The 230,686-nt window shown below is 35.4% G+C and carries 231 protein-coding genes, 7 tRNA genes, 1 other RNA gene and 4 pseudogenes (2 of these 243 running past the window's edge); 100 read left to right on the top strand and 143 right to left on the bottom strand.

Annotated elements, in window-relative coordinates; all coding sequences use genetic code 11:
- From AAGD72_RS02965 to carA, 31 genes are all read right to left on the bottom strand, one after another.
- Positions 1–89: the 5' portion of a YraN family protein gene (locus tag AAGD72_RS02965; protein ID WP_012673177.1), read on the bottom strand. 262 nt of this gene lie to the left of the window's left edge; the window shows 89 of its 351 coding nt (coding positions 1–89); it begins with the start codon at positions 87–89; its stop codon lies beyond the left edge, outside the window.
- Between the two features lie 23 nt (positions 90–112).
- A complete protein-coding gene (rplQ, locus tag AAGD72_RS02960) occupies positions 113–541 on the bottom strand; it encodes a 50S ribosomal protein L17 (RefSeq protein WP_007550873.1) in 429 nt (142 codons plus the stop codon).
- Positions 542–548: 7 nt separating this feature from the next.
- The gene (locus tag AAGD72_RS02955) at positions 549–1,616 is read right to left on the bottom strand and encodes a DNA-directed RNA polymerase subunit alpha (protein ID WP_012673178.1); all 1,068 of its coding nucleotides are present in this window, start codon (positions 1,614–1,616) and stop codon (positions 549–551) included.
- A 21-nt stretch (positions 1,617–1,637) separates the two neighbouring features.
- Positions 1,638–2,024, bottom strand: coding sequence for a 30S ribosomal protein S11 (rpsK, locus tag AAGD72_RS02950; RefSeq protein WP_015589137.1), 387 nt, complete (start codon positions 2,022–2,024; stop codon positions 1,638–1,640).
- A 24-nt stretch (positions 2,025–2,048) separates the two neighbouring features.
- Positions 2,049–2,417 (bottom strand): 30S ribosomal protein S13, encoded by a 369-nt coding sequence (gene rpsM, locus AAGD72_RS02945; protein ID WP_010962745.1) that lies wholly within the window; start codon positions 2,415–2,417, stop codon positions 2,049–2,051.
- A 59-nt stretch (positions 2,418–2,476) separates the two neighbouring features.
- Positions 2,477–3,118 carry an adenylate kinase family protein gene (locus tag AAGD72_RS02940; protein WP_007550178.1) on the bottom strand — a complete coding sequence of 214 codons (642 nt, stop codon included), beginning with the start codon at positions 3,116–3,118 and terminating at the stop codon, positions 2,477–2,479.
- Complete coding sequence (secY, locus tag AAGD72_RS02935; RefSeq protein ID WP_010962747.1) at positions 3,115–4,443, bottom strand: preprotein translocase subunit SecY; 1,329 nt, start codon at positions 4,441–4,443, stop codon at positions 3,115–3,117. The genes AAGD72_RS02940 and secY overlap by 4 nt, the downstream gene beginning before the upstream one ends.
- Before the next feature lie 3 nt (positions 4,444–4,446).
- Positions 4,447–4,917 (bottom strand): 50S ribosomal protein L15, encoded by a 471-nt coding sequence (gene rplO, locus AAGD72_RS02930; protein ID WP_006279863.1) that lies wholly within the window; start codon positions 4,915–4,917, stop codon positions 4,447–4,449.
- Positions 4,918–4,920: 3 nt separating this feature from the next.
- Positions 4,921–5,433 (bottom strand): 30S ribosomal protein S5, encoded by a 513-nt coding sequence (gene rpsE / locus AAGD72_RS02925; protein ID WP_010962748.1) that lies wholly within the window; start codon positions 5,431–5,433, stop codon positions 4,921–4,923.
- Positions 5,434–5,445: 12 nt separating this feature from the next.
- Complete coding sequence (gene rplR / locus AAGD72_RS02920; RefSeq protein WP_006279867.1) at positions 5,446–5,817, bottom strand: 50S ribosomal protein L18; 372 nt, start codon at positions 5,815–5,817, stop codon at positions 5,446–5,448.
- A gap of 5 nt (positions 5,818–5,822) precedes the next feature.
- The gene (rplF, locus tag AAGD72_RS02915; RefSeq protein ID WP_007551152.1) at positions 5,823–6,368 is read right to left on the bottom strand and encodes a 50S ribosomal protein L6; all 546 of its coding nucleotides are present in this window, start codon (positions 6,366–6,368) and stop codon (positions 5,823–5,825) included.
- A 16-nt stretch (positions 6,369–6,384) separates the two neighbouring features.
- Positions 6,385–6,780, bottom strand: coding sequence for a 30S ribosomal protein S8 (rpsH, locus tag AAGD72_RS02910; protein ID WP_007551150.1), 396 nt, complete (start codon positions 6,778–6,780; stop codon positions 6,385–6,387).
- A gap of 21 nt (positions 6,781–6,801) precedes the next feature.
- Complete coding sequence (rpsN, locus tag AAGD72_RS02905) at positions 6,802–7,110, bottom strand: 30S ribosomal protein S14 (RefSeq protein ID WP_006279345.1); 309 nt, start codon at positions 7,108–7,110, stop codon at positions 6,802–6,804.
- A 16-nt stretch (positions 7,111–7,126) separates the two neighbouring features.
- Positions 7,127–7,660, bottom strand: a complete 534-nt coding sequence (gene rplE, locus AAGD72_RS02900; RefSeq protein WP_010962750.1) for a 50S ribosomal protein L5 — start codon at positions 7,658–7,660, stop codon at positions 7,127–7,129.
- Positions 7,661–7,666: 6 nt separating this feature from the next.
- Positions 7,667–7,984, bottom strand: a complete 318-nt coding sequence (rplX, locus tag AAGD72_RS02895) for a 50S ribosomal protein L24 (RefSeq protein ID WP_410529948.1) — start codon at positions 7,982–7,984, stop codon at positions 7,667–7,669.
- Entirely contained in the window at positions 7,984–8,343 is a 360-nt protein-coding gene (gene rplN, locus AAGD72_RS02890) for a 50S ribosomal protein L14 (RefSeq protein ID WP_006279348.1), read from the bottom strand. The genes rplX and rplN overlap by 1 nt, the downstream gene beginning before the upstream one ends.
- Positions 8,344–8,356: 13 nt before the next feature.
- Positions 8,357–8,593, bottom strand: a complete 237-nt coding sequence (gene rpsQ, locus AAGD72_RS02885) for a 30S ribosomal protein S17 (protein WP_007549925.1) — start codon at positions 8,591–8,593, stop codon at positions 8,357–8,359.
- Positions 8,586–8,789: a 50S ribosomal protein L29 gene (gene rpmC, locus AAGD72_RS02880; RefSeq protein WP_006279350.1), complete on the bottom strand. Its 204-nt coding sequence runs from the start codon at positions 8,787–8,789 to the stop codon at positions 8,586–8,588. The genes rpsQ and rpmC overlap by 8 nt, the downstream gene beginning before the upstream one ends.
- Before the next feature lie 11 nt (positions 8,790–8,800).
- Positions 8,801–9,214 carry a 50S ribosomal protein L16 gene (rplP, locus tag AAGD72_RS02875; RefSeq protein WP_010962752.1) on the bottom strand — a complete coding sequence of 138 codons (414 nt, stop codon included), beginning with the start codon at positions 9,212–9,214 and terminating at the stop codon, positions 8,801–8,803.
- Between the two features lie 14 nt (positions 9,215–9,228).
- Positions 9,229–9,843, bottom strand: a complete 615-nt coding sequence (rpsC, locus tag AAGD72_RS02870) for a 30S ribosomal protein S3 (RefSeq protein ID WP_010962753.1) — start codon at positions 9,841–9,843, stop codon at positions 9,229–9,231.
- A gap of 39 nt (positions 9,844–9,882) precedes the next feature.
- On the bottom strand, positions 9,883–10,230 hold the full coding sequence (rplV, locus tag AAGD72_RS02865) for a 50S ribosomal protein L22 (protein ID WP_007549821.1): 348 nt from the start codon (positions 10,228–10,230) through the stop codon (positions 9,883–9,885).
- Between the two features lie 5 nt (positions 10,231–10,235).
- Positions 10,236–10,520, bottom strand: a complete 285-nt coding sequence (gene rpsS, locus AAGD72_RS02860; RefSeq protein ID WP_006279181.1) for a 30S ribosomal protein S19 — start codon at positions 10,518–10,520, stop codon at positions 10,236–10,238.
- Positions 10,521–10,523: 3 nt separating this feature from the next.
- Positions 10,524–11,348, bottom strand: coding sequence for a 50S ribosomal protein L2 (rplB, locus tag AAGD72_RS02855; protein WP_341815079.1), 825 nt, complete (start codon positions 11,346–11,348; stop codon positions 10,524–10,526).
- Position 11,349: 1 nt separating this feature from the next.
- Positions 11,350–11,637, bottom strand: coding sequence for a 50S ribosomal protein L23 (locus AAGD72_RS02850; RefSeq protein ID WP_015589144.1), 288 nt, complete (start codon positions 11,635–11,637; stop codon positions 11,350–11,352).
- Entirely contained in the window at positions 11,634–12,248 is a 615-nt protein-coding gene (gene rplD, locus AAGD72_RS02845; protein WP_012673183.1) for a 50S ribosomal protein L4, read from the bottom strand. Before rplD ends, AAGD72_RS02850 begins: the two co-directional genes overlap by 4 nt.
- A gap of 2 nt (positions 12,249–12,250) precedes the next feature.
- Positions 12,251–12,973 carry a 50S ribosomal protein L3 gene (gene rplC / locus AAGD72_RS02840; RefSeq protein WP_341815078.1) on the bottom strand — a complete coding sequence of 241 codons (723 nt, stop codon included), beginning with the start codon at positions 12,971–12,973 and terminating at the stop codon, positions 12,251–12,253.
- Positions 12,974–12,982: 9 nt separating this feature from the next.
- Positions 12,983–13,303, bottom strand: a complete 321-nt coding sequence (gene rpsJ, locus AAGD72_RS02835) for a 30S ribosomal protein S10 (RefSeq protein ID WP_012673184.1) — start codon at positions 13,301–13,303, stop codon at positions 12,983–12,985.
- Positions 13,304–13,317: 14 nt separating this feature from the next.
- A complete protein-coding gene (gene tuf, locus AAGD72_RS02830; protein WP_010962309.1) occupies positions 13,318–14,490 on the bottom strand; it encodes an elongation factor Tu in 1,173 nt (390 codons plus the stop codon).
- A gap of 78 nt (positions 14,491–14,568) precedes the next feature.
- A tRNA-Gly gene (locus AAGD72_RS02825) sits at positions 14,569–14,639 on the bottom strand.
- 4 nt (positions 14,640–14,643) lie between these two features.
- Positions 14,644–14,726: transfer RNA gene (locus tag AAGD72_RS02820), tRNA-Tyr, on the bottom strand.
- A 114-nt stretch (positions 14,727–14,840) separates the two neighbouring features.
- Positions 14,841–15,932, bottom strand: a complete 1,092-nt coding sequence (gene carA, locus AAGD72_RS02815; RefSeq protein WP_341815077.1) for a glutamine-hydrolyzing carbamoyl-phosphate synthase small subunit — start codon at positions 15,930–15,932, stop codon at positions 14,841–14,843.
- 205 nt (positions 15,933–16,137) lie between these two features.
- Between carA and AAGD72_RS02810 the strand changes: the two genes are divergently transcribed.
- The gene (locus AAGD72_RS02810; RefSeq protein ID WP_010962761.1) at positions 16,138–16,632 is read left to right on the top strand and encodes a hypothetical protein; all 495 of its coding nucleotides are present in this window, start codon (positions 16,138–16,140) and stop codon (positions 16,630–16,632) included.
- 243 nt (positions 16,633–16,875) lie between these two features.
- Here the strand turns inward: AAGD72_RS02810 and AAGD72_RS02805 are convergent, their stop codons facing one another.
- From AAGD72_RS02805 to glpX, 4 genes are all read right to left on the bottom strand, one after another.
- A complete protein-coding gene (locus AAGD72_RS02805; protein ID WP_341814569.1) occupies positions 16,876–17,832 on the bottom strand; it encodes an IS5 family transposase in 957 nt (318 codons plus the stop codon).
- A 318-nt stretch (positions 17,833–18,150) separates the two neighbouring features.
- Positions 18,151–18,945, bottom strand: coding sequence for a hypothetical protein (locus tag AAGD72_RS02800; RefSeq protein ID WP_341815076.1), 795 nt, complete (start codon positions 18,943–18,945; stop codon positions 18,151–18,153).
- Positions 18,942–19,517 carry a hypothetical protein gene (locus AAGD72_RS02795; RefSeq protein WP_341815075.1) on the bottom strand — a complete coding sequence of 192 codons (576 nt, stop codon included), beginning with the start codon at positions 19,515–19,517 and terminating at the stop codon, positions 18,942–18,944. The genes AAGD72_RS02800 and AAGD72_RS02795 overlap by 4 nt, the downstream gene beginning before the upstream one ends.
- Before the next feature lie 81 nt (positions 19,518–19,598).
- Complete coding sequence (gene glpX / locus AAGD72_RS02790; RefSeq protein ID WP_077188185.1) at positions 19,599–20,525, bottom strand: class II fructose-bisphosphatase; 927 nt, start codon at positions 20,523–20,525, stop codon at positions 19,599–19,601.
- Between the two features lie 115 nt (positions 20,526–20,640).
- Between glpX and AAGD72_RS02785 the strand changes: the two genes are divergently transcribed.
- Together AAGD72_RS02785 and AAGD72_RS02780 are read left to right on the top strand one after the other, a co-directional pair.
- Positions 20,641–21,642 carry an ankyrin repeat domain-containing protein gene (locus tag AAGD72_RS02785; RefSeq protein ID WP_341815074.1) on the top strand — a complete coding sequence of 334 codons (1,002 nt, stop codon included), beginning with the start codon at positions 20,641–20,643 and terminating at the stop codon, positions 21,640–21,642.
- Positions 21,632–21,928: a hypothetical protein gene (locus AAGD72_RS02780; RefSeq protein ID WP_341815073.1), complete on the top strand. Its 297-nt coding sequence runs from the start codon at positions 21,632–21,634 to the stop codon at positions 21,926–21,928. Before AAGD72_RS02785 ends, AAGD72_RS02780 begins: the two co-directional genes overlap by 11 nt.
- Before the next feature lie 85 nt (positions 21,929–22,013).
- Here the strand turns inward: AAGD72_RS02780 and ppdK are convergent, their stop codons facing one another.
- Positions 22,014–24,740: a pyruvate, phosphate dikinase gene (gene ppdK / locus AAGD72_RS02775; protein ID WP_341815114.1), complete on the bottom strand. Its 2,727-nt coding sequence runs from the start codon at positions 24,738–24,740 to the stop codon at positions 22,014–22,016.
- Positions 24,741–24,950: 210 nt separating this feature from the next.
- On the opposite strand from ppdK, the gene AAGD72_RS02770 reads away from it, so the two are divergent.
- Positions 24,951–25,802, top strand: a complete 852-nt coding sequence (locus AAGD72_RS02770; RefSeq protein ID WP_341815072.1) for an Rpn family recombination-promoting nuclease/putative transposase — start codon at positions 24,951–24,953, stop codon at positions 25,800–25,802.
- Between the two features lie 106 nt (positions 25,803–25,908).
- Here the strand turns inward: AAGD72_RS02770 and AAGD72_RS02765 are convergent, their stop codons facing one another.
- Entirely contained in the window at positions 25,909–27,264 is a 1,356-nt protein-coding gene (locus AAGD72_RS02765) for a phosphomannomutase/phosphoglucomutase (protein WP_341815071.1), read from the bottom strand.
- A gap of 127 nt (positions 27,265–27,391) precedes the next feature.
- Here AAGD72_RS02765 and AAGD72_RS02760 point away from each other — a divergent pair, with 127 nt between their 5' ends.
- The 3 genes from AAGD72_RS02760 (at position 27,392) to AAGD72_RS02750 (ending at position 30,754) form a co-directional block, all read left to right on the top strand.
- Entirely contained in the window at positions 27,392–29,476 is a 2,085-nt protein-coding gene (locus tag AAGD72_RS02760) for a hypothetical protein (RefSeq protein ID WP_341815070.1), read from the top strand.
- Between the two features lie 509 nt (positions 29,477–29,985).
- Positions 29,986–30,249: a hypothetical protein gene (locus AAGD72_RS02755; protein ID WP_007552904.1), complete on the top strand. Its 264-nt coding sequence runs from the start codon at positions 29,986–29,988 to the stop codon at positions 30,247–30,249.
- Entirely contained in the window at positions 30,239–30,754 is a 516-nt protein-coding gene (locus tag AAGD72_RS02750; RefSeq protein ID WP_341815069.1) for a transposase, read from the top strand. Before AAGD72_RS02755 ends, AAGD72_RS02750 begins: the two co-directional genes overlap by 11 nt.
- 352 nt (positions 30,755–31,106) lie before the next feature.
- Here the strand turns inward: AAGD72_RS02750 and tsaD are convergent, their stop codons facing one another.
- From tsaD to AAGD72_RS02735, 3 genes are all read right to left on the bottom strand, one after another.
- Positions 31,107–32,114: a tRNA (adenosine(37)-N6)-threonylcarbamoyltransferase complex transferase subunit TsaD gene (tsaD, locus tag AAGD72_RS02745; protein WP_253302981.1), complete on the bottom strand. Its 1,008-nt coding sequence runs from the start codon at positions 32,112–32,114 to the stop codon at positions 31,107–31,109.
- 475 nt (positions 32,115–32,589) lie between these two features.
- On the bottom strand, positions 32,590–33,327 hold the full coding sequence (locus AAGD72_RS02740; RefSeq protein ID WP_341815066.1) for a hypothetical protein: 738 nt from the start codon (positions 33,325–33,327) through the stop codon (positions 32,590–32,592).
- An 869-nt stretch (positions 33,328–34,196) separates the two neighbouring features.
- The gene (locus tag AAGD72_RS02735) at positions 34,197–35,333 is read right to left on the bottom strand and encodes a cysteine desulfurase family protein (protein ID WP_341815065.1); all 1,137 of its coding nucleotides are present in this window, start codon (positions 35,331–35,333) and stop codon (positions 34,197–34,199) included.
- Positions 35,334–35,488: 155 nt separating this feature from the next.
- Here AAGD72_RS02735 and AAGD72_RS02730 point away from each other — a divergent pair, with 155 nt between their 5' ends.
- On the top strand, positions 35,489–36,187 hold the full coding sequence (locus tag AAGD72_RS02730) for an alpha/beta hydrolase (protein ID WP_341815064.1): 699 nt from the start codon (positions 35,489–35,491) through the stop codon (positions 36,185–36,187).
- Positions 36,188–36,425: 238 nt separating this feature from the next.
- Here the strand turns inward: AAGD72_RS02730 and AAGD72_RS02725 are convergent, their stop codons facing one another.
- Both AAGD72_RS02725 and AAGD72_RS02720 read right to left on the bottom strand, forming a co-directional pair.
- Positions 36,426–37,100 carry an ABC transporter ATP-binding protein gene (locus tag AAGD72_RS02725; RefSeq protein WP_010962776.1) on the bottom strand — a complete coding sequence of 225 codons (675 nt, stop codon included), beginning with the start codon at positions 37,098–37,100 and terminating at the stop codon, positions 36,426–36,428.
- 39 nt (positions 37,101–37,139) lie between these two features.
- Positions 37,140–37,601 (bottom strand): HesB/IscA family protein, encoded by a 462-nt coding sequence (locus AAGD72_RS02720; protein ID WP_010081891.1) that lies wholly within the window; start codon positions 37,599–37,601, stop codon positions 37,140–37,142.
- A gap of 47 nt (positions 37,602–37,648) precedes the next feature.
- Between AAGD72_RS02720 and AAGD72_RS02715 the strand changes: the two genes are divergently transcribed.
- The 3 genes and pseudogenes from AAGD72_RS02715 to tnpC all read left to right on the top strand — a co-directional run bounded on the left by AAGD72_RS02715 (position 37,649) and on the right by tnpC (position 41,389).
- Positions 37,649–38,848, top strand: a complete 1,200-nt coding sequence (locus AAGD72_RS02715; RefSeq protein ID WP_070356885.1) for a deoxyguanosinetriphosphate triphosphohydrolase — start codon at positions 37,649–37,651, stop codon at positions 38,846–38,848.
- A complete protein-coding gene (gene ribD, locus AAGD72_RS02710) occupies positions 38,848–39,930 on the top strand; it encodes a bifunctional diaminohydroxyphosphoribosylaminopyrimidine deaminase/5-amino-6-(5-phosphoribosylamino)uracil reductase RibD (RefSeq protein ID WP_341815063.1) in 1,083 nt (360 codons plus the stop codon). The genes AAGD72_RS02715 and ribD overlap by 1 nt, the downstream gene beginning before the upstream one ends.
- A gap of 112 nt (positions 39,931–40,042) precedes the next feature.
- A pseudogene (gene tnpC / locus AAGD72_RS02705) lies at positions 40,043–41,389 on the top strand (IS66 family transposase).
- Positions 41,390–41,532: 143 nt separating this feature from the next.
- On the opposite strand, the gene rpe reads toward tnpC, so the two are convergent.
- Positions 41,533–42,213 (bottom strand): ribulose-phosphate 3-epimerase, encoded by a 681-nt coding sequence (gene rpe / locus AAGD72_RS02700; protein ID WP_341815062.1) that lies wholly within the window; start codon positions 42,211–42,213, stop codon positions 41,533–41,535.
- Between the two features lie 111 nt (positions 42,214–42,324).
- The gene (locus AAGD72_RS02695) at positions 42,325–42,753 is read right to left on the bottom strand and encodes a zinc-ribbon domain-containing protein (RefSeq protein ID WP_341815061.1); all 429 of its coding nucleotides are present in this window, start codon (positions 42,751–42,753) and stop codon (positions 42,325–42,327) included.
- Positions 42,754–42,828: 75 nt separating this feature from the next.
- Here AAGD72_RS02695 and dapD point away from each other — a divergent pair, with 75 nt between their 5' ends.
- Complete coding sequence (gene dapD, locus AAGD72_RS02690; protein ID WP_341815060.1) at positions 42,829–43,659, top strand: 2,3,4,5-tetrahydropyridine-2,6-dicarboxylate N-succinyltransferase; 831 nt, start codon at positions 42,829–42,831, stop codon at positions 43,657–43,659.
- A 6-nt stretch (positions 43,660–43,665) separates the two neighbouring features.
- On the opposite strand, the gene AAGD72_RS02685 is transcribed toward dapD, so the two are convergent.
- Entirely contained in the window at positions 43,666–43,950 is a 285-nt protein-coding gene (locus tag AAGD72_RS02685; RefSeq protein WP_010962783.1) for a DUF2610 domain-containing protein, read from the bottom strand.
- Positions 43,951–44,322: a hypothetical protein gene (locus tag AAGD72_RS02680; protein ID WP_077188297.1), complete on the bottom strand. Its 372-nt coding sequence runs from the start codon at positions 44,320–44,322 to the stop codon at positions 43,951–43,953.
- Between the two features lie 101 nt (positions 44,323–44,423).
- On the opposite strand from AAGD72_RS02680, the gene AAGD72_RS02675 reads away from it, so the two are divergent.
- On the top strand, positions 44,424–45,473 hold the full coding sequence (locus AAGD72_RS02675; RefSeq protein WP_010962785.1) for a class I SAM-dependent methyltransferase: 1,050 nt from the start codon (positions 44,424–44,426) through the stop codon (positions 45,471–45,473).
- Positions 45,474–46,564: 1,091 nt separating this feature from the next.
- On the opposite strand, the gene AAGD72_RS02670 is transcribed toward AAGD72_RS02675, so the two are convergent.
- Positions 46,565–48,139, bottom strand: coding sequence for a penicillin-binding transpeptidase domain-containing protein (locus AAGD72_RS02670; protein ID WP_341815058.1), 1,575 nt, complete (start codon positions 48,137–48,139; stop codon positions 46,565–46,567).
- Positions 48,094–48,933: a polysaccharide deacetylase family protein gene (locus AAGD72_RS02665; RefSeq protein ID WP_182366999.1), complete on the bottom strand. Its 840-nt coding sequence runs from the start codon at positions 48,931–48,933 to the stop codon at positions 48,094–48,096. Before AAGD72_RS02665 ends, AAGD72_RS02670 begins: the two co-directional genes overlap by 46 nt.
- 122 nt (positions 48,934–49,055) lie before the next feature.
- Between AAGD72_RS02665 and AAGD72_RS02660 the strand changes: the two genes are divergently transcribed.
- From AAGD72_RS02660 to AAGD72_RS02635, 6 genes are all read left to right on the top strand, one after another.
- On the top strand, positions 49,056–50,564 hold the full coding sequence (locus tag AAGD72_RS02660) for a YifB family Mg chelatase-like AAA ATPase (protein ID WP_341815057.1): 1,509 nt from the start codon (positions 49,056–49,058) through the stop codon (positions 50,562–50,564).
- 83 nt (positions 50,565–50,647) lie between these two features.
- On the top strand, positions 50,648–51,103 hold the full coding sequence (locus AAGD72_RS02655; RefSeq protein ID WP_341815056.1) for a hypothetical protein: 456 nt from the start codon (positions 50,648–50,650) through the stop codon (positions 51,101–51,103).
- A gap of 248 nt (positions 51,104–51,351) precedes the next feature.
- The gene (ftsZ, locus tag AAGD72_RS02650) at positions 51,352–52,548 is read left to right on the top strand and encodes a cell division protein FtsZ (RefSeq protein ID WP_010962790.1); all 1,197 of its coding nucleotides are present in this window, start codon (positions 51,352–51,354) and stop codon (positions 52,546–52,548) included.
- Entirely contained in the window at positions 52,548–52,946 is a 399-nt protein-coding gene (locus tag AAGD72_RS02645) for an EVE domain-containing protein (RefSeq protein WP_341815055.1), read from the top strand. Before ftsZ ends, AAGD72_RS02645 begins: the two co-directional genes overlap by 1 nt.
- A gap of 384 nt (positions 52,947–53,330) precedes the next feature.
- On the top strand, positions 53,331–53,783 hold the full coding sequence (gene ybeY, locus AAGD72_RS02640) for an rRNA maturation RNase YbeY (RefSeq protein WP_010082473.1): 453 nt from the start codon (positions 53,331–53,333) through the stop codon (positions 53,781–53,783).
- Between the two features lie 86 nt (positions 53,784–53,869).
- Positions 53,870–54,658: a succinate dehydrogenase iron-sulfur subunit gene (locus AAGD72_RS02635; protein ID WP_010082472.1), complete on the top strand. Its 789-nt coding sequence runs from the start codon at positions 53,870–53,872 to the stop codon at positions 54,656–54,658.
- Positions 54,659–54,661: 3 nt separating this feature from the next.
- Here AAGD72_RS02635 and AAGD72_RS02630 read toward each other — a convergent pair whose 3' ends face one another.
- Genes AAGD72_RS02630 through AAGD72_RS02615 form a run of 4 tightly spaced genes read right to left on the bottom strand, consistent with a single transcriptional unit; the run spans position 54,662 to position 58,095 of the window.
- Positions 54,662–55,798 (bottom strand): hypothetical protein, encoded by a 1,137-nt coding sequence (locus tag AAGD72_RS02630; RefSeq protein WP_010962793.1) that lies wholly within the window; start codon positions 55,796–55,798, stop codon positions 54,662–54,664.
- A 42-nt stretch (positions 55,799–55,840) separates the two neighbouring features.
- The gene (locus tag AAGD72_RS02625; protein ID WP_006280097.1) at positions 55,841–56,620 is read right to left on the bottom strand and encodes a GNAT family N-acetyltransferase; all 780 of its coding nucleotides are present in this window, start codon (positions 56,618–56,620) and stop codon (positions 55,841–55,843) included.
- Positions 56,610–57,092 (bottom strand): phosphatidylglycerophosphatase A, encoded by a 483-nt coding sequence (locus tag AAGD72_RS02620; protein WP_006279290.1) that lies wholly within the window; start codon positions 57,090–57,092, stop codon positions 56,610–56,612. Before AAGD72_RS02620 ends, AAGD72_RS02625 begins: the two co-directional genes overlap by 11 nt.
- A 19-nt stretch (positions 57,093–57,111) precedes the next feature.
- Entirely contained in the window at positions 57,112–58,095 is a 984-nt protein-coding gene (locus AAGD72_RS02615; RefSeq protein WP_341815054.1) for an NAD(P)H-dependent glycerol-3-phosphate dehydrogenase, read from the bottom strand.
- Positions 58,096–58,420: 325 nt separating this feature from the next.
- On the opposite strand from AAGD72_RS02615, the gene AAGD72_RS02610 reads away from it, so the two are divergent.
- Positions 58,421–59,191, top strand: a complete 771-nt coding sequence (locus tag AAGD72_RS02610; protein ID WP_010962797.1) for a response regulator transcription factor — start codon at positions 58,421–58,423, stop codon at positions 59,189–59,191.
- Positions 59,192–59,242: 51 nt separating this feature from the next.
- Here AAGD72_RS02610 and rnpB read toward each other — a convergent pair.
- Positions 59,243–59,592: RNase P RNA component class A (gene rnpB / locus AAGD72_RS02605), an RNA gene on the bottom strand.
- Positions 59,593–59,749: 157 nt separating this feature from the next.
- On the bottom strand, positions 59,750–61,852 hold the full coding sequence (locus tag AAGD72_RS02600) for a hypothetical protein (RefSeq protein ID WP_341815053.1): 2,103 nt from the start codon (positions 61,850–61,852) through the stop codon (positions 59,750–59,752).
- Between the two features lie 224 nt (positions 61,853–62,076).
- Between AAGD72_RS02600 and nuoE the strand changes: the two genes are divergently transcribed.
- The 5 genes from nuoE (at position 62,077) to AAGD72_RS02575 (ending at position 66,483) form a co-directional block, all read left to right on the top strand.
- Entirely contained in the window at positions 62,077–62,577 is a 501-nt protein-coding gene (gene nuoE, locus AAGD72_RS02595; protein WP_341815052.1) for an NADH-quinone oxidoreductase subunit NuoE, read from the top strand.
- The gene (tgt, locus tag AAGD72_RS02590) at positions 62,578–63,795 is read left to right on the top strand and encodes a tRNA guanosine(34) transglycosylase Tgt (RefSeq protein WP_341815050.1); all 1,218 of its coding nucleotides are present in this window, start codon (positions 62,578–62,580) and stop codon (positions 63,793–63,795) included.
- 143 nt (positions 63,796–63,938) lie between these two features.
- Positions 63,939–64,415 (top strand): hypothetical protein, encoded by a 477-nt coding sequence (locus AAGD72_RS02585; protein WP_341815049.1) that lies wholly within the window; start codon positions 63,939–63,941, stop codon positions 64,413–64,415.
- 36 nt (positions 64,416–64,451) lie between these two features.
- A protein-coding gene (locus AAGD72_RS02580; RefSeq protein WP_341815048.1) for an IS5 family transposase occupies positions 64,452–65,241 on the top strand; the annotation gives its coding sequence in 2 pieces (ribosomal slippage) (positions 64,452–64,712 and positions 64,714–65,241; 789 coding nt in all).
- A gap of 30 nt (positions 65,242–65,271) precedes the next feature.
- Complete coding sequence (locus AAGD72_RS02575; RefSeq protein WP_341815047.1) at positions 65,272–66,483, top strand: hypothetical protein; 1,212 nt, start codon at positions 65,272–65,274, stop codon at positions 66,481–66,483.
- A gap of 299 nt (positions 66,484–66,782) precedes the next feature.
- Here AAGD72_RS02575 and AAGD72_RS02570 read toward each other — a convergent pair whose 3' ends face one another.
- Together AAGD72_RS02570 and AAGD72_RS02565 are read right to left on the bottom strand one after the other, a co-directional pair.
- The gene (locus AAGD72_RS02570; protein ID WP_341815046.1) at positions 66,783–68,057 is read right to left on the bottom strand and encodes a pitrilysin family protein; all 1,275 of its coding nucleotides are present in this window, start codon (positions 68,055–68,057) and stop codon (positions 66,783–66,785) included.
- Position 68,058: 1 nt separating this feature from the next.
- Positions 68,059–68,676 (bottom strand): superoxide dismutase, encoded by a 618-nt coding sequence (locus AAGD72_RS02565; protein WP_151807956.1) that lies wholly within the window; start codon positions 68,674–68,676, stop codon positions 68,059–68,061.
- Between the two features lie 943 nt (positions 68,677–69,619).
- On the opposite strand from AAGD72_RS02565, the gene AAGD72_RS02560 reads away from it, so the two are divergent.
- From AAGD72_RS02560 to AAGD72_RS02530, 7 genes are all read left to right on the top strand, one after another.
- Positions 69,620–71,026 carry a cytochrome ubiquinol oxidase subunit I gene (locus AAGD72_RS02560; RefSeq protein WP_006280502.1) on the top strand — a complete coding sequence of 469 codons (1,407 nt, stop codon included), beginning with the start codon at positions 69,620–69,622 and terminating at the stop codon, positions 71,024–71,026.
- Positions 71,019–72,041, top strand: a complete 1,023-nt coding sequence (gene cydB, locus AAGD72_RS02555) for a cytochrome d ubiquinol oxidase subunit II (protein ID WP_341815043.1) — start codon at positions 71,019–71,021, stop codon at positions 72,039–72,041. Before AAGD72_RS02560 ends, cydB begins: the two co-directional genes overlap by 8 nt.
- A gap of 250 nt (positions 72,042–72,291) precedes the next feature.
- Positions 72,292–73,176: a GTPase Era gene (gene era, locus AAGD72_RS02550; protein WP_341815042.1), complete on the top strand. Its 885-nt coding sequence runs from the start codon at positions 72,292–72,294 to the stop codon at positions 73,174–73,176.
- Positions 73,169–73,990: a 3'-5' exonuclease gene (locus tag AAGD72_RS02545; protein ID WP_065094884.1), complete on the top strand. Its 822-nt coding sequence runs from the start codon at positions 73,169–73,171 to the stop codon at positions 73,988–73,990. Before era ends, AAGD72_RS02545 begins: the two co-directional genes overlap by 8 nt.
- A 207-nt stretch (positions 73,991–74,197) precedes the next feature.
- Positions 74,198–76,177, top strand: a complete 1,980-nt coding sequence (locus tag AAGD72_RS02540; protein ID WP_341815040.1) for a porin — start codon at positions 74,198–74,200, stop codon at positions 76,175–76,177.
- Between the two features lie 434 nt (positions 76,178–76,611).
- On the top strand, positions 76,612–77,418 hold the full coding sequence (locus AAGD72_RS02535) for a DUF2163 domain-containing protein (RefSeq protein ID WP_341815038.1): 807 nt from the start codon (positions 76,612–76,614) through the stop codon (positions 77,416–77,418).
- 31 nt (positions 77,419–77,449) lie between these two features.
- Positions 77,450–77,536 (top strand) — tRNA-Ser (locus AAGD72_RS02530).
- A 106-nt stretch (positions 77,537–77,642) separates the two neighbouring features.
- Here the strand turns inward: AAGD72_RS02530 and AAGD72_RS02525 are convergent.
- The 3 genes from AAGD72_RS02525 to AAGD72_RS02515 form a co-directional block, all read right to left on the bottom strand.
- Positions 77,643–77,915, bottom strand: a complete 273-nt coding sequence (locus AAGD72_RS02525) for a hypothetical protein (protein WP_227738602.1) — start codon at positions 77,913–77,915, stop codon at positions 77,643–77,645.
- Entirely contained in the window at positions 77,864–78,013 is a 150-nt protein-coding gene (locus AAGD72_RS02520; protein ID WP_285520262.1) for a hypothetical protein, read from the bottom strand. The genes AAGD72_RS02525 and AAGD72_RS02520 overlap by 52 nt, the downstream gene beginning before the upstream one ends.
- A 262-nt stretch (positions 78,014–78,275) precedes the next feature.
- Complete coding sequence (locus AAGD72_RS02515; protein ID WP_080717625.1) at positions 78,276–78,569, bottom strand: transposase; 294 nt, start codon at positions 78,567–78,569, stop codon at positions 78,276–78,278.
- Positions 78,570–78,927: 358 nt separating this feature from the next.
- On the opposite strand from AAGD72_RS02515, the gene AAGD72_RS02510 reads away from it, so the two are divergent.
- The 3 genes from AAGD72_RS02510 to AAGD72_RS02500 are packed head-to-tail and all read left to right on the top strand — an operon-like array spanning position 78,928 to position 82,335.
- Entirely contained in the window at positions 78,928–80,037 is a 1,110-nt protein-coding gene (locus tag AAGD72_RS02510; RefSeq protein WP_341815036.1) for a PQQ-binding-like beta-propeller repeat protein, read from the top strand.
- Positions 80,030–81,400: a dihydrolipoyl dehydrogenase gene (gene lpdA, locus AAGD72_RS02505; RefSeq protein WP_341815034.1), complete on the top strand. Its 1,371-nt coding sequence runs from the start codon at positions 80,030–80,032 to the stop codon at positions 81,398–81,400. The genes AAGD72_RS02510 and lpdA overlap by 8 nt, the downstream gene beginning before the upstream one ends.
- A 2-nt stretch (positions 81,401–81,402) precedes the next feature.
- Entirely contained in the window at positions 81,403–82,335 is a 933-nt protein-coding gene (locus tag AAGD72_RS02500; RefSeq protein ID WP_341815033.1) for a tyrosine recombinase XerC, read from the top strand.
- Here AAGD72_RS02500 and AAGD72_RS02495 read toward each other — a convergent pair.
- The 5 genes from AAGD72_RS02495 to grxC form a co-directional block, all read right to left on the bottom strand.
- On the bottom strand, positions 82,280–83,791 hold the full coding sequence (locus tag AAGD72_RS02495; RefSeq protein ID WP_341815032.1) for an ankyrin repeat domain-containing protein: 1,512 nt from the start codon (positions 83,789–83,791) through the stop codon (positions 82,280–82,282). The two genes, AAGD72_RS02500 and AAGD72_RS02495, sit on opposite strands and share 56 nt — an antisense overlap.
- A gap of 89 nt (positions 83,792–83,880) precedes the next feature.
- On the bottom strand, positions 83,881–84,819 hold the full coding sequence (gene trxB / locus AAGD72_RS02490; protein ID WP_341815030.1) for a thioredoxin-disulfide reductase: 939 nt from the start codon (positions 84,817–84,819) through the stop codon (positions 83,881–83,883).
- Entirely contained in the window at positions 84,806–85,405 is a 600-nt protein-coding gene (locus tag AAGD72_RS02485) for a peroxiredoxin (protein ID WP_012673206.1), read from the bottom strand. The genes trxB and AAGD72_RS02485 overlap by 14 nt, the downstream gene beginning before the upstream one ends.
- Before the next feature lie 876 nt (positions 85,406–86,281).
- On the bottom strand, positions 86,282–87,154 hold the full coding sequence (locus AAGD72_RS02480) for a hypothetical protein (protein ID WP_341815029.1): 873 nt from the start codon (positions 87,152–87,154) through the stop codon (positions 86,282–86,284).
- A 115-nt stretch (positions 87,155–87,269) separates the two neighbouring features.
- Positions 87,270–87,620 carry a glutaredoxin 3 gene (gene grxC, locus AAGD72_RS02475; protein ID WP_341815027.1) on the bottom strand — a complete coding sequence of 117 codons (351 nt, stop codon included), beginning with the start codon at positions 87,618–87,620 and terminating at the stop codon, positions 87,270–87,272.
- A gap of 68 nt (positions 87,621–87,688) precedes the next feature.
- Between grxC and ribF the strand changes: the two genes are divergently transcribed.
- From ribF to AAGD72_RS02455, 4 genes are read left to right on the top strand one after another with little or no spacing between them, the layout of a single operon-like run.
- Positions 87,689–88,621 (top strand): riboflavin biosynthesis protein RibF, encoded by a 933-nt coding sequence (gene ribF / locus AAGD72_RS02470; protein WP_010082493.1) that lies wholly within the window; start codon positions 87,689–87,691, stop codon positions 88,619–88,621.
- A complete protein-coding gene (lspA, locus tag AAGD72_RS02465; RefSeq protein ID WP_006279329.1) occupies positions 88,618–89,094 on the top strand; it encodes a signal peptidase II in 477 nt (158 codons plus the stop codon). Before ribF ends, lspA begins: the two co-directional genes overlap by 4 nt.
- Before the next feature lie 29 nt (positions 89,095–89,123).
- Positions 89,124–90,464 carry a pitrilysin family protein gene (locus AAGD72_RS02460; protein WP_341815025.1) on the top strand — a complete coding sequence of 447 codons (1,341 nt, stop codon included), beginning with the start codon at positions 89,124–89,126 and terminating at the stop codon, positions 90,462–90,464.
- Entirely contained in the window at positions 90,451–91,770 is a 1,320-nt protein-coding gene (locus tag AAGD72_RS02455) for a pitrilysin family protein (protein WP_341815023.1), read from the top strand. Before AAGD72_RS02460 ends, AAGD72_RS02455 begins: the two co-directional genes overlap by 14 nt.
- Positions 91,771–91,779: 9 nt before the next feature.
- Here the strand turns inward: AAGD72_RS02455 and purN are convergent, their stop codons facing one another.
- On the bottom strand, positions 91,780–92,340 hold the full coding sequence (gene purN, locus AAGD72_RS02450; protein WP_341815022.1) for a phosphoribosylglycinamide formyltransferase: 561 nt from the start codon (positions 92,338–92,340) through the stop codon (positions 91,780–91,782).
- Between the two features lie 304 nt (positions 92,341–92,644).
- Between purN and AAGD72_RS02445 the strand changes: the two genes are divergently transcribed.
- Positions 92,645–93,061 carry a hypothetical protein gene (locus AAGD72_RS02445; protein WP_010082489.1) on the top strand — a complete coding sequence of 139 codons (417 nt, stop codon included), beginning with the start codon at positions 92,645–92,647 and terminating at the stop codon, positions 93,059–93,061.
- On the opposite strand, the gene AAGD72_RS02440 is transcribed toward AAGD72_RS02445, so the two are convergent.
- Positions 93,054–93,584, bottom strand: coding sequence for a Na+/H+ antiporter subunit E (locus AAGD72_RS02440; RefSeq protein WP_341815021.1), 531 nt, complete (start codon positions 93,582–93,584; stop codon positions 93,054–93,056). The two genes, AAGD72_RS02445 and AAGD72_RS02440, sit on opposite strands and share 8 nt — an antisense overlap.
- 68 nt (positions 93,585–93,652) lie before the next feature.
- Between AAGD72_RS02440 and AAGD72_RS02435 the strand changes: the two genes are divergently transcribed.
- Together AAGD72_RS02435 and AAGD72_RS02430 are read left to right on the top strand one after the other, a co-directional pair.
- Positions 93,653–93,934 carry a hypothetical protein gene (locus AAGD72_RS02435; protein WP_341815020.1) on the top strand — a complete coding sequence of 94 codons (282 nt, stop codon included), beginning with the start codon at positions 93,653–93,655 and terminating at the stop codon, positions 93,932–93,934.
- Positions 93,935–93,970: 36 nt separating this feature from the next.
- Positions 93,971–94,463 (top strand): annotated as a pseudogene (locus AAGD72_RS02430) (IS5 family transposase); the annotation flags it as partial.
- A 6-nt stretch (positions 94,464–94,469) separates the two neighbouring features.
- Here the strand turns inward: AAGD72_RS02430 and AAGD72_RS02425 are convergent.
- Positions 94,470–95,259, bottom strand: a protein-coding gene (locus AAGD72_RS02425; protein ID WP_341814578.1) for an IS5 family transposase whose coding sequence is annotated in 2 segments (ribosomal slippage) — positions 94,470–94,997 and positions 94,999–95,259 — 789 coding nt in all. Because the reading frame shifts where the segments join, the coding sequence is not laid out codon by codon here.
- Between the two features lie 408 nt (positions 95,260–95,667).
- On the opposite strand from AAGD72_RS02425, the gene AAGD72_RS02420 reads away from it, so the two are divergent.
- From AAGD72_RS02420 to lepB, 5 genes are all read left to right on the top strand, one after another.
- The gene (locus tag AAGD72_RS02420) at positions 95,668–95,922 is read left to right on the top strand and encodes a hypothetical protein (RefSeq protein ID WP_155969423.1); all 255 of its coding nucleotides are present in this window, start codon (positions 95,668–95,670) and stop codon (positions 95,920–95,922) included.
- A 729-nt stretch (positions 95,923–96,651) separates the two neighbouring features.
- Positions 96,652–97,677 carry an extracellular solute-binding protein gene (locus AAGD72_RS02415; protein WP_095866589.1) on the top strand — a complete coding sequence of 342 codons (1,026 nt, stop codon included), beginning with the start codon at positions 96,652–96,654 and terminating at the stop codon, positions 97,675–97,677.
- A 220-nt stretch (positions 97,678–97,897) separates the two neighbouring features.
- Entirely contained in the window at positions 97,898–98,782 is an 885-nt protein-coding gene (locus AAGD72_RS02410) for an aspartate carbamoyltransferase catalytic subunit (protein ID WP_341815019.1), read from the top strand.
- Positions 98,783–99,483: 701 nt separating this feature from the next.
- A complete protein-coding gene (locus AAGD72_RS02405) occupies positions 99,484–99,609 on the top strand; it encodes a hypothetical protein (protein WP_341815018.1) in 126 nt (41 codons plus the stop codon).
- Between the two features lie 94 nt (positions 99,610–99,703).
- Positions 99,704–100,450 (top strand): signal peptidase I, encoded by a 747-nt coding sequence (lepB, locus tag AAGD72_RS02400; protein WP_010962911.1) that lies wholly within the window; start codon positions 99,704–99,706, stop codon positions 100,448–100,450.
- A 7-nt stretch (positions 100,451–100,457) separates the two neighbouring features.
- Here lepB and hscA read toward each other — a convergent pair whose 3' ends face one another.
- Genes hscA through iscU form a run of 4 tightly spaced genes read right to left on the bottom strand, consistent with a single transcriptional unit; the run spans position 100,458 to position 103,444 of the window.
- Positions 100,458–102,206 carry a Fe-S protein assembly chaperone HscA gene (gene hscA, locus AAGD72_RS02395; RefSeq protein ID WP_341815017.1) on the bottom strand — a complete coding sequence of 583 codons (1,749 nt, stop codon included), beginning with the start codon at positions 102,204–102,206 and terminating at the stop codon, positions 100,458–100,460.
- The gene (locus AAGD72_RS02390; RefSeq protein ID WP_341815113.1) at positions 102,184–102,642 is read right to left on the bottom strand and encodes an iron-sulfur cluster co-chaperone HscB C-terminal domain-containing protein; all 459 of its coding nucleotides are present in this window, start codon (positions 102,640–102,642) and stop codon (positions 102,184–102,186) included. The genes hscA and AAGD72_RS02390 overlap by 23 nt, the downstream gene beginning before the upstream one ends.
- Positions 102,635–103,048, bottom strand: coding sequence for a HesB/IscA family protein (locus tag AAGD72_RS02385; RefSeq protein WP_341815016.1), 414 nt, complete (start codon positions 103,046–103,048; stop codon positions 102,635–102,637). Before AAGD72_RS02385 ends, AAGD72_RS02390 begins: the two co-directional genes overlap by 8 nt.
- A 12-nt stretch (positions 103,049–103,060) precedes the next feature.
- Positions 103,061–103,444 (bottom strand): Fe-S cluster assembly scaffold IscU, encoded by a 384-nt coding sequence (gene iscU, locus AAGD72_RS02380; RefSeq protein ID WP_151808025.1) that lies wholly within the window; start codon positions 103,442–103,444, stop codon positions 103,061–103,063.
- A 178-nt stretch (positions 103,445–103,622) separates the two neighbouring features.
- Here iscU and ftsY point away from each other — a divergent pair, with 178 nt between their 5' ends.
- On the top strand, positions 103,623–104,534 hold the full coding sequence (gene ftsY / locus AAGD72_RS02375; RefSeq protein ID WP_341815015.1) for a signal recognition particle-docking protein FtsY: 912 nt from the start codon (positions 103,623–103,625) through the stop codon (positions 104,532–104,534).
- Here ftsY and radA read toward each other — a convergent pair.
- Positions 104,521–105,864 (bottom strand): DNA repair protein RadA, encoded by a 1,344-nt coding sequence (gene radA / locus AAGD72_RS02370; RefSeq protein ID WP_151808023.1) that lies wholly within the window; start codon positions 105,862–105,864, stop codon positions 104,521–104,523. The two genes, ftsY and radA, sit on opposite strands and share 14 nt — an antisense overlap.
- Before the next feature lie 720 nt (positions 105,865–106,584).
- Positions 106,585–107,304: a helix-turn-helix domain-containing protein gene (locus AAGD72_RS02365; protein ID WP_341815014.1), complete on the bottom strand. Its 720-nt coding sequence runs from the start codon at positions 107,302–107,304 to the stop codon at positions 106,585–106,587.
- A gap of 67 nt (positions 107,305–107,371) precedes the next feature.
- Between AAGD72_RS02365 and AAGD72_RS02360 the strand changes: the two genes are divergently transcribed.
- On the top strand, positions 107,372–108,391 hold the full coding sequence (locus tag AAGD72_RS02360) for a site-specific DNA-methyltransferase (RefSeq protein WP_341815012.1): 1,020 nt from the start codon (positions 107,372–107,374) through the stop codon (positions 108,389–108,391).
- 597 nt (positions 108,392–108,988) lie between these two features.
- On the opposite strand, the pseudogene AAGD72_RS02355 reads toward AAGD72_RS02360, so the two are convergent.
- The 9 genes and pseudogenes from AAGD72_RS02355 to AAGD72_RS02315 all read right to left on the bottom strand — a co-directional run bounded on the left by AAGD72_RS02355 (position 108,989) and on the right by AAGD72_RS02315 (position 114,932).
- A pseudogene (locus AAGD72_RS02355) lies at positions 108,989–109,977 on the bottom strand (IS630 family transposase).
- Between the two features lie 116 nt (positions 109,978–110,093).
- Entirely contained in the window at positions 110,094–110,831 is a 738-nt protein-coding gene (locus AAGD72_RS02350) for a putative folate metabolism gamma-glutamate ligase (RefSeq protein WP_015589264.1), read from the bottom strand.
- A 1-nt stretch (position 110,832) separates the two neighbouring features.
- Positions 110,833–111,321 carry a dihydrofolate reductase gene (locus AAGD72_RS02345; RefSeq protein ID WP_341815011.1) on the bottom strand — a complete coding sequence of 163 codons (489 nt, stop codon included), beginning with the start codon at positions 111,319–111,321 and terminating at the stop codon, positions 110,833–110,835.
- On the bottom strand, positions 111,318–112,598 hold the full coding sequence (gene folP, locus AAGD72_RS02340) for a dihydropteroate synthase (protein WP_155969139.1): 1,281 nt from the start codon (positions 112,596–112,598) through the stop codon (positions 111,318–111,320). The genes AAGD72_RS02345 and folP overlap by 4 nt, the downstream gene beginning before the upstream one ends.
- On the bottom strand, positions 112,595–112,888 hold the full coding sequence (locus tag AAGD72_RS02335; RefSeq protein ID WP_338063301.1) for a dihydroneopterin aldolase: 294 nt from the start codon (positions 112,886–112,888) through the stop codon (positions 112,595–112,597). Before AAGD72_RS02335 ends, folP begins: the two co-directional genes overlap by 4 nt.
- A gap of 129 nt (positions 112,889–113,017) precedes the next feature.
- Positions 113,018–113,674 carry a CADD family putative folate metabolism protein gene (locus AAGD72_RS02330; RefSeq protein ID WP_264707420.1) on the bottom strand — a complete coding sequence of 219 codons (657 nt, stop codon included), beginning with the start codon at positions 113,672–113,674 and terminating at the stop codon, positions 113,018–113,020.
- A 78-nt stretch (positions 113,675–113,752) separates the two neighbouring features.
- A tRNA-Ile gene (locus tag AAGD72_RS02325) sits at positions 113,753–113,829 on the bottom strand.
- Positions 113,830–113,871: 42 nt separating this feature from the next.
- Complete coding sequence (gene trxA, locus AAGD72_RS02320) at positions 113,872–114,195, bottom strand: thioredoxin (protein WP_006279168.1); 324 nt, start codon at positions 114,193–114,195, stop codon at positions 113,872–113,874.
- 116 nt (positions 114,196–114,311) lie between these two features.
- Positions 114,312–114,932 (bottom strand): ribonuclease H-like domain-containing protein, encoded by a 621-nt coding sequence (locus AAGD72_RS02315; RefSeq protein ID WP_341815009.1) that lies wholly within the window; start codon positions 114,930–114,932, stop codon positions 114,312–114,314.
- Positions 114,933–115,105: 173 nt separating this feature from the next.
- Between AAGD72_RS02315 and AAGD72_RS02310 the strand changes: the two genes are divergently transcribed.
- Positions 115,106–115,178 (top strand) — tRNA-Gly (locus AAGD72_RS02310).
- Between the two features lie 288 nt (positions 115,179–115,466).
- Here the strand turns inward: AAGD72_RS02310 and AAGD72_RS02305 are convergent.
- Both AAGD72_RS02305 and AAGD72_RS02300 read right to left on the bottom strand, forming a co-directional pair.
- Positions 115,467–115,643: a hypothetical protein gene (locus AAGD72_RS02305; RefSeq protein WP_341815007.1), complete on the bottom strand. Its 177-nt coding sequence runs from the start codon at positions 115,641–115,643 to the stop codon at positions 115,467–115,469.
- A gap of 459 nt (positions 115,644–116,102) precedes the next feature.
- Positions 116,103–116,720: a transposase gene (locus tag AAGD72_RS02300; protein WP_341814750.1), complete on the bottom strand. Its 618-nt coding sequence runs from the start codon at positions 116,718–116,720 to the stop codon at positions 116,103–116,105.
- Positions 116,721–116,786: 66 nt separating this feature from the next.
- Here AAGD72_RS02300 and AAGD72_RS02295 point away from each other — a divergent pair.
- The 5 genes and pseudogenes from AAGD72_RS02295 to AAGD72_RS02285 form a co-directional block, all read left to right on the top strand.
- Positions 116,787–117,439: pseudogene (locus AAGD72_RS02295) on the top strand (IS630 family transposase); the annotation flags it as partial.
- 72 nt (positions 117,440–117,511) lie between these two features.
- Entirely contained in the window at positions 117,512–117,796 is a 285-nt protein-coding gene (locus tag AAGD72_RS02290) for a transposase (protein ID WP_038198869.1), read from the top strand.
- A 192-nt stretch (positions 117,797–117,988) separates the two neighbouring features.
- Complete coding sequence (locus tag AAGD72_RS06350) at positions 117,989–118,144, top strand: transposase (RefSeq protein WP_209472784.1); 156 nt, start codon at positions 117,989–117,991, stop codon at positions 118,142–118,144.
- Positions 118,145–118,228: 84 nt separating this feature from the next.
- Entirely contained in the window at positions 118,229–118,393 is a 165-nt protein-coding gene (locus tag AAGD72_RS06345) for a DDE-type integrase/transposase/recombinase (RefSeq protein ID WP_156768661.1), read from the top strand.
- Positions 118,383–118,547 carry an IS3 family transposase gene (locus AAGD72_RS02285; protein ID WP_081600772.1) on the top strand — a complete coding sequence of 55 codons (165 nt, stop codon included), beginning with the start codon at positions 118,383–118,385 and terminating at the stop codon, positions 118,545–118,547. The genes AAGD72_RS06345 and AAGD72_RS02285 overlap by 11 nt, the downstream gene beginning before the upstream one ends.
- 240 nt (positions 118,548–118,787) lie before the next feature.
- Here AAGD72_RS02285 and AAGD72_RS02280 read toward each other — a convergent pair whose 3' ends face one another.
- The 3 genes from AAGD72_RS02280 to rpmE all read right to left on the bottom strand — a co-directional run bounded on the left by AAGD72_RS02280 (position 118,788) and on the right by rpmE (position 121,275).
- Positions 118,788–120,155: a hypothetical protein gene (locus AAGD72_RS02280; protein WP_341815006.1), complete on the bottom strand. Its 1,368-nt coding sequence runs from the start codon at positions 120,153–120,155 to the stop codon at positions 118,788–118,790.
- Between the two features lie 83 nt (positions 120,156–120,238).
- Positions 120,239–121,033 (bottom strand): NAD kinase, encoded by a 795-nt coding sequence (locus tag AAGD72_RS02275; RefSeq protein ID WP_341815005.1) that lies wholly within the window; start codon positions 121,031–121,033, stop codon positions 120,239–120,241.
- 38 nt (positions 121,034–121,071) lie between these two features.
- Positions 121,072–121,275, bottom strand: coding sequence for a 50S ribosomal protein L31 (gene rpmE, locus AAGD72_RS02270; RefSeq protein WP_007548602.1), 204 nt, complete (start codon positions 121,273–121,275; stop codon positions 121,072–121,074).
- Positions 121,276–121,403: 128 nt separating this feature from the next.
- On the opposite strand from rpmE, the gene fabD reads away from it, so the two are divergent.
- The gene (fabD, locus tag AAGD72_RS02265; protein ID WP_341815004.1) at positions 121,404–122,384 is read left to right on the top strand and encodes an ACP S-malonyltransferase; all 981 of its coding nucleotides are present in this window, start codon (positions 121,404–121,406) and stop codon (positions 122,382–122,384) included.
- Positions 122,385–122,423: 39 nt separating this feature from the next.
- Here fabD and gpmI read toward each other — a convergent pair whose 3' ends face one another.
- From gpmI to AAGD72_RS02230, 7 genes are all read right to left on the bottom strand, one after another.
- Entirely contained in the window at positions 122,424–123,944 is a 1,521-nt protein-coding gene (gene gpmI / locus AAGD72_RS02260) for a 2,3-bisphosphoglycerate-independent phosphoglycerate mutase (RefSeq protein ID WP_341815003.1), read from the bottom strand.
- 33 nt (positions 123,945–123,977) lie between these two features.
- Positions 123,978–124,049, bottom strand: a tRNA-Asn gene (locus AAGD72_RS02255).
- A 1,279-nt stretch (positions 124,050–125,328) separates the two neighbouring features.
- Positions 125,329–126,840 (bottom strand): bifunctional phosphoribosylaminoimidazolecarboxamide formyltransferase/IMP cyclohydrolase, encoded by a 1,512-nt coding sequence (gene purH / locus AAGD72_RS02250; protein WP_341815002.1) that lies wholly within the window; start codon positions 126,838–126,840, stop codon positions 125,329–125,331.
- 80 nt (positions 126,841–126,920) lie between these two features.
- Positions 126,921–127,820, bottom strand: a complete 900-nt coding sequence (fmt, locus tag AAGD72_RS02245) for a methionyl-tRNA formyltransferase (protein ID WP_341815001.1) — start codon at positions 127,818–127,820, stop codon at positions 126,921–126,923.
- 12 nt (positions 127,821–127,832) lie between these two features.
- A complete protein-coding gene (gene rplT / locus AAGD72_RS02240) occupies positions 127,833–128,198 on the bottom strand; it encodes a 50S ribosomal protein L20 (RefSeq protein ID WP_341815000.1) in 366 nt (121 codons plus the stop codon).
- Positions 128,199–128,218: 20 nt separating this feature from the next.
- Positions 128,219–128,425 (bottom strand): 50S ribosomal protein L35, encoded by a 207-nt coding sequence (gene rpmI / locus AAGD72_RS02235; RefSeq protein ID WP_007548610.1) that lies wholly within the window; start codon positions 128,423–128,425, stop codon positions 128,219–128,221.
- Positions 128,426–128,523: 98 nt separating this feature from the next.
- Complete coding sequence (locus AAGD72_RS02230) at positions 128,524–128,967, bottom strand: PAS domain-containing protein (RefSeq protein ID WP_015589252.1); 444 nt, start codon at positions 128,965–128,967, stop codon at positions 128,524–128,526.
- Between the two features lie 165 nt (positions 128,968–129,132).
- Between AAGD72_RS02230 and alaS the strand changes: the two genes are divergently transcribed.
- A complete protein-coding gene (alaS, locus tag AAGD72_RS02225) occupies positions 129,133–131,766 on the top strand; it encodes an alanine--tRNA ligase (RefSeq protein ID WP_341814998.1) in 2,634 nt (877 codons plus the stop codon).
- Between the two features lie 280 nt (positions 131,767–132,046).
- On the opposite strand, the gene AAGD72_RS02220 is transcribed toward alaS, so the two are convergent.
- Entirely contained in the window at positions 132,047–132,202 is a 156-nt protein-coding gene (locus AAGD72_RS02220) for a hypothetical protein (RefSeq protein ID WP_264707330.1), read from the bottom strand.
- 482 nt (positions 132,203–132,684) lie between these two features.
- Between AAGD72_RS02220 and AAGD72_RS02215 the strand changes: the two genes are divergently transcribed.
- Positions 132,685–132,861: a hypothetical protein gene (locus AAGD72_RS02215; RefSeq protein WP_179945715.1), complete on the top strand. Its 177-nt coding sequence runs from the start codon at positions 132,685–132,687 to the stop codon at positions 132,859–132,861.
- Positions 132,862–133,162: 301 nt separating this feature from the next.
- Here AAGD72_RS02215 and AAGD72_RS02210 read toward each other — a convergent pair whose 3' ends face one another.
- Positions 133,163–134,698 carry a lysine--tRNA ligase gene (locus tag AAGD72_RS02210; protein ID WP_341814996.1) on the bottom strand — a complete coding sequence of 512 codons (1,536 nt, stop codon included), beginning with the start codon at positions 134,696–134,698 and terminating at the stop codon, positions 133,163–133,165.
- A gap of 108 nt (positions 134,699–134,806) precedes the next feature.
- On the opposite strand from AAGD72_RS02210, the gene AAGD72_RS02205 reads away from it, so the two are divergent.
- The 8 genes from AAGD72_RS02205 (at position 134,807) to rsmD (ending at position 150,573) form a co-directional block, all read left to right on the top strand.
- Complete coding sequence (locus AAGD72_RS02205) at positions 134,807–135,103, top strand: type IV secretion system protein VirB3 (protein WP_341814995.1); 297 nt, start codon at positions 134,807–134,809, stop codon at positions 135,101–135,103.
- Positions 135,104–135,112: 9 nt separating this feature from the next.
- Positions 135,113–137,518: a VirB4 family type IV secretion/conjugal transfer ATPase gene (locus AAGD72_RS02200; RefSeq protein ID WP_341815112.1), complete on the top strand. Its 2,406-nt coding sequence runs from the start codon at positions 135,113–135,115 to the stop codon at positions 137,516–137,518.
- A complete protein-coding gene (locus AAGD72_RS02195; RefSeq protein ID WP_341814994.1) occupies positions 137,511–140,048 on the top strand; it encodes a type IV secretion system protein in 2,538 nt (845 codons plus the stop codon). The genes AAGD72_RS02200 and AAGD72_RS02195 overlap by 8 nt, the downstream gene beginning before the upstream one ends.
- A gap of 9 nt (positions 140,049–140,057) precedes the next feature.
- Positions 140,058–142,451: a type IV secretion system protein gene (locus AAGD72_RS02190; RefSeq protein WP_341814993.1), complete on the top strand. Its 2,394-nt coding sequence runs from the start codon at positions 140,058–140,060 to the stop codon at positions 142,449–142,451.
- Positions 142,448–145,459 carry a type IV secretion system protein gene (locus AAGD72_RS02185; protein ID WP_341814992.1) on the top strand — a complete coding sequence of 1,004 codons (3,012 nt, stop codon included), beginning with the start codon at positions 142,448–142,450 and terminating at the stop codon, positions 145,457–145,459. Before AAGD72_RS02190 ends, AAGD72_RS02185 begins: the two co-directional genes overlap by 4 nt.
- Positions 145,460–145,548: 89 nt before the next feature.
- Complete coding sequence (locus AAGD72_RS02180; protein ID WP_265023546.1) at positions 145,549–149,280, top strand: type IV secretion system protein; 3,732 nt, start codon at positions 145,549–145,551, stop codon at positions 149,278–149,280.
- Positions 149,270–149,902, top strand: a complete 633-nt coding sequence (locus AAGD72_RS02175; RefSeq protein WP_007549230.1) for a hypothetical protein — start codon at positions 149,270–149,272, stop codon at positions 149,900–149,902. Before AAGD72_RS02180 ends, AAGD72_RS02175 begins: the two co-directional genes overlap by 11 nt.
- A 122-nt stretch (positions 149,903–150,024) precedes the next feature.
- A complete protein-coding gene (gene rsmD / locus AAGD72_RS02170) occupies positions 150,025–150,573 on the top strand; it encodes a 16S rRNA (guanine(966)-N(2))-methyltransferase RsmD (protein ID WP_006280837.1) in 549 nt (182 codons plus the stop codon).
- Here rsmD and AAGD72_RS02165 read toward each other — a convergent pair.
- From AAGD72_RS02165 to AAGD72_RS02155, 3 genes are read right to left on the bottom strand one after another with little or no spacing between them, the layout of a single operon-like run.
- Positions 150,531–150,863 (bottom strand): hypothetical protein, encoded by a 333-nt coding sequence (locus tag AAGD72_RS02165; RefSeq protein WP_006279274.1) that lies wholly within the window; start codon positions 150,861–150,863, stop codon positions 150,531–150,533. The genes rsmD and AAGD72_RS02165 overlap by 43 nt on opposite strands.
- A 4-nt stretch (positions 150,864–150,867) precedes the next feature.
- Entirely contained in the window at positions 150,868–151,458 is a 591-nt protein-coding gene (locus tag AAGD72_RS02160; RefSeq protein ID WP_065106633.1) for a COQ9 family protein, read from the bottom strand.
- 6 nt (positions 151,459–151,464) lie between these two features.
- The gene (locus tag AAGD72_RS02155) at positions 151,465–153,018 is read right to left on the bottom strand and encodes a UDP-N-acetylmuramoyl-L-alanine--D-glutamate ligase (protein ID WP_341814991.1); all 1,554 of its coding nucleotides are present in this window, start codon (positions 153,016–153,018) and stop codon (positions 151,465–151,467) included.
- 191 nt (positions 153,019–153,209) lie between these two features.
- On the opposite strand from AAGD72_RS02155, the gene AAGD72_RS02150 reads away from it, so the two are divergent.
- The 4 genes from AAGD72_RS02150 to AAGD72_RS02135 all read left to right on the top strand — a co-directional run bounded on the left by AAGD72_RS02150 (position 153,210) and on the right by AAGD72_RS02135 (position 159,039).
- Positions 153,210–154,166, top strand: coding sequence for an IS5 family transposase (locus AAGD72_RS02150; protein ID WP_341814569.1), 957 nt, complete (start codon positions 153,210–153,212; stop codon positions 154,164–154,166).
- A 210-nt stretch (positions 154,167–154,376) separates the two neighbouring features.
- On the top strand, positions 154,377–155,282 hold the full coding sequence (locus AAGD72_RS02145) for a DnaJ domain-containing protein (protein ID WP_246165596.1): 906 nt from the start codon (positions 154,377–154,379) through the stop codon (positions 155,280–155,282).
- A 77-nt stretch (positions 155,283–155,359) separates the two neighbouring features.
- A complete protein-coding gene (locus tag AAGD72_RS02140; protein WP_341814989.1) occupies positions 155,360–158,005 on the top strand; it encodes a 2-oxoglutarate dehydrogenase E1 component in 2,646 nt (881 codons plus the stop codon).
- A 245-nt stretch (positions 158,006–158,250) separates the two neighbouring features.
- Positions 158,251–159,039: a hypothetical protein gene (locus AAGD72_RS02135; protein WP_341814988.1), complete on the top strand. Its 789-nt coding sequence runs from the start codon at positions 158,251–158,253 to the stop codon at positions 159,037–159,039.
- Between the two features lie 123 nt (positions 159,040–159,162).
- Here the strand turns inward: AAGD72_RS02135 and AAGD72_RS02130 are convergent, their stop codons facing one another.
- Together AAGD72_RS02130 and AAGD72_RS02125 are read right to left on the bottom strand one after the other, a co-directional pair.
- Positions 159,163–159,759, bottom strand: coding sequence for a TIGR02217 family protein (locus tag AAGD72_RS02130; RefSeq protein WP_341814986.1), 597 nt, complete (start codon positions 159,757–159,759; stop codon positions 159,163–159,165).
- Between the two features lie 191 nt (positions 159,760–159,950).
- Entirely contained in the window at positions 159,951–160,709 is a 759-nt protein-coding gene (locus tag AAGD72_RS02125; protein ID WP_010963174.1) for a DsbA family protein, read from the bottom strand.
- Between the two features lie 424 nt (positions 160,710–161,133).
- On the opposite strand from AAGD72_RS02125, the gene AAGD72_RS02120 reads away from it, so the two are divergent.
- From AAGD72_RS02120 to AAGD72_RS02110, 3 genes are all read left to right on the top strand, one after another.
- Positions 161,134–163,014 (top strand): DUF3857 domain-containing protein, encoded by a 1,881-nt coding sequence (locus AAGD72_RS02120; protein ID WP_341814985.1) that lies wholly within the window; start codon positions 161,134–161,136, stop codon positions 163,012–163,014.
- Positions 163,015–163,061: 47 nt separating this feature from the next.
- Complete coding sequence (locus AAGD72_RS02115) at positions 163,062–164,540, top strand: UbiD family decarboxylase (RefSeq protein ID WP_341814983.1); 1,479 nt, start codon at positions 163,062–163,064, stop codon at positions 164,538–164,540.
- A gap of 274 nt (positions 164,541–164,814) precedes the next feature.
- Positions 164,815–164,991, top strand: coding sequence for a hypothetical protein (locus AAGD72_RS02110; RefSeq protein WP_179945710.1), 177 nt, complete (start codon positions 164,815–164,817; stop codon positions 164,989–164,991).
- 318 nt (positions 164,992–165,309) lie between these two features.
- On the opposite strand, the gene ubiA is transcribed toward AAGD72_RS02110, so the two are convergent.
- From ubiA to AAGD72_RS02080, 6 genes are all read right to left on the bottom strand, one after another.
- Complete coding sequence (ubiA, locus tag AAGD72_RS02105) at positions 165,310–166,167, bottom strand: 4-hydroxybenzoate octaprenyltransferase (protein WP_341814981.1); 858 nt, start codon at positions 166,165–166,167, stop codon at positions 165,310–165,312.
- A 3-nt stretch (positions 166,168–166,170) separates the two neighbouring features.
- Entirely contained in the window at positions 166,171–166,569 is a 399-nt protein-coding gene (locus AAGD72_RS02100) for a ribosome-binding factor A (protein WP_038249615.1), read from the bottom strand.
- A 9-nt stretch (positions 166,570–166,578) separates the two neighbouring features.
- A complete protein-coding gene (gene infB / locus AAGD72_RS02095) occupies positions 166,579–168,903 on the bottom strand; it encodes a translation initiation factor IF-2 (RefSeq protein WP_341814980.1) in 2,325 nt (774 codons plus the stop codon).
- 9 nt (positions 168,904–168,912) lie between these two features.
- A complete protein-coding gene (nusA, locus tag AAGD72_RS02090) occupies positions 168,913–170,475 on the bottom strand; it encodes a transcription termination factor NusA (RefSeq protein WP_341814979.1) in 1,563 nt (520 codons plus the stop codon).
- Between the two features lie 88 nt (positions 170,476–170,563).
- Positions 170,564–173,464: an efflux RND transporter permease subunit gene (locus AAGD72_RS02085; RefSeq protein ID WP_341814978.1), complete on the bottom strand. Its 2,901-nt coding sequence runs from the start codon at positions 173,462–173,464 to the stop codon at positions 170,564–170,566.
- A protein-coding gene (locus AAGD72_RS02080; protein ID WP_341814578.1) for an IS5 family transposase occupies positions 173,424–174,213 on the bottom strand; the annotation gives its coding sequence in 2 pieces (ribosomal slippage) (positions 173,424–173,951 and positions 173,953–174,213; 789 coding nt in all). The genes AAGD72_RS02085 and AAGD72_RS02080 overlap by 41 nt, the downstream gene beginning before the upstream one ends.
- Before the next feature lie 106 nt (positions 174,214–174,319).
- Here AAGD72_RS02080 and AAGD72_RS02075 point away from each other — a divergent pair.
- The 3 genes from AAGD72_RS02075 to ruvC are packed head-to-tail and all read left to right on the top strand — an operon-like array spanning position 174,320 to position 176,160.
- The gene (locus tag AAGD72_RS02075; protein WP_341814977.1) at positions 174,320–174,796 is read left to right on the top strand and encodes a TenA family transcriptional regulator; all 477 of its coding nucleotides are present in this window, start codon (positions 174,320–174,322) and stop codon (positions 174,794–174,796) included.
- A gap of 47 nt (positions 174,797–174,843) precedes the next feature.
- The gene (locus AAGD72_RS02070) at positions 174,844–175,671 is read left to right on the top strand and encodes a cytochrome c oxidase subunit 3 (protein WP_341814976.1); all 828 of its coding nucleotides are present in this window, start codon (positions 174,844–174,846) and stop codon (positions 175,669–175,671) included.
- On the top strand, positions 175,672–176,160 hold the full coding sequence (gene ruvC, locus AAGD72_RS02065) for a crossover junction endodeoxyribonuclease RuvC (protein WP_209473140.1): 489 nt from the start codon (positions 175,672–175,674) through the stop codon (positions 176,158–176,160).
- A 44-nt stretch (positions 176,161–176,204) separates the two neighbouring features.
- On the opposite strand, the gene ruvX is transcribed toward ruvC, so the two are convergent.
- Positions 176,205–176,672, bottom strand: coding sequence for a Holliday junction resolvase RuvX (ruvX, locus tag AAGD72_RS02060; protein WP_010082183.1), 468 nt, complete (start codon positions 176,670–176,672; stop codon positions 176,205–176,207).
- A 1,100-nt stretch (positions 176,673–177,772) separates the two neighbouring features.
- Here ruvX and gatB point away from each other — a divergent pair.
- The gene (gatB, locus tag AAGD72_RS02055) at positions 177,773–179,197 is read left to right on the top strand and encodes an Asp-tRNA(Asn)/Glu-tRNA(Gln) amidotransferase subunit GatB (protein WP_341814975.1); all 1,425 of its coding nucleotides are present in this window, start codon (positions 177,773–177,775) and stop codon (positions 179,195–179,197) included.
- Between the two features lie 192 nt (positions 179,198–179,389).
- Complete coding sequence (locus tag AAGD72_RS02050) at positions 179,390–179,875, top strand: hypothetical protein (RefSeq protein ID WP_341814974.1); 486 nt, start codon at positions 179,390–179,392, stop codon at positions 179,873–179,875.
- Here the strand turns inward: AAGD72_RS02050 and AAGD72_RS02045 are convergent.
- Positions 179,861–180,650 (bottom strand): IS5 family transposase gene (locus AAGD72_RS02045; protein WP_341814566.1). Its coding sequence is split into 2 segments (ribosomal slippage): positions 179,861–180,388 and positions 180,390–180,650, totalling 789 coding nucleotides; the frame shifts between segments, so codons are not numbered across the junction. The two genes, AAGD72_RS02050 and AAGD72_RS02045, sit on opposite strands and share 15 nt — an antisense overlap.
- A 99-nt stretch (positions 180,651–180,749) precedes the next feature.
- Between AAGD72_RS02045 and AAGD72_RS02040 the strand changes: the two genes are divergently transcribed.
- The 3 genes from AAGD72_RS02040 (at position 180,750) to AAGD72_RS02030 (ending at position 184,476) form a co-directional block, all read left to right on the top strand.
- Complete coding sequence (locus tag AAGD72_RS02040; RefSeq protein WP_341814973.1) at positions 180,750–183,398, top strand: ankyrin repeat domain-containing protein; 2,649 nt, start codon at positions 180,750–180,752, stop codon at positions 183,396–183,398.
- A gap of 36 nt (positions 183,399–183,434) precedes the next feature.
- Positions 183,435–184,224, top strand: a protein-coding gene (locus AAGD72_RS02035) for an IS5 family transposase (protein ID WP_341814578.1) whose coding sequence is annotated in 2 segments (ribosomal slippage) — positions 183,435–183,695 and positions 183,697–184,224 — 789 coding nt in all. Because the reading frame shifts where the segments join, the coding sequence is not laid out codon by codon here.
- 27 nt (positions 184,225–184,251) lie between these two features.
- A complete protein-coding gene (locus AAGD72_RS02030) occupies positions 184,252–184,476 on the top strand; it encodes an ankyrin repeat domain-containing protein (protein WP_341815111.1) in 225 nt (74 codons plus the stop codon).
- A 75-nt stretch (positions 184,477–184,551) separates the two neighbouring features.
- Here AAGD72_RS02030 and AAGD72_RS02025 read toward each other — a convergent pair whose 3' ends face one another.
- The 6 genes from AAGD72_RS02025 to AAGD72_RS02000 form a co-directional block, all read right to left on the bottom strand.
- The gene (locus AAGD72_RS02025) at positions 184,552–184,971 is read right to left on the bottom strand and encodes a DedA family protein (protein WP_341814972.1); all 420 of its coding nucleotides are present in this window, start codon (positions 184,969–184,971) and stop codon (positions 184,552–184,554) included.
- A 6-nt stretch (positions 184,972–184,977) separates the two neighbouring features.
- Positions 184,978–186,351, bottom strand: coding sequence for a cysteine--tRNA ligase (cysS, locus tag AAGD72_RS02020; RefSeq protein WP_151807774.1), 1,374 nt, complete (start codon positions 186,349–186,351; stop codon positions 184,978–184,980).
- Positions 186,344–187,000, bottom strand: coding sequence for an exopolysaccharide biosynthesis protein (locus AAGD72_RS02015; protein WP_015588796.1), 657 nt, complete (start codon positions 186,998–187,000; stop codon positions 186,344–186,346). Before AAGD72_RS02015 ends, cysS begins: the two co-directional genes overlap by 8 nt.
- A 90-nt stretch (positions 187,001–187,090) precedes the next feature.
- Positions 187,091–187,747: an exopolysaccharide biosynthesis protein gene (locus AAGD72_RS02010; RefSeq protein ID WP_010962397.1), complete on the bottom strand. Its 657-nt coding sequence runs from the start codon at positions 187,745–187,747 to the stop codon at positions 187,091–187,093.
- 166 nt (positions 187,748–187,913) lie between these two features.
- Positions 187,914–188,081: a twin-arginine translocase TatA/TatE family subunit gene (locus AAGD72_RS02005; RefSeq protein ID WP_006013840.1), complete on the bottom strand. Its 168-nt coding sequence runs from the start codon at positions 188,079–188,081 to the stop codon at positions 187,914–187,916.
- A gap of 128 nt (positions 188,082–188,209) precedes the next feature.
- The gene (locus tag AAGD72_RS02000; protein ID WP_006280146.1) at positions 188,210–188,983 is read right to left on the bottom strand and encodes an ABC transporter ATP-binding protein; all 774 of its coding nucleotides are present in this window, start codon (positions 188,981–188,983) and stop codon (positions 188,210–188,212) included.
- 147 nt (positions 188,984–189,130) lie between these two features.
- On the opposite strand from AAGD72_RS02000, the gene AAGD72_RS01995 reads away from it, so the two are divergent.
- Positions 189,131–189,207, top strand: a tRNA-Arg gene (locus AAGD72_RS01995).
- Between the two features lie 101 nt (positions 189,208–189,308).
- Here the strand turns inward: AAGD72_RS01995 and uvrC are convergent.
- The 10 genes from uvrC to def all read right to left on the bottom strand — a co-directional run bounded on the left by uvrC (position 189,309) and on the right by def (position 201,566).
- Complete coding sequence (gene uvrC, locus AAGD72_RS01990) at positions 189,309–191,126, bottom strand: excinuclease ABC subunit UvrC (RefSeq protein ID WP_264329779.1); 1,818 nt, start codon at positions 191,124–191,126, stop codon at positions 189,309–189,311.
- Positions 191,110–193,227, bottom strand: coding sequence for a glycine--tRNA ligase subunit beta (gene glyS, locus AAGD72_RS01985; protein ID WP_341814971.1), 2,118 nt, complete (start codon positions 193,225–193,227; stop codon positions 191,110–191,112). The genes uvrC and glyS overlap by 17 nt, the downstream gene beginning before the upstream one ends.
- A 3-nt stretch (positions 193,228–193,230) precedes the next feature.
- Positions 193,231–194,070, bottom strand: coding sequence for a glycine--tRNA ligase subunit alpha (locus tag AAGD72_RS01980; protein ID WP_341814970.1), 840 nt, complete (start codon positions 194,068–194,070; stop codon positions 193,231–193,233).
- 44 nt (positions 194,071–194,114) lie between these two features.
- Positions 194,115–194,873, bottom strand: coding sequence for a phosphatidylglycerophosphatase (locus AAGD72_RS01975; RefSeq protein ID WP_182364786.1), 759 nt, complete (start codon positions 194,871–194,873; stop codon positions 194,115–194,117).
- A gap of 146 nt (positions 194,874–195,019) precedes the next feature.
- Positions 195,020–196,015, bottom strand: a complete 996-nt coding sequence (gene hemB / locus AAGD72_RS01970; RefSeq protein ID WP_341814969.1) for a porphobilinogen synthase — start codon at positions 196,013–196,015, stop codon at positions 195,020–195,022.
- The gene (nuoH, locus tag AAGD72_RS01965; RefSeq protein WP_341814968.1) at positions 196,008–197,033 is read right to left on the bottom strand and encodes an NADH-quinone oxidoreductase subunit NuoH; all 1,026 of its coding nucleotides are present in this window, start codon (positions 197,031–197,033) and stop codon (positions 196,008–196,010) included. The genes hemB and nuoH overlap by 8 nt, the downstream gene beginning before the upstream one ends.
- Positions 197,017–199,065, bottom strand: coding sequence for an NADH-quinone oxidoreductase subunit NuoG (gene nuoG / locus AAGD72_RS01960; protein ID WP_341814967.1), 2,049 nt, complete (start codon positions 199,063–199,065; stop codon positions 197,017–197,019). The genes nuoH and nuoG overlap by 17 nt, the downstream gene beginning before the upstream one ends.
- A 5-nt stretch (positions 199,066–199,070) precedes the next feature.
- On the bottom strand, positions 199,071–199,283 hold the full coding sequence (locus tag AAGD72_RS01955; RefSeq protein WP_006279675.1) for a hypothetical protein: 213 nt from the start codon (positions 199,281–199,283) through the stop codon (positions 199,071–199,073).
- Positions 199,284–200,224: 941 nt separating this feature from the next.
- Positions 200,225–201,037 (bottom strand): uracil-DNA glycosylase, encoded by an 813-nt coding sequence (locus AAGD72_RS01950; protein ID WP_341814966.1) that lies wholly within the window; start codon positions 201,035–201,037, stop codon positions 200,225–200,227.
- The gene (gene def, locus AAGD72_RS01945) at positions 201,027–201,566 is read right to left on the bottom strand and encodes a peptide deformylase (RefSeq protein WP_341814965.1); all 540 of its coding nucleotides are present in this window, start codon (positions 201,564–201,566) and stop codon (positions 201,027–201,029) included. Before def ends, AAGD72_RS01950 begins: the two co-directional genes overlap by 11 nt.
- A 138-nt stretch (positions 201,567–201,704) precedes the next feature.
- Here def and ftsA point away from each other — a divergent pair, with 138 nt between their 5' ends.
- Positions 201,705–202,943, top strand: coding sequence for a cell division protein FtsA (ftsA, locus tag AAGD72_RS01940; protein WP_341814964.1), 1,239 nt, complete (start codon positions 201,705–201,707; stop codon positions 202,941–202,943).
- A gap of 132 nt (positions 202,944–203,075) precedes the next feature.
- A complete protein-coding gene (gene map / locus AAGD72_RS01935; protein ID WP_341814963.1) occupies positions 203,076–203,858 on the top strand; it encodes a type I methionyl aminopeptidase in 783 nt (260 codons plus the stop codon).
- A gap of 27 nt (positions 203,859–203,885) precedes the next feature.
- Here the strand turns inward: map and AAGD72_RS01930 are convergent, their stop codons facing one another.
- Complete coding sequence (locus AAGD72_RS01930; RefSeq protein ID WP_007548284.1) at positions 203,886–205,133, bottom strand: MFS transporter; 1,248 nt, start codon at positions 205,131–205,133, stop codon at positions 203,886–203,888.
- Positions 205,134–205,351: 218 nt separating this feature from the next.
- Between AAGD72_RS01930 and rsmH the strand changes: the two genes are divergently transcribed.
- Entirely contained in the window at positions 205,352–206,233 is an 882-nt protein-coding gene (gene rsmH, locus AAGD72_RS01925; RefSeq protein ID WP_341814962.1) for a 16S rRNA (cytosine(1402)-N(4))-methyltransferase RsmH, read from the top strand.
- 26 nt (positions 206,234–206,259) lie between these two features.
- On the top strand, positions 206,260–206,535 hold the full coding sequence (locus AAGD72_RS01920) for a hypothetical protein (protein WP_341814961.1): 276 nt from the start codon (positions 206,260–206,262) through the stop codon (positions 206,533–206,535).
- A gap of 51 nt (positions 206,536–206,586) precedes the next feature.
- Here AAGD72_RS01920 and AAGD72_RS01915 read toward each other — a convergent pair whose 3' ends face one another.
- Complete coding sequence (locus AAGD72_RS01915) at positions 206,587–206,886, bottom strand: NADH dehydrogenase ubiquinone Fe-S protein 4 (RefSeq protein ID WP_006279686.1); 300 nt, start codon at positions 206,884–206,886, stop codon at positions 206,587–206,589.
- 145 nt (positions 206,887–207,031) lie between these two features.
- Here AAGD72_RS01915 and AAGD72_RS01910 point away from each other — a divergent pair, with 145 nt between their 5' ends.
- Together AAGD72_RS01910 and pth are read left to right on the top strand one after the other, a co-directional pair.
- On the top strand, positions 207,032–207,643 hold the full coding sequence (locus AAGD72_RS01910; protein ID WP_155968825.1) for a 50S ribosomal protein L25/general stress protein Ctc: 612 nt from the start codon (positions 207,032–207,034) through the stop codon (positions 207,641–207,643).
- Complete coding sequence (gene pth / locus AAGD72_RS01905; RefSeq protein WP_341814960.1) at positions 207,643–208,191, top strand: aminoacyl-tRNA hydrolase; 549 nt, start codon at positions 207,643–207,645, stop codon at positions 208,189–208,191. Before AAGD72_RS01910 ends, pth begins: the two co-directional genes overlap by 1 nt.
- A 2-nt stretch (positions 208,192–208,193) precedes the next feature.
- Here pth and AAGD72_RS01900 read toward each other — a convergent pair whose 3' ends face one another.
- Both AAGD72_RS01900 and ubiH read right to left on the bottom strand, forming a co-directional pair.
- Positions 208,194–209,156 (bottom strand): IS481-like element ISWpi4 family transposase, encoded by a 963-nt coding sequence (locus AAGD72_RS01900; RefSeq protein ID WP_341814959.1) that lies wholly within the window; start codon positions 209,154–209,156, stop codon positions 208,194–208,196.
- A 442-nt stretch (positions 209,157–209,598) separates the two neighbouring features.
- A complete protein-coding gene (gene ubiH, locus AAGD72_RS01895; protein WP_213863120.1) occupies positions 209,599–210,747 on the bottom strand; it encodes a 2-octaprenyl-6-methoxyphenyl hydroxylase in 1,149 nt (382 codons plus the stop codon).
- Between the two features lie 904 nt (positions 210,748–211,651).
- Between ubiH and AAGD72_RS01890 the strand changes: the two genes are divergently transcribed.
- Positions 211,652–212,281, top strand: a complete 630-nt coding sequence (locus tag AAGD72_RS01890) for a hypothetical protein (RefSeq protein WP_010082230.1) — start codon at positions 211,652–211,654, stop codon at positions 212,279–212,281.
- A gap of 74 nt (positions 212,282–212,355) precedes the next feature.
- Here AAGD72_RS01890 and AAGD72_RS01885 read toward each other — a convergent pair whose 3' ends face one another.
- Together AAGD72_RS01885 and AAGD72_RS01880 are read right to left on the bottom strand one after the other, a co-directional pair.
- Positions 212,356–213,369, bottom strand: coding sequence for an Mrp/NBP35 family ATP-binding protein (locus AAGD72_RS01885; protein WP_341814958.1), 1,014 nt, complete (start codon positions 213,367–213,369; stop codon positions 212,356–212,358).
- A 7-nt stretch (positions 213,370–213,376) separates the two neighbouring features.
- Positions 213,377–213,787: a hypothetical protein gene (locus AAGD72_RS01880; RefSeq protein WP_264723206.1), complete on the bottom strand. Its 411-nt coding sequence runs from the start codon at positions 213,785–213,787 to the stop codon at positions 213,377–213,379.
- A gap of 474 nt (positions 213,788–214,261) precedes the next feature.
- On the opposite strand from AAGD72_RS01880, the gene AAGD72_RS01875 reads away from it, so the two are divergent.
- Genes AAGD72_RS01875 through AAGD72_RS01860 form a run of 4 tightly spaced genes read left to right on the top strand, consistent with a single transcriptional unit; the run spans position 214,262 to position 215,313 of the window.
- A complete protein-coding gene (locus AAGD72_RS01875; protein ID WP_317050394.1) occupies positions 214,262–214,525 on the top strand; it encodes a transposase in 264 nt (87 codons plus the stop codon).
- A 31-nt stretch (positions 214,526–214,556) separates the two neighbouring features.
- Positions 214,557–214,991, top strand: coding sequence for an IS3 family transposase (locus AAGD72_RS06340; RefSeq protein ID WP_144078574.1), 435 nt, complete (start codon positions 214,557–214,559; stop codon positions 214,989–214,991).
- A gap of 3 nt (positions 214,992–214,994) precedes the next feature.
- Positions 214,995–215,156, top strand: coding sequence for a hypothetical protein (locus tag AAGD72_RS01865; RefSeq protein WP_264373729.1), 162 nt, complete (start codon positions 214,995–214,997; stop codon positions 215,154–215,156).
- Positions 215,149–215,313, top strand: a complete 165-nt coding sequence (locus tag AAGD72_RS01860) for an IS3 family transposase (RefSeq protein ID WP_010082072.1) — start codon at positions 215,149–215,151, stop codon at positions 215,311–215,313. The genes AAGD72_RS01865 and AAGD72_RS01860 overlap by 8 nt, the downstream gene beginning before the upstream one ends.
- A gap of 402 nt (positions 215,314–215,715) precedes the next feature.
- Here the strand turns inward: AAGD72_RS01860 and AAGD72_RS01855 are convergent, their stop codons facing one another.
- From AAGD72_RS01855 to AAGD72_RS01815, 9 genes are all read right to left on the bottom strand, one after another.
- Entirely contained in the window at positions 215,716–216,501 is a 786-nt protein-coding gene (locus tag AAGD72_RS01855; RefSeq protein ID WP_341814957.1) for a hypothetical protein, read from the bottom strand.
- A gap of 65 nt (positions 216,502–216,566) precedes the next feature.
- Positions 216,567–216,956, bottom strand: a complete 390-nt coding sequence (locus AAGD72_RS01850; protein WP_341814956.1) for a phage tail tube protein — start codon at positions 216,954–216,956, stop codon at positions 216,567–216,569.
- The gene (locus AAGD72_RS01845; protein ID WP_015588822.1) at positions 216,931–217,341 is read right to left on the bottom strand and encodes a DUF3168 domain-containing protein; all 411 of its coding nucleotides are present in this window, start codon (positions 217,339–217,341) and stop codon (positions 216,931–216,933) included. The genes AAGD72_RS01850 and AAGD72_RS01845 overlap by 26 nt, the downstream gene beginning before the upstream one ends.
- Before the next feature lie 395 nt (positions 217,342–217,736).
- The gene (locus AAGD72_RS01840; RefSeq protein WP_341814955.1) at positions 217,737–218,285 is read right to left on the bottom strand and encodes a head-tail connector protein; all 549 of its coding nucleotides are present in this window, start codon (positions 218,283–218,285) and stop codon (positions 217,737–217,739) included.
- 136 nt (positions 218,286–218,421) lie between these two features.
- Positions 218,422–218,733, bottom strand: coding sequence for a hypothetical protein (locus AAGD72_RS01835; RefSeq protein ID WP_341814954.1), 312 nt, complete (start codon positions 218,731–218,733; stop codon positions 218,422–218,424).
- A gap of 322 nt (positions 218,734–219,055) precedes the next feature.
- Positions 219,056–221,452 carry an ankyrin repeat domain-containing protein gene (locus AAGD72_RS01830; RefSeq protein WP_341814953.1) on the bottom strand — a complete coding sequence of 799 codons (2,397 nt, stop codon included), beginning with the start codon at positions 221,450–221,452 and terminating at the stop codon, positions 219,056–219,058.
- Between the two features lie 979 nt (positions 221,453–222,431).
- A complete protein-coding gene (locus AAGD72_RS01825; protein WP_015588787.1) occupies positions 222,432–223,010 on the bottom strand; it encodes an RlmE family RNA methyltransferase in 579 nt (192 codons plus the stop codon).
- 76 nt (positions 223,011–223,086) lie between these two features.
- Positions 223,087–223,662 (bottom strand): PopZ family protein, encoded by a 576-nt coding sequence (locus tag AAGD72_RS01820; RefSeq protein ID WP_006280458.1) that lies wholly within the window; start codon positions 223,660–223,662, stop codon positions 223,087–223,089.
- 19 nt (positions 223,663–223,681) lie between these two features.
- Entirely contained in the window at positions 223,682–224,905 is a 1,224-nt protein-coding gene (locus AAGD72_RS01815; protein WP_006279873.1) for a TolC family protein, read from the bottom strand.
- 129 nt (positions 224,906–225,034) lie between these two features.
- On the opposite strand from AAGD72_RS01815, the gene rplM reads away from it, so the two are divergent.
- From rplM to AAGD72_RS01800, 3 genes are all read left to right on the top strand, one after another.
- On the top strand, positions 225,035–225,493 hold the full coding sequence (gene rplM / locus AAGD72_RS01810) for a 50S ribosomal protein L13 (protein WP_010082596.1): 459 nt from the start codon (positions 225,035–225,037) through the stop codon (positions 225,491–225,493).
- 10 nt (positions 225,494–225,503) lie between these two features.
- Positions 225,504–225,959 carry a 30S ribosomal protein S9 gene (gene rpsI, locus AAGD72_RS01805; protein ID WP_007548415.1) on the top strand — a complete coding sequence of 152 codons (456 nt, stop codon included), beginning with the start codon at positions 225,504–225,506 and terminating at the stop codon, positions 225,957–225,959.
- Positions 225,960–226,105: 146 nt separating this feature from the next.
- Entirely contained in the window at positions 226,106–226,417 is a 312-nt protein-coding gene (locus tag AAGD72_RS01800) for an HU family DNA-binding protein (RefSeq protein ID WP_006279876.1), read from the top strand.
- Here the strand turns inward: AAGD72_RS01800 and AAGD72_RS01795 are convergent.
- A complete protein-coding gene (locus tag AAGD72_RS01795; protein WP_007548414.1) occupies positions 226,410–227,117 on the bottom strand; it encodes a pyridoxine 5'-phosphate synthase in 708 nt (235 codons plus the stop codon). The genes AAGD72_RS01800 and AAGD72_RS01795 overlap by 8 nt on opposite strands.
- 136 nt (positions 227,118–227,253) lie before the next feature.
- On the opposite strand from AAGD72_RS01795, the gene AAGD72_RS01790 reads away from it, so the two are divergent.
- Genes AAGD72_RS01790 through AAGD72_RS01775 form a run of 4 tightly spaced genes read left to right on the top strand, consistent with a single transcriptional unit; the run spans position 227,254 to position 228,297 of the window.
- Positions 227,254–227,556 carry a transposase gene (locus AAGD72_RS01790; RefSeq protein WP_081818090.1) on the top strand — a complete coding sequence of 101 codons (303 nt, stop codon included), beginning with the start codon at positions 227,254–227,256 and terminating at the stop codon, positions 227,554–227,556.
- Positions 227,541–227,975, top strand: a complete 435-nt coding sequence (locus tag AAGD72_RS01785) for an IS3 family transposase (RefSeq protein ID WP_341815110.1) — start codon at positions 227,541–227,543, stop codon at positions 227,973–227,975. Before AAGD72_RS01790 ends, AAGD72_RS01785 begins: the two co-directional genes overlap by 16 nt.
- A 3-nt stretch (positions 227,976–227,978) precedes the next feature.
- Positions 227,979–228,140 carry a hypothetical protein gene (locus tag AAGD72_RS01780; protein ID WP_264373729.1) on the top strand — a complete coding sequence of 54 codons (162 nt, stop codon included), beginning with the start codon at positions 227,979–227,981 and terminating at the stop codon, positions 228,138–228,140.
- Positions 228,133–228,297, top strand: a complete 165-nt coding sequence (locus AAGD72_RS01775) for an IS3 family transposase (RefSeq protein ID WP_010082072.1) — start codon at positions 228,133–228,135, stop codon at positions 228,295–228,297. Before AAGD72_RS01780 ends, AAGD72_RS01775 begins: the two co-directional genes overlap by 8 nt.
- 511 nt (positions 228,298–228,808) lie before the next feature.
- Here the strand turns inward: AAGD72_RS01775 and AAGD72_RS01770 are convergent.
- Together AAGD72_RS01770 and leuS are read right to left on the bottom strand one after the other, a co-directional pair.
- Complete coding sequence (locus AAGD72_RS01770; RefSeq protein ID WP_077188484.1) at positions 228,809–229,444, bottom strand: hypothetical protein; 636 nt, start codon at positions 229,442–229,444, stop codon at positions 228,809–228,811.
- A 128-nt stretch (positions 229,445–229,572) separates the two neighbouring features.
- Positions 229,573–230,686, bottom strand: partial view of a leucine--tRNA ligase gene (gene leuS / locus AAGD72_RS01765; RefSeq protein WP_341814952.1) — the end only. 1,403 nt of this gene lie beyond the right edge of the window; only the last 1,114 of its 2,517 coding nucleotides appear in the window; the start codon falls outside the window, past its right edge; its stop codon occupies positions 229,573–229,575.

The following is a 230,686-nucleotide window of genomic DNA, read 5'->3' as shown; positions in this document are numbered from 1 at the left end:
TTTATAACATTATACCATTTCAGTTTTAAATATACTAAAACTAATAACTCGCCAAAGTAACCTACAAAGTAGCGTAACCTACTTACCACAAGAAGAACAATTATGATAACAATTAACTTTGTGTAACTACTTTGCCTCCTTCTTTATTTTTACTATAAACCTTACCTCTTGCTGCAATATCCCTATCAACCAGTTCTATCACTGCCATTGAAGCGCAATCACCCTTTCGAGTGCTAAATTTTATTATTCTAGAATACCCACCTTTACGATCTTGATAACGGCTGGCTAAGACGTTTAATAACTTATCAACTGCTAACTTACTATTATGAAGGCGTGAAAGCAAAAGTCTTCTACCATGTAAAGTATTCTTATTCTTAGCAATTGTAATAAACTTTTCGACATATGGACGAAGTTCCTTAGCTTTTGGTAAAGTAGTTACAATCTGCTCATGGTTAATTAATGAGATAGATAGATTCTTTAACGTCGATAATCTATGTTCAGTACAACGAGATAGTTTACGTTTTTTTATTCCATGTTTCATATATCACCTAATCTTCATCAGTATGTTGTTTAGCCAACTCATCTATATCCTTAGGTGGCCAGTTTAGCACATTCATACCCAAAGACAAGCCAAAATTAGTCAAAACTGCCTTAATCTCATTCAAAGACTTTCTGCCAAAATTAGCAGTTCTTAACATTTCACCTTCTGTCTTTTGCACAAGATCACCTATATAAGTGATGTTTTCGTTTTTCAGACAGTTATGAGACCTGACAGATAATTCCATTTCATCTACCTTACGCAATAAGACAGGGTCATAACCCAAATCTTTAGCACCACTAGACGAAGAAACCTGCGATTTTTTATAACTTACATCAGAACTAATAAAGGGCTGAAGTTGCTCCTGTAATATTCTTGCAGCAGAGTCAACAGCTTGACTCGGAGAAATTGTACCATCAGTTTCAATTGACAATATCAGCTTATCCTTATCAGTCACTTGGCCAACACGACTGTTCTCTACCCTGTACGAAACCCTGTTGACAGGGCTATACAAAGCATTAACTGGAATAAAACCAATTAAATCCTGTTCACTCATAAGCTTCAAAAGTTCATTTTCTTTATATTTAGTTACAGGAAGATAACCTTTTCCGCTAGCCACATATATGGTCATGTTAAGCTCCACATTTTGCCCCAGCGTACATATTAACAAATCTTTATTAACAATAGAGCATTGATCATCAGTTTCTATCATCCCAGCTAATACCTGGCAAGGCCCTTTAGCGTTTAAATTTAAGCATTTATTAGAAGCACCATTTAATTTACACCTCAACATACCCATATTTAATACTATATCAGTTACGTCTTCTCTCACCCCTTGAATTGAAGTGAACTCATGAGTTACACCTTCAATTTTTATTCCATAAACAGCACTACCTTTAAGAGAAGATAACATTACACGTCTTAATGCATTACCTAATGTTAAAGCAAAACCACTTTCCAACGGTTCTAGCACTATATCACTTTTTTCACTTGAATCATCTGATATTACCTTAACTGAACTAGGTTTAATCAATTTATCTAAATTGCTACAGAGAGAAACATCATTATTATAATACATAAAACAACCTTTTCAAATATCCTATACTCTTCTTTTTTTTCTTAACCTGCACCCATTATGAGGAATTGCGGTTTTATCTGCAATTGAAGTCACAGTCAACCCACAGCTCTGAAGTGCTTTAACCGCAGCTTCGGTACCAAAGCCAGGACCGCGAATTATTACAGAGACAACCTTCATACCAAATCTCTCCATTGCGTTCTTCGCAGCAGACTCCGCAGCCTTACCTGCAGCATAAGGTGTGGATTTTCTCGAACCTGAAAAACCACATGCACCCACAGAAGTTTGACATAGCGTATTACCATGAACATCAGTTACATTTACAAAAGTATTATTAAAAGTTGCACGAATATGGACAACACCAGTAATAAACTCCTTCTTACTCTTACTAACCGTTTTGACTTTTTTCATTAAAACTCACAATAATAATAAATTTTATTTTTTCCCAGCAATAGGCAACCGAGATCTACCTTTACGAGTCTTAGCATTAGTATGAGTCCTTTGCCCTCTCACAGGTAAACCTTTTCTATGTCTCACCCCTCTATAGCATCCCATTTCCACTAAAGATTTTATGTTCATAGCCACTTCTTTTCTGAGCTCACCTTCTATAACATAATTTTGTCTAATGAAACCGCTGATCTTTTCTATATCTTCATCTCGTAATTCTGAAACACGTTTGCGCTTATCAACTTCGCAAGCGTGACAAATTACATTCGCAGTAGCAATACCTATACCATATATATAAGTTAATGCAAAAGGAACACATTTCCTCACTGGAATATTTATGCCTGCAATACGTGCCACTGGTACCTCGATACTTTATTAATAACAACTCTTAATTTATACCATAAAACAACTCAGAGTCAAACCAAATTACAAGAAATTTTACTTTCAATCTCTTGCGTTACCTCATCAACACTCAAATTAGCGTCAATTGTTAATAATTTGCCTTTATAATACTCGCGTAAACCTTTCATTTGAAGGTGATATTCACTTATTCTCTTATTAATTGCAGACATATCAGCATCATCAATTCTTTTCTCTAACCTCGTACTTTTACATTTAGCACAAGTAGTACTCTTAAAAGAAGATACACTATATATGCTTTTACAGTCCAAACACGCGAGACGATTTTTTAACCTATCGATTGCAATATTATCGTCAAGCTGCAGCTCAACTACAATGTCAACATCCCTATTATATTTTTCTTGCAAAACTTGAGTCAAAAAATGAGCCTGGTTTAAATTTCTCGGAAAACCATCTAATAAGCAATTATCATCCACTAATGCAAGCTGGTCACGTAATAATCCACATATAATTTCATCTTGAATTAAATTACCAGATTCCACGGTACCCTTTATTTTTTTACCTAACTCACTACTGCTAGATATAATATTCCTTAATAAATCCCCTACTGAAATTAATTTTAAATTATATTTTGCTATTAACAAGCTTGACTGAGTACCTTTACCAGAACCTGGAGGACCAAAAATCGTAATGATCATCTTACTTTCCTCGTTTTAGACTCATATTTCTTTATCCAGTTGTCGTACCTATTTGAAAAAATATAAGATTGTATTTGCATAATAGTATCAGTAATAACGTTCACTATAATCAGTAAGCTCGTCCCACCAAAAATAAATGGTATATCATAATAATATCTCATAACTTCAGGTACAGTACATATGACTACCAAATACGCAGAGCCAATGAATGTCAACTTAAAAACTATATCTTGAAGGTAATCAGAAGTATGTTTCCCAGGCCTTCTACCAGGTATAAAACCACCATTTTTTTTAAGAAAATCTGCGTTTTCCTCTGGATTAAATATAAAATTGGTATAGAAAAAATTAAAAAATACTATCAGCACCAAATAGGCTACAATATATACTACTTTATTTGCCATAAAGTAATTCAAAATAAAATCAGAAAAAGCGTGCCCCTTATAGAAATTTGCAATTGAAATAGGTGTCAATAAAATTGCATTAGCAAAAATGGTTGGTACTACACCAGATAAATTAATCTTCAATGGAATATAAGTAAAATCGTCATTATGTAATCTTTTAAATTGCTTTTTAGGATGTTGAACAATAACCTTTCTATAAGAAGACTCTACAAAAATGACTAAGAGTAGCAGCAAAAAAAACAATACCAAAACAAAAAGGATAATAAATAACGATACGCTACCGTTTTTATTTAACGTTAACAAAGATGACAAAGCGCTGTGTAACTCTGATATTATACCCGTGAAAATGATTAATGAGATACCATTGCCTATACCGCTAGCGCTGATTCGTTCACCAAGCCATATTAAAAGCATAGTTCCACCTAAAAGGCTGAAAACACCTATTGTACGAAACATAACACCAGGTTCGATTACAACCAATACCCCTTCCCTATTCATCCCTTCCAATCCAACCAAAATTGGAATTGATTGAAATACACAAATTACTATGGTCAGATAGCGTATATAAGAATTCATCTTTCTACGGCCTGACTCTCCATCATTCTTAACTTCCTTCATTCCTTTAATCGCAGAAGAAAGTAACTGAATAATGATAGAAGCCATTATATATGGCATAACGTTCAATGCTAGAATTGTCATTCTAGCCAATGCACCACCAGAAAATAAATTAAATACTCCAAAAACGCCTGAGCCATCTTTGGGAAATATATCATTAATTACATCAAGATTAATTCCAGGAATAGGCACATAAGTACCCAAGCGATAGCAAATTAAAGCTATTAGCGTAAAAAATATACGCTTTAATAAATCGCCTTTATATAACAACGTAGGATCCAAGCTATTAAATGCTGATTTATTGCCCATGACTTACGATAGTATTTCCACACTACCACCAACTGAAGCTACAGATTTTTTTGCAGCTTCTGACGCAAAATCAACATGAAACACAAATTTTTCGCTCAACTTACCTTTATTAAGAAGTTTAATTTTATCCTTAATAGACTTTATAAAACCTAATTTATACAGCCTCTCCTTATCTATAACAGAGTCTTTCACTATTTTTTTAGCTTCCATTAAGCGCTGTATATCGCCAACATTAATTATAGAGTATATGCTCCTACGTATAGGCTTAAAACCTCTTTTAGGCAAACGAGTATATATAGACTGTTGTCCACCCTCAAAACCATTTATAGAAACTCCACTTCTAGCCTTCTGCCCTTTATGCCCTCTACCGGATGTTTTACCTTTACCACAACCGATACCTCTACCCAGCAACTTAGGCTTCTTTTTCTTAGATAATTTAGTAAATATAGAGTTTAATTTTACAGCATTATTCATACTTTACCTGTTTCCAACTATCTCGCTAATCTTTTTGCCTCTTTTGCTTGCTACCTGACGAGGAGATAACATACTATCAAAAGCCTTAAACACCGCACATATAACGTTATGAGGATTATTTGATCTAGTGGATTTAGCTACCACATCCTTTATACCTAACACCTCAAAAACTGATCTAATCGCTCCACCAGCAATAATACCTGTTCCGGCTCTTGCGGTTCTTAAAACTATCTCACCAGAACAAAATTTAGCTTTAATATCATGATGCAAAGTTCTACCTTCACGCAAGTACACTCTAATCATTGATTTCTTTGCAGCATTTACAGCTTTGACTCTTGCTTCAGCAACTTCTGCGTGCTTACCTATTCCACACCCTACCCTACCCTTCTCATCGCCAACAACAACCAAAATTGAAAATGAAAATCTTCTACCACCTTTGGTAACCGTTGTCACTCTTCGTACCGAAACTAAAAGCTCTGATAAATCATTATTATTTTGTAAATTCTTTATAGCCATATTCAAAACCTTCTAAAATTCAAATCCAGAACTTCTTAAAGCCTCAGCAAATTGAGAAACTAATCCTGTGTATTTATACGCTCCACGATCAAACGTAAGCTGCTGCTCTAATTTCATGCCAGACAGACGCTCAACCATTAAAGAAGAAACCTGTTTTATAGTTTCAGCGTTGACTTTCCCTTTACATACATCCTTAATTTTAGCATCCAAAGTAGAAGCTGAAGTGAGAGTTATTCCTTTTACATCATTAATTAACTGGACATAAAAATGCCTATTAGATTTAAATATGGATATACGTAAACGTTCAGCGCTCTTGTCAAGCTTCGCTCTATTACGTAACTTCCTTTTTTCAGAATTACTTAAAAAATTATACGATCTTTTCATTTTTATTACTTCTTTTTACTTACAACCTTACGCAGCATAAATTTGCCTTTTATTACAACACCCTTACCTTTATAAGGATCATATTTTCTAATTTTGCATATATCAGACGCCACCATATAGACCTTCTGCTTATCCATACCACTAACTACTAAGTGAGTTGGCTTTATGCACTTAATCTCAACATCTTTAGGCACTTTATATTTAACATTATGGCTATAACCAAGATATAAAGTCAAATACTTACCATCACACTCTGCCTTATATCCCACACCGTTAATCTCAAGATTAACAGAAAAACCATCAACCATGCCGTTAATAATATTATTAATATTACTCCTATAAGTGCCCCACATAGGCTTTATTTTATCATAATTATCTTTATCTTGATCAACAGAAAGCAATAGCTGATTATCAATAATCTGACACACAACATCCCTGATCAAGCTAACTTCCTTTTCAGCCTTAGCACTCTTTATTAACATACTACCATTATTATATTCAACTGAAACACCAGCAGGAATATTGATAGGAGCAGCACCTATACGAGACATGAATTTCTCCTATTATTTAAAACACACGACACAAAACTTCTCCACCAACCTTTAACTTATGTGCATTATAATCAGTCATCACTCCTTTGGGTGTCGATATAATAAAAATACCAAGACCATTATATGCTTTAGAAATGTCCTTATACTTAGAATAACGACGACAACCAGGCTTTGACACCCTCACTATGTCACTAATTACAGGTGACTTCTCATAATACTTCAATTTTACAATGAAAGAAGGTAAATTATCTACAACTTGCTTTTCATAATCAAGGATATACCCTTCCTCTTTTAAAATCTCCAATATAGAAGAATTCATCTTAGAAAATAGTACCCTTGTTGCCCTATGCATTGCCAATTGAGCATTACGTATCCTTGTTAAAAAATCACCAATACTATCAGATAACGCCACAATATACTCCTTATATTATATTTACCAACTAGACTTTGTAACTCCTGGAATTTGCCCAAAAGAACATAAATCACGCAAAACAATTCTACATAAACCAAATTTTCTATATACTCCTCTTGGTCTCCCAGTTAAAGCACACCTATTTCTAATTTTGGTTTTAGAAGAATTTCTAGGCAATTTTTTAATTAATTTATTTTGAGCTGTAAACCTTTCTACAATAGACAAATTCTTATTATTTATTATAGATTTCAATTTTTCTCTTTTTTCTTTATATTGATCGCACAACTTTATTCTGCGAAGATTTCTTTCTATCATAGATTTTTTTGCCATATATTTCTCCTCTCAATTAATCAAAAAAAGGAAATTTAAGAGCCAGTAATAATTCCTTTGCTTCCTTATCACTAACTGCACTTGTTATAATATTAATATCCATACCTCTAATTTTACTTATTTTATCATAGTCTATTTCTAAAAACGAGATATGTTCCTTTATACCAAAGGAAAAATTACCATTACCGTCAAATTGCTTCACACTAAATCCTCTAAAATCTTTTTCCCTTGGCAAAGCAATATATATCAATCTTTCTAAAAACTCATACATTTTATCTCTACGCAAAGTTACTTTGCAACCTACTGTAGCACCTTTTCTGATCTTGAAGCCAGAAATAGATTTTTTTGCAAAAGTTGATAAAGGCTTCTGCCCAGCAATCAAATATAGGCTATCAAGTGGTTCATTTATTGCTTTACTATCTGTAGCAGCATCTCCAACGCCCATATTGATACACACCTTGACAAGTTTAGGCACTTGCATTATATTGCCGTAATTAAACTTATCCTTCAAGGACTTTACTATGCTATCTTTATACAATTCTTTAAACATATCAACCTAATCTATCACTTCTCCAGAAACTTTTGCAAAACGCACTTTTCTACCGTCTATAACCTTAAACCCCACTCTAGTTGGAGTTTTATATTTAGGGTCCAATGTTGCAACGTTGGATATATCAATAGCTAACTCTTTATTTAATATACCACCACTACTACCAGCTTTTGGTTTAGTATGTCTCTTATGCACATTCACTCCAGAAACAATTACTTTCTTTTTAGCATCACGTGCTATAACTTTGATTACCTTACCAATTTTTCTCTTATCTTTACCAGTTAAAACTATAACGTCGTCACCACTTTTTATTTTAGCACTCATTATAAAACCTCAACAGCTAATGACATTATCTTCATAAAAGAACCAGATGATAACTTTTTTACCGGACCAAACACCCGAGTGCCAAGTGGTTCACCTTGATCGTTAATCAAAACTACAGCATTGCTAGAAAAACGAATTACAGAACCATCAGATTTTCTAATAGGGCTTTTCACCCTCACCACAACTGCTCTATATACTTTTCCCTTCTCAACTTTCCCTCTTGGAGTAATAGATTTAGTAGATACAATAACTGTGTCACCTATAGATGCAGACTTTCTACCACCCAATAAACCAATACAAAGCACTGCACGCGCGCCAGAATTATCAGCTACTTCCAACAATGTATTTTTTTGAATCATATAAATATCCTATTCAATGTGAGCTATTAACAATAACCCATTTTTTAGTAGTAGAAATAGGCTTGTGTTCTTGTATTAAAACCTTGTCCCCTTCTTTACAACTATTATTCTCATCATGTGCTGTATACTTCTTGTATTTTTTTATAACCTTTTTATACAGCTCATCCTTATACACTTGTAATACCGAAACCTTTACAGTCTTATCACACTTAGCCTTAGTTACAGTACCACAAAAAACCTTTTTAGGCATTCTTTTCCTCTCTTCTTCTTTTATTTAATGTAGTTAAAATACGAGCTATGCTCTTTCTTATTAAGCTAAAACGCGAAATATTGTTGCACTGGCCCAGCTTCTTTTGAAAAACCAAATTAACAAACTCTTTTCTCAAATTCACAAGAATTTCATGCAATTCTTGCGAGGACCTCGATTCAATGTCAGCTATATCCATTGCAACTCCATTTAATTATGATTAGATACAAATTTACACTTCATAGGAAGCTTAGCAGTTGCCTTTTCAAGCGCCAATCTTGCTAAATGCATGGGAACATCACTGCTAATTTCAAACAACATTCTACCGGGCTTAGCTTTAAATACCCAAAACTCAACACTACCTTTCCCTTTACCCATACGCACATCCGCCGGCTTTTTACTAACAGGGGTATCAGGAAAAATTCTTATCCACACTTTACCAGAGCGTTTTAATGTTCTAGATATTACACGCCTTGCAGTTTCAATATGCTTAGATTGAATCCTACCTGCTTCCATAGCCTTTAGACCATAATCTCCAAAAGATAATGTGCTACCACCTTTCGTGTTACCCTTAATTCGTCCTTTAAATACTTTTTTATATTTACTTTTTTTAGGAATAAACATTTCAATATACCTAATTAGTTACCAATATAAACCCAGACCTTAACTCCTATGATGCCATATATAGTTTTTGCTTCAGCAAAAGCATAATCTATATTAGCACGTAAAGTATGCAAAGGCAAACGGCCTTCTTTATACCACTCAGTACGAGCTATCTCAGCTCCGCCAAGGCGCCCAGAACAACTTACTTTAATACCTCTAGCACCCATCCTCAAACAACTTTGAATAGCTTTTTTCATCGCTCTTCTAAATGAAACCCTTTTTTCTAACTGCTGTGCAATGCTGTTTGATATTAAAACTGCATCTATTTCAGACCTTTTAACCCCTACTACATTCACTTCCACATTATTTTTTACTTTTTCAGCTATCTTTTGCTTTATCTTCTCAATATCCGAGCCTTTCTTACCTATTATCACTCCAGGTCTAGAAGAATGTATTATTACAGATACCAAATCGATCGTACGCTCTATAATTACTTTAGAAACACCAGCATGCTTAAAAGATTCATTTATATAACTGCGAATAGATAAATCTTGATGCAACCCTTGTTTATAACCCTTCTCAGCATACCAAATAGATGACCAAGTATTAATTATTTTTAACCTAAATCCTTTAGGATTAACGTTTCCCATATTTTTGCACTTTCCTTATTAATTTTCTATTTTTATGAATCATATAATTTCCCCCAATTTTACAGTTATATTACTATAACGTTTACTAACTCTATTAGCTCTACCCATAGCTTTTGGACATACCCTACGCAAAGTAAGAGACTTACCTATTAAAATTTCTTTTATATATAAATTATCGATATCCAATCCATAATTTTGAGCATTAGCAATCGCAGAATTTAATACCTTCCTTATAAGACCTGCAGCTTTCTTTTCACAAAATCTTAATTGCACAGTGGCAAAAGAAACTTTTTTATTACGTACTAAACCAGCAACCAAATTCAATTTACGAGGAGTTGATTTTAAAACCCTAGAACCAGCTTTAACTATTACATCTCTGTTTTTCATATCAATTACCTTCTTGTCGCCTTTTTATCACCACTATGCCCAGTAAATTTACGAGTGGGTGAAAACTCACCAAACTTATGACCTATCATATTCTGATCATTAACATTCACAGGAATGTAATCCTTACCATTATAAACAGCAAACTTTAAACCTAAACAATTAGGAAGAATTACAGAAGCCCTGGAATGAACTTTTATAGCCATGTTAACAAACCCCTTGTTTAAAGCATTATTCACCGACTTTAATATAGAAGGATGACAAAAAGGAGGCTTCCATGCAGATCTACTCATAAACTAACCTTTCAATTGTTTTATATACTTATCACTAGATTTATTTCTCCTTCGAGTTTTCTTTCCTTTTGTTGCAACACCCCAAGGAGTAACAGGATGACGACCACCAGAGGTTTTTCCTTCCCCGCCTCCATGAGGATGGTCAACCGGATTCATTGCAACTCCACGTACAGTAGGTCTAATCCCAAGCCACCTACTTCTCCCAGCTTTACCCAACTTTCTATTCTTATGGTCAGGGTTAGATACTACACCAATAGTAGCCTTGCAAGAAGATAAAATCAACCTAATTTGACCAGACCTGAGTCGTAATAAAACATATTGGCCATCACGACCAACGATTTGTGCATAACAACCAGCAGCTCTAGCAATCGCAGCACCATTACCTGGCTTCAGCTCAACATTATGAACAAAAGAACCAACAGGTATATGCTTGAGTAGTAAACAATTCCCTGGCAAAATATCAGCATCATTCCCAGCTGTAACAACATCACCTGGCTTCATACCTTGAGGAGCTAATATATAAGACTTAATATCATCTTCCTTATATGATATTAACGCCAAAAACCCACTTCTATTTGGGTCATACTCTATTTTTTCAACTATACCTTGACCACTTCTATTACGCTTAAAATCTATCACTCTATACTTCTTTTTGTGACCACCACCCCTATGACGAGTTGTAATTCTACCATGATTATTTCTTCCATCACTGGACTTTTTACCGGATGTAAGAGACTTTTCTGGCTCATCTTTTGATAAACCAACTTTACTTACTAACACAGTCCCACGAGAAGACGGAGTAACAGGATTAAAAAATTTCATACCCATACTAAACGCTCATTATATCTAATTTTTGACCATCCATCAAAGAAAAATAAACTTTCTTTTTCTGTTTTTCACAACCAATCACACCCCTAAAACGCCTATATTTAGGCTTAATTCTAACAACATTTATAGAAGAAATTTTAACATCAAATAGAGACTCTATTGCCAACTTTATTTGACGCTTATTTACATTTACAAAAACATACAAAGAATATTTATTAAACTTCTCCCTCAAAAAAGAGGCCTTTTCTGTAATTATAGGAGATTTTATTATATTATTATATTTGATCATAACAATCTACCTTCAAGATGCTTTAAAGTATCCTTTGTCAACATCACGCATTCGTGATTCAATATATCAAAAACATTTAACCCAATAGGTTTGATTAAGTCTACATAGTGCAAGTTTTTAGCCGCACGCAACAAATCATCTCCATAATCACCAACTATCAAAAAGGAAGAAAATTTAAAATTTTTAATACATTTACACATTTCAGACGTTTTCTTCACATCAATATTTAAATTATCCAGAATAATTACTTGATTATTTAAATACTTTAGAGATAAAGCAATTTTTAAACCAAATTTGCGTACCTTCTTATTAAGAGAATAAGTATGACTCCTCACAACAGGGCCGAAAATAATCCCACCACCTCTAAATTGAGGAGATCGCAAGCTCCCTTGTCTTGCCCTACCGGTACGTTTTTGACCATAAGGTTTAGCTGTTGTACCAGAGACATCACTAATACCTTTTGTTTTATGAGTACCAGCTCTTCTCTTCGCTAATTGCCATCTCACTATATCATGCAAAATACTCAATTTTTGCTTAGCAGAAAATATCAAAGGATTGAGCTGAGCAGTACCTACATTATCATTAGATAGATTAACTAAATTACATTCCATAACTAACTTACCAAATTACTAGCATCATCATTTACATCTAACAGTAAACCTACCGGAAAAGGAACATCTTTATGTAAAGATTTTTTAACTGCATCTCTTACAAAAACATAGGAATTTTTAAACCCAGGAACATTATTACCCTTCACAGCAATTATACTACTTTCATGATCAATGGATAATATCTTCATATTTTGTGCAGTTATCCTGCTGTTACCTAAATGACCAGCCATTTTCTTTCCTTTGAATACTCTACCAGGATCCTGACATTGGCCAGTGGAACCTTGTGATCTGTGAGCAATAGAAACACCATGAGATGCCCTAAGCCCACTGAAATTATGCCGCTTCATCACACCAGCAAATCCTTTACCTATAGAATAACCCGTAATATCAAGATATTGACCAACCACAAAATGATTGATTCCCACTTTTTTACCACATTCTATTCCCGACAGGTCATTTAATCTACTTTCGTATAACTTACATTTATTATTTATACCCTTTTTCTTTAAATATTCCAACTGAGGTTTTGCTATATTTTTAAAATCTCCTGTGCCTAAAATGACTGAATTATAGCCACATTTATCTTGTCCTTTTATATCAATAATATAAGTTTCGCTGAGATGCAATAAAGTTACAGCCATGCGACTATTGTCAGAATACATAGCAGTATGACCAATATTCATCATTAGTAAACCAATTCTCCTCAGCGAATTTATTCTCTTCATTTCCTTCTCCTAAACCTTAACTTCCTTGACTTTTAAATCCACTTCTACGCCAGCAGAAAAAGATAAACCTGTAAGCATCTGCATCATAGTAGGAGTAAGATCATGTAAAACAATCAAACGCCTAGAAGTTCTCATTTCAAACTGTTCACGAGATTTTTTATCAACGTGAGGAGATCTATTAACAATAAATTTAGAATCTTTCCTTGGCAACGCAATCGGACCAGATAATTTTGCACTGGACCGCTTTAATTCATCAACAAATTTTCGAACACACTCCTCCAATAAAGAACAATCGAAAGCCTTAATGTTAATATATATATCTTGCTTCATCTTAGTTACTACACTCACTCCAAAATTTCAGAAACAACACCAGAACCAACAGTTCTACCGCCTTCTCTTATCGCAAAACGCAATCCCTTATCCATTGCTATCGGTACTTGCAATTCTACTTCTACACTCACATTATCTCCTGGCATTACCATCTCCTTCCCATCTAGCAATTTTATGCTCCCAGTTACATCCGTTGTCCTTAAATAAAACTGTGGCTGGTAATTCGCAAAAAATGGTGTATGCCTTCCTCCTTCCTCTTTCTTTAATATATAAACCTCCGCCTTAAACTTTCTATGCGGTGTTATCGTCCCCGGTTTCGCTAATACTTGCCCTCTCTCCACTTCTTCTCTTTTTGTTCCTCTTAACAATATTCCTACATTGAGTCCTGCACTTCCCTTATCCAGCAACTTCTTAAACATCTCAACACCTGTGCATATCGTCTTTTGCGTCGCTTTCAGACCTATTATCTCTATCTCTTCTCCCGTCTTTATCTCTCCCTTCTCTATTCTTCCTGTTACCACTGTTCCTCGCCCCGATATCGAAAATACATCTTCGATTGGCAATAAAAATGGTAAATCCACAGGCCTTGGTGGAACCGCTACATATTCATCTAACTTTTCCATCAATTTGTCTATTGATTTCTTTCCATATTCGCTGCTGTCATCCTCCAGCGCCTTGAGCGCTGAACCAACCACCACAGGCACTTCATCCCCTGGAAATCCGTATTTACTCAGTAATTCCCTCACTTCCATTTCTACTAAATCTATCATATCAGCATCAGCAACATCAGCTTTATTTATATACACCACGATATATCCAACACCTACCTGCTTCGCCAGCAATATATGCTCTCTCGTTTGTGGCATTGGCCCATCAACCCCTGACACTACCAATATCGCCGCATCCATCTGTGCTGCACCTACTATCATGTTCTTTACATAGTCAGCGTGTCCAGGACAATCAACGTGTGCATAATGCCTTTTTTCCGTCTGATACTCAACATGCGCTGTTGCTATCGTTATCCCCCTCTTCCTTTCTTCTGGCGCCTTATCTATCTGATCATACGCTACAAAATTTCCATAATGCTTTGTTATCGCTGCTGTTAACGTTGTCTTCCCATGATCCACATGTCCTATTGTTCCCACATTTACATGTGGCTTTCCAAATGCTTCCACTACTGCTGTCATAATTTAAACTTTTCTACCTAAAATACAAATACATCAATAAATAATATGTTGATTTTATAAAAATACAACAAAAAAAAGAGCGGATAGTGGGAATCGAACCCACGTCACTAGCTTGGAAGGCTAGAGCTCTACCATTGAGCTATACCCGCACAATGGAGGAGGTAGGATTCGAACCTACGTACGCTCACGCGGACAGATTTACAGTCTGTTACCTTTAACCACTCGGTCACTCCTCCGCAAAAATTTGTTAAGAGAATACTATTTTAGCATCTTAACTTAAGCTCTTATTGTATTTAATACTAAACGCCTAAAATTAAAAAATCAAGCAATAAAACCTACCCTGATTAAAATCACGCAGATTTCATTTTATACAACACAATATTGTCAATAAAACGTTTAAACAAATAATGCGAATCATGCGTACCTGGCGCTTCTTCTGGATGGTATTGCACAGAAAAGACTGGGTAATCCTTCATCATTATTCCCTCTACACTATTATCAAATAGAGAAATGTGAGTAATTTCAACATTACTTAGAAGAGAAGCTGAATCAACAACGAAACCATGATTTTGGCTAGTGATCTCAACTTTTCCACTAATTACATCATAAACTGGATGGTTACTCCCTCGGTGACCTATATCCATCTTGATGGTCTTTGCCCCCAAAGTAATCGCAAGTAATTGATGGCCCATGCATATGCCAAAAATTGGTATTTTAGATTTTATAATAATGTCTATTTCTGAAACTACACTTTCTCCTATTTCTTGCGGATCACCAGGACCATTTGAAAGCACTATCCCATCTGGATTCATACTCAACACTTTTTGAGCAAAACTTGTGCTTGGTCTGATTAATTCAACTGTACAACCAAGTTCTATTAAGCGTGAAACTATACTGATTTTTACGCCAAAATCAACGATTACAACCCTATATTTTGCATTAAGGTCACTTTTAAAATTACTATGCAAGCTGACTTTATTGGTTATTTCTATCCCATTTACAGATTTGTATTCCTTCAATTTGTCCAACGCATGCGCCTTACTCGATGAGCATATCATTCCATTTTGAGATCCATGTTCTCTCAAATGTCTCGTTAAAGCTCTAGTATCAACTCCTGATATCCCAATCACGTTATTTTTCTCTAACCAATCATTTAAACTGATATATGAAGAAGGGTGGGACATAGAAGAAAGTTCACGCATAACCACACCACTTGCAAAAATTTTCTTTCCTTCATTATCCTTATGGTTTATTCCAACGTTACCAATATGAGGAAAAGTGAACGTTATAATTTGATCGGCAAAAGAAGGATCAGTTATAGTATGCTGATAACCGGTCATACCAGTGGTAAAACAGACCTCACCTATGCATTTGCCTTTTTTACCTACTGATTTTCCCCAAAAGCACTTGCCATCTTGTAAAATTAAAACTGCGTCCTGCACTTCATTATCTATTTAACTGATTCAAAACAGTATACAAGAATTTCAAATAATACGTAACTCTTTCTAAAATTCCAAATTTAACCACGAAGCAGCAAAAAATAACATGAAAAACTTTTAATACAATCTTTCATATAAAATATATAGTTGACTACCTTCATATTTCGTATTAGATATAGGTAAATCATAAGTAAAGTGGAGGGTAATAATGAACACTGGTACAAATCAATCAAAAAAAATAAATGAGAAGTGGTTAGCTGGAGGAATTGGCGCGCTATTATTTGTAATGATGCTACCGTCGATTCTTCTTTTAGCAAAAATAGCTATAGGGCTAATTATGGTTTCAGTTGCAGCAATAGCGATAAAAGTTGCCTTAAAAACAATATCGAATGCTTTAGAGGATAAACAGGCAGATCAAAGCCAAGCGACGCAACAAACAACACAAAGTAAAATTATAAACCTGGCTATTGGATTAACATCTATATTCGTAGGAGGATTATCACTATTCATTATAGCACAAACTGGCTTAATTGCAGCATGTGCAGCTATAACTGCTTTAGCTCTACACGAATATGTTAAAAATCAAGAAATAGGAAAAGAGATAAATGATAAATTCGATAAGGTAGCTGACGATACAATCAATTTTATTGTTAGCAGTGTTGAAAAACTTATTCCAACAAAGCCGCCAGGCATAACAGCCTAAACTGTCTCCGTTCAGGGCATAAGTGTTACAAGTAGCATTATATAAAGCGATTAATGGCATCCTCCTGATAATAGAATAATTGTATCTGTTCAGGGGCATCGCAAATATTGAAGCAAAAGTGGTCAGTGCTTACTATACGAATATTGTGATTTGAATCCACTAGGGAGGATGTCATCCCAGTGCCCAGACACTGGGATGGCTTTGTTGCATCGCTCTTCGGATAGTAGGTAACGCACAATAAATTTATGAAGCTATCTCAAATTTAGCCATACCAATATCAGTGAACTTATTGAGCAAATAGCATTTAACAAGTAGTTCCTTCTCACGATTAATCTCAGATTTGCTCCTAAAACTAAACCCAAATATTCGCTTCAACCTTGAGAAAAATCCTTCAATATACGATCTTTTTCCGTAATTTACTTCTTCTTTCCATCTTTTTATACCATTCTCACCATGTAATTTCATTAACTGAATAGCGGCATTTCTATCAAGCATATAATCCAATTTTGGATGCTCTGCTGCGTTGTTTTTCGGAGGAATTTTCGTTTTTATACCATATTGATTACACAGCTTATAGAGCTTTTCTCTATCATATGCCCTATCTGCATATAGTACTTTTATGACATACTGAAAATCGACTTCTTTTAGCAAATCACAAGCTCCATAGTGATCAGAGTAGACACCATTACTGTATTTTACAGCTATGGCTTTTTTGCTGTTTGTATTCAACATTACATGCAATTTTCTTGTCTGTTCATAGCTGCGATACTTTCTATCTTCGCTATTTTCCTTGCTATGACCAGGAGTGTTGTTGTATATACTAATTCCTGTACTGTCTATAGCAATTTCGATATCTTCCATATTATTTTTATCAATTCTGCAATCATTGATCTTAATATTAAGTTTCTTAAACCTTCTTGATGATTGTGAATAGCTGATAACTTGCAAATTTTTCCCAATTTGCTCAAGGTATCCTGCTATAAACCCAACTGTTTGCCTCAGGCCTATTCTAAATAAACAAGTTATTATGTGCACCAAAATTACAACTTTATCGCTATAAATATTGTTGCCACCTGGTATTTTTGGACCATTCTCGTACCACTTTTCTATGGCTTCGTTGATATAATGAAAAATATTTCCTCTTTTTTCTAGAAATTTGTTATATTCGCTATGGTTACTGACCCTCATTTTTTGTGGCATATTTTTTCTTTCAAGGTTAAATGGCTATTTTATAATGAATTTTGTCAGTAGCCACCAGATTTTTTCAGTTGCTATGCAACAAAGCCCACTGGGATCCAGGAATTTTGATTAGAGATTAAATTGGTGAGTATAAAAGTAGCTAATCCTACGTTAAAATACAACGTTTTTAATGGGACTGCGTAAAAGGGCCGGATTCCAGTGTCAAGCACTGGAATGACACCTTTGTGTTTGAGGCAAAACCTGCTATAACATTTCTTCGCAAACAAACGTTCGTACAGTTATGTATCAGCTACTTTCATGGCACCATTTGTTGTAAACTCACATTTCTCTATGATTATCTTTATTTGCCGCTTTCCCGAACGGATGCTCTACAGTTATTTCCTCATTAATAGAGCGAGGTGCACCGGAACCAGGTACAACGATATTCTCGTGCGATTGCATATCCTTCTTTTCCTCACATGGTGTTTGCTTAATGAAATGTGCTGCTAAAACTTCATGTAAAGCTTTACCTTTTATAAGCACAGCCTCGTTTTGCTTAGCTAACTCTAAAATTTTCTTTGGTTCAACATCTTTACCGTCAATAGTTGATTTTTTAATACTAACTTGACCTAAATTTATATTTAGAACAACAGTACAGTTAAGGTCTTTTCCAGATTCATCTTTTGCACCCCAACTAATTTCGATGTCACATATTGCAAATTTTGTAAAGGAGTAGTTCCTCTGTTGTTTCTCATTCTTCTCAATTGTTACTATTCTTTCACCATTGCTGTATATTTTTGCTCTTTTTACCTCGCTTTTCTCTTCTTCCATTCTTTTAGTTTTTTCAGTGAAAAGACGACTGGTTTCTAAACTTTGTTCAGGTTTAGTAATGTTGATATTAAGATGGTCATAATGATTAAGAAGACGGTTTGCATATGGACATGGCACATAACACCCATCAAAGAAAGCAATTGCACTACCAGTTTTTAGAAATTCTTGTCCATCGCTCATTCCTTCACCAATTCGAATAAGATATCTACCCAACCTCTTTTTAAAATTTTCTTTTAACTCCTCCTGATCTTTAGAAGTAAGCTTCTTATCCAATATACCCATTATTTCTTTTCGCTTACTCAATACCACATAATTGAAAAGGAAAATATCATCTCTCGATAATAATTTGCTATCTTGTCAAATGGATCTGCCGGCCAACCGTTATTATAATTTACGAAATCAGAAGAATCTTCACACTTATTATCCTTAAAATCAAAATTCAATCTTTCAAAATCTGATAATACTTTTTCTGCCCTATCTTCAAAAGACCGAAGTCCATCTTGAAGTTCTTTTCCATAACTCATTCCTTTGTCAATTTGAAGAACATATTGACCATATTTCTTTCTAAACTCCTCCTGTTCTTCGAGGAGAGGAAGATTCCTATCTAATATATCGATTATTTCTTTCCGCTTATTCAATATTACATAGTTAAAAAGGGCACTCTCCCCCTTCTTTTCATAATCGTCTGCTATTTTGTCAAAACACTTATTATCCTTAAACTCCAATTCCTCAAAATCTGAGAGCACACTTTGTACCTGAGTCTCATCGAATTGAAGATTTGCTTGAGGAGATAGAAGAGTCAACTTTTCTTCACTTTCCTTGGTACTCGAATTTTTGTACAAACCATTAAATAGATTTATAATACTAGAAAACATTTCACACCTCTATTGTTATAAGTAAACTTGATTATATCTTAATGCTAAATGTTGTAAAGCTAAAATTAGAAACTAAAAAAGCTAACATAAGTTCTGCATTGTTTGCAGCTTTATCAGCCTATTAGGCAGAATTATTAAAGAATTAGTTGAATAGGTATTATGATTCAATTTAACTCCATCCACAAGTTCTCCGCTTGTTACTCCAGTTGCAATGAACACTGATTCACCTCTTGCCATATCTTTTACGGCGTAGACTTTTTCTGGGTCATCAATATTTAAATTTTTTGCTCTTTCTCTTAACTGATCCGTATCAAGTACTAATCTTCCCTCCATCTGTCCGTCGATAGAGCTTAGCGCTGCAGCCGCAAGCACTCCCTCTGGTGCTCCTCCTATACCGATATACATATCATGATTGCCATTTATTAGTGAAACTATGGCCGCAACATCACCATCATCTATTAGTTTAATTTTTGCTCCTAATTTCCTGATTTTCTCTATTAATTCACTATGCCTTTCACGTTTAAGTACAGTTACCACGAGATCATTCACTTTGCACTTTTTTGCCTTGGCTAAATTGTCTAGATTCTTTTCAATGCTATTTTTTAGTGAGACTACACCCTCTGGAAGATTTTTTCCTACCGCTATTTTTTCCATATAAACATCAGGTGCATGTAAAAAATTACCTTTTTTCGTTGCAGCAAGAACAGACATTGCCCCTGGTTTGTAATGAGCACAAATCGTAGTGCCCTCAAGTGGGTCAACGGCAATGTCGATTTCAGGACCATTTCCAGTGCCAACCTTCTCGCCAATATATAGCATCGGCGCTTCATCTCTCTCACCTTCACCAATTACGATAGTACCATTTATTTCCATTGAATTTAATACTGTACGCATTGCATCAACTGCAACCTGATCAGCCCTTTTTTCATCACCAAAGCCTGCCAATTTATACGCAGCAAGTGCTGCAGCTTCGGTCACTTTAACTAATTTATAGGCTAAATCTTCCATCATTTGCTTTAAGAACTATATTCAATATATATCATGCTGCTTGAAACTGCAATATGTCTTGACTGGTTGTGGGAAAGTTGCTATAATAAACTAACATATAGTAGTAGGGTTAGTTATGATATATAGTAATGATGATATTAGAGAGTTGTATCTAAATATAAATGAGACTGTAAAACAGAAGCCTCAAGCAAGTCTTGAAGAATTAAGTAAAGAGCTAAATGCAAGAATTGATCTAAAGCAAAAATTTCATAATGGCTGTGTGTTGGGAGATTTACTATTAGCACTTGCAATTGAAAAAAGTAATCTAGATTTTATAAAATTTCTCTTTAAAAATGAGCTAAAAATTATTAGTATCATTTCCCAACAAGAAGAAACATGCCATATTCCCAAAACTATAAATGGTCAATCTATATTAAATTATGCTGTCCATTTTGGTAATACCGAAATTTTAGATCTACTCTTACAAAATGTTAACGCAGAACAATCAAAGCTAATACCTAAAAGCAAGCTGTACAAGTTGTGTCAACAATTAAAGAGTAATGCGTTAGATAAGGCTATAGACAAAAACAATGAAAAACTTGTTACGTTACTCGTGTCAGCGATAGAGGAGAAACAAGAAAAGCAAAAAATATCTAATGAGGAAATTAAAGTAGGATCTGGCAGTAATAGTAATGCCACTAGTAAATCTATAGCAACATCAACAAAAAAAACAAATCCAACTACTGTACCAAATAGTGGTAACGGTAGGAGTGTTATTAATAAACCAGTATCTCCTGTAGTATCAACAAACGCCGGCACATCCGCTATGTCAAGCGGTAATGATAAGTCTAGTAATATAAGAACTCACGGCGATGGTCTATCAAATCATACTACTACACCAAATAGTGGTAACGGTCAGCATCATAATAACAAAAATGAAACGCCTGTAGTAACAGTGCCTTCTATATTAACAAAGAAGACAAATACCAATCAAACTGTTACACCAAATAGTGGTAACGGTCAGCATCATAATAACAAAAATAAAACGCCTGTAATACCAGAGACTAAGCAAACTGACACACCAAATAATGATAATAAAGCTAACGGCTTTGTAGGCTCCATTTTCTATGCCAAATGAACAAGAAACTAAATATAAAGAGAGCAAAAAGGGTTTTTACACCTCATTAACGAAAGATGCTGTTGGAGTTGTTATTACAGGATTATTCATTACTGCTGCTGTGATGGTTCCATTTGTAGCTGGTGCAGTAGTTTGCAGTGTCATAGCTGCTTTGATTGCAATATATACCGGGTTGCATGTAAAAAATTCTACATTACCAAGTTATAGGGAGATGAGAGAGAATGAAGTTGAACGTGTAACAGGATGTCATCCCAGTGCCCAGACACTGGGATCCAGAAGGTCATAATAAAAACTAGATTCCAGCGTCACGCGCTGGAATGACACCCTCTGGTGGGCTCAAACCATATGAGTAGCCAACACTGCCACTATACTTACCTAGCAAATTTAGATCTAACACTAAACTGTGCTGCCACTAACTTTGCAATCGGTACTCTATAGGGTGAGCATGAAACATAATCTACCCCTGATTCGATGAGAAACTCTATAGATTTTGGATCTGCTCCATGCTCTCCACATATACCCAGTTTTATTTCTTTTCGGGTTTTTTTGCCTCTTTCAATGGCTATCTTGATTAACTCCCCTACCCCTTCGATGTCCAGCACTTCAAATGGATCATTGTCAAATATGTTGTTTTTCTTATAGGAATCGAGGAAATTAACTGAATCATCTCTTGAAAGTCCCATGGTTGTTTGCGTTAAATCATTAGTGCCAAAACTAAAGAACTCTGCATGTTTTGCTAACTTATCAGCAATCAGTGCCGCTCGTGGTAGCTCTATCATTGTTCCAATTGAGTACGCCTTGTCTGATGTCATTCCAGCGCGTGATGCTGGAATCTGCGTCTGTGAGATGACAGAGGATTCTTTCTTTGCTAGCTCGCATATCAGAACAAACTCTTTCTCATTCATTATAAAAGGAATCATGATTTCAGGCTCCACTTCTATCTTCTTTTCTTTCTTTAATTCACTTGCAGCACTAAGTATTGCCCTAATCTGCATGCTATATATTTCAGGATGAGAAATAGCAAGTCTACAACCTCGATGACCAAGCATTGGGTTCTTTTCTGATAACTGTGCTATTTTATTTTTTACTGACTCAACTGACTTACTAAGTGATTTGGCGATTTTTTCTATAGTAGACTGATTATTGGGTAAAAATTCATGCAAAGGTGGATCAAGCAACCGTATAGTGACTTCCCTGCCCTCCATAATAGAAAATATTTCTTTGAAATCAGACTTTTGCATTTCTTCTAGTTTAATGAGCGCATTCGCTCTTTCGTTTTCATCGTCAGCTATTATCAACTTTTGAATGAATTCGATTCTATCACTAGCGAAAAACATATGTTCTGTGCGACATAAGCCTATACCTTCTGCACCGAATTCTTTTGCAATTTTTGCGTCTTTTGGAGTATCAGCGTTCGCTCTCACTTTGACCGTTTTGATTTCATCTATCCAGTTGATTATCGTTTTGAATTCTTGCGATAATTCAGGTGAAATTGTAGGAAGAATGCCAAGCATAACCTCCCCTGTTCCTCCGTTGATGGTAATTGGTTCACCTTTATTTACTTTTGTATCCCCTACAGAAAAGAAAATTCCATCTTTATCGATATAAAGTCCACTTACACTGCAAATGCATGGCTTACCCATTCCACGGGTTACAACAGCAGCATGCGAGGTCATCCCTCCCCGTGCTGTTACTATGCCACTTGCAGCATTCATTCCATTAATATCTTCAGGACTCGTTTCTGACCTTACTAAAATCACTTTTTTGCCCTGCTCTGCAGCTTTTTCAGCATCACTTGCACTAAACACTACATATCCAGAAGCAACACCTGGAGAAGCAGGTAGCCCCTTCCCTATTACTTTTTGGTCACTCTCAACGTCAAGAACTGGATGCAATAAATTGTCAAAGGTTTTTGGATCAATTCTCAATATTCCTTCTTCCTTTGTAATCGTTCCTTCGTTTACCATATCAACTATTATGCGAATAGCAGCTTCAGCCGTGCGCTTACCAGACCTAGTCTGCAAAATCCATAACTTACCGTCCTGCACAGTAAATTCGATATCCTGCATGTCTTTATAATGCCTTTCAAGTTTTTCACATACCACGCATAATTCTCGGTAGACACTTGGCAGCAACTTCTCCATGGTGTTTTTTTGCTCTCCGTCAATTGGCATAGGAGTATAAACACCAGAAACCACATCCTCACCCTGAGCATTAACCAAAAACTCACCAAAAAGCTTTTTTTCCCCAGTTGAAGGATTTCGTGTAAATATCACACCAGTTGCAGAATTATCATTTAAATTACCAAAAACCATTGCTTGCACGTTGACCGCTGTTCCAAGGTTTTCAGGAATATTATGTATTTTTCTATAGGAAACAGCCCTATCATTTTTCCAAGAAGCAAATACTGCATTCACTGAGCTGAGCAATTGCTCTTCAACGTTCTGCGGAAAATGTTTTCCTATTTTTTCATGTACTATCCTTTTGAAATTGTTAACAATTTCTTTTAAAACATCAACATCAAGATCAGCTAAGCTTTTTGCTCCACTCTTTTGCTGCTTATTATCAACAACATCTTGAAATAGGTGATGGTCAAGCTGTAGTACAACATTGGAGTACATCATAATGAAACGGCAGTAGCTATCGTAAGCAAAACGTTCGCCACTTTTTTTTGCAAGCCCAACAACGGTTTCATCATTTAGGCCAACATTTAAAATAGTATCAAGCATGCCCGGCATTGAACTAACACTACCAGAGCGTATTGAAACTAATAAGGGGTTATTTAAATCCCCAAACTTACAACCGATGTCATTTTCGAGCATCGCCATGTAGTTTTTGATTTCACTACATATGTCATTCCAGTGCGTGACCACATTTTTTTCTGGATCCGAGTAGTCAGCTACTTGGATAACAGAAGATCTATTATCTTGATAATAGACTTTGCAAGCAGAGGTGGAAATTGTGAAACCAGGTGGAACAGGAATGCCAACATTGCACATTTCTGCTAAATTTGCCCCCTTTCCTCCCAGCAGATTTTTCATTTCTGCATTGCCTTCGCATTTACCCTGGCTAAAGTAATGTATTAACTTTTCCCCCATCATTTTCTCCTGATTTTCACTGATAAACACATTGTACATATAGCTCCAATAAACCTGTGAGAACTTGAAACCTTAGGATAATAAATTTTACAAAATTTGGCAACAACGTTCCTTCTGGCAACATCAGTAAAGTTAACAAAAAAGATGACAAATTATTGAATTATTATCAATAAGAATATATAATATAAAGATACATTTAAAAATTTTTTTATGGCTCTTTCTAAATTTCTCGACCCCAAGAATGATGTTGCGTTCCGGCGTATTTTTGGTACTGAAAAAAATAAAGACATCCTCATTCACTTTCTCAATGATATTTTGGGGTTCACTGGCAAAGATGAAATAAAAGAAATAGAATTCCTCAGCACTATTCAAGATGCTGAAATTGCCTCTAAAAAACAAAGTATCGTTGATGTTCTTTGCAGGGATGAAAATGGGGTGCAAGTAATAGTCGAAATGCAAGTTGCCAAAACTAAAGGCTTTGAAAAACGCGCTCAATATTACGCTGCTAAAGCTTATTCAAGGCAAGCTGATAAAGGTGATCAATATCAGGATCTTAAAGAAATCATTTTTATAGCTATTGCTGATTGTATTCTCTTTCCTAATAAATCTGAGTATAAGTCAGATCATGTAATGTTAGACAAAGATAGCTATGAACATGATTTAAAAGATTTTTATTTTACATTTATTGAGTTACCAAAATTTCCTAAAACTAAAGAAGACCAATTGGAGAGTATAGTTGAAAAATGGATCTATTATTTTAAATATGCAGATGAAACTAGCGAAGAAGAATTGGAAAAGATAATAGGTAGTGATGTAATAATTAAAAAGGCATATGAAGAACTAAATAGATTCAACTGGTCAGAGAAAGAATTTATTGCCTACGAACAGGAAATAAAACGTATTCGTGATGAACGGGCTGTTCTTGAACAAAAACTTGATGATGCTAAAAAGGAAGGAAAAATTGAAGTTGCAAAAACAATGCTAGCTAATAATGTTGATGTCACCACTATTGTTAAGTTTACTGGCCTCTCCATGAGTGAGATCAAAAAATTGCAGAATTAAGTGGACCCGCAAACGGTTACACGAAATAATGCTGCAGCCTGACCAGATGATAAGTACATTTAGCCTATTTATCTTTATACTTTCATGCCAATTTTATAAATCAAATTTATTTCTGTGAGTAGCTACAATTTAAAGACCTTGCTTCATCAATGTAATGGAACAAAACCTTTTTAGTAAGTTCAAAACCTTCTAAAGTCTCTCCTTCGCATCTTGCTGTAATGCAGTTTTGCGTATTTGATACCCTAAGAAGCCACCAACCTTTATTATCGGTTACCTTAACACCATCAAGATCTGAAAATACAATATTTTGCTGCTCCAGTGTTTTCTTTATTGACTCAATTATTTGAAACTTTTTCTCATCTTTCACTACAATCTTCACTTCATGAGTGATATATAACTTCGGTAAATCCTCAATCACCTGAGATAGGCTTTGGTTTTTCTTAAGCAAAATGTCAACTGCTTTAACAGCAGAATATAGCCCATCATCAAAACTTAGCTCAGAAAAGAAGAAGTGCCCGCTTAATTCACCAGCAAACTTTGCCTCTTCCTCTACCATCTTCTTCTTAACTAGTGAATGTCCAGTAGCACAGGTGATAACTTGCCCTCCTAACTTGCTAACAAAATCATGCACTTTCATACTCATTTTTACGTTAGCAATAACTTTGCTTTCTGGATATTCCTCCAACACTTCACGTGCAAAAATTATAAATAAATGGTCATTGGAAACAACACTGCCTTTATCATCAATTAAGCGCACCCTATCGCTATCGCCATCTAGCGCAATGCCAAGATCACATCCATATTCCTTCACAATGTCAATTAATTGAGCAAGATTTTTTTCCTCTATGGGATCTGGATCATGCAGTGGAAATGCCCCATCTATAGAGTTATTGGTTACGATGTGCGTATGACCAGGCAAGATCTTTTCAATATACCTTATAATTCCACTTGCTGGACTATTTCCACAATCCCAGGCTATTTTTAATTTCTGTGTAGTATCGTTCTTCACTGCACTTTTTAATATGCTAATGTACTCACTATATATATTGATGTTAATTAAGCTTCCAATTCTTGTGCTGTTTTTAATTGGAATGCTTATAATTTCCTTTATCTCTTGATCTGAGAAGACTTTTTTATTACTAAAAAATTTAAAGCCATTATATTCGCTGGGGTTATGAGAGGCAGTTATTATGATACCAAGATCCGCCTGTGTGATTTGTGTTGCAGCGTAAAGCATAGGTGAAGAGCATAGTCCAACGCGTATAACATTTGCACCGGATAAAGTTAAGCCCCTAATTAATTCTCTTTCTATACCTGGTGAATCTATTCTGCTGTCGTAGCCGACACAAACACTAGCTACGGTTTGGCCAAACTTTCTACCTATCTCGTACCCATCATTAATCTGCAAGTCTTTGCCTATTATACCTCTAATATCGTATTTTCTTATAATGGTATTGTCCATACTGTACTTCTTGAAGTGACTACTATATAACATTTTGGCCAAATGCTCAAGTTTATTTATCCAACAATTAGTTGACTTTTTAAAGAAATCTGTTAATATTATAGTATATTTTTTAAAATGTAAAATTATGCCACAGGAAAACGAAAATGTATTTATAGCTGAAAGTCAAAGTTTAGATGTAGATGAACAGCAGAAAAAGGATATTTTAGATGTGATTGAATCTTGTAGCAGCTTTCAAGAGACTATAAAACAATTGGAGGAAAAAAATTTAATCTGGTATTTTATTGGCCCTTTACGCAAAGATGAGAACATTACAGGACAGATAAATTTAAAGTGGGAAAAGGAGTTCCAAAAATTTGAGCAATCAATAAATGAAACACATAGAGAATTTGAAGCATCTTTACCAAATCAAAATTTCTTAGCGTATTCAACAAAAGATGATGACTTCAAAATTAGATTTGAAAATGAAGAAAAACCAATAGAAATTAGCAATATTTTAAGAGCTAGCAGTGAAGGTAAGGTTTATAACATATCTTTAGGGAAAGATAGTCAAATAACTGCAACCAAAAAAGGCAGCGAAAGGCACTATGATTTTACTGGTTCAAGCTCATGTGAAATGACCATTAATTGGCAGGCTAAGGATTCTGAAGGTAACAGCATAGACTGTAGCATGACCGTAAAATTGGATTCTGGCGGTATACAGAGTGTTATTGGTGAGCCAAAATTTGGAGGAATAACGAGTTCAGAAGAAGTATTAAAGTTAGTTGGACAAAATAAAGAAGTTTTTATCAACGGAAAAACTCTGTATCAAGCTTTTACTGGCATATCCAAGAGTGTAGACGATCAGCAAGTACCAGCAGAGGAAATATTTACAAAAGATCTACATACATCACCACAGTCACCTACACCAAGCAGCAGTGGGTATTCCTCTCCTAGCACACCTTCTTCACGTAGAAGTTCTATATCCACCAGCAGTGAATTTAGTGATGAAGATGAAATATTTGAGGATGATATGTCTGGTGATGAAGAAGAGTATGAGCAAGAAGGATTAAAAGATGAAGTTGAGGAATTAGAGGAAGAAAAAGAAACATTTGCTAAATATTTTGCAGTGCAGGCAAAGCAGCTTGAGGATCTAAGATTAGAACGTGACTCCTTGAGAGATAAAGTCAATGAACAACAGCGAGCGATATTTGAAAGAGGTCAAAGAATAAAGGAACAAGAGGAAGAACTACAGGATAAAAATGATGTAATAAAGAACTTAAATGATCAGTTGAAAGATAAGGAAGGTGAAACAAATGAGGCAAATAAAGAATTACAGAGAAAATTGAAGCAAAGTGAAGCTAATTTAACTGTACTAAAGGAAAAGAATGCAAATTTGGAGAATGACCTGAAGAAAATAGTGGAAGGTTTAAACGATGATCATAAAAAGCAGTTGGCAGAACAGTTAATGGAAACAAAAAAGGAAAACAATACATTGGCTGAAACGGCGAGCCAATTGTCTAAAGAATTAAATGAATTACAGAGAGAAAAGGAAGATTTAGAGAGGGAAATTCGACAACTTGAACCTGGAAGATCACTTGCAGATGAGCTAAGCGAAGAAAATACGAAGAGGGAAATAGAAAAACTTCAATATCAACTTAAGGAAAAGGAAGGGATGTTAACGTGTACACAGGAAGAGCTGGCATCTGTCAAAGAGAGTCTAGAGCAACTGCAGAACATATTACAGCAGGAAAAAGGTCAGGCAACTCAAACTGAAGTTGAATATGAAAGTAGAGGAACAAGCATGCAGCAGCAAGACCAAGGTATACAAGCTGTAAACAACAACTCAAGCAGAACAGCTAGTGGGTTAAGACAAGAAAACAAAAAATTGACTAGAGACAAACTCACTATATCTGAACAATTAAAACAAAAAATAAGAGAGATTGACGAGTTAAAGAAAAATTTAAAGCAATTACAAGAAGAAAATAAACAACTCAAACAAGAAGTTACTAAAAATGCAGGAGTTGATGCATCATCTTCAACAGGTCAAAAAGAAGCTAAAGAAGCAGAAGTTATACCGCAAAACATTATGGATTGGCCTGTTCCAATTCCAGATGATAAACCGGAAGAGCAGAAAACTCCATTAGAGCCAATCAAGGTAAATACAGAATTATCAGATCCAAAATCAATCCCTGCTGAGGGTCCGGAAAAATCTCCTCCTCTTTCAAAATGATGAGTTTTGCTTCTATAGCTGACCCAAGCAACACGTCATCCCGCGATTTATTCGCGTTATCTCAGCCGCTAACACGTAGCGGGATACTTAACCGTCATACCGTGATTTATTCACAGTATCTCTTAGCCGCTAACAAGCAGCAGGATGACAGCAATCCTACGTCATGCCGCCGCGGTATCTCTAGATCCCGCTAACTAGTAGCGGAATGACGAATTTTTGTTTTTCAAATTATAGCTAAACATACTGTAATTGCTATTGAATGATGGAGAGACATACTCCATTATTTTAGCACGAAGTAACAAATTCAATGAATTGGTTCTTCAAAAATAATTTAAACTTTTACAGTAGGTCATGAAATATTATAGCGATCTCATTAAAAGAAACTTTTATAAGTATCGTTGATGAGAAAGGAAAAGTTGTTAAGGAAGAAGTTGTTGCAAGCGAAAGTAAGGCAATAGCAGATTAGCCAAGGCAAAAAATACGAACCCATAGGAATAGAAAGTGGATAGTTGTCAATATCAATGTGCAAAGAGTTAAGGAGTTTTGGATTACCAGTAATTTGTGTAGATGCAAGGCATATGGCAGCAGCGTTGTCTGCAAGAATCAATAAGAATGATAAAAACGATGCGAGGGGTATAGCGCAGATGATGAGAAGTGTTAGTAAAATCAGTTGTCAAATTAAAATAGCGCTTGGAAGCAGAAGACAGCTAATGTGTAGCAAACAGCAGGTTATTGGAACAATAAGAGGGTTGTTGAAGATACATGGTCGGTAAAGGATCAAAATTTGAAACTTTCGCTTTAAGAATACAAGAGGCAATAAATAATTTGGATGAAATCAGTAGGAGTTCAATTGAAGCGTTAGTTTGTAGTTTGGAAGCAATAGAAAATTCATTAAGAAAGCTTGACAAAATGCTTTCAGAACAAGGTGAAAAAGACGATGATTGTAAATTGTTAACTACTGTTCCAGGAGTGGGGATTATAGTAGCAATGACGTATAAAGCTGCAATTGATAACCCACATAGGTTTGAGAAATCTGATACAGTTGGAGCATATATAGGGTTGACACCAAGGCAATATTCTTCTGGAGAAGTTGATCGGCATGGCAGCATATCAAAGATGGGACCAGCGGAATGTAGAAGTATGTTATATGAAGCTGCACAAACAATGCTTACAGTTACCAAGAGGACATTTAAATTAAAAAACTGGGGTTGCAAAGAAAAAAGGAATGAAAAAAGCAATTGTAGCAGTAGCAAGAAAATTAGCTGTAATTATGCATAGGATGTTGGTTGATAAAACAGAATTTTATTATCAATAAACATCAAAAGAGCATAGGACAATAATTTTATTGAAAATAAAGATAGCAATGCCGATGGAAGGGACAAGCAAGAACTTAGTTAGACTTCGTGGTAAATATGTTGCCGTCCACTTCCGCCTAACAAGTATAATGCGGCTTGACAAATTTATTGTCATCTCAGACCGCGGAGAGAACCATATGCTACTTTTAACTTATGTAAAATTACCAAGGATTATGGAGAAGATATGCTGTTTTGATTTGTGTGAAAATTATTGTTGACTTATGTGCAATTAGAGAACCTAAGTCACTTTAGCTATAATTCAGAATTGAGAGCTTTTAATAACTCTCTAACTCCCACTTAGGTCTTGGTGCAAAATTAAGTGGATCTATATAATTTTTCTGTAACCTTTCAATTCCTGTCCATCCAACCATAATTGCATTGTCTGTACATAGGTCGTTAGGGGGAAAAAATATGTTTAAGTTTATGTGTTGTTTTAATTTTTCTCTCAAGAAATTATTTGCTGCAACTCCGCCGGTAATCACAAAGTCATTGATTTTGATATTTAAAGATTCGGCCATAATAATCGCATTACTAACCCTGTCCAGCAGTATGTCACTAATACACTCTTGAAACGAAGCACATACATCACACACATCTTGCTCGCTCATTTTAAGTTCTTGCACTAAGTTTTTTACTGCTGTTTTAATTCCAGAAAACGAAAAGTTACATCCATAACGTTTTATCATTGCCCTTGGCAATTTAAATCTTGCACCATTGCCTTTTTTAGCTAACTTTTCAATTAATGGCCCTCCGGGATAGCTTAAACCCAGCATCTTAGCAACTTTATCAAATGCTTCTCCTAGTGAATCATCGAGCGTTTCTCCAAGTTTAATGTATTTACCTACATCCTGTGCAATTAAAAATTGACAGTGACCACCTGATATTAGTAGGACTAAAAATGGAAATTTTACCTCATGCAGTAACCTAATAACCAATGCATGCGCTTCTAAGTGATTCACTGCAATGAATGGTTTTTGTGCTACATGCGCAATCGCTTTAGCCATCATTGTACCAACTATTAATCCACCTATGAGTCCTGGTCCTGATGTTGCTGCAATTGCATTGAGGTCACAAAAGTTAAGGTTAGATTTTTCCACGGCGCTTTTTATTAGACCACTTAAATGCTTCATATGAGCACGTGAAGCTATTTCAGGGATCACCCCACCACGTTTTTTGTGTTCTGCTTGGGAGAGAATTTCGTGAGCAAGGACTTGCTTGTCACTATTTACAATCGCTACTGCAGTTTCGTCGCAGCTTGTTTCAACAGCTAAAATGGTTTTCATGTATATTCGAGCACTTTATTATCAAAACTATATCTTGAAACGCTGTAGAAGTTAACTGCAAAGTTAACTTCTACAGCTAAAAGATTTACCGACAACCGTCATCCCGCTACGTGTTAGCGGGATCTATACCGCGAATGAATCTACAATCGTATGAACATTGCGCTATTGAGATGGAGCACTTTCTTGTTATTCCAGGTCTCCTCTCTCGTCATCCCAGTGCCCTGACTACTTGGATCCAGAAAAAAGAATGGTGTCATGAAAGTAGCTGACACTGATTCCTTTATGATGGTGTCATCCCAGTGTCACGCACTGGGATGACAGGAAGAGGAGACTGAGATGACAAATGTGAGTGCTGATGTAACAAATGTAAATGCTCGAATGACATCAATAGTTATATACATTTTATCACTAAACTAGACGTTCGTACAGTCGTGGAATGAATCGCGGGATGACGTAGGAAAACCTGCACTATAAGCTAATCATCATCTCCAAATATAGAGCTAATTTTTTTGCCCCCAGGAGAAAATTTACTAGTCCAACTGCTTTGCACTTTGGTTACGTCTTTAGTGGCAGTTTTATTGCTGTATTCCTTGATTTCCTTATCTATTCTCTCCATCATTTGTGAATCAAGGTAGCTCTTTTTCCATTGGCCAGTAGCAAGGAACACTTTGTTTAAGTCTTGAGTGCGGATTAAGTATTCTTTATCTTTAGGGTAAACCTCCTGCGCCCAAGCAAATAGCTCAAAATAGCGTGCAAATAATTCAGATGCACGTGATTTTGCAGTTTGATAAGCCTGTATCTCCTTAAATATAACTTGGCCGATAATTTTCTGCACAAGAATATTTGCTTGCTTTAGGTTCTGCTCAATATCCTGGTAAACTTTATGGAGGAATTCCTGCTCCAAATTTAAGTTCAGTTCATTTTCAACCATGTGTGAAAGTTCATGCACTATAATGTATGGGTTTGACTTCCTCAGTACAATAACATATCTATTTACACTGGAAGACCTGATTGTCTTACACACTCCCTCTTCCATATCCACTAATCCCTCTTGGTATATTTCAAATGAGAGCCTATTTTGCTTTATTAGTGATAAAGTGAGGTTTAATGTGTTTCTAAACTTCTCAAATTGATAGAGATATTCGACATACCGTATTGCATTTTCACTGCTTCCTACTTGAGTTGCTTGTTTTATTAAATTCCTGATTAGCATACCTTATTATTAAAGGAATTCTTTTTATACTCAAGAATTGATTGGCTACAAAGTGTTTTTAGGAAGCCTGATTGCATAGCTAAAGTAATTCATGTTTACTGATAACCGTCATACCGCGATTCATTCCATAGCTGTACGAACATTGTGATTTGAGAGCAATTTCCATAAGGGAGGATGTCATTCCAGTGCTTGGCACTGGAATCCAGCCTTTCCATAATCATCAAAACATTGTATTTTAACGTAAAACAGCTATTTTTATGCTCACCAACTTAATAAAATTCCTGGATCCAAGTAGTCAGGGCACTGGGATGACATTACAGGGGCACTGAAATGACACCATTTTCGGTCTCTTAAATTGCTTTAGCCATAAATATTTAAGAAATTTACTAAATAAAAAAAAGGCAAAAGAAGCCCCGTGGTGGTTGGCTATTTACTATGTACTAAAATATCGGCGTTTTTTTTATTCTAAAACGCTTGATTAAGAGCGATTTAGCTGCTTTTAACTTGCAACTAACCTACACCGCAAGTGTTTAAGAAATTTACTAAGCAGGAAAAAAGGCAAAGAAACCCCGTAGTAGCTAGCATTCAAATTCTCCCTTGTCAATTTGACGTTTTTTGCTGTCTTAAACGCTTTGTAAGCGCGTTTCGGCTTATATAGGTAAAAACCTAAAAATTTTTAAAGACATGCGATGCACGTAGTGCGAAAAATTAAACATGAGACGCCAAATACCCTAAGTTTTTTGTCATTAACCTGCACAGATTGCGAAGATAAATAAATAGCTTCACTGTTATGATAAGGGGGCTGGCGAAACTTGTAAAGGAATTTTTTACATCTAATTTATAGCTCCCTGCATGATATCACGTATTATCTATACCAAGGTGTTCTGCTTGTAGATATTATACCAACAATCCACTATTTTTTTTATGTCTTGTGGTTTAGTTTCTGGACCTATACTGATTCTAATTGAACACTCTGCTTGCTCTTTTGTTGCCCCCATTGCAAGCAAAACATGGGAAGGCTCAACTTTTCCAGAAGAACATGCGGAGCCATTACTAACTGCAATATGATTCAAGTCAAAATGCATAAGCTGCACATCACTCTTTACTCCTGGCATATAAATAAAACTTGTGTTTGGCAGCCTCTTAGAGTTTTTACCGAAGATTCTTATGTCACTGGCAAGATTTAATAATTCACACTCTAATTGATCACGTAGCTCCTTTACTTCATCCATTTTTGATAGAAGGTCTGGAATATTTTGCAGTGCAGCAGAAAGGCCTGCAATCGCAACAATATTTTCCGTACCACCACGAAATCCCTTCTCTTGTCCACCACCTATTATAATAGGTTCTATCGCAAGTTCTTTATTGAATATTAAAACTCCACTGCCTGCTACACCGCCAAATTTATGGGCGGATAAAGTGAGTAAATCCACTCCTAAATCTTCCATATTAACTTTAATTTTCCCAACACTTTGAGCAGTGTCAGTGTGGCAAATTGCTCCAAACTTGTGTACTATTTTAGCTATTTCCTCAATAGGTTGAATAACTCCGGTTTCGTTATTTGCCATCATAACTGAAACTATTGCTTTGTTTCCTTTAAGTTCGCTTAGAATTTTTTCTAGCTCTAAAAAGTCAACAATGCCCTCCTGATTAACAGGTATTATATATGGATTACATGCAGAATTAAGAATTGAAGGATGCTCTATAGCTGAAATTATATGCAGGTAGCCTGCTATTCCTCTCATAACAAGGTTATTCGCTTCAGTTGCACCAGACGTAAAAACTATTTCTTTATCACTTGAGACGCCAATAGCACCACGTACGTTATCTCTTGCATCCTGAAGAATCTTCCTCGCTTCTTGTCCTCTTTTATGTAGTGATGATGGATTGAGCGTTTGTTTTGACAAGACCTCAAATATACTTTTTTTTACATTTTCACTAATTGGAGCAGTTGCATTGTAATCAGCATATACGCAACCACTATTTTCTAAAGAGAATGGACTCATCTGTCACTTAAATAAGTTTACCATCAACTATAGCCATAACTATGTACGTTAGCTTTAACACGATAAAAAATTTATTGCAAAAACAGCGAAATTAATACATAATTAATAACTCACGTCATTAATACCTGTCAAGCGGGTTCTTATTAGGGGTTACTATGGTTGAAGTTTTTTTGAATAATGCAACAAGAAAGATAGAAGGTGAATACCACCAAAGCAAAGATGCCAACGCGCCGGTTGTGCTGGTTTTACATCATCATCCTCAATATGGTGGTAATATGGATAGTAAAATTGTACATAGTACATATACGTCTTTTATCGATAACAATTTTTCTGCATTGAAGATTAACTTTCGTGGTGTGGGAAAATCTACCGGAACTTTTGATAAGGGTATAGGAGAATTAACTGACGCTGCGGTAGCCATTGATTGGCTTCAGGAACATAATCCTAGCAATGTTCCAATTTGGATCGCTGGTTTTTCTTTTGGAGCATGGGTGGCTATGCAGCTAACAATGCGCCGCCCTGAGATAGTGGGTTTTATTGCTCTTTCTCTTCCGGTAACTAAGTACGATTTTTCTTTTCTTTCTCCCTGTCCAGTTTCTGGGCTTATAATACAAAGCAGTAATGATACAATCTCAGAAGAAAGCGATGTAACAGAATTAGCAAAAAGGTTGATAAATTCAGTAAGAAGTGATCACATGAAATACCATCTAATAGATGATACTAATCACTTTCTAAAGGATAAAGAAGAGGAAGTGACTCAAATCGTGGACAATTATATAAAACTGCGCTTGAATAGTGCAACTATTTCTTTTCAAAAGGTCAAAAAAGAGGTAAGGGTAAAAGAATATGCCTAATCTTTACAAACAAGAGAAATGAGTGTAGTAATATAAATGAAAAGGTTTTGTTATGTTTAAAAAGCTATTATTTTTTGTTTTAGCTGTGTTTATGTTATCGGGGTGTTCCCTAAGTAAACAGCGTAAGTTAAAAAGTCCGTGTATAAAAAGCAATGAAAGCATTTCATGCGAGTTGTACTCTGTTAATGATCATTGGTTAGATAAGTATAAGGCATAGAAATTGTGCTATTTTTCCTATTCACAACTTCACTAATGATCGATCTCTCAATTGGAAAATGCAGTCTGCCTTTTCTGCAAGGAGATGATTGTGTGTTACTATAAGCATAGAGCTGTTATTTTCCTTTACGTATGAATGTAGCAGTAAAAACACGTTAAAAGAATTTGTTGGATCTAAGTTTCCTGTTGGCTCATCTGCAAGTAAAAGCTTTGGAGAATTTACAATGCTTCTTGCAATTGCAACTCTCTGCCTTTCCCCACCCGAAACTTCAGATACCATGCTACTTGCTTTGTTTTCCAGACCAAATTTTTCCAACATTGCTTGCGAATTTTTTTTTGCTTCAGCTTTGCTTTTTCCTGCAATGAGTTGAGGAAGCATAATATTTTCCAACACCGATAACTCTTGTAACAAATAGTGAAATTGATAAACAAAACTAAGAAAATTTCTTCTTACATGAGTTTTATGCTTATTACTGGCTTGTGTGCAATTTATTCCATCTATCGTAACTATACCTGAAGTTGGCTTGTCCAACAAGCCTGCGATTTGCAATATAGTTGTTTTCCCTGCACCTGAATCGCCAATCAGCGCTACTACTTGCCCTCTTGTGACACTTAAGTTGATATCCTTTACAACAGCAGAATTGTTCTTGAAGCTTTTATCTACGGAAGTTAGTTCTAGTGCTACATTACCACCCATGTTTAAAAGATCCAGAAGGCATCTAAGTTTTAGTAATAATTAAACCGAAAAACTGTTACCACAACCACATTGAGACTTAGCAAAGGCATTCTTTATTTGAAAACCAGAACCACTGAGATCCTCAGTATAATCTATAACTGAGTTATTTAAAAATTTTGCTGAACAATTATCAACCATTAATACAGGATTGCCATTTTCATCATTAATTACTATATCTTTACCTTTTTCGCTAAAACTGGAGTGGCTTCTGTAGTCCTCGCTTTCTTCATAGTCATCATCTTCGTCTTCGTCATCAAACTCATCATCGTAATCATCGTCTTCATCATCCAAAGATAGATTTTTATTCATTTGATCCATAAGAAAATTGTATTTGAAGCCAGAACATCCACCACCTGAAACTGCAACCCGTAAAATGGAACTCTTATCCCCTTCCTGCTCTGCAAGAGAGTGGATTTTTTTTAGTGCATTATCAGTTAAGTTGATGTTGTAATTTGTTGACATAGTAACCACCGTTTATTATTGATAACTTATTATAGTAGAAATTTTACATGTCAAACAATAATTTTCTATTAAATTATGCATGTTTTCCAAGCAAAACAAAAGGGAGATACTTCAAAGAGCCAGAAGATGAGAATCGCAGCTGCTTTCAGCGTGATAGGGACCGTATCATTCACTCTAATGCGTTTAGAAAGTTGGAGTACAAAACACAAGTTTTTATCAATTATGAGCACGACTACTATCGCACTCGGCTTACTCATAGCCTTGAAGTTGCACAAATTGCAAGGTCCATTGCGCGTAGACTTGGCTTAAATGAGGATATCACTGAATGCATAGCGCTCGCACATGATCTTGGTCATCCTCCATTTGGTCATGCAGGTGAAGATGCTCTAAAGAAATCAGTTCAAGATTTGAATCTTGATAACGAGAAGTATGAGTTTGATCATAATGTTCAAGCTATAAGGATTTTAACTTACCTCGAACAAAAACATGCTGATTTTGATGGTATGAATCTAAGTTGGGAGGTGATTGAAGGAGTTGCAAAACATAACGGTCCCTTGCTTGGTCAAAACGCGGAGTCTTCTACAAATAATCAGCTGTTATTAGAATACAACAAAAAATATGATCTAAAACTTGAAGAATTTTCAAGCATTGAAGCGCAAGTTGCTTCAATTGCCGATGATATTGCTTACAGTGTTCACGATCTTGATGATGCACTCAGGGCGAATTTAGTAACCATCGAAGATTTGCTGAATGTTCCTTTAATTGAAAAAATGTTTAAAGACATAAGGAGCAGATATTCAGAATTGCCTCAGAGCAAACTCATACATGAATCACTGAGTGGAACTATAGGAACTATGATAAGTGATGTTGTTTCTCAGACTGAAAGAAATATTGAAGATCACAAAATAAAAAGCGTAGAAGACGTAAGAAGTCTAAATAAAATGCTAGTCACATTTTCACCAGAAGTTGCGAATGCTACAAAAGAAATGAAAAGATTCAACATGGAGAAAATATACAGAAGCTATAAACTGAGTAGAACGATGAACAAAGCAAAACGCATAATACAGGAACTCTTTCAATGTTTTTATGAAAACCCAGGATTACTTCCCACAGAGTGGAGCAAACTCGCTTGTGAATCTCAGCGTTCAGTAATAATATGTGACTATATCTCAGGTATGACAGATAGATTTGCTATACACGAGCACAGAAGAATTTTTGATACCTCATACGAAATGACTTCTTTCTAATGACTGATGATCATTTCATGTCAATTGCATTAAGGCTTGCAGAAAAAAATCTTGGAAATGTTGCACCAAATCCTGCTGTCGGGTGTGTTATTGTAAAGGATGGTACAATTGTTAGTGAGGGATACACAGGGATTGGTGGGCGTCCGCATGCGGAGGTAGTCGCTTTGCAAAACGCTAAAGATTCAACTCATGGCGCAACTATATATATCACTCTTGAGCCATGTTGTCATCACGGAGTCACGGGGCCTTGCACTGCAAAAATCATAAAAGCTAGCATAAAAAGAGTAGTAATTGCAACTATTGACCCAGATAGTAGAGTTTCAGGTGGAGGCATTAAAGCTCTGAAAGAAGCAGGAATTGAAGTTGAGCAAGGTATTATGCAAAAAGAAGCAGAAGAACTGAATGTCGGTTTTTTCACCACTAAAGAATTACATAGACCATTTATAGCTTGCAAAGTCGCAACAACTCTTGACGGAAAAATCGCAACATTTACAGGCGATAGCAAATGGATAACAAGTGAAAATACGAGAAACTGGGTGCATGAGCTCAGAACGAAATATGATGCAATTATGATCGGCAGCAATACTCTTATTAATGATGATCCACTCTTAACTTGCAGATTACCAGGACTTGGAAGTAGATCGCCAATAAGGCTAATTATAGATAGCCAAGGGAGATTAAAGGAAGAGCATAACATTGCAAAGACTGCAGACAAAGTAATAACTTGGGTCATCACAAATAAAGAAGTAGAGAAAAAAATAAAAAACATTAACTACTTAGTAGTTAATTCAAGCAACGCAGGTAAGGTTTGCCTAAAGGACATGGCATTAAAACTTGTTTCAGAAATTGGTATAACAAGATTATTAGTTGAAGGTGGAGGAGTGTTAATCACAGAACTATTAAAGTGTAATTTAATCGACAGGTTGATAATATGCCGCAGTGGTAAAATTTTAGGCAATGATGCCACTCCTTTTGTAGGAGATTTAGGGATTCAATTCATTAACAACTGTTATCAGTTTAAAAAAACAAAGATAATAGAGTTTAGTGAGGATATAGTTGAGGTTTGGGATAGGTCGTCATAATCCTTACATACTCAAACAGTAAAAAAAAGGTATCCGTTCAGCGGAGCGGTAAAATAAAAAGTAGACAAGGAGTGCTAAAAACATAATATCACAAGTAGTATGTGTGGTAAATATGTCTGATCTACTAGCTAGTCTTCTCAAGCTCTGTGAAAGCTTTAAAATAGAGATAGAGCAACTAAAAGCAGAGATAAAGAGGTTAGAGATAGAAAACGAAAATTTTAGATCTGAGAATAAGGCGCTAAGAATCGAAAATGCTGAATTGAAAGAAAGACTAGGTCTGAATTCACAAAATTCATCGATACCGAGCTCAAAAGAGTTATACAAGCTAAAGAAGAAAAAGAAAAAAAGTGACAGGAAAATAGGGGCACAGATTGGGCATGAAGGAAAGTATCGCCCTAAAATGGAAGCAGATGAAGTGGTGAAAATAGAGTTCTTGCGAGTGCGGAGGAGAAATTGCGATATCGAAAGAGCCATACATTCATCAAAAAGTTGATTTGCCAGCTTATGTTGTGGAATACTAATGGCCGCTGTTGCAAGTGTGGAAAAAGAAAAAGTAGCAGGCTACCAGAAGGTGTTACTGCGGATACATTTGGTCCAAAAGTTAAGTCAACAATCGCGGCGCTGAGCGGATTTTATAAGAACTCGAAAAGAGAAGTAGCAAATATTATAAAAAATATTTTCAACCTGGACATCAGTGTTGGTAGCGTGTCAAATAGCGAGGCTAGAGTTGCAGAAAAATGCCAAGAAGCGTATGAGCAAATCGAGCAAGAAGTAAGTAAAAGTGAAGTTCTGCATATCGATGAAACGAGCCATTATAACAAAGGTAAACTTGGTTGGTGCTGGATGTTTGCCAGTAATACAGCAAGTTTTATAAAATTGACAGAGTCAAGAGGAATGAAGGTTTTACAAAATAGTAAGTTCTGCAATCGCAATAGCTTACGACAGGTACGCAGCATACAACTACTTTGCCGATAAGAACAGGCAAATCTGTTGGGCACATTTATCAAGAGATTTTGAAAGGTTAGCGCATAGTTGGAACATTGAAGTTAAAGTTCTGGGCTGTTACTTAAGAAACGTAGCCACTGAATTATTTGCACTAAAAAAGGCCTTGCTAAAAAATGAGATAGATGTTTTTAGATTTACCAGACGTGCCAGAAAGTTGCGAAAACGTACAAGGTATTACTTGAAGCCGTTTACCTGAAGCAATTGGAGCTTCTCGAGTTGCAAAAAATATTTTGAAATCTGAAAGAATAATGTGGAATTTTTTAGATGACCCAGAAAATATTCCGCTGACAAATAACCATGCTGAACAGCAGATACGGCATTATGTCGTTTATCGCAAAAATTCATATTTTACCCAATCGAAGTGGGGAACTTGAACGGATAATTTCATTATACTTGACATGGAAACAAATGGGCTTTCCAAAACCTCTTATCTATCATCTCTCACACCGCTTAGCTGAACGGATACAACCCAAGAAAGGTTTTTCTACGTCATACCGCCGCGGTATCTCAGCATAGATTCCGCTAACGAGTAGCGGAATGACGAATTTGTTGTTTTTCAAATTGTAGGTAAACCTAAGCCACTTTAGCTATATAGGGTCACAACAATAGATTTTTAAGATCGTTTACGGCCTTCTTAATATCTTCAGCCTTGAATATCGCCGATCCCGCAACTAAAATATCTGCACCTGCTTTTATTATATCAGCTGCGTTAGAAAAGTTAATTCCACCATCTACTGAAATTTGTGTTTTAAGGTTACGCTCTTGTATCATTTTTTTTATAGTAGATATCTTGTTCAACTGTGAATGAATGAATTCCTGTCCTCCAAAGCCAGGGTTGACTGTCATAATCAGCACAATATCTAGCTCATGTATTATATATTCAAGCACACTTGGAGAAGTTGAAGGAACAATTGAAACTCCAACTTGAATCGGTTTTTTTTCGTCGTTTACATTTTTGTATGACTTTATCTTTCTTATCAACCTCTCAAGGTGTATCTCTGCTTCTGCATGTACAGTGATAATATCAGCACCAGCATTTATAAAGCTTTCAATGTAGTTACCAGGAGATTTGACCATTAAATGCACATCAAAAGGAAGATTGCTATATTTACGTATTGCAGAGACAACGCTAGGACCAATTGTAATATTTGGAACGAAATTCCCATCCATAACGTCTATGTGTATGTAATCCACACCTAAATCGCTAATTTTTCTTACTTCTTCCCCTAATTTTGCAAAATCTGCTGAAAGTATAGAAGGTGCAATTTTAATACTCATGAGCTGCCTTTTTTGCTAAAAAATAACTTATTTTTAAAACTCTGTCACCCTAATACTATGCGCACCATCTGAGTAGCTATAGAAACTGGATACTGATATCGGTATGCCTATTTAACTAGATCTTAAATTAGATAAAAAAAGGTAGTCTTGATAAAACTTATTTACAGCAAGTTTTTTTACATTTGGACTTTCTGTTTGTTCTTTTTTGTACCCTAATTTATAGCTTATTGAATCCTTATATGAACTGATCGTTTTGTATGCTTTGTTCATCTCTCTAGGAAAGATGCCGTTAGCAATTACGACGCATAACCCTGTAGCTGTTGCAAAAGCTAGAGTGGTAAATGCTAGATTTTGTAAAAAATTCCTTCCACTAACTTTTTTTTCCTGTATATTAGCAGAGTGCTGTTTGTTTGACACTTCTTCTAGATATTCATGCCATATGTGATTGCAGTTCGTACACTTTACCTTTCTTCCAGACGCGCCAATTTGCTTAGGAGATACTAAGTAAGTTTTAGTACAACTATTACATTGTATTTTCATAGCACTTACATATAAAGTAGTAACAAGCTCAAATGATACAGAGCTACAAATTTAATATCAATATATATATAACAAATGGAAGGTTTGCAACTAAAAAAAACACAGAGTGAGATAGAAAATATTTGGAAAAATAGAGAAAAATTTAATGACTGTAATCTAAAGAAAACAGCAAGAATAGCAATTAAAGAGGTAATTGAGCTCCTTGATAGTGGCAAAATTAGAGTAGCAGAAAAGCTATCAAGTGGAGAATGGGTAGTACATAAGTGGATAAAGCAGGCAATATTATTACATTTTCTCACCGAAGAAAATAAAATAATAGATAATACTAATTGCTGGTTTGACAAGATCGGTAACAAATTTAGTGAATGGAATGAGGAGAAATTTCGCCAGTTAAAAATTAGAGCAGTTCCTGGGTGTTTTGTTCGCCGATCTGCTTATATAGGTACAAATGTTGTTCTAATGCCAAGTTTTATCAACGTTGGTGCATATGTTGATTCAGGAACAATGATAGATACCTGGTCAACGATTGGTAGCTGTGCGCAAATAGGAAAAAACTGTCATATTTCCGGTGGAGTGGGAATAGGTGGAGTTCTTGAGCCTATTCAAGCTTCACCTGTCATTATAGAAGATAATTGCTTTATTGGAGCACGTAGCGAAGTGGCCGAGGGTGTGGTAGTGAGAGAAGGATCAGTCCTTGGCATAGGTGTGTTTATTGGGGCATCAACAAAGATTATTGATAGAGAAACTAGCAAGGTATTTTACGGCGAAGTGCCACCTTATTCTGTAGTGGTACCAGGGTCTATTCCATCTAAAAATAATATTTCAACCTATTGTGCAGTCATAGTAAAAAAAGTGGATGAAAAGACGAGATCGAAAATCTCTATAAATGAAATATTGAGGGATTAAACTATCTTACTCCTTGTCGTCACTTTTTTTATCATTATTACTAACCACAGTAATGGCATACGCGCATAACTCTGAGAAAGAGACTCCATTTTCTTGAGATAGTTTATATAATTTTTGTAGACTTTCTTTTACTTTATTAGGAATATTCCCTCCACGTTCTTTTACAAGCCAGGAATCTTGATGATGAATTGGATGAGCATCACTTTTTGGATTTCCTATGTATATTGCAAAAGGTGAACTTTGTCCTTTGAAGTCACATTGTACAGTAAATTTTTTTATAGATTCAGCCATCTAAAGACCTCTACTTTTCTTTTTGGTCGATTTTATAGCAGGTGGAAGAGGTGGTTTCTTTATAAAATCTTGTCTATTGACAACACTTTCTCTACCTTCCAAAGCTCGGCGAACATCAGCTCTGCTTAATTGCGACTCTTTTGCTACCTTCATTCCATGCTTTGCCATAATATTAGCATATGCTAGTACTTTTTTTACCAATGCTAGATCACCATCTAGCATTTGAACTAGCACTTGAAACACTTCCGCTAAAGTTAGCCCATCAGCATTTATAACCTTGTTTTCTATAAAATTGACAGCTTCTTCAAATTTGTATTCAATACTATCATCTTGAGCTATAAGGGCAACATAATCGGTGTTTTTGTCGTCCATAACTGAAGCACTATTACTCACAAACTTAAGTGTATACTATATATATAAATACTCTACTATTTTATATTATGGCACGCTATAGTTAAACATTTATTAATAACATGCTCACTTATATACACGAATTAATTGACAAAAGTCAAGGATCAATATCCATCAGTGATTTCATGAATGCCGTTTTGTACCATGAAAAATACGGCTATTATACAAGTAAATTACCGCTTGGTAAGGATGGTGATTTTACTACCGCACCTGAGATCAGCCAATTATTTGGTGAAGTAATTGCAGTTTGGATAATGCATACATGGGAAAAATTAGGAAAGCCATCAAAATTTTCTCTAGTTGAACTTGGGCCAGGCAAAGGAACACTCATTCACGATATAATAAGAGTCACTAAAAAATACAGCAGCTTTTTTAATTCGATGTTGATCCACTTAGTTGAAATAAGCCCTACTTTACGGAAGATACAAAAGGAAAAATTAAAAAGCTTAGATGTTAATTGGCACAAAAATATTGACAACCTACCAGAACAACCAACCATTTTTTTAGCAAATGAGTTCTTTGACGCTCTTCCGATAGATCAGTTTGTATATCATGATGAGGGGTGGTATGAAAATATGGTGACAAAACAAGATGATGGCAGTCTCTTGGTGTCATGCCAGTGCGTGACACTGGAATCCAGAAAAAAAGAATCATGGATTCCAGTGTCAGCTACTCAGATGACAAATGGAAAATTTTTTAATGGTGCAGTGGTGGAAATATGTTCAGTTGGGGTTGAAATATTAAAAAAACTTGAGAAGAAGATATATAATAATAAAGGAGCTGCTTTGATTGTAGATTACGGTTATGTATACCCCGCATATAAGAGCACTTTGCAATCGATAAAACAACATAAGTATGCTAATTTTCTTGAGAATGTTGGTAATAGTGATATTACCGCACTTGTGAACTTTCAAGCGTTAAGAGATCCATTAAAGCATGTAGATTGTGAGATTTTAACTCAAAGGGAATTTTTATATCTTTTTGGCATAAAAGAAAGAACCCAGGCTTTAATGAAAAGCGCAAGTGATGAACAAAAGAATAGGATCTTTAGTGAATTCTTAAGGTTGACTGAAAATATGGGCACTCTTTTTAAAGCAATGCTATTGATATAGCTAACCCAAGAAAGGTTTCCCTACGTCATACCGCCGCGATATCTCAGCATAGATTCCGCTAACGAGTAGCGGAATGACGAGCTTATTGTCATGCCGCCGCGAACCGTCATACCGCGATTCATTCGCGGTATCTCAGCCGCTAACAAAGCGGGATGACGAGCTTATCGTCATCCCGCCGCGAACCGTCATACCGCTGCGGTATCTCAGCCGCTAACACGTAGCGGGATGACGAATTACTTAACCATCATCTACACCGTCATACCGCGATTCATTCGCGGTATCTCTTAACATAGATCCCCTACTATACCTTAACATAGATCCCGCTAACAAGCAGCGGGATGACGAATTACTTAACCATCATCTACACCGTCATACCGCGATTCATTCGCGGTATCTCTTAACATAGATCCCCTACTATACCTTAACATAGATCCCGCTAACAAGCAGCGGGATGACGAATTACTTAACCATCATCTACACCGTCATACCGCGATTCATTCGCGGTATCTCAGCCGCTAACAAGTAGCGGAATGACAACAATCCTACGTCATACCACCGCGGCGCTAACAAGAGATCCCGCTAACAAGCAGCGGGATGACGGTTGTCGTTTAGCCATAAACATTAAGAAATTTACCAAACGAAAAAAAAGGCAAAAGAAACCCTAGTCATTGTCTATTTTCAGTATTGGCGTTTTTTAAGTCTTAAACACTGCAATTTAGCTGCTTTTAAATGCAACTCACCTTAGTTTAAATGTTTAAGAAATTTACTAAGCAGAAAAAAAGGCAAAGAGAACCTAGGGTAGCTAGTATTCAAATTCTCCCTTGTTCTATTTGACGTCTTTTGATGTCTTAAACGCTTTATAAGCGCGTTTCGGCTTGTATAGCTAGAAACCCAGAAGTTTTATAAAGACATGAGGTGCACATAGTGCAAAAAATTAAGCATGATTTACGCCAAATACAAAGTTCCCTTTGTCGTTTTAATCTGCAGATTGCGAAGATAAATAAATAGCTTCAGTTTTATGATAAGGGGGCTGGCGAGGTTTGTCAAGCAAGTTTTTTCGTTTCTATTCCCAATAAAAGTTTGTTATATGGTTATGCAAGAAGTTTAATACTCATAGTTTCAAGCATATACTGAAATATTTCATTAGCTATAGCAACATCTTGGCGTGGGGCTTTGCCGTGTTCTATAAACACAGAGATTGCATAGCGCGGGTTATGGTAAGGGCCATAAGCGATAAATAACTTATGACTTTCACCCTTAGAGTTTATCTCTGGTGTACCGGTTTTACCGGCAATTTGTATACCGCTTAGCCCTTTCTTATAGGTTCCAGTTTTAGAATTCACCACATCAAACATAGCTTTTCGAACTATGCTAAGATGCTCACAATCCACATCAATATCGGGAAAATCTTGTATCGTTTCATTCATCTTAATGCGGGGAATTACCTCTTTTCCTGTTGCAATCCTCGCTGCAAGAACTGCAAGCTGTAGTGGTGTTGTAAGCATATACCCTTGTCCTATAACTAAGTTGATAGTGTCACCTAAATACCACTGCGAATATAGCTTTCGTGTACGCCAATCTCTATCTGGCAACAACCCTGGAGCTTCTTCTTTAAACGTTCCAATCAGTGGCCCACTTCCAATACCAAATTTTCTGGCCATTTCTACTAGAGAGTCTACACTTATTTTTTTTCCTATATTATAAAAGTAAGTGTTGCATGATAATGCCATTGCCTCATTTAAAGATACATATCCATGGACTTTGCTTTTCAGGCAACGAAATTTCCGCTCGCCTATTTTCATATAGCCCTTACACGAGAATTTTTCTTCTGGTGTTATTATTCCATCTTTTAAAGCTGCAAGCGCAACTATTATTTTAAATATTGAACCAGGTGGAATTTGATATGATAACGCACGATTCACGAGCGGCAATGAAGGAGCATTCAAGCTCTCCCAAGTCTCATTTGATAGCCTGCTAGCAAAAAGATTATTATCGTAAGAAGGTGAATTATATAATGCTAAAATTTCTCCATTATTTACATCAATTACCACTGCGGAGCCTTGGTGATCTTTAAATACCTCTGCGGTTTTCTCTTGCAGATTAATATCAATTGTCAGTTGTACATCTTGTCCGTCTTGTTGTGGTATGCTTGATAATTCTTTTATGACGCGTTTTTTAGAATTTATTTCCTGCTCAGATTTTCCTGACTTGCCTTTCAATATATGATCATATGTATATTCAATACCGCTGATTCCTACTTCGCTTATGCCTTGCTGTCTTTTTGTATATCCGATTACATGAGAACACATTGAACCAAACGGGTAATAACGTTTATAAAGAGCAGTTATTTTTTCTGACGATTTTGCTATTTTAGACTCGACTTCTGATAATGTCTGCAAATCAACTTCCTTACCAGAACCATCAAACAAAACAACATACGAAATTTTGTTCATCGCAAGTTCAATGCTATTCCTATCTAAAATTTTGCCCCGCTTAGGCATAATAGTAGCAACTCTTATTCTATTACTATTAGATAGTGCTTCGTACTTTTGTCTGTTTCGTATTTGTAAATTATATAACCTGCAACTAAAAACCGCAGAAATGGTAAGCTGAATACCACCTAATATGAATGCTCTGCGGTTAAAGACTTTGTTTTTTGTCCACATAACATTCCTTCAAAACGCACTTTTTTCCCCTCTTTTATTGTTACACTTCTGGCTTTTACCGTATTACAAACCCTTTTTTCCCACTCACTTAAGGTCACAAACTTATAACCTGATTTTTTTAGTATTTTAATAATATGAGGTAAAGCTTCAATTGTGTTTGACCTGTTATTGTGATCATGAAACAGTATAACTGCTCCATTATGTACATTACTTAAAACTCTTTCAACTAAAGTTTCTGGCTTATCACCTTGCCAATCTAGCGAATCAACTGTCCATAATATTGAATACATATTTAATTGATCAGTATTTTCAATCAGATTATCGTCATAACATCCATATGGCGGACGAAACCATTTTACATCTTGTTTTATTGCATTTTTAATTGCTGTATTTGTCTTTTCCAATTCTTGCAATTGTTCCTCACTTGAAAGTGATGTCAACTTCCTATGCGACCAAGAGTGATTGCCTAACTCATGACCTGATTCATGAATTTTCTTTACTATTTCAGACGTTTTTTCATTTATACGTTCACCAAGCACAAAAAATGTTGCTTTTGCTTCATAGCTTTCCAGAACATTAATAATATCGTTTATTCTATTGTTGGAAGGTCCATCATCAAACGTAAGCGCAACAAACTTATCGTCGTTATTCAATAATTTTTTTATATTACTTAAATTTCTATATGATAGATCTAGATTACAACTGAGCCCACAGTATGGTAAATTAAAATTACAATCACTACAAAAAGCCGTACTTGAATATAGTAAGAAAAAAGTGATTATCCTTATAAACATTTGTAATCAGCAAAGTGATAGAATACTACACTTTTTTGCTAAGTTAAGCCATCTTTAATTGCTGTAGCCTTTACTTCATCGCTTCTTTAATATATTGTATTAACAATTTTATATAATATATTATGATTGCAAATATAAATACCGTTGCGCTTCAGGGAATTAGCACAGTAAATGTCAATGCACAAATTCATATGGCAAATGGTATTCCAGCTTTTAATATTGTTGGCTTGCCGGATAAAACTGTTGCAGAATCCAGAGAGCGCATCAGAGCAGCGTTAAATTCAATCAATCTACTACTACCTCCAAAAAGAATTACAGTTAATCTCTCCCCTGCGGATTTGCTGAAAGAAGGCAGTCATTATGACTTGGCTATTGCTATTGGACTACTTGTTGTAATGAATGTGATACCAGTTGAAAAAGTTCAGTCTTATATAATCATGGGTGAACTGGCTCTTGATAGCAGAGTTATTCCAGTTTCAGGTGTGCTGCCAACAGCAATTAATGCAAAAAAGGACAATAAAGGAGTAATTTGCCCGAGAGGAAATGGTGTAGAAGCTGTATGGGTAAAGAATGTTTCAATTCTGGCTATAGAGAAATTAACTGATATTATCAGACACTTTAAGGGTGAGCAATTAATTCAGCCAGTAATTTTTAATTATAGTGATGCACCCAAAGAAAAAAGATTGGTTCCCGATATGAAGGATATCAAAGGCCAAGTTGTTGCAAAAAGAGCAGCTGAAATTGCAGCAGCAGGTGGGCATAATATGCTTCTTGTTGGCCCTCCTGGTACTGGAAAATCAATGCTTGCTAAACGATTTGTAGGGCTATTACCTGATTTGACTGAACAGGAAATGATTGATGTTAATATTATTTCCAGCATAACAAAAACTGGTAACGAAATATTCAAAGTAACTCGTCCCTTTCGTGAACCTCATCATTCATGCTCTATGCCAGCGATGATAGGGGGAGGAAAGAATGCAAAACCTGGAGAAATTACCATGGCTCACAATGGCGTGTTATTCCTTGATGAGTTGCCAGAATTTCCAAGACTTGTGCTTGATTCTCTGCGCCAACCACTTGAAGATAGAAAAGTTACCGTTGCAAGGGCAAATGCTCACATAACCTACCCTGCCAATTTTCAACTGATAGCTGCAATGAACCCTTGCAGGTGCGGTTATTTAGGTGATGCAAGCAGATCGTGCAACAAAGCTCCAAAGTGTGGCACAGATTACAAAAACAAAATATCAGGGCCATTGCTTGATAGAATAGACATATGCATTGAGATGCCAAACGTTAGCATACTCTCTCCTGAAATCTCTGTGGAGGGAGAAAGTACTAAAATTATAAGAGAAAGAGTGATAGCAGCAAGAAAAGTTCAAACTGAGCGCTATAGTGAATTAAATATTCGTTGCAATTCAGAAGTAAGCGGTGAAGCATTTAATAAATTTACTGAACCAGATCAGGCAGGGTTAGAATTGCTAAAATACGTACTGAAAGAAAATTACATTTCCAATCGAGGCTACACACGCGTATTAAAAGTTGCAAGAACTATTGCAGATCTTGCAAAAAGTGAAGAAGTAAAAAGAGCACACATTGCTGAAGCGCTCAATTACAGAATAAAGGTATATTAAAAAATTAGTTTACTTGACAGGCAATTTTTTTTACTATATGCTTCCTTAATGAAATTTTAACATTCTATTTAAGGAGTAGAGTTATGGCATTAACAAATTATGAGTATGGAAAAGGGGATGGCATTTTTCATGCTATTTCAGAAGGATATATACAAGCTGAAAAATACTGGGGAATTCCTGGTGCTGCTGGTGGAGCTGGTCAGTACGCTATGCATAATAAAGGGAGAACAGCATTATTTCCGCTTGCAGTTGCAAGTGTTGTCTTTACAGCAATGCATATGAAAGCAGGCTTTGTTAGTGCAGCAGAAGCTTCTGGGTTTCTTGCTAAGACTGCCAGTTACTTTGTTGGAACAAATCAAGCAATAGCTGCTTCATTACCTGGATTTATCGGAACAGGTGTTGCTGGTCAGATAGTTGCGGGTGCCATAATGGCAATTGCTGCAGCTGCCGTTCTTTATGGAACATATCAAGTTGCCTCAAAATTAAAAGATGTTGCAGTTGAAGCATTGAAAGGGAAAGGGAAAGATCAGGAAGTATAATAATCTTCAACAAAATAAAAAGGGATAGGTTTCTGTCCCTTTTTATAAACGTTTTCTATTTTTTGCATCGGTTAAGTGATGTCATCTAAGAATCTAGTTATTATAATTAACGGCACTTATTGGTATAAATGTTAAGAATAAGTAAATCCCGTTTACTGTTTACGCCTATAGAAGTGAAAAGTATTTGCATATTATTAAAAAAGCGGTAACTTATTATCAAGTGAATTCGCTAAATTTGAGTAATTTAAATGTCTATTGATCTTAGTCTGCCGGAGTTACCTATATTGCACCCAAGGATTACCGTTGTGGGAGTGGGTGGTGCTGGTGGAAATGCTGTGAATAACATGATCCAATCTAATTTGCAAGGAGTGAATTTTGTTGTCGCAAATACCGATGCTCAAGCACTAGAAAAGTCGTTATGTGATAAAAAAATTCAGCTTGGCATTAATTTAACTAAGGGGCTTGGTGCTGGTGCTTTGCCTGATGTTGGCAAAGGTGCAGCAGAAGAGTCAATTGATGAGATTATGGAGCATATAAAAGATAGTCATATGCTTTTCATCACAGCAGGAATGGGCGGTGGTACTGGAACCGGTGCAGCACCGGTAATTGCAAAAGCAGCCAGAGAAGCAAGAGCCGCAGTTAAGGATAGAGCGCCAAAAGAAAAAAAGATATTGACTGTTGGAGTTGTAACTAAACCGTTCGGTTTTGAAGGTGTGCGCCGTATGCGCATTGCAGAGCTTGGACTTGAAGAACTGCAAAAATACGTGGATACACTTATTGTCATTCCAAATCAGAATTTATTTAGAATTGCAAATGAAAAAACTACATTTTCTGATGCATTTAAACTTGCTGATAATGTTCTGCACATTGGCATCAGAGGAGTAACTGACTTGATGGTCATGCCAGGGCTTATCAATCTTGACTTCGCTGATATAGAAACAGTAATGAGCGAGATGGGCAAAGCGATGATCGGCACCGGAGAGGCAGAAGGAGAAGATAGAGCAATTAGCGCTGCAGAGGCTGCAATATCTAATCCATTGCTTGATAATGTATCAATGAAAGGTGCGCAAGGAATATTAATTAACATTACTGGTGGCGGAGATATGACTCTGTTTGAAGTTGATGCTGCAGCCAATAGAGTGCGTGAAGAAGTAGATGAAAATGCAAATATAATATTTGGTGCTACTTTTGATCAAGCGATGGAGGGAAGAGTTAGAGTTTCTGTTCTTGCAACTGGCATTGATGGTCGCAATAATAAATCAGAAACTTCACCTATAAGTCAGAGCGAAGACTCAGAGAAAGAGAAATTTAAGTGGCCATATAGTCAAAGTGAAAGTACGCAAGACAAAACACTGGAAACAAAACCAGCTGAACAGGTAAGCGAAGGAGCTAAGTGGGGCAGCAATATCTATGATATACCAGCTTACTTAAGAAGAAAAAAATAATGCAATTTTGGCTACTCAAGTCAGAGCCAAGTGAATACTCATGGCAAAAAATGGAAAAGGATCAGGTAGTTGAGTGGGATGGTGTGCGCAATTATCAAGCTCAAAATTACATGAAAATTATGAAAGCAAGCGATCTTGCGTTTTTTTATCATACAGGTAAAGAGAAAGCAATACTTGGAATCGTTGAAGTATTTAAAGAGTATTATTATGTTAATGATCCCAAGTTCGGATTAGTGAATGTAAAGTTTTTGAAACCTTTAAATAACCAAGTAACGTTAAATAATATAAAACAAAACCCACTTTTGAAAAATATGACTATATTAAAACAACCACGTTTATCAATTGCCCCAGTTTCGGAAATTGAATGGAATGAAATAATAAGGATGAGTGATGTGTAATACCTGTCATTTCAGTTCCTAAATGATGTCATCTCAGCACACAACGCACAGCTGTATGAATATTTGTCTCGAAGGCAGTGCATTAAACGTTATAGCCGATTTTGCATCAAACACAAAGGTGTCATTCCAGTGCTTGACACTGGAATCCAGCCTTAATGCAACCACATTAAAGCCGTTGTGTTTTAATATAAGATTAGCTACTTTTATATTCACTAACTTGATGTCTAATCAAAATTCCTGGATTCCAGTGTCTAGGCACTGGGATGACATCCTTCTAGTGTACAATATTCGTACAGTTGTGTACATGACACAAGGGTCTATAACTCTTCTTTTTTGGATTCCAGTGTCAGCTATTTGCATGACACCCTTACTGATGTGTCACTCATGTTAGAAGTAAATATTCTTGACAAGAAATGGTGCAGCATTATAGAAAATCCTAAAAATTTTGTATTAGGTGTCATCAATGCTTCTCTAAAAGAATTAAAAATAGACCACTATAAACCAAATATATCAATAGCTCTGGCTGATGATGACTTGCTACATCAACTTAATTTAAAATTTAGAGAAATGGATAAGCCAACTAACGTACTATCATTTCCGTATGAACAATTGTCTAATGAGTGCGATTTAGGAGACATAGCAATTTCAATAGACACAATAAAAAGAGAATCGCATGAGTATTATATACCCATTCTTGCTCACATTGCACACATGTTAGTGCATGGATTACTGCATTTACTTGGTTATGATCACCAAAAAAAAGATGAAGAAATTATAATGAAAAATCTAGAAAGAGAGATTTTAGCTTCGCTTGGCTACAATATGTGTGCGATTTAAAAGGAATTTAATAAAAATATAGTAGATGATAATAAAATATGTTATCTACAAAGGGTTTTAGCTATAAACAATAAAAGGTAAGTGATATGGTTCAGTTTTCTTTGCCAAAGAATTCTAAAATTAATCAAAAGGGCAAAATTTATCCTATTCCTGCTAGAGCAAAAAACATCAGAAGATTTCAAATTTACCGTTGGTCTGCTGATGACGAGAAAAACCCTAGAATAGACACATTTTTTATTGATATGGATAGTTGTGGCCCTATGGTACTTGATGCATTAATAAAAATAAAGGATGAAATAGATTCGACTTTAACTTTCAGACGTTCTTGTAGAGAAGGTATATGTGGATCTTGTGCCATGAATATTGACGGAACCAATACTCTTGCATGTACTAGATCTATACATGATATAAAAGGTGACGTAAAAATATATCCATTACCTCACATGTATGTAATAAAGGACCTAGTCTCGGATTTGAGCCAATTTTATGAGCAATACAAATCAATTAAACCTTGGTTACAAGCAGATAAGCCTGCCCTACCAAATAAAGAATACTCTCAATCTTCTGAAGATAGAAAAAAATTAGATGGCTTGTCCGACTGTATATTATGTGCTTGCTGTTCGACTGGTTGCCCAAGCTACTGGTGGAATAGTGATAAATTTTTAGGACCAGCAATACTATTACAAGCTTACAGATGGATTGCTGACAGCCGTGATAATAAGACAGGTGAAAGACTTGATGTTTTAAACGACCCATTCAAGTTGTATCGTTGTCATACAATAATGAATTGCACAAAAACTTGTCCTAAAGGACTTAATCCAGCAAGAGCAATAGCGAAAGTAAAACAGCTCATGGTAGAGAGAGAAGGAGTTTAAGTATTACCTTTTGCATTCTTCGTAAGAGAACAGCAAACCTTCCGAAGCGTAGGGTATTGTTAATACCCTGAACGCTTTTCCGTTTGTGAAGTGCATCGTATCATCGTACGATTCAAATAATTTTTTGAACAACTCATGTCTTTGGTTACTAATAGTTTGAAAATCCTCTTTTTCTAAAAGCTTTTTAGATTCGAAGAGGTAAAGCATAACTTCGTGATAAGTTGGGTAAGATGCCAAAAATTTTGGGTCAAATTGAAAGGTTTTTATAAAAGCATTATTATAAAATTTTAGCTTTTGATTCTTACTATATATTACTATAGCAACCGGTAACCTCTCAAGCAAATTTTTCTGTGTAGCTAAATAACTGTTTAATTCAGTATATAATTTCTCTGCATCACTAACATCTTTCCCATACATTACTATGCTACCAGAACCTTGTATTGGAATTTTAACAAAATCGAAAACCTTAGGTTCGTTCTTATAAGTTATGACATGTCTTCCTGGTTTTGTGCTATGAGCGCTACCGGTAATAGCAAATTTCTTAGAACCATCTACATATTTATCATAAAACAAGTTATAAAATTCCACCTTTCTACTCTTGTTATATCTTAGTATTGGAAATGGTAAAGAGTTGAAAACGTTTTTATAGCTCTCCACTTCCTGTGTAAGCTTACTATTTTCTAACTCAAGTCCGTTAGCCTTTATCTTACAGTCTGAGACATTCCTTATCCATAACAGCACACCTATCACATTGTTAGAATCATCTATTATGCTTCTACCGTAACATATGCAATAAACCTCACTGTCTTTTGACTTTAAATCTAGAGTAAAAGATTTATTTATTTCCTTTGCCTCAACAAAATTTTTGATTAAGCTTTCTGATTGCTCAAAAAAATTCACAAACTCATTAAATGAGTAAAAAACAGTATTAAGCAAAATTAGTAAATTGGGAGAGAACTTTTCTATACGTTTTTTTGCATCCCAAATATAAAACCCATCATTCACAGTATCAATTAAATTATTTATGATAACATTTTGATGCTGTAAGTTCTTAATCTTATTACTAATTTTTAATTTAGAATAAGAGAGAAAGAATAATATTAGAATCAATATTAAAACCACTTCATACAAAAAAAACATAGCACTTTTAAAACAAATGTAAAAATTTGTAACCGCTCAGAATTATGCTGAAGAGGTATATAAGTAAAGATTGCCTAACATTTGAAAGCCCAATCTCTTATAAAGGTTCACAGAAGATTTCATACAATGTGCTACTATATATTTGCATTCAAGCTGTTTAGCTATCTTTATTCTTTCTAAAACCATTTGGGTACCTATTCCACGATTCCTGTAAATTGGTAAAACTCCATCACTATAAAAACCAGCTACGCTATCTTGAACATAAAGACCGCATGTCCCAATAATTTCATTATTTAGTGTTACAAGAAAAAATCTTAATCTTGAGTTCTTATCATCATAATTTGATAATCCGCGAAAAAATGTGCTGACAATTCCAACGCCATGATAAAAAATTTTAGAAGTGTGTAGATCTAACTGTTCTAAGAGGTTGCTACCATTCACAGCATTTAACCTCAAGTTTGGAATAACATCAGCAGGTAAAAAGTAATTTTTCATATTAAGTAAAGCTTTTTTTGGTGTGCTAACGTGTTTTATTTCACACTTTTCTAAAATATCTCTTATTTTCATATGTGAATTTATTACCCATGTTGCTTCTATATCTCTTGTTCTGAGATAATCTAGAGTTTTTTGTATAGAAAGCTCGGTACATTGATCTCCACAGAACACAAAATTAAATAATGACTCCCTGGTACCATTTATTGTAAATATGATGTTATCAAATTCATCGTGTACTTCCCACTCAGATAAATTCGCTGTGTACAGTATATAATCCTTTAGATTTTGAACAATTAAGCTTGAATAATAAATTTTTTTATCCTGCATACACCAACAATAAACAATAAAAGGCTCCTATAAGAACACAGGCTAAAATTGCAGCTATAACGTCATCTAGCATAATACCTAAAGGACCTTTGGTATTTTTATCGATTAAATTTATAGGCCACGTTTTTATTATATCAAAAAACCTAAAAGAAAAAAAGCACAACAACAATGAAGAACAATTCATCTCTTGGCTTAACAATATCGAAACTAAAAGTATCGTCAGCAATTGACCAACCACTTCGTCAATTACTACCTCTTTTGGATCACATGAAGTCTTGTAATGTTTTATATAATTACCTGTAGACCATAATCCAATTAAGAATAAAAAAGAAATAATTGCTGCACCTAAAATTTTGTTGCTCAGGATTACAGGAACAAGCGGAAAAGAAGCCAAACTACCCACAGTACCTGGCATTTTTTTTACTGTTCCAGACAGCCACCACGTTGATATTAATTTATATAAAAATTTCACAATATATCCAAATACAAAATTAACTTATAAGAACAGAAATAGTATCCTCTATAGAGGCGCTTTCATACAATAATCTATAGACCGCTTCACATATAGGCATTTTTATCTTTAGCTTTCCTGCTAAATTAAATATGGACTCAGCAGTGCTAAAACCTTCAATCACTGACTTGCCTTCTGACAAAATCTGCTGAACATTAAAGCCATTGTCACTATTACCTATTTTAAACCCAAAAGATAAGTTTCTTGAATTCAAGGATGTGCATGTCATAATTAGGTCACCCAGACATGCTGGCCCAAGTAGTGTATTTATATCCACACTACCGTCACCAATTTTTGCTGAGTATAAAGCCTTAATTTCGCTCATACTTTTCGTAATCAATGCTGCATGAGCATTAAACCCAAGTTTACTACCTAGAACAATCCCACACGCTATAGCAAAAACGTTCTTTAACGCTGCACAAATCTGTACTCCTATAATGTCGTTACCAAACTCCAATTTAACATTTTCTTGTTGCAGCTCTGATACTAGCTTTGAACCTAATGTGTTATTTTGGCATGCAAGAACCATTGAATAGGGTAATTTTCTTGCAACTTCTACAGCAAAGCTAGGACCTGAAAAAATAGCAATAGGATTGTTAGGTAAAATTTCATTTACTATTTCACTAGGTAATTTTAATGTAGACTTTTCTATTCCCTTACAAGCTAAAATTATTGCTACATCTTTTTTCAGATTACAATTATGCAATTGCTGACATACCTTCCTCAGAGACTGAGTGGGAACAGCGAGGATTGTTACTGAAGCATTAATTGTGTCTTCAATAGCCAATTTTACTGACACATTATCAGAAATTCGACAACCGGGTAGCTTGTCACTTTCTCTTTTCCCGTTGATTGATTCAAATGTAGTTTCATTGTGAGTCCACAAAATCACATCTTTCTTACTATCTAATGAAATTGCGATTGCTGTACCCCATGCACCAGCACCTAAAATTGATATTGCCACACAATATTCCTGAAAATATTACTTATACTTTAAAATAGTAGGATAAGTAAATTAAAAATATAACACAGACATATAGAATAGTTAAATATTTATTAACCGAAGTATTCTTTTAATAATAGTAACTTTAATTCAATATTTACTAAAAATATTATTACTATCATGGTATGTCTATTATATTTTAGATCTATTTATATAACTTTGGAACAATATATTTACTATTAATTAATAAGTGTAATTTTGATCATTTGTTAATAAAAATTTGATTTATTACTTTCCTTAGTTATATATATTACTAAAATTATAAATTATTTATGGGGTGTAAAATATGCGTATATTATTAATTGAAGATGATCAAGTAAGTGCAAAGACTGTGGTTAACGCCTTAACTTCTGATGGACACTTCTGTGACGTTGTTACTTCTGCACAAGATTATAACAATAATATGGTTTCCTCAAACGGAGATTACTATGACCTAGTTATTTTAGATATACACTTACCTGGTGATATTGACGGATATGATATATTGTTAAGACTAAGAAGTGCAAAAATCAAAGTTCCTGTCTTAATACTTTCATGCATATCCGCTGTCAATCACAAAGCTAAAGGACTCGGGTATGGTGCCGATGATTACTTAACCAAGCCATTTCATAAAAGCGAGTTATTAGCTCGAATTAAGGCCATAGTGCGTCGTACTAAAGGCCATCCTGAATCGGTGATAAAGATTGGTAATATAAATATCAATTTTGATCACAGGGTTGTTGAGGTGAAAGGTAAAACGGTTCACCTTACTAATAAAGAGTATTCTATGATAGAATTGCTAGCACTGCGTAAAGGAACAGTACTAACAAAAGAAATGTTCTTAAATCATCTTTACAATGGCTTGGATGAACCTTCAGATAACAAGATAGTTGATGTTTTTATGTGCAAATTACGTAAGAAACTTGAAAGTGCAAATGATGGAAAAAGCCACATAGAAACCGTTTGGGGCAGAGGGTATGTTCTGAAAGAGTATATTGATGATGATGAATATTCTAATGTTAATGTAGGCGAAAGTAGTGATGGCTATCAAGCAGAACAAGTGAAGGACAACGCATGAAATGCCTACACATTTAAATATAGCATGGCTTATATCGCACGTATCATGTGAACGCCTAGGTGAAATATAAGCCGAGTTCTGTTTATGTAGCTATTTATCTGGAGTAAATGTTACCATTTACCGCATGCGATTTACCCGAGTAGATATGAGGAAAACATAAAATCTACTTCTATTTAATCTTGCTCCTAGTGTTGGTTACTCGACTACCAATGTTGCCATTGCCATGGTGTGCTCTTACCACACCTTTTCACCCTTACCTAAAAATATTTTAGGCGGTAATTTTCTGTAGCCCTATAACTGGAGTTACCTCCGGCGGGCATTACCCGTCACTATTTTTCCTTGGAGCCCGGACTTTCCTCTGCTATGTTTATCACACAACAGCAGCTACTTATTTCACCTAGGAATTATACTTTAACATGAAAATCACAAAAGCAAAAGACAATTTCCTAACAGTCTACATATTAAAAACATTTAGACAAATAGCTAAAGGTGATATTCCGGCACATCATCACTATCCCAAGATAAGCTTTTTTCACTTTTAGACTCCGCTTCAGTTAGTCAAGAGCCTGGTCCACCGCTTGAAGACGATGAGCTACTTCTTGATCGACTACTACTTTCTACTGATATACTATTTAGCACTGTTTCAGATTGATATATAGTTCGCATTCTGTTACCAGTGGTAAAAATTTCTTCATCGCTACTTGAAGATGATCGCCTTCTATAACCCAAATCAGTTAGTTCTAATACAGGAGCAGCATTACGACCCTTAACATATCTATATGCTATGAATCCTATAATTCCAACAATACCTATTGCTCCAACCAAAGATCCCCCTATCATTCCTGCCTTATTAGACCCTATAGCAAGTTGAGTAGGTTGTGGTGAAGAAGTAGACTGAGGAAGTAAAGTCGTGGTGAATATAGGAGTTGTTGACTCTTTTGTTCTAGTACTTGGTATACTAAATACTGTTTGTGTAGTTTTCTCTGAGCTTGTTGTTGGCGCAGTTGGTTCCACTGTTACTGTGCTTGTTTGAGTCGTTGACTCTGTTGAAGGTTTATTCGTTGTAGAAGTAGGTGCAACGGCTTCTGTTGTTGGCTTCACTGTTACTGTACTTGTTTGAGTCGTTGACTCTGTTGAAGGTTTACTCATCGTAGAAGTCGACGCACCAGTCGCTGCTGTAGGTTTTACAGTACTTGTCTCAGTCCCTGAAGTTACTATCGGCACACTAGTTGACGTTGTAGCAACCGTGGTCGCTTGTGAAGTAGTAGTTGTTTTTGCTACTGTCGTTGACCCCGTTGAAGGTTTACTTATTGTAGAAGTAGGTGCAACGGCTTCCGTTGTCAATTTAGTAGTCTTCACAGCGTCGGTTTCTGCTGTGCTAGTAATTGCAGCAGTCGGCGTTTTCTTAGAAGTCACAACCGTTTCTGCAACAGTTATAGGAGCCACGGTACTACTAGAAATAATATCTGGCGTTAATCGACCGTTAATGATATTAACAAAATCACTGAGAGTTTTGATGCTATTTGCCGGTATTATTGTTGCTTCAGAAGATTTTCCAGAGCCGTTTTGATTAAAAGTTACAATATTTTCTCCACTTACCGCAGTTACGATAAAACCACCCTGACCGTTGCCTTTAATATATAATTGCTCTATAGGATCTGTAAATTGATAGATAGGAAAATCTGACACTGATCCATTTTTAAGTAGAGTTGCTATATGTAACCTCTGCTCATTAGCTGATTGGTCATTTTCAAGAAAAGCAACTAGATCATTTCCTTCCGTTTGTTCAACATACTGCAAAAAGCTTATTTCATGTTCTCTAGAAAGAGATAGTGCTTTATTATCTATTTGACCTTTTCGATTACCAAGTAAAAAGCCATTAACTCCATCCTTCAGACCCTGAATCACTTTAGCCATATCAAATTTAAAAATACGTGTTTTTCTCACCTCTTGATTTTCCTTAGTAATCCTTTTGCTCACTTGCGAATAAAGCATCGTGTTTCCATTTAATGCCAATTGCCCCTGATTATCAAAATTGAACAATTTTCTTTCTGTAACACCTTTTTCTCCAGTCAATACCTTAAATTTTCCGCTCTCGCTTGACTTTAAGTACCAAGAAACTAAAGTTTGATCCTTTAAGTTATGGGCGATTACAATTACGTCACCATTACCAACTTTCACTGCTCTTGGTTGAAAGTAACTATTGCCCACATTTGCAAGACTATTATTATCAATATTCTTTTGTAATTTTCTTTTATCTAAATGTTCAACTGAAGGAGTATTAACTGATTGTTTAATTCCGTAAGTGTTAAAAGATAAGCCTTTAACGCATTTTTCTCCTTCTTCGCTAATTCCTTCTTCAGGAAAGATAACTCCAACTTTATCTATTTCAGCTGAATCTTCTATTAATGTGAGAGATAATTGATCTTTGAATTCATTTGCTACGCTGATATTTGTACCACATTCGTATGTTTTTGATTGATATAATGGACTAATAAGTAATTTTACTTTACTGCTCCCATTACCATTATCTTGATAGCTGAGTCCGTAAGCAACTCCATTCCCCTCAATTAATTCTACGTTTGTTGGATTAAAACCTATCGCTTCTTTAATTTCCGGTGTATTTGAGTTGATCCCGAGCAATCTTCTTAATATAGACATAATTTTATTTAAAATATTAATAAAATGCTATTATGATTACTCCTGTGTGTTAATGTCAATGAAAATTTTAACTAAAATTAAAAAATTAATATAATATTTTATACTAAAAGGTAAATATAAGCTTGAAGAGGGCTAAGAAGCTTTATGCTATTTCTCAAAAAACCAACAATTGCAATCATTGGTTCTACAGGTATAATCTGTTAAAGTTTACACGAGTCTCATGAATGATAGAAAAAGAAGAGCAGTTTAGTTTTACATCAGAAAACCTCAAGAAAGCAGGAAAGTTTATAGAGATGTATCCTAAAGGCAGAGAAGGTAGTGCTGTCATGCCTTTACTATATCTGGTTCAAGAGCAATGCGGATGGGTTTCTGAACCTGCTATGCGTTATGTTGCTGATATGCTGCATATTCCACGTATTCGTGTATATGAAGTGGCAAATTTTTACACCATGTATAATTTAAAACCAGTAGGCAAATATCTAATACAAATTTGTAGAACAACTCCTTGCTGGTTGTGCAATAGTGAAGAAGTTTTAAACACCTTTAAAAAGAAACTTGGAATCAATATCGGTGAGACTACTAAAGACAATTTGTTCACTTTAAAAGAAGTTGAATGCCTAGGTGCATGCGTTAATGCTCCCGTTGTGCAGATCAATAATGACTTCTATGAAAATCTTACTCCTGAGAAAGTAGAAAACATCATAGCAGAACTTTTAGGCAAATAGATGAAAGAAGAATTTGCATTTAAGATAATCAAGCAATCAGGTTCTGCAAGAGTTGGAACAATTAAAACTCCAAATGGAAGCGTAGAAACCCCCGCTTTTATATTCTGTGCAACAAAAGCTGCAATTAAAGCTGTAGATACCGAAAGAATAAGTGAAGCAGGTACCAAAATCATACTTTCCAACACCTATCACCTAATGCTTCAACCAGGAGAGAATACTGTTGCAAAACTTGGTGGTTTGCACAAGATGATGGGATGGAATGGGCCAATGCTAACTGACTCAGGTGGATATCAGATATTTAGCTTAGGCCACGGATCAGTTTCGGAAGAGATAAAAGGAATAAGAAAAAAACAAAAAACTTTGATCAAAATTAATGAGGATGGGGCAATTTTCCGTTCTTACATTAATGGTAAAACTTATTGCTTAACTCCTGAAAAGTCTATACAAATTCAACAAAAATTAGGTGCAGATTTAATCCTAGTTTTAGATGAATGCACTCCATTCCACGTCAGCAAAGAATACACAGCAAAATCAATGCTCATGAGTCACAGATGGGCTGAACGTTCTTTAAATGAATTTGAAAAAAACAATAATGGCAAGCAGGCACTGTATGGAATTAGTCAAGGCGGAGTGTATCAAGATTTACGTAGAGAAAGTTGTGATTTTATCAACGATTTGCCATTTTTTGGTCAAGCAATAGGTGGATCACTTGGTCAAAGTAAAGAGCAGATGTACGATGTAGTTTCTTTCACTATGGACCACCTAAAAAAAGACAGGCCTACTCATTTGCTTGGTATTGGTGGAATTGTGGACATCTTTCATGGAGTAAGTCTTGGAATTGACACGTTTGATTGTGTGCATCCAACTCGTTTGGCAAGGCATGGTGGTGCACTTATTAAAGTAAAAAATAGAGATTCTATTTCTTCAAAGTGCAAAGAGCATGTTAATTTGCGGAATCAACAATTTGAGCTGGACAATAACCCAATTGAAAGTGACTGTTTATGTTTTACCTGCAGAAAACATTCAAGAGCTTATATACACCATTTACTGAAAGCTAAAGAACTGCTAGCTTACACGCTCATCACTATTCACAATGTTTTCTTCATGAATAAGCTTATGGAATCAATAAGACAGGCAATATTAGATGATAGGTTAGATCAAGAGAAGAATAACTGGATTAGTGAAATACCATTGCACTTTGATTTGGCCTCTCTTTAAGTCTTTTCTTTATGCCGTTGATTTTTACTTCTTGTTATATTTACTTTATTTATCACACTATTAATTAGAAAGGTTATAATAAATAATTAATCTATTAATGTTAGTCTCTACCCATATGATTTGTAAGGATTAGAGGTGAAGATATGGCTAAAGGAAATAATACCCTATTAATATTTGATTTTGATAACACTATCACTAATGGACACATGCATGGTGTTTTCTTTGGTAGACACTCCGGAATTAAAAAAAGTGATTTTAATTCTGCTGTGGAAAATGCAGTGACTGATCACAATATAAAAGATTTTCTAAAAAATACAGACGGAATAAAAAATGAAGAGGGGCTGAAATCTACATTACAGTCTGCACTTTCAAACGGAATAGAAGTGAATATTGCATCATATACAGGATATCCAAATGCTGTAAAAAGGGTTGTAGAAAATCATTTGGGCTTATCTAAAGAACAAGCAGACAGTATTTCTGTATTTGGCGGATTTCCAGCAGATTATGATAATGAGCTTCCAAAAGATCTCAAAGAACAACAAAGTCAAGTTGGAAAGAATTTACACATCTGTAAAGCAATTGTGAACTATAAGAACCTGTTTAAAATCTCGGAGAGATGAGGTAAAATAGTGGTAGATTAAGAATGAGGTATATCTATGCGTAAAAATTATCCAAGTGATATGAGTCGAGAGCAATTTGAAAAAATCAGACCAATACTAGAGAGTAGCAGGAAGAAAACGAGACCAAGAAAACTTGATTTGTATGATGTATTTCGTACAGTGTTATACGTCCTAAAAAGTGGTTGCCAGTGGAGAATGTTGCCAAAAGATTTTCCAAGGTGGGAAAGCGTATATTACTATTTTCAAATGTGGAATAAAAAGAATGGAGAAGAACCAAGTTTGTTGGAATTAGTTTTAAAAAAAATTGGTTGGAGAGATCCGTATCAACAATGGTCGGAAAGAGAAAACTAGCTTCTGTATAATTGATGCTCAAAGTGTTAAAAACACAGATACTGCTGAAAAAAAGGGCTATGATGCAGGTAAAAAGATTTCAGGCATAAAGCGTCATATTGCAGTTGATACTCAAGGTCTACCACATGCAATTTATGTAACAACAGCAGAAGTAACTGATCGTAGTAGCGCTGTAAGAATGGTTGAAAATGCTAAAGATACCCTTTCTGAAGTCAAAAATATATTGGTTGATGCAGGCTACACAGGAAAAATTTTTGCAACCCAAATAAAAGATATTATTGGTGCAACTGTTGAGGTAATAAAGCGCAGTGAATTACATTCTTTTGTTGTATTGCCAAAGAGATGGGTTGTTGAGCGTTCTTTTGCTTGGTTAGAAAAGTGTAGACGGCTATGGAAAAATTGCGAACGTAAACTCAATACCAGCTTGCAAATGATTGTCCTTTCCTTCATTTCTCTCCTATTACAAAGATTTTAAACAGGTTCTAAGAACAATCACAATGGTCAGTTGCCAAAAAATGTAATGTTGGTTGATGATAGTGCAGGTAATATAAAAAAAATTAATGAGTTTGTTGAATCAATGAGCAAAAGAGAGGGATGGCTTGAAGAAAATGGACTTAGTCTTCAAGATATAAAAAACATTAAATTTGAAGGTGCACAAGTACCTATGAACAGAAATGGTAAAGTGGTAGGAGATGCTAATTATCTAGAAAGGGTACAGGAGTTTGTCAATGCTAACTTGGTACAAGAACCAATTTATGAAAATTTGAAGAAAGAAGAACCTATATACCAAAATCTTCAAGATATTCAGAGATCATTGTCTGAAACGGTACCAAAAGAACCTATATATCGGAACAATGAAAATCGACCACCATTACTTCCTAAAAAAAGGAAATCAAGTGATGGTATGGTTGCTGATGGTGAGAATAAAAAACAAGATATTAAGGGCATGTTGTCATCTGAAACACAAGCAAACCCAACACGCTCAAAACGTCATGCAATGATGCTTGACCCTCAGCAAATAGAATCTATACACCAGAATGCTGAAGAGCCACCACTAGGTAAAAAATACGCACATACTGAAACCATCTCCTTATCAAAGGCATTTGATACAATCAGAGATTTTTTTCAAGATTGTGGTCAAAAAATAATAAATACTATTCATAGATTACTAAAGAAGGAAGTAATAACAGGAGTTAAAGAGCAAGGCTATGATGTGAATAGTGAAAAAGGTAAAAGTGAAATTACGATTTATGGTAATAAATTGATAGATATTGACAAAATAAAAACGGATTTTATTGATACCTCTCTAATTCGAATAATGGAATTGGGTGAGGAGAAAATCAAAGATCTTAACAATAATTATAAAGGTGATCAGCTAGGGCGAGAGATATCGAAATTATTGAACGCTGGTTCGCAAAAGGAAAATATAAACTCAAACTATAATGATGGAGAGCCTATATTCCAGACTCGTAAAGAGGCATTGAACTATCCTCCGCAAAAGAAAGACATAAACTCGAACTCTGTGAGAGGAAACTATAATGGTGGAGAGCCTACACATCAGACCGTTCAAGAAGCACGGAACTATCATCGGCAAAAGAAAGGTATAGACTCAAACCCTGTAAGCAAAAAACCACTTGCACCACCAGTACCTCCTAAAAATTATACGGAAAAAGTTACGCAAAGCAGAAATGCAGGTGGGATTAAAATAGGTAAGTGATTCATGTATAAAAGACAAGAGTTAACTGACAGAAGAATTAAAACTAATGTCAGGCTCTTGTTTAATACATATAATTGCTTATATGTGTGGTTCATAGCACATTGTTTCAACTTTACGCTTCTTTAATCACTGTGCTATAGCTAACCCAAGAAAGGTTTTCCTACGTCATACCGCCGCGGCGCTAACAAGTAGCGGAATGACGAATTTTTGTTTTTCAAATTATCGGTAAACTTAAGTCACTTTAGCTATAAATTATGAAGATCTATTGTAAAGCAGCCAAATCAATATAACAGAATACACTAAGCTTTAAGCATAGAAACCACTTTATCGTAACTTGGCAGTGACTTAATTTCTCCAATTGCAGCTAGAGTGGCTTTTTCATGCTGAGATAATAATTCTTCTGCTGCTTTTTTTACGTTAGCAGTGGTAACTGCACTAATTTTTTCTATTAATTCATTTTTACTGATGTACCTATTATAGTTACCGTAGTAGTGCCCCAATGTTTCAGCACGTGAGCTCACACTTTCGCGTGACATTAAAATTTGGGATTTTACTCGCTCTTTCACTCTATTTACTTCTTCTTCCCTCAAATCATCTGTGGACAACTTCTTCAACTCTGTCGTTATAGATTTTAAAAGCTTATCTAAGTTACTACTGTCTGTACCAGCAAAAATGGAAAACATTCCTGTATCAGTATAGCTGGAATTAAATGAATAAACAGAATAAGCTAATCCCTGCTTTTCCCTTACTTCCTGGAATAAACGTGATGACATTCCGCTCCCTAATATAGAATCAAGCACTTGAAACGTGTGATATTTATCGTCATGGCGAGAAACACTAGGTAGACCAATTAGCAAGTGCACCTGATCTAATTTACGATGTTCTAAATACTCACCACCAGTGTGGCTCGTCGCATTTTGGCTTTTTTTCAGCTTTTTAGAATGAATCTTTGAGAAAAAATCTTTGGTTAATGCAACAACTTCTTCATGTTCAACATTTCCTGCAACGGCAAATAGCATATTCTCGCCAAAGTAATGCTCATTTATGTAATTATCTAGATCTCCTCGAGTAAAAGATTTTACAGTATCTTGCGTGCCTAAGATTGACCTGCCGAAAGGTTGATCTTTATAAGCTGCCTCAAAATATTTATCGAAAACAATGTCACTTGGTGAATCATTAGTTTGAAAAATCTCTTGTATTACAACGCCCTTCTCACGCTCCAATTCATCTTCTGGAAATGTTGAATTCATCAATATATCTATTAGTATATCAATACCAGTTTTGATGTCTTTCTTGAGGACTTTTGCATAATAGGTGGTGCTTTCCCTACCAGTGCTGGCGTTGAAAACCCCACCTATGTCATCAAAAGCTTTTGCAATTTCAAAGGCAGTTCTTGTCTTCGTCCCTTTGAAAGCCATGTGTTCTAGAAAATGGGATATTCCATTTTGATTTGCACTTTCCGCTCTACTGCCAACACCAACTCGTATGCTTAAAGCTACGGAATCAACATCACGCACCTGCTCAGTTATTATGCGCAGACCATTATCTAATTTTGTTACCTGGGGTACATTCATCTTATGTGTTCTTTTTTAAATTCTCTTCTGCAAAATCCCAATTAATCAAATGATCAAGGAAAACTTTTATGTAGTCAATTCTACGGTTTTGACAATCTAAATAATAGGCGTGCTCCCACACATCCATAGTGAGTAGTGGCACTTGGCCATAAATTATTGGCAAATCTGCATTTGGAGTCTTGGTGATTTTGAGCTTTCCTAACCTACCTTTTTCGAGCACTAACCATACCCATCCACTGCCAAACTGGCTTACTCCATGACTCGAAAATTCTTCATAAAATTTATCAAAGCCACCGATATCGTCTTGAATTTTTTTTGCTAGAAGACTACCATCTTTAGGCTTACCACCACCATTTTTTTTCATTGAATTCCAATAAAAAGTATGGTTCCAAACTTGTGCTGCATTATTAAATATAGGCAAGTTGCCGCTATTACCATGCACTTTTGTTATTAATTCCTCAATTTTTACATGTTGATAATCTGTATTTTCAACTAGCTCGTTGAGTTTATTTAAATATCCTTTATGGTGCTTATCATAATGAAAATCTAAGGTTTTTGCAGATATATAAGGCTCCAAAGCTGTTTTATCGTATGGTAATTCAGGTAAAGTAAAACTCATAAAAACCTCTTTATTTCTAACCTACTTGGATGGTAGGGCAATATATGCTTTTGTGCAACATATAATTAATAGCTAAAACATTTAGGTATCTATTGCATTATTCTAAATTATACTACAATAACGATTATCATATAAGCCATAGAAATGGATTAAATGCAAAAGTTACTTGACACCCTTCGCCAACCCCCTTATCATGAAACTGAAGCTATTTATTTATCTTCTCTGTACAGATTAAATGACAAAAAAACTCACGTATCTGGCGTCTCATGCTTAATTTTTTGCACTATGTGCACCTTATGTCTTATAAAATTTCTACCTACATAAGCTGAAACGCGCTTATAAAGCGTTTAAAACATAAAAAAACGCCAACTTAAAAAATGGATAGTGAATAACTAGCTACCCTAGGGTTTCTTTTGCCTTTTTTTCTGTTTAGTAAATTTCTTAACGTTTATAATTTAGATTAGTTGCGGTTTAAAAGTAGCTGAATCGCGGTTATTAAACGTTTAGAATAAAAAAACGCCATACTTGAAAGTATAATGTAAGTAATTAGCCAACCACGGGGCTTCTTTTGCCTTTTTCTCCGCTTGGTAAATTTCTTAATGTTTATACGGAAGGTGTCATTCCAGCGCGTGACGCTGGAATCCCAAAAAAAGGATGATGTCATCCGAGTAGCTGACACTGGGATGACAAAAAAAGGAGCACTGGGATGACATCATAGGGGCGCTGGCCTGACAATCGTCATTCCGCTACGTGTTAGCGGGATCTAGAGATACCGTGACGGTATGACAAGGGAGAACAGTTGTATTCCTGCACAATTTATTCTCATGACAAAAACGTCTTAACTTTCTCTCTACTTTTTCTGGGTAAGGTCAATTTTGTGAAAAAATGGATTGAATTATAGGCAGATTTGGCTATTATTTGTAATACATGGGTATTAGGTAAAATGTTTAAATTTGATCCTTTATTATTAGCTCGAATTCAGTTTGCCTTCACAATAGGCTTTCACATTATATTTCCTGCTTTCACGATCGGGCTTGCAAGTTTTCTAGCCTTTTTGGAATGGTGTTGGCTTAAGACTGGTGATACACGTTTCCGTGATGTTTATAAATTCTGGATCAAGATTTTTGCCGTTGCTTTTGGCATGGGAGTGGTATCTGGAGTTGTAATGTCATATCAACTTGGTACCAATTGGTCGATTTTTTCTGACCGCATAGCCAATGTTCTCGGCCCTCTATTTTCCTTTGAGGTTTTAACAGCCTTTTTTCTGGAGGCATCTTTTTTGAGTATTATGCTATTTGGATGGAATAGAGTAAGTTCTCGTATGCACTTTGCTTCTACTTGTATTGTTGCAGTGGGAACGCTTATTTCAGCTTTTTGGATTATTGCGGCCAACAGTTGGATGCAAACACCCGCTGGATTCACGATTGGTGAGAATGGTCTCCTATATCCAACCAATTGGTTAGAGATTATTTTTAATCCTTCTTTCCCTTATCGCTTTATTCATATGGTAACAGCAGCCTATCTTACAACAGCTTTTGTGGTTGGTGGTGTAGGAGCATTTTATCTTTGGAGAAAACGACATGCTCCTCAAGCAAGAATTATGCTTGGTATGGCAACCATTATGGTAGCTTTAGCTGCACCATTTCAGCTGTTCATGGGAGATAGGCATGGATTAAATACACTAAAGCATCAACCTGCTAAGATTGCTGCAATGGAAGGTATATGGGAAACCGAAAAAGGGGCTGGCTTACTTTTATTTGCTTATCCGGATCAGCAAAATGAAATTAATCACTACGAGATAAAAATTCCTAATCTTGCCAGCTTGATCTTAACACATGATTTTTTAGGAGAAGTAAAAGGATTAAAGGAATGGAAAAAAGAAGATAGACCACCTGTAGTATGGGTATTCTGGTCCTTCCGTATAATGGTTGGAGTTGGAATTTTAATGATCATAATTGGGTCAGTAAGTGTTATACAGTATCTTCGTGGCAAATTATTCCAAAGTTGTTTCTTACATGGATGGTGGATATCAATGATGCCGTCTGGGTTCATAGCGTTACTTGCAGGTTGGTTTACTACTGAAATTGGCCGTCAACCTTACACTGTATATGGAATTATGCGCACAATTGAATCATTTTCATCTGCGATTACCGGTCCTCAGGTTGCATGGTCTTTGATTGCATTTATCGTTATGTATACCCTTATATTTGGAGCAGGTAGTTACTATATTCTGAAACTTATATACAAAGGAATTCCTGTCATTAAAGAAGAAGAGCAATTTTATAAACACGGTATTGGAGCTTCAGTGATTGATGCTGGTACATCTGGAAAGGACAACAATCATGTTTGATTTTTCTTCCTTAATTAATTTACCCCTAATCTGGGGATTACTAATTGCCATAGCTGTTTTACTGTATATTTTAATGGATGGGTTTGATTTAGGTATTGGTATTTTACTTCCTTTTGCACCGTCAGATAAATGCCGTGATCACATGATAAGCTCAATTGCACCATTTTGGGATGGAAACGAAACATGGTTGGTATTGGGTGGTGGAGGGTTGTTTGCTGCTTTTCCTCTTGCATATTCAATATTAATGCCTGCTTTTTATATTCCAATCATTATTATGCTGCTTGGCCTTATAGTGCGCGGAGTATCCTTTGAGTTTCGTTTTAAGGCAGAAGGAAAATACAGGCGATTATGGGATTATGCCTTTCATTTTGGGTCACTTGGTGCTGCATTTTGCCAAGGCATGATTTTAGGTGCATTTATACATGGTGTAGAAATAAACGGACGCAACTTTTCTGGTGGCCAATTTGATTGGGCAAGTGCTTTTAGTGTAATGACAGGCATTGCTGTGATATTTGGATATGCACTTTTAGGTTCTACATGGCTCATAATGAAGACAGAAAATATAACACAAGAATGGGCACGCAAGGTTGCTTCTTATACGCTTGGTTTTGTAGGTATTTTCATGGGACTAGTGAGTGTAGTGACACCATTTTTAAATGAACGTATTAAAAACTTTTGGTTTAGCATGCCAAATTTTTATTATTTATTTTCTATTCCATTACTCACATCTTGGCTATTTTTCATGCTGTGGTTTGATCTTCAGAATACTAAACGGGAGTACCGTCCATTCTTTCTCAGTATTGCTATTTTTTTTATGGGATATTTAGGTTTAGAAATTAGTATCTACCCATGGATTATACCTTTTCAATATACCATTCTGGATGCAGCCGCTTCTGGGCCAAGTTTATCTTTAATGCTCATTGTTATAATACCGCTTTTACCAATCATTTTAACTTACACTGGTTATTGCTATTATGTCTTTCGTGGAAAATCAAATTATGAACACACATATTAAGGAGTTAGTGACCTTATGGTTAAAACGTTACCCTTAAATCAAGCAGTCGTTCAGGCAATGGCGTCAACTCAAGAACCTTCATTAGCAAACCCTCCTATGGATTTTCTGAAAAGTTTTTGAGTATATTGTATTTTTAATTTGTAGAATAAGTTTTTTTCCTTTTTGCATGCTAACCAAAAAGGGTTCTGTCATCCTTCTTGTCATATAAGTAGCTTGACGCGGGCATTCAGTTTTCTTTATAATTTTCTTTGTGAAAGAACAAAAATGCTTATTTGTAACCATAGCTGGCTTACCAAATGCTGGGAAGTCTACATTAATTAACAGCATCATAGGCAAGAAAATTGCAATTGTCACCCCTAAAGTGCAAACAACAAGGACGCAAATAAGGGGTGTTGCAACATGTAACAACACACAAATTGTCTTTACTGACTCCCCAGGAATTTTCTCAGCAGAAACAAAACTTGAAAAAGCTTTAGTCAAATCTGCATGGTCGGCAGTTAAGGATAGTGACATCACTTTGTTGCTTGTTGATGTAAGCAATTATTTGAAAAATATAGAAAGAATTAAGACTATATTTATGCGGCTGCAGCGCACAAAAGGCAGATGCATTTTGGTTATCAATAAAACTGATTTGGTAAAAAGGCCTGAATTAAAGATGGCGCATGAGCATCTGAATTTGCTTTATACATTTGAAAAGGTTTTTATGATATCAGCATTAAAGAATGATGGACTTTCTGATTTGATGAATTACTTGTCTGAAGTTGCATCGGTGAGCCCCTGGTTTTATGAAGAAGATCAAATAACCGATTCCTCGACAAATTTTTTATCAGCAGAAATTACGAGAGAAAAATTATTCTTGAACTTGCGTGAAGAATTGCCATACTCTACAGCTATTATAACTGAACAATTTGAGGAAAAAAAAGATAAGAGTTTAGTCATCAAACAGATCATATTTGTGTTGAAAGATAGTCATAAAAAAATAGTACTAGGAAAAGATGGCAGTAATATTAAAAAAATTAATATCGAAGCGCGTGCTGAACTAGAAAAATTATTTGAGTGCAAGGTACACCTCTTTTTATTTGTGAAAGTGCGACCTTGGATCGACCGTCCGGAGGAGTATATAGGCAATGCTTAATTCTTTATTGGTATTTGATATTGAAACTATACCAGATGTAAATTCCTGCAAAAATTTACTCAATATTAGTGATGATAGTAGTGTAGAAGAGAAGAGGGATGCATTAACAAAATATCATCTTGAAATAACAAACGGGCAAAACTCTTTTCTGCGTCAGCCTTTTCACCTTGTTGTAGTTATTAGTTTTTTACTTTGCAATATAAGCTACCAGAGTGGTTATGAGGTGTTCACACTGCAAGAAATAAGATCTGGAGGCACACTAAATTCCAGTGAAAAGGAGCTAGTGAAAGGATTTTTTAACTACATATCAGAGAAAAAGCCAAGATTAGTTTCGTTCAACGGACGCACTTTTGATATACCAGTGCTGAAGTATCGTGCTATGGTCCATGGCATTCAAGCGGAATATTTTCATAAAGCTGGCGATAAGTGGAATAGTTACAATCAGAGATATAGCAGTGATTGGCATTGTGATTTGCTTGAATCCCTCTCTGATTTTGGAGCTTCTGCGAGAGTAAAAATGAACGAAGTTTGTGCAGCATTTAATCTTCCTGGTAAGATTGGAGTTGATGGGTCACAAGTTATGGACTTATACGATAGCGGCAAAATACAAGAGATTCGAGATTATTGCGAAACGGATGTAATTAACACTTATTTGATTTACTTAAGGTTCATGCATCATCAGGGAAGGATTACTACTGAAAGCTACAACAAAAGTGCGGAAGAGCTGCTTTTAGAGTGCGAAAAAAAAGAATACCTAAAGAAATTTAAAGAAGAATGGGAAAGAACTTGTGGTGGAAAAATTTTACTTCCATAGAATAAATAGTCGAGTTATAATGCACTAACAAGCGAACCTCTGTACTAAATTTTGGTTAATATACACGTTGAGCATATTAAGAAAGTTGCTTTTAAGGTATTGCATTTTACTTTTATTTTCGTTATAAGGTTGCTTTAAGTTGAATTTTCAACATTTTTATACTATTTACATTTAAGATATGATTTCGAAATTTTTTGGGGGCACTTCATGAAAAAGTCTATGTATACTAGAACTGCTCTAGTTTCTTTATTAACTTTATGTTCTTTCAGCAGTTTTGCAGCTGACTTTCCTGATGAGAGTATGAAGGAAATAAAAAAGCAAGAGAGCACAAAAACTTCTGGAAAAACAGAAGTTATGAAAACATCAAATAAAAAACTGAAAGAAAAGATGGACAGAATATGTAATGCTGATCCAAGAAAAAAAGCTGAAGAGCTTAAGAAAAAAGAGGAGCTAAGATTAGCAGCCGAGCAGAAGAAAAAAGAGGAGATCAGGCTAGCAAATGAGAAAAAAGCAAAGCTTATAGAGGATTCAAAAGCGAAAGCTCTAAACGCTAAGAATTCTAATATAGAAAAAGGTAAAGTTTCAAAAACTAAGCGTTCTAAAACTAAGAATGCTAAAGTTGAAGCTAAAGATGTAAAGAAGGATATAAAAGTTGTTAACAAAAATACAGAGGAAAAAGGTAAGGCAAGTCCTGTTGTTTCAGTTGGTGGAGTTGATATTATCGATACCAATCAAGGGCAAAGTAATTTAAGAATAACTTTTGGTGGTGTTGTTGATGCTCAAGGTTATGGCAAAGCTGGACCAAGTGGCGCAAATTATAAACGTTATAACGTTATGCCAAACAGATCTACAGAGTATTATAATGCCACTCCAGATATAACAAAAGGAGCAAATCCAATATTCTATGAAGGAATAGGAAATATTGGTGATTACAGCAACGATATGGGTATGATTGCTGATGCAATATTGCACCTCAGAGCAGAAAATAAGAATGAAGATTTAGGTCTTCTTTATGGTGCTGACGTGCAGTTTCATGTCCCAGTGACCGAAGGTAAGGGAGCTTCACAGGGTGTTTATGCTGCAAAAGGCAGAAGTGCGCATGTGTTTGTTAACTCAAAATATGGTGACGTGAAGCTTGGTTACCAATTTGGTCCTGAGGCTCTGATGAGGCTTGATGCAACAAGAATTGCGACTGTTGACGGAGCTGCAGATAGTGACTGGTTCAGAAAAGTGAACTTAGAAGGAAGCGCTGCTAGCTTTCCATTTTATGTAACACCACGTCTTTACACTGAAAGTTTTTCGAGTGAAAGTGAAAAATTCTCTTTCCGTATGGCAGGGAAATATAACAAAGGCGTTATGACTACACTGCCATTTAGAGTTGCTTACTACTCACCAAATTATATGGGCGCAAGATTTGGTATCAGCTACTCACCTCGTTATGATAGTGGTTTGTTTACTGTAAAAGAAACAGTTTCAGAAGATAAAGGCGGTAAGATAGAACATAAGGAAACGATAAAGCATGTCGGCCCAGACTATGAGCACATAGTAAGTGCTGGTGCATCATATGAATATGACTTTGATAAACATAACATAAAAGTTAAAACTTCTGCAGTTGGTGAATATGGCTTTCCAAAGCAACCAAGTAAAGATAAGCATCTTTATAAGGAATTTGTGGAGTATAATGACCTGATGGGTGTTAATTTTGGTGTAAGCGCTGATTATAAGATTAATGAAGATCAAGGCGTAAAGTTTGCTGCCTCTTTTGCATACTTGGGCAAATCTGGTCAACCGAAGGGTATTAAAAAATTAATTGGTGATACCTATACGGAAATTGATAGTAAAGATGCTACTGATGGCAAAAGAGTGGAAGGGCTGAAAGCTCAATTTGGTAAAGATAGTATAGATACCATGTATTGGACTGTAGGAGCTGGGTATCAACATGAGAATATCTACACAAGTTTGACGTATTTTGGCAGCAGAATGAATGACAAAGATATGCTTCATGATGGTGCACTTGGCGTTCAATATGATCTGTCTCCTGCATGCAGTAAGAACAAATTTGTTCCTTACGCAGCTCTCCATTATTTTATGACTAACGAAACAGGTAAGCTGAAAGATGAGTCTGATGCTGATGTACCTTCTAACCAAGGAATGCTCCTTCTTACTGGTGTGAAGTTTTCTTTCTAACCAGCCAGTACACACCACAGTTAACTGTGGTGTATTCTTGTCTGTTAGTGTTTATTTGTCGATCAAATAAACATATGGTGTCCTCTCTCCTGTCATCCCAGTGCGTGACACACAACTGTACGAACATTGTGATTTGAGGACACTCCACCAAGAAGGATGTCATCCCAGTGCCCAGACACTGGGATCCAGCTTTCCATGCAACTTCATCAAAAGCGTTTATTCAGCATAAGATCAGCCACTTTTTATGCTCACCAAATCAGTTTGCTTACTTACAAGCAAAATTTCCTGGATTCCAGTGTCAAGCACTGGAATGACACCCTATGGTCACCGGAATGACGCTTTATGGCTACTTAGATGATGAGAAAAGAACACACTGCCCTTATTCTTGGCCGTATAGCTACTTTCAAATTTAATCAATTAAGCAGGAGGCCCCTATGCAAACCACACTAAAAAATCATTTAGCTGGAGAATTACTTACCACCGCTACGTGCTGGAAATTAAAGCTCGCAGGTGGAGAAGTAATGGGATTCACTGACTATGATGAAGATTTAAATATTGATAATATACTCTATAAATCTTCAAGTGGATTTACAGCCAGTAGTATAATATTAAACAGCGATTTAAAAACTGATAATCTAGAAATTGAAGGGATATTAAATAGTGCTGATATTAAAGAAGAAGATGTTTTATCAGGAAAGTACGACTTTGCAAATATTGAAATATTTCTTGTGAATTATAAAGACTTGACCCAGGGAACAATGAATCTACATTCAGGAATTTTTGGTAAAGTGACATTAAGTAGTGGAAGATTTATTGCTGAAATTAGAGGGCTCTCAGCAAAGCTTGAGAGAAGCATAGCAGAATTATACTCTCCTGCATGCAGAGCACAATTTTGCGATGATAAATGTAAAGCCGATACTAAAAAATTTAGTAAAATAAGTACAATCACTAAAGTAATAGATGAAAGAAGATTTGAAGACACGAATTTAACTGAGAGTGATGAATATTATAAGCACGGAGTAGTAAAATTCTTTGGCTCAATAGCGTTTGAAGGTGTAGTAAAAGAATATAAAAATAAAGTAGTTACGTTGTTTACTTTGCCTCCATACCAAATTTTTGCTGGAGATAAATATTCAATACTCGCAGGTTGCGATAAAACATTTCCAACTTGCAGAAGCAAGTTTAACAATACTGTGAATTTTCGTGGTGAACCCTATATACCAGGTTTTTATATTGTTTAGCAGTACAATTTTCAATATTATGAATAAGCATGGAAAGGTGGCTGAGCGGTCTAAAGCACACGCTTGGAAAGCGTGCACATATGAAAATATGTCGGGGGTTCAAATCCCCCCCTTTCCGTATGTTACTTCTAGAATAGTATAAAACCCTCGGTCGCGCACACAACTGTACGAACATTGTAATATGGTACAATGTTACAACTATGCGGTGGTAATTTACGATAAATTCATGTAGCCATTTCAAATTTAGCCATACCAATGTCAGTAAATTGATTAAGCAAATAACACTTGAGTAGCAGTTCCTTCCCACGATTAATTTCAGATTTGTTCCGAAAATTAAACCCGAATGTTTGTTTCAGTCGCGAGAAAAAACTTTCTACATAAGATCTTTTTCCGTAGTTTGTTTGCCTTTTCCACCTCTTCATTCCATCTTCGCTGTATGACTTTATTAGTCTAATTGCAGCATTTCTCTCTGCCATACTTTGGATGCTCTGCTGCATTGTTTTTTTGGAGGAATTTTTGTCTTTATGCCGCATTCATCACACAATTTATAGAGTTTATGTCTGTCATATGCTCTGTCTGCATATAGTGCTTTTATGGCATGCTGAAAATTAACTCCTTTAAGTAAATCGCAAGCTCCATAGTGATCAGACCGTTACTGTATTTTGCAGCTATGGCTTTTTTGCTGTTTATATTCAACATTACATGCAATTTTCTTGTCTGTTCATAGCCACGATATTTTCTGTCAGCGCTATTTTCCTTGCTGTGTGTTGTTATAAATGCTGATGCTTGTGCTATCTATGGCAATTTCGATATCTTCCATATTATTTTTATCAATTCTGCAATCATTGATCTTAATATTAAGTTTTTTTTGAAGCTTGCGAATAGCTGATAACTGCCAAATCTCTTCCTATTTGTTGCAAATATCCTTTTATAAACCCGACTGTTTGTCTTAAGCCAATTCTAAAAAGATTAACGATTATATGCACTAAAATCACAACTTTATCACTATAAATATAGTTGCCGCCCTGCATTTTTGGACTATTTTCATACCAATTTTCGATAGCTTTATCGATGTAACGAAAAATATTTCCTCTTTTTTCTAGAAATTTGTTATATTCATGGCAGTTACTAACTCTCATTTTTTGTGGCATATTTTTCCTTAAGCGGTTAAATGGCTATTTTATAATGAATTTTGTCAGTAGCCACCAGATTTTTTCAGTTGCGATGCAACAGAGCCATCCCAGTGTCAAGCACTGGGATGACAGGAAAAGAGGCTATTTGGATGACATCTTTCTTCTTGGTATAAATTATTTTATATCTCAATGTTCATACAGCTATGCACGTTGCTGCATAGTGGATGAGGTGTACTACCTCTAAGAATATACATTATCTCACATAATAATATAATATTTCGTTCATAAATCAACGTTTTTAACATGCAGCAAGAACATTTCCGTTGTAATTAAGGTTCTTAAGATGTATATTAATGAATCTTGTTTTCAATAAATAATGAAAGTAATAATTGTCATGATAATGTTATTGTGTAGCAGTTACACAATGGCAAGCGAGAGAATAAGTCTAGTGGATAAAAAACTATCTCAAGGATATGTAGCTCCAGTGCTTATAGAAAATAGCGTTATTTTATCAGACAAGCACGGCGCTTTATATTCCTTTGATATTGATAACTCAAAGGCTATGAATTGGAAATTACACCTCTCACATAGGAAAAAAATTGGTAACATGAGCCTATCACATTATGAAAAAAATGTTTTCTTTATAGTGGATAACACTTTACACGCAATAGGCGCAAAAACTGGCAAGATTGAGTGGGAAAAAGAATTGAGAGCTCCAGTAAGAGGAAAAGCAGCAGTAATAAATAATAAATTGGTAGTATTGACTATTGATAATTATCTGTACGTGTTTGATATAAAAGATGGCAGCTCCGCTTGGGCTTATCAAAACGGTATCAATGAGGTTCGAGGTTTGTATTCCATATCGCCAACAATTTCTAACGATAAAATAATAGCACCATTTTCAAATGGTGAGTTAATAGCTTTTAATGAAGATGGTAAAAAATTGTGGAGCCAAAAATTGGCTACAAACCTTTTGGATACACAGCTCACAGATGTAACTACTACACCGAGAGTGCTTGGCGATACTTTAATAGCTACAAATAATTCTTATATTTATGGTATTGACGTAAAATCAGGAAATATTTTATGGTCAAAGTCACTGCAAGTAAAAAGTGTATCAGACATTGAGTCATATTATAGTCCTCTTATTCCTGCAGAGAAACAAAAAGAAGGCGGAAGAATTTTTATAGTTACTAAAGATGATAAAATAATTGGCCTGGATATAAAAAATGGAGAAATAGTCTGGGCATCTGATTTAATAGAAAATACGCAACTATTTGCTCCAATTATGCATGCTCATACACTGTGGGTGACAAGCAATAAAGGTTCAATGTTTGCTTTTCCGGGATCTGAAAGTGCAGGAAAGGTAGTCAAAGTACCTGGTAATGTGTTTCACACTCCAGTGTTTACTCGCAATAAGATATATGTAACAACTGAGAAGAATGGTGTTTATTCTTTAGAAAATAGGTTTGTTTTTTATGACTGATTATGATTTAATTGTTATAGGTGGTGGCCCAGGAGGCTATAAGTGTGCTATCGCTGCTGCAAAGCTTGGATTAAAAGTTGCCTGTATAGATAAAAATAGCATTTTTGGTGGCACATGCCTCAGAGTTGGGTGCATACCCTCCAAAGCATTGCTCCATTCTTCCTATCAGTATGCTCACACGAAAAATGATCTGTCGAAGCTTGGCATAAAAATTAAGGACGCAAGTTTCGATTTAAAAGAAATGCTAGGTTATAAGGACGCCAGAGTTCAGGAACTTGGAAAAGGTATAGAATATCTGTTTAACCTTCACAAAATCACTAAAATCAATGGGCTTGCTTCTTTTGACCAAGGTAATCTTGAAGTTTCAGTTGAAGGTAAGGTGCTGAAGACAAAAAATATAGTAATTGCAACCGGTTCTGACGTTATTTCTTTGCCAGGAATTAATATCGATGAGAAAAATATTATTTCATCAACTGGTGCATTATCTTTAACTGAAGTACCAAAAAAACTTGTCGTAATCGGAGCCGGGGCAATAGGGCTTGAAATGTCTTCTGTATGGAGCAGGCTAGGGTCTGAAGTCACTGTAGTAGAATTTTTTGATAGAATCGCTGCAGCAATGGATGAAGAATTAAGTAAGTCTCTACTTTCTAGTCTACAAAAACAAGGAATAAAATTTTTACTTAGCACTAAAGTCGAGGAGATAAAACAAAGTAGTAATTCTTTGAGTGTGAAAGTTTGCTCTGTAAAAGATAATCAAACAAACACTATAGAGGCAGATAAGGTGCTGGTTGCAGTAGGTCGCAAACCATGCACTGAGAGTCTTGAAAAAATAGAGAAAGACAGTCGTGGTTTCGTTCAAGTTAACAACAGATATGAAACTAATGTAAAAGGAATATTTGCTATTGGTGATGTGATCGGTGGAACAATGCTTGCTCATAAGGCAGAAGAAGAAGGAGTGGCAGTTGCAGAGATAATCGCTGGGCAAGTACCTCACGTTGATTATGAAATCATACCATCTGTCATTTACACTCACCCTGCGGTTTCTTCAATCGGTAAAACTGAAGAGGAGTTGAAAAGTGTTGGCCGTAAGTACAAAGTTGGTAAATGTCAATTTGCTGCAAACGGCAGAGCAAAAATCACTGATGATGCTGAAGGATTCGTGAAAGTGCTGACTTGTAGCAGAGCAGATACAATACTAGGTGTGCATATCATAGGAGCATACGCTGACACGCTAATAAACGAAGCAGCGGTTGCAATGGCATATGGCGCAGCAGCAGAGGATATATACAGAATTTGTCACTCTCATCCTGATATAAATGAAGCCTTTCGAGATGCGTGCATCGATGCTTTCTTTAAAAAATAATTGTGGACCTCGGTTCAATCATTGAAAAATGGTATGAGTGGCTGAGGTGCAACAGATCTTATTCACCAAATACTTTAGAGTCATACATGAGGGACTTGAAGGATCTTATAAGTTTCCTAAATACTCACATTGGTGGAGAAGTAAATGTTGGTACTCTGAAAAATTTAAGTATGCCTGAGTTAAGAAGTTGGCTTACCTCTCGTTACGCAAGAGGTGTAAATGCAAGATCCAACACTCGAGCACTCTCAGTAATCAGAAATTTCTTCAAGTACATAAAAAATAACCACAATATAGACAATGAAGCTGTATTTTCCTTATCAAGGCCAATTCAGAGAAGAACTCTGCCCAAAGCATTATCAATACCTAATATAAAAACTTTATTGAAAGAAATGAAACTATCCGACCTGGGTGAACCTTGGGTGTTAAAAAGAGAAATTGCAATTATCGTCCTGCTATATGGTACAGGCTTAAGAATCAGTGAAGCGTTGAACCTTGGGGTTAGTGATATTAACAATGAAAGTTTAATAGTAACAGGTAAGGGAGATAAACAAAGGCAGGTATTCATTCTTCCAGTAGTAAAAAAGTGTATACAGGAATATGTAAAAGCCTGTCCTTATCTTGGCATTAATAATGAAACACAATATCTTTTTTTGGGAGTAAGAGGAAAAAAACTGGGAAGAACTTATGTGGCCAATCGTTTGCAGAAAATAAGGAGAATGTTAAATTTACCAGAAATTTTATCTCCACATGCATTTCGTCATAGTTTTGCTACTCATTTGCTTCAGGAAGATATTGACATAAGATCAATACAACAACTGCTTGGTCATTCGAGTCTTGAGACCACTCAAGTTTACACTCACCTCAATTATCAAGATGTTTTTAATATGTATAAGAATTTTCAGCAGAGTTTGGAGAAAAAGTCAAAACCCTTGTAACTTGAGGATTGTCTGTGGCACTACCAGGTCCTATGTCTTTTTCATCTCCTTTGTATAAAAAATATCCTACTAAAAGAAGAACAAGTGCAACTGCTGTAAGACAAGCACCTATTACTGGATAATCGTATAAAACTGCTAAACATGCACCAACAGCAAACGCTCCAGACAACACAAAAGAAGCAGAAGCGTAGTTGCTTTGTTTTTTACCAGGAGAAATTGCTTGCGAGGATTTTTCGTTTTTATTACTCAGACTTTCAGTACAGAGCCGTCTATTTTCTGATGAAAGCCTATCTCTTTCTTCAGTCAGTCGAGCTACTTGATTAGTAAGAGCGCTAATCCTTGCTTGCTGACTTAATTTCTCTTGCTTTGCACTATCCAGCTCTTGCTCTGTTTCTGCAAGTTGAGCTTTTATTTTTTCAAGCTCAATTACAACTTCTTGAAAAGCTCGCTCAAAACCTGCTGGTATATTATTCGTATTTGCCACAGGTTGTTCCACACTTGCAGGAAATTTTTCATTTAGATAATTTTTAATGGACTCAGTTGGCTCACTAGCATTTCTCAATGCAGCAGTAACAATTGCACGATTTATGAAGCAATTATCCTTTACCAATTCTTTTACATCATCTAGATCTTTTCTATTAATAGTACCGGTTAATCGCTCTTTAATGGCTTGTTCAATTATTTGCTTCACCCATGGATTTTTCTCTATATCTTGTATTGGCTTTATTTGACTAAAATCTAGGTCTTTATGTTTTAAAAGTTTAGTCAATACTTCTTCGTTATCTTGTGTTATTCCTCGTAAACACGATTCGATAATTAAGCTAAGCGGTGTTTCTATTTCTTCATTGTAGGTTCTTTTCCAGCAATTAGGGTTAAGCTCTTGATTTAATAGTCTTTTCGCTTGGTAAATATTTCCGCTAGAAAGAGCAGCTAATAATTCTTTTCCTTTCTGTGCTTTTTGTATTTCTATTATCAAATGCCCAGCACGATTTTGTCTAGCACATTCCTCAGGATTTTGATGGTTTTTATTGGTTAGATAAGTGTTTATGTTTGGATGACTTAGTAAGAGTTGTAAAGTTTTCTTTTGTTGAAAGCACATTGCTAGATGCAAAACTGTATTGTTATTATTTTGTTCAGAAATATTAACATCTATGCTCCGGTGCAGTAGGAGCAACCTAATCATATTCTGATATTCTTTTTCTGTTTCAGAGCCTGCAGACAAATTAGTAACTATGGACATCAAAGGTGTCATGCCTTCTTTATCAAACGCATTAACATCCGCACCCTCTGCCAGAGCTTCTTTAAAATCTTCTAGGTTTCCATCATCAATAGCCTTAAATAGCTGTTTTGTTGATTCACTTAGCTGTCTTGAAGTTGTCAGATTTCGAGCTTGCGATGCCGTGTTATCACCACCTCCATAAGCTCCATAATATGCTACACCGTTTCTATAAGGCATACTAAACCCTCTTTATTAATGATTTACTAATATAATTATGTAAAAGAAAAGGAAAATTGCAAGCAATTTATCTAAAATCCTAGAATTAACTACGACTCCAAAAACTTTTCTGCATCAAGCGCAGCCATGCATCCTGTTCCTGCTGCAACTACTGCTTGACGATATACCTTATCTTGAACATCACCTGCAGCAAACACTCCTGCCCTACTAGTTAAAGTTGTTTCAGGTTTTGTAATTATATAACCCTGCTGATCCATTTCAACAAAGCCTTTAAAAATACCCGTATTTGGTGCATGCCCGATTGCAATGAACACTCCATCCACTTTTAATTCTTGGGTTTCTGCTGATTTAATCGCAATACCAGCAACCCTTTTTGGATTTTCTTCTCCAAGAATCTGCTCTACGGTATGGTTCCACATTACTTTTATTTTATCATTTTTAAAGAGCCTATCTTGCATTACTTTTTCCGCTCTTAATTTATCACGCCTGTGTATTAATATCACTTCTTTGGCAAATCGAGTTAAAAATATTGCTTCTTCAACAGCAGTGTTTCCACCACCAATCACAGCTACAACTTTATTCCTAAAAAATGCACCATCACAAGTTGCACAAGCTGAAACTCCGTAACCTTGAAATTCCTTTTCACTCTTGAGACCAAGCCATTTTGCTTGCGCACCAGATGCAATTATAATTGCATCTGAATAGTAGTCATTGATATTACCAGAAGATCTAAACCTATACTCATTAGAATCCTCAAGTTGTTCAACGCTTTTTATCTCATCATCTATTATTTTTGCTCCAACCTTTTCTGCATGCAACCTCATTTGCTCCATTAGTTCTGGACCCTGTATTGAAACAAAACCAGGATAGTTTTCAACATCTGTAGTAATTGTAAGCTGACCACCAGGCTGCATTCCCGTTACTACAATTGGCTCTAAGTTTGCACGTGCTGCATATATAGCAGCAGCATAACCCGCTGCCCCAGATCCAATAATAAGAACTTTTGTACTAAATTTATAATTCTTCACTGTATGAGTTTAGATAATCAGCTACTCCTTCATCGCTTGCCTGCATTGCTGGCTTACCTTTCTTCCACCCTGCTGGACATACTTCACCATGCTCCTCATTATGTTTAATTGCATCAACGATTCTAACGAATTCATCGATATTACGCCCTAAAGGCAAATCATTTATCGATTGATGACGTACAATAAATTTATCATCAATAACGAAAGTTGCTCTCAGCGCAATTGAGTCATCATATAAGACCCCATAGTCTCTTGATATAGACTTTTTGATATCAGACACTAAAGTGTAGCTAATCTCTCCAATACCACCATCATTAACTGGAGTGTTTCGCCATTTATAATGTGAAAATTTTGAATCCACACTTATTCCTATCACTTCAACACCACGCTTTGCAAACTCATTTATTCTATTATTGAGCGATATCAATTCAGTTGGGCAAACAAAAGTAAAATCAAGTGGATAGAAAAAAAGGACAGCATACTTATTTTTTATGCGCTTACTCAGACAGAAATCATCAACAATTTCTCCGTCAGAGAGAACAGATGAAGCAGTAAAATCGATAGCAGATTTTGTTACAAGATTCATAATTAACCTATTCTTTTAAAATAACTTCAATTTTACATCTTGATAAACTTATATGCAAGTTTTCTTTGGTTTTAGTCCTATAAAAACTTCCTAAAGTAGCTCTTCTTTTTTACCGATAAGATACAATCCAGGTTGGAATACTGAGTTGGTGAGTATAAAATTCTACGTCATGCCACCGCGAACCGTCATACCGCCACGAACCGTCATACCGCGATTCATTCGCGGTATCTCTAGATCCCGCTAACAAGTAGCGGGATGACGGTTGTCGTTTAGCTATAAATGTTAAAAAATTTGCCAAACGAAAAAAAAGGCAAAAGAAGCCCCGTGGTTGGCTAATTACTTACATTATACTTTCAAGTATGGCGTTTTTTTATTCTAAACGTTTAATAACCGCGATTCAGTTGCTTTTAAGCCGCAACTAATCTAAATTATAAACATTAAGAAATTTACTAAACAGAAAAAAAGGCAAAAGAAACCCTAGGGTAGCTAGTTATTCACTATCCATTTTTTAAGTTGGCGTTTTTTTATGTTTTAAATGCTTTATAAGCGCATTTTAGCTTATATTAGGTAAAAACCTAGAAGTTTTATAAAGACATAAGGTGCACATAGTGCAAAAAATTAAACATGAGACGCCAGATACGTGAGTTTTTTTGTCATTTAATCTGTACAGAGAAGATAAATAAATAGCTTCAGTTTCATGATAAGGGAGTTGGCGGAGTTTGTCAAGTAAGTTTTTCGCTTCTGCGGGCTACTTGAATAACGGCTACAATGTTCATACAGCTATGTACATAGCTGGAACCCAAAAAAAGAACCAAGTAGCCTTGGCTACTTGGATGACAAAAGGTAATACAAGAAATCTATTGGCTCTCGTATATCTTAGTGAAACTTAACAAGTTTATCTATAGTTTTAGTGATGATTCTTGGAGTATCCGGAGAAACTGCTGAGCTCAGCCTATTTAACCGCTCTATAGCGAACTCGCTATTCTCATTTGCTATGAAATCACATAAAATATTTTCTATATCCTTAGTAACACTTTCATGCTTTCTCAGAGGATGATTATGTGGATACCTACTGATGGTTTTGATACTGGAATACTCAACAAAAGCTTGATCCTTAAAAGCAAGTTGTCTCAATTTCTCTTTGAATTTTCCTTCTTCCTCTTTTGCTAAAAGGCGAGACTTTATCAGTGATTTTATAATCAAATTTATAGCTTGATGTATTTCAGAATGCACTATAACTTTAATGGTATTTTCTTCTACTATACAATCATAAATATTTTTTTCGCTCTGTAACGACTCTATTAATTTCTTGCTACTTTGTGAATTCAATTCCAAATTCTCCTCACTCATAGGAGTTATTATGAAGGTGTTCTTACTCACTCTGATGTTAAATTGTGGAGAGCCTTCAGAAAAGGAAAATGCTACATCCTTAAATTCAAGTGCATGATTGTATGCAGCAAAAAGGGTGTGTGTTATAACACTGCTGGGCACCTTCATTCCATGTTTACTCAGGTGGTTCAATACATTTTCAACCTCATGATATGTAAAGTCTGTATCTTTTAGCAATTCAACAACTTCTATGCCGTTGTGTTGTTTATACTCTATTCTCACTTCTTCTGTAAAAAGTGTTTTAGCTGCTATATGTTTATCAAGCACTGTGAAAATCTTGATGAAATTCTCTAAATCTTGTTTGTTAACTAATTCGATACTAATTAAGTTTCTGCTAATAATTGAAATATTTTTTGTCATTTTTTCCCACTAAAAAAACTCACTGAATGAATTGTATTTTTAATTCATTAAGAATTGTTTAAAGTGAGCATACTAGTTTTCATTTACGTATTACACGACAAAACAAGATAAAAAGTTACATAAAATCATCATGTGGTATAACACACTCTCCACATTCATCATTGCTGTTTGTGTAGGTTGTGACATCAATGTGATTGTCATTATTATTTAGCATATCATCCAACTTTCCTTCTTTTTCAAGATCCATCAATTTGTCACACCCCCCAATGTGCTTATCGTTGATAAAAATCTGTGGAACTGTTCTAACGTTATACTTTGATTTTATGTCGTTAAATAGATCTGAGCTTTTGAGCACATCGATTTCTTCATACTTCACACCTTTTTTATCCAGCAACTCTTTTGCTTTTTTGCAGAATGGGCAGTGCTGCTTTACATATATTATAACTTTTTCTTTAGTATTTTTCACAATTTATCTCCGTAGCTTACTAAAATATAGTTATTATATATAAGAAACATGTAAAAACATCAAATTGTATGAAAATTATTTATAATTGTGAGCAAGGAATAGAAAATAATATAGCACTAACCTTCGGAAATTTCGATGGCATTCATTTAGGACACGAGTTTGCAATTTCTACTCTAAAGAAGGTAGCACAAGAAAGAGGATTACCCTCTGCAGTTTTAACTTTTGAGCCTCACCCATCAACTGTTTTATTTGGTAGAAACAATTTTAGGTTAATAGACCAAGAACAAAAAAAGGAACTAATCAGCAGCTATGGTATAGATTACTTATATATTATTAATTTCAATAGAGGTTTTTCTGAGGTTAGCTGCGATGACTTTATCAGTGAGATTTTAATAGATAAATATGGCGCTAAACACATAATTGTCGGAGAAAATTGCACTTTTGGTCATAAACGATTGGGTAATATATTAACTCTAGAGAAATATTCTGAAATATATGGATATTCTTTGACTAAATTAGAGCCATTAACAATTGACGGCAAAATTTGCTCTTCTTCTTCAATAAGGGAGTATGTACAAAGGGGCGAAATAGAAATTGCTAATAAATTGCTCGGCAGGCCTTATCAAGTTTCTGGTGTTGTGACAAAAGGTGCATGTAGAGGTAGAGAAATAGGATTTCCAACCATAAATATTCCTATAGAAGATTGCATGATAAAACCTAAGTTTGGCACATATTACGCTAGAGTGACTTTTCCTGATAGTAATCCAAATTGGTTATATGGAGTAGTCAATATTGGTATGAGACCTACATTTAAGGATCTGAAAAAGCCTATAATAGAAATGCACATATTCGATTTTGATGAAGACGTATATAGTCATAAAGTCAATATACAACTTTTAAAATTCATAAGGTCAGAAAAAAAATTCCATAGTATTGAGGAGTTAACAAAACAGATAAATTATGATATACTTAAAGTTTATAGGTTAAAGGCAAATTTATGAAAAAGTTATGCTTAGTTGTTATATTAATTATAGTATTGATTGACCAAACGAGCAAATTGTACATAAACTCATTGATTGATGAAGGAGAATCAATTGAGATCGCTAGTTTTATAAAACTAGTTGAAGTTTGGAATTCAGGTATTAGTTTTGGAATGTGTAGCGCTTTACCACATGGCGGTTTCTTTTTTTCAGCATTTTCAATACTAATAATTGGTATACTTGCATATTTGATATACAAGTCTGACGATCAGTCAACTTACCTTGGTTTTTCTCTGATGATTGGTGGAGCAATCGGAAACGTAGTTGATAGGATCTATTGGGGAGCTGTATATGATTTCATATATTTTCATATTGATGATTGGTATTGGCCAGCCTTTAATTTAGCAGATTTATCTATAGTTTGTGGAATGTTTACATTGTTATATAAGTGGTATATATACGATATGCTTATTTCTAAACAAAATGAGGAATAAAATAATTGTTTTTATATTAGGTCGAAATAATGCTTCATAAGTTTTTTAGTTTTCTTATACTACCTGTACTTTTTTTTACTTACCCAATTTCTTCGAATGCTTTAAACATAGAGCACAACATAAAATATACTAAACTCAGTAACGGACTAGATGTTTATGTTGTTTCTAATCATCGGATTCCAGCCGTTTTACATGCAGTAATATACAAAGTTGGGGGAATGGATGATCCAATCGGCAAAGCAGGATTGGCTCACTACTTTGAACATTTAATGTTTGAAACTACAGGGAAGTTCACAGATATAGAAGCCACTATGAGTAGCATTGGGGCTCAATTTAACGCATTTACCACTAAAGAATATACCTGTTATTTTGAGTTGATCCCCAAAAAAGATTTACCACTTGCAATGGAAGTTGAAGCAGATAGAATGGGCAGCTTTAATGTTACTCAAGACAAAATAGATAGAGAAAAAAACATTGTGTTGGAAGAAAGAAAAATGAGATTTGATAATCATCCTAACAACTTGTTATGGGAAGAAATGAATAGTGCATTTTACCGTACTGGCTATGGTAGGTCTGTTATCGGCTGGGAGAGCGATATCAAAACTTACAATTTGGATGACATAACGAGGTTTCATGATAACTATTATCACTCCGGCAATGCAATATTACTGATTGTGGGTGATGTGGAACTTGATGAAGTAGTGAAATTAGCAGAAGAAAAATATGGCGAAATTAAAGCTAAGCCTGTAATGAGAAATTACCCAAATCAGGATCCAGTGCATAATGCAGGTCTATCGGTGACCTTAGAGAGCACTGAAGTAAAAGAACCAGTTTTATATTTTCGTTATCGTGTACCCTTATTTGAGCATATAAATGAAGCTTCCGCTGCTCATTTAGCGGTTGAAATTTTAGGTGGCGGCAAATCCAGCAAACTGTATAATGATCTGGTTTTAGATGAAGATGTGGCAGTATCAGTGTTTGCTTATTATAATAGCCTAGCTTTTAGTGATGGCTACATTGATATTCAGGTCATTCCAAAAAGCGGAGTTAATTTAGATATTGTTGAAAGAGAGTTAGATAATGCTATTAATAACTTCATGTCTAAAGGAATAACGGATGAGGAGTTGCAAAGCTCGAAATATAGATACAAAGCAGCACAGTTTGATAATCTATCTGACTTAACTCATATAGCGATGTTCTATGTGCCACACCTTGCACTTGGTATTCCACTTGATGAAATAGATATTTCATATAGCAAAATAGATGATGTTAATTTAGAGGATGTAAATAACAAAATTCGTACTATCTTTTCTTCCAATAAGTTAATTGGTCGTTTATTACCAAAAGGAGATAATAATGAGAATAAGTAAAATTATATTTCTATTTTTTTTCTGTCTAGGCTTTAATTTACAAGCAAGTGGTAACCTAAATATAGAGGAGGTCACTACCCGTAAAGGATTTAAGTTTTTATTTGTAGAAAATCATGATTTGCCAAAAGTTTCACTAAATATATCGTTCAAGGATGCAGGTTATGTGTATGAGAATAAGGAAAAACAGGGGCTTGCTTGGTTTACTTCTCTTGTAATCCAAGAAGGGGCAGGAAAAAATGATGCCAAAGATTTTGCGAAAAAGCTTGAAGATAAAGGGATTAGTTTAAATTTTATTGCTGATTTAGAAGCATTTAGGGTTTCATTAAATACTTTGTCTGACAATCTAGAGGAAGCAATTTCATTACTGAGCGATACTATAATGCGTCCTAAAGTTGACCCTGAAGGGTTGAATAGAGTTTTCGAGAAAGCCAAAGTTGATTTTAATAATCTTGAAAAAAATCCTTATTTTGTTGCTGGAAAAGAATTAGATACGTTATTGTTTAAAAAACATCCTTACTCAAAAAGTGTGTACGGTACTCTTGATACTATAATGAGCATTACTAGAGACGATGTTTTAACATACATAAAGCGTAATTTTGCTAAAGATAACATAGTTATCAGTGTTGCTGGTTGTGCAAAAAAAGAAGAAATTATTACGCTATTAGATAAATATTTATCTAAATTGCCGTCAAAAAGATCAAAAGTTAGAAAAATACCTGTAAAAAATAATTTTGGTTCTGCAGAAAGTAAGAATATTTTTATGGATATACCACAGAGTGTGATACTTTTTGCTCAAAAAGGTATAGCTTATGAAGATCCTAATTATTATAACGCTGGTGTCTTAATTGATGCACTTGGTGGCATGAGGCTGAATTCAATATTAATGACAGAACTGAGGCAAAACTTGGGTATTACTTATGGTGTTTATGCAAGTATTATTTCCAATAAACATGGAAATATTATATCTGGATTTATAAGTACTGATAGTTCTACTGCTGGCAAAGCTATATCAGCAGTAAAAGATACATTTAGCAGAATAAAAAAGCAAGGAATTGACGAACAATTGTTCAAGGATGCAAAAATTGGCTTGGTAAATAATCTTGTCCTTTTCCTGTCCAATAACACAAATACAGCAACGCTGCTAGATAATATGCAGATAAATGATCGTGATGTTAACCGTATAAATAATTATGCGAATATCATTAATGATGTTAAATTAGAGGAAGTAAACGAACTGGCAAGTTCTTTGCTGGAACCAGAAAATTTATTTTTTGTTGAAGTTGGAAGAAACACTCAAGGTCAATAATTATTACAGTCATATATCTTCTGCTATTGACCTTACTGCTTCTACATAACACTTATGCTCCTCAGCTAGAATGCGTTCTGAAAGGCTTTGAACATCATCATTCGGTAGCACTGGCACAGCAACTTGAGCAATTACGGCTCCAGCATCAACTTCAGGAGTGACATAATGTACAGTACAACCTGTAATTTTTACACCTGCTTTTAGAGCTTGCTCTTGAGCGTTTAGACCTTTAAAAGACGGAAGTAAAGAGGGATGAATATTTATCACCTTGTTATGCCATTTACTCAGAAAATCAGCTTTGAGAATTCTCATAAACCCTGCAAGGCAAATTAAATCAACCTTATGTTGAACAAGTATTTCGTGAATTTTACCAGCATCAAGCGGTTTATCTTTAACAATAAACGCTGAGATTCCTGCTTGCTCTGCTATTTTCAGACCAGCAGCTTCGCTATTATTTGTGATAACACATGCAACTTCTGCGGAAAAATTCTGATCTTGACATGCTTCTATTAAGGCCTGCATATTCGACCCCCTACCTGAAATTAGTATTCCGAGTTTTATCTTTTTCATTATAGCACAGTTAGTTTAGAATTTAGTTAATACTAACAAAACAGCTCAAAAGGAAAACTTATTTTATAGCAAAGAAGGCAGACTAAACTCTTTATATAAGTGGACCTCTAATTTTGGACCTCACTGGACAACACAAAATAACGAATAGCCCCATGTACCCAGCTAAAACTAGCTTTAATGCTTAGATATTGTGCTATTTTTGTATAATATACCACTATAAGTATATATTTTTGTAATCGCGTTATTATTTATTTAACAAAGTATTAGTATAATTTATTACACTGGATTAAATGGAGAAAGTTCAATGAGTAAATTACCGAACAATGCAAAAATAGGTAAATCTCAGGTTACTCAGTGGGAGGTAATAAAAAATTGTGAATATGCTGATAATTGCTTGTCAAAAATAGTAACTTTGTACGTTATTAGAATAACTCAGCTATCAGATTTTTATACGAGTGACGAACCTGAAATTAACACTGTTTTAGCAAGAATAAGCGTGACAAGTGAAAATGTATTTTTAAACAAGGCTACTACTATTGAAGTTATGGAAGGTATTTTTCCGTATAAATTCAACAGCAAGAAGAGAAATAACGTATTAAGGTTAGAAGATTTGTATAATTATTTATGTTCTATTGTTAACAATAGCCTTCCAAAAGAAATGCTTGAAAGTCTTGTAAGGGAATATAAGGATGCTGTTAACTTATTTAAAGCAATTACTTAACTGAACGTAGTATTTTTAAGATTTTATTTTCTATTTCAGAAATGCCGCTTTCAAGATCTTTATCTATCAAATACATGGTAGAGAAATATGTTTTCTGCTTACTTTCAACATTGATAGTTAAAGTTCCGGGAGTGATTGTGACTGAATTGGCAAATAACGCAATGCTTTCGTCATTATGCCCTTTGCATTTTCTTAGGATAATAATCGGTTCAAGCTTAGATTTGAGTTGTAGCACCTTTTTTGTTACATAAACACTTGATAAAATGATTTGGTACATTAACCATGGTATATAACTTACTAACTTATAAAACGACAGTCTACTCGTACTATTTAAAATCTGGCTAAGAGCTCTTTCAGCGTTTATCAACCTTCTAAAGATAAACGATGTGAATATACAGGAAAACACTCCACAAAAAATAAAAAACGGCTCAAAATCACCAGACAATACAGTCCATAGAACAAATAAAATTATAAATGACAGAGAAAAAAACTTGATTTCCTTCCTAAAGTTGAGGTTTTTCATAGTCTGTAATATAACTAAAATGACTCTTTAAGGAAAGATAATAACGAATATTTAGGTTCTTGACTTCTATGTTAAAAGATATAACAACTAAGTTATATCTTTTAAGTGAGGAAGTTATGGAATATGATAAATTTATGGAAATATTAAAAAAAATAAATGACCTTTCAGATTTGAGCAAGGACAATATAGTTGAAAAAATAAAAGCTAAGTTACAAGAAGAAGATCCAGATTTATGTCAAGAGTGGGAAAAGAGTAAACCTGACAATGATAGTGGATCTGGCATAAATTACATATTTACTATATCTCGTGGTCAAAATTCTAAGAACCTGTTTAAAATCTCGGAGAGATAAGGTAAAATAGTGGTAGATTAAGAATGAGGTATATCTATGCGTAAAAATTATCCAAGTGATATAAGTCGAGAGCAATTTGAAAAAATCAGACCAATACTAGAGAGTAGCAGGAAGAAAACGAGACCAAGAAAACTTGATTTGTATGATGTATTTCGTACAGTGTTATACGTCCTAAAAAGTGGTTGCCAGTGGAGAATGTTGCCAAAAGATTTTCCAAGGTGGGAAAGCGTATATTACTATTTTCAAATGTGGAATAAAAAGAATGGAGAAGAACCAAGTTTGTTGGAATTAGTTTTAAAAAAAATTGGTTGGAGAGATCCGTATCAACAATGGTCGGAAAGAGAAAACTAGCTTCTGTATAATTGATGCTCAAAGTGTTAAAAACACAGATACTGCTGAAAAAAAGGGCTATGATGCAGGTAAAAAGATTTCAGGCATAAAGCGTCATATTGCAGTTGATACTCAAGGTCTACCACATGCAATTTATGTAACAACAGCAGAAGTAACTGATCGTAGTAGCGCTGTAAGAACCTGTTTAAAATCTTCGTAATAGGAGAGAAATGAAGGAAAGGACAATCATTTGCAAGCTGGTATTGAGTTTACGTTCGCAATTTTTCCATAGCCGTCTACACTTTTCTAACCAAGCAAAAGAACGCTCAACAACCCATCTCTTTGGCAATACAACAAAAGAATGTAATTCACTGCGCTTTATTACCTCAACAGTTGCACCAATAATATCTTTTATTTGGGTTGCAAAAATTTTTCCTGTGTAGCCTGCATCAACCAATATATTTTTGACTTCAGAAAGGGTATCTTTAGCATTTTCAACCATTCTTACAGCGCTACTACGATCAGTTACTTCTGCTGTTGTTACATAAATTGCATGTGGTAGACCTTGAGTATCAACTGCAATATGACGCTTTATGCCTGAAATCTTTTTACCTGCATCATAGCCCTTTTTTTCAGCAGTATCTGTGTTTTTAACACTTTGAGCATCAATTATACAGAAGCTAGTTTTCTCTTTCCGACCATTGTTGATACGGATCTCTCCAACCAATTTTTTTTAAAACTAATTCCAACAAACTTGGTTCTTCTCCATTCTTTTTATTCCACATTTGAAAATAGTAATATACGCTTTCCCACCTTGGAAAATCTTTTGGCAACATTCTCCACTGGCAACCACTTTTTAGGACGTATAACACTGTACGAAATACATCATACAAATCAAGTTTTCTTGGTCTCGTTTTCTTCCTGCTACTCTCTAGTATTGGTCTGATTTTTTCAAATTGCTCTCGACTTATATCACTTGGATAATTTTTACGCATAGATATACCTCATTCTTAATCTACCACTATTTTACCTCATCTCTCCGAGATTTTAAACAGGTTCTAAGGGAAGTAATGTCACAACCGCGATTTGAGATTCCAGGCGAAGCAGATGTTCCAATTTCTGCGGATTGGTAATTCAGCGCTAGATCCAAGTAGTCACGCTACTTGGATGACGTCATACGGTCCTCGGATGACGAAAAAAAGGACTCGGATAACACCCTACAATGTCATTCCAGCGCGTGACGCTGGAATCCAGGTCTTTTTAGCTATCATAGGATGACAGAAGCAGACCCTCCACTTTGTCATTCCAGTACCCTCTTCTTGTCATGAAAGTAGCTGACACTGGTCTCCATCCAAGAGGGTGTCATCCGAGTAGCTGACACTGGTTTACTTTATGATGATGTCATGCAAGTAGCTTTCCATCCAAAAGGGTGTCATCCCAGTGCCTTGACTACTTGGATCCAGAAAAAAGAATGGTGTCATGAAAGTAGCCTCCTTCTCCTGTCATCCCAGTGCCTATTTCTTTGTCATCCCAGTGCCTTGACTACTTGGATCCAGGAAAGTTTGCTTGTGAGCAAGCAAACTAGCATAGAAAGTGGTTACAACATTTTCGATGAGATTATATGGAAAACTGGATCCCAGTGTCAAGCACTGGGATGATATCATCCTTCTACGTCATACCGCGATTCATTCGCGGTATCTCTAGATCCCGCTAACACGTAGCGGGATGACGAGCTTATCGTCATGCCACCATGAACCGTCATACCGCCACGAACCGTCATACCTTAACATAGATCCCGCTAACAAGCAGCGGGATGACGGTTGTTGTTTAGCTATAAATGTTAAGAAATTTACCAAACGAAAAAAAAGGCAAAAGAAGCCCCGTGGTGGTTGGCTATTTACTATGTACTAAAATATCGGCGTTTTTTTTATTCTAAAACGCTTGATTAAGAGCGATTTAGCTGCTTTTAACTTGCAACTAACCTACACCGCAAGTGTTTAAGAAATTTACTAGGCAGAAAAAAAAGGCAAAGAAAACCCGTGGTAGCTAGTTATTACACTCTCTATTTTAAAATTTGACGTTGGGTGATGTCTTGAACGCTTTATAAGCGCGTTTCAGCTTATGTAGGTAAAAACCTAGAAATTTTATAAAGACATAAGGTGCACATAGTGCAAAAAATTAAGCATGATTTACGCCAAATACATTAAGTTTTTTGTCATTAATCCACTGCAGAGATTGCGAAGATAAATAAATAGCTTCAGTGTTATAATAAGGGGGCTGGCGAAGCTTGTCAAGGAAGTTTTTATGATTTATCTAACGAACTTTACACTTGCTAAAGTTGTACCATCTTGGTAACTTTAACTGAAAGAAGTTATTTTTTATCCAATATGAAAAAAGCCTTTATATTCACATCCTTAATAGCAATTATATTGATAGTTATTACTTATTTATACAGAAACGACGGAACTAATGACTCACAAGTGGTAAATGTTTATTCATCGCGCAAAGAAGAATTAGTACGTACTTTGTTTGATGAATTCACGAAAAATACAGGTATTAAAGTACGTTACATCATTGATGATTATTCTCAGCTACTTTCACGAATGGAAAACGGTGGTGAAGCTGACTTATTTTTGACTGCTGATGCAATCAACTTAATTCTAGCAAAAAAAAGAGGACTTTTATCTCAAGTAGATTCAGAGGTTTTAAAAAGTGTTATACCTGCAAGATTTAGAGACAGTGAAGATTATTGGTTTGGTCTTACAAAAAGAGCTAGGATATTGGTTTACAATAAAGAGTCAGTAGACCCTAAGGACTTAAGTACTTATGAAGATTTAGCAAATGAAAAATGGAAAGGAAAAATATTAGTGCGTTCTTCTACAAGTCCATATAACAGATCGTTAATTGCTTTTATGATTGCAAATAATGGTTTTGAAAAGACGAAAGAATGGGTAAGCGGAATTGTGAGCAATATGGCAAGAAAACCAAGTGGTGGTGATACTGATCAAATTTACGCCGTAGCAGCGGGTGAGGGAGATGTTGCAATAGTGAACAGCTACTACTTTGCGAGAATTCTTTTATCAGAAAATAAAAAGAATGTTGCAGACAAGCTAGGGGCTTTTTTTCCTAATCGCAACGATCACGGTGTAATGGTAAACATCAGTGGTGCAGCAGTAACAAAAAACGCAAAAAACAGGGAAAATGCTATAGTCTTATTGGAATTTTTAGTAAGCAAGCAGGCTCAAGAGTTATACGCTAAAAAAAACCAAGAATATCCTATTATTGAAGGCGTTGAAACTTCCGATATACTAAAATCTTGGGGAAATTATTCACAAAGTGATTTGCCTCTAAGTGAACTTGAGAAGCATCTTTTTGAGGCTGTTATGATAGCGGATGAGTGTAAGTGGAAGTAATCCCCAGCGCCACTAAACATTGGGATGAAAGATTTATGCTAATGTACCTTACTCTTAACTTGCTGGACTTTTTCTTCCTTCTAACTTAATTTTGACTTTACTATCTTTTTCCGTTCTTCCACCAAAACAATTGCTGCACAAGAGGTCTATTGAAAAACGATAATAAGAAAGTAGAATTGGTTCAAGTAGTTGGACAACAATTGCATGTTAAAAGGAAATTATGAATAACAGAAGGAATTTGTTAAACATCTCAGACCTCACAGTCGATGACGTTGAAAATATAACTAAGTTGGCTAGCCAGTACCTTAAAAAAGAAGTTGCAAATGGTCATATCTTGGAAAATAAGACAGTAATAAATTTATTCTTTGAAGATTCAACGCGTACACTTGCGTCTTTTGAAATAGCAGCAAAAAGCCTTGGAGCAAATGTTGTAACTTTGCCAATAAGATCTTCTTCTATTAACAAGGGAGAAAATCTAAAAGACATGATCAAAACATTAAATGCAATGAATCCTGATTACATAATAATCAGGCATAAAAGTAGTGGTATCATTAATACACTGGCAAAGTATGTTAACTGCTCGCTAATCAACGCAGGCGATGGAAGCAGTGAACATCCAACTCAAGCTCTTGCAGACTATCTTGTAATCAGCAGTCATAAAAAGCAAATAAAGGATCTCAAAGTTGTGATATGTGGAGATATTCTGCACAGCAGAGTTGCAAGGTCAAATATAAGGTTGCTAAAAATGTTTGGAGCAGAGATAAGCTTGGTCGCACCACCAACTTTAATTTGTAAGCATTTTCCTGAAGTAGATTCAGTCCATTATTCATTAATTGAAGGTATAAAAGATGCTGATGTAATTATGCTTTTAAGGCTGCAGAGAGAGCGCATGAATAATAGTTCTTCAGAGAAAGAATATTTTCATTTGTATGGACTTGATTCACAAAAGCTATCATACGCAAAACCAGATGCGATTGTTATGCACCCAGGGCCAATAAACAGAGGGATTGAGATTAGCAGTGATGTAGCAGATTGTGTTATTTTACAGCAAGTAGAATTCGGATTGGCAATACGTAAGGCAGTGCTGCACTATTATAGATATTAAAAAATGCTACACAACTAATGCGAAAGAAGGGTTTTTTCATGAAATGACGAGAATGGCCACTAAGATGTTAAGGCTGAGGATATGATGTGGAATTTTTTACGAAAGCCTGAAGTCAATCAACAACCTTGCAGAACGGCAAATTAGACGGCTATCGTAAAAACAGCTTTTTCACCTGGTCGGAACATGGAGAAAGATTTGTGGAAAGAATGTTGTCGATATTTTTGACATCACGTCTCAATGGCCAAAATCCCTTCCAAAAGTTACGACTGCTTAGTTCTTTATTCATTCTCACAATCCGTGAACGGTTACAACCTGGATTCCAGCGGGCTTTGTTGCATCGCTAGCTATGATGGATTAAAGATAAAAAAGGTGGAAAATATCAGTAGCTTATTATTCTGGTATTTATAACAAGAACGGTCAGTGAATACCTAAATTTGAGTAAAAGAAATTTCACTACCACTCACTAATCCGGCTAAAATTCAAGAATTTCAATGCTTTAGCTATTTTCAATAGAATTAAATTTATTAATATAAATAACAAATTACTATTCTTAAATTTGATCAGATTGATTGCAAAAAAACAAGATTTTCAATAGGTTGCTTATAATCCTAACTATAGTTAGCCTTTCATAAGTAGCGATGCAACAAAGCCATTCCAGTGTCAGCTACTTTCATAACACCATATTACCTTAACAAAAGCAAATGTTCGTACAGATGTGCATCAGCTACTTTCATCTGCCACCTGCAAATTGCAATGTTCGTACAGTTATGTGTCACGCTACTTGGATGACACCGTTGAAAGAAATGAACCAAAATCGTTTTGAATAGAGGAATAACATTCACAAGTAAAATTTCATATTACCATTTTTTAATTTATGTATTATAATAAACTTAATCTATAAGAAAAACAAAGTTGGAAAAGTTGGAAGAACTAAGCAAAAACTGGGTGATAAGAACGGGAAGATTTTTATCTTCATTGTTTTTTTTACTGTTGATTGCGCTGTCAATACGTAGTTTTTTATTCGAGCCATTTCATATACCTTCTGGTTCAATGAAAAGCACCCTACTTGAAGGGGATTACATTTTTACCAGTAAATATTCATACGGTTACAGTAAACACTCCTTTCCATTTTCTCCAAACATTTTTAGCGGCAGGATTTTTTATACCCCTCCAAAGCGTGGCGACATAGTAGTTTTCAAACCCACGAGAAATGACAGCATCAGGTTTGTTAAGCGAGTAATAGGAACACCAGGTGACAAAGTGCAAATGATAGAGGGAGAATTATACCTAAATGATCAGAAAGTAGAGCGAAGGCAAATTGAAAGTTTTTTTGATTATGAGTCAAATCGTAACATACCAAGATATATAGAAACGCTTTTAAGTGGCAAGGAACATGAGATTTTGGTAGATGACATTTCTAATAAGCTATCATATAATACTCCGGTTTATTATGTACCTAACGATCAATTTTTTGTTATGGGAGACAATAGAAATAATTCTTTAGATAGTAGGTTTCCTGAAGTTGGTTTTGTACCAATGGAAAATATCATTGGGCGTGTAAGCATAGTTGGTTTATCGTTTAAATTGGGAAAGGTCGATTGGTTACCATTTAATTTCAGATTACCTGTTGCTTTGAGATTAAATAGGGTATTGCACAAGGTTGTGTAAGCTTTTTCTACCTATTTGTTAATTCACACAACTCTAAAGAAGAATTTTCTAACTCGGCGATAGTGTTGTTAATTTCATTCAAGTCATTGCCTTGTAAAGCGTTTTTTGCATTTTGTAATAGGTTTTTCAACTTTTGATCAGTGGAAAGGTTATTATTGTTTTCAACCAAGTGTATGAGTTTATTTCCATTAATTTTAGCACCTGCAAGGGAACGAGCCTTCATATCTTCGTCAAAACTGTTTATTGACTGGTTAACCATATTTTGAACATCAGCTTCACTCAAGCCAAAACTTGAATTTACTTTAACTGTCTGCTCAATTCCAGTAGTTTTTTCTCTTGCAGTAACAGTCAAGATTCCGTCAACGTTAACTGTGAATTCTATTTCAACTCTTGCAGAACCTGCAGGCAGTGGCGGTATACCTTTTAGTTCAAACTGCGCTAGAGATTTGTTATCCTCTATCATTTCACGTTCTCCCTGACAAACATGAATTTTCATTGCTGTTTGCCCATCAATATAAGTTGTAAACTCTTTTGTTTCTGAAACTGGCAGTGGCGTATTTCTTGGTATGATTTTTTCAACTATGCCTCCCATAGTTTCTATGCCAAGTGATAAAGGTAGAACATCCAGGAGAATATTCCTATCTTTTGAGCTCGAAGTTAAATCATGAGCCTGCAGAGCTGCCCCAATGGCAACTGCTTTATCTGGATCCACGTCATTTAGTACTTTATTTCCAAAGAGTTTGACTAGTGAATTTTGAACCAATGGTGTTCTAGTTGCACCACCAACTAAAATTACTCCTTTTATATCGTCAATTTTAAGATCTATATCGCTTATAGTACGAGTGACTATATTGATAGTCTTATTGACCAAAGAACTGATTGCCTGCTCGAATTCTTCTCTGGTAATTTCGCACTCAAATGGCTTGCCGTTAACATTAAATTCGAAGATACCTATAGTGTGATTGCTTAGGTACTCTTTCACAGAGCGTGATTCGATAAGTAAGGAATTTAGTTGCTTAGCCGTCTTTTCTCTATACTTATCAATCACAATTGAACTCAGCAAATGATCAAAATCATCACCGCCGAGGTTGGTGTCACCACCAACCGCAAGGACTTGAAATACTCCTTGATGCAATTTCAATATCGAAATATCAAATGTTCCACCACCAAGGTCATAAACTGCATATATTCCACTGCTATTGTTCTTTTCAATGGAGTAAGAAAGCGCTGCAGCGGTTGGCTCGTTAACGAGGCGAAGAACTTCTATGCCGGCTAATCTTGCTGCATATTTGGTTGCGTTACGTGCTGAATCGTCAAAGTAAGCTGGCACAGTAATCACTGCTTTTTTTACTTCCAGTCCCTTAGACTTTTTTACCCTCTCACATAAAGCTTTTAATATCTCAGCAGAAATCTCAATAGGAGTAAGATACTTTTCCTCTGCGCATTTTATTCTAATAACTTTTTCGCTTTCATGATCTATTTCAAAATTGACGCCTTCTTTATTTAATTCTTCAACACTTTTACCCATTAAACGCTTTATTGAGTAGATTGCATTTTGACCGACATCGTAGCCAGTTTTCAATGTATTATTTTCATATGAAAGAGCAGAAGGCAGTAGCTCTCTTCCCTGTTTATCTTTAAATATCTCCACATTGCCAGCTTTATTCACCATAGCAATCAAAGAATTGGTGGTGCCAAGGTCTATACCAAAAACTACTTCACTTGAATTTGGTTCAGAAATTTGAATTGGTTGCATTCTTTTTCACCTCCTCAAATGACTTATATAAATATTTCAATCTTAAGACTTGTGTAGCAGCTCCATCAAAATTCTTTACAGCAAAAGTGTTAATTAGGTTTTTAATGCAACCTTTTATTTTTTCATCAATCATCCTGCTTGCAAATTGTAGATCGTCGCAGTCTAGTAAGTACTCTCTTATTTCCATTGATTCACTTAATATTTCAGAATTTAAGTGGTCCTTTTGGCTTTTCACATTAAAAAAATCCAGCAAATGCTCAGCACGTTTTAGCGGTGACTTTAGTATCTGATAAGCTCTGTTAATATTTTCCATGTTTTGGGACTGTCTTTCATTTATATCAGTCCTGCTTAGCTCAATATATTTTTTCTCTAACTCATCAAAACTGATATTGAAAGCTGGTTCAATTTCAAACAATGTAAAATAGTTGCTAGACATGAAAACTTTCTCCACAACCACATTTTCCTTTCTCATTAGGATTTTGAAAAACAAAACCCGATGAAAATTTTTCTTCTACATAATCCATTTCAGAGCCAAGAATAAACATGACGGATTTTGGGTCGATCAACACTTTAACTTTTTGGCCATCACTACAGTTTTCCTCAATTATCGACTCTAAAGGACGAGTATCATATGCATATTCAATGTCATATTTTAAACCAGAACATCCTTTTTGCTTAATTAGCACTCTTATTCCTATTGCTTCTTCCGGTTTCTCAAGGTTAGTATGCTTCTTTTGGTCCAATAAATACCTTATCCTTTCTACTGCTTCCGCAGTTATAGTGATAAGTTTTTTATTCTTTTTTACAGTTTCACCTCCGCCTACTTCTTGATATTCACCCATGTTCGTAGCTTCTTAATTCTTTTGTTTACTTTGATAGTCATGAATAGCAGCCTTTATAGCATCTTCAGCAAGTACCGAACAGTGTATCTTCACTGGAGGTAAAGACAACTCTTCCACTATTTGAGTATTCTTTATCTGTGTAACGTCACTGATGGTTCTTCCCTTTATCATCTCTGTTAACAAGGAACTTGAAGCAATGGCAGAACCGCAGCCAAAAGTTTTAAATTTTGCATCTTCAATAACACCTTTGTCATTGACCTTTATCTGCAATTTCATTACATCACCGCACGATGGTGCACCAACTAGACCAGTGCCAACACTTGGATCATTTTTATCCAGAGAGCCAACATTCCTTGGATTTTCGTAATGATCTAAAATTTTCTCATTATAACTCATAAAATTACCTGTGAACCGCTATTCTACATTATAACACATTTAGGTTAAAAACTAAAGAAAAATGCACTAGCAAACAGTATATTTTACTCACAAAATATATGGGTTACGAGTGTATTTACTTTACAAATACATGTAGTGCATGTCATTCTCTATATTGTAATTAAAAAGGAGTATTCTCTTGAGTTTATTTGGTAACCTTTATAAAGGCTTGTTGAAAACTTCTTCTCGCTTTAGCGACGGGGTGAAAAGTATTTTTTCTGGCAAAAAAAAATTAGATCAGTCGCTTTTAGATGAGCTAGAAGAATTGCTAATTAGCATGGATATTGGTCATAAAACTTCCAAGTTGATTATTGACAGGCTCACAAGCATCAAGTTTGACAAGGAAGTTGAGTATAATATTATCACGCAGCAATTAGTGAATGAAATAGAAGCTATATTAAATCCAGTCGTGCAGCCGTTAGTTTTGGATAAAAAACCCCACATAATAATGGTATGCGGAGTAAACGGTAATGGTAAAACCACGACTATAGGTAAGCTCGCATATAAATATAAGGAGATGGGAAAATCCGTTATGCTTGTTGCATGTGACACATTTAGAGCTGCTGCTAGTGAACAATTAAACATTTGGGCAGAACGTTCTGATTGCTTGATTGTTACTGGAGAGTACGGTAGCGACTCTGCAAGTGTGGCATATAGAGCTGTAAGTCAAGCTATAAAAGATAACATTGATGTTGTTCTAATTGACACAGCAGGAAGGCTGCAAAATAATGTGAACCTTATGGAGGAGTTATCAAAAATATATAGAACGATAAAGAAATTGGATGATACTGCCCCTCATGACGTTATTTTAGTTCTTGATGCAACTACCGGCCAAAATGCTTATAGCCAATTAGAAGCATTTAGCAAAATGGTTAATGTTACCGGGCTAATCGTAACAAAGTTAGATGGCACTGCTAAGGGCGGAGTGGTAATTGGACTTGCAGAAGCTTATAAGATAAAGTTATATGCTATAGGAATTGGCGAAAGTATAGAGGACTTAAGGGAGTTTACTAGCAAAGAATTTGCTGAAGCACTATTTAATTGTAATTAAAAATTTCTCTTAATTCCCTTACGTGACCAAGCTTGATTATCTCAATATCATGAGAAGAGTAATTACCATTTTTAGGCATAATTGCTTTTTTGAATCCTAACTTTTGTGCTTCTTTTAGTCTGAGATCAGCATGTGAGACATTCCTAATTTCTCCTGAAAGTGCAACTTCACCGCAGATTATTGAAGAAGTTGGCAGCGGTAAATTTACTACACTTGAAATAAGGGAAGCAGCAACAGCAAGATCAGCCGATGGTTCCTGTATTTTGAGTCCTCCTGCAATGTTTAGGTATACCTCTTTATCATGCAAAAACATTTTGCAACGAGCATTTAGCACCGCGATGATCATAGCCAATCGATTAATATCCCACCCAACTACTGCCCTTCTTGGGGTTGCCATATTAGTCCCTGCTATTAATGCTTGCACTTCCATTAAAATTGGTCTTGAACCTTCAATTCCTGCAAATACGGCGCTGCCAACTACTTCTCTGTCATGGGCCATCAGAAACAATGATGATGGGTTATCAACAGGCACAAGTCCTGCTTCAGACATCTCAAAAACACCAATTTCATTTGCAGGGCCAAATCTATTTTTAATAGTGCGTAAAATGCGATATTGATTACTATTTTCACCTTCAAAATATAATACCGTATCTACCATATGCTCCAAAGTTTTAGGTCCAGCTATTTGTCCATCCTTAGTTATATGGCCAACTATTAAGAGGGAAATACCATATTGTTTCGCAAGAATGGTTAATTCATGTGCGCAAGTGCGGACCTGAGTTACAGTTCCTGGTGCTGATGTAATTCTGCTATCATACATTGTTTGTATAGAGTCAATTACTAAGAATTTAATACTTTTGTTTTCCTTTATTGTTGCTACTACATCAGTTAAAGACACTGTAGATAAAAGCTTGATTTTAGGTTCATTTATCTTAAGACGCTTTGCTCTAAGACTCACCTGCTCTAAAGATTCCTCGCCAGATACATAAAGACATTCAAAAGAGGAAAGTTGCACAACATTAGCTGCAATTCTAAGCAAAAGGGTGGATTTCCCAATTCCAGGTTCGCCACCAATTAAAATGCTAGCACCTTGAACGATACCCCCACCAAAAACTCTATCTAATTCTTCTATTCCTGTTAAAAAACGACTTGGAGTGATAATTTCGCTACCCGATAACGTCTTTATTAAAATTGGTGCAGATATACTTCTTTTGCCCGTTTTTACTGCTATTTCCTCAACAATTGTATCCCAATTGTCACATGCGATGCACTTCCCTACCCACCTGCCAGTGCTGTGACCACAGGATTGACATACATATACAGTTTTCATCAAAGCCAAAATTATTTTGTTGTAATTGTAATAAAAATTAGCTGAATATGCGAAGTAAATCTATAGCTAACCCAAGAAAGGGTTCCCTATGTCATACCGCGATTCATTCGCGGTATCTCTAGATCCCGCTAACAAGTAGCGGGATGACGAGCTTATCGTCACGCCGCCGCGAACCGTCATACCGCGATTCATTCGCGGTATCTCAAAGCATAGATCCCGCCAACACGTAGCGGGATGACGAGGTCATGCCACCGCGCGAACCGTCATACCGTCACGGTATCTCTAGATCCCGCTAACACGTAGGGGAATGACGAGGTCATGCCGCCGCAAACCGTCATACCGCGATTCATTCGCGGTATCTCTAGATCCCGCTAACAAGCAGCGGGATGACGATTGTCGTTTAGCCATAAACATTAAGGAATTTACCAAATAAAAAAAAAGGCAAAAGAAGCCCTAGTCATTGTCTATTTTCAGTATTTGGCGTTTTTTAAGTCTTAGATCTAATCCAGAATTCGCGTTACAGATAGCTCTCTCAGACACTTTACGTATTAGATAGATTAAGAATTTTTCATTGGACAGGCTTCTTATACTTTTGGTGAGGTTAAATTTTGAAGTGAAAATTTTAATAAACAGCAAATAAACAAGTTTATCAAAAAAAGAGTTAAATGTTAGGGTTTTCAGCATTCCGGACAATTCAAAATCAACCTGGGATGGAGAAAGTTAGTGGCGGTCACATACTTCTTCATCACAATGATAAAGAAGCTTACCTTTATCTCTGACGTATTTTAAAGGAATTTTGGGATTGTTGATGTCTTTACCACCAGTATCATGCCATTTCTTTTCCCATGTAATATAATATGGCTCAAGGTCTTGCGGCGTTAATTTATATATTTCTTTTAGCTCTATTCCTTCATAAATAGCAAATATCCAATCCACCTTTCGGTATTTTGCAATTATTGTAGGATTCATATGATGATGAGTAGAAAAGCTTTTTGTAAGAAGAGCATTTACTGATTTAAGCTCATATTCATTACCATACTCATCAATGGCATCATTTCCCTCGCGTGCTGGAAGAATAGTGAGTCCAGTTAGTAATAAGACTTGTAGGATTTTTCCGCCGTTGTCCTGAAAGATATCATTTATACCATGCTTAACAGCAAACTCTTGATACTTCCGTATATGAGGAAATATATCTTTCAGACATTTTCTGTCTTGATCCTGATCTAGAAGTGCAGTAGGTTCAACACCAAGGGCATCTGCTATGCGCTCAACATTATCTATAGAGATATTTCTCTCACCACGTTCAACGGAGCCTATATATGTTCTATGTAATTCACATAAATCAGCAAGAGTTTCTTGGGAAAGCCCTTTTATATTTCTTATTCTTCGTATATTCTGGGAAAGAAGTAACCGCAGAGGTTGTTTTTTTATTTTTGTCATCTTTGTAAGATAATAGTTGACAATTATAAGTCTACAGACTATAAGTATCTTCCATATGGTACATATATTGGAAAAATTTAAATTTAATAATAAACCTACATATACTACAGATAGGGGAGCTGCATATTGTGGAGACTCTCTTAACCTATTGCCGCAATTACCAGATAATAGCTTAGATCTCGTAATAACCAGCCCACCGTTTGCTTTGCAAAGAAAAAAAGAATACGGAAATGAATCCCAAGCCGAATATGTTGCCTGGCTTAGTCAATTTGCAAAATTAGTACATAGCAAACTCAAAGATACAGGCAGTTTTGTACTTGATCTGGGTGGGGCTTATGAAAAAGGCGTGCCATCCAGAAGTTTATATAATTTTAGAGTGCTTATACATTTCTGTGATGACATAGGCTTCTTCCTTGCAGAAGATTTCTATTGGTATAATCCTTCTAAATTGCCAAGTCCAATTGAATGGGTAAATAAGAGAAAAATCAGAGCAAAAGATTCTGTTAATACAGTATGGTGGTTTAGCAAAACTGAGTGGCCTAAAGCAGATGTCACAAAGGTGCTAGTGGAATACAGTGGCCGCATGAAAAAACTTATCGAGAACCCAAAGGCTTATTATACTCCAAAAGAACGACCATCAGGACATAATATTGGCAGTAGCTTTGGCAAAGACAATGGAGGAGCTATTCCATCCAATCTTTTACAGATTCCCAATTCAGAGTCCAATAGCCGGTATCTTGCTGCATGTAAGGAACTAGGTATAAAACAACATCCAGCTAGATTCCCTGCTAAATTACCTCAATTTTTTATTCGGTTTCTAACACAACCAGGAGATGTTGTTTTAGATATTTTTGCTGGTTCTAACACAACAGGTTTTGTATGTGAGCAAGAAGACCGTTACTGGTTGGCATTTGAAGAAAATAGAGAATATCTTGCTGCATCTGCTTTTAGGTTCTTAGAAAAAGAATGCTCAAAAAAAGAGTTGGCAGTTATTTATCAATGCATTATTCGTGGTAAAGAGCCTGTATTAAAGACTAAGCAGTCTATATTGGATATTGAGTTCACTCAGCAGTCATTAGTAGTTTAGTTATGCTCTTTGTTCATGGTTTTCCCGTTTTTAGCAATAATTTTTTATATAAGCATTTTTGTTGCCTATCCTCAACACTTTCCACATTAGCGTTACTAGCAGAAGTTACTCTTAAATATGCTAGCTATAAATGTTAAGAAATTTACCAAATGAAAAAAAAGGCAAAAGAAACCCTAGTCATTGTCTATTTTCAGTATTGGCGTTTTTTAAGTCTTAAACGCTGCAATTTAGCTGCTTTTAAATGCAACTAACCTTAGCTATAAATGTTTAAGAAATTTACTAAGCAGAAAAAAAGGCAAAAGAAACCCCGTGTTAGCTAGTTGTCACTCTCTAATCCTGCAAATTGGCGTACTATACTGTCTTAAACAGCGCGTTTCAGCTTATATAGCTAGAAATATTGTGAAGACATAAGGTGCACATAGTGCAAAAAATTAAAAATAAGACGCCAACTACGTTGTTTTCTTGCTGTTTAATCTGCACAGATGAAGATAACTGAATACCTTCAGTACCATGATAAGAGGGCTGGCGGAGTTTGTCAAGTAAGTTTTTCGTTTCTATTCCCAATGTTATATGGTTATGTAATACCAATTCTCATTACTAGTGAATCAAATAAGCGGCATTGCAGAGTTTTTTAATTGTGGAGTGAGAAAGAGAGGTAATAAATTTGCACAAAGCGCTCTCAAGCAAAGCAATTGTGTCGTAGATTTTGTTACGCAAAATGTTCTGTTTTATATATAACCAAAACCTCTCAACAGGATTGAGGTCAGGTGAGTATGGTGGTAGGTATATAATGTCGATATTTTTAGGTACTTTTAAATTTTTTGACTTATGCCAACTAGCACAATCCATGATAAGAAATGCCTCCCTTGTTCCTAAATATTGTGACATCTGCTCAAGGAATATATTCATACAATCAGTATTGACGTTTGAGCTAGAACTTTCTCCATTTCTGGGATTAACTGCACTATAGAGATAAAAATTTTGCCTACCTAGTTTTACCTTAACCTGTGTCCTAATGCCTTTTTTAAACCACCCGTGTCCAATCTTTGAATGTGTGCCAAACCGCGATTCATCGAAGAAAAATAGCTCTTTTTCAGGATACATGACAATAGTTTCATTAAGATTTTTTTTTAAATTCCTCTTGTTTACTTTTATCTTGTCCGTTATGCACTGGTCTTGGTGTGATATATGAGAATTTCATTCTTTGCATATTACGGTGTACTGTAGATTTGCTGATATTCAAACCAAACTTTTCTTGAATTCTTATTTTCATTTCTTTTATAGTAATATTGGGGTTTTCCTCTATCCACACCTCAACTTGTTCACGTTGACTTTGATTCAATATAGTTTTTCTACGGCGTTGAGGCGGAGCAAATAATTTTTCTTCTCTGCCAAATTTTAGGTCATGCAGTAAGTGCCTTTCTTGAAATGCAGCATATCTTTGCTACGGCTGTTATACTGTGCTTTTTTGCTGCAATTACAGCATTTAGTTTTTTTGCAACATATGCGTTATTTCTTACTTTCTTCAGCATTTCTTTTGCTGATTCCACCACTTTTTCATCCAATAATTTTGATCTTAATGCCATTTAAACCTCGCTACTTTACTTACTTCAGTATGGCTTTTTTTCTATTATTGTCTATCCGTTACTTGTGTAGCGGGAATTGGTATAAGAAGTCTAATAGCAAATTTTTAAGTTCCTCTTTAACTCTTTAACCAGCGGGCTCGCATGAGGAGAGGAGAGTAAAGGTCCTCTTCCATAGATATCTTCACACTTTTTTCTTCTTCTGTAGTTGGCAGACGAGTAAGAAAGTGAATCTTTGGTGCGCCACTAATTATTGCCATTGGTGTTTGCTCCGCCCCTTCTCCCATAACTAAAACAGCAGACGTTGCCAGCGCATCAAGAAGATTGACTTGTGTTACTTGCAGTGGTTGATCATAAAGATCTGGCTTGCCTATATAGGAATAAAATGGTTCAAATCCACACCAACCAAGAGCAACGCCCGTAACCCCAAGGCGCATAGGTGTTATGTTACTATCTGTAATCAAAATACCAAGATGTTTTATGCAGTGTTTTGTCTTGAGATAGTTCCATATTGATAGAGCTGTTTTCTGAACATCCTTTGGGTATAAAATATACATTTCATTACCATTTGATTCATCAATACCAGCAGATGGAATTAAGATATTGTCTTTGATTGTTAAATAGATGCCGTAAGAATTATGGTCTACATCAACAATTGCATCAGCTTCTCTTTTGATTAGCTCTTCTTTAGAACAAGCAGTTTTGCAAACCACTTGTTTTTGACAAATAGAAATGATTTTTGATGTGATAGCAAGAACAACTTCCTCTCCTAGCAACTCTGAAACATAGCGATCAAGAACCTGCTCTAATACTTCCCCACATTCAATGCGGTGGGTATAAATTGCTTTAACATGCATATTAACGTGTTAGCCTACATATAGTATAATCTTTCGTTTTGGTGAGAATAGTTTTATGCCATCCATCAAGAAGTGTTAAGTTGAAATATACATCACCTTTATAGGGTTTGTAAATTTCTGTCATGATGAACTCTGAAATTAGATTATATTCTAAAAAAAGATGCGCTATTTGTGCTCCACCAATCACAAAGATTTGAGGGTAACTCCAATTACTTTGGATTGACAAAAACTCTTGCATAGAAGAAATAATAGTGCATTTTACTCCTCTGTTAAAACAAGAATTTAATTTGTTACGAGAAAAAACAACAGGGATACGATCCTTCAATATGTTTTGAGGCATAGTTTCAAATGTTTTTCTTCCCATAACAATAACTTGTTTGTCAGTCACCTGACGAAAATGATCTAACTCACTTGGATAATGCCAGGGCAATCCATTATTTATTCCAATTACCCCCTTGGGATCAACAGCCATAATTCCGATAACTATCATCCCTGTAAAGCAGCTTGAGCTACAAAGAATCGCATGTGATCACGCACATTATGCACTCGAAGGAAATCAACCTTGTTGTGCAATGCAGATGATAAAGCAATTGTTTCTAAATCTCGGTTAAAGACAGGTTCTGTAGAAAAAGAAGAAATAAATGACTTTCTAGAATGACCAACCAGAACTTTGCAGCCAAAATTTTGTAACGTTTCTATACTGCGTAAAATCTGGATATTCTGGTACATAGATTTGCCAAAACCAATACCAGGATCAATAATGATCGAGCTTTGATCAAAACCTAGGGCAAGTAACCTGTTAATGCTCTTTTCTGCCCAATTATTTATGGTATCAATTGGATCAATGTCACTTGGGATAATGTTGTCACTATGTGGTGGTATGGAGAGTGAATGCATAATAACGATACTACATCCACTGCTAGCAATCGCTTTTAAGGTATTATCATCTAGATCTCCCTTCTGATCGTTTACCCAGGCAATGTTGTAGTGTTCCAAAACATTTAAAATAACGTCTGACCAGAAGCTATCAATGCTGACTTTAATGTCACCAACTTTCATATATTGATTAAGGTCATCAAGCACTGGTTTTAAGCGTGCATACTCTGCTTTTGGAGTTTGTATTGAGGAGCCAGGTCTTGTTGATTGAGCACCAAGTTCAACTATGCTTGCACCATCTGATAACAGCCGCAGTGCCTGCTTGGTTGCTTGATCTGCATCATAATAAAGACCACCATCTGAAAATGAATCAGGAGTAATATTGACAATACCTACAAGCTCTGGTGAAAGCGTAAAACTCCTTAAAAAGCAATCCTTAATGTTAGGGTTAACAGTACCAAACGTTTTGTTAACTACTGCCATAGGGTTCAGCATTGTCATCAAGTGAAGCAAAAATGGTCTGTTTATCAATTCTGGGTGAGGAATCTTAAGGTAGGGTGTATCAAGTGTCAGGTCATCCCATAACAAAATATCCAAATCAATAACGCGAGGTGCCCATTTTTCATAGACCTGCAGACGGCCAATGTCACATTCAATTTGTTTAAGGCCCTTTAACAGCTCTTCAGGAGAAGAAGAACAACTTCCATACACAACCATATTTAGAAATGGCCTGTCCCACCCAGGTGAAGCATCATTTGGTAAAATAGCCTTAGTTTCCAGAATAATTGAAGATTTTAAATTTTTAAAATAGCGTTCCTGCAGTAACTGAGCAGCCTTTTGTAAATGGGAAAAGCGATTCCCCATATTTGAGCCAATAGAAATGTAAATCATTCTTGCAACGCATTACGATAAGTAAAGAAAACACCTCCATGCACACTGGGGACAGGTGGTGCAACTTTGTGAATAGTTACGCCTATAGAAGAAATAATAAGCTTTTTTTGCATCACAAGGTTATTAATGGTCCTGTATATATCATGAGTTAAATGCTCGATTAAGTTGAATTGCTTGCTTTGAACGAGAGATTGAATACTCTGAACTACCTCCAAGTAGCATATAGTATCCTCAAGCCGGTCAGTTGTAAGTCCTAAAGGGGGATTTAAAGGTAAAATCAATATTAACACTAACTAATTGAGAATGATACTTCTCTTCTGCACTATAGCCTAAATGAACCCAAAGCCGTAAGTCAGATATAAGAAGATTACATGCAGACATTGCATTCCAACATCACTGAGTTTAAGCTACTTAAACTACTAACACACGCTAGCATTCATCATTCCATCAAGAAAACCCCACAAGAGCCTTGCTCCCTTTTGAGCACCCTGCATAACTTTATCTTGCTCTTTTTCATCTAGATCTTCAATAAGATTTGCACATTCCTCAGAATGCCACTCATCAGCATGCATATGAACCGTAAAAAATTGAAGAGAACGCTCATCACTTATTGAATAGTGTTTTTTTAAACCTTCAATTTTAGACTTAGAAACCTCTGGAGTTTGACGTTCGTAAGCGTATAAGGCTCCAAGACCTGCCGCAAAACCTGATCTTACAATGTCAAAGTAACCATCAATTAATTCTTGTGTCTCCTTAATCTGTGCACTTTCACGAAGATCAGATCGCGCAACGCCAAGCCCTTCAGCAAAACGTTTCCATAACTCTGGATGATTTTCATCACCTTGTTCCTCTTCTATTAAATTACCAAGTAAAACCTGTCGCATTTTTAGATCTGGGCACAAAAAATGTATACCACTGATGTAACGAGGGAACGCAGCAACGTGGTGATAATATTCTTTAGCATAGGTTTGTAAAGCTTGCAAGCTTAAGCTTCCTGTATTCCATGATTGGTAGAATGGATGATTTAGTAAGTGCAATTCATCTAACTTGTTATTTAGAGACTTAGTAAATTTCATTATTTCCTCCATTATATCAACATATAGTTCATATACTACAGCTTTCTCATTGTTACGATCATGCTAAGATCAATACAATGGTGGGATTGGTAGGACTCGAACCTACGGCCAATTCGTTATGAGCGAACTGCTCTAACCGACTGAGCTACAATCCCTTTTATCAATATTTATAATACACACAAAAGCAAATTTGTCTATTAGCTTATTTCACTATCAACCCAACTTGACAAATCATTTGTTGCACCAATTTTGCGTGCAATTTCCTTACCATCTTGAAATATGATTAAAGTGGGTATAGATTGCACTCCATACTTACTTGGCACTTCAGTCCCTTCATCTATGTCGAATTTGCAGATCTTAATCTTGCCTTTTCTGTCTTTAGCCAATTGTTCGATACGTGGCATTAGACTTTTACATGGCCCACACCATTCTGCCCAAAAGTCTATCAGAACAAACCCTTTATAGTCAGTGACTTCAGATTTGAAATTTTGATCATTTACCGATGTAATATCATCACTCATAAAATACCTAAATTTTTGTAAAATATAGCGTATCTATTAGCAGTTAATCAACTAAATTCTTACCGCAGAGCTTGAAAAATTGCCCTAAAGTGTTTTGCACAAACAAAAAACTTCTATTACATCTGGTGGTTAAAGATATCCACGTTTTCCCAACCCATTAAGTCTAACTCAATACGAGTAGGAAGAAATTCAAAGCACTTTTGGGCCAATTCTTTTCTATTTTCACGTTCCAGCATTAAGTCTAGCTTTTCCTTTATCCTGTGGAGATACAAAACATCAGATGCAGCATAACTTTTTTGTTTGTCTGTTAAATTTTCATTTCCCCAATCAGAAGATTGCTGCTGCTTATTTAGTTTGGTATCAAGCAGCTCTAAGCACAACTCTTTTAAGCTATGATTATCTGTGTAAGTGCGAACTAAACGTGAAGCTATCTTTGTGCAATAGCACGGAAGTGCCCAAGTTTCCAAGTAATAACGTATTATGCTCACATCAAATCGCGCGAAGTGAAATATTTTAGTTATATTTTTATCCTCTAATATTTTTCTCAAATTTGGAGCTGTATAATTGTTCTTGAGTTGAACTAAGTGAGCGTTGCCATCATTAAAAGAGAGCTGCACAAGGCATAATCTATCTCTGCTATGAAGTAGCCCCATTGCCTCGGTATCAACAGCTATAGACCTTACATCATCTGGTATTGAACTAGCTGGCAAGTCGTCTTTATATAAAAATATTCCCATAAAGCTTTGTGGAATAATTAAAAACTTATGATAATCAAAAATGAGCCTTAAGTATACGAAAAGATCATAGAAGGAACCACGCAAATTTATGGGCTCTCACATTTTTCGTGTACACGGGGGTTTACAAATTGCTGTATATGCCTATAATTAAGTAAATTTAGGTTAATTTAATTGCGGGAGTAGCTCAGTTGGTAGAGCGCAACCTTGCCAAGGTTGAGGTCGAGGGTTCGAACCCCTTCTCCCGCTCTTTACTTTCAAAATCATTTCGTCAAAAATCCCTTGACAAACTCCGCCAGCCCTCTTATCATGAGACTGAAGCTATTGTATTTGCTTTCGCCAATCTGCAGATTAAAAGGTAAGGATTACTTAATGTATCGGCGTCTTATGTTCAATTTTTTGCAGTATATAGATACTGTATGTCTTTACAAAACTTCATCTACATCTAGATTTTTATCTAAATAAGCTGAACGCGCTTATAAAGCGTTACAAGACATCAAAAAATGCCAATACTCGACAGAGATAGTAAAAGACTAGCTAACTCGGGGATTCTTTGTCTTTTTTTCTGCTTAGTAAATTTCTTAAACGTTTGCAGCGTAAGTTAGTTGCAATTAAAAGCGGCTGAATCTCGCTTGTCAAGCGTTTAAAACATAAAAAACGCCAATATTTTAAAGCGGATAATAACCTCAGGGCTTCTTTTGCCTTTTTTTTCATTTGGTAAATTTCTTAAATATTTATAGCTAAACGACAACCGTCATCCCGCTACGTGTTAGCGGGATCTCTTGTTAGCGGCTGAGATACCGCGAATGAATCGCGGTATGACGTAGGACTGCTGTCATTCCAGCGCGTGACGCTGGAATCCAGTTCTTATTACCTGGTGTAAAGTTAAGTTTCCTGGATCCCAGTGTCTGGGCACTGGGATGACAAGAAAGGAGCACTGGGATGACAAGAAAGAGGCTGCTTGGATAACAGAAGAAGGAGGCTACTTGGACAACACCCTGACAACCATCATCCCGCTACGTGTTAGCGGGATCTGGAAATACCGCGGCGGTATGACGTAGGACTGCTGTCATTCCAGTCTGGAATCCAAAAAAGGATGATGTCATCCCAGTGCCCAGACACTGGGATGGCTTTGTTGCATCACACTTTATGAGATGGTGATTTATGGTAAATTCATGTAACTATCTCAAATTTAGCCATACCAATATCAGTGAATTTATTAAGCAAATAGCATTTGATTAGCAGTTCTTTTTCTCGATTTATCTCAGATTTATTCCTAAAACTAAATCCGAATATTTGCTTTAATCTTGAGAAAAACCCTTCAATATAAGATCTTTTCCCATAATTTACTTCTTTTTTCCATTCTTTCATGCCATCTTCACCATATAATTTTATTAACCTAATAGCAGCATTCCTGTCAGACATATAATCTATTTCTGGATGTTCTGCCGCATTGTTTATTGGTGGAATTTTTGTCTTTATATCATATTCGTTACACAACTTATAAAACTTGTGCCTATCACATGCTCTATCTGCATATAGTGCTTTTATGGCATGCTGAAAATCAACTTCTTTTAGCAAATCACAAGCTCCATAGTGATCAGAGTAGACACCGTTACTGTATTTTACAGCTATGGCTTTTTTGTTGTTTATATTCAACATTACGTACAATTTTCTCGTTTGCTCATAGCCACGATATTTTCTGTCAGTGCTATTTTCCTTACTGTGACCAGGAGTGTTGTTGTATATACTAATTCCTGTACTGTCTATAGCAATTTCGATATCTTCCATATTATAGCTCTTTCCATAAAAGTCTGGATGTGATAGGATAAGGGTAGATGATGATAAGGAGGTTGAATGCCAGCAGCATATAGTTATGATTTAAGAAAAAAAGCAATGGAAGCGCTAGACGAAGGAGAAAGCAGAGAAACAGTGGCAGCAAGATTTAAGATTGGACGAACTACTTTATGGGAGTGGCAGCAAAGAAGAAAAGAAACAGGAGACTTTCAATCAAAAAAACTTGGAAATGGGGGTTACAATCACAAAATTACCGACTGGGGTACCTTTGCCAAATTTGCCAGAGAACACGGAGGAAAGACTCTATCGGAAATGGCTAAACTTTGGAACAACGTTAGTATCCAAACGATCTATCGAGCCCTTAAAAAAATTGGATTTACGCGCAAAAAAAGACATATGGATACAAGGAAAGAAACGAAGAAAAACGTGCTGAATTTTTGAAAATTATAGCGACAAAAGAACCTAAAAACTTAGTGTATATAGATGAGTCTGGCATTGATAACACCGAAGACTACCCCTACGGATATTGCCAGAAAGGACAGCGGTTTTATGCCTTAAAATCTGGAAAGAAAACTCAACGAATCAGTATGGTTGCAGCCTTAAGTGGAAGAAAGATAGTTGTTCCGTTAACCTTTGAAGGCCACTGTAATATGGATGTTTTTAATGGATGGTTTGAGCAATTTTTGACACCGATCTTGGAACCTGGACAGACTGACCTTACCCAGAAAAAGTGGAGAGAAAGAAAAGAGTTTTTTTGGGTAAAATAAAATTTTGGAGGATTAGAAATGGCAAGAGAATATACGGCAGAATTCAAATTGGAAGCTGTTAAGCTGGCAAATGAACAAAGAAAGGTAGGTCAACCAGTTGCAAAAGTAGCAAGAGATCTAGGAATAAGGGATAGTGTATTAGGAAAATGGATGAAGAAATATAACGAAAAAAAGTCAGCGGCAAATGCATTTCCAGATGTAGCACCTTATGACAAAGAGAGATTTGATTTACAGAAAGAGTTAGCAAAAGTAACAAGAGAAAGAGACATTTTAAAAAAAGCCCTGGCCAGTCAAAAAGAGTAAAATATTTTTTCATAAAAGAGCATAGTAAACACTATAAAGTGCAGGAATTATGTAGGGTTTTCTGCTAGTGGCTACTATAAGTGGACTACAAGGAAAATAAGCAGTAGAGAATCAACAAATAAAAGCAGATATTCAAAAAAAGCTTTTAAATGTAGATATGGAGCTCCTAAAATTCATGCTGAATTAAAGGCTTTGGGTAAAAGTTGCAACTTAAAAACAGTGCAAAGTATTATGCAGAAAAATGGTATTCAGGCTATATTGAGAAGAAAATTTAAAATTAAGAAACAACAAACGGACAGTAGCTCCCAATATATTAGACCAAAACTTTATTGTCGATCAACCAAATAAAGTATGGGATTACTTATATAAAAACCAAAGAAGGATGGCTATATTTGGCAACAATAATCGATCTATATTCACGCATGGTAGTTAATGAGCAGTTCAATAAATAAACAATTGGTTATGGACTCTTTATTAATGGCCGTTAACAAGCGTAAACCTGCCAAAAATCTACTATTACATAGTGATCAAGGTTCACAATATACTTCGCAAGGTTATCAATATCTCTTATCCATAAAAAACATAGATGAGTCATAAAGGTTGTTGTTACGACAATTCTGTTGTGGAAAGCTTCTTCAGTTCTCTAAAAAGGGAGTTACCAATAGACACCTCTCGGCACTCTAAACAGCATATCAAAACTGCTATATTTGAATATATAGAAATTTTTTATAACAAACAACGTCACTATTAACTATTGCATTCCAGAACAATTTGATGCATCATTCTTTTTGTAAAAAACATTCCAAACTTTCTCTCCACTTTTTCTGGGTAAGGTCAGTCAGCTACTTGGATGACAGGGGAGGGAGGTCCTACCCTGACAATCGTCATCCCGCTACGTGTTAGCGGGATCTAGAGATACCGCGAATGAATCGCGGTATGACGGTTTGCAACGGTATGACGTAGGGCTGCACTAGCTATATCATGCATTTTATTAACCGACACTATAAACAATATCCTTACAATTATGAGATTGAACCACAACTTGCTCAAGCGTTAAGCTGCTGCGTTTAGCGTCTTTACTGTGATTTTCCCCAAGAACATTTGTTCTTTCTCGTTTTATTTCCTCAATGAATTTCCCATTAACATCTTTAGGATCAATCTCTTCTTCAGAATATATAAGGTTAGTGCAATTTGTTTTTCTATAATAATGCACGCCAAGACATATAATTGATAATGCAAGTATACCAGAACCTATAAGTAATGATAATCCTATGTTATTAGTCAAAGGGTTTTGGTAAAATTTTTGTACACCATTAACACCATGTGTTGCAAGTAGCCCTAGAGGAAACGCTATATTTGCAGCAACTACACCAGTAAATAATGCAGTAAATATTGGTCTGTCGTTAATTACTGATTTTATTTTATTAGTTCTAGTAATTACTTTTTCGTCAATGTTAGTGAAGCCTTGTTTAGCTTCCCAAGCATTAAGTACAAAATTTGAATGAGTGCCATTGCTATATTCCAGTCTTACAGATTTTATAGCTTTATCTTTTGGCTGGTGCTCCAACACCTCAGCTAAAATTTTATCCGCATCTTTTTTTTGAATGGAATGTTCTTCAGTATCTATAAATTGCCTTGTTGCAAAAAATATTGGACCAATTGCAAGCAATGCAGCAAGTGCGATAACTGGTATAGTGATATATTTTGGGCTGTTTGTAAAAAATGCAATAAATTTTGCTTTATCTTGTAAATATAATAAAGCTGCAGATATACTGAGTATAATAGCACTTGCACCAAAAATTATAAAACCCTTCTGCTGCATGGCATACTTTGCTCTTGGCAAGAATCTGTTTGTTTTTTTATTTTTTAAAATTGCATCGTCATTTATGTTAAATTTACTATTTGTAAGCAAAGACTTTTTAGAGCCATCTGCTGCGCTTGTGTATGATGGTAGTGAGCCAGTTGGAGGTATATTTGAGCTGTTAGTTCTTTGTAAATCTTCTAATATTTCACTATTCCAAGGTGGACTAAATACTGTCTCTTGAGAAGGTGATCTGCTTAGAGTGGGATTTTGTGGCACGTCAACATGAGTTTCTTCACCTTTTGTTTCTTCTAGGGAAGGAGGTGATACTTGAGTCTCAAGAGTTAACGGATCTCTTGAATTAGCATTGCTGTTTTTTTTCTCTTTAAATTCTTCCTCTAACAAAGCTTCTAAAGCTGTATTTTCATCATTTTTTTTCGGAGTACTTGTCCTAAGTGCTGGTATTGGTAAAATTCCTGGTGTTATCTCGCCATCTTCACTTATTGATGTGGAAGAAATTAATGTTACTGTTTGTTCTTCATTTACTGGTCCAGGCATATTCACTCCAAAATTAATTACTATGCTGCATTGATTACGCTATAGTTATTAAGATATAGTAAATACCAATTTACGGATAATTATTAGTATAGAAATTGTCTATCAAAGATTCTTTCATTCAGAGGGTAATCTTTGTCAAAAAGCAAAGTGATTGTGTTCTCATGGTCTTTTTGTATTTTTATCTGTGATATATCATGAAATTCTTTGTAATCTGATACTACAAGTGCTGGACGGTTTTTTGTGTCGTTAATGTCAATTTGTACGATTGTATCGTTTGATATTAACGCTCCATTCCAATGCCTTGGGTAATAGCTATTGATAGAGGTTAATGCAAGTAAATTTGAATTTAGCGGCAAGATTGGGCCACCGGCAGAGAAGTTGTATGCAGTGCTGCCTGTGGGGGTAGATAATATTACTCCGTCCCCTCTAAATTTCTCTACTTTTAGCTTATCGTTGATAGTAATATTCATCTCTACTATTTGGTTCGCTTTTCTAAAAACGTATACTTCGTTTACTGCTATGTAATGATATCTCTTGCCACTTGTGTCTGTTGCTTCCATTTTTAGCAAAGTTAACTGAGTTGAAGTTGCATGCTCTATATGATCAATTAAATCTTCACTGCAGCTAAAGCATTTATTCATCAAAAACCCAACATTGCCAGTGTTTATCCCATACACATGCATGTTTTTATTTTCTATGACGTAATTGTGCAAAGTGCGTAGCATAAAGCCATCACCGCCAATAACTATCAGTAGATCAATTTCGGACTTATTTTCTTCTGTTATATTGATAAAATTAAGTTTCTTTAATAGTTTAGATACTTCCTGCGATTTTGGTGATGGAGAAGCAACATAGCCTATATTTTTGTATTTATGCATGCTTCAGTAAACTCTCTAAAACTTAAAGAGGAGGAAAATTAGAAAATGCTTCCATATTTATCGTTAAACTTAGCTAATTTGCTAGTTTTACTTGCTAACCCGCTTGTCAAACTTCCAGTCCATGCAGGGTGAGTAAGAGGATCTCTATCAAGTTTTACCCTATCTCCCTCCTTTCCATAAGTGGAACGAGTTTCAAACTCTTGACCGTCTGTCATAACTATAATAATTTTATGATAATTCATTGTTGTTTATAAACTTTTAGTCAGTTAATATTCTAGTGAACTTAATTCACTAAGTCAATCATTATTCTAAAATATTGACAAAAAATAAATAAAGTAGTATATTTAATAAGGAATAAATAATAACTATCATGATTTTTGCTTTCCCCGGTCAGGGCTCTCAGTTTGTAGGAATGGGAAAGAGCTTATATAGTGAGTTTTCTGTTGCAAGACAAGTATTTAATGAAGTAGATAGCATATTGGATGGAAAGCTGTCTCATTTAATCTTCAACGGTCCTATTGAAGAATTAACCATTACAGAAAACGCTCAGCCAGCTATAATGGCAGTATCAATTGCAATGCTACGTGTTATGGAGCATATGTTTGGCAAATCTCTTTTCACTGATCACAATGTTAAATATGTTTGTGGGCATTCAGTTGGCGAATATACAGCGCTGTGTTCTGCAGGAGCGTTAACGCTTGAGTCTGCGATCAAGCTGCTGAAAGTTCGCAGCGAAGCAATGCATGAAGCTTCACTGAAATGTAAAGGCGGAATGGTTGCGTTGCTTGGAGCAGAGATAAATGAAGTGGAAGATATATTGAAATCAGTTCAAATTGACGGAATTTGTGAAATTGCAAACGATAACGGTGGCGGACAAGTGGTTATAAGTGGCACTAGAGAAGCTCTTGAAATGTTACCCGATTTATTCAAAAACTCGAGTGTGAGGAAACTAATTAAATTACAGGTTAGTGGGCCTTTTCATTCATCTCTTATGAAACCTGCTGATGAAAAAGTTTTGGAGTTTTTGAAGGGTATTAAAATAACCCGTCCTATAGTTCCTTTGATATCAAATGTTACAGCTAAAGAGGAGAGTGATCCCAAAGTTATAAAAACTTTACTCGCCAAGCAAGTTGTAAGCAGAGTGAAATGGAGAGAAATGGTTTTGTATATGTCAAGCCGTGGCATTAACAAATTTGTTGAAATTGGCCCTAATAAAGTTTTATCTAATTTGGTCAAAAGAATTGACCAATCTATCAGTACAAAAAATATAGATAGTATTGGTGATATTGACAGCTTCTTTAATGAATCATTAGTACTAACAGCGAAAAATTTAAAAGTTGGATTAAGTTAAAACACATCTATTTGATGTCATTCCGGTGCATAACGCTGCCTAGCTGGAATGACAGAGGGTAATGCAAGAAATCAACGAACTGCCTGTCATTTCGTTTGGTTTTTTAATTCCAAGTAGCTGTAAAATAGTAGGGGCAATGTCAGATAACCTTCCGTCTCTTAGTTTTAGATTATCGCAAGACACAATAAATGGCACTTTATTTAGAGTGTGTGCTGTATGAGGTGTATTATTTTCTTCATCGAACATACATTCCACATTACCATGGTCTGCAGTGACAATTAACGCGGTGTTGCTTGACTTTTTAACAGCACTCAGCACTTTTGCAAGACAATCATCTACAGCTAGCACAGCTTTCTCGGCTGCTTTTATATTACCTGTATGTCCTACCATATCAGGATTAGCGTAATTTACAACTATCAGTGCGAATTCTTGGGAGTGAATTTTTTCTACAAGCTTTTCTGTGAGCTCGAAGGCTGACATTTCGGGCTGCAAATCGTAAGTTTGAACTTTTGGTGAGGGAATGAGTATTCTTTCTTCACCAGAGAAAGGTTCTTCTTTTCCACAATTGAAAAAGAAAGTCACATGAGCGTATTTCTCGGTTTCGGCGATACGTAATTGTCGTAATTTATTGTCTTCTATTGTTTGTCCTAGAGTATCAGCGAAAGAAGTAGGAGGAAAAATATAAGGAATTTTGAGATCTTCTTTATACTTCATCATACTTAAAATTGAAGAGAATTTTGCTACCTTAGCGTAATCTGTTTTGCCAAGCAAAATACTTGCTAATTGTATCATTCGATCAGCACGAAAGTTAGCCAACAGCACTCCATCTTCTGGTTTTATACCTTGATAATCACCTATTACTGCGGGCCTGATAAACTCATCAGTTATGTTATTTTGATAGTTATTCTCAATCAACGATACTGCATTATCATGACAAGGTGCCTTTGCAAATGCGATAGCCTCATAAGCTTCGATTGTTCTCTTCCACCTGTTGTCACGGTCCATAGCATAGTAACGCCCAGAAACAGTAGCAATTCTTGTGTCATTTCCCTTTATACTCTTTGTAAATTCTTGAATGCATTTTTTTCCTGAATTTGGCAATGTGTCTCTGCCATCTAAAAATGCATGTATCACCACTTTTATTCCATGCTGTGATATTTTATTTGCTAAAGTTGAAATATGCTTTTGATGCGAATGAACACCGCCATCTGACACTAATCCCATTATATGGCATACTCCGTTCTTACTTTTTAGATTACTAATAAAACTTTGTAGATTTACATTGTTTTCTATTGTTCCAATCTCTTGATTAATGCGCTGAAGGCTTTGTATTACCACTCTACCACTGCCAATATTCATATGGCCAACTTCTGAGTTACCTATTTGACCACCAGGTAACCCCACATCAGTTCCACAGGCGGATAAACTGCATTTTGGATAATTAGAGCTAATATATTGCCAACAGGGTGGATTTGCGTTGCTAATAGCATTGTATTTACTGTTTTCTACTCCATTTCCCCAACCATCTAGTATACATAAAACGACTGATTTAATGCCCATATAAAATCAACACTAAAATTCAACAGAGAAGAGCTCCCCGGGCCGGATTCGAACCAGCGACCAATTGGTTAACAGCCAACTGCTCTACCACTGAGCTACCGAGGAATAAACCGTTTTTAATTTACCATGTTGAACGTTGGTTGTAAACGTTTTTTGTGTAGACTTTAAGTCCAACTGGTCACAGAAACGAAAAAACTTACTTGACAAACTCCGCCAGCCCTCTTATCATGAGACTGAAGCTATTGTATTTGCTTTCGCCAATCTGCAGATTAAAAGGTAAGGATTACTTAATGTATCGGCGTCTTATGTTCAATTTTTTGCAGTATATAGATACTGTATGTCTTTACAAAACTTCATCTACATCTAGATTTTTATCTAAATAAGCTGAACGCGCTTATAAAGCGTTACAAGACATCAAAAAATGCCAATACTCGACAGAGATAGTAAAGGACTAGCTAACTCGGGGATTCTTTGTCTTTTTTTCTGCTTAGTAAATTTCTTAAACATTTGCAGCATAGGTTAGTTGCAATTAAAAGCAGCTAAATCTTGCTTGTCAAGCGTTTAAAACATAAAAAACGCCAATATTTTAAAGCAGATAATAACCCTAGGGCTTCTTTTGCCTTTTTTTTCATTTGGTAAATTTCTTAAACATTTATAGCTAAACGACAACCGTCATCCCGCTGCTTGTTAGCGGCTGAGATACCGCGAATGAATCGCGGTATGACGGTTCGTGGCGGCGTGACGATAAGCTCGTCATCCCGCTACGTGTTAGCGGGATCTCTTGTTAGCGGCTGAGATACCGCGAATGAATCGCGGTATGACGGTTCGCAGAGGCATGACGGTTCGTGGCAGCACGATAAGCTCGTCATCCCGCTACTTGTTAGCGGGATCTAGAGATACCGCGGCGGTATGACGGTTCGTGGCGGCGTGACGATAAGCTCGTCATCCCGCTACGTGTTAGCGGGATCTATGTTAAGGTATGACGGTTAAGTAAGGGATCTATGTTAAGAGATACCGCGGCGGTATGACGGTTCGTGGCGGCGTGACGATAAGCTCGTCATCCCGCTACGTGTTAGCGGGATCTCTTGTTAGCGCCGCGGCGGTATGACGGTTCGTGGCGGCGTGACGATAAGCTCGTCATCCCGCTGCTTGTTAGCGGGATCTCTTGTTAGCGGCTGAGATACCGCGAATGAATCGCGGTATGACGGTTCGCAGAGGCATGACGGTTCGTGGCAGCACGATAAGCTCGTCATCCCGCTACGTGTTAGCGGGATCTCTTGTTAGCGCCGCGGCGGTATATTTGTCATCCCGCTAGCGGGATCTATGTTGAGAGATACCGCGGCGGTATGACGGTTTGTGGCAGTATGACGATAAGACACAAAGCCTAATGGAAAAAACTGCGAACGCCAGTGAAAAACATAGCAATTTTATTTTCATTTGCAGCTTTTATCACATCTTGATCTTTTAGCGAGCCACCGGGCTGAATTATAGCTGTAATTCCATGTTTTGTGCTTTCTACTATGCTATCTGGAAATGGGAAAAATGCATCTGAAGCAAGCACCGCACCTTTACATTTTTCACCTGCTTTTTTCACTGCAATGTTAACACTATCTATTCTGCTTGTTTGTCCTGCACCGATGCCAATAGCACAACCATCTTTTGCTATAACTATTGCGTTGGATTTCACATGCTTACATATTTTCCAGGCAAAAATAAGATCTTTTTTTTCTTTGTCTGTTGCAGTGCATTCTGTTACTTGTTCTGCTTTTATTGTGTGGTCATTATTTTCTTGCACCAAAAACCCACCAACAACATTTTTAGTTTGGTATTTCACATTTTGTTGAAAAGATTTATGAATAATCACTCTTAAATTTTTCTTTCTTTGCAAAATTTTTAGTGCCTCATTGTTTACTGATGGTGCTATCACAACTTCTAAAAATATCTCGTTTAATTTTTCCGCTAGCTTTAAATCTATCTCCCGGTTTAAGGCAACTATACCACCAAAACTGCTTACTTCATCGCACGATAGAGCTTTTTCATATGCCTCCAAAGCATTATTACCAATAGCAGCGCCACATGGGTTATTGTGCTTGATTATCACTGCTGCAGGCTCTTTAAACTCAGAAATTATGTTAAGTGCGGACTCTATATCTACTATATTATTATAACTCAACTCTTTTCCATGTAGTTTTTCCAACGGATATTCTGTAAATTGATTACTATAAAATGCAGCTTTTTGATGAGGATTTTCACCATACCTGAGTTCTTGTACTTTATGTCCATATAGTGCAAAAAACTCTGGTAACTCATTATTCTTACTCTGGGATAAAAACCAACTGTGAATATTAGAATCGTAGTGTGCAGTGAGAGCAAATGCTTTGGTTGCTAAGTGTTTTCTATATTCCAATGTTGTTTTATTGTTATTTTTTATCATCTCAGCTTTTAGTGCTTCGTAGTCTTGAATGCTAGAAATAACTGAAGTAAAACGAAAGTTTTTTGCTGCAGCTCTAATTAACGCCACTCCGCCGATATCAATTTGTTCTATAATTTGCTCTTCATTTGAGCCGCTATTTACTGTCTCCCAAAATGGGTATAGGTTAGTTATAAGCAGGTCTATTGGCTTAATACCTAGATTTTGTATTTCCGTTTTGTGTTTTTCTCTATTGCAAAGTATTCCTCCATGAATTTTAGGGTGTAAAGTTTTTACTCTACCACCAAGTATCTCTGGAAATTGTGTGTAATCTGAGACCTCTTGTGTTTTTATTCCTGCACTAGATAGCGTTTTATAAGTATTTCCCGTTGAAAGAATTTCTATTTGTTGCTGCGTTAAAAACGATGCAAGATCAATTATATTCGTTTTATCGTATACTGATATTAAAGCTCTTTTTATTTTCATTTTTATATGGAAAGTTTTTTAAGATTATATCTAAGAAAAGGAAATTTAGCTATTACATTTCTACACTAATTTAAAGCAGCCTATTCTATAAATTTTTTTACCATGCTTGATTTCAAGCCACGAATAAAATCTTCAATACTGCAAGGATTTCTCCCTTCCATTTGTACAACTTTAGGAATTAAAGTGCCACCTTTTAAACTTATGTGCATATTATCGTTAACAATCTTACCTTGTTCTGAAGCGAGAGCTTCAAAGTCAGCATCAAGTATCCTGATACGTTTATTCTCTATCTTGATAAACGCTTTTGGGTAAAACGCTTTAACCTTTCTATAAGCAACTTCACAGGCATCACTTGCATAAATTTTATAGTCTTCCACTTTGTCAGCGTAACATGCATCGTTATCGTTCTGTTTTAAGGGAAGCTGTTTTTCAATTTCGTTTAGCACTTTCAGCAGTAAATCACTGCCTAGCTTAGATAATTTATCATGCAATGTCTTGTAATTATCGTTCTTTTCGATAAGAAATTTTTCCTGTTTTAAAATAGGGCCGGAATCTAATCCTTCATCCAATTGCATAATGCTAACCCCGGTTTCTTGATCTCCTGCTAAAATTGTGTGCTGTATCGGGGCTGCACCACGCCACCTTGGTAGTAATGAAGGATGAATATTAATACAACCATATTTTGGAATATTCAAAATTTCTCTTGGAAGTATCAACCCATACGCGGCTACAACTGCAACGTCTGGTTTGAAATTTCTAAATTTTTCTTGCTCTGCCGAAAACTTTAGAGAGATAGGAGTACATACCTCTATGTTACTTTCTTCAGCGATAACATGTACTGGAGATTTCGTTGGCTTCTGTCCACGCCCCGAAGGTTTTGGAGCCTTGGTGTATACTGCCACCACTTCGCTCTTTGATTTCAGTAACAAGCTCAGAGAATTAACAGCAAATCCTGGTGATCCCATGAAAATAATTCTCATGGTGTTTTTGCTTTAAGAATTCTCCGCTAATTTACCACTTACAGTTTCTACTAATTTGGCAAAATCATCCTTATAATTAACTGCCATCTCAGCAAGAATTTTTCTATTTAAATCAATGCCGGCAAGTGTAAGACCATGCATAAACCTACCATAAGTAAGCCCATGCTCTCTTGTTGCTGCATTAATACGTATTATCCATAAGCTACGGAAATCACGTTTACGGGTTCTTCTGTCTCTATAAGCATATTGCAGTGCTTTTTCAACTCTTTGTAATGCAATTCTATAACAACTTTTTGCGCGCCCTCTATAACCCTTTGCCAGTTTCAATATTTTTTTATGACGAGCGTGAGTAGTGACTCCACGTTTTACCCGAGCCATTTTATTTTACCTCCATTTTGTTAAATACCGTAAGGCATATGAAGCTTAACTATACGCGAGTCAGATTTACCAAGAATCGTTGTACCGCGCTGATTACGAATATTAGATTTACTTCTCTTTACCATGCCATGCCTTTTGCCTGACTGAGTAGAAATAACTTTACCCTTAGCTGTAAGGTGAAAGCGCTTTTTCACAGAAGATTTGGTTTTTAATTTTATTTTCTTCATATTCCAAATAAATTTACAAGCACTACTATTGAGTTCTTTAATAGTAATTAAGCATTAGTATAAATAATTTTATTAAAGAATCAAATTAAAATTGTATATTAAAGGAGTTTAAAAGTAATTACGCCCAATATGTGTGTTATACCTTCTTTATTCCCAAGTGGCAACAATACTTGCCTCATTTTAACACTTTCACTTTCTTCCTCTTCGTTGATTGGACATTTACTCTCTATTACAGTATCAAGTTTATCAATAACTGCATCTATTTTATATAGTCGCAAAAATGGTGCATCAATTGCATACTTATTATCAATACGCGTCTTGTTCTCAAAACCATAGAATTCAACAGCCTTTTCTCCTGCATTTTCGCAAATATAACCTTGATCTTTGACTTCAATGATAAAACAATGCTGCCATGACTCCATTATTTCTGCAGTGTCTATTTCATGCCTTTCTGGCCAATCTCTGTCTGATCCTTTTATGTCATTCCAGTGTTGAGTCACCACATTTGCTATTCTTTTTTCTTTGCCTACATAAATTTCCATTCCAATTTCCACATATAAAACACAGATATGAGGTAAATTTATCGTGAATATATTGATTTTTTCTTACCACAAGGTGCATGTCACTAGAAGTTCTGAGATCTAGAGAGTGGTATTGATTTTATTTCCATTACAACTTATTATTTATAGATAACCTCAATAAAAACGATGAAGCTAAACGAAATCAGAGAAAGATTTATAAAATTTTTTGTAAATAATGACCACGAGCAGGTTTCTTCTTCTCCTTTGATTCCAGAACATGACCCAACGCTCATGTTCACAAATGCTGGTATGGTGCAGTTTAAAAATATTTTTACTGGTGCTCAAAAAACTGAAATGAAACGTGCTGTCTCAAGTCAAAAGTGCCTAAGAGCAGGCGGTAAACACAATGATCTGGAAAATGTTGGCTATACAACTCGGCATCACACATTTTTTGAAATGCTCGGAAATTTTAGCTTCGGTGATTACTTTAAGGAAACTGCGATAGAATTTGCGTGGGAATTTATCACTAAAGAGTTATCTCTTGATAAAAACAGACTATCCATAACCGTCTACCATACTGATGATGAGGCGTACGAGATTTGGCGTAAGATAAGTGGCTTTTCAAGTGATAAAATCATAAGAATTACAACGGATGATAACTTTTGGAGTATGGGAAGCACTGGTCCGTGCGGTCCATGTTCTGAAATTTTTTATGACCATGGGAGTCCTAATTTACAAGAGGGCGATAGAATTGTTGAAATCTGGAATCTGGTATTCATGGAGTTTAACAAAGATGAAGAAGGTAATTTACACAAATTGCCAAAAAAATGCATCGATACTGGAATGGGCCTTGAAAGAATAGCGGCTGTTATGCAAAACGTCCATGATAACTATGATATTGATCTATTTTCTGCTCTGATAAGTAAATCACAAGAGTACTGTGGAAGAACGGAAAATAAAATAGCGCATAAGATCATAGCAGATCATCTTCGCGCGGCTGCATTTCTCATCGCAGAAGGAGTGCTTCCTGGAAATGAGGGCAGGAATTACGTATTACGCAGATTAATTAGGAGAGCCACACGTTATATTCACCTGCTTGGATATAATGATTCCCTACTCCATCGTATTTTTCCAGTGTTGATAGATAGCACGAGTTCGGCTTATATGGGAGCTGAATTAGTCAGAGCTAAAAGCTTAATAGAAACGACGTTAAAATCAGAGGAAGAAAACTTTAAAGACACTTTGATGAAAGGTATCAATCTCCTGGAGAAATTCACTACAGATTTAAAATTGGGCGATACTTTGCCTGGAGAATTAGCGTTTAAGCTATATGATACTTATGGATTTCCTTTGGATATTACACTTGATATTTTAAAAGAGAAAAAAATAAATTTTGACCAGAAGGGTTTTGATGATGCAATGGGAGAACAAAAAGAGAGAGCACGTGCTAAATGGGCTGGATCTGGTGAAAAATCTGTTGAGCAAGTATGGTTTGATTTGATCAATAAATTTGGCAAAACAAAATTTGTTGGTTATGAGTTCAATGAAGTAAGTGATGCGAAAATACTAGCTATAGTTTCCTCTAAAAATGAAGTAATTGATTCTGCAAAGGAGGGAGAAAAGATAACCATTATACTTGATAAAACACCTTTTTATGGCGAGTCAGGTGGACAGGTGGGAGATACTGGCAGTCTGATCAAATCTGATAGAAGTATTATTATAGTCGAGAATACCAATAAGGTTAATGACCTATATTTGCACAGATGCATAGTTAAGTTCGGTTCAATTTGTAAAGGTAACACAGTTGCAGCAAGCATTGACAAGGAAAGAAGGCAAACCTTAAGAAGAAATCATTCAGCTACACACCTTTTGCACTTTATATTGAGAAAAATCTTGGGTGACCATGTCACTCAAAAAGGTTCCCTAGTTGCACCGGATAAGTTACGATTTGACTTTAGTCATAACACTCAAGTTACTCAGGATCAGCTATTCTTAGTAGAAGATATGGTAAACTCTCTAATCAGAGAAAACCTTTCTACGTCTACAAAAATTCAGAGCATGAATCAGGCAATAGACGAAGGAGCTATGGCGTTATTTGGTGAAAAATATGGCAACCAAGTAAGAGTAGTGAAGATTGGAGATTCAAGGGAACTGTGTGGTGGCACACACGTTGAACATACTGGAGAAATTGGTTTATTTAAGATAGTAACAGAAAGTTCTGTTGCTTTTGGAGTGAGAAGAATTGAAGCTTTAACTGGTCAAGAAGCAATCGATTATGTACGTGATAATGAAATTAACTTAAAAAAAGTTGCAGAATTCGTAAAAGCGCCAGTGAGTGAAATAACAAGCAGATTAAGTATTTTAAGTCAAGAACACAAAAAATCCGAAACCAAAATAAAAAACCTATATAAAAAGCTTGTGAGTGCAGAGAATATAAAAAGCACCGAAATAAATGGAATAAATTTTATAAGCCACACTTTCACTGATATTCCAGCAAATGTAATAAGAGAGTTTGTTTTGCAGCAACAAAAACCAAAAACGGTAATAGCTTTTACGGCAACAGAAAAAGATAAAACAGTCTTGATTATTAAAGTAAGTAAAGACTTAATCAATAAGATTAGCGCAAAAGAACTAATATCCATAGCAGTTAAAAAGAACTGTGGTGGGAATGCTGAACTTGCACAAACAGGCTGTGATAGCAATAAAATAGATGATGCCATTACAGCCATTTATAGCAAAATAGCAGCTTCTAAGCACTCTACGTCATACCACCACGAACTGTCATACCGCCGCGGCGCTAACAAGCAGCGGGATACTTAACCATCGTCTACACCGTCATACCGCGATTCATTCGCGGTATCTCTTAGCCGCTAACAAGAGATCCCGCTAACAAGCAGCGGGATGACGAATTACTATGCCGCCGCGAACCGTCATACCGTTGCAAACCGTCATACCGCGATTCATTCGCGGTATCTCTTAGCATAGATCCCGCTACCTGTTAGCGGGATGACGGTTGTCAGGCTAGCTGTCATCCAAGTAGCTCGACTACTTGGATCCAGGAAAAAGAATGGTGTCATGAAAGTAGCTGACACTGATTCCTTTATGATGGTGTCATCCCAGTGCCCAGACACTGGGATCCAGGAAACTTAATTGCAAGTAATGCATTGGATTTGGTGAGTATGGGTTTTGCGTTATAGAATGAAGCACTTTTGGTGAATTTATAAAGAAAGCTGGATCCCAGTGGGCTTTGTTGCATCGCTACTTATGAAAGGCTAACTATAGTTAGGATTATAAGCAACCTATTGAAAATCTTGTTTTTTTGCAATCAATCTGATCAAATTTAAGAATAGTAATTTGTTATTTATATTAATAAATTTAATTCTATTGAAAATAGCTAAAGCATTGAAATTCTTGAATTTTAGCCGGATTGGTAAATGGTAGTGAAATTTCTTTTACTCAAATTTAGGTATTCACTGACCGTTCTTGTTATAAATACCAGAATAATAAGCTACTGATATTCTCCACCTTTTTTATCTTTAATCCATCATAGCTAGCGATGCAACAAAGCCATCCCAGTGTCAAGCACTGGGATGACAAGGTATAAACCTTATCGTCATGCCGCCGCGAACCGTCATACCGCGATTCATTCGCGGTATCTCAGCCGCTAACAAGAGATCTCGCTAACAAGTAGCGGGATGACGGTTGTCGTTCAGCCACAAACATTAAGAAATTTACCAAATGAAAAAAAAGGCAAAAGAAGCCCCGTGGTTATTATCCGCTTTAAAATATTGGCGTTTTTTATGTTTTAAACGCTTGACAAGCGAAATTCAGCTGCTTTTAATTGCAACTAACTTACGCTGCAAACGTTTAAGAAATTTACTAAGCAGAAAAAAAGACAAAGAATCCCCGAGTTAGCTAGTCTTTTACTATCTCTGTCGAGTATTGGCATTTTTTGATGTCTTGTAACGCTTTATAAGCGCGTTCAGCTTATTTAGATAAAAATCTAGATGTAGATGAAGTTTTGTAAAGACATACAGTATCTATATACTGCAAAAAATTGAACATAAGACGCCGATACATTAAGTAATCCTTACCTTTTAATCTGCAGATTGGCGAAAGCAAATACAATAGCTTCACTTTCATGATAAGGGGGCTAGCGGAGTTTGTCAAGGAATTCTTATTAAAACTAAAGAGCTCAAATGAAAGGAGGTAAACTCTAAAGTATACATTTAGTAGCGCTTTCTATGAGAGAAATCGTATTACCTATTCCGTAAAGCTTTATGAAAGATCCCATTCTTGGACCGGTTTTTTGGCCAAGTAACGTTTCATATAATAGCTGAAACCAGTCACGTAAGTTGGTGTAATCATATTTTTTTCCAATAGAAAATACCTGAGATTGAATTTCTTCAGCAGTAGCAGTTGTAGATAGAGAATGTAAAGTGTCCTTCAAATCTAGTAACGCTGCTTTTTCTTTTTCATTTGGAGTTTTATATGATTTTGTTGGCTTGATAAAATCGTGATAATACTTTACTGCGAAGTCTGAAAGTCTATCAAGCATTTTATTATTTTCTGGTGTAACGTTTGGTGCATAAGAGGATATAAAACCCCATAGGATCTCTTTGTTTTCAGCATTACAAGCTGCTGCTAGGTTTAAAAGTAGTGAGAAATTTATGCCTGAAGTTTCTATACTGGGAACATTGCCCTGGTGAATGTGCCAAGCAGGATTATTTATATCCTTTTCTTTGTTCTCATGATAACGCTTTACAAATTCTAAATATTCATCAGTTGATTTTGGTATCACATCAAAATATAAACGTTTAGCTTTTTTAGGACTCTGAAAAATGTACAATGCTAAGCTCTCTGTTGGTGCGTAAGTTAGCCACTCTTCAATTGAAATGCCATTTCCTTTTGATTTTGATATTTTCTTTCCTTCTTTATCAAGGAAAAGCTCGTAGCAAAACAGAAGTGGTGGCTTTTCTCCAAGTATTTCACATATTTGACTTGAAAGCACAGCAGATGGAGTTAAATCTTTTCCGTGAGCTTCGTAATTTACTCCAAATGCGGCCCACCTCATTCCCCAATCAGGTTTCCATTGCAGTTTACATTTTCCTTTTGTCACTGGAACTTCTATTTTTTCCCCGTTTGGGTCTTCATATGTGATTGTTCCTTTCTCTGTATTTGTTTCAATTACTGGAACTTGTAAAACTTGAGAAGTTTTTGGGCATATTGGCAAGAATGGACTATAAGTCTGCTGTCTGTCTTCCCGAAATGATGGAAGCATTACGTCCATCACTTTATCATAATTTTTCAGTAAGAGTAAAAGTTTTTCATCGTAAACGCCAGATTTATAACACTCTGTTGCACTCCTGAACTCGTATTCAAATTCAAACATATCAAGAAATTTACACAACAATGAATTCATATGATGACCATAACTCTGATGAGTGCCAAATGGATCAGGTATCATAGTCAATGGTTTATTTAAGTGCTCTCTTAGCATCTCTTGATTTGGCACATTATCTGGTATTTTTCGCAAACCATCCATATCATCTGAAACTGCAATGATTTTGGTTTTTATACCAGGAGCTATTTTTTTTAATGCATTTACAATAACTGTAGTGCGGAAAACCTCTCCAAAGGTTCCTATGTGGGGTAAACCAGAGGGTCCATAACCAGTTTCAAATATTATTTCTTTTTTATTAGGAAACTCTTGCAATATTTTTTCTGCTTCTTGAAATGGCCAACTTGTCATTATCGGGATTAAATAATGTATCTTAACTTAAAGTGCTACTAGTTTCAATGGATTTTTAATATAATGATATAGTATTAGTGTTAGAGCTATTATTAGAAGGTTAAAGATATGTCCACAGGTAGTATACAAACAGATCAATTATTTAAAGGTCTTACAAGACCTGCAATGCTCTTTGGTGTGAGTTATATGTTTGCAATATTAAACGTCCTGATTTGCATGCTAATTTTCATTAATTCAAATGATTTAAGAGTGATTCTCTTAATGTTACCAGGTACACATGGACTTGGTTATATAGCTTCTGCAAAAGAACCGTTGTTTATTGAATTATTTATGGTAAAATTGGGAAAGTGCTCGAAATGTTTAAATCGTTTTTACCATGGAGCCAATTCTTATGATATTGCTTAACGTTGTGTGATGCTGAGGTTTAGGGCTATTCAATCAAAGAATAAATCTACTCTGAACAGGGAAGTTCACGCTGCTGAATTTATTCCTTATTCTTGCTATTGGAATAGCACAACCTTGATGACAAAAGAAAATTGGTTGGTTAAGGTTATAAAATTAAGTGGTTTTGCATTTGAAACTGCCGATGACGAGGATTTAGTCATACAGAACAACATCAGGAATCAGATGCTAAGAAGCATTTCATCTCCGGCATTTAGTTTGTATTTTCATACTATCAGACGTAAGAAAAATATTTTTTCTGATGAATTTGCAAGTCAAGGTTTGCCGAATTTTTTCGCTAATCACGTAAATCTAAAATGGAGAGAAAAACACGCAACAAGGCAATCATTTATTAATGACCTATACATTACGATTATTCGTAGAGCGGACACGAAAGGAGTAGAATTTTTGTCACATCTACTAAAAAAATTCGGGCATGTAACTTCAAAACATGCTTGGGAAAGTGATATGCGTACCACATATGAAGATTTAGAGGAAACGACAAATCGTGTAGTGACAAGCCTTAGGAATTATTCGCCTAAAATTCTTGGAGTAAAAGAAACTCCAGATGGTTTGTTCTGCGAAATAATGGAGTTTCTATCTAGAATCGTAAATTGTGGCTTCGTTACAAATACGCTTTTTCCGCTAAGAACTGAAATATCAAGATACTTACCAGTACATAGGTTATTCTTTGGCCGTAAGATGATACAGGTTGTGACTCATAATGAGAGTAAATATGCTGGAATAATTAGTATCAAAGAATATGGAAATCATACTTCTGCAGGAATGCTTGATTCGTTTTTACAACTTCCTTACGAGTTTATAATTACGCAATCTTTTCAATTTATAAACAGGCAAATGGCGATTGGAAAAATGCAGATACAGCAAAATCGAATGATACAGTCTGCAGATAAAGCTATTTCTCAAATAGCAGAAATTTCTCAAGCGCTTGATGACGCAATGAGTGGTAAGATTGCGTTTGGTCAACATCACCTGACTATTTTATGTATAGAAAAAAGTCCTAAATCATTGGATAACGCTCTGTCGTTGGTAGAATCAGAGCTTTCTAATTGCGGTGTTTACCCTATACGTGAGAGAGTTAACCTTGAACCAGCATTTTGGGCGCAAATTCCTGGTAATTTCGATTATATAGTGAGAAAAGCTACAATAAGTAGTCTTAATTTGGCTGGATTTGCATCTCAACATAATTATCCTACTGGTAATAAATTCAATAACCACTGGGGAGATGCCGTTACAGTTTTTGACACGACATCTGGTACTCCATTTTTTTTCAACTTTCATATAAGGGATGTTGGACACACTATGATAATTGGCCCAACTGGTGCTGGTAAAACTGTTTTAATGAATTTCCTGTGTGCCCAAGCGATGAAGTTTTCTCCAAGGATATTCTTTTTTGATAAAGATCGCGGTGCAGAGATTTTCTTAAGAGCACTTAGTGGTATCTATACTGTAATAGAACCAAGAACTAAAACAAATTTTAATCCTTTACAACTTGATGATACCTCTGATAATAGAACATTTTTAATGGAGTGGATAAAGTCTTTAATTTCGGTATATAATGATAAATTTACTTCAGAAGATATTGCACGAATTAATGATGCAATTGAAGGAAATTTTAAATTAAGAAAAGAAGACAGATTCTTGAGAAACCTCGTACCGTTTTTAGGGCTTGCAGGTCCTGATACTCTAGCTGGGGCAATATCTATGTGGCATGATAATGGTTCTCATGCTGCAATATTTGACAATAAAGAAGATTTGCTAGATTTTTCACGAGCAAGAGTATTTGGTTTTGAGATGGCTAGCTTGCTCAAAGATCCTGTTGCTCTTGGACCGGTCTTGATTTATTTATTTCATAGGATTAGTATATCTCTTGATGGCACTCCATCTATTATCGTTCTTGATGAGGCATGGGCGTTAATAGATAATCCAGTTTTTGCACCCAAGATAAAAGACTGGTTGAAGGTACTGAGAAAACTAAATGCTTTTGTGATTTTTGCTACTCAGAGTGTTGAGGATGCAAGTAAAAGTACTATTAGCGATACGCTTGTACAACAAACAGCGACACAGATTTTTTTACCAAATCTGAAAGCTACTAGTGTCTATCGGGATGTTTTTATGTTAACTGAACGTGAATATATATTAATTAAGCACACAGATCCGAGTACTAGATTCTTTTTGGTGAAACAAGGAGTCAATGCTGTAGTAGCTAGAATAGACTTAAAAGGCCTGGATGATATAATCAACGTATTATCCGGACGTGCAGAAAGTGTTCTATTGTTACACGATATATTAAATGAAGTTGGGGACAACCCAAAAGTATGGTTGCCTATATTTTATCAGAAGGTAAAAAATGTTTAAGACTAAGCTGTCATTGCTATTAATTGCGATATTTTTACTAAATATAGACTTTTTACTCTCATATCCAGTGCTTGCAGATGGAGTAAGTGGTACTGACAAGACAGAATTTGTTAGCAGATTTAATTCCACTGGCAGTTTTAGTCGTGCCTCTAATCCTGATTGTGGAGCGTTTAAAACAGCTGCAGCACTTGCTGGAATAGCGATTGCTGTTGGCGCAATATTTACTGGCATTGTTTTGATCGTTTCTTCTGCTGGTTTGTTTACCGCTCTTGTTATTGTTGGAATGATAGCTGCAATTGTTGGAGTCTGGAAAGCGATAGGAGGGCTTGTTGTTTGTGAACATAGTTTTGTTAAACACCCAGTTGCACGTGATCATGATGGAAAATACAAAAATTTTAAATTAGAAGACACAGGTTATAGTGGCTGCACCAATGAAAATTACCAAACAGAAGAGGAATATTTTTCTTGTTTGCAAAATAAAGCTCGGGAAGACGTGAACAAAAAAGATTATGACGGGAAAAGAGCAGAAAAAGAAGCCTTAAATTCTAACGTTCAGGAGAGTACAGAGAGTTATTACTGGCCAAAAAATGGTGTGCAATACAGTGAATATATAGAAGTATGTCATCGAAACCCTTTAACTTTTGGTAATCTTTTTAATAAGGTAGACTTTAATTCCAGAGGAAAACCTGGATACATAGACTTTGATGTCAGGGAGAAAGACACTGGATACGTAGATGGGTCATGGTCCTCGAAGGTTGATGGTGGTCTGGAATGTAGAGTTCTCAAAGCAGGACAGAGCGAACCCATACATGGAGCTACATTTAAAGCAGTAAGAAAAATGGGCAGATTATGTGTGGAGTTAGCAAGTGTGAAAATGCTTGGTATCGAAATGACTCCTTGGCCGCAAGGGGTTGATATGGGGTGCACGGAATTGCCACCTGACCCACTTGCTCCTATGTGTGAAAAATCTGTGATGATATTCAAAAATAAAGATGGTACGGGAGAGGAAAAAGTTCCTATTGGTAATAATGATGACTATAAAACTATTATCAGATCTAAAGAAAAAAGACTCAACGGACAAGGGGGGAAAATTTTTGTAGGTTATGATAATGCTGGCTGTTTTAGCTCGTATGTTTCTGAAGCTTGTTATAACCAGGCAGGGAGTAAATCATTAGCTCCTATTCCCGTAACTTCTATGATAGTGCAATGCATTAAGGAATCGTTAGATAATTTAGTTGCAGGTAAAGGTGCACCAAATGGTGAGAGTTTTATATCTGTAGCACAGAAAAGGCTGAAAAACACTGTAACTGCTGTTTTAGTTTTAGCTTTAATACTGTTCTCTATAAAAGCCATGTCTGGTGGAGTTCAGAGGCCTCAAGAAATGTATATGTTGATCATAAAATTCGCTTTAGTGATTTACTTCACAACAGGCAGTACCATGTCTCATTATTATGGAGAATTAACTCGTCTCTCAAATGGTTTGTCAGAGATAGTGCTAAAAGCATCATCTGAAAGTAAAGGCATATGTAATTATAAAGCAGGTACAGATTATGAATATACTCGTGCAGGAAAGAGGGTATCTTACAGTTATCTTGCACCTTGGGATAGGCTTGATTGTAGAATTTTATTTTATTTAGGTGCCCCTTTAGATGGAATTGGTGGCAAAATTGGTACTGGAGGTGTTGCAACGTTAGCAGTCTTGCTTGGTGCTGCTCCTGTCTTATTAGTTGCAGGTTCGGTAATCGGTATTATTTTTGCTGGTGGACAGATTTTAATAGCTCTTGTTGCTATATTTATGGCCATTTTGCTGATGATGGTTATTTTGTGGCTGTGCTATGTATTTATTTTATCTCTAGTTGCTTTGAGTGTAATCATCATTTTATCACCTTTGTTCATCCCTATGGTTTTATTCCAACACACCAAAGGATATTTTGACGGCTGGGTAAGAGAATTGATCACCTATAGCTTATACCCGGTTATCCTTTTTGCGTTTTTGTCTTTTATGTTTATAGCATGTGATAAAATCTATTATAAAAATTTAAATTTTGAACCGGATAAGTCATATGAAAAGAAACAAGCAGAAATCTCATATAGTAAGAAAAAACAGTGGTTTAAATTGAAAGATGGGGAATGTGATAAAAATGAAACTACTCTTGCATGTATGATGCAAAATTATAGCTTTAAAAAGAGCAGCATACTTGGTCTATTCGACTTTACATACATGGAGTTTGGCAGCTCTCTCATCGGAGAATTATTAAAATTGTGTTTAGTATTATTCCTCTTTTACCACTTTTTAAACATTCTTCCTGGCATGGCTGCTGAACTTGCTGGTAACCATAGAGCAGCACTTGGCTCAGGTCAGACACCTGGACAAATGGTGGGCAAAGCTTTATCTGCTGCCAAAGCTGCTGCTGGGGGTGTTGCTGGAGTTGCTGGTGCTGCTGCTAAGAAGTTGAGTGGTGGAGACAAGAGTAAATCTCGAGGTTCTGGTTCTAGTAGCTCCGAGAGTGTTAACAAAAGCACTGAATGAGTTGGATTTATGCTAAAATTTTTGCTGATAATACCGTTTTTTTTTCTGTCAGGCTGCGGGGAACATCACTGTATTAAGCCAGAAAATTTATCAGGTTTGCGTGAAAAACTAGATATAGTGTCAACAGAGCAGAAATGGGTTGATTCTGGTGTTAATATCTCAGATAGAATAAGAGTAACAGAGATTGATATAGTGCCTAGTAAGGTTAATTTTTGTCCTAAGCAGTATGCAGATTTTGCAATTGGGCCTGGGAGAAATGACGTTGCATTACCATTTGCACTTAAAAAAGGCGATACGATAAGCTTTAGTGTGATTGGAAGTAAAGTGTGTAAAGATAAAGAGAGTGAGACAAAAATCAGGTATTTGAAAATCGACGAAAAGTGTAGCGAGCAAGAAACGGAACATTTTGTACATGTTTTAAATCAAGAGAAATGCCAAGGTGGCAAGGATGGGATATGTCCTAATAAATATATAATAGGCGATGCGCAATGGTTGAGTGGAAGAGAGTACTGGTTTTCGAAGTTAGATCAAGATGAAAGAAAAAAGGAAATTGAAAATATTATTAACTCTATAAAACAAGGAGAGAATATAGATTGCAGCAAGCTTTCAGAGAGCAGTGCAAGTAAGATAGATACGCACATTTTAAATTCACTCTGTAGACGTATATGTAAATTTTCTTCTGGTCGTGGAGGCGAGGATTGCGTGTATATTGAATATAATAATATAGAAATTGAGCTATTCAATGCTTTAAATTCTAGTGGTGAATCTGTTGTTGCTGAAATTATTAGTAACGTATTAAAGGGAAAACAGGTAAAAACTGACATTACACTATTACGTGTTCACATGGATGGTGAAGATTTTGAACACATTCCAACAGGTGGCATATGCACTAACTGTGATTATAAGATAGAAAAATACCATCGAACACCAAGTTTAACTTTTAGTTTATGTAGTAGAAATGACGAGCACTGCTATGATAGAAATGACAAAGGTGGTTTCAATATAAGAGTAACAAAGAACCACAGTCTAGAAAATAGCTTGTATATAAGCGTCTCTGACAAACTTCCTGAGCATAAGCCTGGTGAAAACCAAGCGGATATATCTGTAGATATCAGCAAAGTTTATGATACTGAGTACATGGAAGGCTTAAAGGAAAAGTTAAAAGAAAAAAAAGGCACCATATATTATGGAATAAGAGACCATGGCTGCGATTACAAAAATGAAGGTCAGTTTAGTATTAACCTAACAACTAAAGAGCCACCTACAAAAACTTTTAGTGCAATATATAATTTCTTTGATGAAAAAGTGAAAACTGCATTTTTCGGCTCTAATTATAAAGACCCTAACGCAATTCACTCTGATACTAGTCCTGTGAAGTCTCTTTACGAAAGTTTTATAAAATCAAGCAGAACAAATACCATTAGATCTACTATAATATCACTATTAGTACTATATATAATCTTATATACTCTTTATTACTTTTTTGGATTAACTCATATTTCTATATATGAGTTTTTAATTATATGCGTAAAGATAGGAATCATCGCCCAGCTATTGCAGGATAATAGCTGGGACTTTTTTTATAACAACGCATTCTCTATATTTATTAACACTCCAAAACAACTAATAGAAATAGCAAATTTTAGAGGCACTACTTCAAATGTTTTTGAGTTTCTTGATTTGCCGCTCAATAGGTTCTTGTCATCGCATTCAGTATTGTTAATAGTATCTCTTATATTTTCTGGCCCTTTGGGCATTGTATCTTTTTGCTTGGTGATTTGGGGTTTAATCACAGTGAGCTTATCTATTTTTAATGCCTTATTTTCTTTTATTACATCTATAGCAATAGTTGCGTTATTACTTTCTTTAGCACCTATTTTTATTATTTGTCTTTTATTTGCGTATACTAGGCAGATGTTTCAAAACTGGGTTAAAAATTTAGCAAGATTTGCAATTCATCCAGTGGTCCTTTTAATTTTTATATCACTGATAAGTCAGGTTATGGATTATATTGTGTATTCAGTATTTGATTTTGAGGTCTGCTCTACATGTATACTTAATATTAACCTAAAGATTTTTAACCCTTGTATTTTTTATGGTTATGCTTCCAAATATACACCTAATATTACCGCTATGATGGCTTTTGTTATTTTGGGACACGCTATGAAAGCTTTAGTTGAAGCTTCTTCGGCAATATCTGACTCGTTGTTTGGTGCTTATGTAGCAAGCGAACCTGGAAGACAGTATCAACAAAGCTTAATGGGAACAGTAGGGTTAGATGAACAAAGCGTTCAAAGAAGAGAAAGAGGAGATGCCTCTCAACAGTCAGGTACGTCAAGACCTCAAATACCACAAGGGACTCAAAGGTCAACGCCTCAGATACCACAAGGAAGACAGCAATGATAAGTAAAAGATCACTATTGTTGATACTGTGTCTTGCAATCACTGGTTGTACTATGGATTGTGTTGAGCCTGGGTTACAGAGCAGAAACACTAGTGTTAACGTGGATGTTCCAGTTCATAAAGCCGATAAAGGAGTTAAAATTCATTGGGTTGATTCTGGTCAGGTAATTAGTCAGGGTGAGAAAATCAAATTCACCCTCGATGGATCAGTAAATTTTTGCCCTTTTAAAGAAGACAAAAATCCAAGGAAAGTACTTGTGCCAGCTAGCTTTTGTGCTGATGGCTCAGAACCAAATTATAGTAAGGCTGCGGATATTAATAGTGTACCTAACAATTATGGTGTTAATGAAAGTAAAAACGAACTATGTGGTGGCAAAGGATTTGGCAGCAATAGACGTTATGTGGACACTGGAATTAAAGTAAATCCTGGTGACAAGTTAAGCTTCAGCTTAGTTCCCAGAAAAATAACAATTGATTACGACAATCCAGAAGGGAAAGGCATCAATTTTGATGACAATTGTTATAAAGCTGTAGAAAATGACCGTAAGGAAACTGTATATAAGAAAGCTACAGTGAGTGAAGTACATCAGGGGGGAGAGTTTTTTTGTGATGGTAAAGATGGTACAAAAAATAAAATACAATTTTTACCTCTTGATAAAACAAAAGCAAAGGAAAGCAAAGTGCTAGTTGGCAATGGGTATACCCCATATGATAATAAGGTGCATTTTAATAAAGGTTATATTCAAGACAACGAACCATGGGTATATGGTTCACTACTTGATTTACGCCGCGCTAAAATAGGATTGAACGAGTTATGTGATGGAAAAAACTGTAGTCTTGATGAGAGAAAAAAGTACTCCTCCTATGAGCTTAACTGTTACCATCAAAATATATGCTATACTGAGAAGGGTATATGGAACTATGGTTTAGGTCAAGCAGGAGAACGGAACTGTGTCTCCTCTATAAGGTATAAGAAGTACGATAAAGGAAATAAATGTGATATGTATTCTTATCTAGAAAAAATGGAAGGGAATGTTAAAGCAGGTAGTTTTACTGAAGATGATAAATCTTGGGCTGAGGCTCTTGTTGCAAAAATAAGCGATCCAGGTGATGCAAGTATTTCTGAAGGCAAGCGTAATGATATGAAGGGCGATGCTAAAGGTATTCAATGTCTTCCAAAAAGAGGAGGAGCAGGAAAGGAGAAAAATGATAAACTAGTATGCTCAAAAATCAGTGATAATTTTGAAGATTTTTCCTTAAAATTAAATCATGACTATCCAATAGGAAGTGTAACACCTGGTAGCAGTGTGATGCTTGCCATTGCAGATTATGGTCACTATGGAGCTAATAGAGGTGGGTACCATGTTAAAGTGACTAGATCGTGTGAATATATCAATGGCAAAAAACTGTATGTGTATTTGGGTGATAACCCGCCAGGGGATCCATCTGCTCCAAAGACTAATGATTTCAAAAAAGTAGAGAACTTAGATAAAACAAAGGATAAGGTATATTATATAATAGATGGAGGTCTTTTAACAGATGAATGCAAAGACAAAAAACCTATAACAGATGAATGCAAACCTAAGAAGATATATTTCGGCATCAATGTAAGCAACGTAGAGAAAGATGACATTACGGACAAAAATGGCAAATATTACGAAAACAATAAGTATAGTGTAACTTTATTTGTCAAAAGAAAAATTAATGATTTTATTTCATCGAATATAAACAAGATATTTGATTTTATGAAAAAAGAAGTAATTGGTGACAGCGTTAAAGATTCATACAAAGGATATATAAAAGGTCTTCTTCAGGGAGTAAGAGCTTTGCTTACTCTATACGTTATATTTACTGTCATTGGCTATATGCTTGGAACAATACAGCTAAGTAAATTTGATTTCATTGTAAGGATGTTCAAGATAGCATTTATAGCTTTTGCCTTTAGCGATAGAAGCTGGGAACTCTTTGGTACAACTTTATCCAGACTTTTTGTAGATGGTAGCATTTATTTAGTTGATAGTTTTTCTGGCTATGTAGGAGAAGGGGAGAGAAAATTTGCATTCTTAGACTTGACAGCAGGAGTATTATTCACAGCAGAAACTTGGTTAAAGTTTTTATCATTGATGCTCTCTGGTCCTTTTGGCTTTATTGCATTTTGGGTAATATTCTGCGCTACTTATGCGTTTTTAAAATGCATTATTAGCGCTACGTTTAAATATGTAATATCTACTGTTCTAGTGGCGTTTTTACTGTCATTAACACCTTTATTTATCGTATTTATTCTATTTCAAAAGACTAAACCCTTGTTTGATAATTGGATAAAAACGTTGGCTCATGTTTCATTAGAACCAGTCATTTTATTTTCATTTTTATCTCTTTTAAATCAGTTGATGTATTCAGTTTTATATAACCTCACAAATTTTTCTGCATGCTATCAATGTTTAATTAGCGTAAATTTCTTATCGTATGATCTGTGCTTGATGAAATCAATACTGCCTCTTGGATACAGTCCTGGCACTAGCGTTGATGTTGCACTCAGTACCGGAGAAAGGGCTGGTGGACATTTTGCAGCATTACCTATAGACCTAATCCAGGCGTTTATATACTTCATTATTGCCTATGCAATGAAAGCTTTTGTTTCTATATCGGAAACTATGGTACAAACACTATTTAGCTCTGGTTATGGAGTTACTGGCGGTGTTGGTACAGTTGCTAAGAGCGCATCGCAAGCTATGCTGTCAACCGTTGGCCTTGATGATAAGACCCAAAGTATGATACAGAGTATCAAGCAGAAAATGAGTAAAGATCGGGGAAAAATTGAGGCTAAATTACCTAACACGCCAAAGCAACCAGACAAAAAAGAAGATTCTAAAGGAAGTTCTGATAAAACAACGAGTGATAGACCTAAAACATTAAAACAATCAGATCAGCAAAAAAATTCTGATGAAACAATAAGAAGTGATCCTAGTGCTAAAGCTAAAAACAAGGAAGAAAATGGAGAGGAGTAAGATATAAATGATATTATGGAGTAACTAAATAAAAAGATATTTTAAGTAAAGTTTTAGAAATTTATTCTGTATTTGGAAAAAGTTTAGATATGCAATCACGTTTAGGCAAATGTTGGTTTAGGGTATTACTTCTTGCAGCTTATGTGCTGATCACAGGTTGTAGTAAAAACGATATGCCTTTTCCAAGGTGTATATCTGCTGACTATTTTGGTCCTAAACCTATTGCAGTAAGCGCTCATTTTTCAAGCGACCACGATGCGTTTATTCCAGGAGATGGAGAAGTTATTGATCCTGAAACTGGCGAAATTAATTATGGTTTTCACCATAACCAAGTGGTGAAGTGGGAGGATACCGGACTCGAAACCAATGGAGATAGTTTAAAAGTGCGAGTTAATGGTGCATGGACATCTTGGAGTAATAATAACAAGAAGGAATCTAAAAAAGGCAGTTATACCTTACAAAGCTTGGAGCAGTTAAAATATGCAACTAAATTTGAAGGTAAACAAAGTGATAATAGTTTACCTAATTTTCACTTAGTTTGTAATGATTATAAACCTAGCATACAAAAATTTTCAAGTAAGCCTAATGCAAGTTGCACTGTAAATTGCAAGTGCATTAATGAAGATGATAGTGCAAATACAGTATCACGTGGTGCTCCATGTTGGTTTACCAACGGTCATGGTGCTTATCTTTTGTTTCAAACGGGGAAAGATGATCCTAACGAAAATCTAAAGTTAATGCGCGATCCTCAATATCCTACTGTACATCTAGGTTATAACTCCACAGCAGAGGGCGACAATGGATTTTTTACTTTAGACAGAGATAACACTAAATTAAAGGACAGAAATTGTAATGAGTTGAAGTTAAAAAAGGGATGGAAAATATATGTAAAAATATTAGATAGATATTACTTAGATAATGTAGGTGGCTACTCTTTTGAGTTCTTAAGTGGAGTGCAGCAGCCAAGTAGTTTTGGGTTTTTTGATTACATTTATAACTATCTAAAATGTGTATTATTGATTAACGAAAATTGCAAAGAACATTTTAATAGCAATGATCCTGCAGTTGCACAAGCTATGTTCGAAAATATAGCTGAAAAAAGTACGAGCTTTCACAATTTTGTTCTTTCCTTGCTTGTTCTATTTGTAATGATTTCATCGCTTCTTTATCTTTTTGGCATGATACGAGAAACTAAGCATGATATGCTCATCAGAATGATGAAAATCACTCTAGTAATAGTGCTTATATCTCCTGGAAGTTTTAGATTTTTCTATGATCATTTTCTTGTTTTATTCGTTAAAGGTCTTGAACAATTGATAAGTGTAATTACTAACTTTGCTCCCAACATGAACACCGGAAGTATTGCTCAAGGAGATGAAGCTAAGTTGTTTAGCTTCATGGAGGACATGTTCAATAAATTTTTTGCTTATTCTGTTTGGAAAAAGTTTGCAGCGTTTTTACATTACCAAATGTGGGCAAGCCTTCTTATGATACCGGCAATTTTCATAGGGATTGTACTATACTTCTTGTTGTGCTTGTATGCTTACATAATATTTCTCTCTGGCTTTATGGGTATAGCTTTTCTTATAGCTATCATGCCACTGTTTCTAATTTCTATTTTATTTTCACCGCTGAAAAGTCTATTTGAAGGTTGGATAAAATTCTGCATCAGTTTTTGTTTACAATCGATTATGATATTTACTCTCTTGTCATTGTTGGCTTCAATGATAATGAACACCTTTTATAGACAACTAGGTTTTACTGTATGCTACAATAAATGGTTCGAGGTAAAGTTATGTGCTCCAAAATGGGTGTTTGGCGGTTTTTGTATCGTTGATAAGCAGTACTTTGGTTGGACCCCAGGGCAAATTTTTGTACCTTACACTCTTGGAGAAGCTTCTTCTCTTAACATAGATAAAAGTATAGAAGGTATAGAAAAGATAAGCAGAGAAGGTGGTACAATAAAATTTACTGGTGGTGCTGGATATATCCCGCTTCCACCAGATTACCCTAAAGATAAAAATGGTGAGCATATAAAAGGGTTTCGTTATATAGATTATCCTTTCTTTAATCCAATTCCTGGAACTAAAGATAATCCAGCAGACCACTATATTGCAGAAAGTGATATGGTAGTTAGTAATGGCTGTAGTGAAAAAGATCTAGTGCGCTTAACAAATAGTTTATCTCATGCATCAGAGAGGGCTGACATTATATTACTGATCAACAATATAGAGAAAAGGATAGGTGATGTTAGTGAAATAATAAAACGCTACTGTCAAGATATAAATAAATGCAATAGTTATAGGGAAATAATTAATGAAATAAGATCTTTAGTGCGGAGTGCGGTAGAAAAACAAGGTTGTAGAATACTGAAACTTCATGATTTATATAAGGATCCCAACAGTGAATACTGTCAGAAATGTAAAGATTGTGAGGATTGCAAAAATTATCAAGAAAATAGCGATTACCAAAGGGTGCAAGACATACAGAGAGGTTATTTAATCAATGCAGGGGAAATCTTTGTGTTATTCTTGCTTTCATTTTTAATGTTCTCCTTACGCGAGTTCGTACAACAAATGGGCTCAAGTATAGCTGGTGGTGGATTCAGCGTTTACAATATATCTAGAATGTATGAAGCATCGCCTTTGGTTGGCATAATGGAAGGATTAAAACAGCATTATTGGCAAGACGCAATTGGTGGAAAACTAGAATCTTTAGGTAATTGGGCTACTCATTTACCGGATAGATTAGCCGGAGGTACAGCTAATCTACTGGGTAGGATACCAAGAGTTGGAGGAGTGCTGAAATACGCTATTGATGTGCCACGTAAATTTGTAGGTGCTACTATTGAAGCAACGAAGTTTGCAACATCGCCTGAAAATGATGTTGATAAGCTCGAGGAAAAAATTTACAGGGCATTTGGAGTTGATAAGGAAGATATTACACACAGAAGGATCGGTAAATATTTAGATTATTATAAAGGATACGTAGGATCACATTTGGGCTATACAATAGAAGATGCTATGAAGTTTACTTGGGAGCATGGTCTTGACTCTATAGGAAAGCATGGCTATGATCATAACCTACTCTATAGAGCAAAAGAATATAGGCGAGATTTCTTAGAGAAGCTTCATGATTACACTATCGGCCGTAAGAGAGAACCAGAAAAAGACAATCCTGATCAATCAAATAAGGTAGAACGAGAGTTAGGCACGGAACTAGTAAGAGATAACCATGATCAGCCACTAGAAGAAGGCGACCCTCTTCGACTACGAGGGGGAGGTCAGCCAGATAAGGTAGTACGAGAACTAAGCACAGAACAAGAAGACAAGCCTAATCAACTACAGCATGATCAGCCAACAGAAGAAGATAAGCCTGATCAATCAAATGAAGTGACACGAAATTTAGGCACGGAACCAAAAGGTTCAGATGAAATTGATGATTTTGGATCTGCTTTTGAAGGTATGGAAAAACGTGCTGAAAGAGAAGGCAGAAGAAATCAAGATAAAGTTTACAACCTCTCACCACTTTTTGAAATGAACACTCCAGAAGCTGTAGAAAAACGTGCTGAAAGAGCTAGAAGAAAAGAAGAAAGAGATCGAAAAGACGAAGTTTATAATCTTAAGCCTTTATTTAAAGAACCAAAAAATCCAGAAGAGTACGTTAAGGCACTTTTTGAAATGAATACCCAGGAAGCTATAAAAAAACGTGCTGAAAGAGAGGAAAAAAGAAATCGAGAAGACAGTAAAAGGAAATTACCGGAACCAATGAGGAAACCAGATGCAAAAGGAGATGAGAAGAGGATTGAAGATGAAGACTAATAAAAATTTCAAAGGCCTTGATTATTATAAATTGCAGCAAGACAAAGATGGCAACATAAAGTTAAATGACTACGACGACATTTTAAATGCGCGTAGGGCAAGGGTAGACTTGTTGCGGGATAACACATCACTTGACAAGGATGTCAATTTTGCTAAATTGAATAAAGCTTTGAGTGAGAAATTTGTAGATAATCATGGTTTATTGTCTGAATTTGATAAGGAAGACAAAGAGATTGTACAAGAAAGGATTAAGGTGTTTAGTATTTTAGAAAGTCTTGAAGACCTTAAAAGCGTGAAAAGTGAAGATCTGTTAGAGGTTAGCTTACTGCTGTCAGATCTTAGCTTCATAGAGAGAAATGTTGTACTAAATACCGATCAGAATTCTGATCTAGCAGGATTTAAAAACCTATTTATTGAAAAAAAAGCATCTGGTGAAGAGTATAGTGAAGAAGAATGTAGAGGCTTTCTTGATAATATAGATAAAATCAATACTATAATTAAGTTAGAGTTAGAAAGCAGAATTGAAGGGCTAAATCATGATGAAAAAAATGATCATGATGATTTACAAGATGAGATTGGTCAAGCAATTAATGCAGCAGGCAAATCAGAAAAAGATAACTGATGAGTCTTGTGTTTGTGTTTTTCTTACAAGCGACTCGATAGCTTCTCTCTATTAAACTGCTAAAGCCATATTGACATTAATCATATAGTATAAATAATTAATTATTTTGGAGCTTATTTAATATGCTACGCATCATTGCAGGCAAATATCGCGGAAGAAAAATAACTACAGGTAAGCATTTAGCTGCACGGCCAACTATGAGTATTGTCCGAGAAGCAATATTTAATATGCTTTCCTCAAGAAAACCTATTTATAACTTGAATGTACTTGATTTATTCTGTGGTAGTGGTTCTTTTTCATTTGAAGCGCTTTCTCGCGGCGCTAAACATGCATTTATGGTAGATTCAGATTATTACAATTTGCAATTGCCTAAAAAAACAGCAAAAGATTTTGGAATTACGGACAATGTTACGCTAATTTGCTGCAGTGCTAACTGCTTACCACAACCTATTTCAAAATGTGACATAGTTTTTATAGACCCACCTTACAATAGCAATCTAGTTGAATCAACGTTGAATGGACTAGCTCACTCAGGCTGGTTAAGTGATGATGCATTGATAATTCTAGAGATTAGGAAAAACGAAGATTTTGAGTGCAATAAAAACTTCAGTATAATCTTGGAACGCACCTACGGTATAGCGAGAATAATTTTTCTTTCTCTATTAACTTGAACTTGCATATACTTTTCATTGATGAGTTCCAGTTCTATTTTCGTCAAGTTTCCGGAGAAATTACTTATTCTGTACTGCCCTAGATCAAAATTTTTATTAAATTCAGAGTCTATTAAATATTCATGTGCTTCTTCAATAAATTTATTTTCTTTTTCTTCGTAACTGGTGTATTTTGTTGTACCATTATTATCCTCACGATAAACTAAATGTTCTTTATGATCAGCATGAATATTTTTATTTTCACAAACCTTTTCAGGATCGTGCTCAAGTACTTTTCTACCAACAATCAATAGCTTATAAGAAATTTCCTATGATTCCTTTTAAGCGAGTTTTGAATTTTTGAAATGTCATGACATTGTTGATACGGTTATCAAGAAACGATAAAGTATCCGCAAAATCTTCTGAATAATCATTGATAAAAAAAAGTATCGTACTTAAGTACACTCCAGCTAATATTGCTCTTTTTGTATAGTAGTTAAAATCTGTTGATTGGTCATGAATGCCATACCAAATCGCACTAATAGTTCTGTATAAAAGTTTACTAGAAAAATATGTATTTTTTGGTGATACGGAGAATGATAAAACATTTTTTAAAAGTTCTCTATAATTCGGTAGCTTAGCATAGTTTGAAAGGTGTATTTGAATGGCTAACTTTACTCGCTCTCGCACTTTCATATCTTCTAAATTAGAATTCCTTAGTTCAGCTTCCATTGAGCTATTTAAGTCCTCTGCTATGTGCTCCAAAGCGCTATATATTCCATTCTGAAATTTGCAAAAGCTATTAGCTAGATTAAGGTCAGTGCACACCTTTAATAGGGTTTCATCGCTTATCCCTTCAAATGGAATAACCCTAATTAGCTTATCTATTATTAACTTTTGTTCCACGCAACATCATACTAAACAGCATGTGTGATTGTACCTGAGATTTTCAAACATTCTACAAAATGCTTCACCACGTTCCTCGAAATTTTTCCATTGATCAAAAGAAGCACACGCGGGAGAAAGTAATATTGTTACTTCTTCTGCGCTATTTAAGGCCTCTTCAAAAGCCAATCTGAATGCATCTTCTAGATTGCAACATTTAACATAATCTACTTTATTCTCCATAACATTTGCAAAAGCTTCGGTTGATTCTCCAATAAGAAAAGCTTTTCTAACCCTTGTAAAATGCTTGCTTAATGATTCTATTCCACCTTTTTTGCTTCTTCCACCAGCGATCCAATTTATGTTTTCATAAGATAAGATCGCCTTTTCGCTCGATTTTGCATTAGTTGCTTTGCTATCGTTCACGAAAAACACATTTCTTATTTTGCCAAGCAGTTCATTCCTATGCCTCAGTCCTGAAAAGGACTTGATTCCATTGATAATAGTGTTGCTATCTACTCCAAGTACCTTACATACGGCATATGTGGCTGCTATGTTTTCTGCGTTGGATATTAGGTTTATTTTCACGTCGCTTACTGATAAGCTATGATTCTCTAGTTTTAACGAGATCTTCTGGATCCCAGTGCCCCTTTTGTCATCCAAGTAGCTGACACTGGGATCCAGATAATTTCGATCTATAACAGTAATCTGTTCACTATAATCAAGCAAATTGTTACCTGCCAATGATATTAGATCTCTTGCACCACCCTCTGTCATCTGAGTAGTTGGCAATGGTTTTTCTTTTCTGGATTCCAGCGTCACGCGCTGGAATGACATCGGGGAATATGTTACTGAGATTGGAATTTTGTCTCCAGTGAATTTGTTGAATATATCAGCAGTAATCTCATTGTCACATCCTATTACGGCAACCTCACTACCGTTTATCAGTTTTAATTTAGTTGCTATGTAGTTCTCCATACTTCCATGCCTATCTATGTGATCTGGTGTAATATTGAGCAGTGCTGAAATGTCCACGTTAATTTCATTCATCAACTCCAATTGAAAAGAGGAGAGTTCGATTACATAAATTTCTGCATCTCTTTCTAGATCCAAAACAGGAACGCCTAAATTTCCACCAATAGCTACTTTTTTCCCTGCAGATTTTAATATGTGCCCTATTAGTGATGTAGTGGTTGATTTACCATTTGTTCCTGTGACGCCTATTACCTTCTGGTTCGTAGTTTTAGCTTCAAGAAATAGCTCAATGTCTGATTTTATTTTGCAATCAAATCTCCTTGCAAGTTTTACTATCCAATGTGGCTCTGTTGGCACTCCAGGGCTTAAAACCAATGCACTGATCTCATGCCAATTGTATTCCTTGGGATGAATAAAATTACATTTTTTATACATCATTTTTGCATTTGCTATTTGCTCTTCATGATCATCCCATGCATATATTCTTGCACCACTCTTTGTTAGAGCGTTAATGGCGGATAAACCAGTTTTACCAAGACCAAAAACCGCGACGTTTTGATTTTTATATTTGTTTAGTTGCACTGCTAGATAACTTATGCGAACCATTTTATAAAGATATCGTACAAATTACAACAGACTTCTTTCGTAGGTTACAACTGTCATTCAATAGAAACGAAAAAACTTACTTGACACCCTCCGCCAGTCCCCTTAGGCTTTGTTGCATAGCAACTGAAAAAATCTGGTGGCTACTGACAAAATTCATTATAAAATAGCCATTTAACCTTGAAAGAAAAAATATGCCACAAAAAATGAGGGTCAGTAACCATAGCGAATATAACAAATTTCTAGAAAAAAGAGGAAATATTTTTCATTATATCAACGAAGCCATAGAAAAGTGGTACGAGAATGGTCCAAAAATACCAGGTGGCAACAATATTTATAGCGATAAAGTTGTAATTTTGGTGCACATAATAACTTGTTTATTTAGAATAGGCCTGAGGCAAACAGTTGGGTTTATAGCAGGATACCTTGAGCAAATTGGGAAAAATTTGCAAGTTATCAGCTATTCACAATCATCAAGAAGGTTTAAGAAACTTAATATTAAGATCAATGATTGCAGAATTGATAAAAATAATATGGAAGATATCGAAATTGCTATAGACAGTACAGGAATTAGTATATACAACAACACTCCTGGTCATAGCAAGGAAAATAGCGAAGATAGAAAGTATCGCAGCTATGAACAGACAAGAAAATTGCATGTAATGTTGAATACAAACAGCAAAAAAGCCATAGCTGTAAAATACAGTAATGGTGTCTACTCTGATCACTATGGAGCTTGTGATTTGCTAAAAGAAGTCGATTTTCAGTATGTCATAAAAGTACTATATGCAGATAGGGCATATGATAGAGAAAAGCTCTATAAGCTGTGTAATCAATATGGTATAAAAACGAAAATTCCTCCGAAAAACAACGCAGCAGAGCATCCAAAATTGGATTATATGCTTGATAGAAATGCCGCTATTCAGTTAATGAAATTACATGGTGAGAATGGTATAAAAAGATGGAAAGAAGAAGTAAATTACGGAAAAAGATCGTATATTGAAGGATTTTTCTCAAGGTTGAAGCGAATATTTGGGTTTAGTTTTAGGAGCAAATCTGAGATTAATCGTGAGAAGGAACTACTTGTTAAATGCTATTTGCTCAATAAGTTCACTGATATTGGTATGGCTAAATTTGAGATAGCTTCATAAATTTATTGTGCGTTACCTACTATCCGAAGAGCGATGCAACAAAGCCAATCTGGATCCAAGTAGTTAGGGCGCTGGGATGATACCCTTTCCGGTGGAACAATATTTGTACAGTTATGGAATTGTGCAACAGGCACAATTTAATATAAAAAGCTTTGCTTTTTGAAATTTTGGGTTATACTTAACTTAAGATATTTCAGTAGGAAATTTATTGTGAATAGAAAGGAAGCTTTAGAAGTATTGGACTTAAATGCAAATCCCAGTGAACGAGAAATTACAATAGCATATAGAAAATTAGCCCTTAAATATCATCCTGATAAACATTCAGGTAAGAGTAAGGATGTGCAAAAACAAAATGAGGAAAAATTTAAAGAATTAGGTGCTGCATATGAGTGCCTTACTGTACGAAGTTCAAAAATAATCGCAGAGATGACAGATGAAGAATTTGAAGATGTGATGGGGATGTCAGATGAGAGATTTGATATGTTCATGAAGAAGACAATGCAGTGTTGTATGAAGAACTTAGATGAGATTAACTCTGCTGACGATTTGAGTTCTTCTTTAAGTGCTGCTACCTTAGGCAGAGATGTAGAATACCTAAAGAAGCTTTTTTCTAAGTTCAAGAGTAGCAAGAATGGACAATTTGGTGATTATATAAACAAATCTTATGCAGGGGTAAGTCCATTAACTTGTGCTATATTGTCTCAAAATATTGAAATTGTAGAGCTTTTCTTAAAAAATGGTGCAGATCCTAATACAAACATTTATGGATTTTTAAACATCCATAAAAGTGAAGCTTATAGGAATAAAGTTGAGAAGTTGTTAGTCGAGTATGGGAGAATTGATAAATCCAGTGTATTTTGTCAGTTAGCTCTTGCAGTTCTAACAAGTTATGTTGCTTTTGCGATTTACTCTTCATGTGATGCCTCTTTCGTATGTTATGCGGGAGTGGCAGCATTTGCTCTTGCTGGAGTTCTTCTTGTTGCAAAAGCTATACATGATGTGTTTTATGTACAAACAAAATGGCCTTCTCCTAATTTTGATGAAGTTAATGCTGAACAAGTAATAAATAGCCAAGAACAAGGTGCTGCTGGTAGCTCTCGGAACGTCTGGGTTTAACTTATAAAGGTCAAAAAAGGTTCTTTTTTAAAAAACTTAAGTTATACTTATAATATTTGATACCTTTTATAGTGATTATGTCGAGTTTAAGCTGCCTTCATGGTGATAATGCAGAATTTGTAGAAGAGATGTATAGCCGTTATCTGCAGGGCGATAAATCAATCGGGGAAGATTGGAACAGAATTTTTTCAAGTAATTTAGAAGTTAAGAAAACGGAGACCTGCAATGTAACCAAGACGGATGATTCGGCTTCTGATTTGGCAAATTTCTTTAGGTCCTACGGTCATTTTTTTGCAGACCTTAACCCGCTATCACCAAATGAAAATCAAGAAATAGATTATCAAAAATATTCAAATTTATCCCCAGCACGTGACGCTGAAATCTATAGAGATATTTACTGCAAGAATATCGGTTTTGAATTTATGCATATTTCCTCTTATGAAGAGAGAATGTGGCTGCAGGAAAAGATCGAAAATCAAACCTATATGCTGAGCTCACAAGACAAAAAAGAAATACTGAGGCACTTGGTCGAATCCGAAATGTTCGAGCAATTTCTCCATATGAAATTTCCTGGATATAAGCGTTTTTCTATCGAAGGTGGAGAGGCAGCTATTGTTGCAATTGAAAGAGTTATTAGTGATTCTGCAGCTTTTGGTATTGAAGAAATAGTTCTTGGCATGGCTCACCGCGGACGACTCAATGTTCTAACCAAAGTTATGGGGAAAGAATATGCGGCAATGCTGTCTGAATTTCAAGGCAACCTTGCATACCCAAGTGGTCTTGAGGTGTCTGGTGATGTTAAATATCACCTTGGTTATTCTTCTGATCGAGCACTTGCCAGTGGCAAAAAAATACATTTAAGTTTATGCCCTAATCCATCTCACCTTGAAGCGGTAAATCCGGTTTTGGCTGGAAGAATAAGAGCAAAACAGAATATAAGATCTGTGCTTGGAATATCAATTCATGGTGATGCGGCTTTCATCGGTCAAGGAGTGGTTGCTGAAACTTTAACCTTAAGCAATATTGAAGGCTATAAAGTGGATGGCATTGTGCACATTGTCATTAATAACCAAGTTGGTTTTACTGCTAATCCGTGTTGTGCGCGATCCTCTTTTTACTGTACTGATGTAGCAAAATCAATAGAAGCTCCAGTGTTTCACGTTAATGGAGATAACCCAGAAGCTGTGAGTTTTGCTACAAGTCTGGCGATGGAATATAGGCAGAAATTCAAAAAGGACGTAGTGATTGACATAATATGTTACCGCAAATATGGCCATAATGAGGGTGATGAACCGAATTTCACTCAGCCACTTATGTATAAGGCGATATCAAAGCATAAAACTCCTGGAACATTGTATGAAGAAAAATTGACTGCAGAGAAAGTATTAGATGGCGATGAAGTAAATAAATTGCGCAGTGAATTCAGGGCAAAATTAGATAAAAGTCTTGCTGAATCAGCGGCTTATACTCCAAAAAAAGCTGACTGGTTCGGTGGAGTGTGGTCAAAATTAAGAAGAGCAAAGTTGAACGATTTGAGCGAATACTACACGGATTCTGGTGTTCCGCCAGATGAGCTGAAAAAATTGGGTGTTCATATAAATAGCAATATCCCAAGTAGCTTTAATATCAACAATAAAGTTAGAAGAATACTCGATGGCAGAATAGACAGTATAAATTCCGGTCACGATATAGACTGGGCAACTGCTGAAAGTCTTGCATTTGCATCACTGCTCACAGAAGGAATAGGAGTGCGTTTATCAGGACAAGATTCTGGACGTGGAACTTTCTCGCACCGTCATTCAAGGCTTGTTGATCAGGTAACAGAAGAAGCGTTTATTCCGCTAAACAATATAAATGAAAAGCAAGCTCACTTTGAGGTCATAGATAGCGCACTATCTGAGTATGCTGTAATGGGCTTTGAATATGGATATAGCCTTGATTCCCCGTATTCACTGGTGCTCTGGGAAGGACAATTTGGTGATTTTGCAAACGGTGCGCAAATTATGATCGACCAGTTTATCGCATCTGCAGAAACAAAGTGGTTGCGATCAAGCGGTCTAGTTTTGTTGCTGCCTCATGGTTATGAAGGACAGGGACCTGAGCATAGTTCTGCTCGTATAGAGAGATTTTTGCAACTCTGCGCAGAAGATAACATGCAAGTTGTTAATTGCTCTACTCCAGCAAATTATTTTCATGCTTTACGCAGGCAAATCCACAGAGACTTTCGCAAGCCTTTAGTAGTGTTTACACCTAAATCACTATTGCGTCATAAAAGAGCAGTTTCTAACCTATCTGACTTTGAAGGAAAATTCCTCACGGTAATCCCAGAATATAGAACAGATTTGGTTCTAAATGATAAAATACGTAAAGTTGTAATATGCAGTGGTAAAGTTTACTACGACATAATTGAAGTATGTGAAGCACAAAAAATAAACGATATAGCAGTGATACGTTTAGAACAATTCTATCCGTTTCCTGCAGATAAACTAAGTAATGAACTTGAAAAGTACAAAAACGCTGAAATTATATGGTGTCAAGAAGAACCAAAAAATATGGGAGGATGGTTTTTTGTCAACCCATTGATAGAAGAAGTGTTGTCCAATCTCGATATTCAAGCAAAGAGACCTAAGTGTATCGCAAGACCTGCTGCTGCATCTCCTGCATGTGGTTATGCTAGTGTCCATGCTCAGCAACAAGAGGAGATTTTAAGACAGATCGCTTAGTATTTACAGTTATTGAAGCAGAAGTGGTGCTATAAAAGTAGCTGACACTTGAATCCGGTTGCATCACGCGCTGCGGCCAGGCGCAATAGAAAACGCATTACACCAATAAAGCCCTTTTGGTACTCAAGCAAATATAAAAGATTTTTATTCTATTAAAAAAAATATAATTTTTATTAAAATTTTCATTTATTTTTATTTAAAAAGTAAACATTATTAATATTTACTTTAATTAATATAGGATATATATGAATACAAAAATATTTGAGATGTTAATAAGGAGAACTGGTCTACGCAGAGATAGCAAAGCTGAGATCATACAGTTAAATAGAAATGAAAAAGCTTTTGTAGATGAGGATAAAGAATCTATCGAATTAGCTGAGGCCATTTTTGAAGAGAATAATATGTTTCATTTCCGCAAACCAGGTCCTGCTATCGATTACATTTTGCACAAATTAATAAATGATAGGAAGCTTTTCGAGGAAATGAAAGATAGAGGTACAAGTATAATACGTCTTTTTTCTTTGTTATCAATGTATCATGATCGTCTCAATTGCTGTGTTATAAGAAAAGGAGGGTGTATTACTGAGTGTGGCATACTTGATTACGCTGGCACCTATCCAGAACTAGTGCCTTTAGAAGACTTTATACTTATTGAGCCTTGCTCGTACCTCGAGTACACTGTGCTTGATAATGATAATATCAGAAATAGGTTAGCTAGAGACTTGACTGAAGACAAAACAAAATTAGATATCTTTTTGAATGGAATTTTAGCAACAAAGAATTCGGATTTAGTATTATCTTGTATTAACAAGATAGAGGTTCTTAATGAGGAAGATAGATATTTTGTTAATCGCTTACAGAAAAACAACATGCTAGACTACATCTTAAACAAAGATGATACAACACTTGCAAAATCAACTCTAAAGGAGTTGTTGAAGCTTTCTATTTTGCAGGAAGAAAAAAGCACTGAGTTAGAATCTCCCCAAGCTTCAAGTGTAAATGTTAGCAAAGCTCAGCAACATTGTAGTATATAGCTGGTGATAAAGTTTAAAATAATTGCATATACTAAGGCTCATTTAAATATAGAGCCTCAGTGGTGCTTAATTTTTTCAATTTATGGTAGCCCTACTATGATGTAGATCTATGCTCGCTTATAACTAAAATTTTACCTCTATTAGTGGAATGTTATTCCAGCTATTGCTTCCATAGTCATCAATAGAAGCGTTTAAGTAATCTGTATCAAAGCGCACGGGCACATCAAATTCGAAGCTCGCAGTGATTATCACATCTTTTACTGGTGGCTTCATAAATGTTATTTCTCCCGTTGAATAATTTACTGAATATTCACTCTCTTCTTTACCATTTAAATAAATCTTTACTGTCCCATGTACTGGCTTTTTGATCATACGTATATGCTTATCTTCCCCACTTACATAAGTTTTGATTAGCTGAAAAGTCGTTTTTTTGTTATCTCCTATACCAATCTCTTGATTGATGGCTATAAAATCCGACCAATCCTTAAAACGAAACCCTATTGCTTTACCTTTTCGTGCATGAAAAAATGTTATTAGTTCTAGTAGCTGCTCGTTTGATCTGACCCCGTAAGCTATGTTGTATCTAGTGCGTGCATGAGACCAATTGATGTTGCGCTGTTCACAACCATTGTGAGTTGTTACAACGTCAGTGGAAAATTCCGGTCCTCCAGTGGAACCATAAGATATATTTTCTGGAAATCTAATTTCTGTGAATGACATATGTCCTCCTGTGAAAGTAAAATAGTTTGGTTGAAGAAAATGTTGTAATTTGAAAGCGTTTCACATAGCAAATGACGCTATGGAAAGTGGATGAGACCACTGAGTTAAACTGCTGTCATACCCACAATTACTATACTCAGGTTCATTTGAGTTGTCAAGCAAAAAAAATAAAATTTTATGGCAAATTGTAACTAGCCTTGCTTGTGACTTAATTCATCTACTTTTTTGCGTAATACATTCAAATCAGTTGCTCCTACAAACAGGCTATCTCCAATTATTAAAAAAGGTGTACCACCTACTCCCAAATCTCTTACTAGAAGCCTACTGTTGTTTATCATTTGCTCAATTTTGTCCGCGTTATCTTTTATAGAATCATTAAAATCGTCCTCATCAATCCCTATGTTTTTCACTATATCCAATATGCTTTCGTCTGAAAATTCTCCTTTGTGACTTAAAGCAGCATGGTGAAAATCGAAATATTTTTCTTTATCGAGAAAATAGACAGCTAAAGCACTTTTTGCTGCCTTTAAAGAAGCGTTACCAAGTATTGGAGCATCCCTAAAGATATACTTAATTTTGCCGTCGTTAATTAACTGCTTTATATCATTCTTTATAGCTTTGCAATGTCCACAAGAATAGTCAAGGAAGCCTACAGCTATAACACTACTATTTTCATTTCCGGAGTAAGGATAAGTAAGGTCAAATATTTGATCCTTGTATTGTGAAATTTTACTTTTGGTTACATTATCTCGAGCAGCGTAACTACTTTTAATCGACTCCTCTTTGAGAGTTTTTACGATCTTATCAAAATTTCTGCTTATATAATTATCTAATTTCTCACCTATATAATCATCGTTTAGCATTTGGCTGCGATTTGAAAGCCAATTGTTTATTATCGGCAAGCTTGCTATTGCTATTATTAAAATTAATAAAAACGATATTCTAGACATACAATTTATTTAAAAACCTACAACATAAAACTTTTAGTACACATTTATCTGTATATTAAAAGAAGCATCTAATGTTAATATATAAAAACATTTGTATCAAGTGTATTTTATAACCAGTTTTGCCTCAAATGCAAACTTTACACAATAAAACTCAAGCACATTACCACAAAGTTCATCAGAAGACTTGGTGATGAGGGTGGTGAAACATTTTGGTAGTTGATTATCTTATAACTGCCATGTATAATGCTAACAAACGCGGCGATAAATATTGGTAAAAAAAAGGAAATAGCCATTCTAGGAAGTAAGCTTCTCTTTTTCCCATTTGCTGAGTTTATTGCAGTGTATGGTCGCGTCGTGTGGGTGTAATAAAACAATTTTTCAGTCAATATGCCGATAATTTTAAATATTCTATATGAGTGTCATAATGAAATTTTTAAAAACTCTTTTTAACTTAACATTGTTAGTGTTTTTTATAACTCCTCCAGTTGAAGCAAGGTGGACTAAGTATGAAGATGCTCCCATTGAGATCAAAATTTCTAATAGTACCATTAATATTAATGGGGATGGTACTTATGAATTAGAATCAGAACTCCAAGCAAAAGTACTCAAGGAATCTGGGCGTAGTGCATTCTCCCCATACAGTCTTATTTATAATGGTGATAGTGCAGACCTCACTATTTTAGAAGCTAAAACAGCTTACAATGGGAGGGAATACGTAGTCGCTAAAAACATGATAGAGGACAAGGCGTTGGCTAGTCCTCAAGGTTTCGATCAGCTAAGGCAAGTAACCATATCATTTCCTAAAATGACAATTGGTGCAGAAGTATATCTAAAATATAAACAAATTCATAAAAAAGTTCCTATTGATAATTTTTATGGTTTGCACTTTTCTTATTATGGGCGGTATTTTCAAGCAGAGAATACTAAAATCAATTCTGAGTTGCCTCTAGAGATTAGTGTGAATGATCCAAGAAACGTATTAAAGATCGCTGAGGAGAAAAAGAATGGTGTACATTCTATAAGCATTACTTTAAAAAAGGCAATTTATGAAGGTTTGATAAATGAGCCACATAATGGAATATTGAATTTTGAGCACAATACTTGGGTATCACTGTCAAGCCTATCTAAATGGGAGGATTTAGCAAAAAAATTAGCTCCTGGATATTATAACGTCATTACTCAGCCACTTCCTACAATTTTTACGGCCATAGCAGAATCTGCTGCCAATGAGGGTACTGATGAAGAGAAAATTAACGTTGTTACTTCTTTGTTGAATGAGAAAATTCAATACACGGGAGATTGGCGTACAGTGTCAGGACGATTTTTTCCAAGAGATTTAGAGAAAATTGCTGATTATCAAACTGGAGATTGTAAGGATTTTTCTGTTAGTACGGCTGCTATTTTACAAAAACTTGGTTACAGAGTTCAACCTACTCTAGTTATGAGAGGAATTACTAGCATTCCTAATTCCGAAGCATTACCTAATCTGGGTAATTTTAATCATACGATGCTCAGAGTAACAAATAAAGGTGGAAAAATATATTGGATTGATCCGACTAATAAGGTTAGTATGGCACAAGGTATTTTTCCAGATGTTGCTGACAAAGTTGCTTTAGTATTGGATTCTAAAGAAGTTAGCTACACAAAAATTCCTGCTGTACAAGCTGAAAATTCAAAAATTATATCCCATAGTGAATTAACTATACAAGATAATGTTGTAAACGAACGTGGTCAGCTTACTATGCAAGGGGAGTCAGCTATGAGCTTAGCAAGTGCTGGATTATATTACTCAAACGAGCAGTTAAGAGATTCTGTTTTTTATATAATTAGTGGGGTATATCTTAATGAAAAAGAAAAGAAATTCTTAGAATTGCCTGATCTTACTTCGCGTAATGTAGAGGATCTTACAATTAAGTATGAATTACAACAAAAAAATAAAGTTTTTAGGACGAACCTAGGACTTGTTTTAACTTTAGAAAATAATTTGCTTAATGGTGTCGTAAATACAGTTTCTGACCAAGTGTCAGACATTTTTATAGGTACTCCTCATACTCGTGAAACGCATACGGTAATAAAAGACATTGCGATTAAAAACTGTGCAGAATTGAATTTTGAAATAAATTCTCCATGGTTATATGTAAATAGGTCATGTAAACATCAAAATGGCAGCACAGAATTAAATGATATAGTAGCTATACAGAAAAGCTTTATTACCAATGAAGAGTTAAACACTACTGAATATAAAAACTTAAAAAGCGAGCTGGAGAATAATTTTTCTAGAGCCTCTATAATAATAAGTGAATAGGTTGTGCTGGGAAAAACACTTCTTAAAAGACTTAAAATCTTTAAAATATGTACAACAACTTACGTGACTTCATCAAAGCCTTAGAAGAAAAAAAAGATCTGATTAGGATTAAGGAGGAAGTTTCAACAGTTCTTGAAATGACAGAAATTCATCGCAGAGTTTTGTCAAGCAAAGGGCCAGCGATCATTTTTGAAAATGTTATCACAGAAAATGGCAAAAATTCGATTCCAGTTTTGGTGAATTTATTTGGTACTATTAAGAGGATTGCATTGGGGTTGAACATAAACCCTGATGAACTAAGAGATCTTGGTAAACTTTTAGCATTTTTGCAATCACCTGAGCCGCCAAAAAACTTTAAGGATGCTATAAAAATGTTTCCTTTGTTGAAAGTCGTGTTATCGATGCGAAGTAAAGTCGTGAGCAAGGCTCCATGTCAAGAGGTAGTGCTAACCGGAGATGAAGTGGACCTAAGTCTACTGCCCATTCAAACATGCTGGCCAAATGAACCTGCACCACTTATCACCTGGCCAATTGTGGTAACGAAAGGACCCACGAAAGAAAAGCAAGATAATTTTAATCTTGGAATATATCGTATGCAGGTTATAGATAAAAAAACAACACTAATGCGTTGGCTTGCACACAGGGGTGGCGCAACTCACCATAAGCGTTGGAAGGAAGAAGGCAGAAATATGAAATTTCCTGCTGCTGCTGTGATCGGTAGTGATCCTGCAACGATTATTGCTGCGGTAACTCCAGTGCCAGAAACATTGTCAGAATACCAATTTGCTGGACTGCTGCGAAAGAAGCCGCTTGAACTTGTAAATTGTAAGACTATTCCACTTCAAGTGCCAGCTCACGCGGAAATCGTTCTGGAAGGCTATGTGAGTTTGGATAGATATCAAGATGAGGGACCATATGGAGACCACACTGGCTACTATAATTCTGTTGAGCAATTTCCAGAATTTAATATTACTGCAATTACTATGCGCAAAAATCCAATTTATCTCAGCACTTTCACTGGCAAGCCACCTGATGAACCATCGATTCTTGGTGAAGCACTCAACGAAATTTTTGTGCCCATTCTTATCAATCAATTTCCAGAGATAGTGGACTTTTATCTGCCACCGGAAGGTTGCTCATATAGAATAGCGGTAGTGTCGATAAAAAAATCCTATCCAGGGCAGGCAAAAAGAATTGTTATGGGCATACTTTCCTTTCTAAAGCAATTTTTATACACGAAGTTTATTATCGTTGTTGATGATGATATAAATATACGTGATTGGAAGGAAGTGATGTGGGCAATGTCAACAAGGATGGACCCTGTGCGTGATACAATCATGATAGAAAATGCACCTATTGATTATTTAGACTTTGCTTCCCCTGAAAGTGGACTTGGAGGTAAGATGGGATTTGATGCGACAAATAAAATCCCGCCTGAAACCAAACGAGAGTGGGGAAAGAAAATTGAGATGAGTGAGGAAATAGTAAGGAAAGTCGCGGAGAAGTGGGAGGAATATATGGACTAGACTTCTTGCATAAAAGCAGAAAAAAGTTTGGCGTTTTTTATAATGCTGCATTAACTGATAATTGTGCGTCACAGTGCCCTTTTTTTGTCATCCTATAGCTATACCGCCGCGGTATCTCTTAGCCGCTAACAAGTAGTGGGATGACGAGCTTATCGTCATCCTGCCGCGAACCGTCATACCGCGATTCATTCGCGGTATCTCAGCCGCTAACAAGCAGCGGGATACTTAGGGATGACGGTTGTTGTTTAGCTGTAAATATTAAGAAATTTACCAAATGAAAAAAAAGGCAAAAGAAGCCCTGGGGTTATTATCCGCTTTAAAATATTGGCGTTTTTTATGTTTTAAACGCTTGACAAGCGAGATTCAGCCGCTTTTAATTGCAACTAACTTACGCTGCAAATGTTTAAGAAATTTACTAAGCAGAAAAAAAGACAAAGAATCCCCGAGTTAGCTAGTCTTTTACTATCTCTGTCGAGTATTGGCATTTTTTGATGTCTTGTAACGCTTTATAAGCGCGTTCAGCTTATTTAGATAAAAATCTAGATGTAGATGAAGTTTTGTAAAGACATACAGTATCTATATACTGCAAAAAATTGAACATAAGACGCCGATACATTAAGTAATCCTTACCTTTTAATCTGCAGATTGGCGAAAGCAAATACAATAGCTTCAGTTTCATGATAAGAGGGCTGGCGAAGGGTGTCAAGCAATTTTCGTTTCTGCGAGTACCTGAGTTTATTGACTTCATTAGAGCCAAAACTCTTGAGACCTAGGTGATAATTCTATCTAAAAGGATGCCAAAAAAGAGAAGCAACCCTACGTAGGAATTATTTTTAAATATGGACATGCATTGACTGGGATCGTCAGGATTGAAATTTTTGTATTGGCGGTGAAATATGAACCCTACAGCAAGTAGAGCAATATAAAAAATGTTATTTAATGATGATAAGATACCAGCATATAGCCACGTCATAAGAGATATTAAATAAAATCTTTTCAACCAAGATTTTGTTGTATCACCAAAATATAATGCGGTAGATTTCATCCCGAGTTTTTCATCATCTTTTTTATCTTGATGGGCGTATATGGTGTCATAGCTCAGTGTCCAGAAGACGCATCCTATATAAAACAGCAAGGATTCTATACTGATCTGGTTTGTTATTGCTGCTGAGCCCATGAGCGATCCCATATTGAAGGTAAACCCTAAGAACAATTGTGGCCACCAAACATACCGCTTTAATAAAGGGTAAGTAGCTATCATACACATTGAGATTATTCCAAGTATAAGTGTAGTTTTATTAGTTAATAATAAGATTACCAGGGCAATAGACAGTAGCAGTGAAAGTAAAGCTAAAGCCTGCTTTATGTTTAATGCACCACTTGCAAGTGGCCTATATTTTGTTCGTTCAACGTGCGCATCTATTTTTCTATCGAAGATATCATTGATTATGCACCCTGCGGGTCTCATTAAAAATGCACCTATAGTAAACAAAACAAGGAGAAAAAGAGCCTGATACGATAGAGAAGTTGAGGCTAAAAGAATACCGCTCAAACTGGGAAATAGCACAAGCCACAAACCCGTTAAACTGTGCAACCTCATTAATGAAAAGTAACGATTGAAATGCATTAATTAAGTGTGATTATGTAATATTTTGCTTACATTAACAAAATTATCGAACGCTAAATCAGGCTTGAAAACTAACTCAGGTATAAATCGCAAATCAACATAACACAATATAGATTTACGTATTGACCATGCAGACTGGTTCATTTCATTAACAACAGTGTTAATATCACAATTATTCTCAGAAGGATCTCCAGTGCGTCTTTTTTCTGGATCTAAGTAGTCAGCTACTTGAATATTCAATGAAGATAACACAATATATACATCTGCTTTTTTCAAATCTTTACTTAATTTTACGTCAGATACCGCTACATTTTTATTGAACACCTTACCTTCCATTAGAATTCTTGATATTGCTCTATGCAATACCGATGCTATCTTTAGGTTTCTAATTTCCTTTTTCATATCCAGCTACTATAACACCCTTTCTTCTTGCACTAATTGATAAGCTTCCAAAATATCTCCAACTTTAATATCGACATTACCCTCTAGTGATACTCCGCATTCAAAGTTTACACCTACTTCTTTAACATCATCTTTAAATCTACGTAGTGCTTTTAACTTTCCTTCATGCACCAATTTGCCACCACGCACTACCTTAATTAAAGAATCTTTTTTTATGACTCCATCACTTACATAACATCCAATGATATTACCAGCTTTAGATACATTAAATATTTGCCTTACAGATGCAGAACCAACACGAACCTCTCGTGTAACAGGCTTTAACATTTTAGTTAAATACATTCTCATGTCGTCAATGAGCTCGTATATTATGTTATAAGTATGTATTTCTATACCTTTTTGTTTTGCCAAGTCCCTTATTTTTGAGTCCACTTTTACATTAAAAGCTAAAATTACTGCACTTGATGCTTCTGCAAGCAGCACATCTGAATCTGTTATCCCTCCTACTGCTTTGTGTAGGATATTTAATTTCACTTGGTCTTTACCGAGTTTATCAATTGAACTTGATATTGCTTCAATAGAACCAGTTACATCGCACTTTAAAACTACAGATAGTTCTTCTGTTTCGCTGTTATTACGACTGAATATATCTAAATTATTGTCGCCCAAATCTTCTTTCTTTTTCTTGATTAACTCTAGCCTGTATTCAACAATTTCACGCGCCTGCTTTTCAGAATTTACAACAACAAATTTATCTCCAGCATTTGGTACACCATTTAGACCAGTAATTTCAATTGGAGCGGAGGGTAGTGCTGCTTTTTCTCTTTGACCAAGGTGATTAACCATACTACGTACTTTACTGTATGTTGTACCAACTACCAATATATCACCAACCTTTAACGTTCCTTCCTCAACTATCAATGTAGCTGATATTCCTTTCGCTTTATCTATTTTGGATTCTATTACCCATCCAAGTGCTCGACAATCTTCTATTGCTTCTAGCTTCATTAATTCAGCGATTAACAAAATCGTCTCTTCTAGTTTATCTAAATTAGTTTTCTTTTTTGCTGATACTGGCACAATCATAACATCACCACCAAGCTCTTCAGGAATGAGATCATATTGAGGTAAGCTACTCATTACTTTCTCCACATCACCAGGCTCAGATTTATCAATTTTATTAATAGCAACTATAATAGAAACATTTGCTGCTTTTGCATGATTTATTGCTTCAACTGTTTGTTTCATGATTCCATCGTCAGCTGCAACTACTATTACAACTATATTAGTAATATTGGCACCACATGCACGCATCGCAGTGAACGCTTCATGTCCTGGTGTATCAATGAAAGTAATTTTTTGCTTATCTTTTGTTATTATTTGATAAGCACCTATGTGTTGAGTTATGCCACCTGACTCTCTTTCTGCAACATTAGATTCACGAAATGCATCGAGCAATGAGGTTTTACCATGATCGACGTGTCCCATAAAAGTGACGATTGGTGGTTTAGGTTTTTTAGGCAGGCTTTCTCTGCCTTCTATAAAAAATAAATCTTTTTCTCTGTTGGTATCGCTCACTCGTTTAGCCGTATGATTAAATTTTTCCACTATTTCACATGCTATATCTGGATCCACCAGATCATCTACTCTATAACTCTCACCGACTTCTTCTTTGAACATTTTTAGCACACTCTTGCTATCTTCTGCCATGCGAATAGATAACTCCCTGATAGTTATTTTGTCTGGTATAATAACTTCTCTTGATATATTTTTACCCTTAGTAAACTTTGACTTTCTACCTCTTATACCAAACCTTTGCTTAAATACAGGGGGTTGTTCAGTTTTTTCATCTATTGCCTGTGCAATTACCAGTTTAGAATGCTTAGAATATATATCTTTGTTGACTTTAAAAGACTTTTTATCGTTGTCCTCATGGTCAATACTATCTTCTTTTGGTTCAACTAAGTGGGTATTACTTAAAACTTGCTTATTTATTTCCTTAGATAAAGCGTCCGCTTCATTTTTCTCGTCAATCTCTTTATTGCTGTCTTCTTTTGCTGTTTTCTCTTTTTCTTCTCTCTGATTTCTTTCTTTCAGCAAAGCAGCATTCTGCACAGCATTAATGCGAAAAATTTGTTCTTTCTCTGTTAAAGAACCTAATTTACTCTCGTCAAATAAATTATGTTCTTCTGCATCATGAGATTTTTTTCTTCTTTTTTTTACTACTGTAGCTCCAGTACTTGGGCTAGCTGAAGAGTTTAAATTGAGGTCTAATTTAAGCTTGCTTAAACCTTGGAGCGTTAATTTTTTATCACTGATATCTTCATTATTCATATTATTTTATTATATTAATCCAAGCTTTTTACGTGCTTCTATGATTATTGAATCTACTGTATCTTTTAGATCTTCTTTGCTATCGGATGAGGAAGAGAGTATGCTGCAAAACTCATAACTTGATAAATCTGCTATGTCCTCTAAAGTCTTAATATCATGCTTACTAAGAGCAATTTTATTGTCTATTGATAAAGTTAAATTGATTACATCATCCTCCATACCTAAACTTTTTAGCTCTTCTATTTTTCTATCATTTTCTGCTTTCAGGTACTTATTTGCTCTATTGTGAAGTTCGTTTGCAATATCTTCATTAAAGCCCTCTATTGAAGCAAGCTCTTTAATTGAAGCGCTAGATATGTCTTCTACACTTGAAAAACCTTCTGTTACCAATAGCTGACCCATAATCTCTTCTAAGTTTAAAGCTTCAGCAAATAAAGCTGAACATTGACTAAGTTCTTTACTTCGCCTTTCTGATTCTTGCTGAGTGCTTAATATCTCAATTTTCCATCCAACAAGCTCTGAAGCTAATCTTACATTCTGGCCCTTTTTTCCTATCGCTAAACTCAATTGATCTTCAGCAACTATTAACTCTATGCAATTTTCATTTTCATCAATAATAACCTTCGATACTTCTGCAGGAGTAATGGCTTTAATAACAAATTGACCCAAATCTGAGGAGTAATTTATAACGTCAATTTTTTCACCATTTAATTCGTGTATAATAGTTTTTATTCTATCTCCCTTAACTCCAACACAAGCACCTACTGGATCAATGTTCTTGTCGGGAGAGAAAACGGCAACCTTAGACCTTGAACCAGCATCTCTAGCTATACCTTTAATTGTCACTAATCCGTCAGCAATTTCTGGTATTTCTTGATTTAATAATGCCTCCAAAAAGCCTTCATGAGTCCTAGAAAGAATAATTTGACGTCCATCATCAGAGCGCTTAACAGTCTGTATGTAAGCTTTAACCTTATCACCTTCACGAAATGATTCACCACCAGTTAAATTTCGCAATGGAAGATATGCCATAGTGCCATTTATGTCTATAATAAGATCTGAATATTCTACTTGTTTAACAATACCATACCTTATTTCTCCCACTTTATCTTTAAACTCCTCATATTGCTTTTTTGACTCTTCATCTTTAATTACTTGAGCAATCTTTTGCTGGGCAATTCTTGCTGAAGCAAGATCAGTGTTAAGAGAGAGCAATTCACTAACAGTATCTCCAACTTTTGCATCTCCTTTTATTAATTTAGCTTGTGTAAGCGTAATTGATTCACACTCAGTATTCTCTTTTTCATTTGATTCATCATCAATAACTTTTAGTTTTCTGTATGAAGTAACTTTGCCTGTGTTTCTATCTATATCAACTACAATTTTACTTTTGCTACCATATTTTTGATGAGCCACTGCTTCTATAGCACTTTCTAGTGCCTTTATTACAACATCAAAATCTAAACCTTTTTGAAGTGAAAGCTCTCCTGCTGTTTTTATTACATCAAGGCTTCCAACTATGTTATTCTTGTTACTTTTCTGCTTAACACTGCTTTTACGATTAGCAATCATAATAAATAAATCCAATGTAATTAGTTATAATTATAGCTCCAACGGGCAAAGAACACTATCTTAAATGTTAAATGATTGCTAATTTAAGTCAAGTTTTTTCATGTTTTTGTATAACAAGCAACGCAGGAGTAAAGAATAAAGTTAAAACCGTTGCAGCCAATATTCCACTTGCTATGGTTGTTGAAATGTCAACCCACCACTGGCTTGATGGAGCATCATATGTGATTTGTAGCGTAAAAAAATTGATATTTAACCTGGTAATCATCGGTATTAAACCAAGAACTGTGGTTGCAACGGTAAGCAATATTGGCCTAACGCGAGAAATTGCAGCGTTTATTACACATCGCTTGATGTCATTTTTGTGTACCTTAATTTGGTGATGAAAGGCATCAAGCAATAGTATGTTATTATTTACTATAATTCCCGCCAAAGCAATTATCCCCACTCCACACATAACAACTACGAAAACTTGTTGGATAAGAAAGAAAACAAAAAACACACATGTTGTGGATAAAAACACTGCTGTCATTACGATAAATGTATGGTATACATTATTAAACTGTGTCACTAATACCAATATCATTAGTGTAATCGCTAATATAAAAGCCTTTAACAAAAATGCTCCTGATTTTTGTTGATCTTCTTTGTCGCCTTTAAAATCAATTTTTACTCCCTTGTCCCAATCCTGGGCAATAGAATTCTGAATGAACTTTACTCTTTCATCAACAAGATAGCCAGTATCAACGTCAGCAGAGATTGTCACTGTGCGTAATCCATCAATCCTGTTTAGTTTGTTTACCTTTTTTTCGGGAGCATATTTTACTATATTGCTCATAGGATACGGGCCATTAACTGTATTGATAAAAAGATTGTCTATAGTCTTCATGTTGCGATCCTTTCCAGGGAAACGGAGTACAATATCGATTTCTTCATCCGTGTTATTTGGTCTATATTTTCCAATCAACACTCCATTTGTAACCATCTTTATAAAATCGCCAATGGTTGCAACACTTACTTCAGAGCTTGTAGCCTTATTCTTATCAACACTCATATTCCACTCTATTTCAGGTGCTGATCTGCTATCTTGAATATTTATAAACCCGGATGAAGGTTGGTTCATAATTTCTAGAATTTTCTCTGCTGCTAAATTCAAACTGGATACACTCCCGCTGAGGTTAATTTGTATTGGCTTGTCAGCCGACGGTCCTGGCTTTTCCTCTTGAACATTAATTATTATTCCTTTCATGTCTTGCACACTGCTCCTTATATCATTTAGTATGTGCTTAGCTTTGCGCCTGAAGCGCCAATCCATAAGTTCTAGTTGTATTCTGGCGATAACGTTGTCTGAAAATGCTCCTGATCTAGCATAAGAAACATGAATTTCTTTTTCAATGCTCAAAATGCGTTCTTCCACTTCTTTGAGTATCAGATCTCGTTCTTTGGCTGATAAGCTTTCTTTTGCTTTAACACTGATTAAAATATTATCTGAATCCACTTTCGGAAAAAACTTTACTCCAGGACCAAAAGTAAAGTACAGCACACTAAATGAAAACAAAACGAATACAGTAGCACATACGAATTTTTTAGGATGATCCAAAACCTTCTCTAGCATGCGTACGTAAGCTCTTATTATAGGCCCAGCATTTTTTATTTCACCACTTTCTATAGCACTCATTTTTTTTATTTCTTTTTTTGAAGTTATCGAAGGCTTACCAAATATTGCACCAAGTGTTGGTATAAAAACCAAAGCCATAATGAGCGATCCAGTCAAAGTTAGGATTATTGTAATTGGTATGTACTGCATGAATTTACCAACAGTATCAGGCCAGAATAATAGAGGAAAAAACACTGCTAATTTAGTTAACGTTGATGATAGAACCGGATAAAACATATCACGAACTGAAGTGTAAAAAGCTTCTACTTTGTTCATTCCGCAGATCATCTTTCTATCGGCATATTCGCTGATCACAATTGCATCATCAACCAGCATGCCAACAGCCATAATTAAACTGAAGAGCACAACGATATTTAAGGTTATACCCATAAAGTAAAGAGCTATTATCCCAATGAGAAAGGAACCGGGTATCGAGAGTGCCACAAGAATAGCAATCCTTGTTCCCATAGAAAGCATCATTATGATCAATATTAACAACACAGCAAATATTATGCCGTTTTCCAAGTCATCAAGCACATCGCGGACGTTTTTTGACTGGTCGTTTAAGTACACCACTTTTAAATTTTCAGGTAATTGATCTTTTGCCTTATCCATTAAGTATTTTACTTGATTTACTGTGTCTATTATGTTTTTTCCGTTACGTTTTGAAATTTCTAGCATGACACTAGGTAATCCATTAATGCGAGCAAATCCTTGGTGATCCTCAAACCTAGGGTATACTTTTGCTATATCTTTGATTCTCAAAACTGCATCGCCTTGAGATCTAATAGGAATATTCATAATATCTTCTATATCTTTTAATAACCCTGATATTTTAATCGAATATTTACCGGTATCATTTTCCAGTGACCCAGCTCCCACTAGTCTGTTATTGCTTGATATAGCTTGGAATATTTCGTTTGATTGAATGTTATATTTTGTTAGAACTGTGGGCTCAACTATCACTTCCACTGTTTCTTTACGCATACCTGCCACTTCAACTTTGAGAACATTTGGCAGAGATTCTATTTCTTTCTTTAGCTTGCGTGCTATTTCAGTTAAGGCTCTTTCTGGCAAATTACCAATTAAGCCGACATTGAGTATCGGAAATAAGCTCAAGTTTATTTCATTGATTATCGGAGATTCCGCTTCAACAGGTAACTTCGATTTTATGTTTGAAAGCTTTGAACGAACATTATCGAGCACTTCTTTATTATCATACTCTGTTCCAAATTCGAGTATCATGTGAGCACCATCATTAGTTGCAAAAGCTCTCAATTCTCTTAGAACCTGTTTAAAATCTTCGTAATAGGAGAGAAATGAAGGAAAGGACAATCATTTGCAAGCTGGTATTGAGTTTACGTTCGCAATTTTTCCATAGCCGTCTACACTTTTCTAACCAAGCAAAAGAACGCTCAACAACCCATCTCTTTGGCAATACAACAAAAGAATGTAATTCACTGCGCTTTATTACCTCAACAGTTGCACCAATAATATCTTTTATTTGGGTTGCAAAAATTTTTCCTGTGTAGCCTGCATCAACCAATATATTTTTGACTTCAGAAAGGGTATCTTTAGCATTTTCAACCATTCTTACAGCGCTACTACGATCAGTTACTTCTGCTGTTGTTACATAAATTGCATGTGGTAGACCTTGAGTATCAACTGCAATATGACGCTTTATGCCTGAAATCTTTTTACCTGCATCATAGCCCTTTTTTTCAGCAGTATCTGTGTTTTTAACACTTTGAGCATCAATTATACAGAAGCTAGTTTTCTCTTTCCGACCATTGTTGATACGGATCTCTCCAACCAATTTTTTTTAAAACTAATTCCAACAAACTTGGTTCTTCTCCATTCTTTTTATTCCACATTTGAAAATAGTAATATACGCTTTCCCACCTTGGAAAATCTTTTGGCAACATTCTCCACTGGCAACCACTTTTTAGGACGTATAACACTGTACGAAATACATCATACAAATCAAGTTTTCTTGGTCTCGTTTTCTTCCTGCTACTCTCTAGTATTGGTCTGATTTTTTCAAATTGCTCTCGACTTATATCACTTGGATAATTTTTACGCATAGATATACCTCATTCTTAATCTACCACTATTTTACCTCATCTCTCCGAGATTTTAAACAGGTTCTTAGGTGATTATATTCGTGCCACCTTAATTGCTGCATCCAGAATGGAAGATTATAGTAGTATTATCTTGCTTGCTGAAGTAGCCCAAAGAGCAGTGACTGCTAGTAAAGTGCTACATGACTATTGCTTTGCTATATACGGTATAAATCGTGGAAAGAAATCTCTTGAGTGTTTTAATTTCACTAATTTTCTTTTATCCATCTCGTATAGTAATACCTATGAGGCTATGACGGTTTTGTATTCTTGCATGTTTATATACGAGACTGTCGTTGATAGCATGAAAAATAGATTCAAGAAAAATAATAGATATAGGGATTGGTTTAATTTTTGTTACAGTGATTCAGTAAAGTCTGGATGCATTATTTTGGAAAATATTGTTGATGGATATTGCAGCAGAGCAAGAGAAAACGAAAAGAGCAGAATGCTTGAGTTGTTTAGAATAACTGCACAATTTGTGTTAGATTTTTTGAACGGTGCATATAATTTTTCAAGATTCAATCAATTTCCTAAGGAACATTGACAATTTTAAGCTAATTTGTATCCTTAATAAGTATTTTTTAAAATGCTATGAAAAGTAAAGAACATGATTTTCATTTAGTGGATCCAAGCCCTTGGCCAATTGCTGTATCAGCAGCAATTCTTATTCTTGCACTTGGATTAGTTGGCACGCTTCATAAACAAATTGTCGGAATGTTTTGTTTAGTTTTGGGAATCTCCGCAGTATCAGGGGTGCTGTTCTACTGGTGGAGAGATGTAATAAGGGAGGCCATTTATGACAAATGTCACACTGCCATTGTAAAACATGGACTCAAATTTGCAATGTACTTATTTATTCTCTCGGAGGTCGTATTTTTTATAGTGTTCTTTTGTTCATTCTTTAAAGCCTGGCTTGATCCAGTTTTTTTATTTGAGGCGTTTTCTCCTGCAAAAAAAGTTGAATGGCCCCCTGAGGGAATTTTGCCACCTGATCCGTGGTCACTACCATTCATGAATACATTAATATTATTGCTTTCTGGTACAACAATTACTTGGGCAAATCACTCTTTACTTAAAAATGATAAAAAGAGCATGATTAAAATGCTGTCCATAACTATATTGCTTGGAGTTTTTTTTATAATAGTGCAAGCAATAGAGTATCATGAAGCGAGTTTTTCTCTACAAGAAACAGGAGAAAAGCTTATTTATACATCCAATTTTTATATGATTACCGGTTTTCACTGCGCACACGTTATAATAGGAATAATATTTTTATCAGTGTGTTTATTTAGAGCACGGAAAGGCCAATTTACACTTCAGGACCATTTGTGCTTTGAGTTTGCCTCCTGGTATTGGCACTTTGTAGATGTAGTCTGGATATTTTTATTTTTGTTTGTCTATTGGTTAAGCGTTTATTAAGTGGTTAAAATAATAGGTCTAGATCCAGGAATAAGCAAGACTGGGTGGGCCATTATCAGCCTGAACGAAAAAAATAATATTGAATTTTTGGGCGGCGGTACCATATCAACTGATGGTAAATTGGGTACAGGTGAACGCCTACATACAATTTTTGAACAATTAAAGAAAGTAATTTCCCTATACTCTCCGAATGAAGCTGCGGTGGAGAAAATTTTTGTTAATAAAAATCCTAAATCTTCACTAACTTTAGGATATGCAAGAGGGGTTGTAATTTTAGCGTTAAAAATAACAAAGCTAACTATGAATGAATATGATGCAAACTATGTAAAAAAAAGCATTACCGGAAATGGCCATGCTGATAAGGATCAGATTATATTTATGGTGAAGCAAATAGTTAAAAATTTGAGTATAAAATGCCACCATGCTGCTGACGCTCTTGCTGTAGCAATTTGTCATGCTTATACGAAAGGTTCTTGTTTTGTTGAGTAACTTTTATATGGGATTCAGTTTGAAGATTTCCAGATCTGGAAAAACTATTTGATTGTATTTATCTTGTCTAACGTTCGTTGCAAAATAATACATGCGGAGATTTTATCATCTATTTTTTTCGATTTTGTGATTGATATTCCAGTAATTTTTAGTGTATGAGTTGCGATAGATGTTGAGAAGCTTTCGTCTTGTAAGTATATATTTACTTTATATTTTTTTATTATTTTATTTGCGAATTGGATTATAGTTTTACACCATTTAGTTTCTTGCTCGTCCATTTTTAATGGTAGTCCTATTACCATTGATCCAGATTCATTTTCTTTGAATATTCTATGCAGATAACCTAAATCTTTGCTCATATTTTTTCTGTGATATATGCTATGAGCTGTGGCTATGAGCTGTGTTTTATCGCTAAATGCTATGCCTATTTGCTTTTCTCCCATGTCAAGGCACATTATGCGCTTATCTTTTGGAATAGACTTTAGAAACTCATCTGGATTTCTATGTAGCATCTATTAGACTTCCTTTAAAGTGACCTTACCCAGAAAAAGTAGAGAGAAAGTCAAGAAAATTTTTTACAAAAAGAATAATGAATCAAATTGCTCAGGAATGCAATAGACTTCTTGCATAACCCAAACTAAGTAGAAAAAAGGTATCATCTAAGTAGCTGACACTGGTTCACCTTATGGTGCAACCTCCCCTGTCATCCGAGTAGCTGACACTGGGATCTAGGTTTTTTAGAGCTATCATAGGATGACAGAAGCACACTTTGTCATCCCAGTGCGTGACACTGGGATCTCATTTCGTAACTTCATAGTATAAATTATTTCAAATTGTATCTATTTGCAAATATATAAATATAGTAATTTTGCATAAAAAATTAGATCCCAGTGTCACGCACTGGGATGACAAGAAGAGGGCTACTCGGATGACAAAAAAAGGAGCACTGGAATGACAGCAGTCCTACGTCATACCGCCGCGGTATCTCTAGGTCCCGCTAACAAGTAGCGGGATACTTGATCTTTACAGGGATGACGGTTGTCGTTTAGCTATAAACATTAAGAAATTTACCAAATAAAAAAAAGGCAAAAGAAGCCCTAGTCATTGTCTATTTTCAGTATTTGGCGTTTTTTAAGTCTTAAACACTGCAATTTAGCTGCTTTTAAATGCAACTAACCTTAGCTATAAATGTTTAAGAAATTTACTATGCAGAAAAAAAAGGCAAAGAAACCCTAGGGTGGCTAGTATTCAAATTCTCCCTTGTTCTATTTGACGTCTTTTGATGTCTTGAACGCTTTATAAGCGCGTTTCTGCTTGTATAGGTAAAAACCTAAAAGTTTTATAAAGACATGAGGTGCACATAGTGCAAAAAATTAAGCATGATTTACGCCAAATACAAAGTTCCCTTTGTCGTTTTAATCTGCAGATTGCGAAGATAAATAAATAGCTTCAGTTTCATGATAAGGGGGCTGGTGAGGCTTGTCAAGTAAGTTTTTCGTTTAATTTTTCGTCTTGTTTCTACGGGTTGCATACCACTTAGCTAACATGAGTTTTGTTTTGACTTTTTGTGTTAATTTTGCAGAATATTAAGATTATCATTTAAATAAAATACATGACGAAAGAGGATTGGGAAGCGGTAATTGGGCTTGAGGTGCACGCTCAAGTTTCTTCTAATACGAAGCTATTTTCTAGCTCATCAACGGAGTTTGGTGCTGAGCATAACACTCAAGTTTCTCTAGTTGATGCGGCAATGCCAGGTACGCTGCCAATACTAAATTATTACTGCATAGAGCAAGCAATACGCACTGGTCTTGCACTTTCTGCAGAAATTAATAAGTATTCTTACTTTGATCGGAAAAATTATTTTTATCCTGATTTACCACAAGGTTACCAGATAACTCAGTTTTTTGAGCCAATAGTTAAAAACGGTAGAGTATTTATCAACGACAATGAAAAAGAAATAAGAATCGCGAGAATTCATTTAGAGCAAGATGCAGGAAAGAGCGTTCATGAGGAAAGCAGAACTTATGTAGAGTTAAATCGTGCAGGGGTTGCTTTAATGGAAATTGTTTCAGAGCCAGATCTCCGTTCATCTGCGGAAGCTGCAGAATGCATGAAAAAATTGAGGCAGATTTTGCGTTACATTGGTTCATGTGATGGTGATATGGAAAAGGGATCACTTCGTTGTGATGCAAATGTTTCTGTCCGCCTAAAAGGCAGTAGCACATTTGGCACTCGTTGTGAGATAAAAAATCTGAACTCGATACGTTATATTGTGCAAGCTATAGACTATGAAATACAAAGACAAATTGAAATTTTAGAAAGTGGAGAAGAAATAAGTCAAGATACCTTATTGTTTGATGTTGCTTTGGGAAAAACAAAAGTGATGAGAAGCAAAGAGGATGCAAGCGACTATAGATACTTCCCTGAGCCTGATTTATTACCTGTTGAGGTAAGCCAGGAGAAAATTGATTTAATTCAATCATCTTTGCCCGAGTTGCCAGATCAAAAAAAGCTGCGATACATTGAGGAATTGGGTATCAACGAATACGATGCAAACGTCATTACCTCCGATAAAGCAATTGCTGATTATTTTGAGGAATTGATAAAAAAACATGATTCAAAGCTCGCGGTCACCTGGTTAACTGTAGAGCTTTTCGGTCGTTTAAATAAAGCAAATATTGATATTGTGAGCTCCCCAATCAAAGCAAATGCTTTGTCCGAACTCTTAGATTTTATCGTTGATGGAACGATCTCTGCTAAACTTGGTAAACAAGTTTTTGATATTATGTTTGAAACTGGAAAGCCTGCATCCCTTATTATAGAAGAGCAGGACCTAAAGCAAATAACCGATAAAGGTCAAATATCAGAAGTTATCGACAAAATCATCAATAACAACCAAGATAAAGTTCAAGAATACAAAAGCGGTAAAACAAAGTTATACGGATTCTTTGTCGGCGAAGTTATGAAACTTACCAAGGGAAAAGCCAGCCCTGATGTCGTGAATTCAATTTTGAGTGAAAGATTAAGTAATTAGTCACATTTTTTTATTTACATAACAGCACATCTCGTAGATATTCTCAGATTTACGCTACGATATCTTTAATCTCATGACATATAATTTTATTATTTTTTTACCATTTGTCGGCACCATCTTTAAAATTATGTGAGGTTGAGGATGCCTGTAAGATTATCCTGCTCGGCGGTTAAGCGCACCTTTCATGGTATTATGTATCAAGCAAGATGGCTAATGCTGTTTCCTAAACATGCAGTAGATAGAGAGTATTCTTTCCGCCTATTCACAGAGAAAAAATCAGCTAAGGATTTTGATGATATTGTTCTTCGGTATGAACAAGATGGGAAAATAGTACATAGATTCATACAAGTCAAGCACAGGCAGGGTAGGCACAAAAAGATCAGTATAGGTGACTTATTAACACCGGGAAAGAATGGTGCATTTGGCTTAATAAAATATCTCATTGCTTATTTAAAGATCAAAAGTAGTGGAGAGTTTGAGGGTGAAATAGAGGATTTTGTCATTATTACAAATGATGATTTTGATTCCGCGGATTCGACATCGCATCCAGTAAGAAAGCTGAGAATGATGCCGAGTGGGAAGAATAAAGGAAAGGAAATTTCAGTCATAAGAATAGACACACAAGATGAGTTTCTGGATGTAGGTGATGGTGTAAGAACCTGTTTAAAATCTTCGTAATAGGAGAGAAATGAAGGAAAGGACAATCATTTGCAAGCTGGTATTGAGTTTACGTTCGCAATTTTTCCATAGCCGTCTACACTTTTCTAACCAAGCAAAAGAACGCTCAACAACCCATCTCTTTGGCAATACAACAAAAGAATGTAATTCACTGCGCTTTATTACCTCAACAGTTGCACCAATAATATCTTTTATTTGGGTTGCAAAAATTTTTCCTGTGTAGCCTGCATCAACCAATATATTTTTGACTTCAGAAAGGGTATCTTTAGCATTTTCAACCATTCTTACAGCGCTACTACGATCAGTTACTTCTGCTGTTGTTACATAAATTGCATGTGGTAGACCTTGAGTATCAACTGCAATATGACGCTTTATGCCTGAAATCTTTTTACCTGCATCATAGCCCTTTTTTTCAGCAGTATCTGTGTTTTTAACACTTTGAGCATCAATTATACAGAAGCTAGTTTTCTCTTTCCGACCATTGTTGATACGGATCTCTCCAACCAATTTTTTTTAAAACTAATTCCAACAAACTTGGTTCTTCTCCATTCTTTTTATTCCACATTTGAAAATAGTAATATACGCTTTCCCACCTTGGAAAATCTTTTGGCAACATTCTCCACTGGCAACCACTTTTTAGGACGTATAACACTGTACGAAATACATCATACAAATCAAGTTTTCTTGGTCTCGTTTTCTTCCTGCTACTCTCTAGTATTGGTCTGATTTTTTCAAATTGCTCTCGACTCATATCACTTGGATAATTTTTACGCATAGATATACCTCATTCTTAATCTACCACTATTTTACCTCATCTCTCCGAGATTTTAAACAGGTTCTAAGATATAAATTTGATGATAGCATTATCTCATATTTGCAGGAGAATAAGAATTTTATAAAGCGTGAGGTAGGTAGAGAAGTCAGTGATAAAGAAATAGAAGACTTTTTAAATAAATTAGTATTTGCAGTCAATTTGCCAAGCGGAACTGAACTTAGTGAAATTATTAAGAGTGAATTGGGCAAGGAATTCAGCAATACTGATGCAAGTCACTTCTACAGCCGTTACCAGGAAGAAGTGCTGATTTTGCTGGAAAAAGAAGAAGAAGAGTTTCTATCATATGAGAAAGCAAAAGCTCTTCTTGAAGAAATAAGAGAGGAAGTCTTAAAAACACCTATTTGGCATAATGTGATGGACCCAATAGATAATTTTGTTGGGAGGGGTGACAAATTAAATGCTGTACATTGTGGACTTCAAAAAAGTGCGAGACAGATAATTGTTATTAGAGGTCCAAGTGGGGTAGGTAAAACTGAATTTGTAAAAAAATATGCTCACGACCATAAAGAATGTTACGGTGGCAATGTTATATTTATAAATGCTAGGGACCATAAAAGTGTAAAAGAGTCTTTCTTGGATCTAGCTAAAGATAAAAGACTAGGGATTTCTGCTACAGATGAGCGTGGAAGCACAAAAGCGATAAAAAATGTTATTGAAGAGATATATAATTTTTTTGCAGGAAGGAGGAGCTTGTTCATTTTTGATAATGCTAGAGGATATAAGGATATTAGTAAGTTTTTACCACCCTTTTTGTATTCACAGCATCCTAATTGGAGAAAGCCTTATATTTTAATCACTTCCTGCAGTGAAAAGTGGAAAGTAAGTAAAGCAGCAGGAAAGATAGAAGAAATATGGTTAGATAAATTCGAGGAAATAGAGGCTTTACAATTTGTTGAGAGAGCTTTGAATGTAGAAAGTGATTTCTGTGGTGGAAAAGAAAAAAGGTTAATAGAAGAGTCTTTTCCATTGGCTTTGGGACTAGCGGTTGCATATATTCAAAATGAGGATGAGGATTCTGAATCAAAGAAATTAAATAATTACTTAGAAGAATATCAGCAGCAAAGGAGAAAATCTTTTGAAGAAGCAAGAGAGTTATTCGCAAGGGAAAGAAGTTATAAAAGTGACACTAATCATATTCGAGAAGCTTTAGCAACATGGAATATGACACGTAACAAGATAGAGAGCAACAGGAGATATGGAAAACAATCTACAGACGTTTGGGATATCATGGCTTATTTTGCTCCTGACAAGATTCGTATAGAAGAAATTTTTTCCAAATTAGTAGCAGATGATAAAGAAAAGTTATGGGGTGCTGTTGAGCTACTCGATAAATATAAAATGGTTAATTTGGAAGCAGGGGTAGCAAATATTCACGAACTAGTACAGATAATAGCTAGATTAAAGCTACAAAAGGCAGGCAAAGAAGAAGAAGTTTTAAGAAGAGCTCTAGAATTGATAAATAGTGGTAGTGTAGTGAACAGTATGAGTCATGTTACATCTGTTTGGAGATATGCAAGTAAGCACGGTAGGTTAATTGATGACTTCTTCTTTAACTCATCTTATATACATAGAGAACCATTTTTTATAAAGAAAAACACACCTTTGCACTTGCTCGCTGAAAGTGGTGATTGTAAAGCGATTAATGCAATAATAACACGTATAGAAAGACATTACCCGAGTAAACTGAGAGAGATTGTTAATGTTGAGAACAATTGCAGTCAAACACCATTACACATCGCTGCTGAAAATGGAAAGTTGAATGTGGTAGAATGCTTGGTTAGCAAAAGTGCTAATATTAATGCTAAGAGGAGTGGCTGGACTCCACTGCAGGTGGCTGCTGATAATGGAGAGTTAGGTATTATTAAGTATCTCCTTGACAAAGGTGCTAGTATTAACACTAAAAACAAATATTGTGGTACTGCTCTACATAGGGCTGCTTATAGCGGGGAGCTGCATGTTGTGAAATACCTAGTGAACAAAGGTGCTAACATTAACGCTAATGCTGTGGAACCATTTCTTAATGGCACCCCATTACATTTTGCTATATATAATAAAAAATCAGATATAGTAAAGTACTTAGTCAGTAAAGACGCTGACATTAATGCTAAAGACAAATATGGCCGTACCCCATTACACTTTGCTGTTAAAAGTGGAAATTTGGACATAGTGAAATATCTCATTAAAAATGGTGCTGATGTTAATACTAAGAATAGATATAACTGGACTTTGTTACATGAGGCTGCTGCTCATAATGGCCAATTGGATATAGTGAGATATTTAGTCGATAAAGGTGCTGATGTTAATGCTAGGGATAAAAGGGGTAATACTCCATTGTATATGACTGTTTATCATGAGGAGTTGGATATTATAAAATATCTCATCGATAATGGTGCTAACGTTAACGTTAAGAATAAACATAATGAGACTTTACTTCACCGTGCTGCCTTGTATGGAAGCTCTGATGTAGTAAAATATCTTATTGAAAAAGGGGTTGCTATTAATGCAAAGAACAAAGATGATGATACGCCATTACATTTTGCTGCTGGAAAAGAAAAAGTTGATGTAGCTGAAATACTACTAAAATATAACGTTGATATTAATGCTGAGAACAAAAACGGTGAAATTTCTTTGCATTGCGCTGTTTTATATGGATTCTCTAAGAACCTGTTTAAAATCTCGGAGAGATGAGGTAAAATAGTGGTAGATTAAGAATGAGGTATATCTATGCGTAAAAATTATCCAAGTGATATAAGTCGAGAGCAATTTGAAAAAATCAGACCAATACTAGAGAGTAGCAGGAAGAAAACGAGACCAAGAAAACTTGATTTGTATGATGTATTTCGTACAGTGTTATACGTCCTAAAAAGTGGTTGCCAGTGGAGAATGTTGCCAAAAGATTTTCCAAGGTGGGAAAGCGTATATTACTATTTTCAAATGTGGAATAAAAAGAATGGAGAAGAACCAAGTTTGTTGGAATTAGTTTTAAAAAAAATTGGTTGGAGAGATCCGTATCAACAATGGTCGGAAAGAGAAAACTAGCTTCTGTATAATTGATGCTCAAAGTGTTAAAAACACAGATACTGCTGAAAAAAAGGGCTATGATGCAGGTAAAAAGATTTCAGGCATAAAGCGTCATATTGCAGTTGATACTCAAGGTCTACCACATGCAATTTATGTAACAACAGCAGAAGTAACTGATCGTAGTAGCGCTGTAAGAATGGTTGAAAATGCTAAAGATACCCTTTCTGAAGTCAAAAATATATTGGTTGATGCAGGCTACACAGGAAAAATTTTTGCAACCCAAATAAAAGATATTATTGGTGCAACTGTTGAGGTAATAAAGCGCAGTGAATTACATTCTTTTGTTGTATTGCCAAAGAGATGGGTTGTTGAGCGTTCTTTTGCTTGGTTAGAAAAGTGTAGACGGCTATGGAAAAATTGCGAACGTAAACTCAATACCAGCTTGCAAATGATTGTCCTTTCCTTCATTTCTCTCCTATTACGAAGATTTTAAACAGGTTCTAAGACAGTAGAATATTTCATTCAAAAAGGTGCTAATATTAACGCTAAGGATAAGAATGGCAACACTTCACTACACCTTGCTGCTATGAATGGAAAGATTGATGTAGCAAAAGTACTACTAAAACACAACGCCGATGTTAACGCCAAAAATAATGAAGGAAAGACAGCATTGTATTATGCAGCTAAATATAATCACCAAGAGCTTGTGGAATTGCTTTTAGCTCATGGTGCATCCTATTACTAGAAATTTGCATTTAATTTATAGCTCCAGGCTATAGGATGACAGAAGTGGGCTTTAATGGCTGTAGTACTATAGCTGTTATACGCCAAAAGTAAGTATTAGATATAACAAATAGAAGAAATTAGATAGAATGATTAAAGGGGCAAGGATATAAAGGTTTAACTTGAAATAACCTGATAAAATTTGAATCACACTTCCAAGTGCTGGCACCCATGAAAGTGATGCAACTGCACAAATCAGTAGATTTCTTACGATTTTTGGTGTTTTATGCTCGTTCTCTAGTTTGTGGTATGATTTTCGTATAGAGATTGTTATTCTACCTAAAGACCAGTTAACTATTCCACCAAGGCTTGATCCTAGTACTCCAAAAAATAACATCAGTAGTGGAGTGTGATACGACCTGAAATAAAGCATGGTATTGAACACAAAACCTTGATGTATGGGTAAGACTAATGATGATACTAGACTATCTGTGAATAACAGGAAGTAGTTTTCCATATGAGTTTACCAGGTTGTTGTACCATCTTCATTGTCAGAAATTGTAATCCCCATTTGTTTCAACTGGTCCCTTATTTTGTCTGCAGTATTATAATCTTTATTTTGTTTTGCTGCTCTTCTTAAATCTATCAATCTTTCTATTTCTTGATGACTCACACCAGCAGTAAACCACTCTTGATAACTTGACTCAAGAAGACCAATAAATCTGGCACTCTTAACAAAACTCTCAGTTAATTTAAGCTTTTCACTTTCATTACTCATTTTGTTAATTTTTGCAGCCATTTCATGTAATATAGCTAGAGCTTCAGGAATGTTTAAGTCGTTTTTTAAAGCGTCTATAAAATCTTTAGAAATCTCTGCGTTACTTTCATCAATATTTATTGTATCTAAACCACGTGATAGCCGATAAAATTTATTTAAGGTTTCCTGTGCGTCAGAAATAACGTTTTCTGTCCAATCAAGTGGTTTTCTGTAGTGAGTTTTGAGCAGTGCATAGCGTATTACTTCACCCTTTATTCCACTATCTAGCAAATCCCTTACTTTGACTATATTAAATAAGGACTTGCTCATTTTCTCTTCATTTACTGTAAGAAAACCGTTATGTATCCAGTATTTTGCAAACATTGATCCAGCAAATGCAGACTTACTCTGTGCAATTTCATTTTCATGGTGAGGAAATTGTAAATCTATGCCGCCACCATGAATATCAAAATCTTTGCCAAGGTAAGCATATGACATTGCTGAGCATTCTATATGCCATCCAGGCCTGCCCTCTCCCCATGGGCTATCCCAATAACTTGAAAGTTTGTAGTCAATATCACTTGCAGGCTTCCACAGCACAAAATCTCCCGGGTGCTTTTTATTTTCATTAACTTCAACTCTGCTACCTGGAACCAATTCATCAGTTTTTTTTCCTGATAAAGCACCATATTCATGGTAAGATTCTATATTAAAATACACGTGTTTGTCAGATTCATAAGCGTGGCCTGATTGCAGCAAATGTTCAATTAATTTTATAATATAATCTACGTTTTCCGTTGCTTTTGGTTCGTATGTTGGTTTTTTACAATTTATGCTTTCCATATCATCATGAAAAGCTTTAATGTAATATGTGGTTATACTTTCTATGTTGCTATTTTTTTCACTTGCTGCATTAATTATCTTATCATCAATGTCGGTTATGTTACGCACATAGGTAACTTTGCCATAACAAAACTTAAGTAGCTGAAATAACACATCATACACAACAACAGACCGTGCATTGCCTATATGTGCTGTGTCATATACTGTTGGTCCGCAAACATACATTTTCACATGATCTTTATCGATAGGTGTAAAAAGCTCCTTTTTTTTTGTTAAGGTGTTGTAAAGCCTAACCATATACGAAGCTTTTGAGAAAAGAAAATGCCCCAATGATAAGTTGTGGCCCTTTGACTACTACAACAAGAGTAAGCAATAACCCACACAATGATATTAGAACTCCCAATATGGATAGAAACCCATCTTTACTCATGATACCAAGCGAAATAAGAGTCGTACCAATTGCAGGAATGAAGTTAGTAAGAGGTAGTGGAAGAGCTATTGATAACGCACAAAGCAGCATTATAAAAGCTAAAATTTTTTCACCGGGCCCATAGAAAATAAAAGACATTCTTGGTCTCATGAACTTTTCTATTTTTTTTAATGCTGGAGAAGTTTTCTCTACCACAAAAGCTAGTGTTGAACGCTGAAAAGACCTTCTTTCCAACCAATGCGGCATCCAAGGAGAATCAAATCCAAATAGAAGCTGCAGTGAGAATAAGATTAAAGGTATAGAAAGAATAGTTGTATAACCAGGTGGAACCGGTATAGGCACCGATAGCGGCAAGGAGAAGATGATTATTAAAATACCAAAACCACGCTCATGCAAAGCTGTTTTAATGTCAAACAAAGTTACTTTATCGCTATCATTGTTATTGGTATCTGCAACTTCTTTTAGAATATCAGAAGCTAATTTATCACTTTTAGTCAACTTATCATTTTTTGACACGAAAAACCTTTGATAAAAATAATTCTTAACACAATTATTGTTTTATTTCAATATGCATTATTCATTTTGCGCTAGTAATTCGTTCTTTTGTTAAAGTGTTGTAAAGCTTTTAAGAAGAGAAAGTGCTCCGGTTATAAGTTGTGGTCCTTTGACTATTACAACAAGAGTAAGCAACAACGCGCACAATGATACTAAAACTCCCAATATGGATAGAAACCCGTCTTTACTCATAATGCTAAGTGAAATAAGAGTTGTGCCAATTGCAGGAAGGAAGTGAGTAAAAGGTAATGGAAGAGCTATTATTATTGCACAAAGCAACATCATAAAAGCCAGAATCTTCTCACCAGGCCCATAGAAAATGAAAGACAGTCTTGGCTTCATGAATTTTTCTATTTTTTCTAATACAGGGGAAGTTTTCTCTACCACAAGAGCTAGTGTTGAACGCTGAAAAGATCTTCTTTCTAGCCAACTGGGCATCCAAGGAGAATCAAATCCAAATAGAAGCTGCAGTGAGAATAAGATTAAAGGTATAGAAAGAATAGTTGTATAACCAGGTGGAACCGGTATAGGCACCGATAGCGGCAAGGAGAAGATGATTATTAAAATACCAAAACCGCGCTCATGCAAAGCTGTTTTAATGTCAAACAAAGTTACTTTATTGCTATCATTGTTATTGGTATCTGCAACCTCTTTTAGAATATCAGAAGCTAGTTTTTTATCTTTAGTTAGTTTCTCACTTTTTTGCACAATTATCCTTTAATAAAATATTCCTCTTAAGCTAACATAGTTGTTGCTGTATTTCAATATTTGTTATTTATTTCATACCAACACTTCATCTCTTTCATTCTTTAACCTGACTAAGTTTTTAAACAGATGACATGCACTAAGGTGCATGTCACGAAGTATGAGGACGCTAACGATCTGGTTCATTAGACGATAATTTTTCTGAGTCCTTAAGCTCCTGTTTAAGGTTTTTGATGCCTTTTCCTAAATCACCCATAACTTGCGGTAATCTGCCTGCACCAAACAGAACTAAAATTATTATTAAGACTAGAAACAATTGCCATGGTCCTAAACTCATTTTCACCTCCATTTAAAATATTGACCTTTAAATATTAAAACTTGACTGAAGTCAAGTAACACATAGATTATATCACCTTTATTTAATTATAAATCAAGGTTTTTTAATTATTTTATAACAATCCCAAACTAGATTATTTTCTTGCAGCGAATAAGTGGAAACTTTTCGCTTAACTGTAGAGTAGAAGAGAGCTCACTAAAAAACTTTGCTAGCGTATCATCTTTAGGCTTATGGTATATATCGCTAGAAACTCCTGATTGAATAATTTTACCATTTTTCATTACGTAGATAAAATCTGCAACTTTCAATGCTTCTTGCGGGTCATGAGTTACCATTAGCACAGGGATATTTTTACTTCTAAAAAGGGACAATATATGTTGTCTTATTCGGCACTTGAGCAGTATATCTAAATTAGAAAATGGTTCATCTAACAACACAACATCAGGGTTTTGTGCCATCACTCTTGCTATTGCAACTAATTGTTGCTGTCCTCCAGATAAGGCGTTAGGGTACATATTTTCATATTTTTCTATATTGAGTAACTTCAAGATTTCCAATGCAATTAGGTGCTTTTCTCTCTTGGAAGAGCTGCGGATAGCAAAGGTTATATTTTCTACTACTGTTTTATGAGGAAATAATGCAGAATGCTGAAAAATCAATCCGATATTTCTATGCTCTATAGCGACTGATGCCTTATTGCTTGCAACTAACCTATCATTTATAAAAATAGTTCCAGATTTTGGATTTTCTATCCCCGCAATTAATTTCAAAATTGTTGACTTGCCACAGCCAGAATGCCCCAATAAACATGCAACATTTCCTTTCTTTACTTTAATGTTTATATTGCTTAAAGCAAAGTCGTTTTGATTGTTATAGAAATAACCAATATTGTTAACTAGCATTAATCTTACTTAAACCATGTTATTAAATATAATAGCATTATACTCAAGAAGTACAGAAATGTTTTTTGTCGTCATAAATTGGTTATGCAAGAAATCTAGAAAAGAAAGGATTTTTTGCTATAACTTTACATGAATGGTAGGAAACACGGGACTATAGCTCAGCAGGATAGAGCGTTGGACTCCTAATCCGAAGGTCGTGCGTTCGAATCGCACTAGTCCCACCACATTGCTTCACAAATTTTATGGAGATTTTTTTTCACAAATACGCACACCTTTTTTTGCGGTTTTAAGATATAAATTCCCTAATAATAAAACGGGTTTTGTGTCATTCCAGTACTCCTCTCTTATAATTTACGTGTTTAAGAATAACTTCTGCTAAACCTTTACTAATTCCAGGTATGTTTTGAATTTCAGCCAGAGAAGCTTTGCTTATATTTTTCACTGAACCAAAATAAGACATCAACGCTTTTTTTCTTTTGTTGCCAATGCCGGGTATTTTGCTTAATTGTGAAACTATAAACTGTTTATCGCGTTTTTTTCTATGTGAAGTTATCGCAAAACGGTGGGCTTCATTACGCAGCGATTGTAAGTAAAGCATGACTTTGCTGTCATTTGCCAGACTGAATTCTTCCCTGCCCAGCATATAAAATCTTTCATTTCCTGCGTTACGATCAGGACCTTTTGCCATACAAGCAAAAGGAACGTTTATATTCAATACTTCCAGTACATTCTGTACTATGGAAACATGTCCTGGTCCACCATCAATCAGTAAAAAATCAGGTATTATGCCTTTTATATTGCCGGAGAAACGTCTGGTTAGCACTTCCCTCATCATTTTATAGTCATCGCCTGAAAATTTTTCCTTTATAGTAAATTTTCTGTACTCACTCTTTAAAAAACCCTCCTGCCCTGCAACAACCATTACACCAATTTGTTGATTTCCAAATATATGGCTATTGTCATAAACTTCAATACGCTTTGGAATATTTGGTAACAAGAAGATTTTGCTAAGCTCCTCAAGCTTTTCTAGGTTATTTCTATAATCGATAAGCTTCTGCTCTAAGCTATGCTGAGAGTTATCATAAACAAATTTCAATAAATCACGCTCTTTTTTATTCTTTGCATGCAGAACTTTTACTGGCTTTTGAGCAACCTTATATAGTGCTTGTTCTATAATTTCCTTATCCACAATAGAATCTGGAACGTAAATTTGTATTGGAGGTATGTTAGCTGAATTATAAAAATTGACCAAAAAGGTGGATAAAATTTCATCATTTGAGTGATCACCACAGTTCTCGGCAAAGTAAGGAGTGCTGCCGTAGTTGTCTTTATTTCTGAACGATAACACACTAATACATGCTAGATCCTCTTCACGTACAATACTGAAGAAATCTGCATCTTTTTCAAAAGAAAAATCCGTGTGCTGTATTTGAATTTGCTCAAGAAACTTTACCCGATCTCTATATATAGCAGCAAGCTCATAGTTTTCTTCACTGCTGCACTTTCTCATTGTGAAAAGTAACTGTTCTTTCACTTCCTTATTTCTTCCAAGCAATGTATTTCGTGCCTGTTTTACTGATTGGCAGTAGTCGTCTTTTGTGATTTTATCTACGCATGGTGCTGAGCAGCGCTTAATTTGATATTCAATACATGGTCTTTTTGTTGAGGAAAAGTATTGATCTGAACATACTCTTAGGAGAAAAGCTTTTTGCAATGACAATATAGTTTGCTTAACAGCAGCGGCAGATGTAAAGGGACCATAATAATGAAACTCATTTTTCTTAAATTTGCCTCTATATTTTGCTATTCTTGGATAATCGTGCTTGGAAATTGTTATATAAGGATAAAATTTTCCATCCTTGAGCACAATATTATAAAGTGGTTTCAATGATTTTATTAGCTGTGCTTCAAGAAGCAGTGCTTCGATTTCATTCTCAGTGATGAATATTTCAACCTTAATAACCTGTAAGAGCATAACTCTAATTCGTTCAGAAAGGTTTTCGAATTGAAGGTAGTCGGATAATCTCGACTTTAAGTTTTTTGCTTTTCCAACATATAAAACTTTATTCTTATCTCCGACCATCTTATACACGCCACAGGACTGTGGAGATGATTTGATTTGTTCTTTATATTGCCTGAGCATTTATCCATTGCTTAACCTGTATGAGGTTAAAATCTGCTACTAAATGAAAGATGGAAACTACATTTTCAAGCAAAGATAATCTGTTTCTTCTCAGCTTATCAGAATCACAGTTAATCTTTATACTGTCCATAAACTGATTGATAAACGGAGCAAAACCAGCAAGTTCATCAAGTGCTACATTAAAGTGGTTATTTTTTATCGCTTGTTTTATGTTTTTACAAGCAGTTATAGCACAATTTGATAGCGCAATTTCTTCACTTTCAATCAAAAACCTCTTACCGTAAGATGCACTATGAGTAGTGCCATCACTTTTCCTTGCTTTGCTCATCATGTTACTGACTCTTTTGTAAGTGCTTAGAATTTGTTCACCTTCTGGAGTACTAAGATAACGATCCAATATAACAGTTTGCTTTTCTGCTGTCAGCAGATCATTAATATCGATTTTATATAGTATTGAATCTACAACATCTTGCCTTATATCTCTATTTTTTAAAATAACCTTGAATCTTTCTAAGCAAAATCTAAATACTAGTTCTGAAATTTGTTTTCTATTCGGCTTATCAACTGACGCTGTATTTTTATTAAATAGAAGCCTTGAATATAAAGATACTGACTTGTCTATCATTAGCCTAATTGGAACATGCAAATTATTTTCAAGTATTGTCCTAATTATACCAATTGTCATTCTCCGCAAACCAAATTGATCATACGAACCAGAGATTTTCTCACCTGCTGCAATTAAACCAACTAAGCTATCCACTTTGTCTGCAATTGACACAGCAATTGCAGAAGGAGATTTAGGACACTCCTGCTCTGGCCCGATTGGCTTATAATGCTCAGTTATAGCTTCCACTATTTCTCTATCTTCTTGAAAATAAGAAGCATAATATCCACCCATTACTCCTTGTAATTCTGGAAACTCTCTTACTATCGATGTTGCCAAATCAGCTTTTGCCAAATATGCAGCACGTTCAACTTTTATCAGCGAAGCATGTGGAATAAATATAGCTATATACTTTGACAAAGCCGTAATACGCTTCACCTTTTCCCCCACGCTGCCAAGTGAAGCATGAAATAATATTGAACCTAATCTTTTGACATAATAATCTAGATTTTCCTTTTTATCTTGAGATATTAAAAATTGGGCATCAGCAAGACGTGCTTCTAATATTCTTTCGTGTCCTTTAACAACTTCACCATTGTTGACGTTGACAACAGTGACAAAGTGTGAAATTCTCTTTCCATTACTTAAAGCAAGGTATTTTTGTTGTGTATTAACTATACTAAGTATTACTTCCTTCGGTAATCCAAATGACTTTTCTTGATTCACTTCACCAAACAGTACGATTGGCCACTCTATAAGCCCTGTCAATTCATTTAGTAAATAATCATTTTTCTCAAGTTGTAAATTCTGCTCTTTTGTGAATTTATTAATCTGATCTAGTATAAATTGCTTTCTTTTGTCCATTTGGAGAATTACACTGTTTTTTTCTAGCAATTCAAAATAGTCTTTAGGTGTTTTAACAGTAAGCGCCGTACCACTTGAGAGAAATCGATGGCCATATGTTGTGTTAGATGCTGTAATCCCTGCAAAAGATACAGGTATTATTTCATCATTTAAAATGCATAAAATGTTTTTAATTGGCCTAACCCACCTTTCTTTTCCTTTGCCCCATCTCATACTTTTTGGCCAAGAGAAATTTTTTAATATTTCTCCTAGTTGATTTTTAAGAAACTCTTGAATGTTAAATGAGCAGCTTTCTCTTTTAATGAAGTAAAAATCCTCATTATTTACTTTTCGAACGAGCAAATCTTCTTCATTTTTCTGATATTTTCTTAAAAAACCTTCGATAGCACTTTTTGGTGCGTTAATGTTTGGTCCCTTAACTTCGTTATTGGAATCCTTTAGCTCCAAAGCATTTATGTTGTCGACAAATAGGGTAATGCGACGTGCCGTTACAAAAACCTCCATTGATGTAAATTTTACATTATTTTTGTTAAAAACATTGGCAATACAGCTCTTAACTTGAGTTGCAGCTATATTCTGCATTCTCGGTGGTATTTCTTCTGAAAGGCACTCAAATAACAACTGCAACGACATACGCTATTTACTCATGTACAATTCACAACATTTTTTTGTCAGCTCTCTAACTCTACCAATATAAGCTGTACGTTCATTGACACCAAGCACACCTCTTGCATCAAGCAGATTAAGTAGGTGACTAGTTTTAATACATTGGTCATAAGCTGCCATTGGTAGCTCCTTTTCAATAAGGAACTTACATAATTTTTCCGTATCTTCAAATTGCTGCTGTACCACTTTAGTATCATAATAATCTAACGCTAGATAAGAAAATTCATATTCTCTTTGTTTAAAAATATCTCCGTAAGTTACACCGTTATCGTTCCAAGTTATATCGTAAACATTATCTACACTTTGTATGCACATTGCTAAACGTTCCAACCCATATGCCACCTCACCAGGAATCATCTTGCAGTCAATCCCTCCAACTTGCTGTATATAAGTAAGCTGTGTTATTTCCATTCCATTGCATGTAACTTCCCATCCAAGTCCTGATGCTCCAACGCTCGGATTTTCCCAATCATCTTCAACAAACTTAATATCATATTTTTCTGTAGATATGCCAAGAACTTTTAAGCTATCTAAATAGACGTCTTGTAAATTATTACCAGATGGCTTTATTATAACTTGATATTGGTGATGTTGATACAAACGATTAGGATTATCACTATAGCGCCCATCTGCTGGCCTAATTACTGGTTGTAGATATGCAATTTTTGCCGGTTTTGTATCAATTGCAGACATAATTGTTGCAGGATGTAATGTGCCAGCACCAACTTCAGATGTGTATGGGTGAAGTATAACACATCCTTCACTAGCCCAAAAATCTTGTAACTCTTTTATTATACTTTGTAAGTTCACACAAATTGTACACTTTTTATACTAAATATATAAATAAATAAGTACTATTCAATACCTATTTTTTTAACAGTATCATGTAAATAATCACCTAAAACTGCTGAACTTTCCCTCACATACTGAATTATGCTTTTATTTAGGACAATTGCATCATGCATAGTTAAATCGCAGAATATAAATGCTGTTAAATACAGTAAAATCACCGCATAAAATGTGTGAAAAATCCCCTCAAATGTAATTGACATTGCATTATTATAGCTGAGCTGTATTGAACTTATTGGCCATGGTTTTATCACTTCTACGACATTAAAAAATACGTAAGGTATCATAAGAAAAAAGAAAAAGTGCATAAAATCATTAAACCAAAATGGGCATTGAAACATCTGCTTACATATATTCCCATAGAGTTTACTTACAGCATAATAAATTGACATTATTGCTGGCATTGAAAGTGCTACAGTCAGTACTTGCCCTGACGCTATTTGTATTACTATTTCTTCACCACTGTTTGCTGAAGGGTCTTGAGCATGAAAAATAAATATTCCAATTAATTGCATTACTAACATAACTATTGCCAATTTTGTAAAAACAGCAGCTACAACTATTCCTGAGTCTGGCATTTTATATAGTAAGTATTCGCCTCCATATGTAAGAATTAATATAACATCGACAATAAATAATATTAAAAAAGAAGACCAATAGTTCTGCCAACTTGGTAAATATCCTATTCCTAAAAGAGAGCTTACTGTTTTAGCAGGAAAAACCTTGCCTAGCATCTTCCCCAAAAATTTAAAAAAAATCCCCATGTTCTAAGTAACACTTGGTTTATATTATTTATAATACTGTATTGTAACGGACTTATCAATAACTTAAAACATGTATTGGAAGATTTTAGGTAATATGCAGCAACAGTAGAAGAACATGCGCTAAAAATTTAGTAATTTTATAGGGCTTATGCACTTAAATTTTTTGCAATATCAAGTGCAGCATAAGTGAATATTGCACTTGCACCTGCACGTTTGAAACCAATCAAAGATTCATAAATCACTTTGTCATAATCTAGCCAGCCATTATTTGCAGCAGCTTTTATCATTGCGTACTCACCGCTTACTTGGTAAGCAAAAATCGGAAAATCAAACTTATCACTTGCTGTTTTGATAATATCTAAATATGGCATACCTGGTTTAATCATAATAAAGTCTGCACCTTCATTTATATCCATTTCAATTTCGCACATTGCTTCGCGCGCATTTTTATAATCCATTTGATAACCACTTTTGTCTATAGAATGTGATAGCCCACATGAACCAACGACTTGCCTGAATGGAGCATAGAAGCTAGAGCAATATTTCACTGCATAAGATAATATTAATACGTCTTGAAAGTTGTTATCATCTAATGATTTTCTGATTCTTCCTATTCTACCATCCATCATATCAGAAGGAGCAACTATATCACATCCTGCTTTCGCTAAAGCAAGTGCTTGCTTACACAGCACTGATATAGTTTCATCGTTTTCTACATCCATCTGATTATCTTTTAAAATGCCGTCATGGCCGTGAATAGTGTATGGATCCAATGCAACGTCTGCAATAATACCAATTTCAGGTACCTTTAATTTTACAGCACAAATTGCTCTGCAGATTAAGTTGTCAGAATTATATGCTTCCTCAGCGTTTTCAGATTTTAGTTTACTATCAACTACAGGAAAAATTGCAACAGCATTAATCCCTAAATCTTTAGCTTCCTTAACTATAGACACTAATCCATCTATTGAATAACACTTTACGCCTGGTAAGCCAGAAATTGGTTCAGTTGTTTCTTCTCTGTCATGAACAAACAGAGGAAGAACCAGATCATTTACTGATAAACTATTTTCACTTGTTAAATTGCGAACCCATTTGCTCGAGCGCCTGCGTCTTAATCTTGTATTTGGGAAATTAAACATTGGATCCAGGCAAATTCCCAGTAAAGAGCAACACCCCTGAAATGAGTATCACCCAAAACACTGATATTGGTAAAAATACTTTCCAACCAAGGCGCATTAGCTGATCATATCGATAACGAGGTATTGTTGCTCTAATCCAAATAAATATAAACAAAAGTATAACTATTTTCAAAATGAACCAAATTAAACCTGGAATTTTGTAAAGTAAACTGAACTCCAGCGGCGGATACCATCCTCCTAGAAAGAATATCGTCATCATAGCACTTGCTAGAATCATATTTGCATATTCTCCAAGAAAAAAGAGGGCAAAAGGCATGGATGAATATTCAACGTTATATCCAGAGACAAGCTCTGCTTCAGCTTCTGGTAAATCAAACGGATGACGATTAGTTTCTGCAAGCAAAGAAATAAAAAATATTATTCCTATAGGCATTAGTAGTAAATCAACCCAAAATGGCATATTGTGTTTCGCTACCACCATCTCTCCGAGGTTCAACGTGCCAGTCGTAACAACAACTGTAGCAACTATTAAGCCTATTGAAACTTCATACGAAATCATCTGAGCAGCCGACCGTATAGCGCCAAGAAATGCATAATTAGAATTGCTTGACCAGCCTGCAATAATCACGCCGTATACTCCCAGCGACGATATAGCTAGCACATAAAGCACTCCAACATTAATATTTGCTATAACCTTAGGAATAACTACTTGCTGGCCATTTTCTACAATTACTTCAGCACCAAACGGTATAACTGCCCAGGCAATTAATGCCAAGATAAAGGTAAGCATTGGAGCCATAATGAACAGTATGGTGCTCGCTCTAAATGGTATTATCGGCTCTTTAATCAGTAGTTTAATAGCATCTGCAAATGGCTGCAATAGCCCAAAAGGTCCAACTACACTTGGGCCGTGCCTCAGTTGAATTGCAGCAAGGACCTTACGCTCAAAGTATGTCAAATATGCAACTGAAAGTAGTAGCGGTACTAAAATAAATAAAATATTAACTAGCGTGTTCATAAAAAGCTTTAGTACAATCTGCCATTATTTTTGAAGCGCGACTTATTGAATCCGTCATATAAAAATTACACTCCTTTAAAGTAAAAGGTGTATTACTTAAATTTATTTTACCATTGCTAATTGGCACCCATGTGTTTTTTATCACTTGATCAGCATTTCTAAACTGTGGACCGATAGTATCTAATTTTTTTCTCACGTCAAATAAACTATCATATGGTAAGGAGAGATCCAAATATTGCGAGAGATTTTTAATAATTAACCAGTCCTCCTTTGCTTCACCTGGAGGAAATACAGCTAAATTTGTTCTTTGCACTCGACCTTCAGTGTTTACATAAGTTGCATATTTTTCTGTATATGCAGCACCAGGCAAGATAACATCTGCCACATGTGCACCCTTATCACCGTGATGACCTTGATAAATTACAAATGTGTTTTCTAACTTTGATGTGTCAATTTCATCTGCACCAAGAAGATAAACCACTTCTATTTCACCACTTTCTGCATGTTCCAATATTTGATTAATATCCCTTTCGCCTTTTTTAGGAACAAACCCAGTATCTAGCCCACCAACTCTTGCTGCAGCTTTATGCAGCATATTAAAGCCATTCCAGTCATCTCTGACCATGTTAAATTTTTCTGCAATTTTGCCAGCTAGAACTAGAACTGATTCAGAATCGTCTCTTACTAATGCATCTTGACCGATAATCAGCATAGGGCTCTGAGCAGCACTCAGCAGCTCACAGAACTTATGATTTCCATTTGCTATTTCACTCAAAATATCAGGATTATCGCCCAATTTCTCAACATGATACAAATATTCAATGTTAGGACCAACACTTGCAACAGGAAAGTTGCCCTGTAAATATCTCTTTCTCAATCTTACGTTAATGATCGGTGCTTCTATCCTTGGATTTGTATTTATAAGCAGGCATAAATCTGCATTTTCTATACCTTCAATAGTGGTATTGAACACATACGATCCACGATTACTTGGTATAAGCTTTGCACCATCTTGCCTACAGTCTATATTCCCCGAGCCGAGCTTCTGCATCATTTCTTTAAGTAGAAGCATAGACTCACAATCTGCTAAATCACCTGCAATTGCAGCTATTTTATTTGATTTTGTATTCTTTAATTTCTTTGCAGCAACAGTTAATGCTTCATTCCAATCAACTGGGGCTAATTTACCATCTTTTTTTATATAAGGTCGATCAAGACGCTGAACTTTTAGTCCATCATAGGCAAAGCGGGTTTTATCTGATATCCATTCTTCATTTACCTCTTCGCTCAGCCTTGGTAATATCCTCATAACCTCCGGGCCACGATAATCAACTCTAATTGCGCTACCCACAGCATCTAGCACATCTATAGTCTCACAATGTGATAGCTCCCATGGACGCGCTGTAAAGGAGTAAGGCTTTGAAGTTAAAGCCCCTACCGGGCAGAGATCTATGATATTTCCAGATAATTCAGAACTAATATGCCTTTTTATGTAAGTGCTAATCTCTACATTTTCTCCCCTTCCGATTCCTCCAAGTTCATTTGTACCTGCAACATCAGACAAAAATCTAACACACCGAGTGCAATGAATGCATCGATTCATCGCAGTCTCAATCAGTGGTCCGAAGTGTTTTTTTGGCACAGCCCTCTTATGCTCATCAAGTCTGCTGGTTCCTTTCCCATAAGCCATCGTGATATCTTGCAAATCGCATTCACCACCTTGATCGCAAATTGGGCAATCAAGCGGGTGGTTAATTAGCAAAAACTCAAGCACACCTTCACGTGCTTTTTTAACCTTAGGGGTATCAGTGTGAATAACCATCCCTTCTGCAACTGGCATTGCACAAGAGGCTACTGGTTTTGGAGGTCCACCCTCCACTTCAACCAAACACATTCTGCAATTACCAGCAATTGCTAAACGCTCATGATAACAAAAACGTGGAATTTCAACGCCCACGACTTCACAAGCTTGAATTATAGTGAGCCCATGCTCTACTTCACATTCCTTAGAATTAATAGTAACTTTAACCACAACTATTATACAGCTTCCCACTTTATAGGATTGCCGCTTACCTCATCTTCAACCAGATTGCCGTTGTCATATTGAGCAGACATATAATTCATGCGCGAATCACGATCTATATATCTAACAGGTTTTACCGGTTTATCTTTATACATTTTTTGCTCAGCTTTCTTACGCTGAGTAGGGTTATTTTTACTAGCTGTCTTTGCTTTCCCACCTGCTGCCATATAAACTCCTAAAAACTTTTCATTCTATTTTAACACTTAAGTATATAGCGTCAATATTTAATAACTTTAAAATTTCAATAGATCTCTTATTATAATCATTTTACAATCATTGTTTAAATAAAAAGTTACCCCTTGATGCCATTCCAGCGCATGACGCACAGCTGTACGAACATTGCAATTTGCAGGCAATTTGCGTGGCAGATTCAAGTAGCTGACACTGGTTTCCATCCAAGACAGCAGTAGCCCTTTCGGTGTTATTTCAGTGCTTGACACTGAAATCCAGGTTTTGATTGGATACTGAGTTGGTAAGCATAAAAGTGTAGCTAACGCGAGCTCTACGTCATACCGCGATTTATTCGCGGTATCTCAAAGCATAGATCCCGCTAACAAGCAGCGGGATGACGATTGTCGTTTAGCTATAAACATTAAGAAATTTACCAAACGAAAAAAAAGGCAAAAGAAGCCCTGGGGTTATTATCCGCTTTAAAATATTGGCGTTTTTTATGTTTTAAACGCTTGACAAGCAAGATTAAGCTGCTTTTAATTGCAACTAACTTACGCTGCAAATGTTTAAGAAGTTTACTAAGCAGAAAAAAAGACAAAGAATCCCCGAGTTAGCTAGTCTTTTACTATCTCTGTCGAGTATTGGCATTTTTTGATGTCTTGTAACGCTTTATAAGCGCGTTCAGCTTATTTAGATAAAAATCTAGATGTAGATGAAGTTTTGTAAAGACATACAGTATCTATATACTGCAAAAAATTGAACATAAGACGCCGATACATTAAGTAATCCTTACCTTTTAATCTGCAGATTGGCGAAAGCAAATACAATAGCTTCAGTTTCATGATAAGGGCGCTGGCGGAGTTTGTCAAGGAAGTTTTTTCGTTTCTAACGATTGTTAACATGCTGCAAAAAACTATGCAAGAGGTCTACCACTTTATTAGGTATTTGTGCAGTTATTGGTGTTATCAAGATACTCCCTAATCTTCTTCAAGTCCTCCCAGGCTAAACGTTTTTGTGCCGGTTGGCGAAGTAGGTAAGCTGGATGAAATATAGCGGCTGTGGTGATTGAATTGGACAAATATTGGTTAGTGTACGTATGAAATCTACCACGCAAATTCGATATAGTTTTTGTGCTGTCAAGAAGGCTATAACACGCAATTCCACCAACTAAAACCAAAACCTGTGGTGAAACTAGTGCAACATGCTTCTCAACAAATGGTCTGCACATATCAAGCTCTAGGTCGGTTGGTTTTCTATTGCCAGGTGGGCGCCAAAATACGGTATTGCTTATATAAACTTTGGTGCGATCAAGATTGATTGCATTTAACATTTTATCGAGCAACATTCCACTTGCACCACAAAATGGTATGCCTTGAAGGTCTTCATTTGCCCCTGGAGCTTCACCAACGAGCATAATTTTTGCATTTGGATTACCATCGGAAAAGACAGTATTAGTTGCAGTTTTTTTTATTTCACAACCTTCAAATGACTTCACTACACTTCTTAGTTCATCCACACTACTACATTTACTTGCAAGTTTCCTTGCTTCAATTATCCAATCACTTGGAAACATGTCTTTTCCATCTTTAGTGTCATTCCAGCGCATATCTGCATCTTTCTTCTTGGTCCCAGTTTGGATAACAGAGGGTTCTTTGCTCTCCAACTTTTTTTCCTCTTCACCCTCCATTAGTGTGCAATCAACGCCCACTTCATGGTAAAATTTTAATAATTCTAGGTCTTCATTGCTCATAATGCTTTTTAACCTTTTGTGCTTTTTTCATGGCCATATCATACTTTAATTTAGATAAATGTCTAATATATAATATGCCGTTTAAGTGATCTAATTCATGCTGAATACACCTTGCAAGCCAACCACTAGCTTTTAGTGTTTGTTCTTCATTATCTAAGTCTTTATATTTCACAGTTAGATACTTTGGACGCTTAATTTCATGACTTTGCTCTGGAATTGAAAGGCACCCTTCCTTGAGAGTCACTTGTTCATCAGATAATTCCGTAATTTCTGGATTAATCATGCAAAATTTGCCAATTGATTCATATCCTGCTGGCTCATTTTCAATTGTTTCTAGCTGAACATCCACAACAAAAATTCTCTTTAACACTCCAACTTGCACTGCAGCAAGGCCAAGACCTTCTGCATCATACATAGTTTCGAACATGTCGTTTACTAATTCTTTAATTTTATCGTTTATATCTGTTACTTCACTGGCACGTGTGATTAGTCTTTCATCAGGGGCAATTACAATTGATAATATGGACATAAAAATTATAATTCTATGTTTTGCTTTTCCTTTTGTCCAGAATTTAGTGTATATTAAAATGTTGCTATATCTATAATAGAAATATAAATTATTAAAGAAAGCTACAATTTAAATGAAATTGCGTAATAAGGTTAACTAATGTACTCTGCAGTAATAGCAAAACCAAAGAGAAATGTTTTTGCTGTTTTAGACATAGGTACAACAAAAATTATCTGTCTAATCGTTAAGATAAATGGCAACTTCAGCTATAAAGTAACAGGAACGGGTTATAAGATTGCAGAAGGTGTAAACGGTGGATCAATAACTAATGTAAAACACGCAAATTACTCCATCTCATCAACTATAGGTTTAGCTGAACAAGTATCAGAAGAAACCATAGATCAGATATATGTGAACATTGCTGGATGTGGCATCTCATCTTTCAATGTACATAATGAAATTATTGCAGCTAATCATGAAATTTCTGACCGGGATATAAAACGTGTAGTTTTTCAGACGTTTGAGAAATATATTGAAGAAAATGTTATCATTCACAATATACCACTGAAATATCACTTAGATGACATGACTGACATAAAAGAAGTTGGTGGATTGTACGGAAAAAGACTATCTGCTGATGTTAATGTTGTCACTGCTTCGCGTCCAGCGCTTACCAATATTGAAAACTGTATTACCAATAATGGTGGATTAAATATGGCAGGTTGTATTGCTTCTGCATATTCTGCAGGTCTTGCGTGTCTCAGTGAAGATGAAAAAGAGCTCGGGACTGCTATTGTTGATATAGGCGGTGGGTGCACTGCAATTGGAATTTTCAAAAGAGGGAAACTTGTGTATGCAAGCAGCGTTCCAATTGGTGGTGTTCATATCACTCGAGATATTGCTTACGGGCTATGCACAAGCATAGAACGTGCAGAGTATATAAAAATACTGTATGGTAGCACTATCGTAACTTCAATAGATGAGAACGAATATATTACAGTCCAAAATAGTGAAAATGATGAACCTACTCAAGTATTCAAATCTGAGCTTATTAACATCATAAGACCAAGAGTTGAAGAAATACTTGAAATGGTAAGAGAGCAATTTCAAGAGCAGAAAGATCCAATTAATAAAGTAGTGATCACAGGTGGAACCAGTCAACTCACAAGCATGAAAGAGATTGCAGGCTATATATTCAATAAACAAGTTCGAATTGGGTCCCCTGAATCTCTCAGTGGCCTTGATGGCGAATATGATAAAAATCCTGTATTTTCTGCTGCTATAGGTTCTATAAAGCTAATAGTTGACACTTTTTATAAAAATAACTCTGGTATGTTAGGACAAGATGGTAAAATGAGTAAATTGTATAATTGGGTTAAATCAAAAGTTACAGTCTAGATTTCTGTTTTACCACCTTTCATACAAATGACTTGACACTAGGATCCATAGGACTTATTTTTATAATATGTAAAATTATTATGTTTATGTACTTGCGAGTAAGCGTACCAATTACAATAAGACATGGAAAATATGAACATAACTATACACTCACAAGAAGATTTTGAATTTATGCGCAAGGCTGGCAGGCTTGCTGCTGAAACTCTTGATTTCATTGCACCGTACGTAAAGGTAGGGGTGACAACTAATGAGTTAAATGATCTATGTCATGATTTTATAATTAATGCAGGTGCAATTCCAGCACCACTAAACTATAGGGGGTATCCAAAATCGATTTGCACTTCAAAAAATGCAGTTGTGTGCCATGGTGTTCCCGATAATAAACCACTTAAAGATGGAGATATTTTAAATATTGATGTCACGGTGATTTTAAATGGCTGGCATGGTGATACAAGTCGCATGTTTTGGGTTGGCAAGCCATCAATAAAAGCAAAACGCTTGTGTGACGCTACTTATCATGCATTGATGGAAGCAATCAAACAAGTTAAGCCCGGCAATAAGTTAAATGAAATAGGGCTTGCTATAGAGAAATATATTAGAGATTTTGGATATTCTATCGTACGCAGCTACTGCGGACATGGTATAGGAAAAGTCTTTCATGCTCCACCAAATGTAGTGCATTTCTATGATCAAGATGAAGATCTTGTCTTAAAGGAAGGTATGTTTTTTACAATAGAGCCAATGATTAATGCTGGAAAACATGAGACTCTGCTCAGTAAACTCGATGACTGGACAGTAACAACACGCGATCTTTCACTTTCTGCTCAATTTGAGCATACACTTGGAGTAACAAAAGATGGTGCTGAAATATTCACATTATCACCTAAGAATTGGCATTTCCCACCTTATAATTAGATTTTTTTAAATTCTGCTATACTGCAACTATACTTGGTTTACTTTGGGTGATTTTGAAGAAAGCTCACCCTTAATTTGCGATATAGCAACTAGCCCAATTAATGCACAGAAAATCATGTAAAAACTAGCTGAAGTCTCTTGTCCTGTAACCTTGATAATTGTTGTGCATATAAATGGTGCAAGGCCGCCAAAAAATCCAGCAGCTATATTTCTTGATAAACCAAATCCACTGTACCGAACCTTTGTTGGAAATAATTCGCACATAAGTGCACTGACAGGACCAAGCGATGCAGCTATTGGAATTATAAAAAGAATGTGTGCCAGCAAGTAATTGCCACTACATAACATTGAAAAAACTGGATAACTCACTATTACAAAAGCTATAAATGCAAATTTCATAACTTTTTCTCTTCCTACCTTATCAGAAAGTATTGCAAACAATATTGTCAATCCTCCAAGTGCAATTTGACTCAGTATTTCCACTATATGATTAAAATGAGTATTTACTGTTAATATTTTATTCGTAAGCACATTGAAAAAGACCAAATATATATAGAGAGACGCATTTTCAACCAAGTCAATACCTATTGATATTAGAACAGGCTTTTTGTAATTGTTTAATAACTCTTTTAATGGCAATTTAGACGGATTTTTTTGTCTTTTATACTCTGGGCTTTCATCAAGTATATATCTCATATATATGCTGATTAATCCCATTGCTAAACTGAAAATGAAAGGTAATCTCCACCCCCAAGATTCAAAATCAGATACTTTTTTGCATATGAGTACCGCTATCAAGCTTAATACTGAACCAAAAATTGCGCTTAATACTTCAATGCTGCCAAAAAATCCTTTTTTGTTTTTAGGAGCATGTTCTATTAAAAATGGTGCATTTCCTGCTTCTCCTCCAAGAGATATACCCTGCAATAATCTTAAACACACTACCAGCATTGACGCTAGTATTCCAATGCTTTGATAACCTGGAACAAAAGCAATTAATACGGTTGATAAAGTCATTAATATAATCGAGAGCAATAAGGCAACTCTTCTGCCATGTTTATCACCAATGTGACCAAATATAGCAGCACCGACTGGTCTCATTAAGAAACCCACTGCAAACACTCCAAAAGCCTTCAATACGCTGGTTAGTTGATCATCCGATGGAAAAAACACACCACCTATTATGTTTATTAAGTGGCCAAAAAGCATGTGGTCATACCACAATAAAGTGTTACAAATCAAACTTGAAAATATTACTTTTGTTATTTGCTGCATAATTTCCCTATAGCCTGTTTGACCTTATATATAAAAAAAAATGTGAACGTTATGTGAATATTATATTAACAATATTAAACCTTGATTTTAATATTATTGCTCATATATTCCGATAAGATACCATATTTTGGCAAGAAAATCTATGTACATAAATAAAATTGATGTGAAGAGTAGAGTAGAGTAGGATATCTACACCAACTGTACTTAAATTTTTTGATATGACACACACTCCAGTTTTGTTAAAAGAGATGCTATCACTACTATCACCGCAGGATGGTGGTATATATGTGGACGCCACATTTGGAGCTGGAGGGTATAGCAAAGCAATATTGAAGTCAGCTGATTGCAAAGTATATGCAATTGATAGAGATGAAACGGTAACTAAGTTTTATGATGATTTAAGTGTTAGATATCCCGATAGAATAAAACTATTTATTGAGAAGTTTAGTAATGTTAAAAATTTATTAGATAGCAACAATATTGAAGGTATCGATGGAATAGTTTTTGACATCGGAGTTTCATCTATGCAGCTTGATAACGGAGATAGAGGGTTCTCATTTTTACATGATGGTCCACTCGATATGAGTATGGATAACTCTTCTTATATAAACGCTTCAACGTTTGTTAACGCTTTACGTGAAGAAGAAATCGCAAATACTATATATAACTACGGAGGCGAACGTCATTCTCGCAAAATCGCAAGAGCAATAGTAAGTGCACGGAAGAAGAAAACTATCAAAACTACATTTGAGCTTGCGGATATTGTACGTTCCGTGGTATTTCGTGGAAAAAGCAAAATTGATCCTGCAACCAGAACATTTCAGGCAATCAGAATATGGGTAAACGATGAGCTGGGAGAACTTGAAAAGGGTATTAAAGCTGCATCTGAGATTTTAAGTGAGAATGGCAAATTAATTGTCGTCACCTTTCATTCCTTAGAAGATCGTATAGTCAAAACTTTTTTTAAAGATTTATGTGCTACTGATTGCAAGACATTCTCTCTTCTAAATAAAAAAGTGATCGAAGCAAGTATAGAAGAAGTAAGTGCAAATCCGCGTTCACGCTCAGCAAAACTAAGAGCTATACAGAGGTTGTCGTGAGAACTTTCTGCATCATCTCAATAGTTATGTTTTTTCTTAGCATTGTAGGACTATTTAAGGTAAAATTACATGTTCAGTCGTTAAATAGAGAGCTAATAAAAATAAAAAGTGAAATTAATTTAGTACAAAGTGATATAAAAGTTTTACAAGCAGAATGGAGCTATTTGAATAATCCAAAAAGACTTGCAAGCCTTGTAAAGAAATACCTGAAAAATAACTCTTTAATACTGGCTAGCCAAGTTAAAAATCTTGACTCTTTAAATGGCAGCAGCGTGCTAGCACAACTTAAAACCCAGAATTAAATTGGTTATATTAAGCCTTACCTTTTACAGACAAGCACACCACAATAAACCTTACTTTAGTATGAAATTGCTTGCGTAAGATTTTGGCAGCCTCTTAACATTTTTTGGCATTTCAATTATGTATTTAACGTTGCATTTTTTTGCGTAGAATACTGCTTTTTCAAGAGAATCAAACTTTAATACAATCTGTTTTTTGGGATCTTTTGAGCCAACCCACCCCATCAAAGGTTCAATGTAGTAGGAGCCAGATTCAATTTTTAGGTGCCAGAAATTTGTATTACCTAAACCAGATTGTGTTGCAGTTCTTGTTGGTTTATAAATCCTAAAAACTACTTTATCGTCAATGCCCATAGTTCTTGTTAAATAAGCTTAAATATATATCCAAATAAATCCTTTCACAAACAATTAGTATGAAAGAATGAAGTTTGAAATAAATATTTTTATGTTATATTATTATTAAATTATATTAAAAGGATTAGCTGAATAGGAGTAACCGATGACGCAACAGGAAATAGTAACAATTAATGCAGAGTTACGTGATATAACAAAAACAAAAGCGATGCATTCTCTAAGGAAGAAAGGAAACATCCCTGGAATCATATATGGAAAGGGCCATAATAATGTAAATTTGACATTGTCTGCAAAGGAATTCACAAAGCAATATAAGTCAGGCTCTCTTTCTGCACATTTGATAGAGCTAAATATTTCGGGCAAAAAGGAATATGCTCTTGTTCGCGATATCCAATTGCATGTAGTAAAGGATACTGTGCAACATGTTGATTTTCAATTTGTTGATAAAGGCAGCGAAATTAAAATAGACATACCTCTATCATTTGTGAATGAAAGTAAAGCTCCAGGGATCAAGTTAGGTGGAGTGCTTAATGTTTTGTGTCGTTCTATTGCTGTTAAATGCTCTCCTGATAAAATACCTCAGGTTATAGAAGTTGATTTATCCGGTAAAATGATTGGCCAATCTATACATATCAATGATGTAAAATTACCAGAAGGTGTTAAGTTTGTAGCTCATGAAGAAGAAAATTTTACCATTGTTACAATTTCTGCTGCCGATAGTGACGTTGAAGAACCTCAAGCAGAAACAGAGGAATAGTGCACCTGATAGTTGGGCTTGGTAATCCTGGCAGTCAATATGAGTTAACTCATCATAATATCGGCTTCATCGTAGTTGATACAATTTGCAAATATTGGAATTTCCAGTCGTTCTCTAAAAAAGCCGATTATCTAATAACCTCTGGCATAATTAATGATAATAAAATCATGTTAATAAAGCCTTATTCATTTATGAATAATTCAGGCATCCCTGTTGCAAAAATACGAAACTTTTACAAATTATCGCTAGATAATATCGTTGTCATACACGATGACGCTGATTTGGAACTTGGAAGAATAAAAGTAAAGAAAGGTGGTAGCTCTGCTGGACATAATGGACTTAAATCCATAGATAGTTTTATTGGCAACGATTATTGGCGCTTGAGATTTGGAGTGGGTAGACCTGAAGATCAAAAAAGCTTAGCAGATTATGTGTTATCAAAATTTTCAAATTTTGATAATGTTACTCCCTTAGTGGAAAAAATAGCAAAAAATATACACTTAATGCTGCAAGGAGATAATACAGCTTTTATCAATTTGATTGTATAATATTACGAAACACAGGGAGTGTATGGTCCCAGAGTGTGATGGTGTGGATTTAGTATGAACAATTCAGGAGATTTTGTCCACTGTAAAGATATAAACTCAAAAGGTGTAAGACCCTTAAGAGTTTTGAGTCTTTTAGCATAATTGTAGGCCATAACAAAGTCATAAAGATGCTCTTTGAGTTGCTGGTGAGACTGATAGTAATACTTCTTAACAGTGGCATTCTTTAAAGTTTTGTTCATATGCTCAACTTGCCCATTTGTCCAAGGATGGCTAACTTTTGTTAGACGGTGTTCAATGTCATTTTCTTCACAAGCTCTATCAAATATATGTTGAAAAGCGTATTTATGGCGTTTTTGGTTGGTAAATTGTACACTGTTATCTGTCAAAATAGTGTGGATTTTATATGGTAAAATTTTAATCAAATTACGTAGAAACTCAGCAGCTATAGGTTTTGTAGCACTTTTATGCAACTCAACATACGTAAATTTGGATGTTCTATCTATTGCAACAAACAAATATAACTTTCCTTCTTCTGTTCTGACTTCTGCAATATCAATATGGAAATAGCCTATAGGATATTGTTTGAATTTCTTTTTTGGTTTAACTTCGCCATCAACATCTGGTAGTCTGCTAATGCTGTGCCTCTGTAAGCAACGATGTAGACTAGAGCGAGTCAAGTGTGGGATTGAGGTTTGCAAAGCGTAGAGACAATCATCTAATGGCAATAGAGTATGCTTACGAAATGCAACAATTACAGCCTCCTCTTCTAAAGTTAAAACAGTTGATCTTGCATGCTTCGGACCCATATCAGCGTCTTTGGCAAAAGACCGTTTTCTCCATTTAATGATAGTTTTTGGATTAAGGTTATAGTACCTGGAGAGTTTTGCTATGCTCTCTTTACTATTTTGTATTGCTCTACGAATTGTCTCTGTTGTTTTGGCGCACCCATGTAATATTTGTCCCATAATTCCTCCTTTGATGGTATTGTTTTCTTATATTTTATCATACCATCACACTCTGGGACCATACATCCCCCCCTCCCCCCCTAATTCCTATATCAAACCTTTCTTTACTAGATTATATAGTCAATATAAAAAGCCATATAAAATTGCTTCCACTGCTGCCATGAGGAAATTGCTTATTCTTGCTAACTCTTTAGTCAGAGATGACAGGGTTTTTACTGAGGAATATAACTCTCTGTCTGTTTCTATCTAAGAGCCAGTATAGCTGTGGATAAGCACGTTTATACAGATAAAAGTACTTATCCACAGCTACATCAATTTTTCTATTGACTTTTAACACAACTGCTAAACAGATACATTCGTCATCCCGCTACGTGCTAGCGGCCAAGATACCGCGGCGGTATGACGTGGGAAACCTGACTTGCATTAACTATAAAATAGTGATTTATATAAATCCCATAGCATGCCGAATGAAGCGTTTTTTGAGGAAATTTGAATTTTCAACTGCAATCAAGCCAAGATTTCTTAGTGCTTTAGCGCAGAATATTCTGTTGGAAAACATCCTATTTAATCCATCAGTTGCAAGCGCCATTGTAAAATTATCAAAGTATCTGTTACGTGAAATTTTCTTTAATAAATAACTACTGCCAACATCAGTACCAGCCGCTTTTGCAGCAACTACGTGCTTTATAACACTTTCTACATCTCTAATTCCAAGATTAAGCCCTTGACCTGCAACTGGATGAATTGAATGTGCTGCATCGCCGATAAGCAAAACTCTACCCTTATATAACTTTTTTGCGAAAGCAAAACTTAAAGGATAAAGTTTTCTTTCACCCTCTAATTTTATCTCTCCTAAATAAGAACCAAATCTTTTTTTAAGCTCTATAATAAATTCTTCTTCAGACAGATCCATTAGCATTTTTGAAATTTCAGATTTTTCTGTCCAAACTATCGAAGAAGTATAGCCACCCTTCATCGGTAGAATTGCAAATGGACCGCCAGGGAAAAAACGCTCCACAGCTAAGTTTTGGTGATGCAGTTCATGCTTTACATTAAATACTATGCTACTTTGTTTATAGTCAAATTTCACTGTCGGTATAGAAAATAACTCTGGTAATTTAGAGTTTTTGCCTTCAGCACAGATAAGTAGCGATGATATTAATTCCTGGTTATTATCAAGAATCACTTCCACATATCCTGAATCACAAGCAATTGTTTTATAGGAATGTGGAGAGTATATATTCAGTTTATTTAGAAAATTATTGTTGATTGCATTCCATATAGTGGCATTGTTGATAACATAACCCATTGGCTCTTCGCTAACCATTTTATGATTGTAATGCACAGTAACCGCATCTAATATGCATATATCAAGTATTGGCTCAGCTTCACTTTCCACAAACTGCCAAATCCCTAACTTTTCCAATATTTTTTTCGAGCCTTGAGAAATAGCAAATGCTCGATTATCATCTACTACACGTGGTAGACTATTTTTTTCAATCACAGCTACAGACACAGAGTCACAACTGAGGCCAATGGCAGTAATAAGACCAAGTAACCCACCACCTGAAATGATTACATCATAATTCATTTTATTTACGCTAATTGTAAAATTATATTTTATCTGTTTTGAAAATAGTTTAAACAAACTTTATAGACAAAGACCTATAGCTAACCCAAGAAAGGTTTCCCTACGTCATACCGCGATTCATTCCATAGCTGTACGAACATTGCAATGTGGCACATAGTAAACGATGTCATGAAAGTAGCTGACACTGGAATTCAGAAAAAAGGATGATGTTATTCCAGTGCCTCTATGATGTCATCCCAGTGCTTGACACTGGGATCCAGCTTTTTCATAATCATCAAAATGTTGTATTTTAACATAAAACAGCTACTTTTATGCTTACCAACTTAATAAAATTCCTGGATCCCAGTGGGCTTTGTTGCATCGCTAGCTATGATGGATTAAAGATAAAAAAGGTGGAGAATATCAGTAGCTTATTATTCTGGTATTTATAACAAGAACGGTCAGTGAATACCTAAATTTGAGTAAAAGAAATTTCACTACCACTCACTAATCCGGCTAAAATTCAAGAATTTCAATGCTTTAGCTATTTTCAATAGAATTAAATTTATTAATATAAATAACAAGTTACTATTCTTAAATTTGATCAGATTGATTGCAAAAAAAACAAGATTTTCAATAAGTTGCTTATAATCCTAATTATAGTTAGCCTTTCATAAGTAGCGATGCAACAAAGCCATCCCAGTGTCTGGGCACTGCCCACTGGTGGCCCAAACTACAACGTTCGTACAGTTGTGCGCGGTATAGATTCCGCTAACTAGTAGCGGAATGACGGTTTTTCAAATTGTCGGTAAACCTAAGCCACTTTAGCTATATCATCTTGAGAACACCTAAAAGTAAACTTCTGTAATAAAGTGTTAATTACTTCATGCTAAGATAGATCTTATTTTATTAAAGGTATTAGTTTATGACTACAGATTGCAAAGCAAAAATGTTAAATTGCATTAGTAAGTACAGAGAAGAACTTGGAGAAAACAAAGCAGCAATCAAACAAACTTTAACTAATGATAAAATCAATATAAGCGATCACTTTTACCAGGGTGATAAAATCTGCAACGAAGAAATATTTAATGTAGGAGGCGAGTGTCAAGATACAAAACATGGTAACTCAGAATATACGTATGATGACTGGAAGCAAAAAATTGAAAAATCTCATGCTAAAGATTTGCTAAAAATGCTACAAGATAAAGCAAAAGACAAAATATTAAAGAGTTTTGAAGATTATGAAAAGTATCATGAAAATGCTGTTGAAGCTATAAAAAGAGAATTAGACATAGATTCGAAATTAAAGGCAATATTCAGAGAAAAGCAACAACCAGAAACTGATGAAACTCGAGCATATTATGACATTATACGAGGTTTGTATGAAAATGGAGACATGGATTCTCAATTAAAGTGCAGAGATCTTGATTGTTTTGATAGAACAATAAAGGATAATCTATCCCAAAAACAATCGGAATTAACTAATATAAAGAATAACTTTTTAGATGATACACAAAACATCTTTAAATATATTCAAGTTGAAGATAATATTTGATAGACGAATATCTATTTTATAGTAAAGAGGACAGACGAATTCTTAAAGTCTCTTTGCGTAAAGCTGTGTTTTTTTTAGAATTTTACAGCTATGCAATGTTTTACTGTTTCCAAAGCAATATCTTTATAAATTTTTGCCAAATCCTCACTTAACATTAAAGGATTTCCGCAATCAGAAGCATGGCATATTTGTGGATCTAGAGGAACTCTGCCTAGAAGTTTGATGCCCAGCTCCTCAGACATTTTTTTTGCACCGTCTTTTCCAAATATGTATATTTTTGAGCCGCTTTGAATGAAATAACTCATATTTTCTACAATGCCAATAACCGGTACGCTGAGCTTTGTAAACATATCATAAATTTTGCGAGCATCGATTAAAGAGAGCTCCTGTGGAGTTGAAACTATTATCGCCCCAGTTAAGTTAAAATTTTCCATAAGACTTAAATGCACATCGCCAGTTCCAGGTGGTGTATCAACTATCAAATACTCTATATCGGACCATTTTGTTCCCATTAGCAGATTATAAAGTGCTTTTGTAATCATAGGTCCGCGCCATATTGCTGCACGATCTTTATCGATAAAATAGCCAATTGAAATAGTATGCAGTCCATACTTTTCTATAGGCATTGCTTTACTATCCTGTATTTTTGGCTTTAATTTTTCAGTGCCAAGCATTTTAGGAATTGAAGGACCATATATATCTGCATCAACCAGCGCAACTTTATGTTTCAACTTTGCTAATGAGAGAGCAAGATTTAGCGCAACTGTGGACTTGCCCACACCGCCTTTACCAGAGGCCACAACGATTATATTTTTCACTCCTTCGATATGTAATTTAGCTTTTTGTTGCCCAGTTTGTTTTTGACAAGTAGCAACCACGGTTACCTTCTCCACCCCTGGTATAGCCTTAACAGTTTGTTCACAAATTTTTCTTAATTCTTCATTTGCTTGCGTGTTACCGGCAACTTCAAGCGCAAAACCAACGTCCCCACCTTTAATAATGATTGAGGATATTATACCAAGAGTTTTACCACTTTCTTGTTCTACGACTTTTTTTAAGCTCTCTCTTACAATTTCTTCGTTGATCATTAGCCTTTTAGGTGATTTCTTCCTGAAGTCGTTTAATCTCAGCTTGAGGAAGGCCGGTTGTCTGAGAGATAATATCAATAGAGATGTCAGCCTTAAGTAGGTTTTTTGCTACTTCAATCTTTCCTTCAATCTTTCCCTCATCAAGTTTTTGAACGAGGATGCCTTCTTCTTTCCGCAGATCCATTATTCTTTCTTCGTAAGCTACTAAATCTTTTTCATTCCAGCTAAACCTGTCTAATTCATCGTAGACTAACTTTATTATTGGTGCTTTTTCTGCTATTTTCCTTAAGTCTTCTTCCGTAGTTTCATCTGCATATTGTTGTCTAAGTGAAGAAGGTCGCCCCTCCTCACTCGACTTCAAAACCGTACGTGAGACTTTGCGCCTCATACGGCTTCTCTCCAATTTGGTGCTTTTCATGCACACCTCCTGTGTAATTCATCGTGACAATGTTCATGTAACAAAGATAAGTTTTTGATCATGTTGTTTCGTCTATTCCGGTCTTTGTGATGTATTTCTATTGTATCATCACTTTTAAACCATAGTCTACAATTATCACATTTACTTTGTTGTAACTTCAATAGTTTTATTACTCTTAATGGCTTATCTGGTATTTTTCTCAGACGCTTACCCCAATATACCCAATCACCATCATATGGAGATCTGGTTTTTTGCACTTTGATATGTCGTTTAATATCATGATCGCTGTGTATAATAAGATGTATCTTGTTACTTGTCATAAAACGCCAGTTATCGTTATTATACTTTTTAAAGTATTTTCTTTTTATCCAGCATTTCCCTTTGTTTGGGTGCCTAAAGACTGACCTTACCCAGAAAAAGTGGAGAGAAAGAAAAGAGTTTTTTTGGGTAAAATAAAATTTTGGAGGATTAGAAATGGTAAGAGAATATACGGCAGAATTCAAATTGGAAGCTGTTAAACTGGCAAATGAACAAAGAAAGGCAGGTCAAACAATTACAAAAACAGCAAAGGATTTAGGAATAAAGGGTGGTTTATTAGGAAAATGGATAAAGAAACACAACGAAAAAAAGTCGGCAGCAGATGCATTTCCAGGTAGAGGTAACATGGCTCCTTACGACAAAGAGAGGTTTGATTTACAAAGAGAGTTAGCAAGAGTAACAAGGGAAAGAGACATTTAAAAAAAAGCCCTGGCCAGTCAAAAAGAGTAAAATATTTTTTTATATAGTAACTGCTATAAAGTACAGGAATTATGTAGGATTTTCTGCTAGTGGCTACTATAAGTGGACCACAAGAAAAATAAGCAGTAGAGAATCAGCAAATAAAGAGCTACTCGAAGCTATTCAAAAAATATATCAAGTTTCTAAATGTAGATATGGAGCTCCTAAAATTCATGCTGAATTGAAGGCTTTGGGTAAAAGTTGCAATTTGAAAACGGTGCAAAGTATTATGCAGAAAAATGACATCAGGGCTATACTGAGAAGAAAGTTTAAAATTAAAAAACAACAAACAGATAATAGAGCTGTAGCTCCCAATATACTAGATCAAAACTTTATTGTTGATCAACCAAATAAAGTATGGGATTACTTACATCAAAACCAAGGAGGGATGGCTATATTTGGCAGCAATAATTCTCACGTATGGTAGTTAATGAGTAGTGCAATAAATAAACAATTGGTTATGAACTCTTTATTAATGGCCATTAATAGGCGTAAACCTGTTAAAAATCTACTGCTGCACAGTGACCAAGGTTCACAATATACTTTGCAAGGTTATCAATATCTCTTAGCTGTAAAGAATATAGATGAGTAATAAAGGCTGTTGTTACGACAATTCTGTTGCAGAAAGCTTCTTTAGCTCATTGAAAAGAGAAATACTTATTGATACTTCACAACACTCTGCTCAACAAACTAGAACTGCAATATTTGAATACATAGAAATTTTTTATAACAAACAACGTCACTATTAACTATTGCATTCCTGAGCATTTTGATTCATCATTCTTTTTGTGAAAAACATTCCAAACTTTCTCTCCACTTTTTCTGGGTAAGGTCAGTTGGATTTTCACCAACTGTATTCTAAACGCTTACTTGGCGCACCCATAACAAAATGCCTGAAAAACGTTAATAATTATATACTATTATTAATAATTATTCAACCATATTTTAAGCTTACAATTTTGAGCTTAACTGACGCTTATGGATAGGGGCAACTCTATCACCCTGTGTTATGTTTATTTTCTAACGGACGCTGATTTTTGTATCGTAATTTCTTGCTATAAATTGGTTATATAAGAGCTGGCTTCTAAAATTTTATAACCCTAATTTGAATTAACAGACAGTAGAATCGAAAGATTATTACAAGGAGAAATCTACACAGATCGACCCTTTTGTGAATCTGCGTTTCTGCTTTCTTCAACTTGTTTTGCAAAAGATGTTTCCGGTTTCTGAAGTGGCTTAGCAATTTCACGCACAACGGCAATAACTGCTGTTAAAAACGTTTTTAACAATGCACCTAAAGCTCCACCAACTGCTTCCCTGCCATGTATATGAGCTTGCTTTTCGTTATCGTCAGCAGTTTCCCCTGCTCTCCTTCTTGGATCCATCCTATGAGCAATCACCGAAAACAACACTCCCCTGATTGAAGACTTCACTTTTTCCTTTGCTTCGTGGACATCCCCATCTTTTGCTGTTTCATGTCCATGACTTAAGTGTTTAGCGTTCATTAGCTCCTTTTGTTGCTGGACAAACATGCTACTTAATACTTCTTCTATCACTTGCTTTCTTCTCTTCTCTCTAACTCTTTTCATAGATTCTGATTTATCGCGAGTGTGTTTGGTAGTTTCAAATTCTGCATCAATATCTTCGGACGCAGCCTGACTATATAAAGTCTCTATGAGCCTATCTATACTTCGCTTTATTTGCATAGTCCTTTCGTAACTATCCGAATTATCAATTCCTTCGTCGATCTGATTTAGAATATCCTCAAAAACTTTCAAATAGTCTTGAATATACTGTATTATGTATTGCTTATCTTCCTCTTTATGTTGTTCTTCTTGATTTTGCTGATTTTCATTTTCTAAACTTTTCTCTCTTTTATCATCGTTATTTTCTTCAATATCATCACCGTCTTCCTCGAAAAGGTCTTTGTCGTTCATGATTTTTTTTAATTTAGTTAAAATTCTCACCAGTTACTATTGTATATGAAAAAATTAAATTAACATTAATGAAAAGCGTTTACAACTTCAGCGCTAGCTAAAACGACAGTAAAGCTGTCAAAAGTAACAGGATCATAATACCTCTCATACAATTCAACTGAACACCTAAGCCTTATCTTTTCCTTAGCATTAAAACTAATTTCATAATCATTATTAGAGTTTAGCATAGCAGAATTACGTAATAATTCATCAGCTAATACAGAGTCTAAAATTCCATTAATTTTTATCGTAATGTGTCTGCTTCCAGCACAATCGAGCACTTTCCTCCAGCCAAAAGAAGAAATATCTCTCACCTCTTCTCTGTTATTACGCAAAGTAAACCTTAGGTTTCGTATATTATTTAACACAATAAAATTATTGTCATGATCTTTAATTTTTAGCTGTAATTTGCTCATTATCACCTCCTTTTATTAAAATATCAAAATTAATTGTTGAATGTAAAATTTCATCGTGCTGATCCATAGCACAATTACTTTCTAAAATGACCTCACTACTAAAACCTTCAATGCTCTTAAGTATCAAGTTAATATGCCTTATAATGGCAAACATACTGTCTATATGATAAGTATATATGTCGCATGAAAATCTTGCCTTTGTAGCAAAATTGGACAGCATATGCAGGTTGCTATAATTCACTGCGCGCAATCTCAGGTAAGGAATGGTGACCTGTTTAGGTAAGTAGTCATAAATGTTAGTAACATATTTTCTTAAATCAGAATTTGCCTTTAGTGCTGCATAAATGCTATTGTACAACTCATTTATAGCTTGAATTTTTTCCATAATGAATCCTCGTAAAGATATATAGCTAAAACATAAGCAGTGATACAAACTCGTCATCCCGCTACTTGTTAGCGGGATCTATCCGTGACGGTATGACGTAGGACTGCTGTCATTCCGCTACGTGTTAGCGGCTGAGATACCGCGGCGGTATGACGATAAGGTTTATACCTCGTCATCCCGCTGCTTGTTAGCGGGATCTATCCGTGACGGTATGACGTAGGACTGCTGTCATTCCGCTACGTGTTAGCGGCTGAGATACCGCGGCGGTATGACGATAAGGTTTATACCTCGTCATCCCGCTGCTTGTTAGCGGGATCTATGTTAAGAGATACCGCGAATGAATCGCGGTATGACGTTGGCAAGTCTTATTTACTTTAGCTATATTTCATCCTTATCTACAAAACAACCTTTGGTTCGCGAAACGGAGAATATACCTTCTTCACTTCAGACAAATGGCTACTTACCTCCGATTCACGATTTTTGTAAAGAGCAGAAACATGCCGCATAATACCTAGTTTTATCTGCTCAGGAACATTGTCATAACCAGCTTCGTATACAACATCAACTCTTATTGCATTCAAATAATTGAAAAACTCAACGTATCCCCCTACATCGCTAAAATAATACTTAAGTGTTCTCTTCTCTTGATTTTTAGACATCATTGCAGTAGCCAATACTATCTTACTCACAGGGCCATAGCTTAAATAGATCCTACGAGGTACATAATCTTCATATGAAACTTGCCATGTTTGCTTTACTAGTGACTTTTCCATATGCCATTCAGCGTAATCAGTTGCCATAAAAATTAGATCTGAAATCAACTTATCATCCTGGTCGTTCTCAATACGTAGAAAAGATTTAACCTCTTCTAAAGTAACCGGAAAAGATTTAAGCTTAGATTTACGTTGCACAGATATTCTTGGTGAAGTAGATCTTATTGACATAATAACCCTCCTTTTTGATATAGCTAGAATAAGTAAGGTTTACCTCGTGACAGCGTGGGGCAAATCTTACTTACTTTAGCTATACAGCTTGCATGCAACATTAAGTTAAATTGGCGCAGCAACAACTCTGAGTGCTTTATCGTATGAATATATTAAGAAGAGAACGTATTAAAGCTGTTTCTCCTTTTTTGTTGATAAAATTTGAACTTATAGCATATTCAACTAGGCTAGATTTTAGTAGATTGACATTTTGAGAATGAATATTATTGAAGACGGAGTTTAACTCTTTAGCAAGCAGACTGCGAAATTTTTGCACACTGTCATATGCGATATTTTCAAGTTCATGTGCAAATTTATCTTGAGCTATAGTTGTTATATCTTCAATTTCCTTATTAAACTCCTCTAGCTTTTTTTCGTTATTTTTAAAATTTTTCGTAAAAGTTTTCATATCAATTAAACTCAACTACTATTATGATTATAATGACAATGAAAAACTACCAAAGTAAAAAATTCACACTACTGTGTAACTTGCAAATACTTTTTACTATAGCTAAAGTGGCTTAGGTTTACCTACAATTTGAAAAACAACAAATTCGTCATCCCGCTGCTTGTTAGCGGGATCTATGCTAAGAGATACCGTGACGGTATGACGGTTCGCGGCGGTATGACGTAGGACTGCTGGGAAACCTTTATTGGGTTAGTTATAGATTCCAGTGTCAGCTACTTGCATCTGCAAACTGCAATGTTCGTACAACTGTGGGTGCTAAGTTTTACAAACACCGTTGTGCTGAACCTTGAATATTCACTTCTTTCAATTCAGTGTCAGGAGCGATGGGTTTTGATATTGTGTATGTAATGCCACCGGCTATCAGTGCAGATACCACAGAAGCTGCAACTATTAATAGAGCAGACAATCCGGAAGCAATACTAAGAGCAGCACCTACTGCTAACATAGCTGCAAGGCTCGCATAGGCAACTTTTGGGGAAAATTGTCTTTTTCCTACTTTTTCTAGTGACACTTCATTTGTTTTAGTTTTGCCCAGTTCACCCTCAAGTGGTGTGTTTTCATTCTCCAGACTTTTTATTTTTTGTGTTAGTGATCCATTCTCTTTATTGAATTGTTTCAACTTAGTCTCATGTCCAACTATGCAACTTTTTGATTCTGCTAGTTCCTTTTGCGCTTTTTCTAACAACACTTTTGTTTTAGAATGCTTATTTTCGTTTTCTTCTAATTCGCTATTAAGTGTTGTATTTTTACTTTCTAGATCTTGTATTTTTTGTTCTAGTGATTCATTCTCTTCATTGAGTTTCTCCAGTACTTCCAATTTAGTCTCATGTTCAGTGACACAATTTCTCAATTCTGTTAGTTCCTTTTGCGCTTTTTCTAATGGTACTTCGTTTTTTTTAGTTTTTGTTTTTTCTAATTCACCCTTAAGTGTTGTGTTTTCATTTTTTAGATTTTTTATTTCTTGTCTTAGTGATTCATTCTCTTCATTGAGTTTCTCCAGTGTGTCCAGCCTAGCTCCATGTCCAGTGATATAACTTTTCAATTCTGTTAGTTCCTTTTGCGCTTTTTCTAATGGTACTTCGTCTGTTTTAGTTTTTGTTTTTTCTAATTCACTATTAAGCGTTGCTTTTTCACTTTCTAGATCTTGTATTTGTTGTTTTAGTGATTCATTTTCTTTCTGTTCATTCTTTAATTGAGCACGTAATTCTTTTGACTTAACTTTACGTTTTTTAACCCTTTCTGCTTCTTCTGGAGTTTCCGTTGCGTTGTGTGTTTTGGAATGAGAAAAGGTACTAGGTACAACCTCAGATAGCTGACCACACATACTATTTAGTCTATCTATTAGGCCTTCATCCTTTATCAATGAGCGATCTGCTCCATGTTTTATCAAAAGTTTTGCTAATTCTTTATTGTCATTTGTAACAGCAAAGTATAAAGGGATATGTTCATCTTGATCTTGTGCATTAACATTTGCTCCATTATCTATTAGATACTTTGCAATCTCTACATAACCATGCACAGCAGCATAATGTAAAGGGGTATGTTTATCTCTATTTCGTGCATCAACATCTGCTCTATGTTTTATCAAAAGTTTTGCTAATTCTTCATTGTTGTTTGCAGCAGCACGATGTAAAAAAGTCAATCCATTTTCATCTTGTGCATCAATGTCTTCTCCATTTTCTAATATAGATTGGCCTAAAGCTTCAGATCCATCTCCATCAAAACATATTCCACTGTCGTCACTATTACTTTTATTTAAAAAGGTCTGTTCCCCATTATATGTAGTATACTGCTCTGGATGTTGACTGTGCAAGTCATTATGTTCTATGCGCTTCTGATTATTGGCAAGTCTTTGTTCTGCCTCTTGCAACTTTTGCGCCATAGCATCTCTTTCTCTTATAGCCTGTTCTTTTTCTAATGTATCATCTACTTTGTCTGTATTGTTTTCATTAACGATTGAGTTTGAAGAAGTCTGTTCATCCTCATCTTGTACATAGACTTTTTTGTTGTTTGGTGTAATTCTACTATTCTCTTCCTGATGTTTTGCACCCCATGCTTGTACTGCAGCAGTTACGTTATTTCCGTTCAAAGCTAAATTTCCTGGAGTTTTATTATTAGGCTGCGGTAAAGTGCCTTGTCTATTTTGTCTTCTCGTAGCTCCTGCCTCAGCATAACGTTGTTCTCCTTCCTCTAACATTTCTATTATAGCCTTTTTACCTTTTACATCACCGACAATATCCCTTGGAGTTCGGCCTTGACTATCTTTTAGTAAAGGATTTGCGTCATTATTCAATAAAAGCTGAACTATCTCTTGATGACCATGCAAAGCAGCAATGTGCAAAGCAGTTAGCTTAGACTTAGCTTCATCAAGTTCATATATTGGTTCATTAACTTTTGCTTCCTTTGCTAGTAGGAGTTTTACTATTGGTACACTGTTACATTCCACAGCAAGATGTACTAACATATAATCTACAATTTTGTCTGAATCTAATATACTGAACATCTTATCTATCTTCAAATTGTTATAAGTGCTATATACTATTGAGTCTGCATCTTTTAGCTTATTCCCTATTCTTTCAAGTAAATTATTCTCATTTAAACCTTCACTCTTGCTTACCTCATTTATTATTTCAAAAAACTTTTTCTTTTCCATTGCCATAACCTTTCCTCTCAATTTATTTATTATTGCTGAACAGTCTCACAAAAAAGTTAAGTTTGTCGAAATTCCATGTTTGATCTAAAAATTAGTCATAAACATTTTCTATGCAAGTAGCTGACACTGGTTCATTCTATAATGGTGTCACAGCAGTCCTACATCATGCCACCGCGAACCGTCATACCGCGATTCATTCGCGGTATCTCAGCCGCTAACTGTTCTCCCTCATCATACCGTCACGGTATCTCCAGATCCCGCTAACACGTAGCGGGATGACGAGCTTATCGTCACGCCACCGCGAACCGTCATACCGCGATTCATTCGCGGTATCTCAGCCGCTAACAAGTAGCAGAATGACAGCAGTCCTACGTCATACCGCCGCGGCGCTAACAAGCAGCGGGATGACGAGCTTATCTTCATGCCGCCACGAACCGTCATACCGCCGCGGTATCTCCAGATCCCGCTGGGATGACGATTGTCGTTTAGCTATAAATATTTAAGAAATTTACCAAATAAAAAAAAAGGCAAAAGAAGCCCTGGGGTTATTATCTGCTTTAAAATATTGGCGTTTTTTATGTTTTAAACGCTTGACAAGCAAGATTTAGCTGCTTTTAATTGCAACTAACCTACGCTGCAAATGTTTAAGAAATTTACTAAGCAGAAAAAAAGACAAAGAATCCCCGAGTTAGCTAGTCTTTTACTATCTCTGTCGAGTATTGGCATTTTTTGATGTCTTGTAACGCTTTATAAGCGCGTTCAGCTTATTTAGATAAAAATCTAGATGTAGATGAAGTTTTGTAAAGACATACAGTATCTATATACTGCAAAAAATTGAACATAAGACGCCGATACATTAAGTAATCCTTACCTTTTAATCTGCAGATTGGCGAAAGCAAATACAATAGCTTCAGTTTCATGATAAGGGGGCTGGCGGAGTTTGTCAAGTAAGTTTTTTCGTTTCTGTGGGCTACCTGGATTAATATTATATAGAAAGTCTGCTGCCAATAAAGCCTAAACTTACCAAATACATTTCTGTAGATTCAGATCTACTTGACTTTGGTTTAAAGTATTTTACTGTTTTAAACATTTTTTTTAGCTCGTTACAAAAATCTTTATCAGATTCTCCTTGGAAAATTTTTACTACAAACGTGCCACCATGGCTCAAGAAATGCTTTGCAAAATTGAGCGCTGCCTCACATAAAAGCATAATTCTGATATGATCCAACGATTTTAAACCACAAGATTCGGGCGCCATGTCAGATAAAATTACATCAAATTTTTGATCCTTGAATTTTTCTCTTAAAATTTCAAACTCATTGATAATATCACATTGTATAAACTCTACTCCATTAATTGCGTTCATTGGTTTTATGTCAAGAGCAACCACATTTGCACCTTTCTGAGATGCAACTTGTGACCATCCACCAGGAGAAGCACCAAGATCAATAATTTTTTGCCCTTCTTGGAATAATTTAAATTTGTTATCCATTTCTACCAGCTTATATGCTGAGCGTGACCTATAACCATCCTTGCTAGTTTTTTGCACATACTGATCATTCAAATGACGATGTAGCCACCTTGTTGAAGATAGTTTTCTGCCTCTAGCCGTCTTTACTCTAGTTTTTATTGCTAATACCCTACTTATTATTGATTATATCTTTAAGCTCTTTTTCAACTACTTCTTTTACCAGTGCATGTAGATATTTATTCAGCCATTCTGAGAGCTGAGGTTTTAAAAGAGATGTAACTAATTCTTCAACAGTAAGGTTCGCTTTTTTTTGTTGTTTATGCTGTAATTCGTTTTGCATTTTTCCAAGCAACGCTTTGATCTCTTCCATATTCTCTTTTAAAATTAGATGATCGTTATTTTGCGCTTGTAAGCCACTATTACTCACTTTTTTATTACTCGTTTGGATATTATCGTACAAATAAATATCTTTTTTTTCTTCTGAATTGTAGCTATGGCCATTAAATTGGTTACTGTTGCAAGCCATTTCTTCACCTTGGTCATCATTATCAATGTCCTCTTTTTCACTATTTTCTTTTTTGCCATCTTCTTCTATTTCTTCTGGATACTCTTCCTCAAGGTATAGCACATCATCATTTTCATCCTTTATTTCTGCTTTATCGTTACTCGCGTTTTTACCCGATATAGCTTTTTTTATATCTTCTAGGATATCTTTTACAGATTGATTGCCTTGTTCATCATGCATAGTGCTAATACCATTAAATTTAGAGGTCTATACTATTTATCATAAAAAGCAAGTTGTAAACACTAATCACATAATTGCTTTTTGCTTCAACTAAGTCTGAACGTGCTTTAAATAATGCATCTTCAGTGTCCAAAAGGTCAGATGTACTCTTTAAATTTAAGTTTACTTCTTGCTCAACTCCTTCCAATGCTAGAGCTGCTGCTTTTTCCGCTTCTTGACTTGCTTTGATAATGGCCTTTGCTGTCAACACATTATTCCAAGCATTTACAACTGCTTGTTCTATATTTTTTACCGTTTCATAATAATCGTAGGTAGATTTTTTTGCATCCATTTTAGCTTTACTGACACCAAAAGCATTAACTCCTCTCTTAAAGATTGGAACATCAAGAGTAAAAACTACATGAACATTTTCTAATAGTTTGTCTACCTTCATACCATCCTCCCCAAAATTTTTGCTTGCACTTAGATTTAAAGAAGGAAGCCACTTGGAGCTTTCAGCAATCACTTCCATTCCGGCTGCTCTTTTTTGATAAACTGCTGCTTTTAGAGATAAATTATTGGTTTTTGCTAACTGTAAACATTCATTTAGCTCTGGAACAGAAGGTAGTTTATCATTAGCTTCAGAAAGGTCATCAGCATCTTCGCCAATCAAATGATAATAAGCAATATTTACCAACTTTAATTTACCTTCAGCATCAACTCTTTCGGATATAGAAGACGAAAATTTTGCTTTTGCTAACAAAACTTCAGCATTGGTTACCTCTCCAAGGGAAAAGCGTTTTTTCATAGCTGACAAATGTTCCAAAGAAACGCGTTCTTTATGTTCTCTGAGCTTTAATATTTCTGTCTTTTGTAAAACATTAACATATGCTTTCACAGCATTAAGTGCAAGCTCTTGTTTTAATTGCTGAAATCGCATCTTTTCTGCTTTGAGAAGATGGCTTGATCGACTGAATGTGGCAAAGGTACCACCGCCATCGATTAATTTCTGGCGCAATGTAAGTTTTTTTTCAGATGTATCAAGATTAAAGTTACTATCGAAATTGTATTGCAAATTAATGTCAGGTAAAAATCCAGCTAACCCAGAAGATTTATAGTGTTTTTCTGCGCTTTTATATTGGTAAAATTGAGACTTTATTTTTGAGCTATTTTTGATGGCTTTGCTTATCACTTCTCCCACATCGGTTGCATAGCAACTTATAGTATTAAAAATGATCGCAAGTGTGATAATCAATCGAAACATTCTAATTCCTATGCATATTGGTTGCGCAGCTCAATTACTAACATAAATTACTTTAATAATCAATAACTAATATTGTTGACACTATTGAGAAATTAAGTATATCATAGCTTACTATTGTTGGATCAAATAATGAAGACTTTTTTCTTAAAGGAGAAACAAATCAATAAAAAGTGGTTTGTCATAGATGCAGAAGGATTAGTGGTAGGGAGGCTTGCAGCATTTGTAGCAACACTATTACGTGGAAAGCATAAACCTGAGTATACACCTCATATGGATTGTGGCGATAATGTAATTATTATCAACGCAGAAAAGGTGCATTTCACCGGAAAGAAGCTTAAAGATAAAATTTACTATAAGCATACAGGTTATTCTGGTGGTTTGAAGAAAACTACTCCAGATAATATTTTAAATGGCAAATTTCCTGAGCGTGTAATAGAAATGGCAGTGAAAAGGATGCTTGATGATGGGCCTATGGCACGTAGACGCTTTGAAAATTTGTATGTTTATTCTGGTTCAGAGCATAAGCATCAAGGACAGCAACCTGAAAAGATAGATTTTGCCTCTTTGAATCGTAAAAATAAAAAGTAATGGAGTAAAAATGAAGAGTTCTACAATAAATAACAATGATTGGTCAGAAAAGACAATTAAATCAGCAGTTGATTCGCTTGGTCGTTTATATGCTACAGGCCGAAGAAAAGAATCTGTAGCAAGAGTATGGATAAAGCCGGGGAGTGGAAAATTTAGTGTTAACAAAAAAGGCGATCTAATTTCTTATTTTAAAAGAGAGTCAGTGTGCCAAACAGTAAAAATGCCATTTGTTGCAACCTCTATGTTAGATAAATATGATGTATTTGCAACTGTAAAAGGTGGAGGGCTATCTGGTCAAGCAGGTGCTCTAGCTCATGGAATAAGCAGAGCTTTAAGTAGCGTAAGCCAAGATTTGCATTCTATATTACGTAATGGTGAGTTCTTAACTAGAGATTCACGTGTTGTTGAACGTAAGAAATATGGTCAACATAAAGCTCGGAAAAAGTGTCAATTTTCTAAGAGATAGTTATTTTATAGTGGTGTTTTTTTGTAAGTATTATACAAATATTTGCAAAAATGTATGATATCCTCTATTTTTGTGATGAATTTAGTTGACTATCGGTGTCAACATAATATGCTATTTATGTGATTTTTTCAATATTAAGGTAATTTATGAGTAAAGAAGATATAATAAAACAATTAAAGGAAGATTGTTCTAGTCAGAATATAGATATAACAAAATCTGATTTGAGCAAGATTCATGATGCGTTTATTAAAATAATAAAGAATGAGCTGCATGGGAAAGGTGAAATACGTTTGCATGGAATAGGAACATTTTCTACTGCTATCAGTCAGGAAAAACAATGTCGTAACCCCCAAAGTGGTGAGATCATGACTGTTCCTAAAAAGACAAGGGTAAAATTTAAAGCAAGCCAAACTCTTTTAAGTATTTTAAATGAGAAGGAAAAAGCAGCAGTTAGTTAGACATTGTCATTTTCATTGTTTTTACTACGCTGTGTAAGCCGTAAAATACAGCTTCGCTAATTAAATAGTGGCCTATGTTAAGAGCTGAGATGTGAGGTATTCTTGTCATCTTCTTAGCGTGTTCATAAGTTATGCCATGTCCTGCGTGGCATTCTATTCCTAATTTATTGACGTACTCTGCAGCATTAGTAATTAACTGTAACTTTTTTTCTGATGGATTATCACAGTAATCCCCTGTGTGAATTTCTATTATGTCAGGTTTTGTCCCTAGCTTTTCAAGATATTTTAGTTGATCAATATTTGGATCGATAAACAGTGAGACTTTTATGCTAGAGCTATGCATTTCCTCTATTATACTAGAAAGTTTACTGTGCATATTCACGATATCCAGGCCACCTTCGGTTGTTAATTCTTCTCTTTTTTCTGGTACTATACTAATCGAATAGGGTTTTACCTTTTTTGCTATTTCAAGCATTTCTTCCGTGGCTGCAATTTCAAGATTTAACTCAGTGCTAATGCTTTTTTTTAGGTTAAATACGTCTTCATCTCTAATATGCCTTCTATCTTCTCGTAAGTGTACAGTAATAAAGTCTGCTCCAGCGTCAATGGCTATTTCTGCTGCTTTCAATGGATCTGGATAAGAAGTTCCGCGTGCGTTGCGGAGGGTTGCAACGTGATCGATATTAACACCTAGTTTCACAATCTACCTCAGAAATTATTTATAGATTATACATGTTATTAGGTTTTTTGCATAGTCATTGTTTGACCTTACCCAGAAAAAGTGGAGAGAAAGAAAGGAGTTTTTTCGGGTAAAATAAAATTTTGGAGGATTAGAAATGGTAAGAGAATATACAGCAGAATTCAAATTGGAAGCTGTTAAACTGGCAAATGAACAAAGAAAGGCAGGTCAAACAATTACAAAAATAGCAAAGGATTTAGGAATAAAGGGTGGTTTATTAGGAAAATGGATAAAGAAACACAACGAAAAAAAGTCGGCAGCAGATGCATTTCCAGGTAGAGGTAACATGGCTCCTTACGACAAAGAGAGGTTTGATTTACAAAGCAAGAGTAACAAGGGAAAGAGACATTTAAAAAAAAGCCCTGGCCAGTCAAAAAGAGTAAAATATTTTTTTATATAGTAACTGCTATAAAGTACAGGAATTATGTAGGATTTTCTGCTAGTGGCTACTATAAGTGGACCACAAGAAAAATAAGCAGTAGAGAATCAGCAAATAAAGAGCTACTCGAAGCTATTCAAAAAATATATCAAGTTTCTAAATGTAGATATGGAGCTCCTAAAATTCATGCTGAATTGAAGGCTTTGGGTAAAAGTTGCAACTTAAAAACAGTGCAAAGTATTATGCAGAAAAATGGTATTCAGGCTATATTGAGAAGAAAATTTAAAATTAAGAAACAACAAACGGACAGTAGAGTCGTAGCTCCCAATATACTAGATCAAAACTTTATTGTTGATCAACCAAATAAAGTATGGGATTACTTACATCAAAACCAAGGAGGGATGGCTATATTTGGCAGCAATAATTCTCACGTATGGTAGTTAATGAGTAGTGCAATAAATAAACAATTGGTTATGAACTCTTTATTAATGGCCATTAATAGGCGTAAACCTGTTAAAAATCTACTGCTGCACAGTGACCAAGGTTCACAATATACTTTGCAAGGTTATCAATATCTCTTAGCTGTAAAGAATATAGATGAGTAATAAAGGCTGTTGTTACGACAATTCTGTTGCAGAAAGCTTCTTTAGCTCATTGAAAAGAGAAATACTTATTGATACTTCACAACACTCTGCTCAACAAACTAGAACTGCAATATTTGAATACATAGAAATTTTTTATAACAAACAACGTCACTATTAACTATTGCATTCCAGAACAATTTGATGCATCATTCTTTTTGTAAAAAACATTCCAAACTTTCTCTCCACTTTTTCTGGGTAAGGTCAATTGACAACTGTCCACTTTCTATTCCCATGGCTTCATATTTTTTGCCTTGACCAAGAAAAAATTCAGCTATTGCCTTACTTTCTCTTGCAACAACTTCTTCCTTAACAATTTTTCCTTTCTCATCAACGATACTTATAAAAGTTTCTTTTAGTGAGATCGCTATAATATTCCATGAGACTGCTCCTACTAATAAAAGTTTAAATTATTTTTGAAGAACTTATTCTACTGAATTCGTTACTTCGTGCTAAAATAATGGACTCCATCATTCAACAGCAATTACAGTATGTTTACCCTTTTTCTTGTTATTTTTCTAATCTATAGCTAGCGTTCAAAACCATATTCGAAAATACGTTTTCGGATTTTTTTTAATGCTGTTTATTTCATCCTCAACATCGTCTCTACCTTTATGAACTAAGTAGCAGCATTAAAAATTATAACGTACCCCTATCTCTAGAGTTGCATCTGGTATTTGTTTTGCTTTTATACCACTTAGTTGCCCACCCATGGTCATACCAACTGCACCAATTATCTGCGGAGTAATTTCATAATCAACACCTAACTTTAGTTTATAGGAAATAGAACTCAGTATTTTATCTACTACAGATGAACCAGCAGCTTCACCACCTGATTCTGGAGCACCTTGTGTTTCTTCTTCCTTTTCTTTTTCTTCTTGTGAACTATTGTCATCACCATCAACTGTATCACTAACACCAAAGCCAAAAGGTGTTATTTGGAGATATCCTCCTAAACCTCCGCTGACATATAGTTTAACGGGATCAATATCAAGGTCAGGATAGAAGCGGTAGTTTGCCAATAAGCTAGCTCCTATGCTCTTTAATGACTTAATATTACTGAGAACCTCAAGTTCAAATTTAGAGTTTTGGTCATAATGGTAACCAAGAACAACACCAGGTTTCATTTTAAAGCCACCACCCCAACCAGCACCAAAGTTTAAACCTGCATAGTACTTATCTTCTGACTTACTTGCACTATTACTAGCTGCACCTGCTAGAGATGAAGTAAGCAACACAGCCAAAACGCACAATCTCTTTATTTTCATATAACTCCTCATACAAAAAAATATATAATGCATAAGTATATATCCTTTATATTAAAAAAGATATAACTACATGTCAAAAAAAGTATAGCCATAAAATCAGATTATATAAAACGTACTACTCAGGTCTTTTATATAACTATATTTACTATCTTATTTGGTACAGCATATACAGTGCGAACTTTGCTTTGATCGATCTTACTGGACACAGAGTCTATCGCTATTTTCTTCAATTCTTCTTGAGGTAAGTTAATTGCCACCTTGATTGTTGTACGTAATTTTCCATTGATTTGCACTGCTATAGTTACCGTATCGTCAACTAATAATGATTCATCAGCTTTTGGCCAAGGTTGACCTCCTATTTCTTGCCATAGGCTTTCAGCTAGATGTGGTATGAATGGTTCGATTACTCTGATTAATATACATATACCTTCATCAATAAGAGATTTTCCAGTTTTTACGTCTATTTCAGCTATTAAATTCGTCATTTCACGAAATTTTGCCACTACACAGTTTAATCTGCAGTTTTCCAAGTCATCTGTAAGTCCATGTAAGAGTTTATGAATTTTTTTTCTGTACTCTAGAAGTCCACCCGTAACACTTTTGTTATCATAGTGCATATTCACAGGCTTAAGCTGCATGACCATACGCCACAATTTATTTACATAACGAGAACAACCTTCCACGCCATCATCGGACCATTCCATATCTTTCTCTGGAGGAGTGTCAGACAACACAAACAAGCGGGCAGTATCAGCACCATACTTTTCTATGATAAAATTTGGATCAACTGTGTTCTTTTTCGATTTGCTCATTTTTTCAACTTTGCCCACTTGAACTTTTGCACCTCGCGCTATTAATTCTTTTGCTTCTGCGGGAAATAGCCACTTACCATTTTCGTCTTTATAAGTTGCATGGCAGACCATTCCTTGAGTGATTAAAGTAGAGAAAGGCTCTTTAATATCAAAATAGCCACATTTGGTTAAAGCACGGCAGAAAAATCTTGAATAAAGCAAATGCAGAATTGCATGTTCTATCCCACCTATATAATAATCAACAGGCATAAAACGATTACATGCATCTTTGTCTATTGATTTATCTTCACTACAGAATGCAGCAAAATACCAGGAAGATTCAAAAAAGGTGTCGAATGTATCAGTTTCACGCTCTGCTTGCTTTCCGCACTTTGGACAATCAACAAATTTCCAAGTTGGGTGCTTATCCAGCGGATTGCCACCACTTGTA

This window comes from Wolbachia endosymbiont (group A) of Chalcis sispes (assembly GCF_964026765.1).
GTDB classification, from domain to species: Bacteria; Pseudomonadota; Alphaproteobacteria; order Rickettsiales; family Anaplasmataceae; genus Wolbachia; species Wolbachia pipientis.
Note: the sequence above shows the minus strand (reverse complement) of the source record. Positions and strands in the feature narration are given on the sequence as shown.

Coding starts and splice junctions, on each gene's coding strand:
- AAGD72_RS02305 (WP_341815007.1), bottom strand. CDS start 115,643: ATGAAAAAAAAGGCAAAAGAAGCCCTGAGGTTATTATCCGCTTTAAAA.
- AAGD72_RS02135 (WP_341814988.1), top strand. CDS start 158,251: ATGAATACAAAAATATTTGAGATGTTAATAAGGAGAACTGGTCTACGC.
- alaS (WP_341814998.1), top strand. CDS start 129,133: ATGAAGCTAAACGAAATCAGAGAAAGATTTATAAAATTTTTTGTAAAT.
- rplB (WP_341815079.1), bottom strand. CDS start 11,348: ATGGGTATGAAATTTTTTAATCCTGTTACTCCGTCTTCTCGTGGGACT.
- fabD (WP_341815004.1), top strand. CDS start 121,404: ATGATTTTTGCTTTCCCCGGTCAGGGCTCTCAGTTTGTAGGAATGGGA.
- rpe (WP_341815062.1), bottom strand. CDS start 42,213: ATGAGTATTAAAATTGCACCTTCTATACTTTCAGCAGATTTTGCAAAA.
- AAGD72_RS02125 (WP_010963174.1), bottom strand. CDS start 160,709: ATGTCTAGAATATCGTTTTTATTAATTTTAATAATAGCAATAGCAAGC.
- AAGD72_RS02735 (WP_341815065.1), bottom strand. CDS start 35,333: ATGAGTCCATTCTCTTTAGAAAATAGTGGTTGCGTATATGCTGATTAC.
- AAGD72_RS02810 (WP_010962761.1), top strand. CDS start 16,138: ATGAACACTGGTACAAATCAATCAAAAAAAATAAATGAGAAGTGGTTA.
- AAGD72_RS02195 (WP_341814994.1), top strand. CDS start 137,511: ATGTTTAAGACTAAGCTGTCATTGCTATTAATTGCGATATTTTTACTA.
- AAGD72_RS02780 (WP_341815073.1), top strand. CDS start 21,632: ATGCCAAATGAACAAGAAACTAAATATAAAGAGAGCAAAAAGGGTTTT.
- AAGD72_RS06345 (WP_156768661.1), top strand. CDS start 118,229: ATGAGCAGTTCAATAAATAAACAATTGGTTATGGACTCTTTATTAATG.
- AAGD72_RS02300 (WP_341814750.1), bottom strand. CDS start 116,720: ATGGAAGATATCGAAATTGCTATAGACAGTACAGGAATTAGTATATAC.
- AAGD72_RS02795 (WP_341815075.1), bottom strand. CDS start 19,517: ATGTTTTCTAGTATTATAAATCTATTTAATGGTTTGTACAAAAATTCG.
- AAGD72_RS02850 (WP_015589144.1), bottom strand. CDS start 11,637: ATGATCAAATATAATAATATAATAAAATCTCCTATAATTACAGAAAAG.
- AAGD72_RS01850 (WP_341814956.1), bottom strand. CDS start 216,956: ATGAGCAAATTACAGCTAAAAATTAAAGATCATGACAATAATTTTATT.
- rplP (WP_010962752.1), bottom strand. CDS start 9,214: ATGTTTATTCCTAAAAAAAGTAAATATAAAAAAGTATTTAAAGGACGA.
- AAGD72_RS02330 (WP_264707420.1), bottom strand. CDS start 113,674: ATGAAATTTACTAAGTCTCTAAATAACAAGTTAGATGAATTGCACTTA.
- infB (WP_341814980.1), bottom strand. CDS start 168,903: ATGAATAATGAAGATATCAGTGATAAAAAATTAACGCTCCAAGGTTTA.
- AAGD72_RS02770 (WP_341815072.1), top strand. CDS start 24,951: ATGGCTCTTTCTAAATTTCTCGACCCCAAGAATGATGTTGCGTTCCGG.
- rplD (WP_012673183.1), bottom strand. CDS start 12,248: ATGGAATGTAATTTAGTTAATCTATCTAATGATAATGTAGGTACTGCT.
- AAGD72_RS02230 (WP_015589252.1), bottom strand. CDS start 128,967: ATGGAAATTTATGTAGGCAAAGAAAAAAGAATAGCAAATGTGGTGACT.
- AAGD72_RS02215 (WP_179945715.1), top strand. CDS start 132,685: ATGAAAAAAAAGGCAAAAGAAGCCCCGTGGTTATTATCCGCTTTAAAA.
- AAGD72_RS01840 (WP_341814955.1), bottom strand. CDS start 218,285: ATGTCAATAAGATCTACTTCACCAAGAATATCTGTGCAACGTAAATCT.
- rpsI (WP_007548415.1), top strand. CDS start 225,504: ATGAAGAGTTCTACAATAAATAACAATGATTGGTCAGAAAAGACAATT.
- AAGD72_RS02175 (WP_007549230.1), top strand. CDS start 149,270: ATGAAGACTAATAAAAATTTCAAAGGCCTTGATTATTATAAATTGCAG.
- AAGD72_RS02675 (WP_010962785.1), top strand. CDS start 44,424: ATGCTCACTTATATACACGAATTAATTGACAAAAGTCAAGGATCAATA.
- AAGD72_RS01830 (WP_341814953.1), bottom strand. CDS start 221,452: ATGGCAATGGAAAAGAAAAAGTTTTTTGAAATAATAAATGAGGTAAGC.
- AAGD72_RS02290 (WP_038198869.1), top strand. CDS start 117,512: ATGGCAAGAGAATATACGGCAGAATTCAAATTGGAAGCTGTTAAGCTG.
- AAGD72_RS02200 (WP_341815112.1), top strand. CDS start 135,113: ATGCTGAGGTTTAGGGCTATTCAATCAAAGAATAAATCTACTCTGAAC.
- AAGD72_RS02350 (WP_015589264.1), bottom strand. CDS start 110,831: ATGCATGTTAAAGCAATTTATACCCACCGCATTGAATGTGGGGAAGTA.
- nusA (WP_341814979.1), bottom strand. CDS start 170,475: ATGATTGCTAATCGTAAAAGCAGTGTTAAGCAGAAAAGTAACAAGAAT.
- AAGD72_RS01975 (WP_182364786.1), bottom strand. CDS start 194,873: ATGGGGATTTTTTTTAAATTTTTGGGGAAGATGCTAGGCAAGGTTTTT.
- lspA (WP_006279329.1), top strand. CDS start 88,618: ATGAAAAAGTTATGCTTAGTTGTTATATTAATTATAGTATTGATTGAC.
- rplR (WP_006279867.1), bottom strand. CDS start 5,817: ATGAAAAGATCGTATAATTTTTTAAGTAATTCTGAAAAAAGGAAGTTA.
- AAGD72_RS02585 (WP_341815049.1), top strand. CDS start 63,939: ATGGCTAAAGGAAATAATACCCTATTAATATTTGATTTTGATAACACT.
- AAGD72_RS02540 (WP_341815040.1), top strand. CDS start 74,198: ATGAAAAAGTCTATGTATACTAGAACTGCTCTAGTTTCTTTATTAACT.
- AAGD72_RS02455 (WP_341815023.1), top strand. CDS start 90,451: ATGAGAATAAGTAAAATTATATTTCTATTTTTTTTCTGTCTAGGCTTT.
- AAGD72_RS02695 (WP_341815061.1), bottom strand. CDS start 42,753: ATGAAAATACAATGTAATAGTTGTACTAAAACTTACTTAGTATCTCCT.
- AAGD72_RS02155 (WP_341814991.1), bottom strand. CDS start 153,018: ATGGTTCGCATAAGTTATCTAGCAGTGCAACTAAACAAATATAAAAAT.
- AAGD72_RS02025 (WP_341814972.1), bottom strand. CDS start 184,971: ATGGAAAACTACTTCCTGTTATTCACAGATAGTCTAGTATCATCATTA.
- AAGD72_RS02005 (WP_006013840.1), bottom strand. CDS start 188,081: ATGAGTTTAGGACCATGGCAATTGTTTCTAGTCTTAATAATAATTTTA.
- dapD (WP_341815060.1), top strand. CDS start 42,829: ATGGAAGGTTTGCAACTAAAAAAAACACAGAGTGAGATAGAAAATATT.
- AAGD72_RS01820 (WP_006280458.1), bottom strand. CDS start 223,662: ATGCATGATGAACAAGGCAATCAATCTGTAAAAGATATCCTAGAAGAT.
- AAGD72_RS01855 (WP_341814957.1), bottom strand. CDS start 216,501: ATGAACGACAAAGACCTTTTCGAGGAAGACGGTGATGATATTGAAGAA.
- AAGD72_RS02180 (WP_265023546.1), top strand. CDS start 145,549: ATGCAATCACGTTTAGGCAAATGTTGGTTTAGGGTATTACTTCTTGCA.
- AAGD72_RS02535 (WP_341815038.1), top strand. CDS start 76,612: ATGCAAACCACACTAAAAAATCATTTAGCTGGAGAATTACTTACCACC.
- AAGD72_RS01915 (WP_006279686.1), bottom strand. CDS start 206,886: ATGGGCATTGACGATAAAGTAGTTTTTAGGATTTATAAACCAACAAGA.
- rpmE (WP_007548602.1), bottom strand. CDS start 121,275: ATGAATTATCATAAAATTATTATAGTTATGACAGACGGTCAAGAGTTT.
- AAGD72_RS02715 (WP_070356885.1), top strand. CDS start 37,649: ATGTCAAACAATAATTTTCTATTAAATTATGCATGTTTTCCAAGCAAA.
- uvrC (WP_264329779.1), bottom strand. CDS start 191,126: ATGCTCAGGCAATATAAAGAACAAATCAAATCATCTCCACAGTCCTGT.
- AAGD72_RS02685 (WP_010962783.1), bottom strand. CDS start 43,950: ATGGCTGAATCTATAAAAAAATTTACTGTACAATGTGACTTCAAAGGA.
- ybeY (WP_010082473.1), top strand. CDS start 53,331: ATGTTAGAAGTAAATATTCTTGACAAGAAATGGTGCAGCATTATAGAA.
- AAGD72_RS02405 (WP_341815018.1), top strand. CDS start 99,484: ATGTTCGTACAGATGTGCATCAGCTACTTTCATCTGCCACCTGCAAAT.
- ribD (WP_341815063.1), top strand. CDS start 38,848: ATGACTGATGATCATTTCATGTCAATTGCATTAAGGCTTGCAGAAAAA.
- AAGD72_RS02460 (WP_341815025.1), top strand. CDS start 89,124: ATGCTTCATAAGTTTTTTAGTTTTCTTATACTACCTGTACTTTTTTTT.
- rpmC (WP_006279350.1), bottom strand. CDS start 8,789: ATGGATATAGCTGACATTGAATCGAGGTCCTCGCAAGAATTGCATGAA.
- rpsS (WP_006279181.1), bottom strand. CDS start 10,520: ATGAGTAGATCTGCATGGAAGCCTCCTTTTTGTCATCCTTCTATATTA.
- AAGD72_RS02670 (WP_341815058.1), bottom strand. CDS start 48,139: ATGTGGACAAAAAACAAAGTCTTTAACCGCAGAGCATTCATATTAGGT.
- AAGD72_RS02275 (WP_341815005.1), bottom strand. CDS start 121,033: ATGCATAAATACAAAAATATAGGCTATGTTGCTTCTCCATCACCAAAA.
- AAGD72_RS01770 (WP_077188484.1), bottom strand. CDS start 229,444: ATGAAAATAAAGAGATTGTGCGTTTTGGCTGTGTTGCTTACTTCATCT.
- gatB (WP_341814975.1), top strand. CDS start 177,773: ATGACGAAAGAGGATTGGGAAGCGGTAATTGGGCTTGAGGTGCACGCT.
- ribF (WP_010082493.1), top strand. CDS start 87,689: ATGAAAATTATTTATAATTGTGAGCAAGGAATAGAAAATAATATAGCA.
- cydB (WP_341815043.1), top strand. CDS start 71,019: ATGTTTGATTTTTCTTCCTTAATTAATTTACCCCTAATCTGGGGATTA.
- AAGD72_RS02785 (WP_341815074.1), top strand. CDS start 20,641: ATGATATATAGTAATGATGATATTAGAGAGTTGTATCTAAATATAAAT.
- AAGD72_RS02545 (WP_065094884.1), top strand. CDS start 73,169: ATGCTTAATTCTTTATTGGTATTTGATATTGAAACTATACCAGATGTA.
- AAGD72_RS01930 (WP_007548284.1), bottom strand. CDS start 205,133: ATGCAGCAAATAACAAAAGTAATATTTTCAAGTTTGATTTGTAACACT.
- AAGD72_RS02750 (WP_341815069.1), top strand. CDS start 30,239: ATGGTCGGTAAAGGATCAAAATTTGAAACTTTCGCTTTAAGAATACAA.
- tgt (WP_341815050.1), top strand. CDS start 62,578: ATGAAAGAAGAATTTGCATTTAAGATAATCAAGCAATCAGGTTCTGCA.
- trxA (WP_006279168.1), bottom strand. CDS start 114,195: ATGAGTGATGATATTACATCGGTAAATGATCAAAATTTCAAATCTGAA.
- AAGD72_RS02285 (WP_081600772.1), top strand. CDS start 118,383: ATGAGTCATAAAGGTTGTTGTTACGACAATTCTGTTGTGGAAAGCTTC.
- fmt (WP_341815001.1), bottom strand. CDS start 127,820: ATGAGAATTATTTTCATGGGATCACCAGGATTTGCTGTTAATTCTCTG.
- rplT (WP_341815000.1), bottom strand. CDS start 128,198: ATGGCTCGGGTAAAACGTGGAGTCACTACTCACGCTCGTCATAAAAAA.
- rpsN (WP_006279345.1), bottom strand. CDS start 7,110: ATGGCAAAAAAATCTATGATAGAAAGAAATCTTCGCAGAATAAAGTTG.
- AAGD72_RS02185 (WP_341814992.1), top strand. CDS start 142,448: ATGATAAGTAAAAGATCACTATTGTTGATACTGTGTCTTGCAATCACT.
- AAGD72_RS02635 (WP_010082472.1), top strand. CDS start 53,870: ATGGTTCAGTTTTCTTTGCCAAAGAATTCTAAAATTAATCAAAAGGGC.
- AAGD72_RS01875 (WP_317050394.1), top strand. CDS start 214,262: ATGGTAAGAGAATATACGGCAGAATTCAAATTGGAAGCTGTTAAACTG.
- nuoH (WP_341814968.1), bottom strand. CDS start 197,033: ATGAACACGCTAGTTAATATTTTATTTATTTTAGTACCGCTACTACTT.
- AAGD72_RS02220 (WP_264707330.1), bottom strand. CDS start 132,202: ATGCAACAAAGCCCACTGGGATCCAGCTTTCTTTATAAATTCACCAAA.
- AAGD72_RS01790 (WP_081818090.1), top strand. CDS start 227,254: ATGGTAAGAGAATATACAGCAGAATTCAAATTGGAAGCTGTTAAACTG.
- tsaD (WP_253302981.1), bottom strand. CDS start 32,114: ATGAAAACCATTTTAGCTGTTGAAACAAGCTGCGACGAAACTGCAGTA.
- AAGD72_RS02625 (WP_006280097.1), bottom strand. CDS start 56,620: ATGCAGGATAAAAAAATTTATTATTCAAGCTTAATTGTTCAAAATCTA.
- AAGD72_RS02485 (WP_012673206.1), bottom strand. CDS start 85,405: ATGAATCTTGTAACAAAATCTGCTATCGATTTTACTGCTTCATCTGTT.
- AAGD72_RS02315 (WP_341815009.1), bottom strand. CDS start 114,932: ATGGGAATATTTTTATATAAAGACGACTTGCCAGCTAGTTCAATACCA.
- glyS (WP_341814971.1), bottom strand. CDS start 193,227: ATGTCGTTGCAGTTGTTATTTGAGTGCCTTTCAGAAGAAATACCACCG.
- AAGD72_RS01885 (WP_341814958.1), bottom strand. CDS start 213,369: ATGATCAACGAAGAAATTGTAAGAGAGAGCTTAAAAAAAGTCGTAGAA.
- AAGD72_RS01950 (WP_341814966.1), bottom strand. CDS start 201,037: ATGAGCAATGAAGACCTAGAATTATTAAAATTTTACCATGAAGTGGGC.
- AAGD72_RS02630 (WP_010962793.1), bottom strand. CDS start 55,798: ATGTTTTTTTTGTATGAAGTGGTTTTAATATTGATTCTAATATTATTC.
- rpsC (WP_010962753.1), bottom strand. CDS start 9,843: ATGGGAAACGTTAATCCTAAAGGATTTAGGTTAAAAATAATTAATACT.
- AAGD72_RS02725 (WP_010962776.1), bottom strand. CDS start 37,100: ATGGGTGGTAATGTAGCACTAGAACTAACTTCCGTAGATAAAAGCTTC.
- AAGD72_RS02150 (WP_341814569.1), top strand. CDS start 153,210: ATGCCACAAAAAATGAGGGTCAGTAACCATAGCGAATATAACAAATTT.
- AAGD72_RS02525 (WP_227738602.1), bottom strand. CDS start 77,915: ATGCAGCAGAGCATCCAAAGTATGGCAGAGAGAAATGCTGCAATTAGA.
- AAGD72_RS02940 (WP_007550178.1), bottom strand. CDS start 3,118: ATGATCATTACGATTTTTGGTCCTCCAGGTTCTGGTAAAGGTACTCAG.
- AAGD72_RS02515 (WP_080717625.1), bottom strand. CDS start 78,569: ATGCCACAAAAAATGAGAGTTAGTAACTGCCATGAATATAACAAATTT.
- AAGD72_RS02140 (WP_341814989.1), top strand. CDS start 155,360: ATGTCGAGTTTAAGCTGCCTTCATGGTGATAATGCAGAATTTGTAGAA.
- rplF (WP_007551152.1), bottom strand. CDS start 6,368: ATGTCTCGTATAGGTGCTGCTCCTATCAATATTCCTGCTGGTGTTTCA.
- AAGD72_RS02805 (WP_341814569.1), bottom strand. CDS start 17,832: ATGCCACAAAAAATGAGGGTCAGTAACCATAGCGAATATAACAAATTT.
- AAGD72_RS02765 (WP_341815071.1), bottom strand. CDS start 27,264: ATGGACAATACCATTATAAGAAAATACGATATTAGAGGTATAATAGGC.
- purH (WP_341815002.1), bottom strand. CDS start 126,840: ATGAAAATAAAAAGAGCTTTAATATCAGTATACGATAAAACGAATATA.
- rplN (WP_006279348.1), bottom strand. CDS start 8,343: ATGATTCAAAAAAATACATTGTTGGAAGTAGCTGATAATTCTGGCGCG.
- lpdA (WP_341815034.1), top strand. CDS start 80,030: ATGACTGATTATGATTTAATTGTTATAGGTGGTGGCCCAGGAGGCTAT.
- ppdK (WP_341815114.1), bottom strand. CDS start 24,740: ATGGGGGAAAAGTTAATACATTACTTTAGCCAGGGTAAATGCGAAGGC.
- AAGD72_RS02730 (WP_341815064.1), top strand. CDS start 35,489: ATGGTTGAAGTTTTTTTGAATAATGCAACAAGAAAGATAGAAGGTGAA.
- rplC (WP_341815078.1), bottom strand. CDS start 12,973: ATGAAGAGAATAAATTCGCTGAGGAGAATTGGTTTACTAATGATGAAT.
- AAGD72_RS02435 (WP_341815020.1), top strand. CDS start 93,653: ATGTTAAAAGATATAACAACTAAGTTATATCTTTTAAGTGAGGAAGTT.
- hemB (WP_341814969.1), bottom strand. CDS start 196,015: ATGTTTAATTTCCCAAATACAAGATTAAGACGCAGGCGCTCGAGCAAA.
- AAGD72_RS02390 (WP_341815113.1), bottom strand. CDS start 102,642: ATGTCTAGCAACTATTTTACATTGTTTGAAATTGAACCAGCTTTCAAT.
- AAGD72_RS01860 (WP_010082072.1), top strand. CDS start 215,149: ATGAGTAATAAAGGCTGTTGTTACGACAATTCTGTTGCAGAAAGCTTC.
- gpmI (WP_341815003.1), bottom strand. CDS start 123,944: ATGGGCATTAAATCAGTCGTTTTATGTATACTAGATGGTTGGGGAAAT.
- rpsQ (WP_007549925.1), bottom strand. CDS start 8,593: ATGCCTAAAAAGGTTTTTTGTGGTACTGTAACTAAGGCTAAGTGTGAT.
- AAGD72_RS01780 (WP_264373729.1), top strand. CDS start 227,979: ATGAGTAGTGCAATAAATAAACAATTGGTTATGAACTCTTTATTAATG.
- AAGD72_RS02565 (WP_151807956.1), bottom strand. CDS start 68,676: ATGAGTTTTACTTTACCTGAATTACCATACGATAAAACAGCTTTGGAG.
- rplQ (WP_007550873.1), bottom strand. CDS start 541: ATGAAACATGGAATAAAAAAACGTAAACTATCTCGTTGTACTGAACAT.
- AAGD72_RS02510 (WP_341815036.1), top strand. CDS start 78,928: ATGAAAGTAATAATTGTCATGATAATGTTATTGTGTAGCAGTTACACA.
- rplX (WP_410529948.1), bottom strand. CDS start 7,984: ATGAGTGCTAAAATAAAAAGTGGTGACGACGTTATAGTTTTAACTGGT.
- AAGD72_RS02100 (WP_038249615.1), bottom strand. CDS start 166,569: ATGAAAAAGGAAATTAGAAACCTAAAGATAGCATCGGTATTGCATAGA.
- AAGD72_RS02440 (WP_341815021.1), bottom strand. CDS start 93,584: ATGAAAAACCTCAACTTTAGGAAGGAAATCAAGTTTTTTTCTCTGTCA.
- rpmI (WP_007548610.1), bottom strand. CDS start 128,425: ATGAAGAAAATAAAATTAAAAACCAAATCTTCTGTGAAAAAGCGCTTT.
- AAGD72_RS02345 (WP_341815011.1), bottom strand. CDS start 111,321: ATGATAGTTATCGGAATTATGGCTGTTGATCCCAAGGGGGTAATTGGA.
- ftsA (WP_341814964.1), top strand. CDS start 201,705: ATGTACTCTGCAGTAATAGCAAAACCAAAGAGAAATGTTTTTGCTGTT.
- AAGD72_RS02415 (WP_095866589.1), top strand. CDS start 96,652: ATGAAAAAAGCCTTTATATTCACATCCTTAATAGCAATTATATTGATA.
- AAGD72_RS01890 (WP_010082230.1), top strand. CDS start 211,652: ATGACTACAGATTGCAAAGCAAAAATGTTAAATTGCATTAGTAAGTAC.
- AAGD72_RS02420 (WP_155969423.1), top strand. CDS start 95,668: ATGCAAGTAGCTTTCCATCCAAAAGGGTGTCATCCCAGTGCCTTGACT.
- AAGD72_RS02495 (WP_341815032.1), bottom strand. CDS start 83,791: ATGCCTTATAGAAACGGTGTAGCATATTATGGAGCTTATGGAGGTGGT.
- AAGD72_RS02075 (WP_341814977.1), top strand. CDS start 174,320: ATGGAAGATTATAGTAGTATTATCTTGCTTGCTGAAGTAGCCCAAAGA.
- AAGD72_RS01955 (WP_006279675.1), bottom strand. CDS start 199,283: ATGGCAGCAGGTGGGAAAGCAAAGACAGCTAGTAAAAATAACCCTACT.
- AAGD72_RS02560 (WP_006280502.1), top strand. CDS start 69,620: ATGTTTAAATTTGATCCTTTATTATTAGCTCGAATTCAGTTTGCCTTC.
- AAGD72_RS01800 (WP_006279876.1), top strand. CDS start 226,106: ATGAGTAAAGAAGATATAATAAAACAATTAAAGGAAGATTGTTCTAGT.
- rpsJ (WP_012673184.1), bottom strand. CDS start 13,303: ATGAAGCAAGATATATATATTAACATTAAGGCTTTCGATTGTTCTTTA.
- rpsE (WP_010962748.1), bottom strand. CDS start 5,433: ATGGCTATAAAGAATTTACAAAATAATAATGATTTATCAGAGCTTTTA.
- AAGD72_RS02610 (WP_010962797.1), top strand. CDS start 58,421: ATGCGTATATTATTAATTGAAGATGATCAAGTAAGTGCAAAGACTGTG.
- ubiH (WP_213863120.1), bottom strand. CDS start 210,747: ATGAATTATGATGTAATCATTTCAGGTGGTGGGTTACTTGGTCTTATT.
- secY (WP_010962747.1), bottom strand. CDS start 4,443: ATGGGCAATAAATCAGCATTTAATAGCTTGGATCCTACGTTGTTATAT.
- AAGD72_RS02600 (WP_341815053.1), bottom strand. CDS start 61,852: ATGTCTATATTAAGAAGATTGCTCGGGATCAACTCAAATACACCGGAA.
- AAGD72_RS01835 (WP_341814954.1), bottom strand. CDS start 218,733: ATGAAAACTTTTACGAAAAATTTTAAAAATAACGAAAAAAAGCTAGAG.
- AAGD72_RS02115 (WP_341814983.1), top strand. CDS start 163,062: ATGTACAACAACTTACGTGACTTCATCAAAGCCTTAGAAGAAAAAAAA.
- AAGD72_RS02110 (WP_179945710.1), top strand. CDS start 164,815: ATGAAAAAAAAGGCAAAAGAAGCCCTGGGGTTATTATCCGCTTTAAAA.
- AAGD72_RS02720 (WP_010081891.1), bottom strand. CDS start 37,601: ATGTCAACAAATTACAACATCAACTTAACTGATAATGCACTAAAAAAA.
- AAGD72_RS02365 (WP_341815014.1), bottom strand. CDS start 107,304: ATGACAAAAATAAAAAAACAACCTCTGCGGTTACTTCTTTCCCAGAAT.
- AAGD72_RS02645 (WP_341815055.1), top strand. CDS start 52,548: ATGCAATTTTGGCTACTCAAGTCAGAGCCAAGTGAATACTCATGGCAA.
- AAGD72_RS01920 (WP_341814961.1), top strand. CDS start 206,260: ATGTTTTTTCTTAGCATTGTAGGACTATTTAAGGTAAAATTACATGTT.
- AAGD72_RS02190 (WP_341814993.1), top strand. CDS start 140,058: ATGCTAAAATTTTTGCTGATAATACCGTTTTTTTTTCTGTCAGGCTGC.
- map (WP_341814963.1), top strand. CDS start 203,076: ATGAACATAACTATACACTCACAAGAAGATTTTGAATTTATGCGCAAG.
- iscU (WP_151808025.1), bottom strand. CDS start 103,444: ATGAGTTATAATGAGAAAATTTTAGATCATTACGAAAATCCAAGGAAT.
- AAGD72_RS02570 (WP_341815046.1), bottom strand. CDS start 68,057: ATGAATGTACCCCAGGTAACAAAATTAGATAATGGTCTGCGCATAATA.
- AAGD72_RS01815 (WP_006279873.1), bottom strand. CDS start 224,905: ATGTTTCGATTGATTATCACACTTGCGATCATTTTTAATACTATAAGT.
- tuf (WP_010962309.1), bottom strand. CDS start 14,490: ATGACAGCAGTAGTGGAAGCATTTGGAAAGCCACATGTAAATGTGGGA.
- AAGD72_RS02655 (WP_341815056.1), top strand. CDS start 50,648: ATGGCATTAACAAATTATGAGTATGGAAAAGGGGATGGCATTTTTCAT.
- AAGD72_RS02740 (WP_341815066.1), bottom strand. CDS start 33,327: ATGCTAATCAGGAATTTAATAAAACAAGCAACTCAAGTAGGAAGCAGT.
- AAGD72_RS02000 (WP_006280146.1), bottom strand. CDS start 188,983: ATGCTAGTTAACAATATTGGTTATTTCTATAACAATCAAAACGACTTT.
- ubiA (WP_341814981.1), bottom strand. CDS start 166,167: ATGCATTTCAATCGTTACTTTTCATTAATGAGGTTGCACAGTTTAACG.
- radA (WP_151808023.1), bottom strand. CDS start 105,864: ATGAAAACTGTATATGTATGTCAATCCTGTGGTCACAGCACTGGCAGG.
- AAGD72_RS02210 (WP_341814996.1), bottom strand. CDS start 134,698: ATGACAAGTTGGCCATTTCAAGAAGCAGAAAAAATATTGCAAGAGTTT.
- AAGD72_RS02660 (WP_341815057.1), top strand. CDS start 49,056: ATGATTGCAAATATAAATACCGTTGCGCTTCAGGGAATTAGCACAGTA.
- glpX (WP_077188185.1), bottom strand. CDS start 20,525: ATGGAAGATTTAGCCTATAAATTAGTTAAAGTGACCGAAGCTGCAGCA.
- AAGD72_RS02130 (WP_341814986.1), bottom strand. CDS start 159,759: ATGTCATTCACAGAAATTAGATTTCCAGAAAATATATCTTATGGTTCC.
- AAGD72_RS02680 (WP_077188297.1), bottom strand. CDS start 44,322: ATGGACGACAAAAACACCGATTATGTTGCCCTTATAGCTCAAGATGAT.
- AAGD72_RS02120 (WP_341814985.1), top strand. CDS start 161,134: ATGAAATTTTTAAAAACTCTTTTTAACTTAACATTGTTAGTGTTTTTT.
- folP (WP_155969139.1), bottom strand. CDS start 112,598: ATGATTTACATTTCTATTGGCTCAAATATGGGGAATCGCTTTTCCCAT.
- purN (WP_341815022.1), bottom strand. CDS start 92,340: ATGAAAAAGATAAAACTCGGAATACTAATTTCAGGTAGGGGGTCGAAT.
- cysS (WP_151807774.1), bottom strand. CDS start 186,351: ATGGTTAGGCTTTACAACACCTTAACAAAAAAAAAGGAGCTTTTTACA.
- AAGD72_RS02410 (WP_341815019.1), top strand. CDS start 97,898: ATGAATAACAGAAGGAATTTGTTAAACATCTCAGACCTCACAGTCGAT.
- AAGD72_RS01880 (WP_264723206.1), bottom strand. CDS start 213,787: ATGAAAAGCACCAAATTGGAGAGAAGCCGTATGAGGCGCAAAGTCTCA.
- AAGD72_RS02385 (WP_341815016.1), bottom strand. CDS start 103,048: ATGGGTGAATATCAAGAAGTAGGCGGAGGTGAAACTGTAAAAAAGAAT.
- AAGD72_RS02665 (WP_182366999.1), bottom strand. CDS start 48,933: ATGTTTATAAGGATAATCACTTTTTTCTTACTATATTCAAGTACGGCT.
- rplM (WP_010082596.1), top strand. CDS start 225,035: ATGAAGACTTTTTTCTTAAAGGAGAAACAAATCAATAAAAAGTGGTTT.
- AAGD72_RS02280 (WP_341815006.1), bottom strand. CDS start 120,155: ATGCCTGGACCAGTAAATGAAGAACAAACAGTAACATTAATTTCTTCC.
- AAGD72_RS01865 (WP_264373729.1), top strand. CDS start 214,995: ATGAGTAGTGCAATAAATAAACAATTGGTTATGAACTCTTTATTAATG.
- AAGD72_RS01900 (WP_341814959.1), bottom strand. CDS start 209,156: ATGGGACAAATATTACATGGGTGCGCCAAAACAACAGAGACAATTCGT.
- def (WP_341814965.1), bottom strand. CDS start 201,566: ATGTCCATATTATCAATTGTAATTGCCCCTGATGAAAGACTAATCACA.
- nuoE (WP_341815052.1), top strand. CDS start 62,077: ATGATAGAAAAAGAAGAGCAGTTTAGTTTTACATCAGAAAACCTCAAG.
- ftsZ (WP_010962790.1), top strand. CDS start 51,352: ATGTCTATTGATCTTAGTCTGCCGGAGTTACCTATATTGCACCCAAGG.
- AAGD72_RS01910 (WP_155968825.1), top strand. CDS start 207,032: ATGACGCAACAGGAAATAGTAACAATTAATGCAGAGTTACGTGATATA.
- AAGD72_RS02445 (WP_010082489.1), top strand. CDS start 92,645: ATGAGTAAATTACCGAACAATGCAAAAATAGGTAAATCTCAGGTTACT.
- AAGD72_RS02955 (WP_012673178.1), bottom strand. CDS start 1,616: ATGTATTATAATAATGATGTTTCTCTCTGTAGCAATTTAGATAAATTG.
- ruvX (WP_010082183.1), bottom strand. CDS start 176,672: ATGCTACATAGAAATCCAGATGAGTTTCTAAAGTCTATTCCAAAAGAT.
- AAGD72_RS02050 (WP_341814974.1), top strand. CDS start 179,390: ATGTATCAAGCAAGATGGCTAATGCTGTTTCCTAAACATGCAGTAGAT.
- AAGD72_RS02760 (WP_341815070.1), top strand. CDS start 27,392: ATGCCACAGGAAAACGAAAATGTATTTATAGCTGAAAGTCAAAGTTTA.
- rsmH (WP_341814962.1), top strand. CDS start 205,352: ATGACACACACTCCAGTTTTGTTAAAAGAGATGCTATCACTACTATCA.
- AAGD72_RS02070 (WP_341814976.1), top strand. CDS start 174,844: ATGAAAAGTAAAGAACATGATTTTCATTTAGTGGATCCAAGCCCTTGG.
- AAGD72_RS02205 (WP_341814995.1), top strand. CDS start 134,807: ATGTCCACAGGTAGTATACAAACAGATCAATTATTTAAAGGTCTTACA.
- AAGD72_RS01845 (WP_015588822.1), bottom strand. CDS start 217,341: ATGGAAAAAATTCAAGCTATAAATGAGTTGTACAATAGCATTTATGCA.
- hscA (WP_341815017.1), bottom strand. CDS start 102,206: ATGCAACCAATTCAAATTTCTGAACCAAATTCAAGTGAAGTAGTTTTT.
- rplE (WP_010962750.1), bottom strand. CDS start 7,660: ATGTTTAAAGAATTGTATAAAGATAGCATAGTAAAGTCCTTGAAGGAT.
- AAGD72_RS01775 (WP_010082072.1), top strand. CDS start 228,133: ATGAGTAATAAAGGCTGTTGTTACGACAATTCTGTTGCAGAAAGCTTC.
- rplV (WP_007549821.1), bottom strand. CDS start 10,230: ATGAAAAACAGAGATGTAATAGTTAAAGCTGGTTCTAGGGTTTTAAAA.
- rsmD (WP_006280837.1), top strand. CDS start 150,025: ATGCTACGCATCATTGCAGGCAAATATCGCGGAAGAAAAATAACTACA.
- rpsK (WP_015589137.1), bottom strand. CDS start 2,024: ATGAAAAAAGTCAAAACGGTTAGTAAGAGTAAGAAGGAGTTTATTACT.
- rplO (WP_006279863.1), bottom strand. CDS start 4,917: ATGAATAATGCTGTAAAATTAAACTCTATATTTACTAAATTATCTAAG.
- AAGD72_RS02480 (WP_341815029.1), bottom strand. CDS start 87,154: ATGACAAAAAATATTTCAATTATTAGCAGAAACTTAATTAGTATCGAA.